This is a genomic window from Streptomyces sp. MAI_2237 (genome assembly GCF_054189285.1).
Map to the genome: position 1 here is coordinate 285,290 of NZ_JAJPGQ010000009.1, position 225,838 is coordinate 511,127.

Sequence of the window (225,838 nt, forward strand, 5' to 3'; positions counted from 1 at the left end):
GCCAACCACGGGCAGGAGGCGGAACTCGCCTCGATCCCCGAGGCGGTCGTCCCCCGCGTCCTCAGCCACAAGCTGTTCGGCGACCGCACCCGCACCTGCCTCAACCCCGGGCAGGCCGAGGGCCGTCTGCGGCACTTCCGCACCATGGCCGCGTACGAGGCGGAGGCCGCCGACCTCGGCTGGGCGGACATCGTCGCCATGCCCCGCCTGCCCGACGACGTACCCCGGGTGGCCGGCTTCATCAACACCACGCCCATCACCCCGCTGTCCCACACCAACGTGCTCGCCTCCGGCTGGGGCATCCCGAACGCCATCGTCCGCGACCTCGACGCCCTGGACGAGCCCGGCACCCTCGACGGGCGGGGCGGCCTGGACGGCACCTGGGTGCGCTACCGGGTGAGTGAGGACGCCGTCACGCTGGAGCCGCTCGCGACGCCGCCCCGGCTGACCAAACCCGCCTGGCACCAGCAGCGCATCCGCATCGACACGCCCCTGCTCGACGAGGCCCCCGTGCTGGCCCTGCACCGGCTGCGGCGCGCCGACCGAGACAGCTACGGCACCAAGGCGGCCAACCTCGGCGAACTCCACCACGTCCTCGACAGCCGTACCGCCGACCTGACGGTCTTCCACGCCCGGCCGCGCCCTCCGCGCCGCGACCTCCTCGGCCACCTGGCGGCCCGACTCGGCGAGCGGGACGCCTCGCCCGAGCGCCTCAGGGCGGCCGCCGCCCAGTACGTCGCGGACACCGTGCGCGCACCCGAGGGCGTGGCGCTGCCCTTCCGCCTGCACCACCTCTTCCTCACCTCCTCGCCCGCTCTCCAACAGGGCATCGGAAAGCTGAAGATGGCCCTGGAACTCGAGGCGTTCGACCTCGTGGACCCCCTGTGCCTCAACCTGCAGCAGCTCGTGCGGGCCACGCCCGTACCGCCGGACGTGAACCGTGCGATCACCTCCGCGGTACCGCGGCTGCTCGCGGACGGACGCCGCATGGTGGTGCGCTCCTCCTCCAACGCCGAGGACCTGCCCGGCTTCTCGGCCGCCGGCATCTACGACTCCGTGACCACCGTGCGAGGAGCGGAACAACTCATGGACGCGGTACGGCAGGTGTGGGCGTCCCTGCTGTCACCCCGCAGCGTGCGCCTGCGGCACGAGGTCGGCATCTGCCTGGACGACACCTACATGGGCGTGATCGTCCAGGAGTACCTGCCCGCGCACCTGGGCGGCGTCCTGGTCACCTGCAACCCCACCCGCCGGGAGGACTTCCGCAACGTGTACGTCAACTGCGCCCCGGGTTCGCCCGAACACGTCGTGGACGGCTCCGTGCTGCCCCAGCAGTACCTGTACAACACCGTCGAGGGCGGCGGGCGCACCCTCGACGTCGGCACCGCCGGCGAGGACCTGCCCGCCCCCACCCGCGCGGCACTCGCCCGACTGGCGCTCGCCGGGCGCTTGTTGCAGTCCCACTTCAGCTCCGGCGACCCCGACGACGCCCTCGACATCGAGTGGCTGATGACCGCCGAAGGGGACTTCCGGCTGGTCCAGATCCGCCCTTACGCCCGGTGAGCCGCCCGATGCCCGCCCGCGCCGCCCGCCGCGCCGGCCCGGCCCCCTCCCCCGCCGCGCGCCGCGTCATCCGCCTCAACAACGGCTTCCAGCTGCTGTTCAACCTGCTGTGGTGGATGCCCGTCTTCTACGCCTACCAGCGCGACGCCGGCCTGTCCGACGGCCAGATCTTCGGCATCCAGAGCATCTACTACACCGCGTTCTGCCTCTTCGAGATCCCGACCGGAGTGATCGCCGACCGCATCGGCGCCCGCAACTGCCTGCGCACCGGCGCGGTCGTCATGACGGCTGCCAACCTGGCGCCCGTCCTCGCCCCCTCCTACACCGGCTTCCTCGTGCACTTCCTCGCCATCGCCGCCGGGCGCTCCCTCGCGTCGGGCGCGGCGAGCGCCTACCTCTACGACGCGCTGCGCGCCGAAGGGGCCGACGCGCACTACCTGGACGCCGAGGGCAGCGCGCGCTCCCTCGGGCTGGCCGCCAAGGTCCTGTGCTGGCCGCTGGTCGGCCCGCTGATGACGCTGGCCCGGCCGACCCCGTACGTCCTGAGCGCGGCCTGCGCCGCCGGGTCGCTGGTGTGCGCGCTGGCCCTGCCCCGCCTCGCCCACCGCCCGGACGCCGGGCCCGACGCGGGCGGACGACGGCGCGGCACCCTCCTGCACGACACGGGGGCCGCCCTACGGGCCCTGCGCGCCTCACCGTGGCTGCCGTTGCTCATGGTGCAGGGCGTCGCGGTGTTCACGCTCGCCCGCATCTGCCAGGTCAACCTCTTCCAGCCGGTCCTCCTGGACCACGGCATCAAGGAGAGCGCGAGCGGCAGCGTGCTCGCGGCCATGACGGTGGCCGAGGCCGTGGCCTCGGCGCGTCCGCGCTGGCTGAGCCGCCGGCTGTCCGCCGCCCAGTGGGTGTCCCTGCTGAGCGTGGCACTGGCCATGACCCTCGCGGCCACCACCCTCGGCGGACCGTGGCTCGTCATCGCACTGCTGTGCGCGTTCGCCGCGATCACCGGGTTCGTCTACCCGGTGCAACGCAAGCTCGTCAACGACGCCGTCCCGGCCGACGCGCCACGCGCCACGCTGCTGTCCGTGGAAAGCATCGTGGACCGCGGGGTATGTGCGCTGGCGGCGGTCGCCGCGGGCGCCTACCTCGCGGCAGGCCGGCTCGACGACCTGCTGTGGCACAGCGCCGTGGTCACCTGCCTCCTGATCCCGGCCCTGCACCTGGCCCTGCGCCGAACCCGCCGGACGGGCGAGCCCCGCACCGGACAAGCCACCGCCCGTACCCCGAACCCCGGCTCTCCCCTCCCCCGGCCATCGGATCAGCCGGCATCCCTGCCGGCGGACGAGGTCGCCGCCCAGCCGCCCGTGGGTCCCGGCCGGGGCCGGTAAGTGCGGGCGCGGCAACGCCCCCACAGCGACGGTGGGCAGGGCGTCCGGGCGTTGGCCGTTCACTCCCTTGTGAGGTCTTGCCCCCGCCCGACCGTGTCAGGCATGGCGGCTGTCGGGACCGGCGGGCGGGGCGGCGTCACGCACGGACGCCGAGGGGCGGGTGATCGAGCACGCGAGGCTTGTACTCGACGAGCTGGATGCGGCCGTCGACGGTGCGATGCTCGATCATCTCGAGGGCAACATCCGGATAGCCGTCGTAGATGCGTTCTTCGCCCGTGGCCCCGGTGATCACCGGGAACATCACGACCCGGAAGCGGTCGACGAGTCCGGCTCGCAGCAGGGACCGGCACAGGCTGAGGCTGCCGATCGTGCTCAGGAGCCCGGAGCCACTCGACTTCATGGCGCGGACCGCCTCGACGGCGTCGTCGCGGACGAGCGTGGAGTTGGCCCACGTCAGAGGCTCCTCGAGTGAGGAGGAGAACACCACCTTGGACGCTTGCGTGAGCTCGTCGAGGGACGCCTCCTCTTCGGGCCTGAACTCGTCCTGGCCATCGGGGACCTCGCCTGCGGCGAAGCCCGACATCAGGCGGTAGGTGTTGGCTCCCATCAGGTAGGTGGCCTCGGGTTGCTCGCCGAGCCACGCGAGGTACTCCGGGCCCTCGAGGCCCCAGAACCCGGGCCACCCCTCGCCCGACGCGCAACCGTCGAGCGAGGTGATGAAGTCGACGAGAAGCTCTGACATGGCAGTGTCCTTTCCTGAGGTGTCACGAGCATGGACCGGCCGGAAGTCGAAAATTCATCGGCCACGCTGAGGGCTGATGAGAAAACCCGTGCCGCTGCAACCGATCAGGGGGTGTTCCCGGGCGGGAACAACCGGGCAGCGCGATCCGCGTGTCCCCGACCGTCGGGAACACCGAGTGTTCCCGTTCCGGGACAGCCACGATTACCCGCAGGCTGCTCCCCGTACCGCATGGCCGTCACGTGCGGCCGTGTGCCGCGTCGAGCAAGGAGGTTCACTGTGCGCAGTGCGTCGTTGTTGAGTGTCCGGTCCGCTCTGATCCTCCTGCTGGGCGTCCTGTGCGGCACGGTGGCCGGCGTGCTGACAGCCCTCACCGGGACGGGCTGGGCGGAAGCGGTTCTCTCCGGCATGGCGGGCCTCGGTGCCGCCGTGGCGTTTTTCAACGCGCTCATCGACTGATGCCGACCGAAAAGGCGCGCACTGGTCGGATCGTTCGGCACCGACCGTCGCTCTCAACAGCGCGCAGACCGGGGATGATCGGCACATGGAGATGCGATGAGCGGCGACGGATTCGGCCCAGAAGGTGCTCCCTTCGCGGAGGCGGAAGACCTCGAAGGCTTCAAGAGGCTGTCGGAAGAACTCGCGCCCGAGACCCGCGATCTGGCTCTCGCATTGCGGGGGCTGTTCAAGGCGCAGGGGCGTTCCTTGCGCGCTTTCGCCGCTCGTTCGCATTTCGGGGCTTCCACGGTCTCCCGGTACCTGGCCGGTGAGCGGCTCCCGGAGAAGCACTTCCTTGACGCCTTGATCAGATTTGCGTGCGAGGCACACGGTCAGGAGGTCACCGCGGAGGTGCAGAGTCACCTCTACCGACTGCATCGGGAGGCTCTGGCCACCAGTCAGCCCGCCCGGTACCGCGAGCAGATGGCCAGTGACCGTCTGGAAGATGCGATCTTGCAGTGCGAGCAGGCGGAGCTGCAGATCCAGGAACTGCGCCGTGAACTCAGCCTCCGAAGTCGGCAGTTGCAGGAACGCAAGCTGCAAGTCGGTCAGTTGGAAGCCGGTGCTCCGTGCCGTGGTTCGGGGGCGGAAGTGGATCTGTATCTGCGGCAGCGAGACGATCTCGCCAGGGAGTGTGAACGACTCCGTGAGGCGGTCGAGACCTTGACGGCCGCTGTGGAGGAGGCGGTCCACGAACGCGAAGCGGTACAACGCCGGTGCGTGAAACTGGAAGCGGAGCTCGCTGCGGCCCAGGACCAGGCGGAACGTGAGGAGCTGCGACGGCAGGCGGCGGAAGAGCAGCTGCGACTGGCCCGGGCCGCCGGCGTCACCGAGCAGCGGCTCGCCGACCTCGATCGTGTCCGGGGGGAGGCCGAGCAGGTGCGTCTGGCGGCGGCCCGGGATGCCGCCAAGCGCCTTGAGGACGCGGAAGCGGAAGCCAGGAAGATCATCGAGGCCGCCGGCAACCGGGTGGCCCGGATCCGACCCTCCGTGGTCAGCAGGTCTGCGGCGCTGAGGCTGCTGCGGGACACAGCGGTCGAGATCGCCGAAGAACGCATGCCCAGGCTGGTCGACGAGCTCTCGCGCACCGATCCCAGCCGCGTCGACACCCGTATCTCACCCATCCCCATCGTGACATCCGATGAGATCGGCCAGATCGCCCGCGCCTTCGAGCAGGTCCATCGTGAAGCCGTACGACTCGCCGTCGAGCAGGCGATGCTGCAGAACCAGACCACAGAGGTCTTCCTTCACCTCGAGCGCCGGAACCAGTCCTTGCTGGACAGCCAGTTGGCCCTGCTCAGCGACCTGGAGAACGGTGAGGCAGACCCGGGGCGGCAAAAGGACCTCTTCCGGCTCGACCACCTGGCGACCCGGATGCGCCGCAACAGCGAGAATCTCCTCGCCCTCGCCGGCGAGAAGCCCCTGCGTCACTTCAGCCGTCCTGTACCGCTCACCGACGTGCTGAGCGCCGCGGTCGCCGAGATCGAACAGTACGAGCGCGTCCGGCTCCATGACATCCCCACGGCGGTTGTGCACGGCCATGCCGTGATCGACGTCGTCCATCTGCTGGCCGAGCTCATAGAGAATGCCGCCCTCTTCTCCCCACCCGAGACCACGGTGGGCATCACCGCGTCCCTCACCCCGGACAACCCGCTGCTGATCGAGATTCACGACGCGGGCCTCGGGTTCACGGCCGAGGGCTATCACGACATCAACACTCAGCTCGCCCAACCGGCCGCCTCGGACACCCTGGTGAACTCTCACCGCATGGGCATCTACACGGCCGGCCGCCTCGCCGCCCGGCACGGGATCCGCATCCAGGTGCGTCCCTCAGCCACATCAAGCGCCACCACGACGGCGCAGGTCGTGCTCCCCATCGGTCTCACTGCTCGTCACAGCGCCGAGGACGCGTTCCGCCGGCAGCGGTCAGGTGCCGCGGGGTGGCCCGGGACTGCGACGCCGGCCCAGCCCCCGTGGCGCCCGCTGTACGCACCGACGCAGGGTGGAGCTGCTCGCTAGCTCATGACTGGGCGGTGCTCGGTTCTCCTACGTGCTATTCCGAGCGGGGTGCGAGGCCCTTGAGGATGATGTCGACGGTATCGGCGATGCTGGGCAGGGCCGGGAGAGGATGCTCTCCCGCTGTCATGGGCGGGTTCATGGCCATGCCGAACAGCAGGGCGAGCAGGACGATGGCACTGTGGTCGGGATCGACTTCGGCACGCAGGCGGCCCAGTGCCTGTTCGGCTCGCAGGTACTCGGCGAGCCGTCCTGGGGGGCCCGGCAGGGCACCCGGGGGTGGTGCGACGCGGGCAAGTTCGGGGTCGGTGAGGATGGCCATTTCGAGGGGCAGGATGTCGGCGCGCAGGGCGGCGAGCCGAGTGAGGCAGTCGGTGAGATTGGCCTTGACGGTGTCGGTACCTGCGCGTGCGGGCAGGGTGTCGATCCAGTCGACGATGTGCTGGTTCTGCTGCAGGACTGCTTCGGCGAAGAGAGTGACCTTGTCGGGGAAGTGCCGATAGAGGGTGCCTTCGGCGACGCCGGCCGCCTGTGCGATGGCGCGAGTGGTGGTTTTGGCGTAGCCGAGTTCGCGGACGAGCCGGATCGTGGTGTCGACGAGTTTGGTCCGTGTGGCGGCGCCGCGTGCGGCCATGGCACGTTCCCCTTCAAGGCGTGTGGCTCGGTCAGTCGGTGATGTCGCGGCGCTTGAACACGAAGAGCGCGACGCCCAAGCCTAGAAGGGTATAGAGGGCGCCGAGGGCCAGGGCGGTGTCGTACGGGATGTTGTGCGTGCCGCCCTGGGCGAGTGCGGTGAGGGTGGCACCGGGGGTCCAGTCGGAGAGGCTGTCGAGGGCAGCGGTGATGACCGCTTCGACCACCAGGACGTAGCCGACGCCGACAGAGATGGAGATGGCCGCGGAGCGAGTGAGCAGAGCCAGCACCAGTCCGATGACGCCCCAGACGAGCAGGGTGCAGAACAGGTTGAACCACGCGCCGGCCAGGGTGGGCAGGATGTTCTGCCCCCAGGCTGAAACGTCCAGGTTCGCGCTCTTGGCTGCCATGGGCGCGATGACGAGATTCGCGATGAGCGCGACGGTCGTGACGGCGGCCGTCCACAGGGCCAGTGCGCCCACCTTGCCGAGGAGCAGTCGCACGCGGTCGGGCTGGGCGGAGGCGGTCAGCCGGATCAGGCCGCTGCTGTAGTCGCCGGCCATCACGATCGCCCAGAACGACAAGGCGACGACTCCGTACATACTGGCGGCCGAGGACAGGCCGGCCGTGATGCCGTCCGCGGCCTGCCACTGCTCGAGTGTCGGGAAGGACACCCCCGGCCCGCCGTCCGGCTGTGCCTGGGATGAGCCGACGACCTGCGACATCACCATATTGATCATGGCGGTGAACAAGATGGTCAGACCGAACCAGCCGAGTACGACACTCTTGCGGCGTGTCCGCAGGAGTTCGCTGCGCACGGTATTGATCATGATGCCTTCCGTTCCGCAGCCGCGGCGCGGGCTGCCGTGAGGTCGTGGTCACTGCCCCCGGTCATCTCCAGGAAGATTTCCTCCAGGCTGCCGCGCACCGGTGTCATCGATGCCAGGGTGATGCCGCCTCGAGCGGCGAGACGGTTGAGGTCGGCACCCTGGCGTTCGTCCGCGACGACGCTGAGCCGGCCTTCGGAGGTGTGCTGCACCTGCCATCCGTCAGCGGTCAGCAGCGCGCGAAGTGACGAGGTGTCCCGCGCGTGTTCCGCCGCGATCTCGATGCGCCGACTGGCGCGGGCGAGCAGGTCGGTGACGGGGCCGGAGTAGATCAGATGGCCGAAACGGATGACGACCAGGAAGTCGCAGACCGTCTCGATCTCGGCGAGTAGGTGCGAGGAGACGATGACGGTTCGGCCCGCCCGGGCCAGATCGGCGAGCAGTCCTCGGATCTCGACGATGCCCGACGGATCGAGCCCGTTGGTGGGCTCGTCGAGGATCAGCAGCTCCGGGTCGGGCAGGAGGGCGGCGGCGATGCCGAGGCGCTGCTTCATACCCAGCGAGAAACGTTTGACCGGTTCGGCATCTCGTCCGTTCAGGCCGACGATCTGGAGGACTTCGTCCACGCGTGACGCCGGCAGACCCCGCAGGCCGGCCAGGGACATGAGGTTCACCCTCGCCGACAGGCCGGGCACGAACGCCGGGTTCTCCACCAGCGCTCCGACCCGGTTCAAGTAGCGGCCCGGTGCGCTGATCGGCTCGCCCAGGACTTCGGCGGTTCCCGATGTAGGGGAGATCAGGCCGAGCAGCATGCGGATGAGCGTCGACTTACCCGATCCGTTGGGGCCCACCAGGCCGATCACCCCCGCTCGCGGCAACTCCAGCGTGAGCCCCTCCAGGGCCGTGACCTCGCCGAAACGGCGGGTGAGTCCAGCCGTCTTGATCACACTCATGACTCCTCCAAAGCATGTGAGCGCTCACTCACATATTGAGTGCGGTGAGGACCGGTGTCAAACGAGGGGAAGACGCCGCTGTCAGCTGCGTGGCACAAGAGGAGTGGCCACAGGAGTACCTCGGCACTCCACCGAGTCGCTTCGCGGACTTCGACCGGAGGACGCAGACGTCGGCTTTGTGTCGCACGCGCCCGTCGAAGGCGCGGCTCGCGGCCGTCGCGCCCGGCACATCACGGGCGCGACGGGACGAGGATCGATGCCTCAAGGCGCGCTCGGCGGGCGCGCGGCCGGCTCAGCACCGGGCTGCTTGCCGCGCCGAGCCTTGGTGGGCGTCCTCTCCCCCGACGCCCTCCTGGGGGTCCCGGTCCCTCGTCCGGGTCGCCGCGGTCCTTGACCACACTGCAGCGGCGATCACGCGGAGTCTGACCCACACACTCACCAGCGTCAGCGGGTGCACTCAGGGTGTGGAGCCTGAGATCCATCGACAGCCGGTGCCGCTCGCCTTGCCGCGGGGCATCTGTGCGGTCCTCGTCCTCACGGGCGCCGGCACCACGGCCTACGCTCTGGCGCGGCCGAGACGGTAGCCGGTCCGAACGGTCGAAGGCCAAGCGCCGTTCGGACGAGACCTGCGACAACCGGCCGCTGTGCGACGCGCGGGTCGGGCTCGACCTGGGCGGGCACGGCGTCGGAGGACGGGGCGGCGCAAAAGCCCGGGAGCCGGCCCCGTGCGTCAGGCTCGATCTCCGCCTCCGCGCGGCCGGGCTCCCGGAAGTAGGAGACGAGGATCCAGAGGTCCGCGGATACGGCCATGGCCTGGGTGACCTCCTGGAGCCCCGCCTCGTCCCGGTCAGGGTTCTCGGCACTCAGGACCGGACGAGGCGGGGTACTGCCCCACCATGTCCGAGAGCCGGGTGTGCTCGTCATATGGCTCCCCTCGCGCGCGCGTTCCTTTGGTGTCGCGTCTCCCGTATCTGAGCGGCTGCCGCGCCGGGCTGAGTCGGCGGCGAGCCACGCGGTGGGGAGTGAGCGGAGCGGTCAGAGCCAGCCGTTGCGGCGGAAGGCCCGGTACAGCAGTCCCGCGCCAAGGGCCATCACGACCAGTGCGCAGGGATACCCGTAGCGCCAGTCGAGTTCAGGCATGTGAGCGAAGTTCATGCCGTAGAGGCCGGCGACCATGGTGGGGATCGCGAGAATCGCGGCCCAGGCGCTGATGCGGCGCATGTCGTCGTTCTGCCACGTACCGACCTTGGCGAGGTGGGCGTCGAGGACGGAGCCGAGCAGGTCGTCGAGGGCGCGGACTTCGGTGTCGGTGCGGCTGAGATGGTCGGCGACGTCACGGAAGTACGGCGTCATCTGCTGTGGCCAGTCGTCGTGCGCAGCGGTGAAGTGCTGGACGACGGGCACCAGGGGCTGGACGGCGTCGCGGAACTCCACCACCTCCCGCTTGAGCGAGTAGATCTGCTCCGTGAGGTCGTCGCGGGCGGACGAGAACACGCACCGCTCCAGGTCGGTGAGGTCCGCGCGCACCTGGGCCGCGGCCTCGGCGTAATCGTCCACGATCACGTCGGTGACGGCGTGCAGGACGCTGACCGGGCCGAGCCGTGCCATGTGCGGGGCGTTTCGCAGCCGACGGGCCGCTTCCACGGTCGGGTCGGCGGCACCATGCCGAACGGTCAGCGCGAACGACGGGCCCAGGAAGACCATGACCTCGCCGGTTTCCACATCTGCTGTCTGTTCCACGAACCACAACGTCTTCACAGCGACCGCCAGCACGTCACCGTAGCGTTCCTGCTTCGGCCGCTGGTGCGCCTGCACGGCGTCCTCGGTCGCCAGCGGATGCAGCTTCAGATGCTCGCCCAGCCGCTGCAACTCCTCTTCGCGGGGGTCTTCCATCCGGATCCAGGCGAACTCGTCCGGCTTCAGTACCGCCAAGCGGTCAAGGGCGCCCTCACGCTCTCCGTCACCCTGCCCGACGTCGATGGTGTCGCCTTCGCCTGTTCGCTCACGGTAGATCACACATTCCATGCCTTCTCGGATGCTTCCGCAGCGGCGTTCCATGCACCGGCGGTGGACATACCCATCGAGTGGCGTTGGAGAGGCCGAGCGTCGGGGCTTGGCGGCCAGCGCCGCGGGAACCGCTGACAGGCGCCGGCACAAGGCGGGTGCCGTGCCGGTGTCCCGAAGATCACCGCCCACGCCCGCCCCAGCCGGCCGACGCGTCACATCTCCTTCAGGCGGCGCCGGTCCTGCTCGTCCCACTTCCGCGTGTCGCGGGGCTGGGTGTAGGGCTCGTCCTGCGGAGAGTGGCCGCCGGCGATGGCTCGCTGGCGGGCGGCCTCCGCGTCGAACTCCAGGCCCAACAGGATGGCGAGGTTGGAGATCCACAGCCAGATCAGGAAGACGATGACGCCCGCCATCGTGCCGTAGGTCTTGTTGTAGGAGGCGAAGTTGGAGACGTAGAACGCGAAAGCGGCGGAGGCGATCAGCCAGATCACCAGGGCCAGGAAACTGCCCGGGGTGATCCACTTGAAGCCCTTCACCTTGGCGTTGGGGGTCGCCCAGTAAAGGATCGCGATCATGATGGTGACCAGGATGACGAGCACCGGCCACTTGGCGATCGACCACACGGTCAGGGCCGTGTCGCCCAGCCCGAGCGCGTTGCCCGCCCGGCGCGCCAGGCCACCGGTGAACACCACGATGACCGAGCTGAGCACCGCGAGGATCAGGAGGGTGATGGTCACTCCCAGCCGGACGGGGAGGATCTTCCACACCGGACGGCCTTCGGGCATGTCGTAGACGACGTTCGCCGTGCGGATGAACGCCGCCACGTAGCCGGACGCCGACCAGATCGCCAGCGCCAGGCCGACCAGGGCCATGAGCGAGCCGATGCCGGCATTGCCCTGCAGCTGCTGCACCGCGCTGGTCAGGATGTCGCGCACGGAACCGGGAGCGAACTGTTTGATGTTGTTCAGCACTTTGTCCGTGGTGGACTTCCCGGTCAGACCCAGGAGCGAGACCAGGGCCAGCAGCGCCGGGAACAGAGCGAGGATCCCGTAGTAGGTCAGCGCGGCGGCCCGGTCGGTCAGCTCATCGGCCTTGAACTCCCGCAGGCTGCCCCTGAGCACCGCACGCCAGGCGCCCTTCGGCAGCTTCTTGGGACCGTCGGGCGCGCGCCGCTCCACCTCCGGTCCCAGGCCAGCCCCCTCTCGCTCCGGTGCTTCACTATCGACGGAATGGTTTTTATGTCCAGAAAGGTGCAATTTTGCCATGGCCGCCGAGTACCCCCGGCCTGCACCCCAACCATCACGAAGACGAGCAGACGTCCTCGTCCGCACTGCGTCAACCTGATCCATCCTTGTCGGTCTTGGACCAAGGAGCTATGGGGAAGGGTCGGCCCGGTGTCTGGAGATACTGCCAGCAGCTGTGCACGTGCGCCTCGGCCTCGCGCACAGCGCTGTTGGTCTCCATGCAGGCGGTCGCTGGGTGGGGTGCTGTGTGCGGGGTGGGCGAGGCCGCGTGCTGACGTGGCTCAGCCGTACCGGTCCGGTGGCGTCGGTGGTCTTGGTGCAGGACGGCTGCCCGGGCAATCAGGATCGCGGCGATGACAGCGGCGGCGGTGAGCGCGGTGGCGGCATGCTGATCGGACATGGCTGGGCCTTCAGTGGATGGGTGACGGACGTGGGTGAGGGGGCGGGGGCCGGTTGCTGTCGTGCCGGCCGTCCCGCCCCTGGTGGGTACGTCAGCCCGGCTGGGGCGGGGGCCGGTCGCTGTCGCGCCGGCCGTCCCGCCCCTGGTGGGTACGTCAGCCCGGCCGCGTTCCGGACAGGCGGTCGATGACCATGGCATCGCCGGAGTCGGCGCTCGCTTCGACCTTGTCAAAGACGGCGCCCGGCAGGATGGTCACGGCCCCACCTCACCCCAGGACCGTTTGAACAGCGCGCCCGTGACCATGCCGAATGCCTTCCTGGTTCACTCCTGGCCGCGGAACGCCACCCACGCCAGCACGGCCACGCCAGCGGCCACCAGCAGAACCTTGCGGTGGTCCCGCGCCATCTGAACGCCCTGGGCCGTCTTCAGCCGTACCGGCTCGGGCGCCTTGTCCTGCCACAGCTGTCCCGCCTGACCGGCCTTGGCGCTTGCCTGCTCCGCGGCCTGGGTCACCTTGTCCTTGACCGGAGCGGGCAGCTTGTCCTGGGCCTGGTGGGCCAGTCCGGAGGCCTTGGCCTTCATCTCGTCCACTTTGTGGGCGCCCTGCTCCTTCAGCTCGGCAGCCTTCGCCGCGGCCTGTTGCTTGACCTCGGCGGCCTTTTCCTGCGTACGCGCCTTGACGTCGGTCTTGGCGGCCAGCGCCTCGACCGTCTGCCCGAGTTCGGCACGGGTCTGTTCGACCTGTTCCCGCAGTTCCTCGGGGGTGGCGGCGGTGGGCTCGTCGTGCGGCGGCTGGGTCATCGGTGAGCACTCCCCTTGATCTCGGCCACGTCGGCCTTCACGTTCTCGATCGTCTGCTCGGGCTGAGGCGGCGCCGCCTGCTGCACCTGCTTCCTTCCGCTCAAGACCATCACCGCGGCGATCACACCGAGCACCCCCGTGACGATCAGCGCCGCCGCCCACACCGACAGCGGCACCGCCAGCGCCGCGATCGCGGTGGCGACGAGCGCCTCCAGCATCAAGAAGCCCACGACTCCGGCGCCGCCGAAGAGGCCGCCGCCCTTGCCGTAGCGCTTGCCCTTCTCCTTCATCTCCGCCTGGGCCAGCCTCATCTCGCCGCGCACCAGCTCGGTCAGCTGCTGCGAGGCACGCTGCACCAGCTCTCCCACCGGCTCCTGGCCGGAGCGTTCGGTATTGCGGCCGGCCTCGGTGTAGTGCGACTGCGTGTCCGCCACAGCGATCACCTCCTCTTCGTTCCCGCGCAAATCGCTGCGATCCGCGCTGCCCTCTGCTGAGCGCGCGGGTACCCCGATCCGCGGACTTAAGGAACCCGCCGGCCGAACACCCCTGTTTCGTGTTTCCTCATCGTCGGCATTGACGTGCCGGGAAGGCGGACCTCTCAGCGACGCAGCTCTCCACGCGGCACGTCGCCAGAGCAGAGAGCGCGTGGCGCCACCGTGATCTTCACCCCGGCGAGCCTCAGATGCGCTAGGGGACGGCCAGGGCGAGGCGGGCGATGATGCGTTTGCCGACCGGCTCGCGCTGGGCTTCGAATGCCTGGGCCACGGCCATAACGATCTCCAGGCCGTGCTGGCCGACCCTGTCGGCATCCGCCGCCCGGGCCATCGGCAGGGTGGGATCGGAGTCCCACACCGCGACCTCCACCACATCGCCGAGGATGCGCAGATCCAGCAGGACCGGGCCGGGGGCGTATTTGCGGGCGTTGGTGACCAGCTCACTGACTACCAGCTGAGTGAGATCCATGGCGCGCTGGGAGACGTCCAGGCCATGGTCGGCCTGAACACGGACGAGGAATGCGACTGCCAGGTCGCGGGCCTGGGCGATGTCCGCACCGCCGCCGACCAAGGCAACGTTGGTTTCTATCACTGGTCTGTCCGGCGCCACGCCCTCTTCGGGCGTCGAGCCTGTTTCCATGGCTGCTGCCAATTCATTCCCCGTTCAACAACGGTTGTGCCCGTACCCGTGTGACCGCCGGTCACGCCTTCGCGGTGATGTCGGATCGGCCACACAACGGCACCCCTCGTAGCATGCTCGGCGCCATGCGCACACGGGCTCGAGTGTGTCAGGATCACCGGCATGTCAGAGGGAGAAATGACGGGCACCGAGCATCCGCAGCAGACCGGCGGGCTGTCGGTCGCGGCCACCACCACCGAGGGCGTTCGTGTGCTGACCTTGGCCGGAGAGATCGACCACCACACCGGCGACACGCTCCGCGAGGCCCTGGACACCCCGGGCACTCCTTGTCCTCGCATCGTGGTCGACATGGGCGACGTCACGTTCATGGACTCCAGCGGCATCAACATTCTCATCACCGCCCACCAGGACCTTGGCTCAACCGACGGCTGGCTGCGCCTCGTCGCCGTCGGCCCATCCGTCATGCGCACCCTCAGCATCGTCGGCCTCGACGCCGTCATCGACTGCCACACAACGCTGCGGCAGGCTCTCGACGCGTGACCCATGCCCGCTCGCCCGGCCGGCCCGCCGGACGCGGCAGCCGGACTGTGCGCGGGATGCCGCGGCCGACTCGGGGATGGCCGCGGCACCCGCACCTCACTCACCCTTGGACGCACCGGAAGGAACGCGTCCCAGAGGTGATCACCGACTTCCCCGCCCGCGCCGGGCAAGTCTGCGCCGAACGAGCGAATCACCGGCTCACCTCTCGGCAGGGCCTGGGCGGAGGATCGTCTGCTCTGGGAACGACGTGGCGGCCCGCCTGCCGGACGGGCCCTGCAGGATGCCGACACACCGTACGCGGCGACCGGGCCACAGCACTTCCCCTCGCCGGGCCCGGCCGCTGAGGCTGTGTTCCCAACCTTCACACCAGCCGGGTAACCGCGGAGGGAAGGGCGTAACCCATGCGTGACCATCGGCTGGGCATACTTGCTCCATGGCAACCGCCGACAGCGGCCACACACCGCTTCCAGAGCGCAACGGACACACCCCCGGACAGATCGGGGTGGTTCAGTACGAACGCGGCGGGGCCTGGGTCGTCATCGCTCACGGCGACTACGACCTCGACTCCATCGGCCGGCTCACCCAGGCCCTGGACACCGCGGCCGCACAGCACAAGCGGGTAGTCCTGGACGCCTCCGGCGTCACCTTCGCCGACTCCACCTTCCTCAACCTGCTCCTGAACACCCACCGCCACACCGACCTGCGGATCGCCGCGCCCGCCCCACAGCTGCGGCGCATCCTGGAGATCACCGGCGCCGACACGCTCCTCGACATAAGGCCCACCGTCGACGACGCCGTCACCTGACCCGGATCGGCAACGTGTTCCTTACCGCCGGTTGATCCCGGGCAGGCGGACGTCGTAAGTGTCCAGCATCATCAGAGCGCGCGCCCGTGTCCTCGCCTTCATAGAGGGCCGGGCCGCCTCCATCAGGCCGTCGACGTTCAGCAGTTGTTCGAGTACCTCGAAGTAGACGGCGCCGCTGACATGGTCCGTGGAATGGTCCACGATGCGCTCGACGAAGTCCCAGCATCGCTCAAGCAGTTCCGCATTCGGGTGCTCGCTCTCCAGTTGCGGCATCAACACCGGCGTGGTGAAGCACTCGCCCAGCAGTTCATAGAGCTCCACCACCGCGTCCTGAGTCAGGACGGCCTCTCGTGGCGAGCCGGCCGAACGTCTCTGCGATGGGCCCGGCGGATGCCGGGATCAGGTCCAGCAGCAGAAAGGGGATCTGCTCCGCGGGGACGTCACTCATGCTTCCTGCCTTGTGTGCGTTGCTGATGGTCGCTGGTGCGGGGAGGGACGCGGTGCCCGTCGTGACGCACGACGGGCACCGGCCTCATTGTCAGGCGCAGTTCTCGGGTGGGCAGACGCTGCCGCTGGGTGCAGAGGGCTCCAGGGCCTTGTGGAGCCCGAAGGGATCCAGGGTGTCCGCGAACATCTCGAACGCACCCCTCTTCCAGCCGTACTCGCGCATAGACGACGGAGCCTGGGCAACGGTGGTGAGCCCTGTGTCGGTTAGCGGCCACTCGTCCGACTGCCCGTCAGCTCTGCTGCGTGACGGTGCACTTCGTCGGCGAGGCCGTCTCGTCTCACCGGTCGAAAGCACGGCCGACGTCACGCCACGGCGGAGCAATGACCCTCTATGGAACAGGAGTTGTACTTCATCGTTGTCAGTGGGCCCTGGCATGATCGCGGTCATGACTACTTCGACCGTGGAACAGCTCGTCCTGCGAACCGCCGAGGCGCACGGCCTCCCCGGGCCGGTCGCACAGGAGCTGCTCGCCGGTAGCCGGCCGTGCCTTCACCTGGTCCCCTTCGGGAACCTGACTCCCGCCCAGCAGGAAGGGGCCCGTCCCGCCGCGCGCACCGGAGGGCTCCCCAGCCTGCCGGACGGCGTCGACTGGCCCGAAGGACGCGAACCGCTGCTGCTGACCGTCGACTGCGCGGCGCTCCCTCATGATGTCCTGGACATTGAACTGCCGCCCGACGGAGAGCTGTTGTTCTTCGTCGAGATCGAGTACGAGCCGGAGTCATCGGCGGTGCTCCACGTCCCCGCCGGCATGCCGACCACGGAACGCTCGGCGAGCTACGAACTCGACGGCGAACCGGAACAGGTCACCGTCTACCAACCGAACGTGCTGTATCCGGTCCCGGGACTCACTACCGGACCCGACTGGCACGACGCTCCCGCGGCCAGCGCGTTCCTCGAAGGCCGGGCGGACCAGTACGACATCCTGGACAAGTTCGAGGACGCCGTCCGGGACGTGACGGCGGGCGGCGCTTCGCACGGAGTCTCTGTCCAACTGGGCGGTTTCTCGAGCCCCTGGCAGTCGGCACCGGACGAGGGCGACCTCGTTCTCCTGGCCCAGATACACGGCCAGTCGATCGACTACAACGTCTACACCCAGACCCTGATCGTCGGCACCCGCGAGGACATCGCAGAGCGCCGCTACGAAGGCCTGGAGTTCGAGCAGCAGGTATGAGCAAGCAGCAGGCATAAGCAACCCCTCGCTTGCTCCCCGCCGCCCTTGCGGCGGCGAGCGTTGGTGGACAGGTCGATCTCGGTCCTAACTCGTCCACCAGGAGCTTCACTTCGCTCCCCAGGAAGCCCCCAGGCAGCAGGCGACGGAAGCGCTACCCGCCGTCCCAGACCGAACGCCTCAGCCTTGTCGTCACCGACAACGGCAGACGTCTCCGTCCTCCTCGCCCTCGTCGAAGACTTCCAGCTCACTCTGCCTCGAGATCGGCCAGGAAATCCTCGACCTTTTCGATCCAGGGGCACGGACAGGTGCATTCGGCAGGCCGGGAGCGAGCCGCGCCGACAAGCTCCTCTCCGAAGATCCCGTCGTCCGGCAGGCGCCTACTCACCGTCCACGCGACGTTCTGGTGGGACTGACGCACCCCAGCGGTGATCGCCGGCGGGACCTTCCGGCTGCCCGACAACGCGAGGTCGAAAAAAGATGTGCCACCGGGTGAAACCATCCTCCGCCCGTCGACGGAATGCCTTGCCACGAAGGTTCAAGCAGGTCTCGATCGAAAGGGAAGACCGTCATGAACACACGTGTTGCGGGCGCCACCGTGGCCGTCGCAATCGCCGTCACCCTGTCCGTCACTGCCGGGGCCTCCGCGTCGGCTCAACCGCAAGCCTCTGGTGATCAGGCCATGGTGTCGGTACTTCACGCCGTGCCCGGCCTCACCGTCGACGTCTACGCCGGGAACAAGGAGCTGATCCCGGACTTCAAACCGGGCACGCTCACCGACCCGATGAAGCTGGACGCGGGCTCCTACGACATAAAGATCTTCAAGGAAGGTGAGGGTCCGAGCGGCACCCCGGCCATCGAGAAGAAGGTGGACGTGCCCGCGGGCGCGAACGCGACGCTGGTCGCCCACCTCACGGCCGACGGCAAGCCCACGCTTGACGCGTACGTCAACGACATGTCCAAGATCCCCGCCGGGAAGGCCCGGCTGACCGTACGGCACGTGGCCGCCGCGCCCGCGGTCGACGTGCGGGCCAACGGGACGCCCGTCTTCAAGGACCTGGTGAACCCGAAGGAGGCCAAGGGCGAGGTCGCCGCCGGCACCGTCTCCGCCGACGTGGTACTCGCCGGCACCGACACCGTGGCCATCGGACCCGCCAAACTGAACCTGGCCGAGGGCACCAACACGGTGGTCTACGCCTGGGGCAGCGCCGCTGACAAGAACCTGCAGCTCAAGACGCAGTCACTCACCGGAATGCACTCGGCGCCGAGCGGCGTCCCGGCCGGTGAGACCGGCGCGGCCGCCGCTCACAACGAGGGTCTTCCGCTCGGCGCTCTGTCCTTGGGCGCGGTGTCGGCGCTGACCGCCGCGGGACTCCTCGTGCGACTGCGCCGTACCGCGCGTTGAGACCCACGCCCATCGGGGTGCCGCCACTGCCGGTCCGGCGGCACCCTGCCCTTCTCCCGGAGAAGAGGTAACGCTGCATGCGCAAGCCCTCGTCACGGCTTCTGCTGCTCACGGGACTGTCCGCAGCCCTGGTGGGGCTCATCGTCTCCGCGCTGCTGCTCGTCGATGCCCGGTTCGGGGGCCCGTCGGCCGGTGCCCGGGACTTCGGTCCGACGTCGGGCGCCGGCCCCGTTTCCTCCCCTCAGACACCGCGGGTCCCGACTAAGGAGCCGTCCGCCGCGATGGCGCGCGGTGACGAAGCACCGAGGCAGGCGAGGACGAGCGAACCGGCGTCACTGGTCCTGCCCCGCCTCGACGTGAGGGCGGCCGTCAAGGCAGTGGGTGTCGCGGCCGACGGTCAGATCGAGATACCCGACAACCCCAAGCAGGTCGGCTGGTACCGCTACTCGCCGGAACCCGGCTCCTCGAAAGGTTCGACGGTCATCGTGGGCCACGTGGACTCCAAAGGGCGCGGACTGGGGGTGCTGGTGGCCCTCAACGACGTCCGCGCGGGTGACCGGGTGCTCGTACGGCAGAAGGACGGCGGCGAGGTGCAGTACCGCGTCAGCTCGCGCCGCACCATCGGCAAACGGGACCTGGCAGCATCCGGAGCGTTCCGCCGAGACGGGCCGGCGGTCCTGACCCTGATCACCTGTGCCGGCCCCTACCTCGCGGACAAGGGCGGCTATCAGAACAACCTTGTCGTCACTGCTGTGGAGGCGCCGACGTGACGACGGGATGGGGCGGCTCCCAGGTACTTGCGGCTACTGTTGCCGTCATGAGCACCCGCTCGGACGAGGAGCTCGGCCAGGGATTCGCCGACGGCGACGAGTCCTGCCTCAATGAGGCATACCGCCGCTGGGGTGCGCTGATCTTCACCGTGGCGACGAAGCGACTGGGAGATACCGAGGAAGCGAAGGACGTCACTCAGCAGGTCTTCGTCGGTGCGTGGCGCGGTCGCAAGAGTTACGATCCGCAGCGTGGTTCCCTCAAGACCTGGCTGATGGGCATCACCCACAAAAAAGTGGCCGATGCGCTGATCCGTCGCTCTCGGCATCAAAGAGACATCGAAGCGGTCACCGTGGCAGGCGCCGCGGAAGTGTCCCGGCAGGATGCCCCTGCGGATTCCGTGGTCGACTTCGTGGTGCTGGCGGACGAACTGGACCGCCTTCCCCAACACCAGCGGACCGTCCTGGAGATGGCGTTCTACGAGGATCTCACCCAGGCGCAGATCGCCCAGCGCACCGGACTTCCGCTGGGGACCGTCAAAAGCAACACACGGCGCGGGCTGATGCGCATGAAGAAGCGATTGGAGGTGGACGGTGGAGCACGCTGACGAAGAAGCACTGGCGCTCATGGCGATCGGAGAGAATCCGTCCCCTCCGGACGAAGAGCACGTGCGTACGTGTGCGCACTGCGCGCGTGAGCTCGACGCCCTGCGCCACGTCGTCCTGACCATGAAGGGACAGCCTCCCCAGGAGGGTGAGCTGCTCCCCCCTCCAGCCGACGTTTGGGATTCCATCGCAAGCGAGCTGGGCCTCCCTCATCAGCATGAGGGCGCAGGAGTGAACGCCGGCGAGCAGGACCGGACCGGCAGCCAGGCCCCCTCGCCGAGGCCGGCCCGGACAAGGTCCCGGCGCCTGAGCCGCCTGAGCGTGACACTTGCCGCTTGCGCCGCCCTCCTGGGCGCCGCCGCGGGCAGCACCATCACCTGGTGGGTCACCCGGGACGGCACGACGGTGTCCGTCGCCGACGGCAGGCGCTTGGATTCTCTGCAGGCGAACTCGGCCGGGTACGCACGGCTCAACGGCGCCAGCGGGCACCGCACTCTCACCGTGACGGTCAAGGGCCTGCCGCGGACGTCCGGCTACTTCGAGGTGTGGCTGATGGACCGTACGCACACCAAGCTCGTGTCGATGGGCGTCCTGGACTCCAAAGGCCGGGCCACCCTGCCCGTGCCCAACAACATCGACCTGCGCGAGTACTCCGTGGTCGACGTCTCCGTCCAGCCCTACAACGGCAAGCCCGATCACTCCGGAGACAGCGTCGTCCGCGGCCAGTACGCCGGCTGACACCCGGCATCGGACACCGTTCCCGCTGCCCCACACCCTTCGGCCGTCAGGCGGCGATCCGGCGGAGCACCGGCCGGCTCTCCGGCGTCAGGACCCCCGCGGCGCACAGCGTTCTGGCCGCTCCGAGCGAATGCCAGCTGACCTGCACGACCTCGCTGGCATTGGGAACGATGGAAGTCGCCGAAATCTGGCACTCGTAGAGCCCCATCCAGTGGGGGGTGGGGCTGTCCAGGTTGAGGAACCTGTCCACACGCCGTGCTGGAACTCGTACCCCGAGTTCCTCGAGCACCTCGCGAGCAGCCGCCCGCTCGTAGGACTCCCCCGCCTTCACCGCGCCGGCGACGAAGGCCTCCAGCCGCCCCGGAAAGCGCGGATGGCGCGGGGAGCGTCTCACCAGGAGGATTCTTCCGCTCCCGTCACGGCACACCACTGCCACGATGCGGTGCAGCCACCCATGGCGGACGGCGTCGGCGCGGGAGGTCACGGCCATGACCTGGTCGAGAAGATCGACCCGGTCCACCAGCTCCCCGCGCCGCTTCGCCGCGGCCTCGCCGAGACGTTCGTCGGCCTCGGTCACGCGTAGGGGCTGTCGGCGCCGGCGGCGGCCGGCTTGGGGGCGCGGGCGGGGCAGCAGCCGACCGGGCACAGGTCGTGGCTCGCGCCCAGGCGGCCGAGCGCGCAGAGGGTGGGCTGCTCGCCGCGCTCCGTGGCCGCGCGCTCCAGGATCAGGTCGCGGACGGCCGCCGCGAAGCGCGGGTCCGCGCCCACCGTCGCCGAGCGGCGCATGGGCAGGCCGAGTTCCTCGGCCTTGGCCCTGGCCTCGGTGTCGAGGTCGTAGAGGACCTCCATGTGGTCCGAGACGAAACCGATGGGGGCGATGACGACGGCCGGTGCGCCCGATGCGTGCAGGGCCTCAAGGTGGTCGCAGATGTCCGGCTCCAGCCACGGGATGTGCGGGGCCCCGGAACGCGACTGGTAGACCAACTTCCACGGGTGCTCGACGCCGGTGCGCTCGCGGACGGCATCGGCGATCAGGGACGCCACCTCCAAATGCTGCGCCACGTACGCGCCGCCCTCGCCGTGGCCCTCGACGGGTCCGGAGGTGTCCGCGGAGGCCGTGGGGATCGAGTGGGTCGAGAACGCGATGTGGGAGCCCTCGCGGACGGCCTGCGGCAGCTCGTCCAGCGCGCGGAGGACGCCCTCGATCATGGGCTGCACGAAGCCCTCGTGGTTGAAGTAGTGGCGCAGCTTGTCGACCCGGGGCAGCTCGTCGAGCCCCTCGGCCTCAAGGGTGGCCAGGGCGTCGGCCAGGTTCTCGCGGTACTGGCGGCAGCCCGAGTACGACGCGTAGGCGCTGGTGGCCAGGACCAGGATGCGGCGGTGGCCGTCGGCGGTCATCTCGCGCAGGGTGTCGGTCAGGTACGGGGCCCAGTTGCGGTTGCCCCAGTAGATCGGCAGGTCCAGGCCGTGGTCCGCGAAGTCCTTGCGCAGCGCGTCCAGCAGCGCACGGTTCTGGTCGTTGATGGGACTGACCCCGCCGAACAGGAAGTAGTGTTCGCCGACCTCCTTCAGCCGTTCCCTGGGGATGCCCCGGCCGCGGGTGACGTTCTCCAGGAACGGGATCACGTCGTCCGGGCCTTCGGGACCACCGAAGGACAGCAGGAGCAGGGCGTCGTACGGACGGGTCGACAGCGTGGCATTCACGGATGTTCCTCGTGGCTGGTCTGTGCAGGCAGGAGTTCACCCGGAGTACCGGCGTGGCCTTCCGTACAGATGCAGTCCACACGCCAGACGCCCGGCACACCGACGTGTTGCGGGGGGGGGGGGGCCGGGCCCGGCGCCGACCCAGGCCCTCCGAAAAGCGACCGCTCACGTCGCGTGCAGTCGCGCTTCGAGACCGTCGAGGACGGCTTGGAGGCCGAACTGGAAGGCGTCGTCGGGCGCGGCGCCGTAGTGCGCGCCCTGTGTGTCCAGGCGAGCGCGCAGCCGGGGGAACTGCGCGGCGATCTGGCGGGCTTCGGTCATGGTGTCGCGGGTGACCTGCTCACCGTCACTTCCCTCGCGGCCGAGTTTGCGGGTGAGGGAGGCGGTCGCGGCGGGACCCAGGGCATTGCCGAGCACAAAGGTGAAGACGGTCGTGGCAGCCTGGTCGGCCGCGGACCCGGTGAATCCGGCGGCCTCGTAGATGGCGAGGAGATGGTCGTCGTGGCGGGCTTTGCCCGAGCCGGTCATCAGGAAGGACCCGAATGCCTGGAGCAGCCACGGGTGGCGGGTGAGCATCGTGTACAGGTCGGTGGCCATGGCGGTGGCGGCGGTGCGCCAGTCGAGCAGGTCCAGGTCGGGCAGGGTGATCTCGTGCCACACCTGGTCGCCGGCGAGGACGACGAGGTTGTCCTTGCTGCCCACGTGCCAGTAGACCGCAGTGGCCGCTGACCCCAGCCGCTTGCCGAGCGCCCGCATGTTCAGTCCCTCCAGGCCGTCGGTGTCCAGCAGCGAGACGGCGGCGGTGACGATCTGTTCGCGGGTCAGCGTGTCGCGGGGCATGGACGCACGATAGCCGTCGACTTGCACATCGTTCAAATAACCTCTTGCACTGTGTTCAAGTTGTTGTTAGCGTCCACTTGAACACAGTGCAAGTCGCGGCGACGACGGGCGGACCACCTTGCCGTCACGCGACTTCGAACGGGAGGGAACCGAGATGGCGCGGGACGCACTGGCGAAGTACGTCGAGGCGAAGGCCATGGAACTCGACATTCCAGGTGCCGCGGTGGCGGTATGGGCGGACGGCCAGGAGCTGTTCGCCTGCCATGGCGTGACGAGTATCGACAACCCTCTGCCCGTCGACCGCAACACGTTGTTCGTCCTGGGCTCGGTCACCAAGACCTATACGGCGACCGCGATCATGCGCCTGGTCGAGACAGGCCGGGTCGATCTGAACGCGCCGGTACGTCGCTATGTTTCCGAACTTCGGCTCCCCGACGAGGAGTCGGCGGCGCGAATCACCGTCCTGAACCTGCTCAACCACACCGCCGGCCTGGACACCCGGATGGTCTTCGACAGCGGAGACGGAGACGACGCACTGGCCCGTGAGGTCGCCAAGATGGCTGAGGTGGCTCTGATCGGCCCCGTCGGCGGGCGTGCCTCCTACAGCCAGCTCGGCTACAACCTGCTCGGCCGGGTGATCGAGAACGTCACCGGCCAGACCTACGAGGCCGCCGTCGCCTCACTGGTCCTGGAGCCGGTCCGCCTGGCCGACAGCGTCTTCACCGCCGCCCAGGCCATCACCCGCCGATTCGCCGTCGGCCACAATCTCAGCGAGGGGACGCTCAAGGTCGCCGGCACCTGGAAGGACACCCGCGGCAACAACCCGGGCGGCGGCCTGGTGTCCTCGGTGGCCGACCAGCTTCGCTGGGCCCGATTCCACCTCGGTGACGATGACCTGACGCGGCGGATGCAGGAGCCGACGGCAGAACTGCACGGCTCCACGCTCGGGGACGCCCTCGGCCTCGCCTGGTTCCTGCGCGATGTGGACGGCGTGCGCACCGTCGGGCACGGCGGATCGGCCAATGGCCAGTTCGCCGATCTGCTGCTGGTTCCGGAGCGGGATTTCGCCGTCGTCGCCGTGTCCAACGCCGGGCCTGACAGCGGCCTGGAGTTCAACCAGGCCTTGGTCCGCTGGACCCTTGAGCATTACCTCGGCGTGGTCGAGCGCCCACACCGACTGCTCCCCTACGATCCCGAGCGCGCCCGGGAGATCACCGGGCAGTACGAGAACGCATTCATGACACTGACCATCGACACCGACGGTGCCGCGATGACGGTCGAATGCCGCATCAAACCGGAGATCCGCGCAGCGTCCGAGACAGAACTGCCGGCGGACATGCCGCCGGCCGAGCTCGGCCTGCTGCCCGGCAACGGGGACGAGTACCTGGTCACCGGCGGCGGCCTGGCCGGCCAGCGCGGCTTCCTCACCCGCGATGCCCGTGGCACCGTCATCGGGGCGGACCTGGCCGGGCGCTTCTTCCACCGGGCTCCGGCAACCGCCGACTGAGACCTGACGACCGCCGGAGAGCATCGCGGGCGAGGCCGATGACAGCTACGGCGCAGCAGTCAGGTTCGAGCACTGGGCCGGAACTGCCTCCCACCGGTCGCCGATGATTACCTCTGCTCCCGTAACGGGCGGTACATTGAGTTGCGTCATCCGTCCCGTTGTATCGCCTCATGTGCGGCGGGCCGCTGCGAGGGGCATCAGGATGCCGTGACCTGAAGATTCTGGGGAGGACCGTGTCATGAGCGGCACGCTGGCCGACGAAATCCGCAGCCGTCTGGGTGACCTCAGCCCCGCCGAGCGCAAGGTCGCCCGGGTGCTGCTGGCCGGGTACCCCGCCGCGGTCTTCGAGACGGTGGCGACCATCGCGGAGCGTGCGGCCGTGTCGACCCCCACCGTTCTGCGCTGCGCCTCCCGCCTCGGCTACCGGGGATTTCCCGACCTACAGGCCGCGCTGCGCGCCGAGTTGGATGCCCGCAACGCCTCGCCGATCACCCTGTACGAGTCAGCGGACACCGGCCCGGGCGGGGAGGCGGAGGAGGCCGCTGGGGACGAGGGGCGGTTGCAGGGGCGTGTGGCGTTGATCCAGCAGGCCCTGTCGCAGACCTTCCATGAGGTGTCCCCTCATGAGTTCGAGACGGCGGCCGAGCTGCTGAGCGACGCCCGGCGTCGGGTTCATCTTGTCGGCGGCCGCTTCACGCATCTACTCGCGCAGTATCTCGGTCTGCACCTGATGCAAATGCGCGACCAGGTCTCCTTCGTCCCGGACCGGGACGTGGAGCGGACCTCCGTGCTCACCCAGTTGACCCGCCGGGACGTCGTCGTCATCTTCGACTACCGTCGATACGAGGCGGAGATGACCCTCATCGCCGAACTCGTCCATGAGCGGGGCGGGAAAGTCGTGGTCTTCACCGATCCCTGGCTCTCGCCCGCGTCCGCGCACGCCGACGTCGTGCTCATCAACCAGGTGGCGTCCAGTTCGCCGTACGACAGCCTGACTCCGACGGTGGCGCTCATCGAGACGCTGATCTCCGCGGTGCTCGACCTGCTCGGCCCGGACGCGCACCAGCGCATGAAGGACGCCGAGGACATCGCTCACCGAACTGGCCTGCTCTGACCGGACGTTGCACCGGCCGGAGTGTGCGGCTCAGCAGCGCGAGGGGCGTCGCGTTCTTGACGAACACGACGCCCCTTGTGATGTGCTCTGGAGTGTCAGCGCGGTGCGATCGAGATGCGCAGGCCGACGAGCGTCTCGGCGGTGCTGCCGTTACCGCTCCAGGCGGCGAAGGTGTGGGCCTTGGTGAAGGTGACGTCGAAGCGCGGGCCGGATTCGAAGGTGGAGGCGGTCGCGGTGTTCTGTGCGCTGGACTGCGCGAGGGCCCGGGCTGTCGTGCGGAAGGAGTAGGCGCTGCCGTCAGGGTTGGCGGCGGAGTGGAAGACGTCCGTGTTCGCGGGCACGGGAGCCGCGTCCAAGGGGGGCAGACGCAGTTTGCCGGTCGCGGGGCGAACGCGCCACGAGCCGGCGTCGTAGCGGTCGTGGTCGGTGAGGTAGGAGTAGCGGGCGCCGCACAAGGTCCATCCGGCGGGCGAGGTGGTGGCGTGGGCCTGACGCAGGTCGAGGACGCCGACGCCGTTGGGACCGAGGACGGTGAGCCGTTCATGGGTGCTGCCGGGGTGGTCGACGACCAGGGCGGTGTTCTCGTCGAGGGCGAAGACACGGTCGTGTCCGGTGTCGGCGGCCAGGCGGTAGGCGCGGCCCTCTCGTCCGTAGACCCCGGTGTGGGTGTCGATGAGGGCCGAGCGCAGGAAACCGAAGCCCCCCTTCGGGATGTACCCCAGGCGGGTGGGGTCGTCGAAGTAGCCCGGGGCGCTGCCGTCGCGCAGCCCTTCGTAGGACTCGCCCCCGCTGACCATGTCGGGGCCGGAGGCGATCTGGGCGCCCGCGGAGGAGCCGGCGACGACGGCACCGTGGGCCAGCTTGGCCCGGATGGCGGCCAGGACCTTGGAGTCCTTCTGGCTGGGACCGCGCAGCAGCGTCTGGATGTAGCGGTACTGGTCGCCGCCGCCGAAGAAGAAGCCGGTCATGGAGTTGACCTGGGCGACGACGGCGTCGGAGTCGGCGTTGGCCACGTGGTCGAGGTCGACGGGGATCCACTGGGCGTCGGCCGCGCCGTGCTTCTTGAACAGTGCGGAGTAATAGGCGCCGTTGCAGGCGGAGTTGCTGCACCGGTCGGGGTCGGCGGCGTCGGGGTCCTGGCTCTCGGGAACGGACGCGGCGGTGATGACGCCGATGCGGGCGCCGGCGCCACCGGCACGGTCGATGATCTCGCCGTACACCTCGGTGTTGTCGTCCTTGAGGGCACCGCCGACAAGGACGAGCGAGCCGTCGCGGCCGGTGGGCCTGGCACCGCCCGCGTGTGCGGCGGGGGCGGCGGCCAGGAGGGTGAGGACGATGCTGCCGACGAAGGCGGCGCGGTGGGTGAGGCCGCGAGGTGCGCGCATGGTCTCTCCAGTCGTGAGAGGTGGGCAGGGGGCAGCGTGCCGTGCCGACGGGACGGGCCGGCCGGGCACGGCAGGTGGTGACGTGAGCGGATCGGGCTTGTGTGCTCGGGAAAGCGGGTCAGCGGGAGGCGTCGGCGGTGTGGCCGAGCGTGGCGACCAGGGCGGCCAGCAGAGCGATGCGCTGGGGGACGCTGGTGGTGTCGAGCCATTCCTGGGGGGTGTGGTCGGCTCCGCCGACGGGGCCCAGCCCGTCCAGGGTCGGCACGCCGGTTCCTGCGATCAGGTTGGCGTCGCCCACTCCCCCGGTGGTGGCGGCCGCCAGGCTCACTCCGACCGCAGCGGCCGCCAGTTGGGCCATGTCGAGCATGCGGCGGGAGGCGGCGGTGACCTCCATCGGCGGGCACAGGTCGAGTTGGTCGACGGTGATGCTGGTACCGGGGACCGCGGGTTGGCCGGCGGCCTTTTGGATGGCACGTTCGACGCGCTGGACGTCGGCGACGGTGGCGGCGCGGACCTCCACGCGCAGTTCGGCATCGGCGCACACGATGTTGGCGCGGCTGCCTCCCTTGATGGTCCCGACGTTCACGGTGACGTCGTCCCAACGGCCGTTGAGGGCTTGCAGCTCGACGATGAGATGGGCGGCCGCGAGCGCCGCGTTCGCGCCGCGTTCGGGTTCGATGCCCGCGTGAGCGGCCTTGCCGGTGACGGTGATGCGGAAGTCGGCGACGCCCTTGCGGCCGATGACGAGATCGCCGTTCTCCCGTGCGCATTCCAGACCGAGGGCGTAGTGCATGCCGCGGGCGGTGCGTTCGATGAGCGGGCGGCTTGCGGGAGAGCCGATCTCCTCGTCGGGAGTGGCGATCAGGACCAGTTCGTCGTAGGCGGTCCACCGGTGTTCGTCGAGGATCTCGAGCGCTGTCAGCCCGGCGAGCAGGCCGCCCTTGTCGTCGCTGACGCCGGGGCCGTGGGCGAGGGAGCCGTGCAGCGTGAAGGGCCGTTCACGGGCGGTTCCGCGGTCGAAGACGGTGTCCATGTGGCCGGCCAGGAGAATCCTGCGGCCGCCCTGTCCGGCCGGCAGGGTGCCCTTCTTCCGAGCGACCAGGGCGTCGCCGGCCTGGTACGAGCCGTCGGCGGGGAAGTGCTCGCGTTCGACGGTGAACCCGATCCGCCGCAGGCGGCGTTGCACCCAGTCGGCGACCTGGTTGACGCCGTCGGGGTCGTAGGAGCCCGAGTCGATGGCGACGAGTTCGCTGAGGTCCTGCAGGTAGCGGGTGCTGCGGGACAGAGCCAGGTCGAGCAGGTCCGCGGCGAGTTCCTGCCGGCGCGTCGGCGTGCTCACAGGACCTTGGACAGGAAGGCGCGGGTGCGTTCCTGTGTCGGTTCGACGAGGACGTGGCTCGGGTGGCCGGCTTCGACGACGACACCCTCGTCCATGAAGACGGCCGTGTCGCCGACTTCCCGGGCGAAGCCGATCTCGTGGGTGACGACGACCATCGTCATGCCGTCGGCGGCCAGTCGGCGCATGACGTCCAGGACGTCGCCCACCAGTTCGGGGTCGAGCGCGGAGGTCGGCTCGTCGAAGAGCATGAGCTTGGGCTTCATGGCCAGAGCGCGGGCGATGGCCACGCGCTGCTGCTGCCCGCCGGAGAGCTGGGCGGGGTAGTGGTGGCCGCGGTCCGCCAGGCCGACCTGCGCGAGGAGCTGCTGGGCGAGGTCGCGGGCCTCGCTCTTGGCGACGGCCCCGACCTTGACGGGCGCCTCCGTGATGTTCTCCAGCGCCGTCATGTGGGGGAAGAGGTTGAAGCGCTGGAAGACCATCCCGATGTCGCGGCGGCGCTGGGCGACCTCCCGCTCCCGCAGCTCGTGCAGCTTGTTGCCGTGCTGGCGGTAGCCGACCAGGTCGCCGTCGACGGTGAGCCGGCCACCGTCGACCTTCTCCAGGTGGTTGATGCAGCGCAGGAACGTGGACTTCCCGGAACCGGAGGGCCCGAGCAGACAGCACACCTGCCCACGCTCGACGGTGAGGTCGATGCCCTTGAGCACTTCGAGCCTGCCGAAGTGCTTGCGCACTCCCTCGGCCCGGACCATGGCCGCGGTCATCGGCCGTCCTCCTTGTTCTTCTTTCCGATCAGGCCGTTTCCGAGCAAGCCGTTTCCGAGCAGGCCCACGGCGCCGCCGAGCATCCGCCGCAGCGGCGATGCGTGCCCGTCGCGGCTGGTGCCGCGGCCGTAGCGGCGTTCCAGCCAGGCCTGGGGGACGCTGAGCACGCTGACCAGCGCCAGGTACCACAGGCTTGCCACGACGAGCATGGGGATGACCTGGTAGTTCTGGGCGTACACGTCCTGGATGTTGGACATCAGGTCGTGGGCGGAGATGACCGAGACGAGCGCGGTCATCTTCAGCATGTTGATGGTCTCGTTGCCCATCGGGGGGATGATGACCCGCATCGCCTGGGGCAGGACGATCCTGCGCATGGTCAGGGCGGGGCGCATGCCGAGCGAGTGCGCGGCCTCGGTCTGGCCGGGGTCGACGGACTGGATGCCGGCGCGGACGATCTCGGAGGCGTAGGCGGCCTCGTTCAGTCCCAGGGCGAGCAGGGCGGCTATGGCCGGGGTGAGCAGGGCGTTGGTCTCGGTCTGGAAGAACGTGATGTCGGTGAAGGGGATGCCGATCTTCACGTACTTGTAGAGGGCCGCGGCGTATCCCCAGAAGATGATCTGCACGAGGAGAGGGGTGCCGCGGAAAACCCAGACGAAGGCCGTGGCGATGCCGTAGAGGACAGGGCTGGTGGACAGCCGCATGACGGCGATCAGGGTGCCCAGTCCCAGGCCGAGCGTCATGGCGGCGGCGGTCAGCCACAGGGTGGTGCCCAGGCCGTCGAAGACGAGGTTGGCGAAGAGGTAGTCGCCGACGATGTCCCAGTGCAGGTTGTGGTTCTTGGCGAGCGAGCCGATGAGCCCGGCCAGTGCCGTCACGCTGATCACCGCGGCGATCCAGCGCCCGTAGTTGCGGACCGGGACGATTTCGGGCTCCTGATCGCCGCTGTGCCCGGCGGGCGGTGCCTTGAGCGCGTCCTTGGTGTCGATCATCGTCAGTCCACCGCCGCGTTCTTGGTGGCCGCCTTCGTGGCGATCGAGGCGACGCCGTACTTGTCGTAGATCTTCTTGACGGTGCCGTCGTCGATCAGTGCCTGCAGCGCCTTCTGGATGGCGTCGGTCAGTTCGGGCAGCTGCTTGCTGACGGCGATGCCGTTGGGCGAGGCGTTGTAGCCACCGGGCGCGGTGGGGTCCTCGACGAGGTCGAAGCCCTTGCCGCCGTCGGCGGTCTTGGCGACCCAGCCGGCCGCGGGCTTGGTCAGGACCTGTGCGACGACCTTGCCCGAACGCAGGGCGAGCTGGGCGTCGGAGTCCTTGGGGTAGGTCTGGATGTCGATCTTCCCCTTGCCCGCGGCGGAGCAGTCGGCCTGGTGCTTCTTGAGCAGGTCGAGCTGGTTGGTGGCGGCCTGCACGGCGACCTTCTGCCCGCACAGGGCGTCGAGGTTGCCGATCTTGCCGGGGTTGCCGTCAGCGACGAGGATGCCCGAGCCGGACTGGGAGTAGTCGACGAAGTCGACGACCTGCTGGCGCTGCTTGTTGTCGGTGATCGCCGACATCGCGGCGTCGAACTTGCCGGCCTGGATGGCCGGGACGATCCCGTCGAACTTCTGCGGTGTGAAGGCGAAGGTCACGCCGAGCTTGCCGCCCAGTGCCTGGCCCAGGTCGTAGTCCAGGCCGGTCAGTTGGCTCTCACCTTCCTTCACGAACATCTCGAAGGGCGGATAGGGAACGTCGGTGGCCACCCGCACCTTGCCGGCCTTCTTGATCTGGTCCGGGAGCTTGTCGTGCAGGGCCTGGTCCTTGGTGATCTCCACACCGGCGACCGCGACCCTCCCGTTCGCTGCGGGCGTGGTGTCGTCGCCACCGTCTTGGCAGGCGGAGAGCGCGGTGAGAGCCAGGGCTGTGGTGGCGGCGGCCGCCATGCGCCGAGCGAGACGAGCGTTCATCGTGGTGGAACCTCTCGGGATCTCTGCCGACGAACCCCTGCCGCCGGCACAGCAGGGAAGTTACAGAAAGAACGAATCAATGGCTAGATGTATCGCGCGTTACTTTCACGTAACGCCACCTCCGGCCTGATACACGACCCGGCCAGCGACCGCTTTCTACAGGTAACGATCACTCCAGAGGCAGCGCACGAACGAGGATCGTCATACATCTTCCGGCCGAATCGATTGACTTGTATCTTCCGCTACGACGTCCGAACCGCCTCGCGTCCTGGCCCGGCGGCCGTCCCTCGCCCGCCCGGACAGGCACCCCGTCTCCCGACCCCTGGAGCGTTTGTGACGTACCGTCATGCCCGCAAGGCCGCCTACGCCGCCGTCGCCCTGTGCGCCCTGACCCTTCCCCTGGCCCACCAGCAGCCCGCCCAAGCCGCCGCCAACCGGATCAGACTCGGCAGCGCCTCCGACGTCAGCCGAGCCTCCTGGAACGGGCCCGCCTTCACGATGAACGGAGCCGGAGCCGTGATACCGGCCTCGATGAGCCGCGCCATCGACGACATACGCGGCGGCACCGGCAGCCTGGACGTGGTGGTCCTCGCCGGCTCGGCGCCCACCTCCGGCAGCAAGACGCCCGAATGCGACACCGTCATGACCCTCGCGGGCGTCAACTCCTGCACGACCTGGACCCTCACCGCCGCCACCGACGCAACGAACAGCCAAGTCAACACCGACGTCCGCAACGCCGAATTCGTGTACTTCGCCGGCGGCGACCAGTGCCGGTACGCCGCCTGGAAGGGCACCCCACTGGAGGCATCCGTGGAATCCGTCGTGGCCAAGGGAGGAGGCTCCGGAGGCGGCAGCGCCGGCCACCACATCAACAGCCCCATCGTCTACGACGCCTGCAACGGCAGCGTCACCAGCACCGAAGCACTCGCCAACCCCTACGACCGGACCATCAGCTTCACCACCGGCATGTTCCAGTGGCCCAACTACGCGAACGTCATCAACGACTCCCACTTCGTCACCCGCGACCGGATGGGCCGCACCATGACGTTCGTCGCACGGGCGATCAAGGACGGTCTGACCACCGGTGGCGCCGCCTGGGGCGTGGGCGTCGAGGAAGGCGGCGGCTCCCTGTTCATCGACCGCAACGGCCTGGGCACCGAGTACGGCAAGGACGCGTACGTCGTCCTGGGCGACCACCAACCCGAACAGGCCGCCGACCGCAAGCCGTTGACCTACTCCAACTACAAGATCTGGCACCTCACGCCGGGCACGACCTTCGACTTCAAGAACCGCCCCACATGCGGCTACTACCTGCGCAGCGTCACCGCAGGCGTACCCGACGCCAACCTCTACGACGGCACCCCCGTCACGAACTGCGGCCAGAGCGGCGGCGGATCCCTCGCCGAGAGCGAACCCAACGACACCCGCGACACCGCCGACGACGCCACCGCCCTGCCCTCACCCGGAACCATCACCGGCGACATGAAATCCACCAGCGACCGCGACTACTTCAAGGTCACCCTGGCCTCCGGGCAGACCGCGTCGCTGACGTGCGCCGTCCCCAGCGCCTACGACGTGGACCTGTACTGGCTCGACTCGACCGGCAGCACCCTGGAGCGCTCGGTCAACGACGGCCCAGGCACAGACGAATCCCTCGCCTTCACCCGCACCGCCTCCGGTACGGACACCTACTACATCGACGCGGAAGCGTTCAGCGGATCCGGCTCCTCCCCTTACACCTGCACCCTGACGAAAAGCTGACCCACCGGGAGTAGGCATGATGCTCAGGGCTGGCGAACTCCCGAAGGGCACCAGTTGGCAGTCAAGCGGATCTTGACTTGGCGCAGGCTCTATGGCCGGGCGGGAGTCACCGATCCCACTGCGGGGGTGGTTGGCGAGGCCGACTGGCGTCGACCACACCCGCGGCCGTCGTGCCGGGCTGGTTGCGCACCGTGACGGCGCACCACAGAAAACTGCTCGGCGGCCCGGACCGCACAAGGTGAGAATGACGCCGTGCTGATCGTGAATACCGTCCTGGAGACCCCAGATGCCGCCGACTTCTCTCTCTGGCCGGTGGCTGACCTGCCTCCGTACCATTTCATGGCTCTGTCAGGCACTATGTCCCCGCTCGAAGTCGGCAGCGCACTGGCCCAGCTGGTCGACTACAACACGCTCACAGGTGACGACGACCGCCCGTTGGTCGACGCCGGCGAGGCAATTGGCCGCCTGCTGGAGACTGACAAGGTCATCGCGCCTGGGGGTCTGCGCCTCTACGACAGTCGAACCAACGTCACTGTCCGGCCGGGATGTTGTTGTGGCCTGGAGGACTGGCGCGAGTGGCTCGACATCGCGGACGGAGAGGCCCCATGGCTCGGCCATGACCCTTCACCGCGGCTTGAGCATGTCGACGAGGCCGTGCACCTGTGGCCGGACACCGTAGGCACTCAAGAAACAACGTCCGGACAACCCATCGTCATTGGGGTGGGTGACCTGCCAGGGATCTTGCAGACCGTGCAAGAAGACCTGCAAGGTTTCCTCTCCCTCACCGAGCAGTGGGCCACACGACATGCTCCGACTCTCGCCGAGGACCTGGCAGCGAGACTCGACGAAGACATGGCCATCAGTGCACCACTGCGGGCGTGCCAGTGGCGGCCCCTGAGACATCATCGGAGTTCGACGGAGTAGCTGCCGCCGTCGAAGGTCCAGCCGTCGGTGCCTTCGCCGATGTCGGCCACGATGATGTCGTCGGTGAAGTGGTCCTCGAACTGTTCGTCGGTGAGTTCGCCGGCCAGCCAGAGGTTCTCGATGTCGGTCCAGTCGCCTCGGGTTGCGTCGATCCGCAGGGGTGCCGCGTGGCGGGTTCCGCGTTGGCGGCGGTCGGTGCCGGTGGTGACGTAGCCGCTGATCTCGTACTGGCCGTCTTTGATGTGGTCGGGGATCGGGTCGGCGGGGACGACGGCGACATTCTCGTAAGCGGTGTGGATGACGTCGCGGTAGCTGCGGCGGACGCTGTACTCGGGGTCCGACAGCCAGTTGAGGAGGGTCTTGGCGGTCACGTCGAGGCCGGCGTCTTCCAGGGCCTGGTGCCCGCGGTGGGTTGCGGTGAGCTGGGAGAGCTGGGCGTGCCAGTGCTTGGCGTTGTAGGAGGACAGGCGGTGGCGGGGGGTGACCTGGGCGCGCAGGAGGTCACCGAGGGCGGCGCCGAGGGAGGGGCCGTGTCCGGTGGGTCCGGCCATCAGTCGTCACCTTCGGGGATCATGTCGCCGGGCTGGATGAACTTGGCCTTGACCTCGCCGAAGCCGGTGCCGATGCGGTAGGTGTCGGGGGGTGTGCCGGGCGGGGTCCAGAAGACGGCGGCGTCGACGTTGCGCAGGGCAATGAGGGTGTGGCCTTCCTGGACGGCCTTGAAGGCCACGGTCCAGTGGCGGACGGAGGCTTCGGCGACCATGCTCATGCGCCAGTCGGGCCGCCAGAACGGGGACTTCTGCTCGGGCCGCTTGGGCCACAGCAGGCGCAGCGCGATCGACAGGCGGGTCTTGTACGTCTTGTAGGGGTCGCCGCCGGCCTGGACAAGCTCCATACGGGCCTTGCGGGCGGCTTCGTAGAACGGTTTGAACAGCGACTCGTTCGCCTTGCCCGTCCACGAGTCGTGGATGGCCGGCATCGCGGCGAGGTGGCCTTCGCGCACGAGACGGGCGAGCTGCCTGATGTGCGGGGTGGTAACCCAGACGCGGCCCTGTGTGTCGGGCCGGTCGACGATCCGCCCCAGCGGGTGCGGCATGTCGGTGCGGGACCACTCCGGAACGTCGATGAGGTAGATCCCGGCACCGGCCTTGTCGAAGGCGTCGAGAGGGCCGGTGTGCAGCAGCTTGTTCGGGGCGAGGGGAACGGCTGAACACGCGGACGGGTAGCTGCCGTTGCGGTCGATGAGGCACAGCACGCCGTCGCCGAAGGAGGCGGGCACTTCCAGCTGGTCGCGCCGGACGCGTTTGCCGTTGTCCCGGAGGTAGGGCACGCGGGTGCTGGTCACGTCGGGGTGGACCCAGCGGGGTTCGCCGTCCATGTGCTCGCTGATCAGCGGCCACGGCCCGGTCTCCCGCTCTTCGAGGCGGATGACCTTGATCGGGTGCATCTTGGAACGGCCGACCGCGTCCTTGAGGAGCTTCAGCGCGGGGAAGGGCGCGCCTTCCGGCTCGTCCTCCTCGTCCCCCGGCCGCAGTTCCACCTCCGCCTCGGCGTCGTCTTCGTCGTCCGGTGCGGGCTCGCTGTCCGCGGTGGGAACGGAACCCGCGGCCTCGGTAGTGGCGGGCTGCTGGGGGGCGTCGGCGGATGCGGTGCGGTAGGCGTTCAGCGCGGCGGCGAGGCGGCGGCCTTCAGCGTCGTCGGGCAGCTGCCGCGGCGCCGCGGCGATCCGGGCCAGCGACGGGGCGAGTTCAGCGAGGGCGGTCGCGTCCTGGTCGGCGAGCGCGGTGCGCAGGGCGGCCAGGACGTGGGTGACAGCAGCCGGCAGCCCATGGCGGGCGCCGGAGGTGTAGAGCAGGGCCGCCTCGGCCAGGTCGCGCTCCGCGGGGGTGCCCACCGTACGCCGGACGGGCGCGTCGTCGGCCGGCCGAGCGGCGGGGGCGCCTTCGGCGTCCAGGAAGCGGGCGTGCAGCAGGTCGGGACGCAGTTGGGCGGAGCCGATGGTGCCGAAGTCCCGTTCGGCGACCGTCACCTGCACCCGGGACGGATCCTGGGCGGGGGCGAGGGTCAGCGTGACGTCGGCGTCCATCAGGCTCAGGAGGGCGGGGTCGGCGCTGTCCACGATGGCGAGGACCGGCACGTGCAGGGTGCGGGCGAGGGAGGCCAGGATCTGGCAGGCGGCCGGGAGCCGGTCACCGGACAGCGGAAGGCGGGGATTGTGGGCGGCCTGCAGGCGGTCGACGACCACCAGGGCCAGGTCCTGGACGTAAGGGGCGGTCTCCGCGATCGCCTCGGCGGTCAGGTCACTGCCGTCGTCGATCAACAGCGGCGCCTGCACGAGCTGCTGGGCGAGCTCTTGCTCGTGGTCGGTTAGGCGGCCCTGTTTCAGGCGCGGGTAGTCGCCGCCGGTCTCCGCGGAGATGATGCGGCGCATGATGTCGGCCTGGTTCGGCCCCGACGCCGCATAGAGCACCTTGCGGTGGTCGGCGAGCGCGGTCTGCCGTGCGGCGGCCAACCCGAGCAGACTTCCCCCGACGTTCGGCGCGGCCGCCACCAGTGTCAGCCGGCCCGACTGCAGGCCACCGGTCGCCGCGTCCAGGCCGGGCAACCCGAACGTGGTGCTGCCGACCGGACCTGAGGTGAGCGCGGCGCCGATGGCGTCGCCCAGCGTGGCCAGCCTGCGCGGCGCCCTCGCGGGCTCCGAGGAGTCTTGACCGTTCACCGCACCTCCTGCGGGCACCGTGCCCGTCGCCACGGCCGGATCGGATGAAGGATTGGCGGAGACGATGTCGGCGGGCAGCAGGACCGCGACCGGCGTCGTGTTGCGCAGGAGCACCTGCGGCTGCCCCTGAGCCGCCCGCGTGATGAGGTCGCCGAAGTCCCTCTGCGCCGCGCTGAGGACGTGGGACGGCAGGCCCTCTGTCTTCCGTGCCGCGGGCAGCCGGTCGAGCGGGGCCAGTACCACCCGGTCCTGACGCCTCTGCCCCTTGTAGATCAGGGTCGTGCGCCCGTCGTCCTCGGCTCGCTTCACCAGCGCGTAGAGGGCGTTCCGCGCCTCGGTCACATTCATCGCGCCATGCTCATGCGCCAACCGACTCACCCTTTCAAGGCAGCACAATCAGCCCTCAATATAGCGGCTTTCACACAGCTACATACAGCAACTGATACTGATTTGAATCCCTTACACACTCATTTGGTTGGTCTTCGCGGCGACCAGACGAGCCGGATGCTGCGGAGCCACCCCGCGCCAGGTGCTCGACCCCGTGCGGTTGAGGTAGCCGGCGAGGAAGAGTGTGAGGCAGCTAGTGCTCTGACCGGGAAGGTTCACCGGGGTCGGCACCCTGAGCCTGGCTGCGGTGGACAAGGATGGCGGGCATGACGCGGAGACTGTCGATGGACGAGGCCGTGGGAATGCTTGAGGGCGAACTGGCCTCAGGGCTGCGGTCGCTAGACGATCTGGTAACGGAAGACCTCTGGCTTGCCTTCCTGCGGTTCGGCCGACAGCCATTCGACGTCTCGGACACACCCGATGCCGACGGTCTTCTGTTCCAGTACGGGACCTACGCGTTCGACGGTGCTCCGGCGTTCATGCTGGACCTCACCCGGCAGTTCGAAAAGTCCGACAGCGACGGTGATCACGCCCATTACGTGCAGGTCCACTGCGAGCTCAGATATGGAGTCGCGCCCGCTCTGGAGGCTCTCGGAAGCTTCGACTCGTGGTTCTTCCACGGTGCCGGAGATGATCTTCAAGGGTGGGTTCAAGGACTGACCGAGCGGGCAGCCTGGACCACGATCCACAGACTCAAGCCGACCGAGATCAGGGTGTATCAGGAACAGGTGTAGTAGTTCAAGCCGCCATCGTGGCGGGATGCCCTCCCCAGCGGCCCCCTTTCTCACTGCGAATGCGGGCTCGTTCACGTCGTTGGACCGCGAGGACATCGGAATGGCGGGCGTTCTTGTTGCGCCGGCGCAGGTAGGCGTGCAGGGCCCGGGGCTGAACCGTGTGGTTGGCAGATTGTCCAGAGTGATGTAGATCGGGGCACCGTAAGGCCGGGCGGCACGGATCGTCTTCAGGGCGGTCAGCGTGTTGGCTGTGCCCTCGCGGCGGCGGTTGACGCCCACAACCGGTCGTCGCCGACGGAGTAGCAGCCGTGGAAGAAGGTCACGCCGTGCGTGTGGTGGCAGGTCGCCAGCAGGCGCTCGGGCTTGCCCTGCTTCGCCCAGGAGGAGCCTCCGGCGTGCCGGATCCCCAGGGACCCGAACTCATCGAAGGCGAAGACGCGATCCGGGAAGTGCGTAGGCCCTGGACCAGCTGGGCAATCACCGGAACACGGTTCCCGCCGGCGGACGCCAGCAGCATCACCGCCCGCCGATAGCGCACCGAGCTTGTGCTTCACCGCCTATCCAACTGTTCCAATCACCAACCCGGCGAACCTTCCCGGTCAGAGCACTAGCGGGCCGGCGACCACGATGCTGACGGCGTGGAGGGAAACGATGCGGCCGTCTGCCATCCTGCTCAAGTGGCCCACGACATCGTGTTCTTCCTCGCGCCCGACGACGAGACTGCCGCCGCGACGAGGTCCCGGGGCCCCGGTCGGGGCTTTCAGTGCGTGCCGTGCCGATTCATCGAGCCGGACAGTGCCATCGTGGAATGGGACATGTACTTCGAGGAGCCCTCTGCCGAAGCCCCGCCGTCCGAGCGGCTCCTCGCGTGGTCATGGCCGCAGTGGGTCACCGCTCCCTTGAACGACGGGGTCGAGGTGTTCGCTTTTCCGCGGCGGTTGACGCGGGCGCTGGCCAACGCCTCGCCCCTCGAGCTGGAGGAGCTCGCAGACCGCTGGACTCAGCGACTCAGGTCCGCTGACGGAGACGACATGACCGATGACGATCTACTGGCGGTCCTGCGAGGAGTCGCCCGGCTCGCAGTGTCCGCGGTGAACACGGGCGGTGGCCTCTACAGCTGGAGTTTCTGACGGCGTACCGAAGATCGGTGCTGCCGATGTCCTCGAGGCTGTGGAGAGAGACCCGAAGGCGCCCTGAGCCGCACGGACTTCGGTTGCCCCCGGTGCCGATCCGGGTACCGCCGCGGATCTGCTGGCGCTGCTCGCCTACGGCGTCAACCTGCGCTCCCGCGCCGGTGCGGATGCCGCGACCCTGAGCAAGACGGTGGCCGCCGCTCTGGACTCCCTCGGAGCCGGGGCGGCGGCATAGACCGGCTCCGATCCGGCTCTCAGTTGAGCTTGGCCGCAGGTGACGTGCTCGGACGCGGGATGAGGGCCGCGGCAGCCTCCTCCTGTGGGACATTCGCCGTGCAGGCGCCGGGCAGCGTGGCGTCGAAGTCCTCGCAAAACCTGGGCCGGGTGCGGTGCCGCGACGGCTGGTGCTGAGTCGCGGACGTCATGACGGCCGTCCTTCGGGAGGGTGCGGGCCGGTGCCCGGTGCCGTGGCATGCGGGATGGTGTCCGGACGGGGCGTGGTGCCTGTGACGGGATCCGTCGTATGCGCGGCGGCGCCTTCGCCGCTGGTCTCACTGCGGGTGGCAATGAGGGACCAGACGATGGAGACAGTGATGGTGACGGCGATGACGAAGAGAGTGAGGGGGATCGGCAGCTTGCCGACCGGCGTCTCCGAGAGGATGAGCTTGACGCCGGCGAAGGCGAGCAGCACCGCAAGCCCGTAGTGCAGGTATTGGAAGCGGCGCAGGAGTCCGGCCAGGCAGAAGTACAGGCTGCGCAGACCGAGGACGGCGAAGGCGTTGGCGGTCCACACGATGAAGGTGTTGGTGGTGATCGCCAGGACGGCGGCGACGGAGTCGACGGCGAAGATGAGGTCGGTTGCCTCGACGGCGACCAGGACCACGAACAGCAGGGTGGCGATGCGTTTGCCGCCGACCTTGACGAAGAACCTGTCCCCGTGGAGGCGAGGGTCGGTGGGGATGATCTTCTTGACGAGTCGGACGATGGGGTTGCGGTCGGGATGCACCTCTTCATCCTTGGAGACGGCCATCTTGTAGCCGGTCCAGATGAGGAACGCACCGAACAGGTAGGCGGTCCAGAAGAAGACCTGGAGCAGTTCGGCTCCGACGAAGATGAACACCAGACGGGCCGCGAGCGCCCCGATGACGCCCCAGAAGAGGACCTTGTGCTGGTAGGCGTCGGGCACGGCGAAGAACGAGAAGACCAGCGCGAAGACGAAGACGTTGTCGATCGACAAGGCCTTCTCGATCAGGTAGCCGGCAAAGTACGTCGAGGACGCCTCGCCGCCCTGCCAGACCAGAAGGATGAGGCCGAAGCCGAGGCCCACGGCAATCCACAGGCCACTCCACAACGCGGCCTCGCGGAAGCCGATCACGTGGTTGTCGCGGTGGGCGATGAGGTCGACGGCGAGCATGACGCCGATGCCGACGGTGACCGCGGCCCACATCCATAGCGGGACGGCGAATGACAGTTCACTCATGGTGGATCGCCTTCCTCAGGGCGGAGTCGCAATGACGAGTGCGGTGAGGAGATGGGTGCTGCCCCAAGCCCTGGCGGGTTACGGAGGGCTGCCGGGCCCGAGTACTGATTCACCTACGCGTCCGTATCGGCATCCACCTCCCTCCATTCAGGCAAGCCGCCGCACGGCGGTACGAGCCGCGCGGCGGCGGGGGCGCAGGGCAACGGCGAGGCACAGACCGCCGACGACCAGATCCACCGTCGCCAGCAGCCACCACGGCGCGAGCATGGTCAGGCCGTTCATCACGCCTCCTCGGGGGCGGCAAGGGGCAGGCGGCGCTGGGCGAGAGTCCAGACGTTGCGCACCCCGGCGGGCGACAGGTCGGCCGGGCCGAGTCCGGCGCCGGTGGCGGGGAGTGCGAAGCCGGTTGGATTGACGGCGTAGACGAAGGGCCCGCCACGTACGGCGGAGGCTTCGATCAGGCTGTGCGCGTCCAGACCGGCCGGACCCCGACTCGACGCCACCACCAGCGGTGAATGGTGGCGGGCGGCCAGATTCAGCAGCCCGCCCGCGGCCTGCGACCCGGGCTGCCCGCCACTGTCGGCCGGGACCCGGTGAACGACGGGGATATAGCCGACTCCGGCCGTACGCAGCCGGGGCAGCACCCGGGACAGGAACACCCGGGCCGCCTGCGCGTCCGGCCGGGCACGGTCCGGAATCCGCGACGGCGCGGACAGGACGGCGACCAGCAGCACCGGCGCCTTGCGGGGAGCGGCCAGCCGCACGGCTGCGTCCACCACGACCACATCGTCGGAACGGCCGGTCACCAGCGCGGTCACCGGGTGCGGCAGGGAGAGGGGCAGCCGCGAAGAGTGGGTGTCTGCGGGGCGGACCAGGGTCGAGACGGAGGAGTGGGGGGACATCGTGACCCCCTTTCGCAGGGGCGAGGGAGTGGTCGGGGTATGTCCAGCGTCACCCGTCCCCCGATTCACGTCAAGAGTTACGCGAAAACTGTTTCGTGCATTGGTTTTCGCGAAATGATATTGCGTGTACGAAGTCGGCTTCGTATTCTCGAGGCCATGAGTCAGCCCTCCAGCTCGCGTGGCGACCAGTGGACCTTCCTCACGAATCACGCCCGGGTCCTGATCGCTCTCGCCCGCGACTCCGAAGCGCGGGGGCGCGACGTCGCCGATGCCATCGGCATCACGGAACGCGCGGTCCAGCTGATCGTGGCCGACCTCGAAACGGCTGGATACCTCACCCGTGAGCGCATCGGCCGTCGCAACCACTACACGATCGATCCCACCGTCGCCCTGCGCCATCCCAACGAGGCGGACCACCCCGTCGGAGACCTCCTGGCCACCTTCCTCCACCGCGAGGACACCCCCACCTCCGATCCCGAACCGGCCGCCTCGTAAAGCGACCCAGACCGCAGACCTCGGCATGGGCCGCCATGGATGGGGGCCACGTGCGCCGGCGCGCACCCCGACCCCGCACTGTCGCCGACGGGCAACTGCCGCTGGACGGCAAGCCGGTGACCGCCATGTCGAGCCGACCGCCAGAGATGACCGGCCGCAACCAGGGTTGGGTTTTCCGTTCGTGACGGCCCCGACGGCGCCATGGACATTTTTCGACTCCCTCATCCGGCAGGAACCAACGGGCGTCACCGCGGGGCCGCATGGAACGGTAGCCGAATGATTCGGTGACCGATGTATCTTGGAGGGCATGGCCACTCGCATGCGTACGCACCCCTCCGATCGGCGCTGGTCCTCTGTGTTCACCGTCGAGCGGGCGCGCCCGGAGGGGATACGTTCGCGGCCGAACGCCTGGTGGCTGGCCGTTGGCACGGTGTGCTTCGGGGCGTTCATGGGGCAGCTGGACGCCAGTATCGTCACCCTGACCTACGGCAGCCTGCGTACCGAGTTCGACACTTCGCTGGCGGCGGTGGAGTGGGTGTCGCTGGCGTATCTGCTGACGCTGGTGGCACTGCTGGTGCCGGCGGGGAGGCTCTCCGACGCGCATGGGCGCAAGTTGCTGTATCTGTATGGCTTCGCCGTGTTCACGCTGGCCTCCGCGGCGTGCGGCCTTGCCCCCACCTTGGGGACGCTGGTCCTGTTCCGTGTGGTGCAGGCGGCCGGGGCGGCGATGATGCAGGCCAACAGTGTGGCGCTGGTGACCACCAGCGCTCCGCGCGAGCGAATGCGCAGCGCGCTCGGTGTGCAGGCCGCCGCGCAGGCGCTCGGGCTGGCGCTGGGGCCGACGGTGGGCGGGGCGCTGGTGTCGACGCTGGGCTGGCGGTGGGTGTTCTGGGTGAACGTTCCGGTCGGTGTGGTCGCTGTGGTGGGCGGCCACTATCTGCTGCCGCGCACACGGGCCCGTACGTCGGTGGCCCGGTTCGACTGGAGCGGGCTGGGGCTGCTTGTCGTGGCGACGACCGGCGCACTGATGGGTGTGTCGGCCGCTTCGGGGCTGGCTGTGCCCGGCTGGGGTGTGGCCGTGCTGTTCACGGTGTCCGCCGGGGCGGGGTGGGGGTTCGTACGGCGGCAGCGGCGGGCGGCCGCCCCACTGCTGGACTTGAACCTGCTGGGTACGCCTGCGGTGGCGTTCGGGTTGGTCGGGGCTTTGAGCGGATACCTCGTCCTGTTCGGGCCACTGATGCTGGTCCCGGTTGTTCTGACCGCGCAGGGGTCCTCTGCGCTGACGGCCGGGCTGGCGCTCACGGCGCTGCCCGCCGGATTCGCGCTGGCCGCCACCGCAGGCGACCGCCTGCTGCCGCGGGGGCTCACCGACCGAGGGCGGTGCCTCATCGGGGCCGGCGCCTTCACCTTGGCCGTGGCCGCGCTGCTGGTCGTACCCCTGACCATCGGCGCCCTGGTTCCGGTTCTGGCACTGGCCGGGCTCGGGTTGGGCATTTTCACGCCGGCCAACAACGCCATGATCATGGGGGCGATCCCGGCCCGTTCCTCCGGCACGGGGGGCGGGCTGGTCAACATGACCCGTGGTCTGGGCACGGCCCTGGGCGTCGCCCTGGTCACACTTGCCCTGCACCTGGTGGGCGGTGGCGTACAGGCAGGAGCCCGGTGGGCGGCGGCCGTCCTCGTGGCGGCCTCGGCGGTTGCGGTCGTGGCGGCCCTGGCTGAGCCCGAGCCGGGATCCCAGGACCCCACAGCCCATGCCGTGATGATCAATGCGGAAGGGGCACGGCGATGGCCCGGAATTCGGCCGACTGGGTGCGGGACGCTTGGCTCGCTGCTGCGGACGCGACCATCGCGGCACTGGCGGTGGCAGGGGCGGTCGCGCTTCAGGCGCGCTGGCTGGCCGCCGTTGCCGGCCTGTGGTCAGTGCTGGCGCTTCGTCAGGGCTGGCTGGTGATCAGGGCCTTCCGCTGCCGGATGCGGTAAGCCGCGCGCCCGGTGAGCAGCCGTTGGACGAAGAAGCCGATCGCGAGGGTGGCGGCTCCCGCGGCGGCGTCGGCGACGAAGTGGTTGGCAGTGGCCAGGATGACCGTGAAGGTCGCCGCCGGATAGCAGGCGCCGAGCACGCGTACCCACGTGCGGCGAGCCAGGAAGGCCAGCGTCAGGCCGGACCAGGTGGACCAGATGATGTGGACCGAGGGCATGGCGGCGTACTGGTTGGACAGCGATGCCACGTCACCGGAGGCCCAGGAACCCCAGGTGTGGTGGACGACGACCGTGTCGATGAAGCCCTGCCCGGCCAGAAAACGGGGCGGCGCCGTGGCACAGAAGGCGAAGCCGATCAGCGCCAGGAGCGTGGCGGTGTAGAGCGCCGTGCGCGCAGCGCGGTAGCGGTCGGGATGGCCGACGTAGAGCCACACCAATACGCCGACGGTGACGATGAAGTGCAAGGTGGCGTAGTAGTAGTTCATCCCCACGATCAACCAGCCGACCCGGTCGGCGGCGTGGTTGACGGCGAGCTCGATGTTCAGGTGCAGTTCCCGCTCGGTGCGCCAGATGACGTGCGCGCGGTGCAGAGCGGCGCTGCGGTGGGCTGGGACGGCGTTGCGGGTGAGGGTGTACGCCCAGTACAGCAGCCCCGTGCAGGCCAGTTCCGTCCATAGGCCGGGCCGGCCCAGGGGGCGCAACCGTGCGGGCAGCAACGGACCGGGACGGTGCCCGGCACGGACCTCACCACTGTCGACCGATACGGCCTCAGGAGCCGCGCTCACACCTGCTCCCGGCCGGATGCGGCGTCCGTGATCGACGTCAGGGCCTGCTTGCTGTCATCGCCCGGCGGATACAGGGCCGTGTCGCTGCTGCGGGGGCGGCGGCTGGCGATGAGGTAGGCGAGAGCGCCGGTGAACAGCACGAGGGAGACGTAGTCGTTCAGGCGCAGGCCCAGGAAGTGGTTGGCGTGGTCGATGCGCAGGGCCTCGATCCAGGCGCGGCCGGTGGTGTAGGCCAGCACGTAGCAGGCGAACAGGCGCCCGCGGCGCAACTTCGTGTGATGGCGGCGGTCGAGCCAGAGCAGGAGTGCCATCACGCCGAGGTCCCACAGGCTTTCGTACAGGAAGGTCGGATGGTACAGGGCGACGGTGGGGCTGTCGGCGGGCCGGTTGGCCGGGTCGATGTACAGCGCCCACGGCAGGTGGGTGGGGCGGCCGTACAACTCCTGATTGAAGTAGTTGCCCCAGCGGCCGATCGCCTGGGCGAGCACCAGCCCCGGTGCTGCGGCGTCAGCGAAGTCGGCCAGTTGGATGCCGCGGCGGCGGCAACCGAGCCAGGCGCCGACGGCGCCGAGGGCGACCGCGCCGGGGATGCCCAGGCCGCCGTCCCAGATGAACAGGGCGTGCAGCGGCTGCTTGCCGGCGGCGAAGTACAGCTCGGGATCAGTGACCACGTGGTACAGGCGCCCGCCCAGGACGCCGAAGGGCACCGCCCAGATCGCGATGTCGGCGATGTCCTCACGCCGCCCGCCCCGTGCCTCCCAACGGCGGCCGGTCAACCAGACCGCCGTGAAGATGCCGGCCAGAATACACAGCGCGTAGGCACGGATGGGCAGCGGCCCGAGGTGCCACACACCCTGGGAGGGACTGGGAAGATACGCCAGGTTCAAGGACACGACCGTCTCTCGCACGCACGGAGCCCGCCCCCGGGCCGGGGCGGATCCCCCGACGATACATCGGACACCGAACCTTCTGCGTGGGGCGGCCGCCCTGCTGTCCGGGCCGCGGACAACTGGCCCAGGTCCATGTACGGCCCGGCTACCCTGACCGCATGTCTGTGCAGCCCCGCTCCGAGGCCCCCTTGCCGCATCCCCCCGGCGAGGCGCCTGATGCCCGTCTGCTCACCGAGGCCGTCACGCGGTTGCGCCGGGCCCTGCGGTCCTCGATCCGGACGGACTATCCGTGGGAGACCCTTCCCATGGCCCAGGTCGAACTGCTTCAGGTACTCGGTGAGCATTCGCCGGCCCGCATCAGCGACCTCGCTGCTCGTCGGCGGCTGGCACAGAGCACGGTCAGCGGGCTGGTCGGCCAGATGATCACAGCGGGTCTGGTCGCCCGTGGTGTCGACTCCGTCGACCGTCGCGCCTCCGTCGTCACCCTCACGGACGCGGGCCGAGAAAAACTGGACGCGTGGACCATTGCCCACGAACGCCGTATCGACGCGGCGCTCGCCACGCTCGACGGCGACACACGAGCCGCCATCTCGAATGCCCTGCCGGCCCTGTTCCAGTTGGCCGAGAAGCTCGCCGAGTCGTCGGAAGGCGACGCCGCTACGTGATCCAGGGGGACCGGGTCCGCCGGTGACCGCTGCCAGTCGCTCGCCGTGGCGGAGACGGACCCCGGAACGCACCCTGCCGGTCGCTCGCCGTGGCGGAGACGGACTCAGCGACGTCACCCTGCCGGAGGCCATGACGACATGGGCCGGTGGTGAGCACCGCCGACGGTCCGTGAGTCAGGTCCACCGACAGAATCGCCGCTTGCACCGTACCGTCCGGCCGCCGGACGAGAGACGCCCGCGCCCCGGCGCCGTAATGGCCCCACACGCCACCGCTCACTCGGACGCGGAAGAAGCCTGCCCGCCATGGCCGGTACCGACGACAGACCGTCGAGGGCAGGACTTGCCCGCCTTCACACGGACCTCAACCGAGGCTGAACCGATTTTGAACCGCCGATGAATCACACCCCAACCGTCTACATTAATGTAGACGCTCGATCGCGGGTCGACAGGCGGCCTGTCCCATGAAGAGAAGGCCGCTGGTGATGACACCTTCCCCTGCAATGCTCGCGTTCGACGGCGCGGGAATCGATGGCACGTGGCTCACCGCCGTGACCCGGCTGGCCCAGGACACGCCGTGGCTCAACGGCCCGGTGGAGGCGTGGACGAATTACGGGCTCGCGGTGTTCGCCCTCCTCATGCTGGCGGCATGGTGGCGGGCCCGGCGAGCGGAGGACGTCGTGATGGCCACCGCACTGATGGCGCCGGTCGCGGTCGTAGCGGCCTTCGCGGTGACCGAGGTGGTCAAGTCGTATGTGGGAGAGCTTCGGCCGTGCAGGTCACTCCCCCACGCGTACATCGTCGAAGCGTGCCCTGCACCGAGCGACTACGCCTTCCCCAGTGGGCACACCACGGTCGCGGCGGCCACCGCCGCCGCACTCTTTCTGGTGGACCGCCGGCTGTCCGTGATCGCCGGGATCTTCGCTCTGCTGGAGGGCTTCAGTCGCGTGTACCTGGGCGCGCACTACCCTCACGACGTCATCGCATCGTTCCTGGTCGGATGTGTGGTCGCCGGCGGGGTCGCGATCGCTGGACGCAGCGCGGGAACCAGGGTGGTCACCTCTTGGCGGAACGGGAGACTGCGCCCCCTGCTGACCACCGCGTGACGCGCCGGAGCCGCAGCCTCGCAGCCGGGATGAGCCGGGGCATCGCCCCTCTCGGCGACTACGAGACGGAAGAAGGGCGATTCGAACCGCCCTTCTTCCGTGAACATGCATGGCGGGAAGCCTGTTGGCGTCACATGACGCTCACAAGCACCCGCCCGCTTGATCCTTGGCCCACCACAAGAAGGCGGCGGCGTGCTGTTGATTGGCGAACCCGTCGCCGACCAAGGTGTGGAGCAGATCGTTGCTCCACAGGATGAGCCTGCCGAGGGTCCAGTTCACCGACTCGGGTGCCGGCAGCTCCAGCCCGTAGACCAGCCGAGCGATCTCACGCTTGCCGCCCGCCTCCGTCGTGTACTTGAGGATCGACAGGAAACGATCGGGCTGGACCACGCACAGAACCCTCGTGACGAGGGCTTCCTTGAAGCCGGTCATGGCGAACGACTTCGAGCCCGTCAGCAGGGCCTGAAGTCGGTCCGCGAGCGGTACCTCGTCGGGTCCGTACAGGAGGTATTCGATGGTCTGTCGGGTCATCTCGCCGGCCGCCGCGTCACCTATGGCGTTCCAGGCGGAGTTGAAGGTGGCCTGGTTGCCGGGGTGTGCTCCGACCTCGGAGTTGGCGAAGTCCTTGAGAGCCCTGGGATCACACGTCCGCAGTCCGTCCAGAGAGAAGATCTGCTGGTACTTCGCCCAGTAGGCCGCGACTCCCGGCTCGAAGTCCGGCCTACTGGCAAGGTACTGGGCCTTGAGCCGGGCAGCACGCTCCAGCCGCTCGGGTTCGACGTCCTCCGGTTTCGGGAAGCGGGCCTTGAGGTCATCCAAGGAACGGGACGGCTGCCTCTGCGGCGAAGCGGGCTCTCCGTGCTCCCATTCGTAGCCACACCGCTGCTTCACCAGCCTGCGCCCGCCGTCGAACGAGCGCACCACCTCGATGTCCTCGTCCTCACTGCACAGCGGGCACATGGGCAGACTCATGGATCCCCCGTTCCGATGGCGTTCGCGCTCCGCCGTGAGCCGACACGCTCCTCACCTCAGGAGCGCATTCTCGCACTCGGCCACGACTGTGGGCCTGCGGTCCCGGCTCACCTCGAGCGGTGCCCAACTCGAAGAGGCATCCGGACACTTCCGGGGCGCCCGCGTGCCGCCTGGGCGCCCCGGATGTCACTTTGCTTCCGCCGAGCCCGCGCCAGCCTTCCGGCGCACGTCGTCCATGTCGACGGCGCGGATCTTCCCGATGAGTTCCTCCAGTGCCTGCGGCGGCAGTGCCCCGGGCTGCGAGTACAGGACGGTCCGGTCGCGGATGGCCATCAGGGTGGGGATGGAGGAGATCTGGAAGGCGCCGGCGAGTTCGGGCTGCGCCTCGGTGTCGACCTTGCCGAAGACGATGTCCGAGTGACGCTCGGCCGCCTTCTCGTAGACGGGGCCGAACATCCGGCACGGCCCGCACCAGGCTGCCCAGAAGTCGATCAGCACGATGTCGGAGCCGGTCACGGTCTCCTCGAAGTTGTCCTTGGTCAGTTCGACGGTCGCCATGGGAATTCCCTCCGCTCTTCTATACCCCTCGGGGTATCTGCATCTGTTCCGTTCAACCGGTCCTCGGCCGGGTTTGTTCCAGGCAGACGGGCGGCAGCGGGAACCAGCGCATGCGCTCGAAGTCGGCGGGTAGTCCGGTCGGGCCGGCGTCGAGACGGCCGGGGCGGGCGGTCAGCGCCTCGCGAGCCCGCTCCAGCTGGTCGGCCAGCGCCTCCTCGCCCAGGTGCGGGCGGCGGACGGCGGGGGCGGTGATCGGCCCGTCGGCGCCGAAGCTCACGTCCGTCAGCCGCAGCGGGGGTTCCGCCGGCCCGTGGTGGTGGCGCCACTGTCCGGTGTGCGGATCGAAGCGGTAGTCGGGCAGGAGCTGGCGGCCGTGGGCGGCGATCCGCCGCGGTCCGTGGACTCTTCCACGTCAGGTGACGGAACGACTGAACGCCGAGTTCGGTACGTCCTTCGTCGGGTCGGACCCGGCCGGGTGGTGCCGCATCGTGGAGCCGGTGCCGCGCGAGGGGCAGGACCGCGCCATCGCTTGTCACGCCAGCCAGTCGTCCGACAACCCGATCCTCCGGCGCCGCCTGCAACTTCTGAGCGACCGGGAGTACGTACGCGTTCTGGGGTGCCCCGAACCGCAGGCCTGAGTCAGGCGGAGGGAGAGTCCTCGCACGTCGGCCGGACAGGCGGGGCGCAGCCGTCGGCCAGGTCGGCGTACCGGAGAAGCAGACGGGCAAGGTCGCGCGCCTCACCGGCGGAGAGCGCCGCCCACACACCCGGTTCGCCTCCCTGCTCCCGGCCCACGTCGAGTGCGAGCCGACTGATGGGCGGCTCCGTGGGCGCGAGCCGCAGACATCGCACGGCGATTCTGCGCCCACAGGTTGTCACGACACTGCTGTCCTCGCCCGCCGCGGGCCGGTCACATGCTGTCGTTGCCATCGGACTCACGCTCCTCCGCCCGTCAGAAGACGGTCCCCGTCGGGGCCGTCCGCGGCAGTGGTACCCGCAGGCGGTTCACATACCCCAAGGGGTATACGTCACAGCGCCCTGCAAGGCCATGTTGTTCCCACTGGCAGGAAACAATCATCTGCGGCGACAGGGGCTCGGTGGGGCGTCGCACGCAAGGGGCGAAGAGGGAGCGGGCAGGGCCGTTCGGCCCTGAGCGGGAATCGGCCGCACCAATACGGTGGGGGGTATTCAATCAGTGATCGTTCGGGAGGATTCCTCCGATGACCGTCTCCGACCAGCCCCTGCCAACCCCACCTGTCCGTGCCGGTCTGCCCCTCATCGGTGACCCGGCACCGAACTTCGAAGCCGAATCCACGCACGGGCCCGTCCGGCTGTCCGACTACGCCGGCCGGTGGCTGGTGCTCTTCAGTCACCCGGCCGACTTCACTCCGGTCTGCACAACCGAGTTCGTCGCCTTCAGCGAACTCGCCGAGGAGTTCGCGGCCCGTGACGCCGCGCTGCTGGGCAACTCCGTGGACTCCGTCCACAGCCACCTCGCCTGGACTCGCGCGATCGAGGAGAAACTCGGCGTCCGGGTGCCGTTCCCGATCATCGCCGACCTGGACACACGCGTCTCGCGCGCGTACGGCATGCTGCACCCCAACACCTCCGGCACCGCCGCCGTGCGCGCGGTCTTCGTCATCGACCCTGAGCAGACCGTGCGGGCCGTGCTGTACTACCCGATGAACGCCGGACGGATGATCCCCGAGATCCTGCGGCTTCTCGACGCTCTGCGGACCTCCGACCGCGACGGTGTCGCCTGCCCCGCCAATTGGCACCCCGGGGAGGACGTAGTGCTCGGCGCTCCCCGCACCCAGGCGGAACTGGAGGCACGGCTGGCCGACGACAGCGTCAAGGTCACCGACTGGTACCTGGCGACCAGGCCCGGCACGCCGGCTTGAGAAAGCGCCGACCGGGTGCCCCTGTGCGGCGCCCCGCTCGACGGTGTGGAGCACCCGCGGATCCTGCGGGCCCGCCGTGCTCGGGCTCGGCCGCGTCATGGCCGACCCGGGACGCTCACCCTGACCCGAGCCGTGCTGTGGAGTGGGCTCGCCCTGTTGCTGCTTCTCGTCTTGATGCCTCCCCGCGTCAGCGTGGGCAAGGGCCGGCTCACGGTGCGCACCCTCAGGGGTACCCGCCGGGTGTGCACCGACCACCTCGTCGGCGTCTACACCACCGGGCATGCCGGTCAGTGCCTGGTGCTGGTGGACGACTTCGGTGGAAGGGTCGAGTTCGACCACCAGATTCTGGCCGCCAATCCCGCACTGTGACACCGTCTGTACACGGACGCTCGCGTCTCCGCCCGCGAAGAGCGGTTCGCCCCTCAAGCGGCGTCTTTGCGCACGCTGTCGAAACGTATCGACCGCGAGACTTCATGGGAGGTGTTCAAGGTCTCCGGGATGGCCGCCGACACCGACGAGCCGGCTGCCCCGTAACGCTATGAGCTGCTAGTCGGCCACGGTCGCCCACGTCGTGTTTGCGGCGGAGGTGGTCGGCGTCAGTGACCGTCACCACCTCAAGGCGCCAATGGGGCGCGGCCAGTTAGGGGACGGTCAGGCCAACGAGCAGCATCAGAGGAGTCGTTTCGACGTCGTCGACGTCGGTCATGGTGCCGCGTCGCCTATCAGGGCGGCCCGTGATAGCCGCGCCGGCGCCTCTGCAGCAACCCGCCCGCCACTCCGCGGCGGAAGCGTCTCAGAACCTCTCGGGGAACTTCACGGCCAGCACGAGGTACCCGACCAGGCAGATCGCGACAATCAGTCCCACGACATGTCCCCACATCACCGATAGTCAGCTCCTCGGGCTCCCGGGCGGGATCCTGACACTTGCCGCTCGAACCTGTTTCCTCCATCGAACCACTCACTGTGACCTCCGGCACCTGTATTGACGCATTCCTGGCGACCGACGCCACGGGCTTTACGCTGCCTTTGCGGAGCCGGGTCATCTGGGACCGGGTAAAGGGCAGGGACACCAACTCTTACCCGGGGCCTACCGATCTCGCGCCCTTCGCTGCGTAGGGTTGCCATGGCGGGCGGCGGCTGCCTGTCAGCCATTTCGACCAGGTGAGGCAGTGAATGACAGCCAGTCGCCGGGCGGTACTGGCCGCCGCGGGGAGCCTGCTCGCGGGCTGCGCGGCCCCGCAGAGCGGAGCCAGCAGCAGGAGTGACACCATCGCCTCGCCCGCAGCGTCAGGGACGACCTCTCCGGGCAGCCCCGCCGCCCGCCCCTCTCCCACACCACCACGCGTCGTCACCACAGTCACGCGTACTGAGATCGTGGCCCGTTACGGCCACGCCGTCCCACGAAGCTGGGGCTTCGACGCACCCGGAGTCGTTCGCACCCTGCCCTCGCCAGGCAGGCGGCAGATCGCGTTGACCTTCGACGCCTGCGGCGGCCCCGGCGGCAGCGGTTACGACCGCGCCCTCATCGACTTCCTGCGCAGACGGGAAATACCGGCGACGCTTTTTCTCAACTCCCGTTGGATCGACGCCAATCCGGCCGTCTTCCGGAGGCTGGCCGGCGAGCCGCTGTTCGAGATCGCCAACCACGGCACCCGCCACCTCCCCCTGTCGGTCACCGGCCGCTCCGCCTACGGCATCCCCGGTACCCACAGCGCCGCCGAGGTGTACGACGAGGTCAACGGCAACCGAGTCAAACTCAGCCACCTGCTGGGCACGCCACCGCGTTTCTTCCGCCCTGGCACCGCCTACTGCGACGACGTGGCCTCCAGGGTCGTCGCGTCGCTGGGCGAACGGTGCGTCAGCTTTTCCGTCAACGGCGACGGCGGTGCCACGTTCACTCCCGAGCAAGTCCGTACGACGGTGTCCTCCGCGCCCGCCGGCTCCATCGTCATCTGCCACATGAACCATCCCGAGGGCGGCACCGCCCACGGGATCATGGCCGCCGTCCCCCGACTACTGTCCACCGGCCACACCTTCGTCCGCCTCTCGGACGCGCGCTGAACGGAGCGCCGAGCCGTCCGACGATCAGCCGCCGAGCTGCATTGGGCCGATGACAGCATCCCGAACTGGTTGAAGGCTCTCGTCACCGGGGCCCTGCTGGGCTTTTCGGCCTGGCTCGTCACCGCGTCCGCGCGGGCGTCGACGGTGGCTGACCACAGAGGGCTTGGGTACGCGGCTTCGTCGGGGCGCGGCGCCTCGCCTCGCCTACGGGCCCGGCGGCAGACGGGTGCAGTGGATGTACGTGGACGACGCGCGGGTGCATCTGGACAGCGAGGTCGCGTTTCTGCGTGACACACGGCACGCGCTGCGAGGAAGCGGCTGGGAGCCTGCGGCGGGGCTGGCCGACCGGATCCGACGTGGCGAGGCTCGCCGCCTGGCGTTGCTGGCCGGTCTGGCGTCGGCTGCCATCTGCATCTTCCTGCTGGCCGTGGGACTGATCGTGCAAACCTGCCCGGCGGTTTAAGAACAGTACTCTCCCCGTTGTTCCTCTTCGGCATGATCATGCCGTCCCTCTTCGTCGTCGCAGCGTTCGCCCGTCGAGAGCGGCTCGGCACGGAAATCGCGTTCAAAGTACATTCAGCGGGCGAAAGATCAGACTTGGCTTGGTGGGAACCGGCCGAACCTGCACTCAAGGGGGCACTGTGACCTGTCAGGAACCGAGCAGCGGTGAGGCACCAGGACACCGGGAGGAGGCATCGACCGTGCCGGACGCCGTGTGGCAGCGGTTCCTTGAGGACACCGAGGCCGACATCCGTGACACCGCGCCGCGGGAACCGTCCGCCCGGGAGCGGACGCACCTGGCGAGCGGTGAGGCCTGTGCCGCGGAGTCCGTGACACGGCAGCCGACGGCTGACAGGCCTCCCCTCGAGGCCCACCAGGAGGGGTGGCAAGCAGTCGGCGAGGTCTGGCTGCCGCAGGAGCCACGGAGCTCACAGGCGTGGCGCGACATGGACGGCGGAGCCAGGCACCGCCGGGTCGGTCTGATACTCGCCACGGTCGCCGCGGGCGCCGCACTGCTGGGAGCACTGTCGTACCTGCCCCCGAGTGACGACAACGGGGCATACAGACACAGTGACACGACGTCGCAGCAATCGGAGGAGGGTTCCGGCGCCGTGCCCACGGCCGCCGCCGATTCGTCCGTCATGGGCTCTCCCTCTTCACCCAGGTGACAGGCCGTCATGACGTCGCTGTGGTGCTGACGGCTTCGCGGTCGGCACGTCAGACGGTGTCTGAAGAGCGCTGGAGAGCGGGCCCTCGGCGACGGGCCGCGCCACGTCAGCCGTTCCAGGGCCCAGGGCCCCAGGGGTGAATGAGCAGGTTGCCGGAACCCGGCAATCTGTCGACCCGCTTGACCACGGGTAGTGATCTGTCAAAGACGCATCAAAGGCAGGTAAGGTTCCACCTGGTGTGCCGGGAAGTCTGGTCGGCGAGTAGGGGATCACTCTCTCTTCCGATCGGGGCGTACGGCATGGTGCTTGTGGTGGTCTTCGGAGTCGCGCTCCTGGTGGCGGTACTGCTGTCCGGTCTGGCTGCCCGGACGGTGCTGTCCACCTCTTTTCTCTTCCTCGTCGGTGGCGCCCTGGTCAGTGACGGCTTCCTCGGTCTGATCCACATCACGCCGGACAGTGAGATCGTGGCCGCCACAGCCGACCTGGCGCTGTTCGCCGTGCTGTTCACCGACGGGATGCACGTGTCCCTGCCCAAACTGCGGGCGAACTGGAAGAATCCGGCCCGCGCCCTGGGGCTGGGCATGCCGCTCGCGTTCGTCTTCATGGGGCTGGTCGCGCACTTCCTGGTCGGGCTCGACTGGACGACCGCGTTCCTGGTCGGTGCGGTGCTCGCACCTACCGACCCGGTGTTCGCCTCGGCGATCGTCGGGCGGACCGAGGTCCCGGCCAAACTGCGCCAGCTGCTGAACGTGGAAAGCGGCATCAACGACGGCCTCGCTCTGCCCGTCGTACTCGTACTGATCGCGGCCGCCGGTCCGACGGCCGCGAGCGCGGAAGCCTCACCAGGCAGGATCGTCATCGAGCTGCTGCTCGGTCTTGTCTTCGGCGTCGCACTGCCACTGTTCGTCAGTGTCCTGGTCCGCTTCCGGCTGCTCGGCGCCGAGCCCAAGCTGCAACCGTTGCTGCCGCTGGCCACCGGGATCATGCTTTACGCCGCCTGCCACCTGACCCACGCCAACCCTTATCTGGCGGCTTTCTCCGCTGGAGCGGCTCTCGCCCACGTCTCACCCGAGGCAAAGGTGTCTTTCGAACCTCTCGGCGAGGCGCTGGCGGAACTCGCGAAGTTCGCGGCACTGCTGGTGTTCGGCGCACTGCTGACCCCGAGGTTGTTCGCCGACCTGTCGTTCGGCGGCTACGCGGCCGTGATCCTGGCCATCGTTCTCATCCGCCCGGCCTCACTGCTGCTGTCGCTCTTGGGCACTCGCCTCTCCCGCAAAGAGAAGCTGGTGGCAGCGTGGTTCGGACCGAAGGGGTTCGCCTCGGTGGTCTACGGGCTGCTGGTCCTGCAGGCCGACATCCCGCAGGCACAGGAGGCGTTCACGCTGATCGCGGTCTGCATCGCGTTCTCGATCATCGCCCACAGCTCGACCGACGTCCCGATCGCCCGTGCCTTCGACGTGGAGGATCTGGCCGGCATCCCAGAGCCGGACGAGGACCCCACCGGCCGCCCCATGGAGGTTCGCACCGATGTGCGCACATGAGTCGGACCCCGGGCGGCTGTGTGTCGACCACGGGCAGCATCCTTACGCGATCGCCCCCCTCAGGCGGCCGACGGCACAAGAGGTACTCAGCTGTCACCGCTCCCCTGTTCCGGAGGGAGCTGCTGTCTCGCCCTACCACTTCGGCGCGGTCACCGCCGATGCCCTATCCGAGTACTTCGCCGGAGGATCGTGAACGACTTCCACAGCTGGGCAGCCGTCGTCGTCTTCGTCGGCGCTTACGCCCTGATCATCAGCGAGAAGATCCACCGCGTCGCCGTCGCGCTTGGCGGCGCGGGCCTGATGATGGCGATCAGGGCCACCGACGACAAGTCGGCCTTCTACTCCGAGCACAGCGGCATCGACTGGAACGTCATCTTCCTGCTCATGGGCATGATGATGATCGTCGGCGTTCTCAAGAAGACCGGCATGTTCGAGTACCTGGCCATCTGGTCGGTCAAGCGGGCTCGTGCCAAGCCGTTTCGGGTGATGGTCATGCTCGTCGTGATCACCGCGGTGGCCTCGGCTCTGCTCGACAACGTCACCACAGTCCTGCTGATCGCCCCGGTCACGCTGCTCGTGTGCGAGCGGCTCGCGCTGCCCGCCGCCCCCTTCCTCATCGCTGAGGTCTTCGCCTCGAATGTCGGCGGCACCTCCACACTCGTCGGTGACCCACCCAACATCATCATCGCCAGCCGCGCGGGATTGACGTTCAACGACTTCCTGGTCCATCTGGCCCCGATCGTGGTTGTTCTGGTGCTCGTGCTCCTCGCGCTGTGCCGGGTGCTGTTCCGCAAGGACTTCGTCTATGACGACGACCGCGCCACGGAGATCATGGCGCTGGAGGAGCGGGAGGCCATCAGGGATCCCCGTCTGCTGGTTCAGGGGCTGATCGTGCTGGGACTGGTGGTCGCCGGATTCGTGCTGCATCCCGTGCTCCACTACGAACCGAGTGTCGTCGCTCTCCTCGGTGCCGGACTGCTCATCGCCGTCTCGACGGCGGAGACCGGTGAGGTGCTGCAAGAGGTGGAGTGGCCCACCCTGGCCTTCTTCGCCGGCCTTTTCATCATGATCGGCGGCCTGATCGACACCGGTGTGATCAGTGAGATCTCGCGGCAGTTGGCCGACCTGATCGGCGGAAACGAACTCGGTGGCTCCCTCACCCTGCTCAGCGCCTCCGCCGTGCTTTCCGGCATCGTCGACAACATCCCCTACGTCGCCACCATGGCACCGGTCACCAGCGAACTCGTCCGCGACATGGGTGGCGCGAGTGACCACGTCATGTGGTGGGCCCTTGCCCTCGGCGCGGACCTCGGCGGTAACGCCACCGCCATCGGCGCCAGCGCCAATGTCGTGGTGCTCGGCATCGCCGAACGCAATCGACAGCCCATCTCCTTCTGGCAGTTCACCAAGTACGGTCTGATCGTCACGGCGGTCACCGTTGCGGTGACGATCGCCTACGTATGGCTGCGCTACTTCGCGTTCGCATGACCCGTCGAGACCGGACCAGCAGCCCGATCAGCGCCCCGAAGCGGATATGTCTACCGCCGGCACGGCCCCTGCGATGTCGCACCCTTGTCGAGCACCGCCAGAGAAAGGGTGAACACCCAGGCCGCAGAAGTCGGCCTCCTGAGCACGCACCCGGGGAACTGGGGAACGGGGCGTCCACTGCGCGGACAGCCACTGGGATCGCGCCCTCATGAGGTGGCCTTGGCACAGCGGTGCCCACAGCCGCCGGGCACTCCAGCCGGAAGGAGCCACGGCCGCCGAGCAACACAAGACCAACGAACTCTTCCTCGCTGACCGCAACGGCACCGTGATCGGGCGGTTGCGATTCCGCGTCTGCCGCGACTGCGGTACCGGCCGCATCATCGACGTCTGGGTCCCCGACGAGTGGCAACGCCAAGGACTCGGGCGGGAGGTCGTCCACGCCCTGTTTCTCCGCTTCCCAGGGCTTCAATGGAACACCACGGCACAAACCCTTCCGGGACGGCTGTTCTTCAAGACGATGTCCGAGGAGACGTCGGCGCCGTTACAGCCGGGCCGCCCGCTTTGCCCACATGTGGCGGGACGGTTCACGCGGGCATGGCGGCGAGCCGTCAAGCCGGTCGCCTGGATGTTCCACTGAGGACGCGACCCGATTGCCGGGCTTCGGCGGCAGGGCACATGTGAGGCATGGTCAGACGTCGTCGTCGGGCCACCCCAGGAGCCTCGCGCCGATCACCGCGGTCTGCAGGGCGTAGCGATGGACGGGGTCGGCGGGGTCTGCGCCCGTCAGCTTGTGGACGCGCTCCAGACGATAGGTGAAGGCGCGCACACTCAGGTTGAGACGACGGGCCGCCTCCGCCGCGACGCATCCGGAGTCGAAGAACACGGTCAATGTGTCCACCAGGGGACCCGCCCCTCCGCGCCCGGCCTGCAGCGGACCGAGGGTGCTGCGGACGAGGTCGGCCATGGCTTGCCGGTCCCGGGTCAGAACGGGGTAGACGAGGAGATCTGCGTAACGCAGCACCGGTTCACGGATCTTCAAGCGCCCTGCCAGGTCCAGGGCGTTAAGGGCTTCCCGTAGGAATGGACGACGCCCCCGGCGCCCGGGTGGGGCCGCCCGATGGCGACTTGGCCGCCGTCGGTGACCGCATAAGCCTCCTTGGCGAAGAACGCCAGGACGTCGCCTTGGTCCCCCGGCGCGATACAGATCAGCCGCCCGTCTTTCGTGGTGAGCAGGATGCGTCACTCGCCGAAGCGCCCGATCACAGCGCTCTCCACCTGCCGTGTGGCAGGGTCGGTGTCCTCGACCGGTTTACCGCCCCGCGCGACGGCGACGGCATGGGCACGAGACAGGAGCAATCCGAAACGTTCCGCACGCTCCGCCAGATAGCCCAGGTCGCTGCGGCTGTAGAGCAGGTCGTCGATGAACTCCCGTCGAGCGGCGGCCTCCTGCCGAACGGCGAGGCCCTGCCCCCGTTCATGCCCCTCCGCGAAAGCGTCCGTCGCCTGCGCGACGACGGCGAGTACTCGATCACCTTCCGTGGAAGACAGGCTCGGCCAGATCTCCCGGGCCACGGCGAGCTGCCGCCTGACCAATGCTCGCAGCCCGAAACCCGCCTCGGCAGCCCGCTCGCCCCCAGCCCTCAGGGACTCCAACTCGTCCCGTGTGAGGCGCCGCCCCGTGGCACACGACTCGGCGAGTATCACGCCGTAGCCCGCCAGGTATTCGTCGGGAACCCTCTGCCCTGCCTCACACAGTGTCGACATGTTCCTCGCTCGCGCGGGACAGGCGTGGCACATCTCGGGCCGCGGAAGACGCGGGCACAGACGATGCCGAGGTGTGCCCGGCACCACTGTGACCGTTGATGATCGCAAGGGGCTCCGCGCCGCCGTGCGACGGAGCCTGCGGCACTGCTCCTGCCGCCCCTCACGTGCCTCCGGCCAACCCTGACGGATCCTTAACGCCGCACTTCCGCCCTCTTGACGTAGTGTCGAAACCGGAGTGCCGGGAAGCCTGGTCGGCGAAGTGTCCTGTCCCCAACAAGTCCGTCCTCAAGGACGTCAAGGAAGGTCTTCGCGTGACCCTCTCGAAGTCGGCTGCCACCGCGGCCGCTCCGGCTGTCGTGTCGCACGGCCGCACACCGCGCCGTTCCGTCCTTTTCTTCGCCTTTGCCTTCGCGGTGATCGCCGATCCGGTATCCTCCGTCGCGTACGCGATCGAGGCGGCCCTGCGCGCCCTGCACGGCGACCTGGCCTTGCTGCTGCCCACCATGAGCCTGGTGATCGGACTGGTGGTAGTGGTCACCGCCAACTACTGGCAGCTCGTGCGTCGCTTCCCCAAGGGCGGTGGCGCGGCAGCCGCGGCGGCAAAGGCGTTCGGGGCACGTTGGACGTTCCCGCCCATCGGTGCCCTGGTGGTCGACTTCGTGCTGACCATCGGCATCTCCATCGCGGCCGCAGCCAGCGCGGTCATCGCCCTCTTTCCGGGCCTGGCCGCCTGGCGCATCCCACTGGCCCTGGCGCTGCTGGTGGTAGTGGCCGGACTCACCTGGTTCGGGCACGCCGGGCGGCTGCTGTTCGCCGTCATGACCGTCGCCTTCGTCGTCGTTTCCGTTGCCGTGCTCGTCCTCGGTTTCGCCGCGCCGAACGCCACCGGCCACGCGGCCGCGTCCAGCGCCCCGGCCCACTCCGCGGTCATGGCAGTCGTGCTGGCCTTCCCGGTCGCCATGGCCCTGGCCACCGGCGTCGAGGCCCCCTCCACCGCGATCGCCCAGCTCGGCCAACTCGACGACACCCACCGCCGCCGCTTCGGCCGCGGCACCCTTGCCTTGTTGGTGGTCATCGTCGGCGGCCTCACCCTCGCCCTCACCGCTCTGGCCGTGCAACTGCACATCGGCATCCCCGGCGCAGACTCCACCCAGATCGCCGACATCGCGCACGCCGCCGCCGGACCCGGCTGGTTGTACGGCGCCTTCCAGCTGACCAGCTCGCTGCTGCTGCTCGCCGCCGCCAGCTCCTCCTTCCAAGCCGGCCCCGGCCTGCTCAAGGCCCTGTCCGGCACGCCCGAGAAGCCCGGGGTGCTGCCGCCGGTCCTCGGCCGGACCAACCACCACCACACCCCCTACTGGTCCGTCCTCGTCTATCTCGCCGCCGCCGCGCTCATCATCGTCGCGGCAGCCGGCCAGGAACAGGAACTCGTCCTGTTCTACGCGGTCGCGGTCTTCGTCAGCTTCCTGGTCGGCCTGCTCGCCATGACCCGCTTCGCACTCAGCGAAGGCAAGCGCGCGCTGGCCTGGGTGAACGGCGTCGCCGCGGCAGCCGTGGCCTTCACGCTCGCGGTGAACCTGCTGCGCGGCTGGCCGGTGCTGTCCATGGTGGCCACTCTTCTGATCGCGGCCGGCCTGTACGTCCGCTGGAACCGTGCGGGCCGCCCCAGCGGCATCGAGGACATCGAGGCCCAGGCAGAAGCGGACTGACCGACGGCGGCGACAAGTCGCCCTCCCTGTCGCTCACTCCGTACGAACGCTCCTCCCTGCCTTTCGGGGCGGGGAGCAGCTCCGCCCCGCTCGCTTGTCCGGAACACGGCACCAAGAAAGCGTAAAGACTGCCGGAAGCAGGCAATGTCAACGGCGGGCCGCCCGTGTGAGCATGCGATCACCGATGGAGAACTTCGAGGAAGGCGGTGAGCGCGGATGGCTTGGTTGCTCGGCATCGGCATCGCGGGGGTCGTACTGCTCGTGCTGTCTCTCGTTCTCGACGGTCTGCTCGAGGGGCTCTTCGAAGGCGTCGGAGTGCTGGACGGACTGTTCGACGGGCTGCTGTCCCTTCCGGTGATCGCGGGTTTCGTCTCCATGCTCGGCTTCGCCGGTGTGATCGCCATGGGCACCACGGGAACAGGGGTGGTGGGGGCCACTGCGGTCGGTGTGCCCGCCGGTGTCGCCACCGGGTGGCTCACCTACCGCTTCGGTCGAGCGCTGATGAGTGACCGATCCGGTGCCGCTCCGCGCGACGATGATCTGATCGGGGCACCGGGTTCCGTCGTCACGGCCATCCCGACCGGCGGCTACGGCGAGGTGCTGGTGCGCCTGGCCGGTCAACCCGTGAAGTTCGCAGCCAGGAGTCACGTTCGGCTGGCCAGGGGCACCGAGGTGTGGGTGGAACAGGTCCTGTCACACAGTGCGGTGTCGGTACGTCCCGTCGAACGCTGAGCGGCCGAGCCGTTCTCCGACCGGCCTTTTCAGCCGCGTCCCTCCGATCTCCGCATCACTTTCATCGATCCGCCGTCCCGAGGGAGGGCTGAGGGGAAAGATCATGAGTTCAGTCGTCATCGCCACAGTGGGAATCCTCGTGCTTCTCGTACTGCTGGCGCTCGTCGTCATCACCCGCTACAAGGTCGCCGGTCCGAGCGAGGCCTTCATCGTCACCGGGCGGCGGGGCAAGAAGGCCACCGACCCGGAGACAGGCCGGATCTTCACCGACAACAGCGGGCAGAAGGTCGTGGTCGGCGGTGGCGTGTTCGTCGTGCCGTTCGTGCAGCAGAAGTTCACCCTCGACCTGTCCTCCCGGCACATCCCCGTCGCTGTGCGCGGGGCGGTCACCCTGCGCGGGGTCAAGGCACACCTCGAAGGCGTCGCGATCGTCAAGGTCGGCGGCACCGAGGACTCGATCCGCGCCGCCGCGCAGCGGTTCTTGATGCAGCAGGACGGCATCGTCGGCTTCACTCAGGAGGTGCTCTCCGGCGCACTGCGAGCGATCGTGGGCCGGATGTCGGTGGAGGACATCATCCGCGACCGAGCGGCGTTCGCCGGGCAGGTCGCCGAGGAGGCGGAGGCCAGCCTTTCCGGGCAGGGCCTGGTCCTGGACGCCTTTCAGATCCAGGACATCACCACTGAAGGGTCCTACCTCGAAGACCTCGGCCGCCCCGAGGCGGCCCGCGCCAAGCAGGAGGCCGACATCGCCGAGGCCGTCGCCCGACGGGCCGCCGAACAGGCCAGGCTCAAGGCCGAAGAGGAGATCGCCGTCGCGCAGCGGACGTTCGCACTGAAGCAGGCGGAGATCAAGGCCGAGACCGACGAAGCCGCGGCCCGCGCGGCGGCGGCTGGTCCGCTCGCCGAGGCTGCTCGGCAGCAAGAGGTGCTCAGCGAGCAGGAGAAGGTCGCCGAACGGCAGGCCGCGCTGACCGACCGGCAGCTCGACACCCAGGTCCGCAAGCCCGCCGACGCCGCCCGCTACCAGGCCGAGCAGGAAGCGGAAGCCCGCAGGATCGCCCTGGTCAAGCAGGCCGAGGCAGACGCACAGCGTGCCCGGCTGACCGGTGAGGGCGAAAAGGCCCAGCGCGCCGCACTCGCCGCGGCCGTACGCATCGAGGGCGAGGCCGAGGCCGCTGCGATCGGGGCCAAGGGCGCCGCCGAGGCCGAGGCGATGCAGAAGAAGGCCGACGCCTTCGCCCAGTACGGAGACGCGGCTGTGTTGCAGATGCTCGTCGAGGTGCTGCCCCAGGTCGTCGCCAAGGCTTCCGAGCCGCTCAGCGCGGTGGACAAGATGACCATCATCTCCACGGACGGCGCCTCACAGCTCTCCCGAACGGTGGCCGACAACGTCGCCCAGGGTGTCGAGTTGCTCTCCTCGACCACAGGAGTCGATCTCGCCGAACTCCTGAAAGGCATGACCAGGCGGGCCGGTGCCTCGCAGCCCACGACCGCGGCGCCCGCCGAGGCCAACGGGAAGGTCGAGATCACCGGTTGACCGGCCAGGCTGTCCGAGCGGGCCCGGGTGGTTGAAGAACCTCCCGGGCTCGGTGACGGAACCGGCTGTTCTCCGTGACCTGGCCGGTGGTAAGGGAGTCCTTGCCGCTCACACGGCGGCTATTCGAGAAGGGGAGCGTGAGACGTGTTCCCGTGGGTCTGGCTGATCACTTGGTCCGTCTTCGTAGTGCCTTTGGCAGTCGCCTCCTTGCGAGGCTGGGCGCCCCGGCGCGTCCGCAGCCATACGAGCCCATGGGGAATACGTGTCCGGGGCGTCGCGATGCTCGTCATATGGGTCGGCGGTCTGCTGCCGCTGCTGAGGTGGAGCGGCTTGCTCGGCCGGGAAGCAGCGTTCTTCCTCACCATCGTGCAGGCCGGCTCGTTCATGCTGGCGGCCGGACTCATCAGCGGCTCACAGCTGAATGAGTTCTTCAGACGACGCGCCATGCATCCGCTGTCGGCGGACGAGGGGCGCGGTAGCGGTCGACCGTCCCGGTGAGGGCGATTGGGCGCAGTCGCGTAAGTTTCGCGTCGATGACCTGGCTTGCGTTCGGGATGCGTACGACGCTGGGTACAGAGACTTTCCTGCGGAGGAGGAGCCTGCCGTGCGCGCTCGTGACCTGGCGGTCGAATACCAGACGGTGAGCGTCGACAGCGACGCCCTGGACGCGGCGCGACTGATGGCCGAGCACAAGTTGCCGGGTCTTCTGGTCCTGGACGGGCGAGGCGAGCCGACAGCGATCCTGCCGGCCTCCCAAATGGTCAAGGCGCTGGTGCCCGCGTACGTCATCGAGGATCCGACCCTTGCGGCTGTCGTCGACGAAAAACACGCCGATCGGCTCTGCCAGGCGCTGGCGGGCCGCAAGGTGGGTGATTGTCTCTCCGGCAAGGCGGCCCCACCTCCGATCGCCAACCCGGACGACACCGCGCTGGAAGTCGCCGCGCTGATGGCACAGGTGCGCAGCCCGCTGGTGGCTGTGGCCGAGCGCGCCAAGGACGGAACGCACCTGGTCGGGGTGATCACCGCCTCACATCTTCTGCATCAACTCCTCGAGGCCTCAGGTTCGTTGGGCACCAACTGACCGAACTCGGAGCGTGTCGGCGGCACCTTCGACCACGCTGCCCGTGGAACGCAGATCGGGGCGGCATGTATCGCTCGCCGTGCTCCGGTGCCCGGCCTCCACGTCATACGCCGGCCCGCGTCCTCAGCTTCCGGTGAGCAGGTGACGGACGACGTATCCGGCAGAGTCCACGCCGGAACTGCCGCCTTCGACGAGGGCGGCGACAGCGACACGGGAGTTGTACGCCGTCAGCCAGCCGTTGGTGTGGTCGCCCTCCTCCGCCGTGCCGGTCTTGGCGCCGACGCCCGCCAGACCGCCGAGCCGCGGGGCGGCGGTGCCGCTGGTGGCCACAGAGCGCATCATCGACTGCAGGTAGCCGGCCGTGCGGGTGGAGATGGGCGTGGGCGCGGTGTGCTGATGCTGCCCGGGCAGGATGATTGGTTGCTCGAAACCGACGTTGCGGACGGTGGCCGCCACGGAGGCCATGAACAGGGGTGTGGCCGTGACCCTGCCCTGCCCGATGAACTGCGCCGCCTGGTCGCCGCCTTGCGCGTCCACCGGGATGCTCGGGTCGGTGGTGGCGACGCCGCCTCCGATGGACCAGTTGCCCATGCCGAACACGTTGACAGCCTCGTCGTGCAGTGCGGAGGCGTTTCCGTCGTGCACCAGGTAGTGGAAGCCGTCCTTGATGAAAGCGGTGTTGCAGGACACCGTGAAGGCCTGGGCGACCGTGGAGGCCGCGTTGGGCCGGACGCCCGAATCGTTGTGGAACAGCTGGCTGTTGGCCATCAGCGAGTCCGTGCAGGGAGCGGGGCTGTTCGGAGTGAGACCGACCCGGTCGAAGAGCGCCGCCGATGTGATGATCTTCATGGTGGAGCCCGGGGACTTGATGCCGTTGACAGCGATGTCACCGTCCGCGCCACTGTGAGCGAGCGCGAGGATATGCCCGGTCCTCCAGTCGAGCGCCACCGTCCCTGCGGGCTTGCTCTGCAAGTGGGTGTCGATCACCGCATTCTCGGCCACGGCCTGAAGATGCGCGTCGATGGTCGTTTTGATCACGGGCGGCTTGCCCTTGGTGAAGACCTTCAACACCTTGACGCCGGCGCCGTCCGCATCCACGGCAGCCACCCCGGTGCCGGTACTGCCGCCGACGGGGGTGCCGTTCTTGCGGATTGTCGCCGCGATGTCGTGAAGAGAGGAGAAGGTGGCCAGGTCCGTCTTGCCGTCGCTCGCCACGACCTTGGCGGTGCTCGCACCATCGGGAAGCTTGCCGGCGGTGAGCGACTGGTCGTCGGTCAGACCCGGGTAGAGCACCGACTTGTTCCAGTGCACTGCGAGCCGGCCGTTCGTGCTCTGCCGTACTGCCACTGCGCTCGGATACGTCCAAGTGCCACCGGCGACACGGGCAGTAACGTTGAAAGCGATCTTGGTCGCGCCTGCCGTGACCGTCGAGGGACCTGCGGACGTGAGCCCTGTGAACGCGATCGACTTGAGATGCAGATCGTCTCGGTATCCCCGCAGCGCCGTCGCGGCCGTGCCTGATGAGTCGGTGTCGTTCGCCGCCTTGTCGAAATGCTGCGTGGACCAGCTCTCAAGGAAGGCGCGGGCAAGCTTGACAGCCTTCGTGTCCGACGGCGGCTGGCTGGACACCGCCGCAGGATCGAAACTCTGCGCCGCCTCGGGATCACCGTTCCCCGTCGTCCCTGAGGACATCGCCTGCACCACGTTGTAAGCGCCGATCCCCCGAGGACGAGCAGCGCTGTACTCGTACCGGCTATGCCGATCTTCACAGCTCTCTTCATGCTGTGAAGCGTATGTTTCTTTGCACTGTGCAGGTATCCAAGACGGGAGATCGTTACCAGACCGTCGGTTCCGATCACCACACGTGTTCGCCATGCGACCACGACTGGACAGGAACGCTTCGCCGACCCGTGCACCGGTGAGGCGCCGAAGCCGGCGAAGCGTTCGACCAGCGAACGGGTCAGGCGCGAGCGCGCGCCATGGCCGTAGTCGCCAGTCCCAGGATCACAGCGACGGCTCCCGTGATGGTGTTGCTGACGATGGTGCCCGTCGTCGCCGAGGCGTTCTGCACCACCCAGGGTGCGACGATCGCCCAGGCACCGATGCCGGCCGCCGCCCAGCCCATGCCGAAGGTCCGCTCGAAGACCGAGCCGAAGCCGAGGGCCAGGACTGCCAGAGCGATACCGGTGACGAGGTTGCTCACGGCCAGCGGGTTGCCGCCGAACCCGATCACCCACGGGGAGATGGCCAGGTACAGACCGGTGAGCAGGGTGAGGCCCTCCGTCGCCTGCGCGGACGGCTTCGCCGAGTCTCGGCGGCCCGAATCCGCATCGCCTGGATGTCGGGATGTTCCTCGATGCGGGAGTGCACGGCCATGTCGGCCGCCTCCTTTCTGCACTCTCACTTTCTCCTTGCCCCCTACGTATCCTCACGAGGGCAAGGCTTGCACTCCAGGCCGATCAGGCACGCAATCCCCTGTCGATGGACGAAGAGCGCACTCCCGGGCAGGGCGGCTCGCTCGGGACCAGGCTCGGCACAGAGGATCCCCGACTGGAACAGATCACCGAACTGCTGGCCCTGAGCGCCTGCTTGCCGAAGCGGCCGGATGGGGAGCGCAACATCAACAAGCTGTACTTCTTTGACTGCCTGACACAACGGCAGGTGGCGGACGCCATCGGTGTCTCACGGATGCACGTCTCGCGGCTGCTCAACCGTTCATGCACTTTCCTGCGCCACCGTCTCCTGTCCGACTGAGCCGGCCGTCACTTGGCCCCGTCGGTCCACCTCTGGGGCGGTCCGCCGCCGTTGCCGATAGACCGCCTCGCTCACAGGCCGGTCGCCCCGGGCTGGCGCCGCCTGGTATATGGTCTTCCGGGCGTTTCCCGACCGCCGTCGCCCCTCAACGCCTATCTGCATAGCGCTGTCGAACCGGACGTCGCCTGATCGCTCGCGGATCCCGCGACCATCACTGGGCAGTCGGCCATCACGTCGGCGTGGCGGCAGGCAGGCGAGACTCGCAGGCACGTGCCTCCAGACGTATTTCGTCGCCCTGACCGCGAACCCGACGCCGATGACGGCTGGGTACTCGGCCGACCGGTAGGAGAGGGCGGCGGATCAGCAGGGACGACCTTGACGCCGAGGCCTGTGCAGAGTGCAAAGGTTCTGAGCACACCGCGGTCCGGGTTCGTACATACTCCTGATCCACCCAGCCCCCGGACCAGAGGACGATACGTGGCACGACGACAGGCGGGCGGAAGCAGGCACGTGGTCGGCGCTGCGTTGGCGGTGGTCGTCGCGCTTGGCTGGCTGCTGCTCGCGGGCGCCCCCTCGGCCTCCGCACACGCGGTCCTGACCGACAGTGCCCCCGGCGACGGCAGTGTGGTGCGCAAGCCACCGAAGCAGGTCACCGCGACGTTCGACGAATCCATCGCGCTGGTCGAGGATTCGATGCGGGTACTGGACCCAGACGGCCGTCCGGTGGCTGCGGGCGACCCCCACCACGCAGGTGGTGAGAGCAACACCGCTCAGGTAGCTCTGGACCGAGGTTTGGGCCAGGGCACCTACACCGTCTCCTGGCGTGTGGTGTCGGCGGACAGCCACGCCGTGTCCGGCGCGTTCACCTTCTCGATCGGCGCGCCGTCGGCGACCCGCGCGTCGGCCTCCCCCGCGCCGGCTGTGGATGCGGGCGTCAACACGTTGTACGGCATCGCACGGTTCGTCGCCTACGCCGCAGTGGCCCTGCTGATCGGCATCGCCTTGTTCGTCCTCAGTTGCTGGCCCACGGTGACGGCCGTGAAGGTCGCCCGTCGGCCGTTCGCCGTCGCATGGTGGAGCCTGACGGTGGACACCCTCACGCTGCTTCTCCTGCGCGGGCCCTACGACAGCGGCGGCGGCCTGACCGACGCCCTGGACCCGGAGTTGTGGCGACGCACGATGGACAGCCGCCCAGGAATCGCCCTGCTGGCCCGGCTGTTGCTGCTGCTGGCGGCGGCCGTCCTGCTGCGCCTGCACCCATCCGAGGCGAAGCCCGCGCGACGATCCCTCGTCGTGGGCTGCCTTCTCTGTCTCATGCTCGCCACCACCTGGACCGCGGCAGAGCACGCCGCAGCCGGCATCCAGGTGCCCTTGGCTCTGGCCTCCTCGATACTGCACCTACTGGCCGTGGCGGCATGGTGGGGCGGTCTGTCCACCTTGCTGTTCGCGCTCTACCGCGCACCGGCCGAAAATCCGCTGCCGGCCGTCGCCGTCGCACGCTTCTCCCGCCTGGCTCTGCTCTCGGTGGCCGTCCTCGCTGTCACGGGCATCTACCAGTCCTGGCGCGGGCTGGGCACGTGGGAAGCGTTCTCCACCCCCTACGGCAGGATCCTCGCGTTCAAGATCTGGGCCGTACTGCTGATGCTGCTAGCGGCGTCCTACTCGAGACGCTGGACCGCCCAGGTGCGACAGGTGCCGGCCGAGGAAAGGAACTTGGTCGCCGCGGGAGTGGGAGACGGGGCCGCCCCCGACCACTTCCCCGTCCCGAGGCTGCCCGACGGCGACGGCCCGACGGTGTTGGAGGCGTCCCGACTCAGACTGCGCCGATCCGTGCTGGCAGAAGCGGCGGTCGGTGTGGTGGTCCTCGTTCTCACAACCGTGCTGACCGGCACCCAGACCGGCCGGGCAGCCGCCGAGAGCGCCGCCCCGGTGAGCCGGGTGCCCGGGCAGCCCGACATCTCGCTGACTCTGATTCCGTACGACACCGGCAAGAACACCCTCTCCGGGCGCGGCAAGGTTCAAGTCTCCCTCTCGCCGGGCCGAACCGGCCGGAACGTGGTGGAGGCTTTGGTCTACGGCGCCGACGACAGCCCCGTGACCATTCCCGAACTGCGGCTGTCCTTCACCGACGAGAGCCGGGAAATCGGTCCGTTGGATGCCGGACTCGTCGACGAGCGCGGCTACTGGGGCAGCGACACCCTCAACCTCCCCGTCTCCGGCACTTGGACGATGAAGGCCACCGTCCGCGTCTCCGAGATCGACCAGGTCACCGTGGAGAAGACCGTGACGATCGCACGGTGAAGCGTGGGAATGACGCCGGTGGCGCCCGGCGCCGCGTCTGCCTTCGGCGAGATGGGGCTTCCACGGTCCGGGAGTGGCAGACACGCTTCCCGACGTCTCGCACCGATTGCGGGACCGCGGCCAGGACACGGGCCGGAAGCATGCCCCGAAAGCGACCTTGGCATACTGCAAAGATGGAAGGCACCCGCACGCGAACGTTTCTTGCAATCACCTCGTCCTTCACACTGGCCGCACTGGCGGCAGGCTGCGGGAGCGGCGCGCCCTCACAGGAGAGGGCCTCCGCATCCGCTACCGGCAGGGCCGTGGTCGGCTCAGTCCATCTGGAGGTGGCCGACGTCGACTTGACGATCAGGGACGCCGTCGCACACCTCGATCGCTCCGGTGACGGCTGCCTGAGCATGACCATCCGCAACGACGACGGCGTCCCCGAGCACCTGGCCATGGTCGCCACTCCCGGCGGCGGGCGGGCCGACCTGGCCGGCGCCGAGTCGGCCGAGGGCAGCGGCTCACTCTCCACCGCCGGGATCCTGCTCGAGGATGGCACCACCGTCGCCTTCCGCTCCCCGAAGGGCGGCAGCGGACCCCGGGTCCTGCTCCGCCACGTGCGCGGCGTCACCGCCGGGCGCACGCTGCCGCTGACCCTGCAGTTCGGCGTGGCCGGACTGGTCCGCCTCCAGGCGCGCGTCACCTCATAGGGAACACGATGGCCGAGGGTGAAGCGCACGACTGGTCGTCGAATGGAGCACCGGGCATGCCGCATGCCGGTGGCGCCACGACCGCCACGGCGGTCGGATGAAGGCCCCTTGGGGCGCCGGTACGCGGCCGGTGGAGCCGGTGAGACATTGTGATACGGCATCGGTCACACGGAGGCGCGACGCATGGCAGACCGCAGCAGCGGCTGGGGCGGGCTGTCGGCGGATTCAGGAATCGGCGCAGACGAACGGTGACCGCCCGGATCGAGCGGGTGGCGATCTTGCCCTCTCGCCTCGGTACCCCTACCCGACAAGCCGGGTGACGCGCGCTCATCACGCCGCGGAGGGGTGTCCGGCACAGGCGCCTTCGTGATTCAGGCGGGTACTGCGGCGAGCCGACGCAGCGACGGCCGCTGTCTGCCGACGAGCGTGGTGCCCGCGATACGGCTTGCCCCAGGCAGACCGGCGAACCGCAGGGCCGTCCGACGCAGTTGCAGTCGCCGCGGCGACGCAGGCACGAACCAGCGGGCCATCCGACGGGCGGCATGCTGCCTGGCGACGATGACGGGCCGCCACAGGCGTTCATATCCCGACAGCGCGTCCTCGATACGCCGGGCACCGGCGAGTTGGTCCGCCAGGACATAGGCTCCGGCAACGGCCAGGGAGGCGCCCTGCCCGGCCACCGGGGACACGGCGTGACAGGCGTCCCCCACCAGGACCACGCGCCCGCGACTCCAGGAACGCACTTCGGTCTGGGCCACCTGGTCGTAGTAGATCTGCGAGGAGGACGGACAACCTGACAGGGCGCGGGGCACGTGCCAGCCGAGTGCACCGTACTCGTGACGCAGGGCGGCTCGTGCGTCCTCAGGGCGGCGGGGATCGTCACTGCGGTGGACGGCGAGGGCGGCGACCTTGCCGTCTCGCAGGGCATACAGACCCATCTGGCGGTCGACGGAGTCGGTGAGACAGAAGCGATGACCGAGCTCCCTGTGCACCTCGGGGTCGTCGAAGGTGAACGCGGCCGTGTGGTAGCCGAGATAGCGCACGTACCGTCGCTCCTCGCCGAAGACCATGGCCCGCACGGTGGAGTGCAGACCATCGGCACCGACGAGCAGATCGGCGTCAAGGGTGGTGCCGTCGGTGAGCGTAACGCGGACACCGTACGGACTCGGGTCGATGCGAACCGGGCCGACCCCGAAGCGCAGGCCGACAGCGAGGGAGAGACGTTCTCGCAGAGCGAGCTCGAGGTCGGGCCGCATGATGCTCAGCAACCGTCCGTTCAGGGACCGCGCGAGACGGCCGTACTCCAGACGGGCGTGGCAGTGGCCGCGGTCGTCGAGAAACTCCGCCTCGGAGACCGGGTAGGCGAGCTCCTCCAACCAGGGCAGCACTCCCATGGCCTCAGCCGCGTCATAGCCGGGTCCGAAGAAGTCGGTCATGTAGCCCTCGGTGCGGGGGCCCGGCGCTTTCTCCAGGACCACGACGTCCCAGCCGAGGACGTTGTGCAGACGGCCGGCCAATACCAGCCCTGCGACGCCGGCCCCGCAGATCACTGCTCTCATCGGTGTGCCACATCCCTTTCGCTGCCTGGCGTTCCTCCCAGACCACACTTTTGCATTATGCAAAACATATGTGCAAGGGGGCGCGCCTCTCAGCCGCGGTGCTGCGGCGATCGCGATGAACGTGACGACGCCCCGATTACTTCCAGGTGGTCCTGGCGCCGATGAGCCGGAAGGTCGAGCCGGCGAGGTGGGTCTGGTTGAAGCATCCGCGGCATTCGCGTACGAACGTGTGAGACGGTCCGCACGGGGCCCTTCGATGTCAGCCGCTCGCCGCGCCCGGACGGCACCTCGTTCCGTTTCCTTCGCCCCACACGCCCTCGACGCGGTCACCGAACCGTCTTCCGTCGCGGACAGCGGCGAGGCCGAGCCTCGCGCCCTGCAAGGCGACCTCAGGGCTGCCGGGCGCTTCGGCCCGGAGGCACCCCCAGGTACCGCAGCCGGAGCCGGGCCGGACCGCTCCCGCTGCCGGTCGGCCGTGGCCCATCCCCGCGACGGCCCTGATCGCCATGGCCACTTCGCCGGGACGGACGGGCACGCCGGTCCACGCTGTCGCCGGCGTCGTCGTGGGCTTCCTGATCGAACCGCTCGCCGCGACCGGATCCGCCCGACCGCAGCTGAGGAAACACCTGTCCCGCCTGAACGTCCTGGTCACGGCAATCGCCGCTTCACCCCCCGGTGCCCCATCGGCCGATGCCCTCCTTGCCGGCGACTCATGGTCGTGTCCCGAGGGAGGAAAGGCGCGCCCTGTACGGGCCGGGCAGCCCGCGGGCAACGGGGACACCGAGGCGGGCGAGCCCCGCTCACTGCATCAGTCTTCGTCGTCCGCGCGGACGACGAGCACGGGACAGACGGCATGGTGCACGCAGTGGTGACTGACGGAACCGAGGAGCATGCCCGTAAAGGCACCGTGACCGTGGCTGCCGACCACCAGGAGGTCGGCAGCCCTGGCCGCCTCGGTCAGCACCGCGGCCGGATGGCCCTCAACGACCTCGAGGTCAGCGGGGATCTCAGGGTGTTCGCCCAGCGTCTCCTCGACCGTGCGCGCCAGGCTTTCACGAGCCTGTTTCTCGAAGTCGCCGCCCGAATAGTCCGCCGGCATACCGTAGGTGGCCGGAAGCCGCCACGCCTGGACGATGCGCAGTGCAGCGCCGGTCAGCCCGGCCTGGCGAGCGGCCCAGCGCAACGCCGCTCGGCTCGCATCGGATCCGTCGACCCCCACCACGATCACAGGCCGAGACGTCAGATTGCTCACGTTCCACCTCCATGTCCTCTCCGCCCGTCAACGCTGCCGCAGGCGTTCCACCTGCAGCATGGGCCCTTCGGCCCCGGGAGAGGATGCAAGGTCCCGATTAGCCACACCCTTGACTCGTTTTGCATAATGCAAATATGGATGTCGAAGCACGGAGTGCTCGCGGGACCGCGACGGATGGAAAGCATGTGACCAGCACAGCCATGAGTCGCCTCGCCCCCGCCCCGGCGCCGGGGGGTCTGCGCGCCGCACCCTGGGCTCTGATGGCGCTGGCCGTCACCGTCGGCGCGGGGGCGGGGGTCGGCTCGATCGTCTTCCGCTGGTGCATCAAGACCTTCACCCACCTGCTCTCCGGCCATGCCGACTACGCCGCTTCCCCCGGCGCCGGCAATCCGCACCTGCCCTGGCTGGGCCGGTACTTCGTGGTGCTCGCCCCCGTCGTCGGCGGCCTGTTGTACGGCCCCCTGGTGAACCGGTTCGCCAGGGAGGCCCGCGGGCACGGGGTGCCGGAGGTGATGCTCGCCGTCGCCCAGCGCGGCGGGCGGATCAGCCCCAAGGTCGCCGTGGTCAAGACGCTGGCCTCCGCCCTGTGCATCGGCTCGGGCGGCTCGGTGGGCCGCGAGGGCCCGATCGTGCAGATCGGCTCGGCGCTGGGCTCCACGCTCGGCCGGGTCACGAAGGTGACCGAGGGCAGGATGAAGCTGCTGGTCGCCTGCGGCGCGGCGGGCGGCATCGCGGCCACGTTCAACGCCCCCCTGGCCGGCGTCTTCTTCGCCATGGAACTCATCCTGAGCACCTTCAGCGCCGAGGCCTTCGGCGCCACCGTGCTCGCCAGCGTCACCGCGAGTGTCATCGGACGCGCCGCCTTCGGCGACAGCGCCTTCCTGAACCTGCCCGACTTCCATGTCGACCATCTCTCCCAGTACGCCCTGTTCGCGGCGCTCGGCGTCGGAGCCGCGGTCGTCGGGGTCGGCTTCTCCCGCTTCCTGTACCTGATCGAGGACGCCTGCGACGTCGCCTGGCGCGGCCCGGAGTGGCTGCGCCCGGCGGTCGGCGGCCTGCTCCTGGGACTGGTGCTGCTGGCCCTGCCGCAGATGTACGGCGTGGGCTACCCCGTCCTGCAGAAGGCGACCGAGGGCCACTACGCGGTCGGCTTCCTGATCCTGCTGCTGCTCGGCAAGATGCTGGCGACCAGCCTCACCATCGGCATCGGCGGCTCGGGCGGGGTGTTCGCGCCCAGCCTGTTCATCGGCGCGATGCTGGGCTCGGCCTACGGCATCGGCGTCCACCACCTGCTTCCCCACTCCGCCGGCGCGGTGGGCGCCTACGCCCTGGTCGGCATGGGCGCCGTCTTCGCCGGCGCGGCACGCGCGCCGATCACGGCCGTGGTCATCCTCTTCGAGCTCACCGGCGAGTACTCGATCATCCTTCCGCTGATGCTCGCCATCGTCCTGGCCACCGCCACCAGCCGTCTGCTGACCCGCGACACCATCTACACCCTCAAACTGCGCCGCCGCGGCATCGACCTCGAAGGCCCCGCTCCCGGCGCCCCGATCGGCTCCCAGCACGTCGGCGCCGTCATGGAACCGCTGCCCTCGCCCCTGCCCTCGTCCACGCCCCTGGCGGACTCCGCCGATCTGCTGAGCCTGTCGGGCCACGGAGCACTGCCGGTGGTCGACGACAGGGGCGCGTATGTCGGTGTCGTCACCGCGCAGACAGTCGCCGAGGCCCTGGCGGAACAGCCCGAGGCGGCACCGACCCGGGTCGGGCAGCTGGCCGAATCCCCGTCTCCGATCACCGTCGGCCAGCCCCTGGCCCAAGCCCTGCACACCCTGCTGTCCGCCGCCGGCACCGGCCTGCCCGTCCTCGACGACGCACACGGCACGCCCGTCGGATGGCTCAGCCACCAAAGCGCCCTCCGCGCGGTCCACAGGACCGTTTGAGGATGCTGGCAGCCTCATGCGGAGCGGTCGGCATCCACCACTGCGAACACTTTTGCACTATGCAATAAGGGGTAGGGGGAGGGCGTCATCCGAACAACACCAGGGAGGCGGACCATGCACTCGCAGCACATCCAGCGCTCGTACTCGTTCGCATGCCTCGAATGCGGGCACGGCTGGGAGGACACCTACGACATCGACCTCACATCGGACGAACACCACCGCATCATGGCCGTCTATCACCTCGGCGGCGTGTCGGTGCCCTCACCCCTGCAGTCCCCGCGCTGCCCGGCCTGCGAGAGCCGCAAGATCCGCATCATGCGGCCTGGCCGGGTCTCGACTGCGCAGCGGTACGAGTGACGGCCCGCTCGGCACAACGGTCGACGTTTGCGAGGCAAAGTCCCCACCACCCTCGAAAGCCGGGTTCCCCACGTGACCGGTCCTGCCATACGGCCGGCGCCGGATGGACCTGACCCTCGACGTCCCGCGCCCCGCGGCCACCGCCCGCCCCTGTGGCGTCGACCGACCGGGCCGGGGGCAGGCAGGGCTTGCACGACGTGGCTCGCCTGCTCCCGGCGGGGCCTGCCGATCCGGGAACGGCGACGCACCGTACGTTCTGACGCACGTGGACAGCCCCGCCTTGATACCGCAACCGACCATCCCCAGGCCATCCGCTGTCGCTTCGAGGCATCTCATCCGGGCCGGCAAGCGGCTCGCCCGTGAGTGGAAGTGGAGTCGCTCGTCGGACCGGGCCAGGCAGGGCAGCCGGGCGCACGGAGGTGCGGGCCACTCGTCCGGCCGCTCTCGCCACCGATCGGGAGGAGCCCGGTCCGGGGAGCGATGGCCGCTCTGCCCCGCATCTTGCAGCTATATGGCATAGTGCAACCTTTACCTGCGACAAAGGATTTCTTTTCCCGCGGATCCGTATTCCACGGCGTCCACACCGTCGGCACCTGGAGCACCATGCCCATCTCACGCAGCAGCATCGGAACCATCTTCGTCGGCGGCGCACTGAGCGTGACCCTCGCCGCCCTGGCCTATCCGAGCATGCTCGGCATCCAGACCACCTCCAGCAACTCGGTCCGTGTGATCGCCAGTACCCAATGGGGTCCGCTCACCGAGGCCGACCGTAACTTCGTCGTGTTCGTACGCTCCGCCGGACTGTGGGAGGGGCCCTCAGGGCAGTTGGCCATGGAGAAGGGAACGAGCGCAGCCGTACGCGAAGCCGGCCGGCACCTGGTCATCGGACACGCAGCACTCGACGCCAACTGCCGGAAGATTGCCCCCGAGCTCAACATCACGATTCCCAACCAGCCCACACCGCAGCAGCAGGGCTTCCTGGACAAGTTCAAATCCGATACGGGCAAGCAGTTCGACAGCGACTTCGCGAACATCCTGCGCGTCACTCACGGGTCGATCTTCAACACCATCGCCAAGATCCGCTCCACCACCGAGAACACCCTCGTGCGCCAACTGGCCGACCAGGCCAACGATGTGGTGCTGGATCACATCACCCAGATGGAGAAGACCGGGCTGGTCAACTTCGATCAGGTGAACTTCCAGGAGACGACTCCTCCCAAGCTGCCGTCCAACCAGGTCACACCCCGGTGCCGCAACCTGGAGCGCCCTTGATCACCCTGACCGTTCCCCCGGGGCTGCCGACCGCGGGTGTCCCGACAGGACCGGCTGCCGAACCCACCCCAGCCGCCTCTCCCACAACGGGATGACCTGGATCTCGGACCGACGTCCGCCGACGGCATGCAAATTTTACCCAGGGCAATGATCAGACTAGGCGGTGCGTCCGTACCCCTCGGCGTACAGGACCGCTCACGTCTGGAGGCGCCATGCCCAACCCTGTCGGCAAGGCCGGAACCGTCGTCATGATCGGCGCGCTGGGCCTGACCCTCAGCGCGCTCGCCTACCCCGCGCTGCTCGGCATGCAGACCGTGTCCGCTGATCCGAGCCGCATCATCGCCAACACCCCGCACGGGCCGCTCACCGAGGCCGACCGCGACTTCGTCGTCAAGGTCCGCTCCGCGGGCCTGTGGGAGTACCCGCTGGGCCAACTGGCGCTGCAGAAGGGCTCGACTCCTGAGATGAGGGAAGCCGGCAAGCACCTGATCGTCGGACACGCCGGTCTGGACGATCTGTGCCGCAAGATCGCCCCTGAACTCAACATCACGCTCCCGAACCAGGCCACCCCACAACAGCAGCAGTTCGTGCAGACATCGGCGGCCCAGTCCGGCAGGCAGTTCGACAGCACCGCCGCGAACATCATGCGCGTGACCCATGGTCAGATCTTCCCCGCCATCGCCAAGATCCGCGCCAGTACCGAGAACAGGCTCGTTCGTCAGTTGGCCGATCTGGCCAACGACACCGTTCTGGACCACATCACCGTGCTGGAGAAAACCGGCGTGGTGAACTTCGACCAGGCCAACTTCCAGCAGACCACCCCGCCGAAGCTTCCCAAGGAACAGCTCACGCCGCCCGCGGTACAACCGGGCGTCCCCATAGTCGTGCTCAGTCCCCGCCCCGACCTGAACATCAACACCGCCTCGCCGACACCCACGCCGTCCGCCGGGTGATCAGCGGTGGACATCACCGCCCAGCCCCGGGCGCGCCGGAGAACCGGCGGCAGAGGAGAGACGGTAGGAGCGGACGACGGCGACGACGCAGCTGGCGACGAAAGCCGCGCCCCAAGGAACCAGGTCGTCGAGCGACCCGGCCGCACCGGATCCCGCCTGCGCACCACGCGGAGGGACCCGCCCCTCGGGATCGTAGACGACGGCGAGCGCGTCTCCCGGACGAGTGGTCCGTCGGCAACCGCGCCAGATACGGACTTTGAGCGGTATGCCCTCGCCATCCACCACCGAACACAGGTACCGCCCGGTCGCACCGTCCACCGCCTGACCGTCATCGACCGAGGTCACGACCACCGCCTGCACCTGCCCCCGTGCCGCCAGCACCAACCCGTCCGCCGCCTGCGGAGCCTGCAGCGCAAGACACACACCGAGAAGACAGGCGACCCCGACCAGGGCCCGTCCGGCTCGCACGAGGAAGAGGTAAAGGGTGAGCGCGACGGCACAGACCAGCCCCGCGGCCCCGTCGGCCATATAGGGCCTGCCCGTCCACGCGCCGAAGACGGCTGTACCGACGATCGACCCGGCACCGAGGAATCCGGCGAGGATTCCCTCCCCGACCAGCCACCCGGGCGGCGACCCTACGAACTCCGCCGGCCCCCACACAAAGGCACGCAGGTGCGCCATGAGTGACGGCTCCGAGGAGGACGAAGGGCATTGCCTTCGGCGCACGACTCCCACACTCCTTCGCCCCGCTCCTGCCGGCAGCGGTCACGCGGGCCACCAGCGAGGCACGGCCCGGCCTGGGCCTCGACTCCTCCGACGCGCTCGGCCCGGAACGGGGCGGTGTGCCTCAGCCCTCACAACTTCTTTGCATTATGCAAGATGAAGGTGAAGATGAGAAGAACGTCCTCGTTGAACAGTTCCCGGCTGAGGCCTCAGCCCTCGTGCGACATCACGCCGTCCACCACCCAGCCGAGCGGGTGCGGTTCCGGGTCGTCGGCACCGGGGGCCGGCGGTTCTCCGCCCGCTCGGTTGAAGGCACCCAGAGCCTCGATGAGCGCCAGGCGCTGGGTCGGGCCCAGCCGGGCCACGATGGCGGCGATCTCTGCACGTCGGCGCGCAGTGACGTCCTCGACGGTACGACGCCCCTCGTCGGTGAGCTGCAGCAGGGTCTCCCGGCGGTTGCCGGGATTGGTCTGGCGATCGGCGAGTCCGGCCGCGATCAGCCGGTCGACCATCCGCATCGCCGTCGAGGGCGCCACCTGGAGCAACTCGGCGAGTGCCACCAACTTGGTGGCACCACGGGTGGACAGCACCACCAGCATGCGGAACTGCGGCAGCGTCACCCGTTCCTCGACCTCGGCGAGGGAACGGGCCGAAACAGCCACCAACAGTCGGGAAGCGGTCAATACCGCCCTGGTAACCGCGTCGACATCGTCCATCGTTCCCGCGGTGTTCTCGTGCTCCGGCATATCTCCTTTCTACCGTGTCGAAGTCGCTGCTCACTCACGTGATGGGAACAGATTTTCCTTCCCCGTGACCGTGATACCGGAGCAGGAGCATCGCGGCGTCGTCGTGCAGCGGTCCGTCGGCATGCCGCACAAGGTCCTCGCGCAGGATTGCCAGAGCTCGCTCGGCATCGGGCTCTTGCAGTAATTCCGCCCGCTCACCGAGGGGGTAGAAGGCCCCCTCGGCATCCCGGGCCTCGGTGACACCGTCGGTGTACAACAGCAGTTGTTCGCCGGGCGCGAAATCCACTCGATAGGGCTTCGGTCCACCGTCGTGGCCGCCCAGCCCCAGCGGGAGGGCGTACACCTGCGGTTCCGGGAAGTCGACGCGCCCGTTGCGCACGACCATCGGGGCGGGATGGCCGTAGTTGAGGAAGACGACTCCATGATCCGTGCCGATCTCCGCGAGGATGGCGGTGACGAACTTCTCCCCTTGCAGTTCCCGCGCCACGCTGCGCTCGAGTCGCTCGCCCACCCCCACCAGGTCGGGTTCGTCGTGCGCCGCCTCGCGAAAGGCGCCGAGCACCACGGCGGCCGTCTCGACCGCAGCCAGCCCCTTGCCCTGTACGTCGCCCACGATCACTCTTATCCCGTGCGGTGAGGCCACCATCTCGTACAGATCACCCCCGATGCGCGCCTCGGCGACAGCCGAGGTGTAGGACACCGCAGCCTGAAGAGCGCCCGCGGTGCGCGGCACCGGCCGCAGCAGCACTCGTTGAGCGACCTCCGCGATCGACCGCACGCTGGCCAGCTCCGCTTCCCGACGCGAGCGCGTGACCGCGGCGGCTATCCCGATGCCGGTCACTCCCGCCACCGACGCCATCGCTGTGAACCCACGGCGCCCCTCGAACAGTCCGTCGTACGTTCCCAACCCGATGCAGAGCAACAGAGCCACCACGCCGATCGACGCGGTGCGACGCCACCCGCCGACCAGTCCGGCGAACGCCGGGCCCAACGAGACCAGCGGCAGAAAGCCCACTCCAGGTCCCGCGATCACGTCCACTGCGGCGACCACCGCCATGACAGCCACCGGCATCCACGACAGCAGCGCGCCTCCCGAGGCCGATCTTCGCTCGGCGGCCACGGCAGCCGTCTGCGGGCCGGCAACGCCCGTCTGGATGTCCCCCACTGCTTCTGACAGCACATGTCCCAAAACCTTTGCCCGATCGACGCGGTGAGCCGCCGCGTCCGGCCTCCGGAAGACGAAGATGCCTCTTCGATCCAGCGCGCCGGTCCCGCCGCGACCGCCCACAGGCTGGCGGCGCTTCGCGGCGCGCCTCCGCATCCACCTCTTCCGCTGGGGGCTCGCATGGATTTTCGGCAAGCTTCTGCCGTTGCTGCACCACACCGGACGGGTCACCGGAACCGAGCGCCGGGCGGTGCTCGAAGTAGTGGAGTATGCCGCGGCGGACATTGCCTGGACGGTCGCTTCCGGTTTCGGCCCGCAGGCTGCCTGTACCGCAACGTGCGCGCGCAGCCGAAAATCGTGATCGAGGTGGGCACCCGGCACTCTGCCGTCACCGCCCGCTTCCTCACTCCGGAGGAGGGCACGGAGGCCATGTCCCGTCGCGCACGGCGTCACCCCGTATCGCCCGCCGTCTGTGCCGTTTCATGGGCTTCCCCCCGGACGGCAGCGACACGGAGTTCCGCGAGACCGGCAGGGCGATCCCCTTTGTCAGGCCGGAGGCCGGGCCCGATTCGCGGCTGTCCTGAATCCTGTGCAAGGCCGATCCTCTCGGCCCGGCAAAATCCGTTCGCCTCCACTGGCGTTCCTACTTTGCATCATGCAAGCATAGCTGCGGAGCGAACCGGCGGCCGGGTCGCCCAGCGCCCAGGAGTGATCGGCACACCATCGCGGGTCAGGCGATCGCCGGCCGCCGGCGAGCCACCCGCCGTCCGCCCTCGGCCACTGCGCGCACACCGCGTCTCGGCTGAACCCGGCGATACGTCGGGTTCCGGTTGCGCCGCGCGCCGTCTCTTCCCGGACGGCGAAGCTTAGGTCGACAAGGAGAGGGACCGTGGCGCCTGAAGCGGACGACGCCGGGCCTACGGACGGGCATGGGGACGTGCCGGCGTTCTCCGACAGCGTGTGGCAGAAGTTCCTCACCGACACAGAAGACGCCATTCGCGCCTCCGCCCGAAGGGAACCGTCCGCGCGGGAGCGAGCGGGCCGCATGCGTCAACACCCCGCCGCTGGGGACGAGGAGACCATTCCCCCGACGAGACGCGAGGCACCCAAGCCTGAGCCGCTGGACGCCGTCGGTGAGCTGTGGGAGCCGGAGGCCTCCTGCGTCTATCCACCGTGGCGGTGTCTGGACAACCGCGCCAGGCGCCGACGCGTGGGCCGCGTCCTCACCGCCGTCGCCGCGGTCCTCCTGGCCGTGGAAGCCCTGTCCTGGTTGCTCACCACCCCGGGCGCCCCCGCCGAAACAGTCCGCGACGGCACTTCCCAGCAGTCGGAAAGCGCGCCTCCGGACGGTGCGCCCGAGGCCACCGCACCTGCGGACAACGGCGGCTCCCCCGCTCCGGCCGCCGAGTAGGGCATGCATGACCGCTGTCCGCGGTCCGCTCCCCTCGACAAGCATTGAACGTGCGTTTAATATCCTGTTCATGCGTTCAATCCGCAGCGACCGGACCACTCGCGCAATCATCCGCGATGAAGCCCTGCGCCTGTTCGCCGCGCACGGGGCCGATGCAGTGACCGTGCGGCAGATCGCCTCCGCCGCCCATGTGTCGCCGGGTCTGGTCGTGCATCACTTCGGGTCGAAGGAGGGCCTGCGTCAGGAAGTCGACCAGCACGTGCTGGACGTCTTCGAGGCCATGCTGGGCGAGTTGACCGGCGAAGGCGGAGCGGAGCTGCTCGACCCCGCCGCCGGAGCCGGTTCCCTGAGTGAGGCCTTCGCCCAGCACCTGCCCGCCGACTCACCCCTGCCCTCCTACCTTCGACGACTCCTGCTGTCCGACACCGACGCCGGGCGAGTGCTGTTTCGACAGTTGTACGAACTCAGCAGGGCCGCCCTGGACAGCCTGGCGGAAGCGGGACTGGCCGTTCCCGGCCGGGATCCAGCGGTGCGCGCCGCCCTACTCCTGGCCAACGACATGGCCCTGTTCCTGCTGAGGGACCGCCTCACCGAAGTCCTCGGCACGGACCCGCTGTCACCCGACGGGATGAGCCGCTGGGCACCGGAGATGCTGAGCATCTACGCGGGCGGGCTGAACGCCGCGCCACCACTACCACCAGAGGACACTCTCTAGGGAGACCGCGCATGGAATCCGGCTCATCGCGTCCGCACACGGCCCTGCTCGAAGCCCGCGGCATCCACAAATCCTTCGGCAGGCACACGGTCCTGCGCGGCGCCGACCTCAGGGTCGATCCCGGCCAACTCGTGGCGGTCGTCGGTGAGAACGGGGCGGGCAAGTCGACCCTGCTGAAGATCCTCGCCGGCACCTTGGCCCCGGACGACGGCGAGACCGTCCTGTCCGGAAGGCTCGGCTACTGCCCCCAGGACCCCGTCCTCAACGCCAGCCTCACCGTCGAGCAGCACCTGCGCTACTTCGCCGCCGCCCACCGCCTGCCCGACCTGAACCGTGGCCGCGAACTCCTCCATCTTCTGAACTACGAGCAGTACGCGGCCGCCCCCGCCGGTGAACTGTCCGGCGGCACACGGCAGAAGCTCAATCTCACCCTGGCCCTGTTGCACGACCCGGACGTCCTCCTCCTCGACGAGCCCTACCAGGGTTTCGACTGGGAGACCTACCTCCGGTTCTGGGACCTGGTCGAGGACCTTCGCGGACACGGAAAGGCCGTCGTGATCATCACGCACCTCGTCTTCGAGCAAGAACGCTTCGATCTGCTCGCCGACCTCGCCGACGGCCTTCTCACCCCGCGAGCGGCCTCCAGGGAGGACAACCATGTCAGCGCCTGACACCCTGCAACGGCCACCGTCGTACGGGCAGTTCCCCACAGCGCTGCGGTTCTGCATACGCGACCAGACCCGTAACCGACTGGCCGCGCTACTGCTCGTCCTGTTCGTTCCCGCCTGGTACCTGATGATGGACGCCATGGCCGCGGGCACGCCGCTGGACTTCAAGCTGTACTCAACCGGCAAGGTCCTTCACGTCGACGGCGGCCACCTGACACTGATCTCGGCCGGACTCAACTCGGTCACGATGATCGCCGGGTTCGTCGTCTTCGACGCCGTTCGCAAAGCTCTCGCCTTCGATCGGCGCCTGGTCTTCGCCGGTTACCGGCAGACCACGCTCATCGGAGCCAAGTCTTTGGCCATTGCTTGCGTCGCCGCGGCGATCGCCCTTTACACCGCGCTCGCCATGCTCTTCTTCTGGCGACCCACCGTGGGTGGCTGGTTCGCCGTGCTCACCGGTTTCGCCGCCATCGCGCTGGCCTACGGCGCCCTCGGTCTGCTGCTCGGCGTGCTGGTCAAACACGATCTGGAGGGCTTCTTCCTCATCATCATGGGTGGGTTGATGGACACCTTCCTGCAGAATCCGCTGGGCAACCCGCTCGCCAACAAGCCCCTCCTGGAATGGTTCCCCTCCTTCGGCCCCATGCAGTTCGCCGTCGGCGGCTCCTTCGGGAGGACCGTGCTGTGGGGCCACCTGGCACTCGGCCTGGGCTGGGCCGCAGCATTCGGCGCCGTCGGCCTGGTCATCTTCCGGATCAGGACCCGCGATCGCGGGCGCACCGGAACCTGACCCGCCCCTGCAAGCCGACGGGTGCTTCGAAGCGTCGCGGCACCCGCAACTCGGCCGGTGGCTCGTCAATGCCGTCATAGGCCTTGAGCGCTCCCCGCGCGAAGGCCGTCACAAACACCCCGGCGCGCCGCACACACCGGCACTCAGTTCCGAGCCAACACCTTGGCGGGTGCCCCCCACTGCGGCACCGGCCATCCAAGCAGACGGCGAGACGCGCTTCCGCGCAGGCACCGTGGTCCATCGCCCAGCAAGTGGCCGCGCGCGCAATGTGCAACATGAGCGCCACGTCCGTTGCCGTGCCGATGCGCGCCGACGGCTCGTCAGGCGACGACGGCACAACACGCTGCTCGGCATCCACGTCCGCGGCCATACGATTCGATCTGCAGGGCCGGCCGCCATCCCCCCCCCCTGTAGCCACGTCGATTCCAGGCGGAACGCTCACTGAAGCCACCCGTGGCACCGCGTTCCCGACCCCGCCCACCATGAATCATGGCACGATGCAAAGGTGTTGCGAGTTCGGTTCACAGCCATGCGCCCAGGGAGACCACAGTGTCGTTGATGAACATCGCCCTTCGTCAGGCGATGCGGATCCAAGGCGTGCTGGGCGTGGCGGTCGTCGATTACGTCAGCCGCATGACACTGGGAGCACTGGGAAGTCCGGACGGGCTCGACCTGGTTCGCGCCGCGAACGGCGAGACCGACGTCGTACGAGCCAAGCTCTCCGCCATGACCCTGGGCGGTTACCGACCTGAACAGCTCGAAGACATCCTGGTCACGCTCGACACGGAGTACCACCTCATTCGGCCGTTGAACCGCCGGACGCACGAGGGCCTCTTCCTGTACGTCGTGATGGAGCGGCCCCTCACCGATGTGGAAATGGTGCGCAAGCAACTGCAGCAGGTCGAGCGCCTGCTTTAGCGGTGCGGTCCAGGCCCCACCGGCCTGGACACGACGAACCGGCCACGCGCACACGAGCAACTGAAGCGGCCGGTCCCGACCGCGGCGTAAACGAACGCGGTGGCCAACCTGTCAGTCGCGGGGCCCCGTTGGCCGCGACGCATGCCGGTCGGGCGCCCCCGTTCTGATCAAGGGGCGAGGCCTGTACCGGCAGAAAGTTTTCGCGGACGCTGCCCAGACGCGCGCAAGTCACCAGGCATCGACTTGGGACTCCCATCGGCATATGAGGTCATCGGCAGGTAGTACTTCCGAGTGATCGCGTAATCGCCGTCGGGATGTCACCGGGCCGTGCTGCCACGACCAACTGAGGAACCGCCCCCGCGCAAGTGCGACCCGAGGCCCCGGCCGCTGCGCACAGCCCCAAAGGAGATGTCAGCATATTGTCCGTTCGCATGGCCAGAGCCCGTCACCGTTTGTTCGCCGCGAGCCACCGAACGGCCCGTGCCCCACGGCGTAGCCGGACTGCCTATCAACCACCGCGCCGTCCACAGCGAGCCAGACCGCCCGGTCGACGACAGGGCCTTCTCCTCCAGAATCAGGGAACCGGCCACCTGCTCGTCGAGAGGGCAATCTGCAGCGTACGACCACTTCTCGAAGCTGCCTTGTGTCAGGCACTGTCCTGGCAGTCACGTGGTTCTTCGACGGCTCCTACAGTGTCCCGAGGCAGAGGGCGGTCGGGGACGGCGGATCGGAAAGGCTGACTCAAGAACGTGGTACGGATCGAGCGATCGGCGGACGTGAAGCCTGTTCACCAGCGTCAGGCGGCCGTCCTGGCCCTGTGGCGTTGGCGCGCGCCGCTGCTCGCGTTCGAATTGGATGCAGAGTGGGCGTCGACCAGTCCGTGCTGGAGTCGCTGTTCCGACTGGCGGCATCGCCCCCTGGCGAACCGGCGGATCGCGCATACCGGCCAGCAATCGCCGAGCTGTGCACGGCCCCGCTCTTCACCTCCGAAGTCGCCCCGGACGCAGTGCAGCTCTTCCAGTTGGAGACCATCAGCAACCTGCTGACCTTCGGCGAACTGATGGACAAGCCCGGCGTGGACCAGGTCGAGCGAGTGATCGAAACCTCGACCGGCCTGGCGAACTACCTCGACGGTCTCGTCGAGGACTCCCTCTACCCCCACCCCTCGGAGGAAGCCCACCACCAGTACCTCGCCAACCTGGAGGACCGGAGGAGCGAGGGCTATTTCGCGTCGCGCCACTTTGCCGTCGAGACCGCCTGCCACGTTGCTCTCGGGGATCTCCCCGATTCCGCAGGGCTGCCCGACTCGTCCACGGGTCGTGAGTTGCTCGCGCTCTGCGAGGACTTCGGCGAAGAGCTCGTCATAACGATGCAGTGGCTCCGTAGGACGGGTCACTAGTGATCGTGTCGTGAGCCGGATGGCGAGTGCGGCAGCCATGACGGACGGGTGGTATGCGGAGAGCTGCTACGGGCATCGCTGAACGGACAGGACCGGTTCAGTCTCGGCGAGGACGCACAGGCTGACCAGGCCCTTGAGCTGAGGTCGAATGCCTGGCACAGGTCGCGCACGCATCGGTCCAGCAATGTCGGCCGAGGCATCGACGACCTACTGACAGGCCGGATGGGGCGGCGGGGCAGGCGGCGCCTCGGCTGACTCCGCGGTCGCCGGCGGAGGGCAAAGAGCGTCTTGCGGTCACCGCCAGGCTCTCGATCTCCCGATCGAAGTCTTGTACCGGCCCTGGCGTCTCGTCAGGGACGGATGGTCGGTCTTCCATGCCGAGACCACCGGCTCCAACAGCACCCGTCGCTCGTCGGACAAGTCGTTTGGCCGACCGTGCGGGTCTCCCGGTTGCGAGTTCAGCTGTCTTCTCCCAAGCCGAGCCGGCTGAGCAGGCCCGCCCGGGTCGCGCCGGCCCGGAGTTCGGCGCCGGCCCCCGGTGAGCAGGACGTCTACGCCAGCCAGAGGAAGAGCCTGGCGAAGGCCCAGCAATGTGTAGAGCCCCGCGGTGTCGCAGAAAGTGATGCCCGACAAGTCCAGCACCAGTAGGCCCCCGGAGGAACGGGCGGCGAACGCGGCCAGAGTCTCCCGGAGGGCAGGCGCGGTGTCGGCGTCGAGTTCTCCCACGAGATGCACCGTCACGCGCGGTGGCAGCTTCTCTTGCACTTCGCACCGAATGGACAGCCGTGACGACCCGACCGTTTCCGAAGGTACGTGCGTTCGGGGCGACGCATCGCCCACGGGCGAGGGATCGACCTTCTTGTCCCCGTAAGGGGTGCTCTGATGTGGTGGCATCGACTTTCCGGGACAGCTCGGGAACAGGTGCCGACCAGACTTCCCGGCGCTCCAGGAAGCATGGGCTTCGCCTCCACCTCGCCATCTTTGCACAAGGCAAAGAGCTCCATCAACCATCCGGAGAGTTCGGTGGCCTCTCATGGGACTCGTGCCCATGCACGCTGCGCGGTCAACCTGCCACTGCTCTGTCACCCGCACGACCGTCACGGGTAAGAGACCTGCCGCCGAGCCGAGGATCTGCTGGCGCTGCTCGCCTACGGCGTCAACCTGCGCTCCCGCACCGGTGCCGACGACGGCGAAGATGAGGTCGGTTGCCTCGACGGCGACCAGGGCCACGAACACGAGGGTGGCATGTGTTTGCCGCGCACTTTGACGAAGAACTTGTCGCCGTGGAAACGAGGGTCGGTGGGGATGGGGTCGGAGAACCGCTCGCTGCGTTTGCCTCGCGCGGTCCCACCGGCTGCGTGCGCGCTGCCTCCGGTCGTCCCGAGGTCAAAGTGTCGGTGCGCGGTGATACCTGTAGGGCGTGAAAGACACGATCTCGGAGGCGACAACCATCCTGCATGCGGCTCTGCCAGTAGGTAGCCGACGCGCCCCTTTGGGCTGGGAGGCGCTTCGGGCATGGGAGCGCAGTCACGCCGTGGTCTTGCCTGAGCCGTATCGCATGTTCGTGGCTGAGATCGCGAACGGCACTGACGCCGGCCCGCCAGACGAAGGCGGTTTGCTGCCCTTGGGAGAGAAGCCGCAAAGCTGGGCCGTCTGGGAAGCGGACTGCTGGATGAGCCCCGAGCCGTTCGACGGCACCACAGCCCGCACGCTGGACCAGCCCTTCCCGCTCGAGGAGGAATGGCAGTGGGAGTACGACTACTACGACCACGGTCTCCACTCATCCCTGTTGCACAAGACGTACCAACATGGCTCGGTGCTGCTGGGCAGCGACAGACCCGGTGAGTACTGGACGCTGGTGGTGACCGGGCCGCAGCGCGGCCGGGTGTGGTGGCTCGGAGACGGATGCGCCGCCCCCTATGCGGACTCTCCGTCCGATCCTCTGGAGGGCGATTTTCTGCACTGGGTGAGGGACTGGCATGTCGGACGGGGCTGGTGGCGGGCCGAGTGAGGCGGCCTTCGCTTGATGCCGAACTCCGACGCAGAGACGCAGCCGTTACCGATGGAGCGGGCCTCGACAGTCGGACACCGGGTGGGCCCAGCCGTGAACCCAGAGAAGCCGCCCCTGCGGTCTGTTCAGCCGCCGCTGCTCTCCCGCACCACAAGCCGGTGGCCGACCACCTCGTCCCGGCACGGGCCGGCCGGGTCCGGGCTGTCGATCCGCTCCAGCAGCAGGGACACCGCGGCCCGGGCGATCTCGCGTTTGTCGGGGGCGACGGAGGTCAGGCTGGGCACGCTGTAGCGCGAGGCCTCGATGTCGTCGAAGCCGACGACGTCCACCTCGCCGGGTACCCGCACGCCCGTCTCGTACAGCGCCCGCAGGGCGCCCAACGCCATGTTGTCGTTCAGGCACAGCAGGGCGTCCGGCGGGGTGGCGCTCCGCATCAGTCGCGTCGCCGCTTCCGCGCCGTCGCGCCAGTGGAAGGCGTCCACCGGCACCACCAGGCCGGCGTCGAAGGGGATACCGGCGGCGGTCAGGGCCGCGCGGTAGCCGTCGGTGCGCAGTCGGTCGGTGCCCTGGCGCCCGCGGAGGGCGCCGCCGATCACGGCGATGCGGCGGCGCCCTCGGGCCAGCAGGTGCTCGGTGGCGTCCTGGGCGGCGCGCACGTTGTCGATGCCGACGTGGTCGGTGTGGCCCTCCGGTGAGCGCTCGCCGAGCAGGACCATGGGCAGCCGCCGGTCGCGGGTGGCGAGGTCGCGGGGCAGCAGGGAGAGCGGGCTGAGGATCACTCCGTCGCAGAACTGGGTGTCGAAGCCGTGCAGCGCGGCCAGTTCGCGCTCGCGATCGGCGCCGGTCTGGTGCAGCAGCACCGTGCGGCCGTGCCGGCCGGCGACGTCCATGACATGCCGGCTCAGTTCGGCGAAGTAGGCGACGTCGAGTTCGGGCACGGCGAGGGTGATCATGCCGGTGCGCCCCTGGCGCAGTTGCCTGCCCGCGATGTTGACGCGGTAACCGAGGGCTTCGATGGCTTCGCGGACGGCCGTGCGCTTCTGCTCCGAGACGTGTTCGTAGTCGTTGATCACGTTGGAGACGGTCTTGGGCGAGACGCCGGCGTACTCCGCCACGTCCTTGATCCTGGGTCTGGCCGCCACGCTGCCCTTCCTTCCTGACGTCGTTGATCGTACCGATCGTCACGGAGCTGGTTCCGGCCAACGGACTTCCACTCGGGCATTTACATCGATGTAATCGGCATGGTGCCATAAGCCCGCACGGCCCCGCACCATCGCACCGACCTGCGCTATCGCTACGAGGAGCACCATGCCCGACCCGTACCACCCGGATGAGCCACCCCGCCCGGAGTACCCCAGGCCGCAGTTCAGGCGGGACGCCTGGCTGAATCTCAACGGCGAGTGGCAGTTCGAGATCGACCGCTCCGACACCGGTCTGGAACGCGGTCTGACCGACCGGGACCTGGCCGATCGCATCCTCGTGCCGTTCTGCCCGGAGTCGGAGCTGTCCGGCATAGGCGAGACGGACTTCCTGGAGGCCGTCTGGTACCGGCGCACCGTGACCGTGCCGGCCGAGTGGGCCGGCGCCCGCGTGCTGCTGCACTTCGGGGCGGTCGACCACGACACCACGGTGTGGGCCGACGGCCAGGAGGTCGCCCGGCACCGCGGAGGCTTCACCCCGTTCACCGCCGACCTCGGGGACGTGGCCCGCGCCGGCGAGGAGGTGACCGTCGTGGTGCGCGCCCGCGACAGCCGGCACGGTGTGCAGGCCCGCGGCAAGCAGGCGACCTGGTACGCCAACTCGCACTGCCACTACACCCGCACCACCGGCATCTGGCAGACCGTGTGGCTGGAGCCGGTCCCCCGCACCGTCGCCCTGCGCCGCCCCCGCATCACCCCCGATCTGGCCACCGGTTCCTTCCTGGTCGAGCTGCCGCTGACGGCGAACGTCGCCGGCCACCGCGTCCGCGCCACTCTCGGCGACGCCGACGGCACCGTCGTCACCGCCCAGGGGCGGGCCGATCTGGACCTGTGCCCGCGGCTGGCGCTCACCGTTCCCGACGACCGCCGACGCACCTGGTCGCCGGACGATCCGCACCTGTACGACCTGGTGCTCGAGGTCCTCGGCCCGGACGGCAGCGTGGTCGACACGGCACGTTCCTACACCGGACTGCGCTCGGTGTCCGTACGCGGCAAGGAGCTGCTGCTCAACGGCGAGCGGGTCTTCCAGCGGCTGGTGCTGGACCAGGGCTACTACCCCGACGGGCTCATGACCGCCCCCAGCGACGCCGCGCTGCGACGCGACATCGCGCTGGGGATCGCGGCCGGCTTCAACGGCGCCCGGCTGCACCAGAAGGTCTTCGAGGAGCGCTACCTCTACCACGCCGACCGGCTCGGCTACCTGGTGTGGGGTGAGTTCGGCGACTGGGGCTGCGAGGTCGGCGTCCGCGACGACAACCAGCGTCCCGACGCCTCGTTCATCACGCAGTGGCTGGAGGCCCTGCAGCGGGACCACTCCCACCCCTCGATCGTCGGCTGGTGCCCCCTCAACGAGACGTACCAGAACCTGCACGACCGCATCACGGTGCTGGACGACGTCACCCGCGGCATGTTCCTCGCCACCAAGCAGGCCGACCCGACCCGTCCGGTCATCGACGCCTCCGGCTACGCGCACCGGGTGCCGGAGACGGACGTGTACGACTCGCACTGCTACGAGCAGGACCCGGCACGGTTCGCCAAGATCATGGACGGTCTGGCCGAGAACCGGCCCTACGTCAACACCGGCCCCGAGGGCCGCACTTGGAACCTGCCCTACCGCGGACAGCCGTACTTCTGCAGCGAGTTCGGCGGAATCTGGTGGGACCCGCAGGCCGCAGCCGCGGCCGGAGACGACGCCGGCACCTCCTGGGGGTACGGCGAACGGCCGTGCACCGAGCAGGAGTTCGTGGAGCGGTTCCGCGGCCTGACCGGAGTGCTCCTCGGCGACCCCGGGATGTTCGGCTACTGCTACACGCAGCTCACCGACGTCTTCCAGGAACGCAACGGCGTCTACCGCTTCGACCGTTCCGAGAAGGCCGACACCGCGCTGCTGCGCGCGGCCCAACTCCGCCCGGCCGCCTACGAGGACACGCTGTGACTTCCGCTCCCCCGCGCTGCCGCAGGCGGTCGCGCCCGTGATGGTGTGTTCATCGCGTCGGCCGTCCTGGCGGCATTGCCGCTGGTGGTCGTCTTCCTCTTCTTCCAGCGGCACATCGTGAAGTCGGTGGCGACGACGGGCCTCGGCGGTCAGTGCGCCGCTCGGGCCTACCGGCCACCCCCACGGCGGCGAAGGTTGAGTGAGTGTCAGGTCCATCATGCCTGGTCGCAGGAGCTTTCGGTAGGACGAAGCGCACGCCTGTGCGACCTTGTTGCGGAGGGTGCCGTGCCCGCAGACTCGTCGTCATCCACTCTCCGGCCGACATGCCGCCAGTCGTCATCGACTGCCGGCACGTTCGCCGTGCTGTCTCACCGGGGGACATGCGCCGGCCGGGGAGGGACGGGACGAAGGGGATCGATGGATCGGGACATGGTCGTGCTGGCGAAGGTCAGGCTGCTCAGTGCCAACCGGTGTGTGGTGCGAGGCGTCGATGGGCTGTGGATCTACCGTCTGCTGACGCAGGTCGAACCGGAGGTGTACGGATCGAAGCTGGCGTACGTCCTGGTGGAGGAGAGCGGCTCACCCCTGGTGAGGGAGTTGCCTGAACGCAGGCTGGCCCTGCTCGACGAGGCCGTGGAGGTGGCGAAGGCCCTCAGCCCGGCGAACCCGTACCGGGAGAAGGTCCTGCGGAGGGCACTGGCGGCGAGAGCTCGCCTGACGCCGTAGCCGAACGTGGGGTCCCGGCCCAAGTCGGGTCCCCACACGCACCGTTCGTGGCGCCCGACTGACGAAACGGGTCATATCCGGGCGGCCACCTTGAGCACGGCTTTGCGAGATGCCGCCCCCAGGCATTCTTCCGGGGACGTCAAGGTCGGAAGGCATGCGACAGCGGCCGCGCTACGCCGCGACGACGGCGACGCCTGTCCGGCCTCCGTCGACGTCCACCACCGTTCCGTGCACGAAGGCTGCCTCGTCGCTGGCCAGCCAGACCACGGCGTGCGCGACATGCTCGCCCTTCAGGCCAAGGGCCTTGTCTCGTCGGACCTCGATGCCGACCGCACGGCCGCCGCCCTGCTGGCCGGCATCCAGGGAGGCGTGACCATGATGATGTCCACGGGCGACTCCACCCATCTGAAGGCAGCGCTCGACACGGGCCTCGATTACCTACGGGCCCGGGCGACGGACGCCGGCGACGCGTGAAGCGGGGGCCGCGCGGCGTCGCCATCCATCAGCCGCAAGCACCCCCCTCCCCACCCGCTCCAAGAGGCGCACACGCGAGGAGCAGGCCCCGGGGGTCACCGTCGGTCGGCGACCAACCGCAGGGCCGGCGCACTGCGGAGGCTGGTGAAGGTGACGACCAGAGCGACAGCCTGGAGCACGGCGCAGACCAGCACCGCCCGGCCCAGATGCGGGGGCGGCGTCAGGGCGACGATGACGCCGGCCGCGGGGAAGGGCAGCAGCAGGATCAGCATGGTCAGCGAGAGCGTGGCGCCGAGGGCCGTCGACGGGATGACCAGCGACCGTACGGTACGCAGGACGACCGTGAGGCCGCCGTCGCCTGCCATGAAGATGGCGACCAGGATCGTGTAGGAGACGTACGACGGCGCCAACGGCAGCCCCAGACAGGCCCGCGGAGGCGAGCGTCGCGGACACGACGCCCACCGCCCACAGGTCGAGCCGGCTCAGCACCAGACGGCAGCAGGTGATCGCCAGCAGGGTCGCCACCGCGGCGGCCGACCACATGGTGCCGACGCTGGCCGAGGAGCGGCCGAAGGTCTCCACGACGATGACCGGGCTGGCGGACTGCAGCAGCCCGAGGGCGAGGTTCGAGCAGGCCAGGCCACCCACGAGCCAGCCCAGCGCCGGCAGCCGCACCAACGTGCGCAGGCCCGCCCGCAGCCCGCCGACCTTCCCCGCCCCGTCCGGGGACGCGGCACGCAGCGGCGTCGGCGGGGTCTGCAGTCCGAGTACGGCAGCGAACAACGACACCGCGCTCAGACATGCGAGCATCCACCCGGGGCCGGCCAGCAGCAGAAAACCGGCGAGCAGCGGGCCGACGACCGTGGCCGTCTGGTCGATGCCGACGAGTACCGCCTGTATCCCGTCCGGCCGGGTTTCCCCGCGCCGGGTGACAACGGCGCCGACAGCCTCGTTGGCGACGAACCCGAACTGCGAGAGGGTCCCGGTCACGGCCGCCAGCACCAGGATGACGACCGTCTCGGTCGTTCCCCGCGGAAGCATCGTCAGGGTGACCGCCGCCGCCGCGACCACCGTCGCCCGGCCGAGCGATGCCAGGAAGCACACGATGGCCGCGCCACGGCGATCCACCACGTTCCCGGCGAGTACGAATGCCGCGATCCGCGGCGTCCATTCCAGGGCGAAGGCCAGACCCGTCAAAGAGGCGGAACTGGTGATCGTCAGGACCAGAAGCGGCATCGCGTACGTCGACATGGAAAACGCCAAGGCATCACTGGCACGCGGAGCATAGATTCGCCGAAAGTGACTGCCGGGTGGAACGGCTGCATGCCGACCGGCGGGCCGGTCCTCGTGCACGGTGATGGCCACGAACAGGAGGCTTTCGGTGAGAGGTGCTAGGAGGCGGAGAATAAAGGCAGTTGCCCCGCGAGAAAGTGAGGTGCGTCAATCGACTGTAGGGCGGCGGAACTCACCATAACGGCAGGGAAAAGCAACTGGCCCGCCCACGCTGACAGTTGACGACTGAACTATACCGTCTCCACACCACTCTCACAGGTCAGCCCGTCAGGCTCGGCAGTATGAGGCCATATCAGCCGGATGCCGATTCTCACCCTTTTAGGGTCCGCTTCGTTACGTACCGGCCAGCTCGGAATGGCACCCTCCGTGGTGTAGTCGAGCAGTGGCCCGATTCGCTGGAATTCGGAAGAAGATCGCCAAACGACGGACATACGACGAGAGCCCAACCACCGCCAGGTCCGGCCGCCCCTCCCGCCTGACGGACATCGTGATCGCGCTCCTGCTCGCGGCGGCCGATGCCCTGGCTATAACGGGCATCGCCGTGATCATGACCTTCGCCGGCATGATGGCCGCGGGCGACGGCCTGCCCGCCGGTCAACGACCTCATGCGGGAATCTCGTTCTCGGGACTCGCCCTCGTCTGGATCATTCCCGCCGCGCTCGCCATCTCGACGTTCGTCCACGCGAGTCTGCGCATGCCGGTCACGGCTGTGGTCCAAGGACTGTTCTTCATCGTCGGGCTCGCCCTCGCACTCGCCGAGACGAACATGCTGCTGGCGGTCGCCTGACGTGCGGCCCGGAGGGGGCAGCAGCTCGGTCAGCGCTGGAGGCGCACACACGGTACATGCACGAAGCCGGCCGCCGCCCGGGCAACTCCGCCGGCCCACCGAAGAGCATGCCGTTGCGCCGGAGTCCGGGCGGGGACTGCCCCTGGCACCGGACCTCGCAGACTCCGCAGACTCCGAGGCGGACTACCCGCCGTGAAAGCAACACACGCACGCGCGCGGGGCTCACACGGTGAAGTCCGTGGCCCTGCTCTTGAACGTCGTTTCGCCGTCCTTGGCGGTGACCAGGACGGCGACATGCCACGGCCCGCGGGGCGATCCATCGGCATCGGCGCGGGAGACGGTGACCTTGTAGGTGCACCGTGCGGTGTCCTCGCCCGAGGCCTCGCAGACGGCCGACTCCGCGTCGGCCATCTCCTTGGCGGTCAGCGCCTTCTTCGCAAGCAACGACTTGGCCGGCCAGGCAAGCACCTTCACGCTCTTGATGCCGGAGGATGACGTGACGTCAGTGGTGAAGGTCAGTGCGCCGGCACGCTCCCCGGCGGGCGCGGTGTAGCGGGCGGTGCTGTGCGCCAGCGCCGGCGGCTGGTCCCCGGCGTAGGCCAGGCCAAGGGCACCAACTCCTGCGAGAGCGACGGCACCGACAGCCACGGACACAACGACACGACTCGACGTGACTCCTCCCCCACCTAAAGGTGGGGGCTTCTCGCTATGCCGGGTTGGCGTCGCGACGGACCAGCCCGGCCCGTAGAACGTTCAGGGCGCCCACGGTGTCGGCGTGCGCCAGGTGGCCGCAGCCAACGCAGTGGAACGTCTCCTGCGTGGGCCGGTTCTCCGCGCTGACGTGCCCGCATTCGGGGCAGGTCCGGGAGGTGTTGCGGGGGTCCACGGCGATCACGTTTCGTCCGGCGCTTTCAGCCTTGGCGTGCAGGATCGTCAGGAACACCCCCCATCCGGCATCTGAGATCGAGTGGTTGAGTCCGGCCTTCGCGGCGGACCCGTTGGGCAGGAAGCTGCCCGGCGTCTCGGGGTCCGGCTTCGGCACGGGGGCCCTGACCATGTTTCGGATCTTGAGATCCTCGTGCGCTATCAGGTCGTGGTCCCGGACCAGACCGAGCGCGGTCTTGTGGGCGTGGTCCAGGCGCTGGCGGCGTACCTTGCGGTGAAGGTCGGCGACCCGCTGGACGGCCCGCTGATGATTCGCCGTCCGCTTGTCCCGGCGCACGCGCCCGAACCGGCTGAGCCTGTGCTGTGCAGGTTCGAGCTTGGCGGCTGCCTTCGAAGCATGGCGTGGGTTCTCGACGTGCTCACCGTCGGAGGTGGTGAGGAACGAGGCGATACCCATGTCGATGCCCACCACGGACCCTGTCGCGGGGAGCGGTTCGGGCTGGGCCTGCTCAGCGGTCAGGACGACGTACCAGCGCTTGCCTTCGCGCTTGACGGACACGGTCTTGACCGTGCCGACCACGGGCCGGTGCTGGTTGACCTTGACGTGCCCGACGCCCTGGAAGCGGACGCGGGTGACGTGATCGTGCGGGGTGGAGTCCCAGCGGCAGCCGTCCCCGTCTTTCGGGAAGTCCACCGTGTCGAACCAGTTCACCCCCCTAAATCGGGGATACCCCGGCTTGTCCCCGCACTTCACGCGGCGGAAGAACGCGGCGAACGCCTTGTCCAGGCGGCGCAAGGTCGCCTGCTGCGACGAGAACGACCACCGGCCCTGGCGCTCCGGGTCGAAGGCCCGGATGTCCTTGAGCTGCGCGGACTGCTGCCCGTACTTGATCGAGGTCTTCGAGGCGTGCCGGTAGGCGTCACGGCGTTCCTGCAAGGCGCCGTTGTAGAGCGAGCAGTGCTCGCGCAGCATCTCGCCGAGCGCGGCTTGCTGGCCCACGGTGGGCCGCATGAGGAACTTGTACGCACGGATCAACCGACCCACCCCCTTCCCGATCAGCCTCCAAGACCCTACTGGCGTATGTCAGCGCGCTGGGTACCAAACCCCAACATCCGTACCGACGTGGCGCCTTCGACGACACGATGCCGGATCGCTGCGCAGAGATCATGCGCGAGGTGTGCGGCAGCTTCAAGGCGGAGCTGAAGGAGTTCAACGGCGAGGCCGATCACATACCTCTGCTGATCCATTACCCGCCGGAGATCGCCCTGTCCAAGCTGATCAACACTCTCAAGGGCGTCAGCTCCCGATACCTGCGGGCCGAGTACACCGGCCGCATCAACCGCATCGGCACGGGGTCAGTGTTCTGGCCCCGTGCCTACGTCGCAGCCTCGTGCGGCGGTGCACCGCGCACCGTGATCCGTCAGTACATCGAGCAGCAAAAACGTCCGCTCCAGAATGCACGTCAGAGCAGTCTCAGGATGCGTTTCCCTCCCCGGCTGAAGCCGGGGATACCCACGCAAGATCAGAGATGGAGTCTCCACCGGTGTCCAGGCGAGCTCCCGCAGGTGAACCAGCCCCTCGATTCCGTCGGCGACCCGGACGAAGACGCCGAACGGGATCAGCTTGGTGACCTCGCCAGGCAGTTCCTGCCCCACCGTGACGGTGTCGGCGAATACCTGAAAAGGGTCCGGCCGCATGGCTTTCAAGGACAGTCTGGCCTCCAGATTCCGTGTGTCGAACTGGAGAAACTCGCATGAGACGCGCTGTCCAACCTGCACGACGTCGGAGGCTGCCTCGGAACTTTGCCAGGACAGTTCAGCGAAGGAGATGAACCCGACGCCGGGGAAAACCGGGTGGGCGGGTCCGTCGTCCAGCGCCACGAACACACCGAACCGTTCGATCGCCGCGACCGTGCCGGAAAGGAACTCTCCGCGGTGCAGTGATTCCTAATGCGGTCTGTCAAGCCGCGAGAGCACTGGGCGGGGTGAGTTCGTAGCACCGCCCGTCGCGCAGGAGTGCCCAGAGGACGTTGACGCGGCGTCGGGCCAGGGCGAGGACAGCCTGGACGTGGCGCTTACCCTCGGTGCGTTTGCGGTCGTAGAACCTGCGCGACTCATCGCAGTGTCGGATGCTCAACAACGCCGAGATGTAGAAGACGCGTTGGAGACGACGGTTGTAGCGCCGCGGACGCCGCAGGTTGCCGCTGATCTTCCCGGAATCGCGGGGCACTGGTGCGACGCCACCGAAGCCGGCGAGGCGGTCAGCGGTGCCGAAGACCACCATGTCGCCGCCGGTGGCGGCAAGGAACTCGGCGCCGAGGATGATGCCCAGACCGGGCATGCTCGTGATCACGTCGAAGGCGTGGTGGTCACGAAACCGGGCCTCGATTTTCTTGTCGAGATCGGCGACCTGCTGGTTGAGGACCGTCACCTCCTTTGCCAGCGTGTGCACCAGCTCGGCGGCCAGCTTCTCGCCGGGCAGGCTCGTGTGCTGCCGTTCCGCGGCCTGGACGGCGATCTCGGCGAGCCGGTCCGGGCGGACGACGTGGCGGTTTCGCAGCCAGGTCTCCAGCCGCTTGGCGCCGATTCGGCGGATGGCCGCCGGGGTCTGGTAGCCAGTCAGCAAGGTGAGTGGACCGGTGTTGGTCAGATCCAACTCCCGTTCCAGACCGGGGAAGACGCTGGTGAGCTGGGCTCGCAGGCGGTTGACGGTGCGGGTGCGGTCGGCAACCAGGTCCATACGCCGACCGGTGAGGAGCTTGAGGTCGGTGACGGTGTCGTCGTCGGCGCGTAGAGGGTGCAGGTCGCGTCGGACGCGGACCTGGTCGGCGATGACGGCGGCGTCCTTGGCGTCGGTTTTGCCCTCTCCTCGGTAGCTCTCGGAGGCGCGGTGGATGGCCCGGCCGGAGATGTAGTGCAGCAGCTGGTCGTGGTTGAGCAGGATCGCGATAGCGAGGGCGGCTCCGCCGTCGGCAAGGTCGATGCCCCAGGTCACCTCGCCGCCCAAAGCCAGGACGTCGGCGAGGAGTTCGAGTAGTTCTGGCTCGTCGTTGGTAACGCGTCGGGACAGCAGCCGACGGCCGCTCTCGTCTATGGCGACGCAGTGATGGTGGACTTTGCCCGCGTCGATGCCGGCCCAGATGGCGGCCATGTGATGCCTCCGTGCGGTGTTGTGCTGGTGCCTCCCGACGGACGACCTCGCTGTCGATTCCCTACCCAGCGATCATTCGCAGTTCCTAATTGGCAGCCGAGTCGTCGTGGGGTACCGGGCGGCCAATCACTGAGAGCCACAAGCGGCAGAGCGTTTTCAACCACACCCGGCACCCCTGGGTGGATGAACCATACGAAGGGCTCAACACGTCCCGCAGAACAACGTAGGGAGCGTTTTCAGCGTGGCCACTGATCGGGTGACGCTGCTCAGGTCGAGGTAAGGGCCGCAACGCACAAGGCTCCCGTGCCGTTGGTGGAGGTGTTCGAAGTCTCAACACACCGGCACAGGAGCCCTGTTGGTTCCCTATCCTGCCGCACTCGACCTTCCGCATGCCCTCGTCGAGTGGGTCACGATGCTCATCGTCACCCGCGAGGGTGACCGCAGGTGCAAACTCCCGCCGCACCAGCGCGCGCTCATCGCTCTGGTGTACCTGCGCCGCCACGACACCCCGGCCCGGATCGCGGCCGGCTTCGGGATATCCATCGGCACCGCCCACGCCTACGTGGCCGCCGTGACCGGTCTACTCGCCGACCGAGCGCCCGGCCTGCTCAAGACGCTGCGCGAGCATGATCCGGAGTTCGTCCTCCTGGACGGCACTCTCGCCGAGTGCGACCGCGTCGGCGACAGCCGGGCCGACTACTCGGCCAAGCACCGCCGACACGGCATGAACGTCCAGGTCATCACCGATCCTGCCGGTGAAGTGCTGTAGATCTCGCCCGCGCTGCCGGGCCGCACCCACGACCTGACCGCGGCCCGCACTCACCACATCACCCGGATCTGCGAACGCCAGGGCGTCCCCATCCTCGCCGACCGCGCCTACCAGGGTGCCGGCCCCTGGGTCACCACCGGACTCAAACGCCCGCCAGGCGGCGAGCTCACCCTCACCCAGCGCACCGTCAATCGGGCCTTGACCACAGCCCGGGCACCGGTCGAACGCGGCATGGCACGGCTGAAGTCCTGGCAGATCTTCCGCAGATCCCGCATCAGTCCCAACCGCATGACCGTCATCACCAAAACCGTCCTCACCCTGGAGCGGCAACGCTGAAAATACTCAGTGACTCCAGGAACGCCCAGAATTCTGGGTTCTCAGACGGTCCGCCCATCATGCTTCCAGCTTGTCACGAGGAGCTGTGCCTTGGGTAGAAAGTGTGCTCGCGGTGCGGTCTTGAGAGGGCGTCACGGGCAAACCGGTTCACCCCTCCTGGTCGGTCAGTCTGCGCACGCGGACAGGCTCGGCCACCGCACCTCCAGCAGTCGGAAACCGATATCACCCTCATCCAACCGCCGCGACCACCAAACCGGCCAAACCACGCAGTCAGAGCACTAGACGGGTGATGTGTCGGGACGGGTGTCGTACCTTGTGCGGGCCGCGTCGATGTCTGCCAGGTGCGTGATGCTCCACTCCAGCAAGGGTGCTGTGGCTTGGCGGAGGGTTTTGCCCATCGGGGTGAGTTCGTAGCTGACGTGCGGCGGCATGACGTTGTGGACAGTGCGCGTGAGGATTCCGTCGCGCTCCAGGCTGCGTAGGGTCACGGTGAGCATGCGCTGGCTGATTCCGTCGATCGCTCGTTTGAGTTCGGTGAAGCGGCGCGGTCCCTGGCTGAGGTTACGTACGACGAGCAACGACCACTTGTCCCCCACGATGTCGAGTACTTCGCGGGTGCGGCATGGGTCCTCCCGCCGTACCGGCTTTGCCTCACTGCCGGTTGTGCTCATGGTTACCTCCAGGGAACCGAGGCACCGAAATGTGCCTTATTGCTCGGTGCATGAGGGTACGCAACGATGATTTCGGTTCTCAAAGAGTACCGAGGCACAAAGAGGAACCGCTGCGTTTCCGCCTCCGCGCACCTAAGAGGAAGACCGCTTTTACCATGTCGACATATCTGCTCGTCCATGGCGCTTGGCACAACGGCCGTTGCTGGGAACGTGTGGTCCCGCTGCTGGAGTCGGCCGGACACCGCGTGCTCACACCGTCGCTGACCGGTTACGGCGACAAGGCCCACCTGCTCAGTCCCGAGGTGGGACTCGACACGCACGTCGAGGACGTCGTCAGGCTGATGGACGAGGAAGACCTGACCGACGTGGTCATCGTGGGTCACAGTTACGCGGGACTCGTCATCTCGTCCGTGGCCAACGAGGTCCCGGCACGGGTCGCCCACCTGGTGTACCTCGATGCCATGGTGCCTGAGCACGGAGAAACCGCGGTCGATGTCCAGCCTTTGACACAGCGTCTGATTGACCTGGCCTCGAAGTCGGAAAGCCCTTGGCGCATTCCGCCGCTGCCCGAAATGCCCCCGCCGTTCGGTCTCTTCGGGGTCGTCGACCCGGCGGACGCCGAGTGGCTGCGTGCGATGCTCTCCGACCAGCCGGTCGGCTGCCTGCAACAGCCGGTGCGGCTGGACAACCCGGCCACGGACCTGATTCCGCGTACGCACATCCACTGCGTCGGCGTGGAGCCCGAAGACATCACGCGGCGGCCCGTCCCCGCGATACAGTCCAACGGATCTCCGGCACAGGTGTGGGAGCTGCCGACCGGGCACGACTGCATGATCACGATGCCGGCGGAGCTGAGCGAACTGCTGCTCAAGCTCGCCGCCATGTGATGTCGTGCTGCCATGTCGGGCAACCGCGCGACGGAGGCGGCACCAGGGTGGAAAGGGCGCCCCCACGCGGCGCCCTTGGCGGTGTGGGCGGACAGAGCTACGAGGTGAGCGTGTCCAGGAGTTGGGGGCCGTTGTTGCGGACGTTGTTGACGGCGGTGGAGACCGGGCGGGCGTCCAGGTGGCCGCCGGCCGGCTGGCCGAGCAGGGCCCGTAGTTCGTCGGCGTCCTGGTGGGTGGGGTCGAGCCAGGCGTCGTAGTGCTCGGGGGTGAGGGCGAGCGGCATGCGGGGGTGCACGCGGCCGGCCGCGTCGGTGGCCTCGGTCGTGATGATGGTGCAGGTCAGCAGCCAGGCGGCCGGGTCGTCGTCCTGCTGGACGGCCGGGTCGCGCCAGTACTCGTACAGCCCGGCCAGGGCCATCACCTGATCGTTTTTCGGATGGATGAAGTACGGCTGCTTGCGCGCCTTGCCGGTGGCGGGGTCCTTGATCTGCTCCCACTCGTAGAAGCCGTCGGCGGGCAGGAGGCAGCGGTGCCGGGTGAACGCCCGGCGATACGCGGGCTTTTCGTGCACGGTCTCCACCCGCGCGTTGATCATCCGGGCGCCGATCTTGATGTCCTTCGCCCACGACGGAACCAGGCCCCAGCGCAGGGGCCGCAGTTCCCGCTCCGTCGGCGCACTGTCGTCCTGGTCGCGTGGTGCCCGTTCGAGGACGGCCCAGACGTCGTCGGTCGGGGCGACGTTCCAGTTCGGCGCGAGCGTCTCCTTGGCAGGTACGTCGGGCACGTGGAAGAGCGGGGCCAACTCCTGGGGGCTGCGAGTGGATACGTATCGACCGCACATACCCCCACTCTCGCACCGACCTGGTGCCGCGCCACCCCATGGGCGCGGTGTCGTGTCAGGTTGCGGTTGCCCGAGGCGCGTCCTCGACCTGTCCCCGCCGACGACGGCGCACACCACTGGATCACTCGCCCCGCACGCCGAGGTCGTGCCGGTCGAGCGCAACCGGTCGAGGGCACTTGGCGGCTGCTGAAGCGGCAGGGCTGGAGCCGGCAGCAGCCCGCCCGGCGGGCGATCGAGCGAGATGACGACGCGGTCGAGGTCCGGAAGAAGGAGACCTGGCCGCGGGTGAGAGCACCGCGGCGGAGCGCGGGGCCTGGATCGTCTTCAAGGACGAGGCCGGGCAGTCGATGACTTTGCCGCGCGCGTACCCGGGGCCGGACCGGCGAGACCCGGGTCGTGCGGGTGAGGGACCGTGGTTCCGGACGGGTGTCGCTGGCGGGCATGGCCTGCTACAAGCCGGGCGAGTGGTCTCGACTGATCTACGCGATCCGCGAGTACCGGGGCCGCGAGGACGAGCCGAAGGGCTTCGGCCGGCGTGGCTTCCGCAACCTGATCGTCAATCTCCCGGTCGGACGGCAGTGCCGTCATCACCCGCGGACATCAGCGACGTCCCTCGCTTCCTCGCCACATTCATCAGCCATGGAGGGTGAGGACTTCTCCGGCGAGGATCGTGCTGTCGAGGCGCAGGAGGGCGCTGATGTCGGACAGCGGGTCTCCGTCGACGACGATGAGGTCGGCGTCGTACCCCATACGGACGTGGCCCTTGCGGTCGCTCAGGCCGCATGCGTCCGCCGCGGTCGACGTGGCGCTCGCGAGCGCGTCGGCCGGCGCCATGCCGCCGGCCACCAGATCGGAGATGGCGCGGGGCAGGATGCCGTGCGGCTTGCCAGGGTTGATGCCTCCGTCGGTGCCCGAGATGATCGTGACTCCGGCGCGGTGTGCATGGGCCACTTGCCGGGCGCGGCTTTCCAGATCCATGCCGGCCTTGAGCAGACGTTCAAGGAGATGCGGGGGCGGTACGGCATCCGGCGCCCGCCCGATCGTCGGGCAGACCACGATGCCCTGCGCGGCCAGTGCCGCGATCGCGTCGTCGGGCACGTACACGCTGTCGGCGGTCAGGAAGGTGCAGTGCTCGATCCCGTCGACGCCGGCCGCGATCGCGTCGCGGATGGAAACCAGCGCGTGTGCGTGGGCGGTGACCGGAAGTCCGACGGTATGCGCCTCGGCGACCACGGCCGCGAGCTCCTCGGCGGTGAACTGTCCCTGGTCCACCGCGGTTCCGGGAGTCGTCATGCCCCCGCTTGCCATGATCTTCACGATGTCGACCCCGCGCTCCGCCCGCTCACGGACCGAGGCTCGTAGTTCGTCCACCCCGGAGACCTCGCCGCCCATGGTGGAGCAGTGTCCTCCCCTGCTGGTGATCGGCGGCCCGGAGGCGAGGACTGTGGGCAGTCCCGCGTGGGGACGGGCGCGCCAGTCGACGACGGACCACGCCTTGTCGCCGAGGTCGCGGACGGTGGTGACGCCGGTTGCCAGGTGGACCCGCAGCGACTGCTCGATCGTGCGCGACAGGTCGTCCGGGGAGAACCCGGCCAGCCTTTCGAGCGCCCCCGGCCCCGAGTCACCGACCAGATGAACGTGCGCGTCGATGAGGCCGGGCAGCAGTGTCCCGCCGGGGCGGTCGAGGACTTCACAGCCCGACGGGATGTCGTGCGCCAAGGACTCGACCCCGACGATCCGGTCGCCGTCCACGAAGACGACTCCCCCGTCCCGCCTGAGGGCACGGCCGTCAAAGATCCGTCCGACCCGGAGAGCCAGCATGGTGATCCTCCCACCGCCCACCAACCTCGGCACTCCGCCGCCGCACGGAGTACTTCGATGCTTCCATCATCAGGACGCAAGGAGCGCTCACAGCACGCGATAACAGCAAAGAGCGTTTCGTCAGGCGAGGAGAGTGGGTGGCGCATTCGGCGTCGACCTCCTCGGCCCGTCGCCGGCACCCTCCCCACGGACGGCAACGCACACGCGTAGGCGCTTCCGCAGCCGTGCCCGCCGGCCGGGACCGATGGCGGCGCCGGCACCCGGCCCGGCAAGCGCCTTCGTGGACCGCGCCAAGGACGCCGCCGTAAGGTCGAGGGAGACAACCGACCATCCCCGGGCATCGGGATTCGGCAGTCACACGGAGCCCCGATGTCCGCATGGTCGGGTGTCCCCGGCCATGCCGGCCGTCTCGTCCATGGATTTGCCGACGTTTGCCACGAAAAGGCTGCGGCACTCGGTCACCGAGCCTGTCCTCTTCGAGGCAACCGCCATGAGACGCACCGGCCAGGCGCCTCGATGTCCAGCCCGCCGACCGGCAGAACCGAGGGCGATCGATGACGACGATCGGTGTCGAAGAGGAGTACCTGCTGGTCGACCCGGTCACGGGTCTACCGGTACCGATGGCGGACAAGGTGCGCGCCGCGGCCGGCCTGGGGCATCTCGTGGCCGACCAAGAGGTGCACTGCGAGCTGCTACAGGCGCAGGTGGAGGTGGCCACGCCGGTGTGCGCGACCCTCGAGGAGGTCGGTGGACACCTGTACCGGCTGCGGCACGCCATCGGATCGGCCGCGGAGGCGCACGGCTGCCGGATCGCGGCCTGCGCCACGCCACCGTTGCGCCATGGTCATCCCGTGGCCGTCACCGACCAGGCCCGTTACCGTGCCATGCTCGCCCAGGCGCCCCAGCTCGTCGCGGAGCAGCTGGTCAACGGCATGCACGTGCACGTCGGGGTCCCCAGCAGGGAGACCGGCCTGCGGATCATGAACCGGATCCGGGTGTGGTTGCCGACCCTCACCGCCCTGTCCGCGAACTCTCCGCTGTGGGACGGCCACGACACCGGCTTCGCCAGCTGGCGCACGGTGATCTTCAGCCGTTGGCCCGTCAGCGGAATGCCTCCGCATTTCGCCGACATCACCGACCATGACCGGCGCGTGCAGCGACTGCTCGACAGCGGTCTGATCTCGGACACCGGCCAGCTCTACTGGCAGGCCCGTCTTTCGGAGCGGTACCCCACCATCGAGGTGCGGTGCCTGGACGTGCAGCTGCGCGCAGACGACGCGGTGATGCTCACGGGCCTTGTCCGGGCCCTGGTGGAGACCGCGCTGGCGGAGACGACCGCCGGAGCTCCCACGCTCGACTGCGACCAGGAACTGCTGCAGGCGAGCATGTGGCATGCCGCCCGCCACGGACTGAGCAGCACCCTGGTCGACCCGAGTGGGCGACAACGCCGGGCCGGGGAGATGTTGTACGAGCTGCTGCGCCACATCGCTCCCGCGCTCGACGCCTCGGGTGACAGCCGGCAGGTGACGGGCTTGGTCCACCGGCTCCTCCAGGACGGCACCGGCGCGGACAGGCAACGCGCCGCCCTCCTCGACGGCGGACTGCCCGCGGTCACCGCCCTCGTGCTCGCCCAGAGCACCATGCCTTGAGCCATGCCCCTCCGCCCCGCGATGGGAAAGGCGAGCGGATGCCTAGCCTTCAGGAGGTCAGCTGCTTGGGTACGACGCCGGAGATGGCGATCTTGCGGGGCTTGGCGTGTGCGGCCAGCGGGATGCGCAGGGTGAGGACGCCGTTGTCGTAGGGCCGCCTCGGTGGCAGCCGTGTCCAGGACGTCGGACAGGGCCAGACGGCGAGTGAACCGGCCGGTGGGCCGCTCGGTGAGTACGGGCCGAGCATCGGCTGGGATCGGGGAGGGCCGCTCGGCGCTCAGCATCAGCGTGTGCTGCTGCGTGGTCAGCTCGATGGTGGAACGGTCCATGCCGGGCAGGTCGAACTGCAGGTAGAGGGCCTCGTCATCACGCCAGGCATCCGCCGGGATGACGCTGCCGGTCGAGTCGTCGGCATGCGCGAGCTGATGTAGGAGCCGGTCGAGATCACCCAGGGCGCCCGTACGCGCAAGCATGTCCACTTCTTCCCTCCCTCAAGGGCGGACCGAAGGCCAACGCGGTCCGTTGATCGAGTACCGCCTATCCATATACCTTGCCGGGCAAGTATCTGCCAAGCAGTGCCTTCATGAAGCTGACAGCGAGTGACTCAACTTCACGCCACGGCAGAACACGATAACTCCAGCGACGACGGCGCACCCGGGCTTCACGAACGGTACGGCATCTCGCGACCCAGCGGGAGCACAGCCTGCTTCGACGCCAGAAAACTTGAGTCCCACCTTGTCAAGTTTCGGGCGTGGTGGTACATCAGAAGGAGAGCGAAAGACGCGAGATGGACGTCAAGGAGGGTTGAACGATGCTGATGCGTACGGATCCCTTCCGTGAGCTTGACCGGCTCGTCGACAGGGTCTGGGGCACAGCCGCACACCCGGCGGGCATGCCGTTGGACGCCTGGCGTGAGGATGAGACGTTCTTCGTCGAGCTGGACCTGCCGGGCGTGGACCCGCAGTCCATCGACCTCGACGTCGAGCGCAACGTCCTGACGGTGCGGGCCGAACGCAAGCCGACGTACGGCGAGAACACGCACCCGGTGATCACGGAACGGCCCGCGGGGACCTTCAGCCGCCAGCTGTTCCTCGGTGAGACTCTCGACACCGAAAAGATCGAGGCTTCCTACGAGGGCCGGCGTGCTGAAGCTGCGGATCCCGGTCGCCGAGCAGGCCAAGCCCCGCAAGATCACCATCAGCGGCGGCAGCGACCACAAGCAACTGGGCGGCTGACGCCGTAGCGACACCACTAGCTCGGGGCCCCGGATACGTCAGCTCGGGGCCCCGAGGTACGAGTTCATGGGTGAGACGGGCGCTCTGGCTCCCCACCGTCCGGATCGTAGACCTTGGTGAAGGTGGCCCCGCACCGGCAGCGGGAGTGCTCGATCAGCTCTCCTTCAGCCGACACGCTCACCCCCTGACTGAGCCGCACATGCACATGAACACCCATGAGGAGCTGCCTTCCGGGACGTCGCCGATCCGGTCATGGTGGGGCGGGCCATTGGCTCCGGCAATGCCGCAGCTCACATCCACGGAGGTTGCTCGCGCATTCCGCCCTCGCCCCAGACTTGACAAGGAGAGGCTCAAGTTTTATCTCGGAAGGTGGCCCGACGCGGAGGAGGACTCGCAGCTCACGCGCCGCAAGGTGGTGGCGGGATACACCGCGAGTATCAGCCCACGCCGGTGTCCGGCCGGGCCTCCGCACCTCCATCGGAGCGCTAGAGGACGAAAGGTGGCGCCGACGTGGTTCTGCGACGGGAAGCGTTCCTCGACCAGGTGAAGGAACGCGGGGAGTACGAAACGGAGCAGGAGGCCCAGCGGGCGGCGCGCGTGGTCCTCGCCCTGCTGGGCGCACACCTGGTCGGCGAAGTGCGCGCCCAACTGGCGGCACGCCTGCCCGAAGACTTCGCCCTGATCCTGCTCAACCCCCTGCAGAGCGCCGAACCGCTGACACCGGAAAGGTTCGTGCGGGCGACGGCGGCATGGATCGAGGGCGCCACCGAGCAGACCGCGACGTGGGACGTAGGCGCCGTCCTCAGCACCGTCGCCGACGCCGCGGGCCCGGACCTGCTGGACCAGGTCCTGTTTCAGCTCCCCACGGGCTATGACCTGCTCTTCGGGCACCCCCAGCCCACCTGATCAAGCCCCGCAGCCGGTGCGCTCCCGCCCTGACACCACGTCGAGGGTCACGCGGCCGCCGCGGGCTGCCACGTCGCCTCGACCAGTGCTCGCTCGGTGCCGGACAGGTACACGGCCGCGCTCAGCCACGCGCGCGCGTAGGCGTCCGGATCGGCCTGCTGGGTTCGGCCGAACACGTCGCGGCTCCGCCGGTCCGCCTCCGCGGCGAGCGCGTCCGCCAGATCCGCGGCCGTGCGGAACCCGCTGCGCCGCAGTGCCGCCGCGCCCGAGGCCCGGTCACCGTTCCGTGCGGGCTCGGCGGCGGCCCGGCGGCCTCCGGACACCGCGACCTCGACGAGCCGGCGCAGCCGCCACAGGGGCGCCTCGGCCACCGGGTCCGGCGGCAACACGGCCGGACCCTCCACCGGCCCCAGCTCACCGGCCGGCGGGAAGTGCGCGCCTTCGAGCCGGTCGTAGCCCAGATCGGCGTGCCCCGCCCACTCGGGCGGCAGCAGCAGGGTCGCCGAGCCGTCCGGTACGGGGCCGACCGCGAGGGGCCGCAGTGTCGCGGCACGGTCGGGGTCGAGGCGCCCCACGACACGCAGTCGCAAGCCCGGGCGGGAGGCCAGCTTGCGGAAGTTGGCCGCATGGGCCAGCTCCGGGTGGCCGTTGGCGGTCACCAGCCGGATCAACAGGCCCTCGCCATCGGCTCCGTCGGGTGTCAGCTCCCGCGCGAGCAGGTGGTCCTCGGCCGCCCCCACGAGGACCACGTCACAGCCGATCAGTCCACCGGCCTCCGGTCCGGCTCGCTCGGGGTCGTCGCCCGCGGCGAGCCGGGCCGCGGCGGCCTGGGCGAGCGGGCGGGAGAAGAGACGGGCGAGGGCCCCCGACGTCCAGGACAGCCCCGCGACCGGGGTGGCCCGCACGCCCTTGCCCGCGCCGAGGCGGCCGTCCGGGGAGAGCGTCGCGCCGGAGATCAGCAGTCCGCCCCTGGAGAGTTGCGCGTGATCGAGGCTGCCGGAGCCGAGGGCGACGGTGGCCGTGGCGGCGCCGCGCGCCCGCGCCGGTCCGCCGGGCTTGACGTCGGACACGGAGAACCAGCGGCCGTCGTCGGCCAGGACATGGGTGACGACCCCGCCGTAGCCGGTGGCCGAGATCACCGGCTCCCGGCACACTCCGTGCACCTTCAGGCTTCCGCCGGGGCGATAGCTGCGCCGCGCGGTGCCGACCAGGGACGGGTCGGGATCGGACGCGGCGAGCAGTCCGCTGGTGAGCAGCAGCTCCCGCAGCGCGGCGACCAGGTCGGCCAGCCGGTGGCCGTCGTGGCGGGCGCGGGCTGCGCGCAGTGCGCGGACCACCCTCAGGGCGGCCGCCTCGGCCCGGTGCAGGCCGGCGAGCCGTGCCGTGTGCGCGGCCCGCAGCAACTCCGCCTGGGGGACGGCGCCCGCACCGGGTACGCCGGCGGCCAGCACCGCCGCCGCGGCGGCCCACAGCCCGGATGCGGCGGTGACCTGCGCCGTGGTCGGGGCGGCCGGCGAGGGGGCGGTCGTGTCGGTGCTCGTCGGTCCCGTCGGCGATGCGGCGGTCGCGTCGGTGCGGGGTGTGTCGGACTGCCCCGCGCCGGCGTCCGGTTCGGCCACCTCGGCGCCGCCCTGGGGCGGCTGGTCGGCAGGGTCGGCGACCGCGTCGCTGTCGGCCACCGGCGCGGCTCCGAGGACCGCCGTGCGGTGCAGGCACCGGGGTGCCAGCAGACAGCTGCACTCGGCCTGGGCGGCGTCCGTGATCGCCCCCGACGGTCCGGGGGTGAGGGTGACCTCGGCGTCCTCACCGCAGCGCACGCGCCGTACCGTGCCGTCGGTGGTGACGGGCAGCGTCAGGTACGTCTCGATCGTGGCGTCGAGCTTTTTGCGCAGCCGGGACGTCAGCTGTTCCACGGCGGCGGCCATCACGTCGGGTGCCACGGGGGGCAGTTCGGTGTTCATCGGTGTTCTCCGCGGAGGCGGTCGCCCACCCAGCGGGCCAGGGCGAGGGGACTGAGGGCGGCGACCGGCATGCCGGCGGCGACGAGTTGTTGGGCCACCGGCACCGAGTAGCGCGGGGTGCCGGTGTCGTCCAGGGCGGCGCAGCCCATCAGGTGCACCCCGGAGCTTGCGAGGGCGCGTACCTCGCCGAGGAGTCCGCCGAGCGGATAGCCCTCTTCGAAGTCGCTGACCACGACGACGAGGGTCCGGCTCGGGACGGTCACCAGCGAACGGGCCTGGGCCAGGCCGGCGGCGATGTGGGTACCGCCGCCGACCCTCACCTCCAGCAGCAGCGAGAGCGGGTCGTCGACGCGGTCGGTCAGGTCGATCACTTCGGTGGAGAACGCGAGGAAGTGGGTGCTGAGGGTGGGAACTCCGCCCAGGACGGCCGCGGTCAGCGCCGACCAGACGACGGACGCCTCCATCGATCCGGACACGTCGACGACCAGGATCAGCCGCCAGTCCGCCTCCTTGCGGGAACGGGTGCTGAACACCGGCCGCTCCGGTACGACGAGGGTGCGGCCGTCGTCGGTGCGGCGCGTGTGGGCGAGGTTGGCGCGCAGGGTGCGCGGCAGGTCGATCCTCCCTCCCGGACGGCGGGTGGGACGCGGGGTGGCCAGTCCGGTCAGTGCCGGGCGCAGCCGGGTGGCCAGTTCCTTGGCCAGTTCGTCGACCAGGCGGCGCACCAGCGGGCGCAGCTTGGCGAGTTGCTGCTCGGGCATCCCGCCGGCCAGGGAGAGCACGGAGGTCAGCAGGTCGACCGAGGGGCGTACGGCCTTGGGGTCGAGCTCGGCCAGGACATCGGTGCGGCCCAGGTCGGCGGCCCGGGCCAGGACCTCCTCGCGGACATCGGCGCCGAACAGCGCGTCGAGTTCTTCGGCCCACTCACGGGCGGTCGGGAAGGAGGCGTCCTGGCCGCCGCCCTGGTCGTTCTCCCGAGCGAGGTCCGACGCGCCCTCGCCGCGGCCGGTGCCGTACAGCTCGTCGAGCGCGTGGGCGAGACGACGGGCGTTGGGCGGCAGTTTCTCGCTCTCCCGGCCGAGCAGGAGGCGCCAGCGGTCGGCCGGTGTGAGGTGCGGGGCGGGGGCGGCCGCTGCCTGGGTGGGCTCGCCGCCTTCTGAGGGGAGGGTCGACGGGGTCGGTGCCTCGGCCGGTGCGGGTTCGGTGGTCGGAGGGGACGGCGGATGGCCCGGTGGGGTGCCAACGGCGCCGTTCGGAAGGGACGGCGGCGGGGCTGGCCGGGTGCTCGCGGTGCCGTCCAGGTCTGTTCCCAGCGGTGGGCGCAGCGCCGTCACCGCCGACCGGCCCGCCGCGTCGGCGGCCGTCCACAGGGCGAGCAGCCGCGGTGAGGCGGCGAGCGACAGGTCGAGGCGGTCGCCGAGGCGCTCGGTCACGGTGGACAGCAGCCGGTCGCGGCCGGCCGGGCTGAGGGTGTCGAAGCCTCCGCGCAGCGCGGGCAGCCGGTCGAGGAACGCCTGGTCGGTGAGCGTGTCGATGCGGTCGAGGAGGGGGTCCAGGGCGGTCGGCGCCGACTGGAGCAGGGGTGCGGCGCCGCTGAGCAGCCCCGTGAGCCGGCGGTTCATCGCGTGCCGGGCGTCCGGGCCGGTGGCGTTGTCGATCCAGCCTGCGGCTCGGTCGCCGAGGGTGGCGGCGTCGTCCAGGTCCAGCATGACCCGGGCGGCGAGCGCGGCTCCCTGCATGAGCGGGGAGGCGTGGCGTGCGAGGTCGTTCAGGGCGTCGTCCATGCGCAGGCCGAGGCGGTGTTCGCCGGCCCGTGAGGCCAGCGCCACGAGGGCGTCGGCGTCCTGCGGATCGTCGCTGCCCGCCAGGCCCGGCAGGGATCGTACGGCCGACTCCAGCAGCTCCGTGGCGAGTTCGGCGGCGCTCTGCCGGCTCTCGGGGGTGGTGCCGGGCAGATGGCCGCGCCGCAGGGCCTCCAACAGGTCCAGAGCGGCGAGGAGTTCGGGCAAGGTGGCGCAGGCGGGCAGGACGTCGGCGGCGTCGGCGAGCCGCTCGGACACCAGCGCGGGCAGGTCGCACCGGGCGGCGTCGCGCAGTCCCGCGAGGACCAGGGCGCTGGTGGGTCCGCCGTCCGCCGCTTCCCTGCGGAAGGTCTCGCGCAGGGTGCCTTCGGCGGCAAGCGCCGCGGTGACGCCACGCATACCGGCCAGGTCCAGCCGGACCGGCACCGCCGGTGTCCAGGCGAGCCGCCACCGGGTGGTCAGGGCGGCCGCGTCGCCGGTGCCCGCCACCTGGATCGGCTCGCCGTATCCGGTGCCGCACACCGCCAGGCGCTGCAGGAGGATCTCGCGTCGCCCGTCGAGCGCCGAGCGCAGCGGGTCCAGCCGCAGCTCGCGCGGTGCGGGGTCGTCCGGTCCGGGCAGCCGCAGCGCGGTCAGCTCGGCCTCGACGGACGGGCCGAGACCGGAGCGGGGCGTGCCGGGGGCGACCCGCCCGCGGTCGGTGCCGACCAGGACGGTCTCCAACGCGCGCGCCAGTGCCCGGCCGCGGCCGAGCGGCTCGCCCTGGCCCATCACCGTGGTGAGCGCTTCCAGCACCTCGCCGCGGCCCGGTGCCGCCAGTCCGCGCAGCCGGGCCAGGTCGCACGCCACGCGCAGGGTCTCGCGGGCCTCGCCGGTGCCGGCGACGTGTCCGGCCGCCCGCAGTTCGCGGCACACGCCGGTGATCGCCCGCGCGGCCGCGTCGTGCAGCCGCTCGGGGTCACCGCCCGCGGTGAACACCGCCTGCTGCCAGCGCGGATCGCGGATGCCCGCGGGATAGCCGGAGCGCGAGTCCAGCAGGTCGAAGGCGTACGGCACGAGGGAGGTGATCACGGCCGGGTGATCCCCGGAGGCAGACCCAGCGGGCTCCGCGGCCTGGCACGTGGTCAGCGCCGGGGCGTGGAAGGCGCCGACGACGGCCGCGACCCGGCGGCCGTCGGCCGAGGCGCGGGCGATCGCCGCGCGCATGTGGGCCTCACGCGCCAGATCGACCGCGGGCACGCCGCCCGCCGACTCGGCGTCGCGGCGCAGTGCCCAGCCGACGCCCAGCGCGGCCCGGCGGACCGCTTCGGGGGCGCAGCCCGGGGCGAGGACCTCCACACTGCGGTCCCACATGTCGTCGCCGTCACGCCCCGTCCCGGACGCGGTCAGCGCGGCTGCGAACGCGGTGGGCGCCTCGCCGGACGGGACGCGGCTCTCCTCCCCCGCGCCGGGGCCTTCGGCGCCCCACCGCGGATCGGACATCGGCAGGTCGCAGCAGACGACCTCGGCCCCGCGCTCGCGGGCCCAGCGGATCGCGGCGAGTTCGGGCGAGAAGTCGGCGAAGGGGTAGAAGCCGAGCCGGCCGCCCTCACCGGCCCCGGCCAGCGCGACCGGGGCGACGGTGCCCGGCGCGCCGAGATGGGGCAGCCACGACTGGAAGTCGGCGGGCAGCTCCACGCAGACGACCTCGGCGCCGGCGGCGTCCAGCAGGGCGGGCATCACGGCGGCGACCGCGGGGCTGTGGTGCCGTACGCCCAGCAGGTACGGGGCGGTGCAGTCGGCGAGGGCGGTCAGGGCCGCCCTCGGTTCCAGGGCGAGCGTCACCGCAGGTTCTCCCGCAGGTCCCACAGGCGGCGCCAGGTCGCCGAGCCGTCCTCGGCGCGCCGGCGCACGGGGCCGTCCCAGTAGCCGAGCAGGCGTGCGTGGTCGGCCGGGTCGTCCTTGCGGACCACACCCAGCAGATGGCCGGGCACCAGGTCGAGCGAGTCGCCGCCGGGGAGATAGGCGGCGGCCACCCCGAGGGAGACGGCGACCTGCACCGCCTCCGCGGTGGACATCACCGTGCCGGGGCGCTCCACGTCCCAGCCTTCGGCGGAGCGTCCGGCCCGCAGGTCGCGGAAGACGGTCACGAGGACGTCGAGGACGGCGTCGTCGACACCGAAGGCCGCGCCGGCCCGCGCGACGGCGGCCGTGGCCTGGCGCTTGACGAGTTCGGTCTCGGCCTCGACGTCCGCGATCGGGTGCACGGTCTCGAAGTTGAAGCGGCGCTTGAGGGCGGCCGACATCTCCGAGACCCCGCGGTCGCGGAGGTTGGCGGTGGCGATGACGGTGAAGCCGGGAGCGGCGGCGACCTGGGCGTCGTCGGTGCCGGACAGCTCCGGCACACTCATCCGCCGGTCCGACAGGATCGACACCAGGGCGTCCTGCACCTCGGGCAGGCAGCGGGTGATCTCCTCGACCCGGGCCACCTTCCCGGCGCGCATCGCTGCGAGCACCGGCGAGTCCACCAGGGCCTGCGGGGTGGGGCCCTGGGCGAGGAGCAGGGCGTAGTTCCAGCCGTAGCGCAGGGCGTCCTCGGTGGTGCCCGCGGTGCCCTGCACGGTGAGCGCGCTGGTGCCGCAGACGGCCGCAGACAGCAGTTCCGACAGCATCGACTTGGCGGTGCCCGGCTCGCCGACGAGCAGCAGTCCGCGCTCTCCGGCGAGGGTGACCACGCACCGCTCCACCAGGGCGCGTTCCCCGACGAACTTGGGGGCGATGACGAGTTCGTCCGGCAGCCCCTCGGGCGCGTCGGGCAGCTTGAGGGCGTCGCCGCCGCTGCCGCACACGAAGGTGATCACGGCGCGGGGTGTCAGCAGCCAGCCGGGCGGGCGGGGGCCGTCGTCGTGGGCGGCGAGGAAGGCGAGTTCGGTGGCGAAGCGCTCTTCGGCGGGCAGGGTCTGCCGGGCCGGAAGGGCCGTCACCGTGTCGGTCAGGGGCATGGAGGTCCTTGCTCGGTAGTTCGGTCGTCAGCGATTGGGTGGCACGGGTGGGGGGCCGCCCGTGAGCGGCACCCCCGGCCGGTGGTGGGTCAGCGGCGGCGGCCCCGGCGGACCTTCAGCTCCTCGAAGCGGGGAGCGTCGCCGTCCTGGACGCGCTGCCACGCCCTGCGGTAGAGGTCCGCCGCCGGCTCGAACGGCACGATCACGCCGAACGGAACGTGTTCGTCGCTCACTTCGCCGAACAGCGGCAGCTTCCAGCGCTCCAGCGGCACCCGTGGGGCCGACTGCTCGACCCAGCCGCCGGGCAGGAACAGCGACCGGCCGGCCCGGGTCCGGGTGGCCTCCACCACGAGGTCGGTGGCGGCCAGTTCGGCGCGCGCCGCCTTCAGCCGCGCCGGCTTCCAGCCCGTCCACCGGGCCGTCATGCGGTCGGTCGGGTCGGGCATGGCCAGCAGCATCAGATAGAGCGTGGCGACGTCCTCCCCCAGCCCGTACTCCTTGGCCACCTCGGTGACCAGCTCGGGCACCGAACGGCTGGGGTCCTGCGGCCACCAGGTGCCGTCCTTGCCGCGCTCCCCCGCGATCGGCTCGCCGGGGTCGGCGAGCAGGGCCGCGAACCTCTGGTCGCGGACCACGCGCAGCGCCGCCTCGGCGGCGTAGGGCCGCTGGTTGTCGACGCGGACCGCGGGCAGGTAGGGGTCCTGGCCCGCCTCGTCGAGGAGGTCGACGCGGATGGCCGGGGCGGGCTGGTCGTCGTGCGTGGCCAGGACGACGGCGCCGTACCGCTCGAAGCCGGGGCCGGTCTCGGTGGGGGTGCCGGCGGTCTTGCGGAAGTCGGGCAGGCTGATGTAGCGCCCCAGGTCGAGCATGAGTCCGGGGTGGGCGAGTCGTTCGCGTACGGCGGTGAGGGCCGGAGGCAGCGCGGCGCGGACCGGGTCGCCGGCCGGCAGCCGGTGGGCGAGCCAGGCACTCAGGCCGACCGCGCCGACCAGCGTCTCCGCGGTGAAGCCGTCCGTGTCGTCGCCGACGGGTCGCGCCCGGTCGCCGCTGATCGCCCAGGTGAGGTCCCGGCTGAGCCGGGGTGAGGAGGCCGGGTCCACCAGGGCGGGCAGCGCCTGGCGGATCGGCCAGGAGGCGTGGCGGAAGGCGCGGATCGCGTCGCCGAGCAGTTCCTCCGGGACGGCCACCCGCTTGCCGACCTTGGCGTTCCACACGGCGGCGGCCGCCGCCACGTCCGGTCCCTCGGTCCACAGGCGGGCGGGTTCGGCGGGCAGCAGGGCGCCCACGACCGCGGCGCGCACCGCGCCGTCGACGCCGTGCAGTTCGTCCTTGGCGACGGCCGCCGGGGCCACCTTCACGCCGATGAGGGTGCGCGCCTCGGGCGTGAGGAAGCTGCGCTCGTAGACGTCGATGCCCGGCAGACCGGCCACGACGAGCCGGGCGATGGTCTCGGTCACGCCGGTCAGGCGGGCGAACTCCTCGGCGGCCTCCGGGAACCAGGGGGCCGGGCCGCGCTCGGCCAGTTCGGTGAGGAAGGTCCGCATCCGGCCCGGGAGCGGGCTCTCGCTCAGCGGTCGCGTCTGAAGCGCCGTGTAGGGCGGCGGTGTCTCGAAGCGTCCGGCGGGGTCGTGGAAGTAGCCGGTGAAGCAGGCGCGGTCGTCGTCGAGGGAGTTGCGGCTCGTGACGGCGATGAAGGCGCCGTCGGTCAGCGGGAGCACACCGTGCCAGGAGCCGTCGCGCCACGCTCCCGCGGTGGTGCGCAGGGGCGCCGCCTCCAAGTGCAGGTGTACCTTGCGCCAGGCGGTGGAGTCGTCCGGTGTCAGACCGAGGCGGTCGAACTCGGCGAGGAGGGTGCGCAGGGCCTCGCGGTGCTCCTCGGCGGTGGTGGCGGAGGCCGCCCGGTAGGCCAGTGCGGTCGTCCTCTCCAGCAGTCTGTCCAGGTCCGGTTGTCCGGAGGGCAGCGGGTGACCGTCGAGGTGGAGGCGGACGTCCGCAAGGGCGGGCAGGGCGGTGTCGGCGAATCCGCCGGCGCGGGCCAGGACGCGCAGGGCACGGAAGACGGTGTCGGCCTCGTCGTCGCGGTTCCACCAGTAACTGCGCGCCGAGCCGAGCCCGTTCACCGCCGCCATGAGCACGCCGTCCGCCGGTCCCGCCGGCCCCTCGTCCTCCAGCTCGCCTTCCAGGGCGCGGGTCAGCCGGGTGGCCGCCGCGTCCAGCACGGCCTGCTGGGCCGCGGCGTAGCGGGCGACTCCGGCGATCCCCTTCACCAGGGCGTCATGGCTGACCAGCAGGAGGGTGCGGATGGCTCCGGTCAGCGCTTCCCCGTCCTCGCCCTGCTCGCCCGCGGCAGCGGTCAGCAGTGCCGCGGCCGTGTCCCGGTCGATGGTCCGCAGTGCCGTCGACCCTTGCGGGTCACGTGCGGTCAGGCACTCCCAGAACTGGATGGGAGGCAGCAGCAGGGTGCCCTCGCCGAAGTCGCCGGGGGCGCGGTCGGTCTTGGCCCAGGCGGTGCGCACGCCGTCGGCGTCGACCAGGTCGAGCTGCCAGTTGTTGCGCACGACGGCCGTAGGGCGCTCCGCGCCGGGGAAGACGACCAGCACGTTCGGCACACCGGCCGTGGCGGGCAGGGTGACGGTGTGTCCGGCGAGGTCCTCGGCGCGCCGCGTACCGTCGGGCAGGTCCACCACGCGCAGGCCGGTCAGCCCGTCGACGGGGGCGCAGGCGGGGGTGGCCTCGGTGGTGGGAGCGGGGCGCAGCCTGCCGCCCACGTAGCTGCTGCCGGCGGGGGCCTCGCGCAGGGCGTCGGCGAGGAAGGCGGGCTTGCTCATCCGTCCGCGCTCGTTCGTGGCCGGGTCGTACTCGTACCAGCCGTGCGCCTCGCGGTCCTCGCCGTCCGCGTGCCAGACCCAGTAGGACGATCCGTCGAAGAGCAGCGGCCGCTCGTCGGGCAGGGTGGTGTCCCCGACGTGCACGACACCGCGGCCGGTGGTCCGGCCGCCGTCCGGCAGGGGCAGGGTGATGGGGAAGTCGCCGCGGTACCAGTCCATCTCGGTGCCCCGGGTGGAGTGCCCGCCCTTGAGGGACTCCACACGGTCGGCGCGCGAGTGCCAGTAGCCGCGCAGGCCGTCCCTGCGGGAGTTCCAGTACACGAGGAGTTCGCCGTCGACGTGGTGGAAGCCCGGGTCGCCCGAGACGTCGTTGGCGGGCAGGCGCAGGTCGTGGGTGAGTACGGTGCCGTCGGCGCCGATCACGCGGGCCTGGGACTTGCCGGCGACGACGAGGTGGGGCCAGGCGTCGGCGACCACGATGTCCTGCACCAGGTCCTTTGCGACGAGCTCGGCCGTCGCCTCCTCCCAGGCCCGCCAGCCCAGTTCGTCGAAGAGCCCGGCGCGCAGGGTGCGGGCCAGCACCGGTGCGAGGTCGGTGCGGACGGCGGCGCGGACGTCGTCCTCGGCCAGCACGAGCGCCTCGGCGGGCAGCCATCCGAGCCGTTCCAGTGCGTTCGGCAGTCCGGGCAGGCCCACGGCGGTGAAGCCCCGCACCACGGTGCTCACCCACTCGGCCAGCCAGGGGCGGCCGCCGGGCGAGGCCGCCAGCAGGCGGATGGCGCGCAGTGCCTGGTCGCCGCTGTGGAAACGGTTGGCGCCTCGCAGGAAGGCGTCGAGGAACCGCGCGTCGGCGCCGAGGAAGGTCAGCTCCCGCTGTCCTTCGCCGATCGCCCACGCCGTCAGCGGCAGCTCCTGGCTCTTTTCGGGAGCGGCCACCGGCACGTCCAGGGACAGCAGCAGGTCGATCAGGTCGATGTCGTGCGTGACCCTCAAACCCCGCCCGGACGCGGCGAGTTCGGTGCGCAGCCGGGCCGCGGCCCGCTCCACCAGCGGGTACAGCTCCGGCATCCGCGTGGAGCTGCGCCAGGACCGGGCCCGCTCCCTGAACGTCAGGAACCGCTCCAGCCAGCCCACGGTGCCGTCGCTCGGCCGCTGTTCGGCGGGCAGGGTGCCGTCCCACAGGCCCGTCGTCGCGCCGGATGCCTCCAGGACCTGCAGCCACATCTCGGGCACGTCCGCGTCGGCGCCGGCCGGGAGCATGTCCAGCAGCATGCCGCGCACGCGCGGTTCCCGCTCGGCGAGCGCCACCAGTGCGGCCCGGTGGCCCTTCCACCAGCCGGCCGAGGCACGCAGCGTGGCGGGCAGGCCGAGGAGCTCAGCCAGGTAGTCCTGTTCGGCCCGGTCGGCGTCCTGTCCGGCGCCGCGGGCGAGCTTGCGCAGGTCGTTGGCCATCTGGGCGGACGGCGGCAGCCCGCCCGCGGTGCGGCGCAGGCACAGGCGCGTGAAGCGCTCCAGCGCCTCCTCGGCCGACACCCGCGCGGCCAGTTCCCTGCCGTAGGCGGAGAGCACCTTCACCGGCAGGGCTCCGGCCAGCGCGAACTCCAGGAACACCGCGTCCAGGCGCTCCTCCTGCACCGTCAGTCCGTGCTCCGCCTCCGCCTTGCGGGCGCGGGTGAACAACTGGGCGGCGTAGGTGGCGTTCTCCTCGGCGAGGAAGACCCGGCCGGCCTGCTCGTAGAAGGTCGGCAGGAAGTGCGGGACCGACGCGGCCAGCCGCTGCCCGAGTTCCAGGTAGGCGTCCAGCGCGGCCTTCGGGCGGGACTTCGCCTGCCGGGCCGCCCGCTCCAGGTCCGGTACGACGCCCAGCGCGTGGTGGCCGTCCTCGGGGTGGTGCACCAGCACCCACTCGGGAAAGCCCAGCGACTGGCGCAGCCCGAGGCCCACGACGGCCGGCTCCGCGGCCGGCTCCAGGCCCAGGAAGCCGGCGGCCAGGTCCTCGGCGGCGCCCAGCTCGCCGGCGACCAGCCGGACCACCACCCGGTCCTCCAGGCCCGGGTGACGGTAGGCGCGTGCCGTCAGCGGCACCGCCCGCTCGTCGGCCGCCCCGGCGTCCGGTGGCAGCACCGCGCCCGCCGTCAGCAGTTCCTCGTACGACACCTGCGTCCCCCCGCTCATGCGTTCTTGCCTTCCTCGATCGTGCGCCCGGCGTACAGCGCCGCGGCCATCCGCATCCCCTCCGACCAGGCCACCGGGCCCACCTCCCGGAGTGGCAGGGCGCGGCCGTCCTGGTCGTGCCAGGTGAGGCTGCCGGTCTCCACCGTGTCCTCCCAGTACGGCTCGCCGATCCACACACTGGCCTCGACGGTGCGGCCGCCGTCGCGGACCCGGGCCGTGGAGTAGCCCCCCGATACGCGGTAGCCGAGCGAACTCGCCCGTGCGGCCAGGGCGAAGCGGGAACGGAACGAGCCGCCGGTGAACTCCCGTACCTCGGTGGCCTTTAGGTCGAGGTCCTCGGGCCGCTGCCAGGTCGCACGGTGGATCTGCTCCACCCGCTGGACGATGCCCAGCTCCGCCGCGAACTCCCGGATGTCGTCGAGGTCCGGCAGCAGCACCGGGTGCGGCAGGGTGACCGTCCGCGGGGACAGCCGTACGGTCTCGCCGTCCAGGTTCACCACGCGCAGTTCGCCGTCCTCCGTGGCCCCACGCAGGAATCCGACCTCGTCGGGGTCGTCGCCCACCACCGCGAGGTCGCGCAGCGCCGACTGCCAGGCCTCGTCCGGCCACACCCGGGCCAGCAGACCGGTGGGGACGGGCAGCGACGACACCATCCAGGAGTCGACCTGCGCGACACATGCCGTGGCGTGCCGATCCAGCCATTCGGCGAATCGGCGCAGCCGGTCGACCTCGGGATGGTCGCGCAGTGCGCGCGGCAGCGATTTCAGCTGCCGCCCCGCGGCCCGGCCCGAGGTGGCGCGCGCCGCCACCCGCCCGTCCACCAGGGCGACTTCGTACCCGTCACCCGCCGAGAGCCAACCCACGAGTCCCCGCCTTCCACATCAAGACAGCAAGAAGAAAGCACAGTTCAGCCGGGTATATCCCGGTGCCAGTGCGACGATGTGAGGAACGTTAGCGGCGATCACTGACAATCGGCGGTGGGAGAGGGTCACAGGACTTCTACAGTCCGGAGTGACGGCACCCCGTGCGGCCGTGTCCGCGGTTTCGGGTGGCGCAGGAACGCTCCGTGGCGGCGCCTGTCCGGCCGAGCGGTTTCAGCCGGGCGGCGGACGGTTGTCCGGTGCGTCGGCCGGCTTGTGGGGCGGGACTGACCGAGTGCAGGGCAGGGCAGGGTGCCGCCTCGCGGACGGCGTGGACACAACCGGCCTGCGACGCGCCTCGGGCAGACAAGGACATCAAGGAAAAACGTATGTGGCGTGGAGATCATCGTCCGGGTGCATCGAAAGAAGCTGCCATGGGCATGCATTCGGTCGTTTGATCCCTCCCCCACGAGGAGTGAGCGCGAGATGAGCGCCCCCACCACGGCACCCATCCCCACCCCCACAGCCCCCGGACGACTGCCGCTGATCGGCCACGGACTGCGGCTCGTCCGCGATCCGCTGCCGTTCATCACCTCGCTGCGCGAACACGGCAGTGTGGTGCGCATTCGCATCGGCCCGACCCCCGCCTACGTGGTCACGGACCCCGCACTGGCCCGGCGCGTCCTGGTGACGGACGCCGCCCACTTCCCCAAGGGCGGCAAGTACTACGACGCACTGCGGGTCTTCCTCGGCGACGGCGTGGCGACCGTCGCCGACGGCGACACGCATCTGCGCAACCGCCGTCTGATGCAGCCCATGTTCAGCAAGGCGCACATCGCCGAGCGCGGCGACGCCATGATCGACCAGGTGCGCGCGACGGTCGGCGCGTGGCCCGCGGCCGAACCGCGGGACGTGTTCGCCGGCATGAACGAGATCACCCTCGCGACGTTCCTCGTCGCCGTGTTCGGCGCCGACCTGCCCGCCCACCTGGAGGGCGAGTTCACCGCCCTCATGCCCGAAATCATGAGAGGAACGATTCGGCAGGTCCTTCTCCCGCCCTGGATCACGCGGCTTCCGTTGCCCGCCAACCGTGCGCACGCCGACCGTGTCGCCCGCCTGCGCGCCCTCATCGACCAGGCCATCGACCACCACACCGCCACCGTCGCGCCGGAGTCCGCTGTGGCGGACGGCGCGTCCGGCGCCGAGGCGTGCCCCCACGCGTCGCAGGCGCGGCGCCGACAGCCAAGTGGCTTGTTCGAGACCCTGCTGGGCGCGGAAGGCCAACTCGGCCGCCGGCAACTGCAGGACGAGGCCATCACCCTCCTGGCCGGAGCGATCGAGACCACCGGCACCACGCTCGCCTGGGCGCTGTACGAGATCGCCGGCCATCCCGCCGTAGAACGCCGTCTTCGCGAGGAACTGGCCTCGGTGTGCCAGGACCGGCCGCTGCGCTACGACGACCTAGACCAACTCCCGTACGCCCGAAGGGTTCTGCAGGAGGCCCTCAGGAAATACGGGGTGTCCTGGATGGTGACGCGGACCGCAGCCCGCGACATCGTCCTCGGCGGTCACCTCATCCCGGAGGGCGCCGACGTCGTGTGGAGCCCCTACCTGCACCAGCACGACCCGTCGTCTTATCCCGACCCGGACACCTTCGACCCGGACCGCTGGGAGGCGGACCGCGTTCCGGCCACCCGAGGGTCCTTCCTCGCCTTCGGTGACGGCCGCCGCAAGTGCATCGGGGAGAACTTCGCGTGGGTCGAGCTCCAGATCATCCTCGCGACCCTCCTCCAGATCTGGCCCCGGTTCACGATGACCTCTCCACCGCCGCGCCCCCAGGCCGTCATCACCGTCAAACCCGACACCCTGACCATGCGGTTCCACGCCGACTCGGCCGACTGACGGGGGTGTCGAGCGGCTCGGGACCCTCGCGCCGGGCCCCCTCCCTGACAGTCGGACCGGCGGCGACCGACCGTCAGGGAGCCGCGTCGCACCGCGAAGACCGCCACGGAGACCGCACTCCACCGAAGACGATCACGGGGGCGATGGACGGCCGTCACCGATGCCGTGCCAGGCTGTCACCGATGACATCAGGGTTCCGTGCCGCCCGGCCCGAGCGTTCCCGGGCAGTTCGGGCGATGGTGGTGCCGTCCGGTCCCGCGGGCCGGCGGCTCCCCACCTCCTGCGACGGGTGACCGGTCGGGAGAGTGGAGCTGCTCTCCTGCTCCGCGGCGCCGTCCGGCGACACGCGGTCGGCGCCGAAGGGCTGGCGGCTGACGTGGTCCGACGAGTTCTCCGGAGCGGCGGGGCAGGCACCCGACCCCGACAAGTGGGTCCACGACACCGGCGGAGAACCGCAGTGGGGCAACAAGGAATGGCAGTACTACACCGACAGAACCCAGAACGCGGCCAGCGACGGTGACGGTCACCTCGTCATCACCGCGCGCCGGGAGGAGCTGCCGGGCATGGGCCACTGCCCGTACGGCACCTGCGACCTCACGTCGGCCCGGCTGACGACGAAGGGCACCTTCTCGCAGACCTACGGAAAGATCGAGGCGCGCATCAGGGTTCCGGAGGACGGCCCCTTTCTGCCCGCCTTCTGGATGATGGGCGACAACGACTCCACGACGTCGTGGCCCGGGAACGGCGAGATCGACGTCATGGAGGTCGCGGGCGGTGAACCGGACACCGTCTACGGCACCGTCCACGGACCCGGCTACGGCGACGAGGGGATCGGCGGACATCGCACGCTCCCGGACGGCGAACCCTTCTCCGACGCCTTCCACACCTACGGCGTGGAATGGGACAGGAACCGCATCACCTGGTCCGTCGACGGTCACGCGTATCACGCCGACAGGCGAGCGTCCCACGGCGCCGGACGGAAGTGGGTCTTCGACCACGACTTCTATCTGCTGCTCAACCTCGCCGTCGGCGGCGTGTGGCCCGGGCCCGTACCCGAGTCGACCCCGTTCCCCGTCCGCATGCTGACGGACTGGGTTCGCGTGTACGAACGCGCCTGAGCGGCTGAGGGGCGCCGGCGTTGCGTGGGCGAGTCACGTCGCGTCGTCCAAGCCTCCCGTCTGTACGAAACATCCGGTGTCTGACAGATAATCAACCAGGACACAATCCCTCGAAAACCTCTAAACACCGTGCAGGGCAATCGCTTTCATCCCTGCAAAGGACTTGACGTCACTCTCCGCTGAATGACATTCATGGGTGACGTCCGACGTTCGTCGTCCCCCGTCCCTCAGGTACCACCAGTCCCCCACGCAGTGGCCCCACAGATCGGGAGTGAAAAGGTGTCAGGAAGACTGTCCCGCAGAAGGTTCCTCGGCACCGCGGGCGCCGCAGTGGCCGCTACGGCGGTGCCCGCCGCCGCGGGCATCGCCTTGCCCGGCCGGGCGCTCGCCGCCACACCTCAGGACAACCTGAGCAGGCTGGCCGACATGCGCTTCGGGATGTTCAACCACTTCAACCTCGGCACCTTCACCGACGAGGAGTGGGCAGCCCCGCACCAGGACCCCGCTCTGTTCGCCCCCACCGCGGTCGACTGCGCCCAGTGGGCGGCGGCGGCCGCCGCGGCGAAGATGAGCTACGGCGTGCTGACGACCAAGCACCACGACGGGTTCTGCCTGTGGCCGACCGCCTACAACAAGCAGAACGTCGCCTACAGTTCCTACCGGCATGACATCGTCGCCCAATACGTGAGCGCCTTCCGGGCCAAGGGGCTGAAGGTCGGCCTCTACTTCTCGATCTGGGACCGCACCCACACCGTCGAGGCGTACGACACCCGGCACGGCGTCGGCAGCGACGAGGCGGTCCAGCCCGGCGACCTCACCTACATCCTGGGCCAGATCACCGAACTGCTGACGAACTACGGCGCCATCGACCTGTTCGTCACCGACGGATACGCCTGGCAGATGGGCCAGCAGGCCGTGTCGTACCAGCGCGTCCGCGAACACGTGAAGTCGCTGCAGCCGGACATCGTCATGGTCGACCACGGCGCCCTCTCGGTGCCCTTCCTCGGCGACGCCATCTACTTCGAGGAACCGCTGGGCGTCACGGCGCCTGCCGGCAACACCTACGCCTCCCTGCAGGGGCAGACGGTCAGCAACGGCTGGTTCTGGCACCCCAGTACGCCGACCACCGACCCGATGAGCAAGGCCTCCATCCTGTCGCATCTGGCCGACCTGGAACCGAAGTACGTCTCCTTCATCCTCAACTGCCCGCCCAACCGTGACGGCGTGCTGGACGCCAACATCGTCAGCCGGCTGGCCGAGGTCGGCGCCGCCTGGAGCCCGGACACCTCCCGCGCCGCGCTGCCCACCCAACCACCGCGCGTCGAGCACCCCGTCACTCCCGTGAGCGCCTACGCCACCGGATTCCACACGGGCGAGGGGCCGTTGAACGCCATCGACGGGCTCAGCGACAAGAACTTCGAGACCTGCTGGTCGACTTGGGGCCTGTCGCTCCCTCAGTCGATCACCATCGACCTGGGCGGGGTGTGGAGCGACGTCTCCAGCCTGGAGTACCTGCCCAAGCAATGGAACCGCACCGACGCCACGGACGGCGACATCACCTCGTACACGATCTCCATCAGCATCGACGGCGTCACCTTCACGCAGGTCGCGGCCGGCACCTGGGCCGGTGACCGCACCCTCAAACTGGCGCAGTGGTCCGCCCGGAACGCGGGGTTCGTGAGGGTCCAGGTCAACGCCGCCACCGGCGGCTACGCCAACGTCGGCGGAGTCAGGATCGGCGGCCGCGCGGCCAAGCCGGCCCTGGTGTCCACCACGTTTCCCGGTGACGGCACGGTCTACCGGCTGGTCGCCCGGCACAGCGGCAAGGTCGCCGACGTGGCCGCGTCGGGCAGCGCCGACGGCACCGACGTTCTTCAGTGGACCTGGCACGGCGGGTCGAACCAGAAGTGGACCCTCGTCCCGACAGGCGACGGTTACTTCACGATCCGCGGCGTGGGCAGCGGCAAGCTCCTCGAGGTGGCCGGACTGTCCCGCGCCGACGGAGGAAACGTCGGCATCTGGTCGGACGCGAACGCCCCGCAGCAGCACTGGGCGGTGACGCCCATCGGCGACGGCTACCACCTGCTCGTCAACCGTTTCAGCGGCCTGTCGCTGAACGTCAGCGGCGGCTCCACCGACGACGGCGCCGACATCGGCCAGTGGACGTACAACGCGGCTGCGCAGGAGCAGTGGCAGATCATCGCCTCCTGACGCGGGCGACGCGCCGGGCGGGCGACCGCCCGGCGACCGTCTCGCCTCTCCTCACCGATTGACGCACGGTCATGACCATGCGACGCCGCCTGCCGATGCGTTGGATCAGCCGGGGTCAGGGGCGGTCGGCTGTGTGAGCGAGATCGTAGGGGCGCGTGTAATGACCGGACTGGTAGGCGATGTAGCGGGCCGGGGTCGTGGGGTCGGCGGCCGCGGCGCGGTTGTTGAGGACGGTGGCGTCGGTGTCGGGCCAGCGGCCGGTGCTGATGCGGTCCCCGGCAGCTCAGGCGCTGCACAGCCTGCTGCGCCATGGGGACAACCGCAGCGCAGGGGCGGTGGGGTCGCATGGGCCAGGGCGACACCACGACAACCAGATCACCGCCGCGCACAACCGTCCGGGCTCCTCGGCCTGGTGAACGGCGTTCGACGGCTGGGGCGCTTCGGAGGCCAGGCGGCTGCCGGCGCACACCGACGAGCCGGGGGCGACCATCGCGCGCAGCATCGGCTTCGCCGAGCTCACCTACTTCGGCACGCTCTTCACCCGTAGCACCGGCATGACCTCCGGCGCGTTCCGGTTCGCCCACCAGGGCCGGTAGCCGAGTCGGACCCACCGCTCGGCCGGTGAGGCATGATCGGTGGGCGGATGGAAGCAGCTACGGGGAAGGGACGTCAGGACCGTGGACGAGCGTGCGGAGATCTCGACGGCGAGCGACGCGGCGAACAACGCGCTGATCCTGGCCTTCGGGCGCTTGCAGGGAGCCGCGAACCGGCTGGAGTACATCCTGGGGCGGGCTCTGGAGGTGGAGTGCGGTATCAGCCATCTGATGTTCGAGGTGCTGCTCATCCTGGGCAGGGCGGGGGAGCCGGGGCTGTCGATGCGGGCCGTCGCCCAGGAGCAGGTCCTCACGACAGGTGGCGCCACGCGTCTGGTGGATCGTATGGAGGCGGCCGGCCTGGTCGAACGCGTCGAGGATCCCGGTGACCGGCGCGGGCGGCTGGTGCGCCTGACGCCGCTCGGCGAGGAGACCGCGGTCTCCGCGTCCCGGGTCCATGTCGAGAACATCAGGCGCTACTTCCTGGCGCCCCTCCCGGTGGAGGACCGGGACCGGTTCGCCGAAGACCTTCGCATCCTCAGCCACACGGCACGGGACACGCTGCCCCGGCTTCCCTGAGGGTCGTGGGCCGTCCCGTAGGAGCCCTCCCCGCATGCGTCGCCGCACCGACCGGCGCGACCTTGAAGCCGCGCGGCACATCATTGATTCGCGGCTTGACTCCAGGTTTCTGCTGGATTCGTGGGCTGTGCCGACCCGTGAACCAGGATGAATCGCCCGGCAGCCCTCTTCAGGAATATCTGACTAGTCAGATACTGTTGTGCTCGGTGAACCGCTCGCACCAGGCGAGTGCCCCACCCGATGCCGAGGTTCTCGATGCAGCTCGTCTACGCCTTCGACGCCTACTGCGGCTGGTCGCACGGGTTCTCCCCCACCCTGCGCAAGGCCGTCTCCCGCCACCCGGACATACCGGTGGAAGTCATCTCCGGCGGCTTGTTCACCGGCTCGCGCCGGGTCCCGATCCGCGAGTTCGGCTACGTCCAGGGAGCCAACGCCCAGATCGCCGAGCTCACCGGCGCCGAATTCGGCGAGGGATACGACCGACTGATCGCCGACGGCTCGTTCGTGATGGACTCCGAGGCCGCCGCGCGCGGCGTCGTCGCCCTGCGCCGGGTGGCCCCCGACCGGGCGGCCGAGCTGGCCGGCGCCCTCCAGCGGGCCTTCTACGTCGACGGCCTCAGCCTGTCCGAGTCCGCCACATACCGGAAGATCGCCGAAGAGGCGGTCCTTGACGCCGACGCTGTCGTTTCCGCCTTCGAGTCCCCCGAGGCGTACGACGCGGCGGCGGACGACTTCCGCCGCTGCGCCGAGCTGGGCGTCACCGGCTTCCCCACCCTGCTCGCCGTCGACGGTGGCCGCGTGGCCGTCCTGGCCCGCGGCCACGCCACCGCCGACGAAGTCGACCGGCGACTCGCCGCCCTCTCCTGACCGTGCAATCCCCGTCCCCGCAAGGAGCACCAACCATGAGCAGCAGCACTCTCTCCTTCAAGGTCTGCGATCTCGACTTCCCGGCCGGGTCCAGGAACAAGACGGCCACTCTCGTCACCGGCGAGCGTGAGGCCCTGCTGGTGGACGCGGCCTTCACCCGCGCCGACGGCCACCGCCTGGCCGCCGAGATCCTCGACTCCGGCAAGACACTGACCACCGTCTTCGTCTCCCACGGCGACCCCGACTTCTACTTCGGCGCCGAGGTCATCGCCGACGCCTTCCCCGACGCGAGGTTCCTCGCCACCCCCCTCGTCATCGAGCACATCAAGCACTCCTACGAAGGCAAGCTCAAGGCCTGGCAGGCCCTTGGCCCGAACCTGCCCACCCGCCTGGTCGACCTGGAGCCGCTGACCGGCGACCTCACCCTGGAAGGCCACACCTTCCAGCTCAAGGGCGGCCCGGCCGGCCTGCCCGACCGCCACTACCTCTGGCAGGCCGAACACCGCGCCCTGCTCGGCGGTGTCCTGCTCTTCCAGCAGGAGCACGTCTGGGTCGCCGACACCCCCACCCCCGGCGACCGCGCCGCCTGGATCGACCTCCTCGACGAGATGACCGCACTCAACCCGCACCTGGTCGTCCCCGGCCACCGCCTGCCCGGCACCGCCGCCGACGCCTCCGCCATCACCGCCACCCGCGACTACCTGACCGCCTTCGAAGAAGAGCTCGCCAAGGCCCCCGACGGCGCCACGCTGAACGACGCCCTGATCAAGCGCTTCCCCGACAACGGCATGCTGATCGCCGCCCAGATCGGCGCCAAGGTCGCCAAGGGCGAGATGAAGTGGGGCTGACCATGAACGAGTTCGCCACCTCCACCGCGCCCGCCGACGTCGTCCGCCGCCAATACCTGGCCTCGGCCGCCGGCGACCTGGACGCCCTGCGCGCCACCCTCGCCCCCGACGTGGAATGGACGGAGATGGCCGGCTTCCCCCTCGCCGGCACCTACCGCACCCCCGACGCCGTCACCGCAAACGTCATGGAACAACTCGGCCAGGACTGGGACGACTGGACCGCCCACGACGACACCTACATCGTCCACGGCGAGAACGTCGTCGTCCTCGCCCGCTACACCGCCACCCACAAGACCACCAACAAACCCATCGACGCCCGCGTCGCCCACCACTTCGTCGTACGAGGCGGACTCATCGTCCGCTTCGAACAATTCGCCGACACCGCACTCATCCGCGACGCCATGAACAACTGACCCTCCCGCTACTTGAGGACAGCTCAGATGAACCCCACTGTCGTTCTCGTGCACGGAGCGATGCACACCCCGTGGATCTTCGAACCCCTGCGTGAGAGGCTCAGAGCCCGCGGCATCGCCTCCCAAGCCGTCCAACTGCCCAGCAGCAGCCCCGACAGCGCGGCCACCCAGGGGCTGACCGAGGACGTCGAGGTGGTGCGCGCCGCTGTCGCGGCCGTCGACGGACCTGTGGTGCTCGCCGCGCACTCCTACGGCGGAGTGCCGGCGACCTGGGCTGCCGCCGAATCGGGCCAGGTCGCGGAGCTCGTCCACATGGCCGCCTTCGCCCTGGAAGCGGGCACCTCGATGATGGAGTGGATGGGCGGCGACTTCCCGCCCACCTGGAACCACTCGCCCGACGGCCTGGCCGTCAAGGCGGGAGACGCCGAGGAGTCCATCTTCAGCGGTGTCGACGCGGCCCTGGCCGCCGAGGCCGTCGCACGCCTCAACTGGCAGGGCATGCGCGCCTTCACCGAGAAGCTGGGCGCCGCGCCCGCCGACGTTCCCCTGACGTACGTCGTGGCCACCGAGGATCCGGCACTGCCGCCCGCGGTACAGGAACAGTGGGCCGCGCGTGCCGCACACAGTGTTCGTGTTCCCTCCGGGCACTCCCCGCACCTGTCCCATGCCGACGAGGTGGCCGACGTTCTCGCCAAGGCCGTCGCGCGGGCCTCGTCCAACAGGCCCTGAGCGCAATGCCGTTGCGTCAGCTCGGTGGGAGGCATCCGACGGACTGCCCCTGATGGCCGTCCCGATCACCTCCGGCACGGGCGCCGAGACCAACGGCTTCGGCGTCATCGAGGACACCGCCGCCTGCCGCAAGGTCTACAACGGGCATCCCTCGGTCAAGCCCCGGATCGCTTTGCTGGACCCGGAACTGACGCTTGGCCTGCCCGCCCCCGCCACCGCGACCACCGGCATCGACGCCCTCGTGCACGGCATCGAGTCGCTCGCCTCACGCGGCGCCAACCCGGTCTCCGTCGCCTACGCCACGCAGGCCGTGACGATGGTGAGCGCCGCACTGCCCACGGCGTACCGCGACGGTTCGGACCTCGACGCCCGTGCCGCACTGATGATGGGCGCCCATCTCGCCGGCCAGGCACTCACCCTCTCCGGGCTCGGCCTGGTGCACGGAATCGGCCACGCGCTGACCGCGCACACCGGCACCCCGCACGGTGTGGCGCTCGCCGCCGTGCTGGAGGAGGTGATGGAGTTCAGCGCCCCCGCGGCACAGTCGGCCTACGAGCAGGCGGCACGCGCCATGCGCCTCGCCCCGCCGGCCGACGGAGACTGGGCACGGGCCGCGGTGGAGGGGGTGCGGGAGATCTCCGGCGCCCTGGAGGTCAGGCGGCCGCTGCGTGATCTGGGAGTCGACCGGGCGATGCCGGCCTCCATCGCGGCCGGCGCGGTCGCGGACGCGGTGACGAAGAACGCCCCGCGCCTGCCGAGCGAGAGCGACGTCCTGGAACTGCTCAGGCTGACGTATTAGCCCTGCGGCTCAGCACATCGCCGCTGCTGGCCAGGCCTGATGAGCCGGTGACGGCGCCTGCACCACCCGCCGCCGCGCCGGACCGACCCCGCACTGCACGGCATGGGGACGGAATGCGGCGCCCTCTCAAGGGGCTTGGAGTTCGAACTCCGCACGGGCCGACGCCACACCGTTGATCTGCAGCGCGATGGCATGTGCTCCGGGGTGGTAGCGGCGGGTGGTGATCGGCCGGAAGGAGTGTTCGCGGGTCACCTCCATCGCCTCGCCCGGGCCGAGGGTACGGGTGGTGAGCTTGAACGTCTTGGCGCTCTGCGAGCCGTTGGCCTTGTTGTGGTGGACCACGTAGTCGATCGCCAGCCGGGCCTCCTCCGCACTGGCGTTGCGGATGACCGCGGTGAACCGGATGCTCCCGCCGAACGCCACCCGGACGCGGTCGAGCACCGGTCCGTCCACCTCGACCGTCGCCGGGGCGAAGCCCAGCAGTTCGAGGGCGCCGGGATGACCACGTTTGACCAGCGTCCGCAGGCCGTGACGCACGAGTGCTCCGGTCGTCGGGGCCGGGGCGTCCGACCAGCGTCGCGCGGTCGCCACGACAAGGTCGGCGTGGTCACGGCTGAGGTCGTTGAGGTGGTTGGCGACGGAACGCCGGACGTACTCGCTCTCGTCACCGTAGAGGGCGTCGAGGACGGGCACGGTGACGCCGGGACGAGCGATGAGTTCCGGCACCCGTGTCGACCAGGGAAGGTAGGGCCGAGTGCCCTCCGAGGCGAGGCGGCGCACGTCGGCGTCGGGCGACAGCGTCCACCCGGCGACGATCCCAAGGCCCCGGTCCACGTCATGGCGCAGCAGGACCCGGATGGCGAACTCGGACGTCAGCCGCCCGGTGAGCTCGGCCAGGAGAGCCATGGCATCGTCGAAGGCATCGGCGGTGTCCTCCGCGACGGCCTTCGTGGCCACGGCACTCGTGACCGGCCAGATGAGCCATCCGGCGAACACCGGCGCGCCGTCCTTGGCGGCGCGCACGACACGCGCCAGTTCGGCGTAGTCACCGGGTACGTCCGCGAGCAGGGCGTCTCTGAGCAGGTCGGCCCTCTGGCGCAGCGCGAGGGGGGCCAGTTGCTGCTCGGCAGCGTGCAGCGAGGTGAGTTCCGCACTGGGCAGTACGGTGCGGACGGCCAGGATCAGGGACTGCGCGGTGCGGTTGTTGATCAGTTCGTCGGCGAAGGGCATGGTGGTCTCTTCCTCGTGGTCGTCGGCGCGTCACTCGACGTGCTGGAGCACCCTGGTGAACTGCCGGTCATCAGGCCGGATGGGCCGTGGAGGCGAGGTAGGTGAGGGCTTCTTCGCTGCGGCTCCCGGGCTCGGGGCTGCCGACGAGCAGCAGTTGTCCGGGAGCATCGGTCACGTCGAAGGTCTGGTAGGTCAGTTCGACGCGCCCCACGTCGGGGTGCTCGAACACCTTGAAGGCCCGCGTGAGGCTTCCGACATTCTGGTCGGCCCACAGAGTGCGGAACTCCTCCGAGACACCGCTGAGTTCGGAGACTGTACGGGTGATGGCCGCGTCGTTCGGGAACCGCCCCGCGTTCAGCCGCAGGGCGTGGACGGTACTGCGCCGCAGCGACTCCCACTCCGTGAACACCGTCTTCGCCCGGGGGTGGGTGAACAGGATGCGGGGCATGTTCCGCTCGTTCCCGAACGGCGACAGCAGTGCGTCGGCGACGGAGTTGGTCGCGAGAACGTCGAAGGCCGGGCCGAGTACGTAGGCCGCCGCCTGAGGAAAAGCCTCCAGCAGGTTCAGAAGTGAGGGGTGTACGAGGTCCCTCGCGCTGTCCGGGCCGAGCCGGGGGTTCAGTCCCGCCAGCCGGTACAGGTGTTCCCGCGCATCGGGGGCGAGACGAAGCGCGTGCCCGATGGCCCCGATCACCTGCGCGGAGGGATTGCGCTCGCGCCCCTGCTCGAGGCGGGCGTAGTAGTCGGCGCTCACCCCAGCGAGCACGGCGACCTCTTCGCGTCGAAGGCCACGGACGCGCCGCTTCGAAAGCCCGCGTGCGAGCCCCGCGTCGGCCGGCTCCACGCGTGCGCGGCCGGCGCGGAGGAACGCGCCGAGTTCGTTGTCGTGTGCCGCGACGGCATCAGCCACAGCCGGGCTCACTGGCCTCGTGACGGGGTGATTCGGCACGGTCAAACGCCTGATCATCAAGGCCTTCCTGTCCGGGTCGATGACTTTCTTCCTGTCGTGAACGGCGTCCCAGCATGTACCGGCCCACACCATCGGGGAACGGTGCCGCAACCTAGGTGCCCCACACCCAGGCTCATACTGCCTTCCCGCTTCCGCCGCCGGGCCGTCGAATCGGTGGTGGAAGCGGCGGACGCCGCCAGTACAGCCGACAGGGGCACACATGACTACGTCAGCAGAAACGAAGACCGTCCTCATCACCGGCGCCAGCAGCGGCATCGGCGAGGCCACCGCCCGCGGACTGGCCGCACTCGGCCACCGTGTGCTCCTCGGCGCCCGCCGAACCGAGCGCCTGGCCGCACTCGCCGAGGAACTGCGCCACGGCGGGGCGTCCGTCGCCCACCGCGAGCTGGACGTGACCAGCCTCGACTCGGTGCAGGCGTTCGCCGCCGCCGGCATCGAGGAGTTCGGCCGTATCGACGTGCTGGTGAACAACGCGGGAGTGATGCCGCTGTCGCCGATCGCCGATCTGCGGATCGCCGAGTGGGAGCAGATGATCGACGTCAATCTGCGCGGCGTCCTCTTCGGCATTGCCGCGGTGCTGCCGCGGATGCGGCGGCAGGGCGGCGGTCACATCGTCAACGTGTCCTCGGTGTCCGGGCACCGGGTGGACCCGACCGCCGCCGTCTACAGCGCCACCAAGTTCGCCGTGGCGGCTCTGTCCGAAGGGCTGCGGCAGGAGAGCCGCGATGTCCGTGTCACGGTCGTCAGCCCCGGGTTCACACGGAGTGAGCTGACCGACCGCGGCGGCTCGGCGGAAGCCCGGGCCGCCGCACGGGCGGCGGCCGAGCAGTTGGCGATCCCGGCTTCGGCCATCGCCGATGCCATCGCCTTCGCCATAGACCAGCCGGCGAACGTGGACGTGAACGAGCTGGTCGTGCGGCCCACCGCGCAGGGTTGACCCCGGCCACCGGGTGAGGACCCGGCCGCTCCTGGACCCGGCCGCTCGCGGAGCCGGTCGATGCGGCACCGGACGGTCGAGTGCGGCGGCGGTGGAGTCCGGTGGTCGGCGGGCCAGGGCGACGACCGCAGCCGATGCCCTGCCGCCGCCGTGGAGAGCGGTGGCCGGGCTGACCGCGGTCGTGGGTCAAACGGCCGGTCCGCGGGCGATCTTCGCGAGGACGGCGGCCAGTTCATCGGGCATGGAAAGGAACGGGGAGTGGCCGCTCGCCAGCCGGTGCACCTCGCCCGAGCGAATCGCCAGCGCCTCCTGGTCGTGCGGCGGCAGGGCCTGATCGTGCTCGCAGACGATGTACGTCGACGGGACGGTGTGCCAGGCCGCCTGCGTCAGCGGCTCACCGAAGGACCGTGTGCTCTGCGGAACGAGCCGCCGCACCGCCTCCTGGGCTTCGGCATCGGGCAGGTCGCCGTAGAACATCGCCAGGGAATCGTCCGGTACCGGTTGCAGGCCGTGAGGCTCCTCCGGAAGCGGCGCACCGTGGAAGCCGAGCAGACTCTCGTCGGCGTCGAGCTGGTAGGCCGCCAGGTAGATGATCCGCACCACGTCGGCGGCCTGGGCGGCGGCCTGGGTGACCGGGATGCCGCCGTAGGAATGCGCGACGATGACGACGGGCCCGTCGATGCGGCCGAGCTCTTCGAGTACGGCCTGGGCGTCTTCGTGCACGCCGCAGTCACGCCCGGCGCTCGGCAGGTCGACGGTTCGTGTCGACCAGCCGGCGGCACCGAGCGCCTCCCTCGGCTTGTCCCAGCACCAGGAGCCGTGCCAGGCGCCGTGGACCAGGAGCATGGTCGGGGAGGGAATGTCACTGTCGATCACATTGACTCTTTCGTTTGCGAAGACGGTGGGGGCTGCCCTGACGCGCAGGGATGGTGAGGCCGGGCCGCCGGCAGGCGGTCGCCGTGCGAGGTGTCCCACCGGGCCCGGCGGGAGCTGTCTTGTCGTGCGGAACCAGCGTCGCCGGGCCGGCACGGCACAACATCAGTCGAATGACCGCTTCGTGAACCACCTGTTGGTCTCCCGGTCCCGCGGACAAGAGACCCATGGCTTGTGCAAGATCGAACGGCGTGGGAGGCGCTGCCAGGCGTTCCGATACGCTGACAGCGGTGAGAGGTTTCCGTCCTCTCGACCCGCATGTTCGGACCGCGCACCGGGACGGTGCTCGGACCGCGCGGAAGGAGCGTCGTGGCTGCACAGGAAACCGGCTACGACGCAGGACGGCGCACTGTCGTAGGGCCGCTCACCGTCGTAGGGCGGGAACGCGAGTCGGCGGCCCTCGCCTCGTTCCTGCGGACCGCTGTCCGGGACGGCGGCGCGCAGCTGGTCACCGGCCGGCCGGGCATCGGGAAGACGGAACTGCTCAAAGCGGCCGTGCGGCAGGGTGCTGCCCTGGGCGCCCGCGTGCTCCACGCCTCCGGTTCCGAGTACGAGACAGAGCTGAGCTTCGCCGGTCTGCACCAGCTCCTGCTGCCCGCCGCGGACAGTCTGCGGGAACTGCCCGAGGTGCACCGCGCCGCGCTGGCGACCGCGCTCGGTTTCGAACGGGGGGATCCTCCCGGCCGCCTGGTGCTGACCAGTGCGCTGCTCGCCTGGCTGGGGCACCTCGCTTCGACGACGCCGCTGGTGCTGGTGGTCGACGACCTGCAGTGGGTCGACCGCGCGAGCGTCGTGATCCTCAGTCTGGTCGCCCGTCGCCTCGGCGGGCTCCGGGTCGGCCTGCTGCTGTCGCAGCGCACCGGGCAGGAAAGCTTCTTCGATCGCCAGTCGGTGCCGGAACTGGCCCTGACCCCGCTGGAGGACGACGCCGCCCAGAGCCTGCTTCGCCGGCACCATCCGAATCTGCACGCGTCCGTCCGCCACCGCATCCTCGCGGAGGCGGACGGCAATCCCCTGGCCCTCATCGAGCTGCCCCGGGCTCTGACCGCGGCGCAGGAGACCGGAGCCGATTTCCTCCCTCCTACCCTGCCGCTGAGCGCACGGCTGAGGTGGCTGTTCGAGAGCCGGGTGTCCCACCTGCCGGAGCCGACCCGCCGGCTGCTGCTTCTCGCCGCGCTGGGCAGCGAGGACAGTACGCCGCTGAGGAAGGTCGTCGCCGGCTCTGCGAGCGACCTCGCTCCGGCCGAGGCGAGCGACCTCGCTCCGGCCGAGGCGAGCGCCCTGGTCTTCGTGGACCGGCGGGCCGACCGGCTCCGCTTCGCTCACCCGCTCATCCGCTCCGCGGTCGTGGACCTGGCCACCGCGCCCGAGCGCCGGGCCGCCCACCACCGGCTCGCGCAGCTGGCGGCGGACCCGGACGTCCGGACCCTCCACCTCGCCGAGTCGGCCCTGGGGCCGGACGATTCCATCGCCGCTCGGCTCGTCGAAGTCGCGCTCACCACACTCGAACGCGGCGACACCGTGCAGGCCGTGTCCCTGCTGCTGCGCGCCGCCGACATGAGCGTCGACCCGGGCGAGCGGGCCCGCCGGCTCGTCCGGGCCGCGTACATCGGGGCCAACATCGCCGGCACACTCGACGGCGCCCGCGCCCTCCTCGAACGGGCCCGGGAGGCGGACCCGGCGGTGACCAACACCCTGAGGGCGTCCACCGCCGCCGCGGCGCACCTGCTCAACAGCGAGGGCGACATCGACACCGCTCACCAGCTGCTCGTCGGGGCCGTCACCCATGTCGATCCCGATCCGCAGAGCGCCGAAGCCCTGGAGGAGGCACTCGGCACGCTGATGATGATCTGCGCCTTCGGCGGGCGGCGGGAGCTGTGGAAGCCGTTCGACGACGCCGTCACCCGGCTGGCTCCCCTGCTCACGGCGCCGTTCCGGCTCGCGGCGACGACGTTCGCCGACCCCGCGCGCTCCACGCCGGAGCACGTGCGGGAATTGGACACCCTGCTCGCGGACCTGGACGGCGAGACCAATCCGATCCGTGTCGTGATGGTCGCCCTCGCGGGACATTACGTCGACCGGGTCCCCCGCACCGCGCTGGAGCGCACGGCTGCCGAGGGCCGGGCCGGAGGTGCCGTCGCGCTCGCCGTCCAAGCCGTGATCATGCTGGCTGCGGGCGCCTTCCACGAAGGCCGCTGGCAGGATGCGGCCGCCCTCGCCGACGAGGGCATCGCGCTGTGCCGGGAGAACGGCTACGACCTGCTGCTGTGGGGAGCGCAGAACCCCCAGATGCTGCTCGCCGCCGCACGGGCGGACCTCGACCACATCGCTCGTGCCCGCGCACGGATGCACCAGTGGGCGATCCCGCGCAACGCCCTGGCCGTGCGGACCTTCACAGCCAACATCGAGGGCCTGGCGGCGCTCTCCCAAGCGCGCTACCAGGACGCGTACGAGCACTACACATCGATCTGCCCGCTGGGCACCTTCCCGTCGCACGAGCAGGTCTCGGTGTGGACGATCATGGACGCCGTCGAGGCGGCCGTGGGCAGCGGGCATGTGGACGAGGCACGCGCCCACGTGCGGGCCGCGTCCGAGGCGGACCTGGCCCGCATCTCGCCACGGCTGCGTTTTCTGTGCGCCGCTGCCGCCGCCCTGGTGGCGGACGACGACGTCTACCCCGACCTCTTCGATCCGCTGGTCGCGCATCCGGATTCGCTGCGATGGCCGTTTCCGCTGGCCCGCCTCGAACTGGCCTACGGTGAGCGGCTGCGCAGGGACCGCGCGATGCGGGCCGCCCGGCCTCATCTGGAACGCGCCGAAAAGCTGTTCACCAGCCTCGGCGCCACGCCATGGGCCGACCGGGCCGAGGCCGCGTTGCGCGCCACCGGCAGAAGCCGGCGCTCAGCCGGTCCTGCGGCCCTGCTCACACCACAGGAACGGCAGATCGCCGAACTGGCGGCCACCGGCCTGACCAACCGGCAGATCGGCGAGCAGTTGCGGCTCTCGCCGCGAACCGTCGGCGCGCATCTGTACCGCGTCTTCCCGAAGCTCGGCATCAGCTCGCGCGCGGCACTGCGCGACGCGCTCACCGATCTGGGCGCCGAGGAGAGCGGTCCCTAGCCGCGGACCGGAGCCCGACCTCTGCGGTTGGTGTTGGGCGGACGTCAGTCGACGTCGATCACGATCTTGCCCTGGGCGGAGCCGCTCTCCACGGCCGCATGGGCGGCGGCCACGTCGGCGAGGGTGAAGCGCCTGGGATCGAGCAGCGGCTTGAGCGCCCCCGCGTCGGCGAGGGCGGCCGCCTCGCGCATGATCTCTCCGTGGTGCTCCCGCCCGCGACCGGTCAGCAAAGGCAGCAGGGTGAAGACACCGGAGTACGTCGCTCCGCGGAAGGACAGGGGCGCGATGCTGTGCGTTCCCCAGCCCAGCGCGCTCACGACATGCCCCGTGTAGGTGCGTACAGCCGCGAAGGAGTCGTCGAGCACGCGACCGCCGACCGTGTCGAAGACGACGTCGAAGCCCTCGCCGCCGGTGTGCTTGGCGACGTACTCCTCCACCGTGCTGGTGGTGTAGTCGATCGGGGTGGCCCCCAGCCGCTCGACGACTGCCATGCGCGAGGGCGACGCGGTGGCGAAGACTTCCGCGCCGCGGGCACGGGCGATCTGCACGGCCACGTGGCCGATCCCGCCCGCTCCGCCGTGGATGAGGACCTTCTGCCCCGCGTGGACCTGCGCCCGGTCGACGAGACCTTCCCAGGCCGTGATGACGACCAGGGGCAGAGCCGCGGCCTCGCGCATGGTGAGGGCGGCCGGTTTGCGCGCGAGCAGACGGGCATCGACGGCCGCGTACTCGGCGAGCGAACCCTGCACATCACCCACGCCACCGGTCATGCCGAACACCTCGTCGCCGGGTGCGAAATCCTCGACACCCGGGCCGACCTCCTCGACCACGCCGGCCAGGTCCAGGCCCAGGACGGCCGGCAGCGTGCGCCGGGCGTGGGCGGCTTTCCCCGCCCGGATCTTGGTGTCCAACGGATTGACGCCGCTGGCTTCGACCTTGACCAGCACCTGGCCCGGGCCCGCGCTGCCCTTCTCGATCTCGCCGAGGACCAGCGGGGTGTCGAACTCTCGGAGAACCACTGCGCGCATGACTGCGTCTCATTCCTGTCTTGTCGGATCTTGTCGGAAGGAGGGAAGGGGCCGGCCAGTAACCCCAGTCTGCGCCGTGGCTCGCCACGGTTACATCAGTCAGATGACTCTCAGGTCATCAGGACCTCCCCGGTTGCCAGTGGTTGCCATTCAGGGCTGGATGTTCTCCAGGTCCTCCAGAAGGCTGGGGTGCTTGGGCTCCCAACCGAGCGCCTGCCGGGTGTACGCACTGGACGAGGGCTGGTCGCCGGCGAAGATCGGGCCGAGGGGACCGTAGGTCTCCGCGGACACCGACTCGACCGGTACGCCCAGCCGTCGGCCGATGACCGTGGCGATGTCACGCACCTGGTCGCCCTCGTCGGCCACGGCGTGCCAGGCGGTACCCGCTTCCGCCTTTTCCAGGGCGAGCCGGAAGAGGACGGCCGCGTCGAGCGCGTGCACGGCCGGCCAGCGCTGTACGCCGTCACCCGGATAACCGGACACTCCGGTCCGGCGGGCGATGTCGGTCAAGAACCCGGCGAATCCGCCGGAGCCCTGGTTGTGCACCGTGCGCGGCAGGCGGACGGCGGTGCTGCGGACGCCGCGCGAGGCCAGGCCCAGGATGGACGTGACCGTACGACCGCGACCGCCGACCGGCCCCTCGGTCATCAGCGGGTCGGCCTCGGTGGAGGCGCGGCCGGGTACGGCGGGCGTACCCGAGACCGTGACGAGGGGGCGGTCGCTGCCGACGAGCTCCTCGCCGAGGGCTGCGAGGGCGGCACCCTCCTCCGCCACCGACTGCGCGACGGTATCGGGGCTGCTGAAGTCGTGGTCGAACGCGAGGTGGATCACCCCGTCGGACTGGGCGGCGCCGGCGCGCAGGGTGTCCAGGTCGGCGAGGGCTCCTCGCAGCGATTGGGCGCCGGCCGCCTCCATGGCCTGCGCGGATGCGTCGGAGCGGGCGAGGGCGAGGACGGTGTGGCCGTTGCCGAGCAGTTCGGCGACGACAGCGGACCCGATCAGGCCGGTGCCGCCGGTGACGAAAACGCGCATGGAAAACTCCTCGAGAGTGATGGGACTCTTGTCCCATCACTCTACCGCAGTGACGGGACAAGAGTCCCATCACATAGGATGGCGACCATGGCCAGATGGGAACCGGGTGCGCGCGAACGCCTGGTCGTGGTTGCCGTCGACCTGTTCACCGAGCAGGGGTACGACGCCACGACGGTCGCGCAGATCGCCGAGCGCGCAGGAGTCACCAAGAGCACCTTCTTCCGGCACTTCCCGGACAAGCGGGAGCTGCTGGTGGCCGGGCAGGAGACGCTGAGCCGACTGCTGGCCGAGGGGATCGCCGAAGCGCCCGCTGAGGCCAGCCCGCTGGAGGCGGTCGCCGACGGTCTGGAGCGCGCGTCGAGCGCGATGGGCCCCATGAGCCGCGAGCTCGCCCCTCGCCTGAAGGCGGCCGTCGCCGCCAGTGCCGAACTGCAGGAGCGTGACGCCCTCAAGAGCGTCAGCCTCGCGGCCGCGATGACGAACGCCCTGGTCGCCCGCGGCGTCCCCGATCCGACCGCGGCCCTGGCGGGCGAACTGGGCGTCCTCGCCTTCAAACGGGGATACGCCCAATGGTCCGAGAGCGAGCGTGACGGCAAGGACGAACTCGCCGAATACACCCTGGCGGCCCTGGACGAACTGCGCACAGCGAGCGCCTCGCTGGGCTGACCGGCCACCTGACCTCTCCTCCGAGTCGATCGCTCCGTCGCCCGCTCGGGATGGGTCGATCCCATGCAGCCTCGGCCGCGGAGCGGCTCGGCCGGCTCGGCTGTCCGGGTTCGCGTTCAGCGGCTTGCGGGTGCAGGTCGGCAGCGGCGGGCGCTTCACCGTAGACGCGTTCGCCAAGGCCGGCGAAATGGACGCTATGTGCGGTTTGCTCTGGCAGAGTCGGCGCATGTCTGCCCAGAGCATCTACGCCGTCGTCGGCACCACGCCCGTCACCATCGCGCCCCTCACCGTCGCCGCCGTCTCGGCCGCATGACGTCCGCCGAGCAGCGCGCCGAGGGCGCGGGACCGTTCACCACGCGCCTCACCTGGCGGCCGCCCGGCGGCGGCACGGCCGTCTGGGAGTCGCGACCCGCCCGGCGCCGAGGAGTCATCGCCTTCCGCCCGTCCGGCGCACCGGCCGGCCAGGACGTCAGAGTCGACGACCTCACCCTCGGCCGCCTCCGCAGGCTCAACGCCATCGCCGCGATCGCCTTCGTCATCGGCGGCGCACTCTTCGCGGCCGGTGCCGGTGTCGCCCAGCTAGGCGCCGGCGATGCCACCACCTGCGCCTCGATCTACTTCGCCGGCGGACTGTTCTTCAACACCGGCGGCTACGTCTCCCTGCTCCAGGTCGTCAACGCCCCCCGCCACGAACCCGGCGGAGAAGGCCGCCTGATCACCCGCTCCTGGCGCTGGTGGAGCTACGAGCCGACGCGGGTGGACTGGCTGAGCACACTCATGCTCTTCGCCGGCACGCTGGTGTTCGCCGTGAACCTGTTCGACTCCTTCCTGAAAGGGCTGAGCGTCCAGCAGATCAACCGGCTCATCTGGACCCCGGATGTGGTCGGCTGTGTGTTGTTCCTGCTTTCCGGCCACCTCGCCTCCGTGGAGATCTGCCACCGCGCATGGCCCTGCCTGCACCGCCGGAGCCTCGGCTGGTGGATCGTCGCCGTGAACCAGCTCGGCTCGGTCCTCTTCATGATCTCGGCACTCGCCGCCTACACCCGCCCCGCCACCGGCAGCCAGATCAACGCCGACATCGCCAACTGGACCACGCTCACCGGCGCGTGCTGTTTCTCTGTCGGCGGCTTCCTCCAACTCTTCGAACGGCCCTGACTGCTCCTGGGATGCCCGAGCGACGGGAACCCCGACAGGCGGCAACTCCCTCTACGTACGCTGCCCGTATGGGGTTGAGAGCCGTCTACAGCGTGCACCGCCAACTCGTCGCCGCAGGGCCGCTGTTGCTGGCGGCGGCGTGGTTCCACGGCAGTGCCCTGCTGGTCCTGCCGGCCAGTCGCACAGCTCCTCGAACGGGATGGCTGCACATCGGTTGAGGTCACCGGTGCCCCAGGGGACCTCTCCCCCACCCGGCCGGGCCGCCTCGGCGCGACGAACACCCCGCAGACGTCGACAGGCTTCGGCGCACGCTGCCGGCTCGCCGGCATCAGGGCATGCAACGCCGCCCCGCAGGGATGTCAGCCCTGCGGATCCTGCGGTCTGACGTCGAGTTCGCGCCGGCTGTGCTCCTTGAACTCGGTGCGTGCCTCGGTGCGGTGGCCACGGGCGACGTAGTCCCGGACGATCGCCTCGACCGCGTCCTGCGGCGAACCGATCCCCGCCAGCACCATGACTTCCACGACGAGTTCGGCGTCGAGACTGATGTTGACCTTGGCCACCGTGCTCCCCCTCACCTCGCAGCCGCACTCTAGCCGCTCACGACAGCCTGGCATGGGACAAGCGCCGGTCCTCCCGCAACCCGCGCATCAGTTGGCCTTGCTCCCCGGCAGAATGAGCCACATGGCCTCAGACAAGAACGTAGCGTTCACGCTGCCGCGAGGCGCCACGGGCTTCTTCCATCCGAAGGAAGGGCCGCCGCTGCCGGAAACCGACCAGCGCAGGTTTCATGCGGCGCTTTGTGCAGCCGCCCGGGCGGCCAGAGGCCGTGTGGGCGAGATAGAGGAACACACCTATCCTCGTACGTTCCACACCGCGACGGTCATCGACGTCACAGCTCCTACGGCATCAGCACATCGGGCGGAGTGCTCTTCAACGCATGGGACTGACGTCCGGAGACGCGTGCTGCGGTTCCACCGTCCAGGTGCTTCCGCCATCACCCGCGGCTACCAGGCCGCGCAATACAGCGCTCCGCCACCCCGACCTGGAGGTCATGTCAGTGTTCCGCGCACGGGTACTCCTCGGTGCTCCCCCGGCAGTGGTGATACTCGCCCTGTCCGGCTGCTCTTCCCACTGGGGCTGCACCGACACGACTGCCGAACGCGGCAAGGCAGGTGTCAACGTGCAGGTCGAAGACACATCCGGGCGACGCCTTGGCGTCACTGCCGAGGTCGTCGGCTGGCGCCTCGAGCGGCATCCGCAAGTGCCCTCCGAGGGTGACAAGGTCCACTTCCACTACCGTTTCGACGGTGCCGACCCGGCATCCGGCCCCGCGGTGGATGCCTGTGCGGTCGACAGCGAGCGCGTGGCGTTGGGGTGTCAGACGGTCTCTTCGTCCGGGGCGTGGCCCGAGCCGGACGGTTCCCTCACGGGTGATGACTGGCTTGCCGTCCAGCACCCTGAGCAGGTTGCCGAAGTGCTGTTGATCCCCAATGACCAGTCCTATGACCGGCGAACCTGCGAGCAGGACATCAAGGACGGTGGGGGGACGCACCCTCCGAAACCGGCCGGCAGAGGGGACCAACTGTAGGAGGAGGCAAGGTGGTTGAACACCGTCCTGGGAACGCCGCGAAGCACCGCACCAATGACACCTCGGGGAGCAGCAGCCATGGCTGAGTTGATCCGGCAGCAGGAGCTGGACGTGGAGATCGACTTCTACGGCTTCGCCCTGCAGGACGTCGACGACAACCAGGTACCGATCGAATACCCGGAGGGCCGGGAGGCCGGCAGTGCGTTCCTGGCCGCGCGCGAGGGACGGCTCGACGTCGAGAGTGCCGGCCACACGCACACGGCCACGTTGTCCGCTGAGGTCTGGGACGGTGAGCCTGCGGCCGCGGATGACCTCGGGGAATGGGAGGAGCGGGGCGAGGCCCGGATCCACAGCCCCTCCGGCGAGCTCGCGGTGTGGGGCGTCACGGGTGGGCCGATGGACACCTGCCTCAAGCTGTCGGATACCGGCGGCAGTTGGCGGGTACGCGTGTACTGCGAGGGTCGTGCCGAAGTGCGGGGGTTGGCCCAGCAGGGGGTGCCGGAGGGCATCGAGCACTATCTGGTGCAGTTCTGGCCGGCGAGGTGACGAGCGCGGCCAGGTGACCCGAGGAAGATCCTGGCCGGCTTCAGTGCGCGCCGAATCAGCACCGGGTCACCCATGGCGGGACTGTCGCCGGCCCGGCCGGCTGGTTGCCCGCTCAGGACGGGGTCGTGGCCCGCGGCCAGCGGTCAGGGCGCGTCGCCGGAGTGATAGAAGCGGCAGCTCACGCCTGGCCCCGATATACGTGGCTCCCCCGGGCGCGGGTCATAGAGCGCACGTCCTCCCGGGAACCGCCCCAGCTCGGTGGGCAGGGCGGCGCCGTTCTCGATCTCCTCCGGCTTCCAGCCCGTGATGTCGAGGAGCAGCCCGTCCAGCGGCCCGCCTATGAGCAGGGCGTAGGCCTGCCGCGGGCGCGGCCCCGGGTCGGGATCGTCATGGTCATGGCCGTAGACCCGGCCGCGCAGCAGCTGCTCGTCTCCGTTCATGCGTGAAGTTTCGCAGCGACCACTGACAAAGCCCCTCTCACGAACGACCGCCGGGCGTCCGTGACGACGCCTCCCACTGTTCATTCAATGGTCAACTTTCCACTTTGACCCTGTCGGGTGAAAATTCGGATATATGGTCGTTATATGGCTTAGCGTGAGGGCGAGTGAGGGTGACTGTGGTCGATGCGGCGGATGCAGAGGGAGCGGGGCAGGCGCCGCCCGGCTTGGGACCGCTGGAGCAATCCCTGGCGATGGCGGCCGACCTGTTGGGTATGGCCGAGGCGCTGGTGCGGGCGTCCTCCTGGATGGGGCTCGTCGGCTGGGCCGTGATGCTGTTCCAGGCGGACGGCGCCCACCTGTTTCCCTGCGGGATGGCCGGTCTGGGCCGGCGCTGGCAGCCGCCGCTGCGGCCCCTGTCCACGGGGGACGCCTGGCCCGTGAGCGAAGCGGCCCTCGGACAGGAGCGGGCGGGCTGCGGCACGACAGGGCCCTACCCGTTGCCGGCGAAGGTCGGGACCGCGGCCTGGATGGTGCTGCCGCTGGCCAAGCGACAGGGCGTCGCCGTGGCGCTGCGTCCCGGCGCCACCGCGTTCCGCCCGGTGGAGCAGGACTTCCTGCGCGAGGCCGTGAGCCTGCTGGACCGCTATCTGCCCACTGTGGAGCGAACCGGCCGCACGGTGGAACCCGCCCCGCGCCTGAGGCAGCGGTCGGCCGGCGTTTTCCGTCTCGACCTGGCCGACGAGCAGGTGGAATGCGACGAGATCTTCGCCCGTCAGCACGCTCTGCCCCGTCCCGGGCGCTACCCGCTCGCCGACATCCTGTGCCGCATCCCCCCGCACGACCTGCCGCGGATCGAGGAGATCCTGGGCGAGCTGCGTGCACGGCCCGGCACCTTCGAGGTTTCCTACCGGATCACCTCCGACGGCGGCGGTATCCGCCACCTGCGGGCGCACTGCACCAGCAGCCGGACCGTGAACGGTGCGGTCCTGGACATCGCGGGCGAGGTCACCGACGTCACCACCGAGGCGCAGCAGATAGGCGAGCGCGAAGCCCTTCTGCGGGAGCAGCTGCGACGCGCCGACCGCATGATCTCCCTCGCGGCCAGCGCCGCCAGCGCGAGCGGAACCGATGAGCTGGCGGCCGCGGCCTGCGAGGCTCTCGCCGTCTTCGGTGCCGACGCCCTCGTCATCGTCGAGGCCCACGGCGGCCGTACCCGCGTCGTGACGACGGCCGGCTACGACCGCGAACACCGCGCCGCCCTGGACGGACTCCCGCTGTCCGCTCGCACACCGCTCACCGACGCCCTGCGCAACCAGCAGGCCGTCTTCACCCCCTCCCACCGCGACCTGGTGTCCGCCTACCCGCACTACGCCGCCACCCTGCCCCGGCTCCAACGGCACGCCTGGGCGGCCGTCCCCCTTCCGCTGGCCGATCCCACCACCCCCGCGGTCTGCATGTTCTCCTTCAACCGCACGCACGCCTTCCAGCCCTCCGACCAGCCGCTGCTCATCGCCGGCGCGGCCCTGCTCGGTCGGGCACTGGAGCGCTGCCGCACCTACGACGCCGAACACGAGCGCGCGGTCCACCTCCAGCGCAGCCTGCTGCCCGCCCACCTGCCCCAGCGCTCCGGCCTGCGATTGACCGCCTCGTACCAGCCCGCCGCACCCAAAGCACACGCCGGCGGCGACTGGTACGACGCCTTCCCCCTGCCCGACGGACGCATCGCGCTGACCATCGGCGACGTCGAAGGCCATCACACCGAAGCCGCCGCTCTCATGGGCCGGCTGCGCACCACCCTGCGCGCCTACGCCGCCCTCACCCCCGACCCCGCCACCGTACTGGCCCACACCAACAACATGCTCACGGCGGAAAACGACGCCGACCCCGAACACGCGCTGCTGGCGACCTGCTGTTTCATCGCTCTCGACCCGGAGACCGGCCGTCTCGACTGCGCCAGCGCAGCCCACCCGGGCCCCCTCGTCCACACCCCTGACGACGCCCCCGCGCCCCACGTCTCGACCGGGCTGCCTCTCGGCGTCTTCAGCGGCACCTCCTACCCCACGACCAGCCTCGTCCTCCCGACGGGCAGCAAGCTCCTGCTGTACACCGACGGATTCACCGACACTCCCGACACCGACCCCGAGCACGCCCGTGAGCGGCTGCGCCACATGCTGGCCGCCACGGCATCCGACGCCGCCGCTCCCGCCCTCCACAAGGTCGCCACCGCCTGCCTCACGCCGCTGCGGCCCCATGACGACTCCGCGCTCCTGCTCGCCCACCTCACCGGGTCCGAGCCTGGAAACCGTTCGGGGGATCCGCAGTAGGGCTGCGGTCCCCGTGCGCGGGGCGGCTCCCGCAGAACACTCGGCACCCCGCCGGGTCGTCACCGCGTCTTCCGTGATAGCGGTCATGACACTAGATTTGGTGTCATGACCGCCATCACCCTTAGGATTCCGGACGCCATGGACAAGCCGCTGCGCGACGCAGCCGCCGACGCCCCCTCGCTGAACGACTACATCGTGCGTGCCGTACGTCGGCAGATGACGCTCGACGCGGCCCGCAAGCTCGCCTCGATCGCACCCCTCGACCTCGCCGGCGAGGGCGACGCCCTGTGACCGTCCGCAAGGGCGACGTGTGGGACGTCGACACCGGCAAGGGCACCCGCACTGTCCTCGTCGTCAGCCTCGACGGGCTCGCCGAGGCCTACCACGCCGTCGTCGTCCTGGTCCTGCACGCCCCCGCGCAGCATCCCGACACGGCGATGAGCGTTCATCTGACCACCCCGGTCGATGCCTCCCTCGTCGCCGTGAACCTCCTTCAGCTCTCCGCCATCCGCTTCGAAACCGGCACGCTGCACGGAAACATCGGTCCCGAACAGCAGGAACTCGTCGACAACGCGATCCGCGCGGTCCTCGACCTGTAGGTCACACGTCATCGCTGGTAGGCAGTGCGGGTGACTGGGCAATCTCTTCTTCGGCCGCCTCGATGATCGCGAGCACCGCCGATGCCGCGGCCGCGGCATCGCGGGCCTCGACGGCTTCCACGACGGCGCGGTGACCGGGCAGAGACGCTGCCGCGGCGCCGGGGGTCTGGGTGCTGACGAGGAAGCTGTGTTCCAGCGCGATGTCGACGGCGCGGCCCAGTGAGCCGAGGAGACGGTTGCCGCTGGCGTCGAGCAGCGCCCGGTGGAAGGCGATGTCGGCCTCGACGTAGCCGCCGCGTCCGGGTTCCGCCGCCGCGGCCTCCATGGCGGCCAGGGCGTCGTACAGGGCGCGTACGTCGTCGGGGCCGGCTCGGTGGGCGGCGAGTCTGGCGGCCTCGGGCTCGACGATCCGGCGCAGTTCACCTGTGTCGCGCAGCAGAGCCGTGGCATCACCCGCCTGTTTCCAGCGCAGCACGTCACGGTCCAGGTGGTTCCAGTGCTCCGCGGGCAGCACGCGCGTGCCGGTGCGCGGTCGTACGTGCAGCATCCCCTTGGACACCAGCGCTTTGACCGCTTCGCGCAGCGCTCCGCGGCTGACGCCGATCTCCGCCGCCAGCACGTCCTCGACCGGCAGGGGATCCCCCGGCTCCCACGCGCCGCCCACGATGCGCCGCCCGATCTCGTCGACCACGCGCTGGTGCATGGTCCGGAAGTGCACCACGATCTGCGCTCACCCCCTGGACGCCATTCATCGAATCATTTAATGATTGTGCCCCAGGGTACGGCCTGCGGGGCCTCACCCGACATCACCCCATCGCACAAGCGGACGACGCGAGAGCCACGGGAGTGCCACATGACCGACGGTCGGAACAAGACCCGCCGCAGCCAGGCCTGGTTCGGAGCACAGGGCCGCAGCGGGATGGTGTACCGCTCCTGGATGCGCAACCAGGGGTTCGGGCATGAGGTGTTCGACGGGCGTCCCGTCATCGGCATCGCGACGAGCGCCTCCGAACTCGCCCCGTGCAACGCCCACTTGACGCGCGTCGCCGAAGCCGTCAAGCGCGGTGTCTGGCAGGCGGGCGGGCTGCCGCTGCAGTTCCCCACCATGGCCACCGGCGAGACCCTGATGCGCCCGACCGCCATGCTGTACCGCAACCTCATGGCCATGGAAGTCGAAGAGCTGATCCGGGCCAACCCGCTCGACGGCGTCGTGCTGCTGTCCGGCTGCGACAAGACGACCCCCGCCATGCTCATGGGCGCCGCCAGCGTCGACCTGCCGGCCGTCATGGTCACCGGCGGCCCGATGCTCAACGGCAAGTACCGCGGCCAGGACGTCGGATCGGGCACCCATGTCTGGAAGTTCGAGGAAGACCTGAAAACCGGCCGGATGACCGAGGAGGAGTGCTTCTTCGCGGAAGGGTGCATGGCCCGGTCCAACGGCCACTGCATGACGATGGGCACCGCCTCGACGATGGCATGCATGGCCGAGGCGCTCGGCATGCAACTGCCGGGCTCGGCCGCCTGGCCCGCAGTGGACTCCCGGCGGATGGAGATCGCGCAGGCGGCGGGGCAGCGCAGCGTGGAGATGGTGGAGGAGGAGCTGCGCCCCTCGCAGATCCTGACCCGCGAGGCGTTCGAGAACGCCATCCGCGTCAACGCGGCCATCGGCGGCTCCACGAACGCCATCATCCATCTCACCGCCATCGCCGGACGCGTCGGCGTCGACCTGCGCCTGCAGGACTTCGACGACCTGGCCCGCGTGGTGCCGACCCTGGTCAACCTGATGCCCAGCGGCAAGTACCTCATGGAGGACTTCTGCTACGCGGGCGGACTGCCCGCCGTCCTGGCCGAGCTGCTGCGCGGCAAGCTGCTGCACGGCGACCCGATCACGGTCACCGGACGCAGCATCGCCGAGAACACCGAGAACACCGAGTGCTTCGACTCCGACGTCATCACCGGCCTCGACGCCCCCTTCCAGCAGGCCGGCACCGGTACCGCCGTCCTGCACGGCAACCTGTGCCCCGACGGCGCGGTGATCAAGCAGTCCGCCGCATCCCCGCACCTGATGACCCACCGCGGTCCCGCGCGCGTCTTCGACTCCCCCGAGGCCTATCACGAGGTGGCCGACGATCCGGACGTCGACATCGACGAGAACACCGTCATCGTCATCCGCAACGCCGGCCCCAAGGGCTATCCCGGCATGCCCGAGGTCTCCAACGTCCCGCTGCCCGCCAAACTGCTGAAGGCCGGTGTCAAGGACATGGTGCGCATCTGCGACGGCCGGATGAGCGGCACCGGATACGGGACCGTGGTCCTGCACGTGGCCCCCGAAGCCGCCGTCGGCGGGCCTCTCGCCCTGGTGCGCGACGGGGACCCCGTCGTCCTCGACGTCCCCCACCGCACGCTGCGCCTGGACGTGGACGACGCCGAACTCGCCCGGCGCCGGGAGGAATGGCGAGCACCCGCCGAACGGCACTCCAGCGGCTACGCCTGGCTCTACACCCAGAACGTCCAACAGGCCGACCAGGGAGCCGACTTCGGCTTCCTGCGCGGAAGCCGTGGACACGAGGTCCCTCGCGACTCCCACTGACTCCGCCCCAGGCGACCTCCCCCTCGAATCCAGGAGAGCATCGATCGTGGAATCGGCAGCAGCGCACCCTCGCCCGGTCCTCACAGCCGACTCCGTCCTGCCGGAGGACGCCGGCCGAGCCGCCCTCGTCGCACGCGTCCACCACCCGCAGGCGGACGGACCGTGTGTGGCCGCGGTCCGAGGCGATCAGGTCGTCGACCTGACGAACATCGCACCCACCGTCTCGGATCTGATGGAACGCGACGACGCGGTGAGAGTCGTCCGCGAGGCCGAGGGCGGACACGCCTGGCGCCTGGAGGAACTGCTGGAGGCACCGACCGGCCGCCGTGACGTGCCGCATCTGCTCGCCCCCGTCGACCTGCAGGTGATCAAGGCGGCGGGCGTCACGTTCGCGCGGAGTCTGCTGGAACGCGTCATCGAGGAGCGCACGGGCGGCGATCCGGCGCAGGCCGCCCGGGTGCGGGCCCGCGTGCAGCAGCTCGTGGGCGGCGCGCTCGACGGCATCCGTCCCGGCTCGCCGGAAGCGGCCAAGGCAAAGGAACTCCTGCTGTCCGAAGGGCTGTGGTCGCAGTACCTGGAGGTCGGAATCGGGCCGGACCCGGAGGTGTTCACCAAGGCCCCCGTCCTGTCCGCGGTCGGCACCGGCGCCGACATCGGAGTCCTGGGCGCCTCGGTGTGGAACAACCCCGAGCCCGAGGTCGTCCTCGTCGTGGACTCGCGCGGCCGGGTCCGCGGCGCGGCGCTCGGCAACGACGTCAACCTCCGCGACATCGAAGGACGCAGCGCCCTGCTGCTGTCCCGGGCGAAGGACAACAACGCCTCCTGCGCGATCGGCCCGTTCATCCGCCTGCTCGACGACGACTTCGACCTCGACACCGTCCGCGCACTCGACATCGACCTGCGAGTCGACGGCACCGACGGATACGTACTCAACGGCAGCAGCTCCATGCGCGAGATCAGCCGCGACGTACTGGACCTGGTGGCCGCCACCCACGGCCCGCACCACCAATACCCCGACGGCTTCGCGCTGTTCACCGGAACGCTGTTCGCTCCCACCGAGGACCGCCAGGCGCCCGGCGCCGGCTTCACCCACGAGTACGGCGACATCGTACGGATCTCCAGCCCGCGTCTCGGCGCCCTGGTCAACACCGTCATCCCCAGCGAGCAGGCCACGCCATGGACGTTCGGGGTCGGAGCGCTGATGCGCAACCTCGCGCGGCGCGGCGTGCTGTGAGACGCCTAAGTACCCGCGCACACCGTCTGGCCGTGCTGACGAGGGCGGCACAATGTCCCCGTGGATCCGAGAAACCAGATCATCGTCGCCTTGGACTGTGCCAACCGTGCGACCGCCGAGGCCGTCGTCGAGCAGCTGGGCGCCGAGTGCCGTTTCTACAAGGTCGGTCTGCAACTGCTCACCGCAGCGGGGCCGGACGTCATCAAGGACCTTGTCGCACAAGGCAAGGAGGTCTTCTTGGACCTCAAGCTCTTCGAGATCCCGAACTCGGTCGCCGGGGCCGTTCGTGCCGCGGGGGCCTTGGGGGTGTCCATGGTCACCGTGCACGGCATGGGCGGCAGCGCCATCATGTCCGCCGCGGTCGACGCCGCCCGTGACTTCCCCCAACTGCGCATCCTTGCTCTGACCGTGGTCACCAGCATGACCGACGCGGATCTCAGCGACATCGGGGTCCGCGACACGGTGGACGCGCAGGTGCTCCGGCTGGCCCGCCTGGCGCAGCAGGCCGGATGCCATGGCGTCATCGCCTCCCCGCAAGACGTTGCGGCCTTGCGCGGCAGCCTGGGCCCCGATGCCCTGATCGTCACTCCGGGCGTCGCGCTGCCTGGTGACTCCCCGGCCGAGCACGCCCGCCCCGGGACACCACATGCGGCGATCACCGCTGGGGCATCACACGTCGTCGTCGGCCGACCGATCACTCGCGCCGCCACCCCGGCGACCGCCTTCCGCCTCGTCCGGGAGAGCCTCGCTCCGTAGCAACATCGCCGTCTGACGCGCTGAGGTCAGAGGTCAGTCCGTCGACGGGATCAGGGGGTCCGGTCGGGACAACGTCACGAACAGCGGCAGCCCCTCCCTTGCTGCAACGATCCGACGCGCTCGCACCTCGGTTGGTGACCGCGGGCGGTACTTGGGCTCCCTGTCGCACCCGCAGGCCGATCGCCCTTCGTAGCGAAGCCCTTCACTCAACACGGCAGCCACCGCGGACCATGTGCGCACATCACGCCTGGGCGGCGGAGCGAAGTCATGACCAGCGCACATGAGGGCCTGAGAACAGTTCGGGCACAGGTGCTCGCGCTGCGGATGGGCATGCTGCTTGAAGCTGACACGGCACGAGACACAGGCGTAGTGCAACTTGTAGTAGGTCATGGCGCAGAAGCACACCGGCGCACCGTACCGAGCAGCCGTGCAGGCAGACCACCCGTTTCGATCGAGCAACGGTCCGCCATCGGATACGGACCACCCGTCGTCCGTATCCGAGTGAGTCGTGTGCAGACTTTCGCCGCCGGCCGTCCGTAGGCGCTCCCCCGCTCAGCCCGCGGTCCCCTGTGCGCAGCGCCGCCGCGCTCCGCGGCGGGCGCTGCGCAGATACGGTTCATGCCTGCTCGGTCGGCTCCTGGTCGAACGTGGCGTGCAGGTGCCGCTTGTGATCCACGGGGCGTTCGGCTCCGGTCAGCGTGACCCTGGCCGTCAGGCGCGGGTCCGTGCTGGATGCGGCCAACCGCAGTTCCAGCTCGCCCGGTTCGACGACGCGCCGGCCGTCGCGGCCGGTGAAGGACGCGAGGTCGGCCGGGACCGTGACATGGACGCGGCGGGAGGTGCCCGGGTCCAGATCGACCCGGGTGTAGCCGACGAGGCGCTGCACGGGCTGGACGACGGAGGCGACCGGGTCGTGCAGATAGAGCTGTACGACCTCGGTCCCCGACCGCTCGCCGGTGTTGCGGACGGTGAGGGCGAGGGTGAACTCGCCGTCCGTCGGCGCCTCTTGGGTGTCCACGGTCAGGTCTGTCCAGTCGAACCGTGTGTAGGACAGGCCGTGGCCGAAGGCGAACGCCGGGGTCGGGTCGATGTTGGACACCTCGCTGGCGTGCGCGAGCCGCGCCCCGAGGTACGTGGCCGGCTGGGAGCCCGGCCCGCGCGGCACGCTGACCGGGAGACGGCCGGAGGGATTGGTACGGCCGCTCAGTACCCCGGCGATCGCGTGCGTGCCCTCCTCCCCCGGGAAGAAGGACTGCACGATCGCGGCGGACTCCTCCACGGCGCGGCCGAGGGCGTACGGCCGTCCCGCCAGCAGCACGGTGACCACCGGTGTCTCGGTATCGAGCAGGGCGTCGAGCAGTTGCTGCTGTGCGCCGGGCAGCGCGAGTGTCTCGACGTCGCAGCCCTCGCCGCTGGTGCCCCGCCCGAAGAGGCCGGCGCGGTCGCCGAGCACCACCACGGCGACATCGGCCTCGCGTGCCGCCTGGACGGCCTCGGGGATGCCGGAGAGGTCTGCGTCGTCGATTCCGGTGCCGCGGGCGACCGTGATCTCGGCGTCGGGGAACTCGGCGGCGAGTGTGTCGCGCAGCGTGGGCAGCTCGATGCCGAGCGGGGTCTGGGGGTGGCGGACGCCGATGTGCTGGGGGAAGGAGTAGCAGCCCAGTACGGCGGTGGGCTCGTCGGCGTTGGGGCCGAGCAGGGCGATGCGGCGCGGTCGGGCCATTGGCAGGGTGCCGTCGTTGCTGAGCAGGACGACCGCCTTCTCGGCGATGTCGCGGGCCAGTCGACGGTTTTCGGGCCGGTCGAGGTCGACCTTGCCGCGCAGGGCGGCCGCATCGTCCAGGTCGGCCCCGTCCAGCGCGGCCGGTACGGGGTCCCAGTCCTTGTCGAGCAGACCGAGCATCGCCTTCTGGGTGAGTACCCGGCGCAGGGCGCGATCGACCGACGCCTCCGGTATGCGGCCGTCGGCGACGGCTTCGGTCAGCGGCGCGCCGTAGGTCTTGACGTTGGGCAGTTCGACGTCGATGCCGGCGTGCAGCGCCGTACCGGCGGCGTCGGCCCAGTCGGCTGCGACGCCGTGCAGGGTCTTCAGGAAGGCGATGGCGAAGTAGTCGGCGACGACGGTGCCGTCGAAGCCCCAGGTGTCGCGCAGCAGCCCGGTGAGCAGGTCTTCGTCGGCCGCGGAGGGCATGCCGTCGGTGTCGGTGTAGGCGTTCATCACCGACCGGGCCCCGCCTTCGCGGATCGCCATCTCGAACGGCGGCAGCAGAACGTCGGCACGTTCACGGGGGCCCACGGAGGAGGGGGCGAGGTTGCGGCCGGCGCGGGAGGCGGAGTAGCCGACGAAGTGCTTGAGGGTGGCGACGATCCCGGCGGACTCCAGGCCCAGCACGTATGCCGTCCCGATGGTGCCGACGAGGTAGGGGTCCTCGCCGATGGTCTCCTCGACCCGGCCCCACCGGGCGTCGCGCACGACGTCCAGGACGGGCGCGAGCCCCTGGTGGACGCCGACGGCCCGCATGTCGCGGCCGATGGCGGCGGCCATGCGCCGCACGGTGTCGGGGTCGAAGGTGGCACCCCAGGACAGCGGTACGGGGTAGGCGGTCGCCCCCCAGGCGGCGAATCCGGCCAGACACTCGTCATGGGCGAGTGCGGGGATGCCGAACCGGTTCGTGGCCGCGATACGGGCCTGGGTGCGGGCCAGGGAGAGCGCACCCAGGGCGGGGTCGACGGGGACCGTGCCGAAGGGGCGGGTCAGCTGTCCCAGGCCGGTGGGCAGGAGGGCGTCGAGATCGACGGGCTCCTCCATGTCGTGCTGATGGGGGGCCACTTCACCGCCCTGGTCGGAGGCGCCCACCCACACTCCGTACAGCTGGGCGGTCTTCTCCTGCAGGGTCATCGCATCGATCAGGGCGTCGACTCTCGCGGTGACGGGAAGGGTGGGGTCGTTCCAGAGGGGGACGGCGTGGCTGTTCTCTACGTCCACGTTGGGATTCACTTTCTTCGGCGATCGTCAGCGGCTGAATCCCGCGGTCAGACCGCTCAGCAGCTGGCGGCGGCCGAACGCGTACAGGACCAGGACGGGCAGCGTGGTGAGGACGACGGCGGCGAGAACGGCGGGGACGTTGACCCCGTACTGGCCCTGAAAGGTCCACAGGGCGAGCGGCAGGGTCCGGCGTTCAGGGCTCTGCGTGAGGACCAGCGGCAGCAGGAAGCCGTTCCAGATGGTCAGTGCGTTGAAGATGGTCACGGTGAGGATGGCCGGTCGGGTGAGCGGCGCCGCCAGCCGCCACAGCGTCGTCCATTCGGTGGCGCCGTCGACTTTCATCGAGTCGAACAGTTCCTTGGGCACGTCGCGGATGAAGTTGGTGAGTACCAGCACCGACAGCGGGATGGCGAAGGCGATCGACGGGAGGATCAGCGCGGGCAGACTGTCGTACAGGTGCAGTTTGATGATGATCAGGTACACCGGGATCACCGTCGCCTGCAGCGGGATGGCCAGGCCCATGAGGAACAGCCCGTTCATCGCGCGCAGGACGCGCATGCGCCAACCGCGCACGATCGCGTAGGCGGCCATGAAGGAGAACAGGACCGCCGGAACGACGGCGCCGGCGGTGACCACGACGCTGTTCACGAAGTAGCGCACGAAGTCGGACTCGATGACCAGCCGGTAGTTGTCCAGTGTGGGGTCGCTGGAAGGCACCAGCGGGTTGCTCGCGTAGTAGCGGCTCTGGACCTTGAGGCTGGTGATGAGGGTCCAGTACAGGGGTACGGCGACGATGGCGAGCCACAGCCAGCCGGCCAGGCCGCCTATCCAGTTGCGTCGGCGGGCCGTCCGACGTGAGTGGCGTTGCCGCTCGCGGTCGGCGGCCTTCTGCGGTCGCCGTGTCTCGGTCAGGGTCGTGGTCACGTCAGGCCCCCTCGAGTTGGCTGGCACCGGCGTCGCGGCCGCCGAGCCGACGCAGCAGCAGGGCGAGGGCCAGGCCCACCAGGACCAGGATGACCGCGATGGCGCTGGCCGGTCCCATCAGGCTGGCCTGGAATCCCCGCTTGTACATGTCCAGTGCGAGGACGCGGGTGGCGTCTGCGGGGCCGCCCTCGGTCAGGACGAAGATGAGGTCGAAGAAGGTCAGCGAGCCGACCACCATCAGTGTGGACGAGGTGATGATGGTGTATTTCAGCTGGGGCAGGGTGATGCTGAAGAACTGCCGGATCCGTCCGGCTCCGTCCAACTGGGCCGCCTCGTAGAGCGACTTGGGGATCTGCTGGACGCCGCCCTGGTAGATCAGCGAGTGGAACGGGATGAACTGCCAGGAGACGACGAAGACGACGACGCCGAACGCGAGCCCGGGCCGCCCTAGCCAGTCCTGGCTGAGCGCGGAGATCTTCAGCCCGGCGCCGAGCCCGAAGTTGGGGTCCAGCAGGGCCTTGTAGGCGATCGCGATGGCCGCGGAGCTGAGCATCAGCGGGATGAAGTACACCACGCCCAGCACCGCGCGGTAGCGCTGGCGGCCGGCCAGGAACGTGCCGAGCAGAATGCTCAGCGGCGTCTGGACGGCCCAGGACACGACCATCACCAGGAAGGTCACCCAAAGGGCGTGCGGCAGACCGGGGTTGGTGAGCACCGTGCGCCAACTGGTGAACCCCGACGGACGGATGGAGCCGATCCCGTCCCATGTGGTGAAGCTCAGCGCGAAGACACCCACGAGCGGGATCACGGCGAAGCCGACGAAGACCACGAGGGCCGGCGTCGCCAGCCACGGCAGGATGCTGCGCGGTTCGCGACGCGGCGGGTGGCCGGTCAGTGCGCTCATTTCGCGGTGACCGCGTTGAGGTTCTGGGCGAACTGCTTCGGTGAGATCGACAGTTGGAACAACTTGACGATGTTGTCCAGCAGTGTCTCCGCGGCCGTCGGGCTGAGCGCCTGGTCCCAGGACTGGCCGAACACCTTGGCCTTGCTGGCGATGTCGTAGGTGAACTGCAGGAAGTCGGCGCTCTTGGAGGCGGCCAGCAGCTTCTCCGTGCCGAGCCGGATGGGAACCGACCCGTTGTCGATCCACTTCTTCACCTCCTCGTCCTGGAGGACGCCCTTGGCGAAGAAGTCCTTGGCGATCTTCTTCTGCTCGGCGCTGGCCTTCGCGGAGATGGACAGGTACTGGGCGGGGTTGCCGACGGTGTCGCTCGGATCGCCCTTGCCGCCCTCGACGGGCGGGAAGGTCATGTAGCCCAGCGCGCCGCTTTTGACGAAGTCCCCGCCGTCGGCCTTCTGGATGCCGTACGACCAGGCGCCGTGCAGCATCATCGCGGCCCTGCCGGTGTACAGCAGCGCCTGGTCGGCGTTGGAGTCCGCGGTGATCGAGGAGAAGCCCTTGACGAACCCGTGGGCTTTGACCAGGTCCTGCACCTTGGTCAGCGCGGTGATGGCGTCGGGGTGGGACCAGGCGTTCTTCTCGCCCTCGATGATGGCCTGGAACACCTCGGGGCCGCCGATGCGGTCGAACAGGAACTCCAGCCACATCATGTTCGTCCACCGGGACTGCCCGCCGAGGGAGAACGGCGCTATGCCCTTCGCGTTGAACTTGGGCACCAGCGCCATGATGTCGTCCCAGGACGTCGGCGGTTTCACGCCGACCTGCTCGAAGACCTTCTTGTTGTAGTAGAGGATGATCGGCTGCACGGCCTCGGCCGGCATCGCGTAGATCTTGCCGTCGACGGTGGCCGCGCCGAACGAGGACGGGAACAGCCGCTGCTTGACCTCGGAGTGCTCGGCGAACCACGAGGTGAGGTCCTCGACCTGGCCCGCTTCCACGTAGGTGCGCAGCGTCCCACCGCCCCAGCCCCAGATGATCGTGGGCGCCTGGCCGGCGCCGATGGCGGTCTTGATCTTCGTCTTGTACGCGTCGTTCTGGAAGGTGGTGTCCTTGATCTGCTCCTTGGGGTGGGCCTTGTTGAACGCGTCCACCGCGCCGGCCCTGACGCCTTCCTGCGGCTGACCGTTCAGGTACCAGTACGTGGCCCCGCCCCCGCTCTTGCCGGGACCGGACGAGCCGCAGGCCGCCAGCGCCGCGGAGACCGGTACGCCAGCGGCCAGGCCGAGGAGGGTACGTCGGGAGAGCGCCATGTTTTTCTCCGCACTCGAGAGCCATCGGCATCTCGTGAGTCATGGTGAAAAGTTTTCGAAACAGTCTTCTTCGAGCTCCGTTGGTGAAAATTAGGTTTCGGAATGACGCGCTGTCAAGGTATGTGCAAGCACGTTGCCGGGTAGGCCGCAGCGTTCTATTGCTGGGCCAGTGCGACTCTCGCGATACGGTGACCGGCTTCGAAACGTTTTCGAAGCGTGCAGGGAGAAGACAGAGAAGAGTGCGATGATGTGGGCAGGACGCACCGGAGGAACGGGTCGGTGCGCACGCCGATCAGGCTGCGCGCACCGGCCCTGTCTCCCACGGATCGCCGGAAGCGTCGAGGGCGAAGTGCTCATCGGCTGCTCCCCGGACAAGCTCCGTGCCGGGGTGCCGTACGGTTGACCGGTTCCACCCGTGGTGCCGGTCCCGCCGGCGGCTCACCGCACCGGTGGACGTACGACTGGGAGGAACTGATGCCACGGAACACCAGGCGCACCACTTTGGCGGACATCGCCCAAGCGGCTGGGGTCTCCGTCGCGACCGTGTCCAAGGTGGTCAACGGCCGCGGCGACGTGGCGGCGCAGACCCGCGCCCGGGTGCAGGAACTGCTGCAGCAGCACGACTACCTCGCGCCCGTTTTCCGGCACACCGAGACCACCGAAAGCCCCACCATCGAGGTGCAGTTCCAGGCCGGCCTCAAGTCGTACGTGGCCGAGACCCTGGAAGGCATCATCGACTCCGCCGCCGAATTGGGGGCATCGGTGGTGATCAGCAAGGCATCCCGCGCCCCGCACTGGGCCAGGGATCTGGTCTCGGCCGGGCGCCGCGCCGTCATCGCGGTCACCAGCGTGTACACCGCCACGCATCTGAACGAACTGGCCCGCGCCGGGCTGCCGCTGGTCGTGCTGGACCCCCTGCACCTCCCGGACAGCCGGGTCAACAGCGTCGGGGCGACGAACTTCGCCGGCGGCCTGTCCGCGACCCGGCACCTGCTGTCCCTGGGCCACCGCCGCATCGCCTATCTCGGTGGACCGAGCATGGCCGTCTGCAACCAGGCACGTATGCACGGCTACCGCGCGGCCATGGAGGCGGCAGGAGCGCCGGTGTGCGACGCCTACGTCCGGCCGGGAGAATTCACCTACGAGACCGGTCTGGTCGGTGCCGTGGCCCTGCTGGACCTGGACGAGCCACCGACGGCGATCTTCGCCGGCAACGACGAGATCGCCCTCGGTGTCATCGAGGCCGCCCGCACCCGAGGCCTGCGCATCCCCGAGGACCTGAGCGTGGTCGGCTTCGACGACACCAGCCTCGCGCAGATGGCCTCACCACCCCTGACCACCGTGCGCCAGCCCCTGCGGGAGATGGGCGGTGCCGCCCTGCGCACCGCCCTCCGACTCGCCAACGGCGAGAAGGTCGAGTCCCACCACATCGAACTCGCCACCGAACTCGTGGTACGCGCCTCGACGGCACCTCCCAGGGGAGCGACTTCGGCGAACGGGTAGTCGCGGGCGAGGCGCACTCGGGTCGCGGGGCGGGGCGAGCCGTCTCGATGCAGCCGGTGAAGCCCCGCACCGCAGTGCCCGGCGGCGGCCGTCCGGTCACGCAGGCGGGACACCCGCAGGACGGCTCTGCCCGACCGGTACGGGTGTGTCCGTGCTCCGGTGGGGGGCGGCGCGATGGTGTGTGGTGCCGTGGTTGCGGACCAGTTCGTCCATGGCCGCACGCAGGGCGAGCTCCAGGGCCGCGGGGGTGTTCAGGGTGCCGCTTCCGTCGGGTGGGCAGATCCAGCGCAGGTCGCCCCATCGGCAGTGCGGGGCAGGCGTGGCGATCCAGCTGCCGGTCGTGAGGTAACGGATGTCGTGCCCGGCCCAGATGCTCGCCGGGTCGGGTGGCAGGAAAAAGCCGACGTGCTGCGTCCGGCTGTCCATGAGGATCGGGCCGGGTTCGAGGCGAGGCAGACAGGTGAGGATGTCGGCTGTGCGCAGTCCCAGGCAGGCCGGGACGATCAGGACGTCCCAGAACCGCCCGGCGGCGAGGAGATGGACGCCGGTGGTGCCGTGCTGCCAGTCGCTCTTGCACAAGCGCGGCTCCCGAGCGGCAGCTGCCAGCCACTCGACCGCGGTCGTCCAGTGCTTCAGAGCCATCCCAAACCTCCTGCGTCATGGCGGGCCACGGACGTGGACTTGCTCTGCCCCGTGTCCTCACTCCCCAGCGGACGGGCGCGGCGACTCATCGAGGAGTGCCGCACAGCCGATGGGGGGCCGCGTCCCCGCTTCCGCCTCTGGGGCGACAAGTGATCACTTATGACCCCTGTTCGCTGGTGAGTGACATGCGGTGAAGGCAAGTAAGCGCCCAGTGAAACGGGGCGCGGACAGGACGACCAGGGGAGGCGCGCGCAGTTCACCGCATGGAGCGAGCGCCAGCGCACAGCGAGGGGAGAAACAGGCGCACTAGCGCTCTTGGACGCCCCCTTGCGCATGTTCAGCGGATCACGAACGTGGTCGCGCTGCGGGCGGGCAGCGTGACCGTGAAAGAGCCGTTCGAAGCGCCGATCGTGCCCTGGGACGCGACGTTCCTGGTGGCGTCGGTCACCCACGACGCGACGCTGGACCCGGCGCCGTTGGTCAGCGTGAACTGCTGACTCACCGCGGCGGAAGCCTTGTTGACGGCGACGACGCACGTGGAACCACCGCCGCGGTACGCCGAGACGTAGACGTTCGTGGCGGGATTCGCCGTCGCCTCGATCCGCACGTACCCGGGCCGGACGAACCTGGCGAAGTGCGCCATGACGGCACCGCGCTTACTGATCTTGCCGTCCTCGCGCAGGGGGCCGTAGCTGCGCCTGATGTACCACCAGATGTAGGCCTGGAACTCGGCGTCCACCATGGCCCGGTGGATGTGCTCCCCCACATCGAGAGCCTGCGGCCAGAGATCCGCCGAGTCCGTACTGTTGGGGTAGTACACCTCCGTCATCCAGAGCTCCTTGCCCGCACCCTTCTGCTTGAAGAGCGGGTACGGGAAGTTCGCGAACGGCGTGCCGTAGAGGTGGGCCCCGACGATGTCCACGTTGGCGAGCGCCACCGGGTCGTTGAGGATCGGGTCCGACATGCTCTTCACGTACTGGAAGGACTCCGGTGCGATGACCCGGGTGCCGATCGAGCCGGCGTTCTCCCGTAGGAACCGCACCATTTCGGCGGCGGTCCACCATGTCCAGTCCTGCGCGTAATCGGGTTCGTTCTGCACCGATATGCCGTACAGGTTCGCTCCGTTGTTCCGCATGTACGTCGTGAAGTCGTTGAGGTGCTGGGCGTAGGCGCCGTACATGTCGTACCTGAGACGTCGTGCGTTCGTCTGGCTGCCTCGGACGAAGGTCTCGACCATGGAGGCGGGCGGATTCCACGGTGATGCGATGACGGCCGCCCCGAGTTCGACCGCGCGTTTGGCCGTCGCCAGGTCGCGGTTCCAGTTCGCCCGGTCCTCGGGCACGGGGATCCTCAGCAGAGAGAACCCCAGCTGTCCGTCCGCGGCTCCGAACGACGTGTCCCGCTGCGCCGCGGTGAGGTCGCCGATCCAAGCCGTGTGATTCATACCGCCGAAGCCGCGGATCGTCTGCCGGGAAGCCGACGGGTCGATGACCGCCGTGGCGGCGGCCGTCACGGCTCCTGCGTCGGCGGCTCGGGCCGCCGGCACCGCTGAAGCGAGGAGGGGCAGGGCCCCCATGGTCGCCAGGACCGTCCTCCGGCGCGGTAATCCGCGCTCCCCGCTCTCGGGCTCATTGCGACGTTGTGTCATGTCTGCTCCTCCTGGCTGCCGGTCTTCTTCCGTCCCGACCGCGGGAGCGCTCCCACAGTCGGGGGTGACTACACGCTTGCTGTGCGAGGGAGGTGCCACTGCAACTGTCGTGCCGGTCACCGCTCAACGGTTCGGCAGGACATAGAGATGTTCGAGATGGTGAACGGTGTCCATGTGGCGGACCTGACGAAAGGTAATGACGCCACTCACCGCGGTCAAGCCTTTCCACGGCCATAGCGGTTTCGCGGGTACGTACCGCAGAGGGGCGGCAAGAAGGCCCGCAGCCGCCAGGGACGGCTACGACCCGCCGCCCACGGCGAGCGCGGTTCGCGCCAGCCCGCGCAGCCAGGCGTGGGCGTGATCGGTGTCGTAGCGCTGATGCCAGGACAGATACACCGGCGCCGACGGCAGTTCGAACGGGAGGGGGAGCACCACCAGACCGAGGTCGGCGACCGCGGACCGCGTGGTGACTTCGGGGACGCTGACCAGAAGGTCGGAGCCGCGCGCGAACTGGAATGCGGCCGCTTCCGAGGGCGCGGTCGCCACCACCTGGCGGGTGAGACCGAGCCGCGCGAGAGCGTCGTCGAGGGCGTTGCCGAGGTTTCCCCGCCGCGAGACGGTGACATGCTCCGCGGCCGCGTACCGCTTCGCCGTGACGGCCTTGACGCGGGTGAGGGGGTGCCCCTTCCTGGCGACGACGACGATGCGGCTCTCGCCGACGTTCTCGGCACGCACGTCCGGGGCGCTCGGGCGGTTGGCGTTCGCCTCCAGGTCGACCTCGCCGCGCCGCAACTCGGGCGTGTCGACGCTCGATTCGGCGACGAAGCGAAGTCGCACGCCCGGCGCCTGTGCGCGCACGGCCGCGAGCAGTGCGGGTCCGCTCAAGGCGACCAGGGAATCGTGCCAGCGCAGGGTGAAGGTGCGCTCCAGCGTCGCCAGGTCGAGTTCGCGACTCGGCGCCAGCACCCCCTGCACCTGCTGCAGCAGCTCGTGCACCTGCTCCCGGACGGCGATCGCATACGGCGTCGGAGTCATCGTGCGGCCGGTGCGCACCAGGATCTGGTCCCCGGTCGTGCGCCGGATCCGGCCCAGACTCCGGCTCATCGCTGGCGCGGTGACATGCAGGCGTGCGGCCGCCCCCGCCACGCTTCCCTCCTCCAGCAGGGCGTCGAGCGCGGTGAGCAGGTTCAAATCCAATTGCATGGGAGTAACTCTAGGCATGCCTGACATGCATTTGTAGTCAATGAATGGCCTCTATACGGTCGAGACGAGAGCGCAGGACGCACCGCGCAGCGTGACCTCACCGACCTTCATCACCCCTGCTCACGGAGGAGCACCGCCATGTCCGAAACCCTTCAGCCCACAGGCGCCACCACCTCCGAAGCCGACCTGCTCGACCAGACGACCGTCGCCGTTCAGGCGGCCGGTGCGGCTCTGCGCGAACGGTTCGGCGAGGTGGTCCGCTACCGGACCCGCGAGGAGTTGATGCGCGCGCTCGCCGTCAACGACGACGCCGCCCTCGACATCCTGCGCCCCCGCCTCACCCGCCTGCGCCCGGAGGCGGGCTGGGTGGAGGACGAGCTGGACGGCGGAGCGCTGCCGTCCGGCGAGTGGTGGGTCGTGGATCCGGCGGAGGGCAACGTCAACCACCTGCACGCCCTGCCGGACTGGGCGGTGACCGCCACCCTCGTGCGCGAGAACCAGCCGGTGCTCACCGTGGTCCACCTGCCCATGACCGGCGAGACCTACACGGCACTCACGGGCGGGGGCGCCCACCTCGACGGCCGCCCCCTGCAGGTCTCCCCGGCCGAGGACCTCGGCCTGAGCATCGTGGCCACCAGCCAGGCCCGGCCGGACGAGGACGAGAAGGTCGTGCGGCGCGTGGGCTCCTCGATCACGGCGATGCTCGCCGACGCACTCGTGGTCCGCACCGCCGTACCCGCGACCCTGCACCTGCTGAACGTGGCCGCCGGACGGATCGACGCCTTCTGGCAGTTCGCCTGCGCCCGAGCCGACCTGCTGCCCGGGGCGCTGCTCGTCACCGAGGCCGGCGGACGGATCTCCGACGCCGAGGGCCGCCCGTGGACCCCACGGAGCGAGAGCTTCGTGGCCGCCGCGCCCGGCGTCCACGCCGAGGCGGTCACCACCCTCTCGCGCTGACCGCACGCCACCGTCCGCACACGCACACAAGGAAGGACCGGATCATCATGACCACGATCGCCATTCTCGGGGACGGCAGGGTCGGCGGCAGTCTGGCCATCGCGCTCAGGGGAGCCGGGCATGAGGTGACCGTGGCGGGTCGCGCCCCGGGCGCCGCCGCCGACGCCGCCCGCACAGCCCAGGTCGTCATCAACGCCACGCCGGGCGCCGGTTCGCTGGACCGGCTGACCGCCCTGCGCGAGGAGCTGCGCGGCAAGCTCCTCGTCGATGTCTCCAACGCCACCGTCGACGGCCCGGACGGACTGCCCGCCGACCTGCTCTACCCCGGCTCGAGCCTGGCCGAGCAGCTTCAGGAAGCCCTCCCTGGAACGCACGTGGTCAAGACGCTCAACACCATGCTCTTCACGGTGATGACCGCGCCGGCCGCGCTCGCCCAGGCACCCGAGGTGTTTCTCTCCGGCGAGGAGCCACGGGCCAAGGAGGTCGTTCGGCAACTGCTCATGGACCTCGGCTGGCGCAAGGAGTGGATCACCGACCTGGGCGGCATCCGGACCGCCCGCGCCACCGAGGCCGCGATCCTCTTCGTACCGCACGTGATCCGGTCCAGCGGTTTCGCGCCGTTCGCCATCTCGATCGCGCGCTGAAACGCGCTCCACGGCCGGGCCGCGGCCGGGCACCAGCCGCCGCTCGGGGACGTGCGGTTTCCGTGGATCCCATGTTCGTTGCACACTCCCCGCAGTCGTGCTTGGCTCGCCCGATGAACCTTCTGCTGACGGCCGCCGGCCTGCGCAATGACACACTGCGGGACGCCCTGCGCGACATGCTGGGAAAGCCGTTCGGATCGGCGAACGTCGTCTTCGTTCCCACGGCATCGGTGGCCGAGCCCGGGGACCACGGGTGGATGCTCGCCGACATGAACCGGGTGCACGGCCTCGGCTGGCGGGAGTTCGACGTCCTGGAACTCAACGGCCTGCCCCCACAGTTGGTCCTCGACCGGCTGCTGCACGCCGACGTCGTCTACGTCGAGGGCGGCAACCACTACCACCTCGCGCGCAGCATCACCGGCAACGGCTTGACCGACGGCTTCCTGGAGGCGCTGCAGAGCCGGGTCTACGTCGGGCTCAGCGCCGGATCGATGATCTTCAGCCGCCATCTCACCGAACACTCCGCCGACGTCATCGGGGACACCACGGACCTGCATGTCCTCGGCGCGACGACCGTGGAGCCGCCGTTCGGCCTCTTCGACTGGTATCTCAAGCCTCACCTGTACTCGCCGGACTTCCCCGAGCGGGACGACGCCTGGGCCGACCGCATCGTGGCCCGGGCGGACTTCCCGATCTACTTCATCGACGACGACACGGCCGTTCGGGTCAGGGACGGCGAGGTGGACGTCGTCTCCGAAGGCAGGTGGCGGTTCCATTCCTGAACTGGCCGGCGCGTCACCGCACCCGGAAGACGCCGTGCGCGCCGCGTTCCGCGTCGCTCATGATGTGCGTGACGAACGGATAGTCGCCGGCCTGCGGGAAGGACAGCTCGACGAACCCGCCCGAGGCGGGGGCGAGATCGAGGACCTGCGCGCCGCCGCTTGGCGACCGTCCCCGTGTGAGGTCGTAGGCACCCTCCCGGAAGACGGTGTCGAACTGGCCGCCCACGACATGGAACGCGCTGGACTCGTTCGGTCCGGCCGCCAGCACCCAGATCCGCACACGCCGGCCCGTCTTCGCGGTCAGCGGGTCGTGATCGTACTGGTCGGCATAGCCGTTGAAGGCGACCATGTCATAGTCCTTGGCCGCGACCTTGGCGGGGTCGGCCGTACCGCCCTGCCTGCCGAGGTAGAACTCCGACTGGACCAGCACGTATTCACGATCCACCGTGGACAGCCTCGGCGGGTCGACGATCACCGCGCCGAACATGCCGTTCGCGATGTGCAGGGACATCGGCATGGTGGAGCAGTGGTACATCCAGATGCCGCTGCGGGTGGCCGTGAACCGGTACGTCAGCCGTGCGCCGGGCTTGATCGTGCGCATCGGGCCGTTCGGCGCGAGCGATCCGGCGTGGAAGTCGACGGAGTGGCCGATCGATCCGTCGTTGACGAGGGTGATCGCGAAGGTGTCGCCGACATGTCCGCGCAGTACGGGTCCGGGGGCCGTGCCGTCGAAGGTCCACAGCTTCTGCCGTACGCCCGGGGCGACTTCCCTCGTCACCTCCTTCACCGTGATCGTCCTCTTGTGCACCTGGTGGCCTGATCCGCCTGCGACGGGCGGGAGTTGGGCATCGCGGGCGGAGAATCCCGCGGCCGGTTCGGCCATCGGGTCGAACGCCTCCGCGGCGGTGTCTTTCGTGGCGGTGTCCTTCGTGGCCGGGGACGTGCCGTGGCCGCTGTGGTCGTGGGTGGTCCCGCCACTGTCCGTCCCGGAGTCCGGAGCGGCCCCGGTGACGTGGACGGCGAAGACCATTCCCATCTGCCGGTGGCCGACCATGGAGCACCAGCCGTCGAGGTCGCGCCCGACGACTCCCGCGTCCAGCGTGCCCGTCCGTCCCGGACCGAGCCGGTCGGTGCGGGCGCCGGTCTCCAGCACCAGGTCGTGGGTGTCGGTTCCGGTGTTGTGCAGGGTGATCACCAGTCGGTTTCCGGTGGGCACGTCGACGGAGGACGGCGAGAAGCGCATGTCGCGGATCGTCACCGCGACCGTGGTGGTGCGGCCGGTCGGCGTCACCGCGCCACCGTGCGCGTTCGTGGCGGCGGACCGCTCCAGGATCGGCAGCAACCGCACGTCCGCCGCCCCGCCGCCCGCGACGGCCAGCAGCACGACGGCGAGCCCGAGGGCAACGCCACCGAGCACCCGGTACGGCTGCGCCGGAGCCTCGGCCGGAGCCGGAGCCGTGGCTTCCTGCGCGGTCCCGCGGCGGTTGCGCATACCTCGTACGACCGTCTGCACGAGCAGCACCAGGAACTGCAGCAGCATCACCAGCAGCAGGGCCGAGCACGCCACCCGCACCGTCGACGGCACCGGCAGCACGCACAGCAGCAGCGCGGCGTTGGTGACGGTCAGCCGGGCCGGCCAAGCCCGTTCCAGGTTCGCGGTGGCGGCGCGCACGGCGGTGGGGCCGCCGCCCAGGACCACGGGGACGAGGAAACTCAGCGCGCCGAGGAGCACTTGGGCGATCCAGCCGGCGGCCAGCGGTGCGGTCAGCAGCGAGATGCGCTCCCCCACCGTGATCCAGGAGGTCGTGGACAGGAGGATGCCGGTCAGGGCGGTCAGGGATCCGGCGAGCCATCCGCATCCGGCCGCCACCGACCAGGCGGCGAAGGAACGCGGCGCCTTCGCGCGGGCCTCGCGCAGCCAGGGCCGGCCCGCGACGACCAGCCCGGCGGCGTAGCCCGCCATGCCCGGGGCGGCCAGCGGCGGCGGGCCGAGCAGGGTTCCGGCGACGGCGGCGCCGAGTCCGGTGAGCAGGACGGGGAGGGCTGCGCGGCCGGCCCGTTCCGCGCCGTCCGCCACCCGTGTGCGCAGCATCGTCGGCCACAGGGTGATGAGGGTTCCGGCGACGGTGAGACCGACCCAGCCCAGCAGGTTGATCGTTTCATGGGCGACCCGCAGCCGGTCGGACAGATCTCCGGCGAGATCACCGCGCGCCATGACGACTCCGAGCGCGGCTCCCACGGGCAGCAGGGCCGAAGCGGCCACGTAATAGCGCACGGTCATCGAGAACCGGCCGGGCAGCGCGCGCCGCAACAGCCGTACCAGCCAAGCGGCGTGTGCCGTGACCGCCGCCGCGACCAGACACGCGCCGGCGAGGACGACGTACCAGCGGTCGAAGAGCATGCCGCCGATCACGCCGACCGCGCCGGCGTTCAGGCAGACCAGGCGCAGGGCGGCGGGAGCGCCCCGGTTGGCCTCGGGCAGCCGCAGGACCGAGGCGGCGAAGTGGCCTGACCAGATGACGATCGCGTTGGTGACCGCGCCCAGCAGCAGCACATGGACGAGCAGCCAGAAGGCGTGCGGCAGGAAGTGGTGGGCGGAGGCGACCACGGCGAAGAGAGTGAGCCAGAGGACGACGACCGCGTTCACGCCGAGGTGCCAGCGCGAGCGCGGGGAGCGGCCCGGGGGCCTCGGGGCGGATCCGCTCGCCGGGGAGAGGGACAGGTTCGTGGTCACCGGGAGGTCCTCGCATCAGTGGGTGCCGACGCGACGGCGGAGGCCGTTGCCGTCGCCGACGCGCGCCGTGTGGCGGTGACCGAGGCGGCGGCCGCCGATCCGAGGAACAGCAGCACGGCGACGATGTCGAGCACCCCGCCCAGCTGCCATGCGCCTCGCACGTCCCGCAGATCACCGACCAGCACGCGCAGCGCCAGCGACAGATGCAGCAGCCAGGCCGCCACCGCGAGGGCCGGGTGGTAGGGCAGGGGGCGGCGCAGGACGGCGGGCAGGATCACCGGGGCGTGCGCCATGATCATCGACATCACGAAGCCGAGGAACACGGCGTGCACCACCGCGTCGTACCGCGTTCCCTCACCGACCGGCCCGCTGAGCAGCCACAGGGCGCCCGCCAGGCCCAGCCAGGCATACCCGGCGAGCAGACACGCCGCGGTGAAACGGGGCAGGCCGGTGGAGCGCAGCAGCCGGCGGGCGACGTCGTGCGCGACCAGCCAGGCGACCAGGGCGAGCAGTGCGGCACCGAGCAGGACGGTGCCGGGGGCGGGCCACAGCAGGGTGGCGACCACCCCTGCGATGACCGCGCCGACGCAGCCCAGGAACGCCGGTTCAGCCGACGGGGCCAGCACGGCGACGCGGGCCAGTTCCAGCCGCTCCCCCGCGATGGTCAGCACGAGGAACGCCACCAGCCAGGGCAGCACGCGCGGTACGTCGAGCCCGCCCAGCCACAACAACGCCGCGCCCAGCCCCGACACCGCCCCCGCGGCCTGGGCGATAAGGGCGGCGCTGGGCTGCCGGCGCCAGAAGCGCACATACAGTGCGACCAGGGCCGCGCATCCGGCGACGAGCAGCAACCGGGGTATGAGCAGATCGACCGGGGTGAGCAGCAACAGGCCCCCGGCGCCGAGGCAGCCAGGGGCCAGCTGGGCCCAGGGGCGGCCCAGTGCGACGGAGCGTTCCAGAGCGACGAGCGTGCCGGCGAAGCCGAGCACCATCAGCATGCCGTGCACCTGCGGGAGCCGGTCGGTGGTGACCGGGGCCGGGAGCCCGAGGAGACCGAGGGCCGCGTCGAGACCGGCGAGGAGGCAGATTCCGGCGGCGGCCGGCAGCGGTGCGCGGCGGGCACCCGCGCGGCGGGCGGCGGTGCCGCCGGGGCCGGAAGCCGGGGTCACCGCTGCGCCCGAGGTGTGCCGGGCGACGCCGGGGGCCGGGCGTAGTGCTCGTCGTCGGCCCGCCCGCTCAGGCCCAAGTGCAGGCGGCAGGCGTCCGGTTCGGCGAAGGGCAGCAGCTCGACCTCCTGCGGTGCCCCGCCCAGCGCGGCGAGCCCCGCCCGGGCCAGTCCTTCGTGAACACCGCAGATGACGCCGGGGTGTTCACGGGCCGTCTCCACGAACGGGCAGCGCCGCAAACGGACTTGATGTGCGTCCGCGTCCGCTTCCGGCGCGAAGCCGATCTCGTCGAGGAGGCTCAGCAACCGTGTCCGCGCCTCCATGGGGTCCTTCGACGGCGTCTGTCCTGCGGTCAGGACACGCCCCCAGTCCTCGCCGGCGGCGAGCGCGTCCCGGCGCGGGTCGGCACTGGAGCGGGCGATCTGCGCGGCGAGGACGGCGGCGAGCCCGGCGTACTCGCGTGCGGGCGACTCCTGCGGCGGGCGGGCCCGGTAGCGGAAGGCGGGCCGGCCCCGACCGGAAGGGCTGGAGCGTTCCCGGACGGCGAGGCCGTCGTCGACGAGGGCGTCCAGGTGCTCGCGGACGGTGTTGACGTGCAGGGCGCACACCTGGGCGAGCGCGCTCGCGGTCACGGGGCCGGCCTGGCCGCGCAGGTACTGCAGGACACCGCGGCGCTGCCGGGACAGCGGAACGCGGTTGGTTCCGCTGCCGGGAAGCGGCCCGTTATTTTCCACGGTCATGTCCGTAGTATATTCCAGTCATGGGCCCGGACCGCACAGGGACGGGCTGCCGGCCGTCGGAAGGACGACGCTCATGAGCACCCTGACCATCGCCTCGGACCCTCAGGACGCGGCGGCCGCCGAAGCCGTCGAGGCGCATCACACGCAGCTGGCGGGCGACCTGGCCGGACGCGTCGCACTGCTGGTCGCGACCGCGGACCACGAGACCGCGGCGGCCGACCGGGCCCGTGCGGAACTGGTCGCCTTCTGCGACCGCGACCTGCTGCCGCACGCGGCCGCCGAGGAGGAGACCCTCTACCCCGTCGCCCACGACCTGCCCGCAGCCCGCCTTTTGATCGACGGCATGCTCGCCGAGCACAAGAGGCTCGCCGCGCTCGTCGACGCGCTGCGCACCACCCGTTCCGCCGTACAGGCGGCCGCCGACGGCCGGGCCCTCCAGGTGCTCTTCGAGGAGCACCTGGAGAAGGAGAACGCCCTCGTCCTGCCCCTGCTGGCCGGCGCGTCCGACATCTCCCTCTCCGGACTCCTCGCGGGCATGCACGAGATCCTCGGCCACGGTGAGGAACACGGCACCGCCGCCGAGGCGGCCACGACCGCTGGTGGCTGCGGTGGCGCGTGCGGCTGCGGCGGCTCCGACGACACCGACGTGCCCGAGCTGGACGTACGCGACGTCCCCCACTCGATCCGGCACGCCACGGTGTTCGGTGCGCTCGCCGCAGTGCCCTCCGGGCAGTCGATGGTCCTGGTGGCGCCGCACGACCCGCTGCCTCTGCTGGGCCAGATCGAGGACCGCCACCCGGGCGCGTTCGCGGTGGAGTACCTCCAGCGCGGCCCGGAGGCATGGCGTCTGCTGCTCACGCACCGCTGACCGACTCCCGGGTCGCCCCGCGCGATCACCTGCGGGCGCCACGCACCTCACCGCGCGCGCCGCCCGCACGGTCCTCGCAGCCCACCCCCGGTCCTCCAGCAAGCCGTCCCTCACCCCTCCTCGGTAAAATGGGGCGAGTCCGGGACAGCCGCATCGCAGCAGCGGCTCGGAGGACTCCAGCCACTCCCCGACCGAAGCCGCCGGCCGATCTGGAGACAGCGTCATGGCCGAACAGATCACTTACCGCCGGGTCTACGAGGAGACCGCACCGCAGGACGGCAAGCGCGTGCTGGTCGACCGGGTCTGGCCCCGGGGCATGCGCAAGGAGGACGCGCATCTGGACGAGTGGCTGCGCGACGTCGCCCCGTCGAGCGCACTGCGCAAGTGGTACGGCCACGAGCCCGGCCGTTTCGCCGAGTTCCGTCACCGCTACCTGGCGGAACTGCGCGACGCGGTACATGGCGAGGCGACCGCACACCTGCGTGACCTGGCAGCGCACGACAGACTCGTACTGCTGACCGCCACCAAGGACGTGGACCACAGTCAGGCCGCCGTTCTGGCCGACTGGCTGGAAGAGGGCCGGTGACCAGGGGGCCTTCGCCATCCGAAGAAAGTGACGAGGGATGACCGTGCGAACGAACATCATCCGGCACGAGCGCATGATGGTGAGCTACGACGTGGTCAACGGCTGGGTCGTCGCCGAGATCGACGGCGAGGTCGATGCCCACACCTCCCCCATGATCCGCGAAGCGGTGATCAAGCTCCTCGACGAGGGACACCGCCACTTCGTCCTGGACCTGGGCTTCGTCACCTTCATGGACTCGATGGGCCTGGGCGCGATGGTGGCGATCACGAAACGCATCCGTGAGTACGACGGCTCACTGCGTATCGCGTCCGTCTCCGGCCGGGTGCTCCGGCTCTTCGAGCTCAGCGGCATGCGCAAGAGTTACGAGATCTACCCCTCGACGGCGGATGCGGCGCAGTCCGCTCCCTCACCGGGCAGCCTCGCCGCCTGGCCGCATCCGTCCTCCGGCTGACCACGCCACCCCGCCCCACGGGCGCGCCTCGAGCGAGACCTCAGGCCCGGCGGGGCAACCGACGCGCCGGACGGGCCTGCCGCCGTTCAGGGCCGTGGCGCGAGCCGATGCCTTCGTCCTCGCAGTCGGCCCACATCGAAGGGTCGTACGGCGTGCGGGGAATGAAGACGATCTGTGGCTGCGCGAGATCCGCGGACGACTCCTCGGCGGTCATGCTCTGCCACAACAGGTCGAGGTCCTCCCGCAGGTGGTCGGTGTCCACGCGAACCCGGCGCACGTCCGGGTCGTTCCCGCGGGGGATCCGCAGCCGATCCACCGCTCGCACCAAGTCGTCGAGAGCGTGTCGAGCGTGCGCCAACTCGTCGTGAACCGACATCGGCCCCTCACCTCCGGAGCACCGCGACGCAACGTGTCCGCTCCGTCCCGGTGCGCTTGAACATCGTCCTCCCATGCTGTCCGCATCGGCGATGTCCGTGTAGGGGCCGTCAGGCCCCTCGGCGAAGGCCGAACAGCCGGGCCTAGGTGTGTTCGACGTGGCGGACGTGCGCGTCGGGGCCGGGGAACACGAGGGTCACCTCATGGGTGTCGGACCAGCGCACGTCGTAGGGAGGCGTTCCGTCCTCGTGGTGGACGCCCACTATCTCGCCGTCGCGCTTGGTGACTCCGGTGGTCGGGCTTTCGACGACAAGTACGTCACCGAGTTCAGCTCGCATGATCGTCACCCGCTTTCTCGATCCGCTCCTGTGTCCAACGTGGCATGCGGGGGCTACCGCCGCTTGGGCTCAGGAACCCTGATCCGAGGGACCGGATGGACCTGCTTCCGGGCCGTCCGGCCCTGATTGGGTCCTGGGTGGCTCTCCTGCCGGCGAGCCGGCGCTGACACGCTGGACATGTGACCGCGCGGTTGTCATACCGCGAAGGGAGGACGACATGCAGCACCGTACTGTTGCCGACCTGATGACCCATGGTGTCGTCCGGGCCCGGTACGACACGCCGTTCAAGGAGATCGTCGAGCTGCTGGCGGAGAACGGCATCACCGCGGTGCCCGTCGTGGACGAGATGGACCACCCCTTGGGCGTGGTGTCCGAGGCCGACCTGTTGCGCAAGTGCTCCGCCCAGAGCGACCCGTCCAGCGGGACACCGCTGCCGCGTCTGGAGACGTGGGAGCGGGCCAAGGCCGAGGCCTCCACGGCCGGGGAGCTGATGTCCTCTCCCGCCGTGTGCGCGCGTCCGGAGTGGACCGCGGTCGAGGCGGCCCGGCTGATGGCGCTGCGGAACTTCAAGCGTCTGCCCGTGGTGGACGAGGCGGACCGGCTGCGAGGCATCGTCAGCCGCGCTGACCTCCTGCGGATCTTCCTGCGCCGGGACGACGCCATCCGCGACGAGATCACCCAGGACGTCCTGCGGCGGACGCTGCACCTCGCGCCGTCGGATGTGACGGTCGAAGTGCACGACGGGAAGGTGACGCTCAAAGGAACGGTCGACGCGTCCAGCCTGATCCCCATCATCGAGCGGCTCTGCCGCGACGTCGACGGCGTCGTCTCCCTCTCCGCCCACATCGGCTGCCGAGACGCCTCCCGGACGGCTCCTGTCGAAGGGTGAGTGCCGCGGGACCCATTCGCTCGCGGGGACCGTCCTCTTGGCCAGGGCCGATGCCCGGCCCGGGTGGCAACCCGGTCGGGCGTCGGCCCTCGCCGTGCGGAGGGGTGGCATCACATCTGCGCGGTTCCGGGGCGCAGCCGGTCGATCTCGGCGAGCAGGCAGTCGACGAGCGGGGATACGCGCTCCCGCAAGGCACCACTCCAGTTCTCCTCCGTGTAGCGGCAGTTGAGGTAGAGGTACCTGGCGTGCTCGAGGACGGCGCGGTGCTCGGGCGGGAGACGCGCGAGGGCCCAGTCCGCCGCGGCGTCCTTCGACTTGATTTCACCGGTCGCGAGTGTGGTCCAGATCCGAGCGAGGGTCAGCAGAACGTTCCGGGTGTCGTCGTGCAGGTCGTCGAGCAGGCCGGGGATTCCCGCCAGGCTCGCCCGGACCAGATCGGCCCGCGGGACCGGGTCCAGGACCCGCGCCGGGCGGGGGCCGGTGAGGGGATGGTCACCGGCCGACGTCGCGGCGATCAGCAGGGCCAGGTCGGGCAGGGGCTCGGGCAGGGGGATCTTCCCGGCCTCGTACTCCTCGCGCAGCCACTCGCCGAAGAGGAAGTCACAGGTGGGCGGGTACCGCCACGGCCGGACCTCGGACTGGACGACCACCGTGAGCTCGACCGGTCGGAGGGTGTTCCCGGAGCCGGAGAGGCGGAGCGCACCGTCGAGGAGTCTCCGCCGTGCCCGCCCGTCCATGCGCCGCCGGGAGACCACCAGCACGTCCAGGTCGCTGGCCGGCCTGAGGCCGCCGAGCACGGACGAGCCGTGCAGGTAGCTGCCGATGACGTCCAGTCCCGGTACACCGTCGACGAGGTCCACGATCTCCTGCACCTGATGCATGACATGAGCCTCTCCCCAGACCCGCGGACCGAACCGCAGGCGGTGTGAAGCCGCCCGCCCCGGGCGCGCCGCCGGTCCCGGTCGAGCAGCCCGCGCGGACGCAGCCGCACCCGGGGCCGCGCGCTGCCGGCTTCGCACCGCAGGAGCAGGTCTCGGCCGCCCTCGCCCACACCGGCACGGACGGCAGGTTGGCCCCTGGTCGCCGCGAGTACGGGGCTGTTGCTGAGTGGAGCAGCCATGGACCGCGGCAGCCGTGCCCGCAAGGCGCAGGGACGATTTCGCGTCCTGCGCTCGGGGCGGAAGGGCGGTCCGGCGCTCGTCCCGACTGCCCCTCCGCACCGGGCACCCGAACGGTCCACGGGCGACTTGGCCCCGCTCAGCCGCCGTCGACGTGCGTGCTCGCCGTCGTACCGCTCGCGGGTGGTGCCGTCGTGGGCCCGGTCACGTGCGGTGATGCATTTCGATGGCCAGCGGGGTGGCGGTGAACATCGAGGAATAAGTCCCCACCACCAGGCCGATGAGGAGCGCGAGGGCGAAGTCGGTCAGCGTGTCGCCGCCGAGGACGGTCAGAGCGGTGAGGATGAACGCCGCGCCCATGCCGGTGTTGACGGTGCGCGGCAGGGTCTGCACGAGCGCCTGGTTGGCGACGCGGGCGAAGGGCTCCTTACGGCCGTGCCGGCCGAGTTCTCTGATCCGGTCGAAGACGACGACGGAGTCGTTGACGGAGTAGCCGATGACGGTCAGCAGCGCGGCCAGGAAGACGCCGTCGACGGGCTTGCCGAGCCAGGCGAAGATGCCGACGAGGATCACCACGTCATGGGCGAGGGCGACGATCGCGGCGGTTCCCAGCAGCCAGCGGAAGCGTGCGGCGAGGTAGACGAGCTGGGCGCCCAGGGCGACGACCAGGGCGATGAGGGCGCCACGGCGCAGTTCCTCGCCGAGGCTGGGTCCGATCGCCTCGTCGCGGACCTTGTCGGCTCGGCCTGCCAGCTCGGTGACGGTGTCGGTGATGGCCTCGGCCTGGGCGTTGGTCAGGGGCTGGGTGCGGACGGTGAGCCCATGCTCGCCAGAGGTCTGGACGACGGCCCTGGGGAATCCGGCGTCGGTGAGGGCCGTACGAGCACGGTCGGGGTCGACGGGAGCGGTCGTGGTGTATTCGATGAGGCGGCCGCCGGTGAATTCGACGCCGAAATCCACTCCGCGTACGACGATCCCAGAAGCGGCCAGGACGAGGGCGGCGGCGGAGGCGGCCAGCCACCGGCGTGGGTGGCGCATCAGGTTCGGCCGCGTGCGGGTGAGGCGGGCGCGGACGCCGCCGGTGTGGGCGATGCCGGTGAGCCGGGGGTGGCGGCGCAGGTGAGGGCGGGCGACGGCGTAGTCGCCGAGCGCGCGGGTGATGACCAGTGCGCTGACCATGGACGCGACGACGCCGATGCCGAGCGTGACACCGAATCCGCGCACGGGCCCGGAGGCCAGGAAGAACAGCAGGCCGGCGGCGATGAGGGTGGTGATGTTGGAGTCGGCGATCGCGCTGAACGCTCTGCGGAATCCCGCGGTCAGGGAGGACCGCGGGGTGGGACGGTGACGGGAGGCGTACTCCTCCCGAGCCCGTTCGAAGACGAGCACGTTGGCGTCGACGGCCATTCCGATGGCCAGTACGAATCCGGCAAGGCCCGGCAGGGTGAGCGTCGCCCCGAGACCGGCGAGGGCGGCGTAGGAGATGAGGCCGTAGCAGGCCAGGGCCACGGTCGCCAGGACGCCCATGAGCCGGTAGAGCGCGATGATGAACAGCGACGTCAACGCGGTGCCGATGACGGCGGCCCAGGCGCTGGCCGTGATGGCCTGCGCGCCGAGGGTGGGTCCGACGGTGCGCTGCTCGACGATCTCGACCGGCACCGGCAGCGCTCCCCCGTTGATGAGCAGGGCCAGTTCCTTGGCCTCGGTGTCGTCGAAGCTTCCGGTGATCTGGGTGGAGCCGCCGGTGATGCCGGTGCGGCAGGCGACGGACGGGTCGACCTGCGGCGAGGAGATGATCTTGTCGTCCAGGACGATGGCGACGCGGCGGGCCGGATCCCCGGCCGCGTGGCAGGCGGCCGCGCCGGTCAGGCGCGCCCACCCCTTCTGGCCTGGTCCCTTGAAGTCGACGGTGACGTGCCATCCGCCGACGCCGTTCTGGTCGAAGCGGGCTGCCGCCTTCTCGACGTCCTTGCCGGTCACCGACGGCGCCTGAAGACGCAGCAGTCGGCCGGACTCGTCGGCCATGACCTGCTCGCGGTGCCGTTCGGGCAGCCCGTCGGGAGCGTCGGTCGCCGTACCGAGGACCTGGCGGAAGGTGAGCTGGGCGGTGCGGCGGAGCACGTCAGCCGCCTTGCGGGGATCCTGCAGGCCGGGCAGCTCGACGACGATCCGGTCGTCGCCGGAGCGGGCGATGGTGGGTTCGGCCACGCCGAGCGCGTCGATACGGCCGCGCAGCACTTCCACGGTGCGGTCCGTGGCCTCGCTGTCGGCGTCGGCCGCGGCGGTCGGGCGGGTTTCCAGCATGATCTGGGTGCCGCCCCGCAGATCGAGTCCGAGGTGGACGGGCCTGGTCAGAGCGACGTACAGGGACAGGGCAACGACGGCGAGGGCGATCAGCCCTCTGATGTGCGGGGATCGGTTCACAGCGCGCCTCCGGCGGGCACACCGCGGCCAGGGCAGTGGCAGCGGTCGGCAAGGAAGGAAGGTGAGGGAGGGGTCAGGTGCCGGAGAGCGGAGGGGGTGCCCTCACCCCGTGACGGTGGGCAGGCTGCTCCTGCGCAGGGAGGGCCGCCGGCCGGGCCGGGGGTTGCGCCGGCCCGCACGAGCCGGCCGTCCCTGACGCGGCGGGGGTGGGGGCGGGCGGCGCAGGACGCTCGCCGGTGGCGTCCCGATGGCTTCGGACCGCGACGGTGTGGACGTCCGGGTCCGCGTCGTCCGCGAGCACCTCGCCCCGATGGACGGGAGCGTGCGCCGAGACGGTCCCGGCAGCGGGCACCGGGCCGTCCGGGACGCGGGGGTGCCCACCGCCCAGAGCCGACGGGCCGAGCAGGGTGACGACCAGGCCGAGCAGGACGACGCACACCACGGCCCAGCGCGATCGGCGCGTGCGCGGCACGGTGTGCGCGGAGCGGGCCATCGCCATCCCCCGGGGTTCCTTCCCTGTCGGTCGTGGTCTGCCGTGAGCGGTGCGGGTTTTCCGGAGTCCGGCTGTGGCACGGACACCCCGGACGCCCGCGGTGGTCGGCAGGGTCAGGCTTCGATGAGTCCTGCGCGGATCGCGTAGCGGGTCAGCTCCAGTCGGTCCCGCAGGCCGAGCTTGTGCAGCAGGTTCTCGCGGTGCCGGTGGACGGTCTTGATGCTGATGAAGAGCATCTCGGCGATCTCCTTGGAGGAGTGGCCCTCGGCGACGAGTTTGAGGACTTCCTCCTCGCGCGGGGTCAGGATCTGCTCGGGCGGCTCCTCGCCGTTGCGGATCCGGTCGAGGTAGTTGCGGATCAGTGCGGTGACCGCGCCCGGGTACAGGAAGGGCTCGTCGCGCATGGCGGCGCGGCATGCCGCGACCAGGTCGCGGTCGGCCACGGACTTGAGGACGTATCCACTGGCGCCGGCCTTCAGCGCCTGGAAGAAGTACTGCTCGTTGTCGTGCATCGTCAGCATCAGGACGCGCAGGGCGGGCTTCAGCCGGAGCAGTTCGCGGGTGGCCTGCAGACCGGTCATGCGGGGCATCGCGATGTCCATCACGGCCAGGTCGACGTCATGGGTGCGGATCAGGTCGACGGCTTCCGCGCCGTCCCCGGCCTCGGCGACGACCTCGAGGTCCGGCTCCCGGTCGAGGATGAGCCGCACTCCACGACGTACCAGCGCGTGGTCGTCGGCGAGGAGGATGCGGATCGCGGAGCTGTGGGGCGTGGTCATGGCTGCTTCCTGAGGAGGGGCACGGTCAGGCGGACCGTCGTACCGGCCTGCGGCTGGGAGGTGACGTCCAGCGTGGCCCCGATGAGCAGGGCCCGCTCGCGCATTCCGCGGATTCCCGCCCCTTCCCGGGCGACCCCGCTTCCGCGACCGTCGTCGGCGACGGCCAGCACCACCGCCTCGCCGGTGCGGTGCAGGCTCACCTCGACCTGGCCGGCCTCGGCGTGGCGGGCCGCGTTGGTCAGGGCTTCCTGGGCGACGCGGTACAGCACCAGTTCCGTCTGCTGGTCCAGTGTGGGCAGGCCGGTGTCGAAGCGGCGGACGACGCGCAGTCCGACGTGGGTGGCGAATTCCGTGGTGAGCGAGGTCAGGGCGCTGATCAGACCGAGGTCCTCCAGCACGCCCGGCCGCAGCCGGCGTACCAGACGCCGTACCTCGTCCAGGCTCCCGCGGGTGATCTCCTGCGCCTGCCTCAGCTCACCACGAAGGGGCTCGTCCGCCTCGTCGGCGGCCCGTTCCAGGGCGAGCAGGATCGCGGTCATGCTCTGGCCGACCTCGTCGTGCAGTTCCTGGGCGATGCGACGCCGCTCGGCTTCCTGGGCGAGCAGGACACGGGCACTGCTGGAGGCCCGTTCGTGTTCCAGGCGCTCCAGCATGGCGTTGAACGTGCGGATCAGTTCGGCGGTCTCGCCGCGGCCCCCTTCCGGGAGCCGTTGACCGGGGCGCAGCAGATCGACGGTGGCCATCAGCCGGGTGAGCCGGTCGAGCGGGGCCAGCCCGATCCGCAGCAGCGCCGCGTTGGCGACCAGCATGACGACCAGACCGGACACGAGGATGACCGCCTCGGTCAGCACCACCGGAACGGAGACCGTCACCGGAGCCCACAGCAGCAGCGCGGTGGCGCTTCCCAGCACGACCGCGTTGAGCGCGAAGATCCGCCAGAACAGGGACAACGGGAAGACGCCTTTCGCTGGGTGACACGGCTGTGCCTCTACTGTCGGCCACCGCGCACCCAAAGCGTGAGCCACGGCCACAGGTCCTGACCGGCCTGCCATCCAGCCTGCCCGCTGCCGCTCACACCGTCGATGGGCTCCAATGCCCATTTCTCCGGCCTGCCCCACCGCGCCGCGGCAGGCCCCGAGCCGTGCCGCAGATGGGTATCGCGCCCGATGGGTTTTGTACGGCATCCCCGTCACGGTGGAGACATGTGCCCTCGCCGCTGACTCCCCCACCCCCGTCGACGCCCTATGGGCGCCCGACACGCCCGCCTCCTCATCGAAAGGCAAGCTCCATGTCCCTCGACACCCACCGGTCCCCCACCTCCCGCGAGCGGCTGACGCCGCACGAGGCGGTGCAGCGCCTCGAACACGAACGTGCCTCCCGCCTCACCCAGCTGAGCGCCATCGACGAAGCCGGCGCCGGGGAGGAACAGATGGTGTCCGCGCAGAAAGACACCATCCGTCGCGTCCTCGCCGAGGTGGAGGCCGCCCTCTCCCGCGTTCGGGACGGCAGCTACGGCATCTGCCGCACCTGCGGCAAGCCGATCCCGGTCGAGCGCCTGGAGATCCTGCCCTACACGCCCTTCTGCGTGCCCTGCCAGCGCAACGCCGCCTGACAGCCCCTCCGCCCTCCGCTTCCGCCCTTCCCAGGGGGTGACTTGGTGAACCACCGGACCATCGAAGACCGCAACGCCACCTTGTCGGTCGAGGACTTCGCCGCACTGCGCGAGAGCCTGCACGAGCAACGCCTCTTCCGCCAGGAGCAGTTGCTGCATCTCTCGGCCGCCGCCACGACTCGCGCCGACGCACTGCTCGACCAGCGGGCCGCCGCCCAGACCGAGGTCCGCGTCAAGCTCGCCGCCTCCGCCCGTATGGTTCTGGCCGACGTCGAAGCCGCCCTCGCACGGATGGACCAGGGCCGCTACGGCGCCTGCCACCTGTGCCGCGGGCCCATCGCGCGCGAGCGGCTCATGATCGTGCCGCAGGCCCGCTACTGCGCCCGGTGCCAGCAGGTCAGGGAGGCCGGCCGATGACCGCCGCACCCGGGTCCCGTCGCGTGACCAGCCGGCACCGCTCCTGGCCGTGGTGCAGGCAGTGCACCGGCATCGCCCTCGACCTGGGCAGCGCCCGCACCCGTGCCTGCGTGTCCGGACGGCGCACGATCCTCGACGTGCCCACGGCGGCCTTCCCCGGCGACGGCGCCACGTACCCCGTCCAGCGCGGCACCATCGTCGACACGGCCGCGACGGCCCGGATGCTCGACCGGCTGTTCGGCCACCGCCTGCGCCCTCCCGACCGCCCGCTGGTCATCCTGACGACGCCCGCACTGGGCGGTGTCGCCTACCGGGCCGCTGCCCGCACAGCGGTCGACGTGCTGCGTCCACGCACCGTGCTGACCGTCCCCGCCGCCCGCGCCGTGGCCGCGGTCGCGGACTGCGACCTGGGCCGTCCTCTGCTCGTGGTGGATCTCGGCGCCCACCTCACCGAGGTCACACTGCTCACCGACGGCGCGGTGACCGACGCCCGCTGCACCGCCCTGGGCACCAGCGACCTGGACGGCCTCACCCCGCCCGGGCGGATCGCCGAAGCGGTCGTCGCCATGGTGACCGCCATGCTGGCGCAGGACCGCACCTCCCAGATGACCGACGCCCTGCAGCGGGGTGTGCTCCTCGCCGGAGGGGGCGTGCTGCGAGTCGACCTCACCGGTCCCCTCACCGAACAGCTCCACGCTCCCCTCCGGCCCGTTCCGGCACCGCACACCGCCGCGGTGCGCGGCGCCGCGAAACTCCTGCAGGCCGCCCACGCCCACCCTTCCGCCGCCGTCACCCGCACCGGCCACAGCTCCTAGCCCCCACCCCGCCCGGGCCGTCACCGAATGCGCGGCGAGACACACACGCTCAGGCGAAAGGAGAGACACCGTGGCCCGCGCCACACCACCGTCGCACCCGCCCGAAGAACTCCCGCGCGTCCTCCTGTGGCGATGGCGGCGCAACCCCCTGCGCCGCCGTACGGATCTCGCACAGGCGTGGATCGCCCTCGCTCTCACCCTGGCCGTGCTGGCCGCCACCCCCGCCGCGATGGTCCTCGCCGGCACCACCGCCTACCGCCACCACAAGGAGACGGCACGGCACCAGGCCGCCACCCGCCATCACACGTCGGCCGTGCTGGTCCGCGATGCTCCTCGCCATCCGGAACCGGGATCGGACGAGGCGAGGAAGGCCCTGTACGCCGTCCCCGTCCGCTTCACCGCCCCTGACGGACAGACGGTCACGGCGAAGACCGAGGTCGAACCCGCACTGGCCGTCGGCAGCACCGTCCGCATCTGGGTCGACGCCGACGGAAGGATCACGGACCCGCCCATGTCCACGGAAGAGGCCCGCCATCGCGCCATGGGCTGCGCCGTCCTCGCCGCCATGGCCGTCCCCCTCCTCGGTACGGCCGCATACGGCTACGCGGGCCGCAGGCTGCAGCGCCACAACCTCGCCCGGTGGGACGCGGCCTGGGCGGAGACCGCACCGCGGTGGACCACGTCTCGCTGACGCGGCGAGCCGAGCCGGCAGCAGGAGTTCGAAGAACTCCGACGGCCTCTCCCCCTTGTCGAGAAGGGCTTTTGTGCCCGGCCGGCCCCCTCACCGCCGGCCGGGCACCGGAGTCCCCGCCCGCCATGCGGGAGGATGGCGGGCGGGGAGGGCTTCAGCCGGCCCGGGCCGCGCGCTCGCGTCGCGGTACGGCAGGATGCGGAAGCGGGGTTCGTGTCATCTGCGGCTCCCGGCACATGTCTGGCTCGGCGGAGGGCGGGCACGAAGTCCACGGGGTGGAAGTCATCGAGTTCCGCGGTGAGTTCGACATCGCCACCGCTCTTCCGATCATGCCGGAGCTGGATGCCGCGACCGCGGCGGTGGGCCGCACCGTGATCGTCGATCTCACCCCCACGCGGTTCTTCGACTGCGACGATCCGGTGGTGCGTCACCGGGACCCCTCCTACGACGTACGACCCGCTCGGCGTCGTGGGCCCGGTCGACTCGTGCGGGCCGGGGAGCGGACCCAGCCGACGGTCAGCCGGTCCCCCTCGTCCGTGACCTCGGTGCCCATCTCGGCGCAGGCACGGATCAACCGGTCGGCAGTCCATGCGTACTCGGCCCGGTCGGCGATGCGGGTGTGGCAGCAGTCCAGCGCGATCGGAACCGCCTCGGTGCGCACCGGGCCGTGCTCGTCCAGGGTGACCAGCCACAGCAGACCCAGGTCGTTGCGCAGAGCAGGGTGGACCGCGTAGTCGTCGATGAGATCACCCAGGTCGTACAGGACACCGCGGGTGAAGCCGTGGAAGACGTGCGCGGAGTGCCCCACCACCAGTTCGGCCCCCGCGTCGACGAAGACGGAGGCGGCACGGCGGACGTGCGGGACGGGCCGCGCGGTCATGTTGGGGCCCCAGTGGACGCTGACCAGGGCGATGTCGGTACTGCGGGCCAGCGCGCCGATCGCGTCGACGAGCCAGGTGGGCACCTCTCCGCGCCACAGGTCGGCATAGGCCACGCCCGGCCTGCCGTCCGCGGCGGCGAACTCGGCGGGGTGATCCGCGACGGCGATGATCCCGATGCTGAGCCCGCCGATCTCCCGGACCAGCGGCGCGCGGGCCTCCTCGGCGTTCGCCCCTGCCCCGACCGCGCTGATGCCGGCGCGGGCCAGGTGCACGCGGGTGTCCATGAGGGCTTCGGGGCCGTAGTCCAAGGCGTGGTTGTTGGCCAGGAACACGGTGTCCGCGCCGAGGTCGGCCAGCATGCCGGCGGCGCGGGGCGGAGCGCGAAAGAAGAACGCCTTGCCCGGCAGGTCGATGGGCGTGTCGTGGTCGGAGATGCAGCATTCGAGGTTCAGCAGGAAGAGGTCCGCGCTCTGCACAAGCTGCTGGACAGCATGGGTGAACAGCGGGCGCGGCTTGCGGTGTGCCAGCGCCTCGGCGACCCCGCGGCCCAGCATGGTGTCGCCCGCCAGAGCGATCGTGACGGTCATGATCTTCCACCTCCGCCCCTGTGGACGGCGTCGGCCTCCAGGACGCGGATCGGCGGCCGGGGACTTCATGGTGTCGGCCGCGCCGACATTTTGAGTCTCACGCTCGGCTGTGGCGTGCGGGGTGGGTCGAACAGCCCGCCTCGAAGGACAGTCGGCCCTCGGTGACGCCGTCGTGCCGAGGTCCGCCGCCGCGGCGTGTTCGCTACGAGTGCGCGGCGAGCGACACGGTCGACGGCCGGTTCCGGAAGTGGACGATCGCGTCGGTGATCGCCAGCGCTCCGATGGAGGCCCGGTAGTGGTGGCCGCACAGGTACAGGTCGACCGGGCGGCCGTTGCCGGCCGGCATGAGGATCTTCACCTGGGGTGGGGCGGAGCAGCAGCACGCCCGTGTGGGCCACCTGATCGCTCCGTCGTCAACGGTGTCGACGTGGGTGTCGTGGGGCTTGTGGTCGGCATGGAGTGGTTGTCGCACGTCGTCGAATGCCTTCTCCCGCGGAGGCCGAGGGCGGTGAGCGTCGGCACCCCAGCGGACGCGGTCGCCCACTGGCACCGTCAGGACGGGGCAGGCGGCATGCTTGGCGCAGTAGCGGCAGGTGGAGCGGTGGAACCAGCGCCATGGCCAGAGTCGTCGCAGGCGGCGGACGGGTGGCTTGCCCACGACCAGCAGGTCGTCGTCCCGGTGCGCCGCGGCGACCAGCACGTGACCGGGGCGGCCGATCGCCGCCACCGTGGTGACCCGTACGTCATCGGGCAGTCCCCCCAGCGCGTGCTCGAAGGTCCGCGTCACCGTTCTCAGTTCCCGCTCCTCACAAGCGGCCTGCAAACGGTCCCAGGGCTCGGACGTCGGTGCTTGCGGCATGCGGGGCAGTCGCCAGTCGAGCGGGTTCGGCGGGGCCGCACCAGCGCCGCTCGGTGCCGGGTAGGCCCGCACGGCCATGAGTTCCCGGCCCAGCGCCCTGGCCTCGGCGACGGCGGCGTGCAGGGCACGCAGACCCGCCGGGGAGTCGTCCACTCCGACGATGACACGGCCACCGGACGATCCTTTCATCACCCGTCACCGTCCCTCGCTCGCGGCCTCTCAGCACCAGCATCCGTGGGAACACGCCGGCCCGGCATGGGCCACAGGTACTACGTACGGGGACGCCCGGCCCCAGGCCTCGTCGCCTCCCACGCCCGCGGCACCCGCGGCGGGCGTCCGGGAGGCCGGCTTCCGCCGGGCCGAGGGGCGGTCCGGCACATCCGGTGCTCGCCTTCCCCCCTCAGCGAGGCGGGTGCCGCCGGCCCTGCCGCTGCCGCCGCTGCCGCTGCCCCGAACGACCCAAGCCCCGATCCGCTCACTCGGCCCCGTTCTGCGAGAGCCTCTCGGTCCGGTCCGTGCCGGAAGCAGGGCCGGCGGATGTCCGGCCGGCGCGCTCTCCCGCGGGTGCCTTGGCGACGGAGACCCGGCGGGGCGCGATGGTCTCACCTGCGGGGCGCGCACTCGGGGGCTGCATGCCGAGCAAGCCGTACACCACGGAGCCGTCCACGGTCTCCCGCCTGAGCAGCAGGTCCGCCAGCTCCCGGAGCTGCACGCGGTGCCGGCTGAGCAGGTCGGTGGCATGCCGTTCGGCCTCACGCAGCAGGCGGGCGACCTCGTCGTCGATGGCCGCCTGGGTGGCCTCGGCGAAGGGGCGGCTGCTCATGGCGGGTGTGCCGCGGCCGAGGAAGACCGAGCCGCCCTGCGGATAGCCCACGGGTCCCAGCGCGGGCGACAGTCCGAACTCGCGGACCATCTTGATCGCCAGCTCGGTCGCTCCGGCGAGATCGTTGGCCGCTCCGGTGGAGCCCTGGCCGAGGACGACGAGTTCGGCCGCACGACCGCCCAGCCGCACGGCGAGCGTCTGGTTCAGATAGTCCTCGCCGTACAAGTGCCTTTCGACGAGCGGCAGTTGCTCGGTGACACCGAGGGCCTGGCCGGCGGGCAGGATGGTGACCTTGGCGACCGGGTCGGCGCTCGGGGACAGAGCGGCGACCAGTGCGTGGCCCGCCTCGTGCACCGCCACCGCTTCCTTCTCCGCGGGCAGCAGCACGTTGGAGCCCTCCCGGCGGCCGAGCAGGATCCGATCGCGGGCGGCGTCGAAGTCGGCGGCAGCCAGCACCTCGCGGCCGTCCCGGACCGCGACGATGGCCGCTTCGTTGGCCAGGTTGGCGAGGTCTGCGCCGGAGAAGCCGGGCGTGCCGCGCGCCACCACGTCCAGGTCGACGTCCTGGCCGAGTCGCTTGTCCTGGCAGTGCACGGCCAGGATCGCGGCGCGTTCGGCGAGGGTGGGCAGCGGAATGGTGACCTGGCGGTCGAAGCGACCGGGGCGCAGCAGTGCCGGGTCCAGGACCTCGGGCCGGTTGGTGGCCGCCAGCACCACGATTCCCTCGGCCGCCTCGAACCCGTCCATCTCCGAGAGCAGTTGGTTCAGCGTCTGCTCGCGCTCGTCGTTGGACACGACGGCCCCGGCGGCGGCGCGCCTGCCCCCGAGCGCGTCGATCTCGTCGACGAACACGATGACCGGGGCCCGCTTGCGCGCCTCCGCGAAGAGGTCGCGCACGCGGGCGGCGCCCACACCCACGAACATCTCCACGAAGCTGGAGCCGACCACCGACAGGAACGGCACCTCCGCCTCGCCCGCGACCGCGCGGGCCAGCAGCGTCTTGCCGGTGCCCGGCGGGCCGACCATCAGCACGCCGCGCGGAGCCATCGCCCCGGCGCGGCGGTAGCGTTCGGGCCGCCGCAGGAAGTCGACGACCTCCGCGATCTCGCCCTTGGCACCCTCGTACCCGGCGACGTCGGCGAACGTGGTCTCGGGGCGTTCGGCGTCGAACACCTTCACGCGGGACTTGCCGACCCCGCCGAGCGCTCCGGTCATCTGCGCGGCCCCGCCCTTCGACAGCCGGCGCCAGAACCAGAAGATGATGACGAACGGTCCCAGCAGGAGGATCATGGACAGCACCTGGGAGCCGAAGGACGTCGTGGTGGACGGCTGGGACGCGGTGACCTCCACCTTGTGCTTCTCCAGGCGGCTGAGGAGCTGATCGCCGGCGAGCTGGACCGGGACGACGGTGCTGAAGGTGTGCCCGTTGGCGAGCCTGCCGCTCGTCTGTCCGTCGGATTTGATCGTGACGGACTCGACCTTGCCGGCGTCGACGTCGGTGAGGAACGTCGAGTACGTCAGGTTCACCTTCTGCGGCTCGGTGGACCGCGTCGCGGGCAGCACCGTCCACAGGCCGAGCGCCAGGACGATCGCCAGGGGCCACAGCCAGTGCCGCCAGGCGGGCGGGCGTGGCGGCGCGGTCGGCGCCGGCCGGTCGCCCGGTGGCGGTGGCTGGGCCTGCTTGGTCATGGCGTCTCCATGCGTTCTCGGGCGGGCCCACCGAGTGCGGGGTCGGGGACGAAGGCGGACGCGCGGCGAGCGGAGCAGAGGTGGTGGACGGCGCGGTCGGATGCCAGCTCGCACCTCCACTGTCGCGCGCGCACCCATGCCCCTACAGGGGCCCACCGTCCCCGCCCACGGGGCTGCCCGGCCCAGCCGGACGTGCGGGGCCGTGGACGCCGCGCACCGTGGCTGCCAGGCGCGCGGACGTCGCAGCGCTCCTCACACGGGCGTGACCTCATCGAGGTAGACGGGCCGCGGGTGGGAGCCGGCCCCCGCGTGCCGCAGCCGCTTCTCGACCTGCTCCGGGGAGGGCGATTCACGAGTGAAGACGTCCTGCCCGACGGCTGTGGCCTCCCAGGTGTTGGCCGCGGCGGCGGATGCCGTGAGCAGCCAGGTGGCGCAGATCCGCTCGTCGCCGTCGTCGTAGTACTGGCCGCTCCAGCTGGTCACCGACCCGGCGTCCGTGCGTCCGTTGCGCCAGGCCACCGTCCAGCCGAGCGGGGTTCCGTGCTCCGGATCACCAGCCGCCTCGCACCGGCCGACCAGCGGGTACGTCCCGATGGCGTGCCCGGCGGCGGAGACGTAGGTGCCCTTGACATTGCCGGTCGGGTCCGTCGTGATCCGCATGTGGGAGCCGATCTCGTTGTACCAGTCACCGCTGATGCTCATCGCTTGTCCCTCCTTGGCATACGGTCCCGATCTCCTCGACGTCCTCACGCCGTCCGGCGATGGCGTCCGCGTCACCACGTGGTCGGTGCCGCTTGCCCTTCTTCTTCCACTACAGGCGTCCCATGACCGCCGCACCAGGGCCGAGCAGACCCTTCCAGGACCCGAAGTCCCTTCGTCGAGGTCGAGCCGCCTGCTCGCACATCTGCTCCTCGTCGCCCGTCGGCAGGTCCACTCAAAGGTCCACCTCGTACGGATGCATGGCTCGATATGCGGGATCACCATGGAAGTCGGGGGATTTCTCGCAACCGGAGGTTCTCATGTCTGACAATGAAACTTTCGTCCGGGACCTTTTCCGGGCATGGAACGACCGGGATTACGGCGCCATCACCGAATCGGTCGCTCCGGACTGCACCCTCACCGAGGAGGGCAGCGGAAGGACACTCCAGGGGCCGGAGGGCTTCACCCAGCTCGCGAAAGCCATGTTCGACGCGATGCCCGACGGCAAGTACACCCTCGACCGCCTCACCAGCCAGGGCGACACCGTCGTCGTCGAGTACACGACCAGCGGGACCCAGACCGGAGACCTGACCCTGCCTGCCGGCACTCTGCCCGCCACGGGACGTCACGTCACGGTGCACGCCTGCGACATCTATGAGATCCACGAGGGCAAGATCCACGAAGGCCGTGCCTATCTGGACACCGGCGCCATCATGAACCAACTGGGGCTGAGCGCACTCCTGTAGAACCGACCGGGGAATTACCTGCGCCCGGGCAGCGAGCGGGGCGGCCCAAATGCCCGGCCACGAGCCGAGTGACCACACCACAGCGGTGACGCACGAGAGCATTCTCCGCCCCGCCCTGCCTTGAAGCCAGTAGCCACAGGACCTCGGCACACGGGCCGGACCTCCCGATTCGAGGCGGTCTAACGGCCCCGCCACAAGGTACCGAGGTGCCCTAGCGCTCTGATCAGGTCCGTAATGAGCATGGAGGACATAGCTCATAACGTCCGATGGCGGTGAGAAACCTGATACCTCACCAGACGCTGGCAGCCCCCCTCCAGCGCGACAGACGCCGGTGAACTTGTTGTCAGGAATCGCCCCTTCTCCGACCCGGAACGAAAGTGGCCAGGTAAGAAGGAAGCCGGAATCCCGTAATCGCGGGCCGCGTTGATCTTTTACCGATATGCGGGTGCACGTGCCGAGCGCTCACCGTTGAGCCCTTGGAAAGGTGCCGACCCGATTGATTCCGCATGCATGTGCGAGCCGACGGCGTCCACGTGGGCGGCCGCTTCGTGTGCAACCCCCTGTTGACCCTTTCTATTTGCGCGAGGGACAAACGGCTGTTTTGGTGCGCCCGCGCGGCGAACCGGCACGCCTCTCGGTACCCCGTTCCACGACATCGTCGACGCAGCGAAAGGCCGGCCGTCCCGATCCTGTGAAGGGAGAGGTGATCGGTCATGATCGTGCCGCCTCACTTCGACACCTTCCGCACCCGGCGGCGCGGCGAGCAGCAGGCAGACATGACCGTCGGACTCAGCCGGACGCCGGTAGATCTGGAACTGATCGTTCCCGTCTTCAATGAGGAGCGCCGTCTCCCCCAGACCCTGGCCACCACCCTCGACTACCTGAACAAGCAGCGGTGGAAATCAGCCGTCGTCGTGGTGGACAACGACAGCGTCGACGGCACCGACGAAGTCGTCAGCCGCTTCACCGATGATCCCGTGGCCATCCATCTCATCGGCTGCAGTGAACACGGCAAGGGCGCGGCCGTACGGCGCGGCTTCTCCACCTCGTCCGCGCACTACGTCGGGTTCATCGACGCCGACGGAGCCACTCCCATCGGCACCCTGGGCCGGATGATGGCCCTGCTGGAGAGAGATCACTCCGCCGTCATCGCCTCCCGCCGCGCCCCTGGGGCGCACTACCGGGTGGAACAGCCCCCCGCACGCCGGCTCGGCGGCTGGGTCTTCAGGTCGCTGGCGGGTCTGACGTTGCCGGACATAGCCGACAGCCAGTGCGGCTTCAAGTTCTTCAACGGCGACGCCGTGCGGCAGGTCATCGACCAGTGCCGCATCAACGGGTTCGCCTTCGACGTCGAGTTGCTCGGCGCTCTCGTCCGTCACGGGCACGACGTGATCGAGGTTCCGGTCGCCTGGTCGGACGTTCCCGGCTCGACCTTCTCGATCCGACGGGACGGACTTCGCTCCGTCACCGATCTCGCCCGGATCGCCCTCGACCGGAGGTGACGTGATGGCCACCGCACTCGACCACCTGGCAAAGACCGACCTGCTGTTCCTCAACTGGCGCGATCCCAGCCATCCGCAGGCCGGAGGCGCCGAGGCGTACTGCTTCGAGATCGCCCGCAGGTTCGCCGACGCCGGCGCGCGGGTCACCGTCTTCACGGCCCGCCATCCGGGGGCCGCCCGGTCCACCTCATGGGCAGAAGGCGTCCGCATCCTGCGCGGCGGCGGAACCTTCGGCGTCTACGCCGCCGCGGCGAGCCACATGCTGCGTCATCGGCACGCCTACGACGCGGTCGTCGACTTCCAGAACGGCATCCCCTTCTTCTCACCCCTGTTCACGCGCCGCTGGACGGCGGACGTCTGCGTCATCCACCACGTGCACCAGGACCAGTTCGACCTGTGGTTCCCGTGGCCGCTCAGCGCCGTCGGCCGCTTCATGGAAAAACGCCTGAGCAAGTGGGTGTATCGAGGGTGCCCCGTCGTCGTGGTGTCGCCCTCCACCCGGGAGGGCATTCGCCGTGTCCTCGGCTTCCACAACACGGTGCACATCGTTCCGAACGGTGCTCCGCCACCCGCGGAGACCACCCCCTCGCCGCCCACGGCCGCCACCCCCACCATCACCGTGGTGAGCCGCTTGGTCCCGCAAAAACGCCTGGACCTGCTCATCGGCGCACTGCCGCAACTGCTGGAAGAGATGCCGGATCTGCACATCGACATCTGCGGCAAGGGCGATGCCCAGCGCTATCTCGAGGAATGCGCCGACCAGCTCGGGGTGACGCCCAGTGTGACCTTCCACGGTCACGTGAGCGAGGAGCGCAAACAGGAACTGATGACCCGCGCCTGGCTGACCGTCGTGCCGTCCGAGGCGGAGGGCTGGGGACTCGCGGTGCTCGAAGCGAACGCGCTGGGCAAGCCCGCGGTGGCGTTCGACGTGCCCGGCCTCCGCGACTCCATCCACGACGGTTCCACCGGATGGCTGCTGGCGCCCGACGCGGACCTCGCCGACGGCGTCCTCGGCGCTCTGCGCCAACTCGCGGACCCGGCCGAACGCCAGGCGTGGGCACAGCGGTGCCGCCAGTGGAGCGCCGCGTTCTCCTGGGACCGCAGCGCGGAACGCCTCGCCGCCGTCCTGACCGAGGAAGTGCACCGCATCCACCGGCACCGCCACTCCCAGCGGCGGACCGTGGACCTGACCGTGCACACCCGGTTCCGTGCCCTCGACGGGGACGCCATGGAGCACACCCTCATGCATGCCCTCCGCGACACCGACGTGTGGTCCCGGCACGGCAACTCCTTTGAGGCATTCCTGTACGGCTGCGACGAGGTGCAGGCACGCCGCGCACTGCAACGGCTGAACGTACTGGACGAGGAAATCTCGTTCACCACGCTCGCCAGCAGGAAGGACGTCCTGCTCGGAGGGAGGTGACCCCGTGACCTACTCGGACACCGGCCTCGCGGGCCGGCCGGATCCGTCACAGGCTCCGCACCGAGGTGGAGAGGCGTCGACCGCAGAACAGGGCGCCCGGTGGATCACCGTCGGCGCGCTCTTCGTGGGCGCCCTCAACTACGGTTACGCGCTGGTCCTCACGCGGCTCCTGGACGTCCGGGCCTTCTCGGTGTTCGCGGCCGGACAGCGGCTCTCCCTCTGCGTCACGAGCGTGGCGGTCGTCGCCATCCCGTGGATGCTGGCCCAGGCGCTGGCCCGAGCGGGCTCCGACGCCGACCAGATCAGAGCAGTACGCTTCGCCGCCCTCCTGGGAGCGCTGACCGGCGTCGCGGCCGCCGGTGTCGTCGCCGGTGTCGCCCGCGAGTTCGCCGGCACCCCCACCACGTCGGTCCTCGCCGCGGGCACCTTGCTGATGTTCGTGACGACCACCACGCTGGGCTGGTTGCAGGGCAGGGAACGACTGCGCACCCTGGCCTGCCTCAATGTGACCCAGGCGGCGGTGAAGCTGGCCGCCGGAGTGCTGCTGGTCGCCGTGCTCGGACTGAGCGACACCGGAGCTCTCGCGGCACTCGGCATCTGCGTGGTGCCGTTCCTGTTCTGGTGGCCATACCGGGCGAGCACCCGGCACGTCGGACGCGGGGCCGTGCACGCGCACCGGAACCTGGGACGGACGGCCACGGGCATAGCGGCCGTGCAAGCGCTGGTCGCCCTCGTGGCCACGATCGACGTCGTGCTGGCGACCGTGCTGCCCATGCCCCCGTCGGACGCCGCGAGCTACCAGGCGAGCGTCATGGTGGGACGCGTGCCCCTGTTCCTGGCGGGCGCCATCTCCACAGCCTTCTTCCCGGCCCTGTCCCGGCGCGGTGCCTCGGCCACGCTGACCGCGAGCGCCGTGCGCATGTACCTGACGCTCGCGGTGTCCGCCTCGGCGGTCTGCGCGACGATCCCGCCCGCCGTCCTCGGCATCCTGTTCCCCTCCGCGTACGGCCGCATGAGTGTGCTCTTGGCCTTCGCCGCCGTCTCCGGGTGCGCGGTGGGCGCCCTCAATCTGGCGGCCACCCTCTTCCAGGCCATCGACGACTTCCGATGCCTGCGCGCACAACTGCTGGGGTTCGGCGTCTACCTGGCAGCCCTGCTCGTCGGCTGGCGGGTCGGCGGGGTCGTGGGGTACGCGGCGGGAACGGCCCTGGGAACAGTGCTCGCGGCGGCCCTTCTCGTCGGGCGTCTGGTGCGCCGCCAGGGCACCGAGATCCTGACGCGGCCGATGCTGACGGAATCGCTGCTGGTCATCGGCGCCCTCGTGGTGCTGAGGCCCCTACCCGTGGCGTGGCTCGCGGCGGCGCTGATCATCGCGGCACGTACGGCCGTCCGCTTCCTCCGCGACCGCGGCGGGCATGGACACCAGACGCCGGCCCCGTCTGGCGAATCCCCCGATCCGCCGAGTCCGTCCGCAAGGGCTCCATCCGCCGGGCATCCCCCCGGCGACCGCACCCCCGCCGGTCCACCGCAGGGCGACGGGCCGCCCAAGTGCCGCGATCCCTACCGGATCCTGCGCGAGGCCGTCTGGGCGGGCACCCCGCCCCCCACCGACGACGACACACTGCGGCACGCGCTCGCCCTGGCCCGCCGCAACCAGGTCGAAGGGCGCCTCGCGCGCGCCTACCCCCACGCCCTGGCCGACACGGTGACCCAGGCGGAACAGGCCACCCACCTCTTCCGGCGCAACCTCGCCGAGGCCACGGACCGCCTGCGCGCCGCCGACATCCCGGCGGTGCTGATCAAAGCCGACCTGACGGACGACTACACCTACAACAACTTCGACCTCGTCGTACCGCCCGACCAGTGGCAAGCGGGCCGGCACGCCCTGGCCCCGTGGACGGCCCGCCGTACGTCGTACTGGCTGGAGCGCTCCACGAAGGTCCTGCTGTGGCCGGCCCGCGGCCCGGCCGTGCATCTGCACACGGCCGTCTGCTGGTTCGGCATTCCCGTCGTCCCCACCGGCCACCTGCTCGACCGGGCGACGCCGGCTGACGACCTTGGCTGTCTGCTGCCCGACGAGGCGGACGCGCTGCGCATCTGGCTGGCGCACGCGCTGTTCCAGAACCTCACCCTCAACCTGGCCGAGCTGCTGGCCCTGCGCCCCCTGCTGAAGCCGGACGTCATCGACCAGGCCCTGCGGGAGACCGCCGCGGAGGGCTGGGGTTCCGGTTGCCGCTCCGCGCTCGCCGTGGCCACGGCGGCCATCGCCCGGCTGGACCACGGAGACCCGGTTCGCCTGCCGGTCCCGCTGCCCGTGCCGCTCTCGTTCCGCGTCGCCGCCGAGCACGCGTATCACCTGGCACGTAGGGGCCAAGGGCTCACCGCCGCTCGTGAAGTGGCTCTGCGTGTACCGCTCGTTCTCACCAAGAAACTGCGAGGAGGATCGACATGATCTCGATGCGCACCTCAGGTAGGCCACTCGTCGTGGCAGTGTCCGGACCCGACGCCCTCGGCAAGACGACGCTGGTGAAGGAGCTCGCGCAGACGCTCCGACGGCGAGGCTGCGCCGTGGCCACACCCCACCTCTACGGCTGTGTCGTCTGCAGGCGACTGCCCCCTCCCCGCCACTGGCGCGACGGCCCGCAGCCACACCATGACACCGCCGGGTTCCTGCGCCGTCCACTGGAGGCGGTCCACTGCCTGATCGACACCACCGAACTCAGCACCCGCCTGATGGTGGCGACAGTGTCACTACGGCGCCACCATGGCCGGCCCACCGCGATCGTCACGGACCGGGGCCCGCTCGACGCGCTGGCCAAGTTCGACCCCGTACCGCGTTCGGCCGCGGCACGGCGGCTGACCCGGCTGACCCGCCGGTACGACACCACTGTGCTGCTCGAAGGCCGACCGCCGGTCCCTGAGGTACTGAGCCGGCAACGGGTCCCCGAGGTCACGGACGGCTGGCCCGGCCGTTACCACCGATGGGCGCGGCAGGTGCCGTCCGTGGTGGAACTCGAGGCGGGGCGGGACGTCTCCGAGCTGGTGGCCACGGCGATCGGGGCGATCCCCGAGACGGCGCCCACCCCCGCAAGGCGGCCCCGTGTCGTGATCTCCAACTTCGACAACACAAGCCAGAAGGAATACGCGGGAGGGAGCGCGGTGTCTCTGGAGCGGGTGGCCCGGGACCTCAGCGATGAGTTCGACGTCACGATCGTCACCGCCGGCGCGCACCGCCGCACCCACGCGGAAGGCGGCGTGCTGTACCGCACCCTCCCCGTGTCGTGGGCCGGCCCCCGGGGCGGGCAGCTTCTCTTCCAGGCGATGCTGCCGTTCGTCGCCCGCACAGTGCCGCACGACCTCTGGCTGGAGAACCTCACTCCACCGTTCTCGGCGGGGCTGCTGCCCCTGACGACCCGAGCCCCCGTGATCGGCATCGACAAGGTGCGCTACAGCGAGTTCATGCGACGGAAGTACCACCTGCCGTACCGGTTCGCCGAGCGCTTCGGCTACCGCCGCTACCGGCATCTGATCGTCATGAACGAGGCTGATGCCACGGCGATCCGGCGGCTGAGCCCCGGCACCACGGTAGAGGTGATTCCCAACGGCATCGACCCGCCGTCCGCCGAACCCGAACCCCCATCCGGACCGGTCCCCCGCGATCAGGGCTACATCCTGTTCCTGGGACGCATCGACATGTGGCAGAAGGGCCTCGACCTCCTGATGAAGGCCTACGCCCGATCCGGGGTGACGCTTCCCCTGATACTGGCCGGCCGCGGAACCGCGGCACAGGAGAAGCAACTGACGAAACTCGTCGACGGCCTCCCCGCTCCGGGGGAAGCCGGGCGAGGAACCGGTCCGACGGCCCGGCTGGTCGGCCACGTCGAGGGGCGGCGCAAGCACCGACTGCTCCAGGGCAGCACCTTCGTGGTCATGCCGTCGCGCCAGGAGACCTTCGGCATCGTGGCACTCGAGGCGATGTCCTACGGCAAACCGGTGCTGCACTTCGACCTGCCCGCCCTGCGGTGGACGGGCGGCGCCGGCGATGTCGCGGTCCCCGCCTTCGACGTGGACGCCCTGGCCGCGCGCATGAGAGAACTCGCCGACGACACGGCATGGCGCGACCTACTCGGCAAGCAGGCCGCACACCTGGCGGAGCAGTACACGGCGCAGGCCATGTCACAGCGCTACCGCTCCCTCGCCCGGCGCGTCCTCGACGCGTCCGACAACCTCGCGGCACGCACGCACCAGGGGTGAGACCCCATGCCCGGTCGCTCGCCCACACCGCCTCTGGCCACCGGCGCCGCGCACACGAACCCGCCGGGGCGGCACCGCGCTGCGCGGCACAGGCTCCGGCCGGGTACGTCTCGTGCCCTGGCAGGAAGCCTGCTGGCCGCAGTGGGTCTGCTGACCGTGGCCCTGAGGCTGCTGGGGCTGCAACGCGCGAGCGACCTCTTCGTCGACGAGGTCATCTACTACGACGTGAGTGCCAGCGTCAGCGACGGCGGATTCCCGCGCACCGGCAAGGGGTTGTTCTTCCTGCATCCGCCAGGCTTCTTCTACCTGCGGGCCGGATGGGGCAAGCTCCTCGGCGGCCACCCGGACGTCGTCGCCGGCGTGTACGACGGCAGAGCCCTCAACGCGGTGCTGGCCGGCGTCACCGCCCTCCTGCTGATGCTGCTCGTGACAGATGTCGCCAGGTGGAAGGCCGGTGTGACGGCGGGGTTGCTGTTCGCGACGGACCCGTACTGCATCCGGCAGAACGACCGCGCCATCCTGGAGACGGCGACGCTGCTGTGGGTTCTCGCCGGCTATCTGTTGCTGATCGCCCTCACCCGGGACCCTCCACCCAAACGAGCGGGCCTGAGAGCCGTGGCAGCCGGCCTGTGCTTCGGCGTGGCCGTGCTGACCAGAGACCAGGCATCCCTGATCACCGTCGTGCCGATGGGTGCGGCTCTGATCCTGAACTGGGGGCCACCGCGGCGCCTCGCGGCCGTCTGCGGAGGCGTCGCGGTGTCGTGCTACGCGATCTACCTGATCGTCGTCGCCGCGGCCGGTCACTTCGGTGCCTTCTGGGACTCCAAGACCTACGGCGTGCGCCGCCTGCTCGGGATCACTCAGGCAACCGGTTTCAACGCGCCTCGCGGCAACGCCCTCTCCGAGCGCCTCTTCGCCGAACTGCCGACCTTCTGGCCGACCTACACGCTGCTCCTCCTGGGCACGATCGCCTTCGCCGTCCTCGTACGCCAAAAGGACCGCACCCATCGCCTGCTGGCTCTCTTCGAGCTGTCGGCGGGTCTCGCCCTCGGATACGCCCTGGCACTGGGAACGCTCGAGGAGAAGTTCCTCTACCTGCTCGTGGTGCCCAACATAGCGACGGTCACGGTGGCCGTATCGCTCGTGCTCAGCGGACGGCACATCCCCCTCTGGCGAGCGGGCACGCGGCGCTACTCCGTCCTGAGGACCCTGGTCGTGGTCTTCGTCGCGGCGACGCTGGCCGCCTCCGGAGTGTCCTACGCGCAGTCCCGGACGCGCACGGAGGACGGATTCGCGCAGCTGCGCGTTTACATGAACGACCATGTGCCACGGGGCAGCATCGTCGTCGCCACCGACGGCGAGTCCACGGCGGGCATCATCAAGTGGACCTTCGACGGCGACTACGACGTCAGACGCGCCGAAGGGAACCATCCCGCGGCCCGCTACGCGGTCATCCCCTGGAAACTCGTGGACGACGGTTACACGCGCCTGACACCGGACGGCGCGCGCCACCTCGTCAAGGGCGGCACGCTGCTTTTCAGCACCCACAGCGACCTGTACGGAAGACTCGCCCTCTACCGACTGTCGCCACCACCGCAATCACCGGCCAAGGAACGACCCCATGTACCCCGCTAGGACATGTCCGCGCGTGCTGCTGCTCACCAGCGGCCCCCTGGAGGGGCAGGAGGGCGGCGCCGAGCGAGGGCGCAGCGTGGTGGAGTTCCGTTTCGGCCTCGACCGCTTCAGAGCCCACGACGCCGATCTGTACAAGGAGATGCTGCGATGAGCACCACGCGACGTCGCACTCTGCTGGCCTGTGCGGTGGCCGCCGTCCTGGTGATCCTCGCGGCACTCGCCGTCCTGCCACGCAGTGACGGAGACGCACAGGCACGGTACTTCTTCGGCACACTCCGCACGGATCCCGGCAAGGCGCGCCTGGAGCACCGCAACGGCATCGGCGTCGCCCATCTCACCATCCGCTGGGAGCAGTTCGAACCCGGCCCGGGCCGGTACGACAACCGCTACATCGACCACATCAGGCATGACCTGCGAACCCTGCACAAGGCCGGCGCCCGCATCGAGGCCGGAGTCGGCATCAACCATCCCCCGCAGTGGCTGGACAGGCGGTTTCCCGACGCCGCCTTCACCGACGAGCACGGTGACCGCTACACGGACACCGCCAACGTGGTCTTCAGCCAGAAGATCCGCGACGCCGTACGCCGGTACATCCAGGCACTCGACAGCAAGGTGGGGCTGGACAACTTCTGGTCCATCCGCGTCGGAGTCAACGACAACGGAGAGTTCACCTACCCTCCCCCGGTACCCGCCGACGGTCGACCCGGCAGCGACTACTGGGCCTACGACCGCTACGCGCAGAGCGCCTCGCCTTCGCCCGACAGAGCCGGGTCCGTGCCCCTCAACCCGTTCCCGGGCTGGAGGCCCGGTGAGCGTCAGTACCGCGGGACCTCCTTCACCCGGGCCCAGGCCGCCCGATGGTACGCGTGGTACCTCGGCGCACTGGCCGAGGCCGTCAACTGGCAGCAGGCCACCTACCGTTCGCTGGGCTACCGCGGTCTGCTCAAGGTGCTCGTCCCCGGTGCCGGCTACTACCCGGGCGACTACGCCACAGCCGTGCGCGAGTACTTCGACGGGCGATATGTTGGCGGTCTGATCGGCCGTGGCGCCGGCTACTTCAAGACCATCGAACAGATCCGTCCCGGCAAGAACGTTCAGATCGTGACCACGTCGCTGGTCAACGGCACCGGAGTACCGCGCGCCAACGGCTGCCGGCCCACGGACGCGGCCGTGCGCCTCGACTCGACCTCCGACGCCCGCGTCCGGCGCTGGTCCTCGGCGCGCTGGGTCACCGCCATCGCCCGGCGCGAGGGCTTCGCGGTGGCCGGCGAGAGCGCCGGCCCCCAGGTGCGTCCGTACTACCCCGGCGTCATGCCGGACGCGGCACGGCAGGTGCGCACGTGCGGCCTCAAAGGGCTGATGTGGGCTTTCGACGGCAATCTCTACGACGGGACACCGGGTTCGTCACTGCGCGATTACACGGCAATGATTCACCACCTGACGTGAACACCGGTCCGCCTCATCTAACGACAGGTCCGCCTCTCACAGGCTCCGTGATCCACGCTCGTCGACGACGGGCGATGCGACACTGCCGATTCTTCAAAAGCGTCCCGTACTTCGGGATACGGCATTGGCGCTGCTCGGCCCGGGCGGTCTTACGGAGACTCCTGACACTCTTCCTGTCTTGCTCGACCTTTTTGACGACCGTGAGGTTCACCGCCCCCCCCTGGGAGGACCCGGAATACCGCAACACCCCGAGCGCCGGTGAACTGGCCGACCTGCCGGAGAATCCGGCGGGCGTCATCGGCCACCCATTCTCTGTTCATCGAGTTCAAGGAACCCCGGCCGGGTGCCCCGCGTACGGATGTCACACTGGGCCCGTCCGCTTCCTGAAGCGGGCCGGACGTACGCTGCGCCGTACGACGAGTCCCGCGGGGCCCGGCAGTGGCCGGGACCCAGCCCACCGGAGGCGATGGCCCTGATCACCCTGGATCTGCACCCCGTCTTCCGCAGCGATCGCGCCATCGACACGGCCCTTCGGCAGGCTCTCTTCAAGGCCGCCGCCACCGGTGAGGACATCGTCCAGATCATCCCGGGCAAGGGGACCGGCCAGCTGAAGAAGCGCGTGCTGGCCGTGCTGGCGCAGAAGCACCTGAGGAAGCTGTACGCCCGCGTGGAGACGGATCCGACCAACGCGGGCCGGATCCTGGTCCATCTCCGTTGAAACCCGGTCGTCCCGGGACCGCGGTCAGACGGCCGCTTCCGTCAGACCCGTCGACAGCCATCGCACCACCGACTCGGCACTGTAGGTCTGGCCTTCGGGGGCCAACTGCCGCAGGAAGCCGAGGTCCTGGCCGATGGTGACGATGGGAGGTTCGACCACGCCGTGCGGGCGGCGCTGACCGAGCCCGACGGCGGCCAGCAGTCCGTTGCACAGGCACTGCCGGCCCTGCGTCTGCTCGGGCGCACCGCCCTTGCGGACGTACATCGCGGTCGGTTCCGCAGGACAGCGGTAGGCGACGGCGCCGCGCTCGGTGCGGTAGGGGGTGCGCAGATAGCCGAGGTCGCAGAGCCGGCGGCGTGCCGCGCTCACGGTCGGGTCGGCCAGTGTGCCGGGCAGGTCGGCGACCTTGAACGGGAAGCTGGTCGGAGAGGCCGAGGGATCGTTGCGGACGGTCAGTGCCGTGCGCAGCTCACGCTGGACCAGGCGGCGCCGCAGCGGCGCTTCGAGGCCCGACTCCTCGCAGAGCGCGAAGACGCTGCCGAGTTGGACGCCGGCCGCTCCCGCGGCCCGTGCCCGGCGCAGTTGTTCGGGTCCGCACTGACCGCCGGCGATCCAGAAGGGCAGGCCGAGGGCCGCCATCTTGGCGAAGTCGGGGATGTCACGCGGCCCGTAGACGGGGTCGCCCTGCTCGTCCAGGCGCATCGGCCCGCGCGGTGGCGCGCTGTGCCCGCCCGCGCCATGGCCTTCGACGACGAAGCCGTCGGGCGTGGTCTGAGGCGACCGGCTCAGATACGACGCCAGGGCCGGCAGCGAGACGATGGCCAGGACGTCGGGCCGGCGCAGGGGGCCCGCCTGCGCACCGCTCAGTACGGAGGCCGGATCGAAGGCCAGCTCTACGGCGGTGTCGTCACCCTCGACATCCAACCGGGCGGTGACGGGTTCGAGTTGGGCGAGGCGGGTCGCCATGCCCGGGATCTCCGCCGGAATGCCGGCGCCGACCAGGACGTAGTCCACGCCGGCCAGGATCGCGCCGAACATGGCGGGGGCCGTGGCGAGTTGGACCTTGGCCAAGTAGTTGATGCCGATCCGTCCGTCGTGGCCCTCCTTGGCGAGCCACACCTCACAGAAGTTGGCGACGACCGTCAACTCCCTTGCGGCACATGCCTCGTCGGCCGTCAGCCGAGGCGTGGCGGCGTACCGCTCGTCGGCGCCGATCCCACCCGCGACGAAGTAGCGCTGCCGTAGTGAGTCGGCGAGTTCCGGCACGGGGAAGGCGGCGAGGGCCCGCCTGAGGTGGCCGCCGGGGTCACCGCTCTGCAGTGTCCGGATCAGCAGGGTGTCCAGGGCGGTGCCCGAGACGACGCCCAACTGCCCGGTCCGCGCGACGGAACGGGCCAGGCGCCAGCCGGAGACTCCCACCCCCATTCCCCCTTGGATCAGCCAGGGCAGGTCCGTTTTCGTCCCGGGTGTGCTCATGGTTCCTCGCAAGGATGATCGCCGGTTCGGAACACGTACTTACGGTGCCGTAACCTACGCTACCGTAACCAAGGGCGCCGTCGGCCGCCGGGGTTGGGAGGCGAGGCAGAACTTCAGCGCGTGGATTCGGTGATCTGCTGGGTGCCGAGGACGGCGAGGAGGTCGAGGGCGTCGGCGCTGTCGGTGCCGACCGCGGGGGTGAACCAGAGCAGCCGCTGCCGGCCGTCCTCGCTGAACAGATTGAGGCAGTTGACCTCGATCACGCCGAGTGCGGGATGGTTGAGGCGCTTGCGGTCGTTGCGCCGGAACGCCACGTCGTGGTCGGCCCACAGGGCGGCGAATTCCTGGGACGTCGCGAGCAACGAGCTGATCATCGAGCCGGCTTCGGTGTCCTTGCTGTCGCGTCGGGCGGCCGCCGCCCGCAAGTCGGCGACGAAGGCGCGGGACTGCGCCGCGTGGTCGGCTTCGGGATACAGACGCCGGGCCGCGGGCTCGGTGAACCACCGGTGCACGAAGCTGGCCCGCGGGCCCCGAAAACCGGAGTGGTCCCCGAGCAGCGCCACCGCGAGCGGGTTCTGTACGAGAGTGACGTGCAAATCGGTGATGACCTGTGCCGGGGTCGACGTCAGACGGGTGAGCAGATCGAGCATGCCGGGATGGACGTGCGAGGCGGCTGAGCCGTGCGCCGGCACCGGGCGGTCCGCCAGGTGGTAGAGGTAGTCGCGCTCGTCCGCGGTCAGGCGCAGCGCCCGTGCCAGCGCGGCGATCATCTGCTCGGAGGGCTGGGACCCGGCTCCGCGCTCCAACTCGTTGTAGTAGTCGACCGAGGCTCCGGCGAGCTGCGCGACCTCGTCCCGGCGCAGTCCTGGCACCCGGCGCCGAGGGCCGGTCGGCAACCCCACGTCGGCCGGGCGGATGCGCTCACGCCGGGAACGCAGGAAGAGCCCCAGCTCGGTGTATTTCCCAGAACCCATGCCTGCCATTGTGCGTCCGGCCGGAGAGGCGGAACCAGGGGATGACATCCCCTGGTTCCGCCTGCCGCAGCCCCGCATCGTGGAGGACATGACTTCGCAACACAGCACGTCGGCGGCTGTACGGGTCGCCATCGTCACCGGCGGTTCGCGCGGCATCGGCCGGGGGGTCTCCCGCCGGCTCGCCGAGGACGGCCTGGCCGTCGTGGTGAACTACGCCCGGGACAAGGACTCCGCCGAGGAGACGGTGGCGGCGATCACCGCCAACGGCGGCCGGGCGCTCGCGGTACGGGCGGACGTGGCGGACGAGGAGGAGGTCGCCGCACTGTTCGACCGGGCGCAGGAGGAGTTCGGCGGCGTGGACGTCGTGGTGAACTCGGCCGGCCGGATGGCCCTCTCCCCCATCGCCGACCTCGACCTGGCGGAACTCGACGCCATGCACCGCACCAACATCCGCGGCACCTTCGTCGTCGCCCGGCAGGCCGCCCGGCGGCTGCGGGCGGGCGGTTCGTTCGTGGGGTTCTCGACGTCCGTGGTGGGCACGCAGTTCCCGACCTACGGCGCGTACGCGGCCAGCAAGGGCGCCGTCGAGTCGATGACCCTGATCCTCGCCCGCGAGCTGCGCGGACGGGACATCACCGTGAACACCGTCGCCCCCGGCCCCACGGCCACGGACATGTTCCTCGAAGGCAAGACGCCCGAGCAGATCGACCGGCTCGCCAAGGCCCCGCCGCTGGAGCGGCTGGGCACCGCGCAGGACATCGCCCAGGTGGTCGCCTTCCTCACCAGCCCGGCAGGGCACTGGGTGAACGGCCAGATCCTGCGCGCCAACGGAGGCATGGTGTGACGCATCAACCGAACGTCGTCGTGGTCACCGGAGCGTCCAGTGGCTTCGGGAACCTCACCGCACGCGCCCTGGCCGAGGCCGGCCACCATGTGTACGCCGGCATGCGCGCCACCGCGGACCGCAACGCCGCCGCCGTCGCCGCACTGGCCCGGTTCGGGACGGAGCGCGGCCTGCAGGCAGCCGCCGTGGAGATGGACGTCCAGGACCAGGACTCGGTCGACGCCGCCATCGACCACGTCATGACCGAGCAGGGACGCATCGACGTCGTGGTCCACAACGCCGGCCACATGGTCCTCGGACCGGCCGAAGCCTTCACCCCCGACCAGCTCGCCGAGGTCTACGACGTCAACGTACTGTCCACTCAGCGGGTCAACCGCGCCGTGCTGCCGATCATGCGCCGCCGACGACAGGGACTGCTCGTGTGGGTCGGTTCCTCCTCGACCCGGGGCGGACATCCGCCGTTCCTCGCGCCCTACTTCGCCGCCAAGGCCGCCATGGACGCCCTCGCCGAGAGCTACGCCGCCGAAGTGGTCAAGTTCGGCATCGAGACCACCCTCGTCATCCCCGGCGCCTACCCGAGCGGCACCAACCATTTCGCCCATGCAGGCGCACCCGCCGACACCCTGCGCGCCGCGGAGTACGACGAGCTGTACGGCCGGCTCAGGAGCACCATGACCGAGACGCTGAGCGACATCTTCCCCGCCGGCCGCGAGGCCGGGGAGGTGGCCGACGAGATCGTCCGTGTCGTCGGTCTGCCGCCTGGCGCACGCCCCTTCCGTACCCACGTCGATCCCAGCCGGGACGGAAGCGAGGTGGTGTCGATCATGTACGACCGGATCCGCGCCGAGTTCTACCGCCGCATCGGGATAGACGAACTCCTCGCCCCGCACGCAAGCCTCTGATCACACTCGACAACCCGTTCAAGGAGACACACTCATGCCTTTCGCCCATTTCAAGGTTCCCGCGGGCACCATCAGCGCCGAGGACAAGAAGAAGATCGTCGAGCGCACCACCGACCTGTACGCCGAGATCTACGGCGAGCGGGCCCGCCCCAACACCCTCGTACTGATCGACGAGGTCGTCGACGGCGGCTGGGGCTTCGGCGGCACCGTGCTGACCGCCGCCCTGCTCAACGGCGAGGACTGACTCGCTGCGGGGTCTCGCTCGCCCTTCTCAGCGCAGTTGCTCGGCCAGCCCGACGATGATCCCTTCCGGACCGCGGACGTAGCACAGCAGGTAACTGTCCTCGAACCGGGCGATCCGGCCCAGGAGTTCGGCGCCGTGAGGGCGCAGGCGGGCAACGGTGTCCTCGATGTCGTCGACCGCGAACATGACGCGGTGCGTGCCCAGAACGTTGTGCGGCCGGTCGCGCGGCTCGACGCCGATCGCCGCCGGGCTGCGGTACCTCGCCAGCTCGAGCCGGCTGTGCCCGTCCGGGGTCCGGACCATCGCGATGTCGCAGCGGACGCCTTCGAGTCCGGTGCACTGGTCGGCGACGGGGCCCTCGACCTGCGCCCTTCCCTCCAGCTCCATGCCGAGTTCCACGAAGAACGCGACGGCGGCGTCCAAGTCCGCGACGACGATGCCGACGTTGTCCATCCGCTGAATCGCCATGCTGCAAGCTCCTTCTTCCTCGCGCGGCCGGTGCCGGCCGCTCACGCCACTGGGACGGAGCCGACAGCACCTTCTCGACATCCGCAGACCACCGAACCGCAAAAAAAGGGGAACCTGCGCCGAGCCGCGTACTCCCGGAAGACGCTCTTGTCCCGGCGGTCCTTCTAGTGTGTGCGCAGCGAGCAGCACCCGGTCTCAAGGAACGCCATGCCCCACAGCTCCGCCCCGACGCAGCCGGGAACCAGCCGAAGCACCTCGGCGACCATCGCGCCGAACATCCTGCGCTGCCTCAGCCCGGTCACCGACGGGTGCGGGGTCGATCTCCGGCCCGAACTGAGCCGGGTCGGGCTGGACGAGGCGATGATGCGTTCGGCGGCGCTGCGGGTCTCCTACCGCCAGGGCAGTGCCGTCATCCGGCGTGCGCTGGAGCTCACCGGTGACCCTCACCTGGGCTTGCGAGTGGGCGCCGCTCAGCACCTGACCTCCTGGGGGCTCCTCGGCTTCGCCCTGATGGCCGCCGGCACCCTGCGGGAGGCCATCGAGACCGGTGTGCGCTTCCAGAACCTGTCCGGGGCGATGGTGGTCTGGTCGGCCGGGCCGGAGGACGCCGGATACGTGCTGCGGACCGAACTGCCCGATCCCGCCCTCGATCCGACGGTCGCGGTCTTCCTGGCGGAAGAGGCGTTCGCCAGCGTCGTCGCCCTCACACGGCTCAGTTCCGGGCAGGAGTTCGCGCCGTCGGTCGTCGAGTTCGCCTTTCCCGCCCCCCGCGACACCGGGCCGTTCACGGAGTTGTTCCGCTGCCCGGTCCGCTTCGGCGCGGTGGTGAACCGCCTGGTGTTCCCCACGGCCTGGGCGGGACGGCCGATGCCGGGCCGCGACCCGGTCACGTACGCCTCCGTCGTGGAGATCCTGGAGGAGCAGGCGGCGTCGACGCGCGATCGGCAGGACCTGCTGGAGGTGCTGGAGATCTCGATCGCGCAGAGCCTGCCCGAGGTGCCGTCCTTCGTCGAGCAGGCCCGGCGGCACGCCTTGAGCGAGCGCACACTGCGCCGGCGCCTGGCCGAGTGCGGCACGACGTACGAGGCGGTCGTCGACGGAGTGCGCCGCGAGCGGGTCGAGCAGTTGCTGCGCCGGCCCGAGCCGACCCTGCGGGACATCGCCCGGCAGGCGGGCTTCTCCGACGTTCGCGCCCTGCGCAGGGCGGTGCACCGCTGGCACGGGGTGACCCCGGCCCGGCTGCGCGGGGGCGCCGGGGAACCATGAGGCGGATGCCCATGTCCCCCGGCCAGGCGTCAGCACGGAACCGCCGTGCCGGGCGTCAGCGCGTACGGATCCAGACGGTCTTCTCCCTGGTCCACTGGGCGAAAGCGTCCGTGGACTTCTCCGCACCCCCGAATCCCGACTGCTTCCACCCTCCGAACGGCGTCGTGATGTCGCCTTCGCTGTAGGAGTTGACGGAGACCACTCCGGCTTCGACGCCTCGCGCGAGCCGGAACGCGGTGTCGAGGTCTCGGGTCCACACCGAGGCGGCGAGCCCGTACTCGGTGGCGTTCGCCAGCCGCACCGCCTCGTCCTCCGAGGTGAACGTCTGGACGGTGACCACAGGGCCGAACAGCTCCCTGGCAAGAACGTCGCTGTCCGCCGGGGCCCGGCTGATCACGGTGGGCGGGTAGTAGACACCGTACGGTGGCAGACCGTGGGGCAGGCCGCCGGTGTGGATGTGGGCACCGGCGGCGCGGGCCGCGTCCACGGCGCCGGCGACCCGGTCGAACGCCGCACGGTCGATGAGCGGCCCCACCCGGGTGTGCGGGTCGGCGGGATCACCGACGGTGAGCTTCCTCGCGGCGGCGGTGAACCTCTCCAGTACGTCCTCGGCGATGCTGTGGTGGACCAGGACGCGGGAGCCGGCGGTGCAGTTCTGCCCCATGGTCAGGAACGCGGCCTCGGTCATGTGGTCGATCAGTTCGTCGCCGTACTCGAGCGCGTCCGGCATGAGGATCTGGGGGCTCTTGCCGCCCATCTCCAGGCAGACCCGCTTGAAGTTGGACGCGGCCGCGTCGGCCAGGACGCGGCGCCCGGTGGCGGTGGAGCCGGTGAACGACAGGGCGCGCACCAGCGGGTCGCGGGCAAGCGCCGTACCGGTGACGGTGCCGTGCCCGGTGAGGACCGTGAGCACGCCGTCCGGCAGCCCCGCCTCGGCCGCCAGGGCGGCCAGGTGCAGGGTGGAGCGCGGGGTGGCCTCGGCGGGCTTGAGCAGCAGCGAGTTGCCGGCGGCGAGCGCGGGACCGACTTTCCAGGCGGCCATGGCGAGCGGATAGTTCCAGGGCAGGATCGCGGCGGCCACCCCGACCGGTTCCCGGCTCACCAGCCCCAGGCTGTGCCGGCCGGTGGGTGCGACGCGGCCGAAGACCTTGTCGGCCGCCTCCGCGAACCACCGGATCGACTCGATCGCCGCGGGTACGTCTCCCGTACCGCACTCCGTGATCGGCTTGCCCGCGTCCTCGCAGTCCAGCCGGGCCAACGTCTCGGCGTCGCGCTCCATGAGGTCGGCCAGGCACAGCAGGACGGCCGCTCTCTCCCGCGGGGACCGGCCGGCCCAGACGCCGCCGGCGAAGACCTCGTAGGCCCGCTCGGCCGCCCGCGCGACGTCCTGCCCGCTCGTCGCCGGCACGGTGGTGATCAGTTCCCCGGTCGCGGGGTTGACGACGTCGAGTGTCTCCTCGACCCGGGTGGTGGCCGTCCGGCTCATGCCTCCTCCACCAGTTCCCACCGGCCGCCGACCTGGCGGGCCAGTCCTCTGCGGCGCAGGTCCTCCAGATAGCGGGCCATGCCTCGCTCGCCCCGTTTGCGGAACAGCGGGAAGAGCCTGGGGAGCAGGTTCGGCGCGAGCATCGCGCACCGCACCAGCCGAGACTCGCCGGAGCGGACGTACGCCTCCAGGCGCGGCTTGTCCAGCAGGCGCACCACCGCGCGGACGACGTCGGACGGCTGCTGCGGCGCGTCCTGGAACTGCATGGAGTTCCCGCCGTCCACGGCCTCCTGCCGCAGCATCCGCGTGTCGGTCGCCGACGGCAGCACCGAACCGGCCTGGATGCCCTTGTCCCTGAGGTCCAGGCCGATGGCGAGCATCGCGCCGCGCAGCCCGAACTTCGAGGCGGTGTAGATCGGGGTCTCGCCCAGCGGGAAGATCCCGCCCAGCGACACCGTGGTGACCACGCGCGGGTCGCCGGAGGCCCGCAGCAGCGGGACGGCGATCCGGGTCGTGACCAGCGGGGCGACCAGGTTGACGTCGATCTCCCGCTCGATGCTGTCGACGCTGCGCACGTCGAAACGCTCCGCGCTGGTCATGCCCACGTTGTTGACGAGGACGTCGATACGGCCGTGGGTGACGGCGACGCCGTCGAGCATCCGTTGCACCGCGGCGCCGTCCAGCAGGTCGCAGCCCAGCCCGGCGTGCCCGGTGCCGGGCAGCTCGGCGGCGGTCCGCTCGGCCCGGGGTGTGTCGATGTCGACCACGAGGAGCCGCGCACCGCCTGCCGCGAAGCGGTGGCACAGGGCACTGCCGATGCCTCCGGCGCCGCCGGTCACCAGGATGACCTTGTCACGGAAGTCGTACGTCATGACGCCACCGCTTCCTGCCGCACGGACGCCGCCCGAGGCGGCAGACCCGCGGTCCGCCAGCCCATCTTCTGGGCGACCTTGCCGAGGTACTTCACGAAGGCGTCGCTGTGCACGTAACCGGTGTGGCGCGGCGAGTCGACGAACTTCAGTCCGCCGGACAGGTCCGGCCGGTCGCTGCGGATCAGGCCGGCGAACCGCTCGGCGGTCGCCAGGCCGGCCCCGCTGTCGCGGATGAAGGAGGCGATCAACTGGGCCTGGCTGTCGAAGAGCTGGTAGGCGCCGGAGTTGGTCTCCACGAAGCCGACGCCGAACAGGCCCTCGTGCCGGCGGGAGAAGGAGCACAGGTAGAGGTCGGGGTGCTGCTCGTCGCCGAAGTACCGCTGCGCGACGGGGACTTTGTGAAGATATCCCGTTGCCAGCAGGATCAGGTCGAAGTCGTCGCTGGTGCCGTCGGTGAAGTGGACCGTCCGGCCCTCGGTGCGGGCGATGCCGGGCCGGGCGGTGATGTCGCCGTGCTGAAGGTGGTGCATCAGCAGCGAGTTGATGGCCGGGTGGGTCTCGAACAGCTTGTGGTCCGGCTTTTGCAGACCGAGCCTGCGGGGGTCACCGTTGATGACTCGCAGCAGGCCGCCGAACAGCTTCTGCTGCAGCCACATCGGGAGGTGCGGGCCGCCCGCGGCGATGGTGTCCACAGGTCGCCCGAACAGGTGCTTGGGGATGAACCAGTAGCCGCGGCGCATGCTGATCGCCGCGTGGTCGGCGGACCGCGCCGCGTCGCAGGCGATGTCCAGCCCGGAATTGCCCGCGCCCACCACCAGCACCCGCTTGCCCCGCAGTTCCGCGCTGCTGCGGTAGGTGACCGTGTGCCGGATCTCTCCGGTGAAGTCGCCGGGCAGGTCGGGGACGTTGGGGTGCCACTGCGACCCCGTGCACACGACGACCTGCCGGTGGACACCGGCCCGGCCGTCGGCCCGGGTGACCGTCCAGGTGCCGTCCGGGTTCTTCTCCACGCTGCGGACCTCGGTGCCGAACTCGATCCGGTCCATGAGCCCGTAGGCCTCGGCGAACGACGTCAGGTAGGACAGGATCTGCCGGTGCGGCGGGTAGTCGGCGAAGTGGTCCGGCATCGGATGACCCCCGAACCCGGACAGCGACTTGCTGGAGATGAAGTGGGCCGACTCGTACATCGGACTGCCCGGGTTGTCGATGTCCCACAGCCCGCCCGGCCCCGTGTGACGCTCGATGTGCGTGTACGGCAGATCCCGCTCGGCCAGCGCCCTGGCGACCGCCAGTCCCGCTGGTCCGGCACCGATCACACAGGTGTCGTGCTCGTTCTCACTCACTGTTTCGATCCTTCTTCGACGTTTCGGGGATTGCGGGGAACCTATGCACCCCGCGAGCGCCGCGAACTGACCCCTGCGGCCACAGAGGGGACCGCAGCGGCCAGCGCCAGGCCGCTGCTGTCCGCGCCTCCTCACAGCCGCGCCGCACCATTCCGGTCGACCACCGCGCCCCCCGCACCCTGTTCGGGGTGTAACCGGGATCACAGGCGTCAGGTGCATCGTGGCGTGGGGTCCAATGTCTTTTCAGGGATGTAGGGGCCTGGTCGAAAAACGGGGACGGTGCGTGTGGAACAGGGTCGAGCCGAAGGGTTCGACGGGTTCGTGGCAAGTCGCTGGTCGGCGTTGTTCCACCTCTCCCGTCTGCTCGTGGGAGGCGATCGGCACCGGGCCGAGGACCTCCTGCAGGAAGCCCTGGTCAAGCTCTGGTTCGTCTGGCCGAGGATCGCCGAGGAGGCCCCGGAGGCATACGTGCGCAAGGTGCTGGCACGCGCGGCGGCACGCTCGGCACGTCGACGCTGGTGGGGCGAGCGCCCGGTCGAGCAGTTGCCGGACCTGCCCGCGGCGGGCGACGTGTCCGCGGCCGTGGTGGAGCGCTCACGGCTGGAGTGGGCCCTGGCCCAACTGCCGCCGCGGCAGCGGGCCGCGGTGGTGCTGCGCTACTACCAGGACCTCTCCGAGAAGCAGGTCGCCGAAGTACTGGGCTGCCCGGTGGGCACCGCCCGGTCCCATGCCTCGCGTGGCGTGGCCCAACTGCGTCGCATCCTGTTCGACGTCATCGAGCCGGTGGGGTGAAGAGGAGCCGATGGACCACTTCGAACGGGAGTTGGCGCGGATGATGCGCGACACCCAGGAATTCACCCCCTTCGGGGCCGAACAGCGGGCGCGTCTGCGCGACGGGGTCAAGACCCGCAAGCGGGTCCGCACGGTGCGGACGGCGGCCGGTTCCGTCCTCGCCGTGGCGGGACTCGGGCTCGGCTTCTTCATGCTGCCGCACGCGCCGACGGAGAACAGGCCGCAGGCTCCGCACCCGGAGCCCACGACGAGCCAGGTGTCCCCGGCGCCGGAACCGCCCCCGACACCCACGACGGCAGCACCCCCCAGCACTACCACCCCGTCGAGCACCGCCGACGCCACCGGGCAACCGTCCTCGTCGACCACGGCACCGCCCCCGACCCGGAGTTCCTCCACAACCGTCTCCGCCCCGCCGCCGACCGCGCCGACGACGACGCCGCCGCCCGAGGGCACGTCGACGCCCACCTCACCGACAGCGCCGTCGACGGCACCGGCCTCGGCGTCGGGCTCCGCCAGCCCCGGGTGACAGGAGCGGCGTCGTCCTTCTGACTCACGTCTCCTGACCGCCCCACCGCACCGCACCGCACACCGCACCGCGAAACCGCCGTGCCTGCCTTCGGCACGCCCTGCGCCGACACTCGAATCTGGACGGACCGTGACAGAACTGACGAATCAACTGCCGCTGCCCACACCGGTGTCGGCGCACCACCGCGAGCCCGTCCTGGACGTGGTCGTGCCCGTGCACAACGAGCAGGCGGACCTGGAGCGCAGCGTACGGCGGCTGCACGCGCACCTGCGCGAGACGTTCCCCTACCCCTTCCGCATCACCGTCGCGGACAACGCCAGCACCGACGACACCCCCCAGATCGCGGCCCGCCTGGCCGCCACACTCCCGGAGACGCACTGGCTCCGCCTGCCGCAAAAGGGCCGGGGCCACGCCTTGCAGGCCGCGTGGTCGACCTCGCGGGCGCCGGTGCTCGCCTACGTCGACGTAGACCTCTCGACCGATCTGGCAGCGCTGCTGCCGTTGGTCGCCCCGCTCATCTCCGGGCACTCCGACATCGCCATCGGCACGCGCCTGGCCCGCGGCGCCCGGGTGGTCCGCGGTCCCCGCCGGGAGGTCATCTCCCGTTGCTACAACGTCCTGTTGCGCTCCACGCTCGCGGTGGGCTTCTCCGACGCGCAGTGCGGCTTCAAGGCCGTGCGGCGCGATGTCGCCGAACGCTTGCTGCCCCTGGTGCAGGACACCGGGTGGTTCTTCGACACGGAACTCCTGGTGATCGCGGAGCGGGCAGGGCTGCGCATCCACGAGGTGCCCGTCGACTGGGTCGACGACCCCGACAGCAGAGTCGACATCCTGTCCACGGCCCTGGCCGACCTGCGGGGCATCGCCCGAATCGGCCGGGCACTGGCCCGCGGGGCACTGCCGACGGCCGCGCTGCGCCGCGACGACGACGGACCGTCGAGCGGCCTGGCCGGCCAACTGCTGCGGTTCTGCGCGGTCGGAGCCGTCAGCACCGTCGGATACATACTCCTGTACGCGGCACTGCGCCCCGCGACGGGAGCGCAGGCCGCCAACGCCGGTGCACTGCTGCTGTGCGCTCTCGCCAACACGGCGGCGAACCGGCGGCTCACGTTCGGGCTGAGAGGCCCCGGCGGTGCGCTGCGCCACCACGCCAAGGGCCTGCTGGTGTTCGTCGTCGGCCTGGCCCTGACCAGCGGCTCCCTCGCCGCGCTGCATCACCTGGTCCCCACGGCGGTACGGTCCGTGGAGATCTCGGTGCTCGTCGCCGCCAACCTGACGGCCACCCTCGTCCGCTTCGCGCTGCTGCGCGCCTGGGTGTTCCGCGCCCACCGCCACGGGATGGGCTCGGCGACCGCATGAACCACACCCTGATACCGGACACTCGCCCCCCCACGGACTCCCCCACGCTCAGCGCCGGAAACCGCGTGGCCGCCCTTCTGCACGCGGCGCGACACCCACTCCGCCAGCACGCACCCGTTCTGGCGATGTACGGCGTCCTGAAGCTCATCGGATTCGCCGTCTTCATGCATCTGTTGGACGCAACCGGAGACTTCCGCAAGAGGGACCCGCGCTTCGGCGGCGGCGCCCACGCCTGGAACGTCCTGGCCAGCTGGGACGGCTGGTGGTACCAGCAGATCGCCGCCCACGGCTACGACCCCGCGCTCGTCCGGATCCCCGAGGCCTCGGGCCTGATCACCCTCGAAGGCAACTCGGCGGCGTTCTTCCCGCTCTACCCGGCGGCCATAAGACTGGTCGCCTCCTGCACGGGTCTTGGCCTGTACGGCGCCGGATTGCTGGTCTCGATACTCGCCTCGTTCGTCGCCGCACTCGGCATCTACGCCGTCACCGCCCGCTTCGGCGGCCGGCGCGCAGGGTTCGCCGCGGCCGGACTGTGGGCGGTGTGGCCCGGTTCCGGCACCGAGTGGTCCGGGTACTCGGAGTCGCTCTACGTCGCCCTGGCCGTGTGGGCCTGCCATGCGGTCATGAGCGACCGCTGGCTGACCGCGGGCGTGCTCACCTTCACCGCGGGGCTGGCCCGCCCCACCGCGCTCGCGCTCATCGCCGCCCTCACCGTCGCGGCGCTGCGGACGCTGCACCACCGTCACGAGGACGTCGCCCGCCCGATGACCGCGATCCTCATCGCCCCACTCGGCCTGATGGGCTATCTCCTCTGGGTCGGAGACCGGATGGGCGACCTCACCGGCTACTTCCAACTGCAGAAGGGCGCCTGGGCGCACACCTTCGACTACGGCAAACAGACCCTCGACGTCTTCACGTCCCTCGCAGTGGGCCGCACCGACTACCTCTTCCCGAGCCCCTTCGAAGACGTGATCGGCGTGCTGGTGGTCCTGACGGGTCTGCTGCTGATCCCGTTCCTGATCCGGCTCCGCCCGCCCGCCGTGCTGATCGTCTACACCGTCCTCACCTTCGTCCTCGTCCTGGGCAGCCAGCAGATCTTCGGCAACGTCTCGCGCTATCTGCTCCCCGCCTTCCCCCTGTTCATCCCGCTGGCCGTACGACTGCGCACGGTCGGCCTGCCCCTGCTGTGCACCCTCCTGGCCATCGTGGCAGCGGCCTCGGGCTCATACGCCGGCTACGCACTGTTCGAACTCGGAGTCCCCTGACAGACCCGCCCCGGACAGGCCGGCAGTGCGACAAGAACCCGGCGTATGCGCAGTCTCCTGTCGAAGGGGGTTTCCTCAGCGGCACTGCGGGACGTGCGGCTTCCATTGGGACGGGGATCCGGTCGTCACGTACCAGTCGTTGATGTAGCCGCTGTCGCCGTCGAAGTCGAGCGCGAACCAGTAGTGGTCACCGTGGCCGTCCGCGTCACCGTCCCCCGTGGTCCAGCACGCCAGCATCATCGTGTCGCCGTTGTGGTAGCGATGCCCGGTCGTGCCCGAGGCGTAGGTCGGTCCGTTGTGGGAGGCGAGGTAGGAACCGGCCGAGATCCCGGTCACGGATGCACACCACACGGTGTGCCCGTCGTGGTCGCAGGCCCAGCCTGCGGCCGACGCCGGCGTGGCGACCGCGCAGACCGCGGCCGCAGCCAGCGCCAGTGCGCCGACCGACGCGGCGGCGCGCCGGGACGCCGGCTTCTTGCTCAACTGCTTCAGCATCTGACTCCTGCCCTTCCAAGCAGCCGTTGTCACGACGCCCGAACCTAGGTACGCACCTGGGGCGGCCACCACCCTTTCCATGACGGTCGAAACGTGCGCGCTGGCGGCGACTCCGCCTTCGGCGAAGTACGCCTGCGCGAGGCATGGCCGGATCGATATCCGATCGCGTGGGCTCGTCTCCCGCTGGCACCCTGTCGCCATGGACCACGCAGAAGTGCTGCTCATCGGAGGACGTGCCGGTGTCGGCAAGACGACGGTCGGGTGGGAGGTCTCGGCGCTGCTGCGTTCCGAGGCGGTCGCTCACGCGGTCATCGACGGTGACTTCATGGGTCAGGTGCATCCCGCACCAGAGGGGGACCCTCACCGCGCGGAGATCACCGAGATCAACCTGGCCGCCGTGTGGGCGAACTTCGCCCGGCGCGGCTACCGGCGTCTGGTCTATACGAACACCATGAGTGTGCTGCCGGAGGCGACGGACATGTTCGAGCGTGCCATGGGCGCCGGAGTGAGGATCGTACGAGTCCTGCTGACCGCCTCCGACGCGACCGCCCGCGAGCGGCTGGTGGGTCGGGAACTGGGCTCGGAGCTGGAACAGGAACTGGAGGGAAGCGTCCGCAAGGCACGGCTTCTGGATCAGCGGGCTCCGACAGGGACCGTGCGCGTGGCCACGGACGGGCGGGGCGTCGTCGACATCGCGCGAGAGGTCGTCACCGTCACCGGTTGGGCCGGGCCGCACATCGTCCGCGGAGCGTGATGGCGCCGGCGGCCTCTGCCGATCCGGCTCACGTGTGACCGCCGGTGCCAGTGCCGATCACCAGTGACGCGAAGCGCGTGCGAGCTTCGCAGGCGATCGGTTCGATCAGCTGGTCTCCGTCTCGTCGCGTGCCGTCGCGTGACGCACTTCGACGCAGCATTCGCCGGGACGGGGAGCCAGCACGGCCTCGACCGCCGGAGCGCGGAGTCCTTGCAGGTAGCCGGTGAGGAAGGCGTGGTTCATGCCGCACACCAGGTCGGGGGCCTGGGCGGCGAGCGGGTGGAAGGGGCAGTTGCGCAGTCGTAGCCGGTCGGGCGCCTCGCGTGCGGGCTCGAAGCCGTGCCGGTCGAGCATGCGCTCGCACAGGGTCAGGCCGCGTTCGGCACCGAGCCGGCCGGGACGCAACTGGGTGCGTTCCTCCTCGCCCAGCTCTTCGCCCCGTCGCCCGGCTGTGCGCATCGCCGCCTGGACCGCCGTCTCGTGCTCGCCTTCGGTCACGACCGCCTGCACGAGCAGGTCGGCCAGAAGCTCGTGGCGGCGGTCGGGGATGCTGACGCGGATCGGCGTGTCGGTGGGTTCGTACATCTTGGGCTGGCGACCCACTTTGCGGACGCCCTCGGGAGAGGCGTAGCGGGCGCGCAACAGGCCCGCGTCGACGAGCTTGTCGAGGTGGAACGCGGCGAGTTTGCGAGAGATCCCGGCGCTGGCGGCCGCCTCGTCGCGTGTGACGGGGCGACGGGCGCGGCGGATGAAGGCGAACATCTGCCGCCGGGTGCCCTCGCCGAGCGCGCTGACGGAGTCGATCGCGGCGTCACCGGAGGAGACCGGCGGGGTCATGTCTGAGGTCACGCCCTCACCGTACCCCCAAACCGTCGCCGTCCAGGATCCGGTAACGCCAATAGTCGTCGCCAGGAGCCCATCGCATGCTCTTGAGCTGGTGCACTTGACCACGCCAACGAATAAGACCAAGCTTCATTGGTGAAATAAGGAGGTGGCCCCGATGACCCAGCCGCATCAGGCCAAACAGCCGGTCAGTGCCGCGCTCGCCGGCCCCTACGGGCACCCGTTCCACCCGATCCTGGTCACCGTGCCCATCGGAGCCTGGGCCGCCGGCCTGGTCTTCGACATCGCCTCCCACCTCGTGAAGGGACCGGAGTTCCTGTCCCGCGGAGCGATGTGGCTCATCGCCCTGGGCGTGATCGGGGCTCTGGCCGCGGCCACGGTCGGCTTCCTGGACCTGTTCGCCATCCCCACCGGCACGCGCGCTTTCCGGGTGGGCCTGATCCACATGACGCTGAACCTGCTGGTGACCGCCGCCTACCTCGGCAATTTCCTGTGGCGGCACGCCGGTGGAGGGCCCTCCGGCAGCGTGGCGGCGGGGCCGCTGGCGCTCAACGCCGCCGCTTTCGCCGTACTGGGCGTCTCGGGATGGCTGGGCGGCAAGCTGTCCTACCGCTACGGCGTCCGCGTCGCCGACGAGGTGACCCAGTCCGAGGGGTTCACCCCCGCGCACACCGGGTCGCAGGGCGATGCCGGCTGACCGACCGCTCCCACTCCTGTCCGGCATCGGCCGTGGCAGCCTCTTTCCCCCACTGGAGTTCTCATGGACATCGCCGCACTGATCACCTGGGTGATCACCGCTCTCGGCGGTTTCTACCTGCTCGGCACCTGGCTCTCGCGGGGCGGTGCGCGCGGCGGCACCAGCCACCTCCCGGTCCCGGTGATCTTCGGCCACTTCGCGCTCGCCGCGCTCGGCCTGGTCGTATGGATCGTCTACGTCGTCGCGGGCAAGGAGGCCCTGGCCTGGACCGCCTTCATCCTGCTGGTGCCCGTCGCACTGCTCGGCTTCGTCATGCTCGCCCGCTGGATCCCGGTCCAGCGTGCGCAGGACACCGCCCCGGCCGGCGCCGGACAGGACGTTCCCGCCGAGCGGCACTTCCCCCTCGCCGTGGTCCTGGCTCACGGACTGTTCGCCGTGGTGACCGTGGTGCTCGTCCTGCTGTCCGCCCTGGGCATCGGAGGCAGCTGACATGTCCCGGCAGTACGCCGCCCTGCCGCATTCGTCCGAGCCGATCCCGCAGGCTCCTGCCTTGCGTGTGGTCTCCTCCGTCGGGCAGGAGACGGATCTGGCAGCCGCCGAGCAGGCCGCCGCACAGTTCCTGCGGGCCCTCGGCATCAGCACCGACTCCGAGAGCCTGCGCGGTACCCCCGGCCGCATGGCGCGCGCCTACGCCGAACTGTTCTCCCCCCGCCCGTTCGACCTGACGACCTTCCCCAACGACGAGGGGTACGACGAACTGGTCCTGGCCCGCAACATCCCCTTGCGCTCGGTGTGCGAGCACCACCTGCTGCCCTTCGTCGGCACCGCGCACATCGGCTACCTCCCGGGCCGGCGGATCCTGGGACTGTCGAAGCTCGCCCGCATCCTGGAACACTTCGCCTGCCGTCCCCAGGTGCAGGAGCGCCTGACCAAACAGGTCGCGGACTGGCTGCAGAGCCAACTGCAGCCGAAAGGCGTCGGGGTCGTCATCCAGGCCGAACACACCTGCATGACCCTGCGGGGCGTCCAGGCGACCGGCACCACCACCATGACCTCCACCCTCCTGGGCCTGCTGCGCACCGACGCCCGTTCGCGCAGCGAATTCCTGACCCTGACCGGCCTGCCCGGCTGACCTCCGCCGCGAACGGCTCCTCGCCGCCGTCGGTAGACTGCACACCCGTGGCGGACACCCAGTACGAAGACCTGTTGCGGCTGGTGCTCACCTCCGGGACGGCCAAGGCCGACCGGACGGGCACCGGCACCCGAAGTGTCTTCGGGCACCAACTGCGCTACGACCTCTCGCAGGGCTTCCCCCTGGTCACCACCAAGAAGGTGCACCTCAAATCCATCGTCTACGAGCTGCTGTGGTTCCTCCGCGGCGACTCGAACGTCGGCTGGCTGCGCGAGCACGGTGTCACCATCTGGGACGAATGGGCCGACGCGGACGGTGAGCTCGGCCCGGTCTACGGCGCGCAGTGGCGCTCCTGGCCCACCCCGGACGGTCGCCACATCGACCAGATCGGCAACGTCCTCGACACCCTGCGCCGTGACCCCGACTCCCGCCGGATGCTCGTCTCCGCCTGGAACGTCGCGGAGCTGGACAAGATGGCCCTGGCGCCGTGCCACGCCTTCTTCCAGTTCTACGTCGCCGACGGCAAGCTCTCCTGCCAGCTGTACCAGCGCAGCGCGGACCTGTTCCTCGGCGTCCCGTTCAACATCGCCAGCTACGCCCTGCTCACGCACATGGTGGCGCAGCAGACCGGCCTCGAGGCGGGCGACTTCATCTGGACGGGCGGCGACTGCCATGTCTACGACAACCACGTCCAGCAGGTGACCGAGCAGCTCTCGCGCGCTCCGTTCGCGTTTCCCCACCTGCGTCTGCGCCGAGCGGAGTCGCTGTTCGACTACGCCTACTCCGATGTGGAGCTGCTCGACTACCGGCACCACCCGGCCATCAAGGCCCCCGTCGCGGTGTAACGGCCCATCGGCCGACGGGACGGGAATCAAGACCGACCGGCGCGCGGTTGCCCGGGCCGGTCGGGGCCCGGGCAACCGCGTACCGCTGGTGTGGGTCAGGGTGTCAGCTGCCAACGAGCGATGTAACCGACGTCGATGGACGCCCGGTCCTGCACGCGCAGCTTCCACGTGCCGTTGAGCGGCTGTGCGGAGGCGTCGACGGTGAAGGTCTGGTCGACGTTGTCGGCGGAGCCGCCGCTGCGGTTGAGCAGGGAGTACACGGTGCCGTTCGGGCCGACCAGGTCGACGGTCAGGTCACCGCGGTAGGTGTGGACGATGTTGACGTAGACGGAGGTCGTCGCGGAGGCGTTGCCGTCGCGGCCGGTGATGGTGACCGGTGATTCCACGGCGGGTCCGTTGTCGGGGATGTCCACGCGGGCGGCGTTGGCGTAGACGTAGGCGATGCGCCAGGTGAAGGTCTTCGAGGCGGACGCCCCCGTACTGTCCGTCACCTTGATCGTGACGTCACTCGTGCCGAGGGTGGTCGGCGTGCCGGTGATCAGGCCGCTCGGGCTGATGCTCAGGCCGTCGGGCAGCCCGGTGGCCTCGTAGGTCAGGGACGCCGCGGTGTTGGTGGTGTAGGCGTCCACCTGGAGGCTGACCGCCTGGCCGATGCCGCTGGTCTGGTCGCCGACCGGGGCGAGGTTGACGCCGAGGGCGACGCGGTTGCCGACGTTGATCGCCGCCCAGGCGTCGGCGACCGCGAGGTAGGTCGGGCTGTAGGCGCCGTAGAGGTCGGCGGCGGCGGACAGGGTGGCGGTGCGGGCGCCGGCGTAGTCGGTCGTGGACGTCATGTACGTCGTCAGCGCGCGGTACCAGATGGCGGCGGCGCTCTGGATGCCGATGCCGGTGACGGGCCGGCCGTCGTACGTCGGGCTGTCGTAGGAGACGCCGTTGACGGTCTTCGCGCCGCTTCCCTCGGACAGCAGGTAGAAGAAGTGGTTCGCGGGGCCCGAGGAGTAGTGGACGTCGATACTGCCCAGGGTGGAGCTCCAACTGTCGCGGGAGGCACCGTCCTTGGAGGGCTTGTCCATGTAACGCAGCGGTGTGCCGTCGCCGTTGATGTCGATCTTCTCGCCGACGAGGTAGTCACCGGGGTCGGCAGGCAGGTTCTCGTAGAACTCCACGGCGGCGGCGAAGATGTCGGACGTCGCCTCGTTCAGGCCGCCGGACTCGCCCGAGTAGTTCAGACCCGCGGTGGCGGCGGTGACACCGTGGCTCATCTCGTGGGCCGCCACGTCCAGGGCGGTCAGCGGGTGGGTGTTGCCGGAGCCGTCGCCGTAGGTCATGCAGAAGCAGGAGTCCTGCCAGAAGGCGTTGACGTAGTTGCTGCCGTAGTGGGCGCGGCTGTAGGCGGCGACGCCGTCGTTGCGGATGCCGTTACGGCCGTATGTGTCCTTGTAGTAGTCCCAGGTGGCCGCGGCACCGAAGGCCACGTCGACGCCGGCGGTCTGACGGTTCGACGGCAGGCCGTCACCCCAGGCATCGTTGTCATCGGTGAAGAGCGCGCCGGTGCCCGAGGTGCCCTGGTTGAGGTCGTACGTCTTGTGCCCCGCGCGGTCGGGGTCGACGAGCTGGTACGTCGATCCCGACGAAGTGGTGCCCAGCGGAACCGTGCCGACGTACTGGCCGGTGCCCGTGCCGGTCTCCACCTTCTGCGCGGCCAGCAGCTGCTTGCCGGTGCGGGCGTCGGTGACGACCTGCAACTCACTGGGTGTACCGTCCGGTTGGACGCCCTCGACCACGCTTTCCCAGGCCAGGACGGGCTTGCCGGTAGCCGCCCACACCACCGGGCGGGGCTTCTTCCCGGTCTCGGAGCCGGTGACCTTGGCGCGTTTCGAGGCGGCCTCGGCCCGGTCGGCGGCGCCCGCCGCGGTGATCTTCGAACGGAGCGAGGGCACCGAGAGCGCCTCCCGGTGGGCCTTGGTGACGGTGAGGCGGCCGCTCGTGTCGTGGACGACGAGGTCGCCGCCGAGCACGGGCAGGCCGGCATAGGTGCGCTCGTAGCGCGTATGCGTGGTGCCGTCGGCGTCCCTGATGACGTCCTTGACGAGCAGCTTCTCCTTGGCGCCGAGGCCGAGATGCCGCGCCGTGTCCGCGGCCGCGGACTGCGCGTTCTTGACCAGTGCCGCACGGCGGGCGGGTGTCAGGGAGGCCGGGAGGGCACCGGCGCGCGGCTTGGCGGTGATCTTCACGGGACTCGGGGCCGCGGGGGCGGCGCCGGCGTGCCCGGCGACGGCGAGGCTGAGCAGGGACCCTATGGAGGCGAGGGCGAGGGCGGTGGCGCGTCTGCGCCGCAGGAGGGCGCGGGGTCGCAGGGACAACGGAACTCCTTCAGGACGACGGCCCGTTGTGGGGGCCGTGGACGGCACGGAACGGCAGGGTGCGCCGGTCCGGAGGCTGCACGGCATGCGGGTGGAAGAAGGAAGGAGGTGGGGGTGGTGCCGCGGCTGCGCCGCGTGAGGAACCTGTCAAGGAATGGTGAACTTCCGCAGAAGGGTGACACTCACCGGCGCCCACTGTCATGCCTTGGTCAAGTCAACGGCTTGAATTGGTCAGGAAGATCAGGCAAATCGGACCGCTTGCGACAGCTTTTCAGCCGCGGCCGGACACTGCACGCAGCCTGCGGCGGACCGTCGAGCAGTGATCGACCGCTGCCAACTCGCCCTGCAAAAAGCACACTTGCTCTTCCATGACCTGAAGAAGGCGGGAACCGTATACAGCCTCACCCTGCTCCCTGAAGCCTCCGTCGAACGGACATCCCTCGTCTTCGCAGCGTTCGCGGCGCTGTTCCGACTTCATGTGGATCAGGATCTGCCGCAAGGGATGCCCGAGTGCGTCCACGAGGGTGGCCAGCTCCTCGTCGGCCAACCACGACCGGTTGGGATACAGGACCTCGATCCTGAACCGCGCGAACCCCATCGGCCAGTCGTACACCAGGTCGTTGAGCGACGTCTCGACGTCACAACAGGGAACTGTCACCACGAGCGCGGCGAAGCCCTCGTCGTACCGTTGCGAGACGGCCTCGGCCCACCAGCCGGAGTCACACTCCGCAGCGCAGCGCGGGCAGAGGATCCTTTTCAAGTCGGCACCGCACCAGACCACTTCGACGCTGTCCTGCCACTTGGCTTCCAGACCACGGCGGGCTTCGTCGTCGGGAAGCATCCGCGGCAAAGCGGCTGCGGCACGCTCCGCCGCGTCCCTTCCCGGCTGCCAGTACGGATCCGTCGGGATCACCGTCAGGTAGTTGTCACTCATCGGTCCCCGTCCCCGTGCCCCACGCTCGCGCCTCGCCCACCGACCCGGCCAACCCAGCCGGTGACAGCACCACGGCCGTGGCACAGCACCCGCGGCCGGCGTGGTGCAGGTCGACCGGAAGCCTTCACGCTCGGCTTCGCGGGCATGCCCTCCAGCGGTCGGTGGTCAGCGTCGGCCACCGTGGGCCCCTGGCCAGGTGTGGGCCGCCCCATCGCCTCAGCGAGGCGCCAGTGCGCCCGCGATCTGCTCCGCCCAGCCGTCGATCTCGTCCCAGTCACGGTGGTCGCCGTACCGGCAGCCCATCAGCCGGAACATCAACCGGCCGCGACGCGACAGATGCTCGGGCCTGATGACACCGGAGAACAGCCGATGCCCGCGCGCGGAGAACGGGGCCGCGAGATCCGCCTCGATGACCGGCACCTCCTTGAACATCAGGCGCTTCCAAGGGCCGCGCAGCGCACCCGGCATGCCCACACTGAACAGCCACACCGGCCGGGAGCCGGGGGCGGCGATGTCTCGGCGTACGAAGGTCCGTGCCGCGTCCAGCCACTTCTGATCGTGCACGGCACTGCCGACGACGAACGCGTCATACCCGCTGACCTCGTCGACCGCCTCCAGCGCGCGCACATCGACCTCCACCCCCGCCGTCCGCATCCTTGAGGCGATGCGGTGGGCGATCTCGCGCGTGGACCCGTGAGCGGTCGCGTATGCCACCAGAACAGTCATGGCGATCCTCCACGACGGGCGGCACCGCCTCTCGGCCGCGCCGCGGCGAACGTCCGCCAAGTCCACCGAACGCCACCTCGCCTGAGCCGGCCAGGGGCCGTTGGGCCCGTCCCGGCACCATCCGGCCCCGACCGGACCGACCGCGGGAACCGCCCGGACACCGGGCCCCTCGAACGACGGCACAGGTAGGGGGTGGCTGACCCGGCCGCGTCCCGCCCATCGGCAGCCCTGCCGTCGGCCACCCCGCCGCCGCACCCGCCACCTGCATGGCCCAACCGTCACCCCAGTCCCCGGCGCCCCGCCAGTGCCCCTCCATGACGCCCGCCGGACGAGGCACGGCCCGCGCCGACCGGTCGTGAACCGCCGTCGCTTAAGTCATTGGACTGATTCCCCGCGCGCCGATCGGAGGCAAGCTGAGGAAATCGCTCGGCGCCGCACCGACCGCACGGACCCAGGTCGGCCCGCCGCCGACCGTGCCCGGAGACAACGCGTCACACCCTGAGAGGGGAACACCATGCCGTTCATCACCGTCGGCCAGGAGAACACCACCGACATCGAGCTGTACTACGAGGACCACGGCAGCGGACAGCCGGTCGTGCTGATCCACGGCTTCCCGCTCGACGGACACTCCTGGGAGAAGCAGAGCGCGGCCCTGCTCGCCGCCGGCCACCGCGTCATCACCTACGACCGCCGCGGCTTCGGCCGGTCCAGCCAGGTCACCACCGGCTACGACTACGACACCTTCGCCGCCGACCTCCACAAGGTCCTGGAGACCCTGGACCTCAACGACGCCGTCCTCGTCGGCTTCTCCATGGGCACCGGCGAGGTCGGCCGCTACGTCGGCACGTACGGCACCGCCCGCATCGCCAAGGTCGCCTTCCTCGCCTCCCTGGAGCCCTACCTGCTCAAGACCGACGACAACCCGGCGGGCGCCGCGCCGCAGGAGTTCTTCCAGGGCATCTCCGACACCGTCAAGGCGGACCGGTACGCCTACTACACCGCCTTCTACAAGGACTTCTACAACCTCGACGACAACCTCGGCGTCCGCATCAGCGAGGAAGCCGTGCGCAACAGCTGGAACGTCGCCGCGAGCGGAGGATCGTACGCCGCGGCGGCCGCCCCACTGACCTGGTACACCGACTTCCGCCAGGACATCCCCAAGATCGACGTCCCGGCGCTCATCCTCCACGGCACCGCCGACAACATCCTCCCCATCGACTCCACCGCCCGGCCCTTCCACAAGGCGCTCCCGCACGCCGACTACGTCGAGGTCGAGGGCGCTCCCCACGGCCTGCTGTGGACGCACGCCGAAGAGGTCAACAGCGCGCTGCTCGCCTTCCTCGGCAAGTAGCCGCTCTGCTCGGGCCCCACCTCTCCCGCGGCAGAGGTGGGGCCCGAGCCCGGTCCCGACCGCTGGGCCGAGCTGACGGGCAAGGTCATCCACTACGCGGCGGCGACCTCGACGCACGGATGTACTCCTGCCTGGTGCCGCCTGGAGGCCGTCACACTGGCCGAGCGCGACGAGCATGCACGAGTCATTCGACGGATGCGCGGCCGCAGTCGCGGCGGGATGCTGGGGCACGGCGGCCGACGCACCTGCGACATGGTGCGGCCCGATCGTCGTATGCGCAGCGGTACACCTTCGAGGAGGACGCACAGTCATGATCGATCCCGGTGATGTCGTGGAGGACGTCGACCTGCTGGTCGTGGGCGGCGGGAAGGCGGGGAAGACCCTGGCCATGGACATGGCGCGGGCCGGCCGCAGGGTCGTCATGGTCGAGCGCGGCATGATCGGCGGCACATGCATCAACGTGGCGTGCATACCCACCAAGTCCCTGGTCACCAGCGCCCGGCTGGCTCGCCGGGCCGCTGCCGCGCAGTCACTCGGGCTCAGTCTGGGCAAGCTCGAGGTCGACCTGCCGATGCTGCGCTCCCACAAGGAGGGCGTGGTGGCGGACATGGTCGAACTCAACCACCGCCAGTTCCTGGACAGCGGAATGGACCTCGTCCTCGGCACCGCCCGCTTCGTGGCCGAGCGGACGGTCGAGATCGATGTGAACGACGGCGGGCGCCGCATCGTCCGCGGCGCTGACGCCGTGATCAACACCGGTACGGTGCCGCGTCTGCCCTCGTTGCCAGGACTGGCCGACGTCCGGCCGCTGACGAGCGACACACTCCTGAGGCTGGAGCGGATCCCCGAGCGGCTGGCGGTGATCGGCGGCGGCTATGTCGGCCTGGAGTTCGCGCAGATGTTCGCGGCCTTCGGAAGCCGGGTCACCGTACTCGACCACAACCCCCGCCTGCTGCCGCACGAGGACGCCGACATCGCCGGGGTGCTCACCGACTGCCTGCGCCAGGACGGTGTCGACGTGCTCGCGGGCGCCGCCGTCAAGGAGGTCTCCCGGGACGAGGAGCAGTCCGTGCGCCTGGTCCTCGAGGACGGCCGGACCCTCGTCGCGGACGACGTACTCGTGGCCGTCGGCCGTGAACCGGTCACCCGCGACCTCGGTCTGGACGCGGCGGGTGTACGGACCGACGAGCGCGGTTTCGTCCGTGTCGACGACACCCTCGCCACCGACGCCCCGCACACCTGGGCCGTGGGGGATGTGGCGGGCAGTCCGCAGTTCACCCATGTCTCTCTGGACGACTACCGGATCGTGAAGGCCAACATCGAGGGCGGTTCGCGCAGCACCGCCGGACGCCTGGTCCCGTGGAACCTGTTCACCGACCCGGAACTCGCCCGGGTGGGGCTCACCGAGGAACAGGCCCGTGCCACCGGCCGTGACATCCGGGTCGCCAAGCTGCCGGTCGACGCCATCCCCCGCGCCCGCACGCTGCGCGAGACCCGGGGTCTGTGGAAGGCGGTCGTCGACCGGCGGACCGAGGAGATCCTCGGTGTGGCGCTCCTCGGCCCCGAATCCTCGGAGGTGCTCAGCGTGGTGCAGACGGCCATGTGGGCCGGCATGCCCTTCACCCGGCTCCGCGACGGACTGATCGCCCATCCGACCATGGCGGAAGGACTGAACGCGCTGTTCACCAAGTGGGTGGACTGACGCGATGCCCGGGGCACCGGACGTGGTTCGGTGTCCTCGCGTCTCGCGCCCAGGAGCCGATGAAAAAGGTCGACACGTCCTCGTCATTGCCCCTTCGACTCACCCCAGGGGCGCCACTCGTGGCTCCTGCGTCGCGCCGCGCCTGATCAAGGAGGTGAGCCTGAGCACGGCAGGTTCCCTGACCTCCGCGCCCTCCACTGCGACTCTGCGGCGCAGCACAGCAGCCCCGCCACCGGTGATGGGGCTCTGTCAGGCGGTGGTCGCGGATCGCAGCGGTTGCGGAAAGGTGAATCGACACAGACAGCACGACAACGAATCTGAGCACTGATCAGATGCCGCCCTCTTACAAGTGTCTTACGTGTTGCGGACGGAGGGGGCAGACCGCTCGGCGCCCCTCTAGCGTGACCGGATGCGATCCTTCCGCACCTTGCGCATGATGGCGTTGGTGACTGCCGGTCCCTTGGTCCTGGCTGTCGCCGGACTGGTCCATCCCCGCCACCTGACAGCAACGACGGCAGGCCACTGGGCGGGGCTGCACATCGCTTTGCTGCCTGTCTTTCCGCTTCTCGTCCTTGGACTGCTGGTGCCATTGTGGGGCAGGCCACGTCCTGATGCAGAGGGCGCTTTGACGTTGCTCGCCTGGGCCGGATGTCTCTGTTTCGCCGCCTACTACTCCGGTCTGGACGCGGTGGCCGGCATCTCGGCCGGCACCGTGGTGGACCATGGTGTGCACGGGGCGGCCGGACCGCTGTTCGCCACCGGTGACGAGTTGGGCCGAACCGGGGTCTACGGTCTGGCGGTGGCCTCGCTCGCCACAAGTGCGGTGCTGTGGCGGCGGCATGGAGCCCGCGTTCTGCCGGGCGGCGCCGTTCTGCTCGTCGCCTGCTGGTCGTTCGTCGACAGCCACATCTTCTGGCCCAAGGGCGTGTTCACCATGCTCGGCTTCGCAGTGGCCTTCGCTCTTCTCACGGACACGGCGTCCCGGCCGGCCAAAGCCGTGCGGCAGCTGGAAACACGGACGAACCCCTGAGGTCCTCTTAGGGCGCTCGGTTCGCAGATCGTCGGCGGAAACAGCCCTGCACGATTCGACCACCTCGAGCCTCAACGGCGCGTGGAGCAAGTGATGATGACTGCCTTGGGTGTCGTGACGCCGTCGGTGAGAGGGCACCGTCCGCGGCCCGGTGCAGAGCCGTCGTGGACACGGTCGCTTCTCGGAACGAACCATGCGCCCAGCAAGGTCGGCGCGGCGGCCGGCATCGGCCTGAGGCCTCGCGACCACCGCTGGGACACCTCGACGGCCGCCCTCATGACCACCCTCCCCCTGCGCACTGTCCCGGCCCATCCGCGCCACCTACCGGTAGCCGGGCCAGGGTCGGCAACGGCCTGCGGACCGTCGCGAGGCACCCGGCCGCCCTCTCGCCGACGCGGCGTCACCTCCGGGCGTGTCACGACCCGGTGTTCGGCCCGGGCTCGCCCGCCCCCGGCACGATCAGTCCGGTCTCGTAGGCCACGACCACGGCCTGGGCTCGGTCGCGCAGGCGCAGCTTCGCCAGGATGCGGGCCACATGGGTCTTCACGGTGGCCTCGCTCAGGCTGAACCGACCGGCGAGTTCGGCGTTGCTCAATCCGGTGCCGAGGGCCCGCAGGACCTCGAGCTCCCGGGGTGTGAGTACCGACAGGTCGCGGTGCAGGGCGGGGGACGGCGTGTCGCGGGCGACGAAGCGTTCGACCAGACGCCGGGTGATGGCCGGGGCGAGCAGCGCGTCCCCGGTGCGGGCTAGGTGGACGGCGGCGACGAGGTGTTCGGGGGTGACGTCCTTCAGCAGGAAGCCGCTGGCTCCGGCGGTGAGGGCTGCGTACACGTAACGGTCCAGGTCGAACGTGGTGAGCATGATCACGCGGGGTGGGTCCGGAATCGCGCCGGAGAGGATGTGCCGGGTGGCCTCCAGGCCGTCGGTTCCCGGCATCCGGATGTCCATCAGCACGAGGTCGGGACGGGTGCGGGCGACCGCGTCGATCGCCTGGTCGCCGTCGCCGGCCTCGGCGACCACGTCGATCCCGTCGGCCGTGAGGATCATGCCGAAGCCGGTGCGGACGAGAGCCTGGTCGTCG

209 protein-coding genes and 14 pseudogenes (2 of these 223 cut by a window edge) are annotated in these 225,838 nt (G+C 70.0%); 124 read left to right on the forward strand and 99 right to left on the reverse strand.

All coding sequences use genetic code 11. From position 1 onward, the window contains the following. Together LN251_RS36600 and LN251_RS36605 are read left to right on the forward strand one after the other, a co-directional pair. A protein-coding gene (locus LN251_RS36600) for a PEP/pyruvate-binding domain-containing protein (RefSeq protein ID WP_458248471.1) crosses the window boundary here: on the forward strand, positions 1-1,563 show its 3' portion. Its footprint begins 468 nt before the window's first position; the window shows 1,563 of its 2,031 coding nt (coding positions 469-2,031); its start codon lies beyond the left edge, outside the window; the stop codon is at positions 1,561-1,563. An 8-nt stretch (positions 1,564-1,571) separates the two neighbouring features. Next, the gene (locus LN251_RS36605) at positions 1,572-2,948 is read left to right on the forward strand and encodes an MFS transporter (RefSeq protein ID WP_458248472.1); all 1,377 of its coding nucleotides are present in this window, start codon (positions 1,572-1,574) and stop codon (positions 2,946-2,948) included. Between the two features lie 136 nt (positions 2,949-3,084). Here the strand turns inward: LN251_RS36605 and LN251_RS36610 are convergent, their stop codons facing one another. Next, on the reverse strand, positions 3,085-3,690 hold the full coding sequence (locus LN251_RS36610) for a dihydrofolate reductase family protein (protein ID WP_458248473.1): 606 nt from the start codon (positions 3,688-3,690) through the stop codon (positions 3,085-3,087). Positions 3,691-3,966: 276 nt separating this feature from the next. Between LN251_RS36610 and LN251_RS36615 the strand changes: the two genes are divergently transcribed. Continuing rightward, complete coding sequence (locus LN251_RS36615) at positions 3,967-4,146, forward strand: hypothetical protein (protein WP_458248474.1); 180 nt, start codon at positions 3,967-3,969, stop codon at positions 4,144-4,146. Positions 4,147-4,242: 96 nt separating this feature from the next. Then, on the forward strand, positions 4,243-6,204 hold the full coding sequence (locus LN251_RS36620) for an ATP-binding protein (protein WP_458248475.1): 1,962 nt from the start codon (positions 4,243-4,245) through the stop codon (positions 6,202-6,204). 34 nt (positions 6,205-6,238) lie between these two features. Here LN251_RS36620 and LN251_RS36625 read toward each other — a convergent pair whose 3' ends face one another. From LN251_RS36625 to LN251_RS36665, 9 genes and pseudogenes are all read right to left on the reverse strand, one after another. Continuing rightward, a complete protein-coding gene (locus LN251_RS36625) occupies positions 6,239-6,835 on the reverse strand; it encodes a TetR/AcrR family transcriptional regulator (protein ID WP_458248476.1) in 597 nt (198 codons plus the stop codon). A gap of 31 nt (positions 6,836-6,866) precedes the next feature. Then, a complete protein-coding gene (locus LN251_RS36630) occupies positions 6,867-7,664 on the reverse strand; it encodes a hypothetical protein (protein ID WP_458248477.1) in 798 nt (265 codons plus the stop codon). Continuing rightward, positions 7,661-8,614 carry an ABC transporter ATP-binding protein gene (locus LN251_RS36635; RefSeq protein ID WP_458248478.1) on the reverse strand — a complete coding sequence of 318 codons (954 nt, stop codon included), beginning with the start codon at positions 8,612-8,614 and terminating at the stop codon, positions 7,661-7,663. The genes LN251_RS36630 and LN251_RS36635 overlap by 4 nt, the downstream gene beginning before the upstream one ends. A gap of 639 nt (positions 8,615-9,253) precedes the next feature. Then, positions 9,254-9,394: pseudogene (locus tag LN251_RS36640) on the reverse strand (alpha/beta hydrolase); the annotation flags it as partial. 255 nt (positions 9,395-9,649) lie between these two features. Continuing rightward, positions 9,650-10,546, reverse strand: coding sequence for a magnesium and cobalt transport protein CorA (locus LN251_RS36645; protein ID WP_458248479.1), 897 nt, complete (start codon positions 10,544-10,546; stop codon positions 9,650-9,652). Between the two features lie 287 nt (positions 10,547-10,833). Next, positions 10,834-11,883 carry a YihY/virulence factor BrkB family protein gene (locus LN251_RS36650; RefSeq protein WP_458248480.1) on the reverse strand — a complete coding sequence of 350 codons (1,050 nt, stop codon included), beginning with the start codon at positions 11,881-11,883 and terminating at the stop codon, positions 10,834-10,836. A gap of 700 nt (positions 11,884-12,583) precedes the next feature. After that, the gene (locus LN251_RS36655) at positions 12,584-13,063 is read right to left on the reverse strand and encodes a DUF3618 domain-containing protein (RefSeq protein WP_458248481.1); all 480 of its coding nucleotides are present in this window, start codon (positions 13,061-13,063) and stop codon (positions 12,584-12,586) included. Further along, positions 13,060-13,431 carry a phage holin family protein gene (locus LN251_RS36660; protein ID WP_458249498.1) on the reverse strand — a complete coding sequence of 124 codons (372 nt, stop codon included), beginning with the start codon at positions 13,429-13,431 and terminating at the stop codon, positions 13,060-13,062. The genes LN251_RS36655 and LN251_RS36660 overlap by 4 nt, the downstream gene beginning before the upstream one ends. A gap of 319 nt (positions 13,432-13,750) precedes the next feature. Beyond that, positions 13,751-14,197 (reverse strand): ATP-binding protein, encoded by a 447-nt coding sequence (locus tag LN251_RS36665; protein ID WP_458248482.1) that lies wholly within the window; start codon positions 14,195-14,197, stop codon positions 13,751-13,753. 177 nt (positions 14,198-14,374) lie between these two features. Between LN251_RS36665 and LN251_RS36670 the strand changes: the two genes are divergently transcribed. Together LN251_RS36670 and LN251_RS36675 are read left to right on the forward strand one after the other, a co-directional pair. Further along, the gene (locus tag LN251_RS36670; protein ID WP_458248483.1) at positions 14,375-14,737 is read left to right on the forward strand and encodes an STAS domain-containing protein; all 363 of its coding nucleotides are present in this window, start codon (positions 14,375-14,377) and stop codon (positions 14,735-14,737) included. A 433-nt stretch (positions 14,738-15,170) separates the two neighbouring features. Next, on the forward strand, positions 15,171-15,542 hold the full coding sequence (locus tag LN251_RS36675) for an STAS domain-containing protein (protein ID WP_458248484.1): 372 nt from the start codon (positions 15,171-15,173) through the stop codon (positions 15,540-15,542). A 21-nt stretch (positions 15,543-15,563) separates the two neighbouring features. Here LN251_RS36675 and LN251_RS36680 read toward each other — a convergent pair whose 3' ends face one another. Further along, the gene (locus tag LN251_RS36680; protein WP_458248485.1) at positions 15,564-15,863 is read right to left on the reverse strand and encodes a hypothetical protein; all 300 of its coding nucleotides are present in this window, start codon (positions 15,861-15,863) and stop codon (positions 15,564-15,566) included. Positions 15,864-16,435: 572 nt separating this feature from the next. On the opposite strand from LN251_RS36680, the gene LN251_RS36685 reads away from it, so the two are divergent. The 5 genes from LN251_RS36685 to LN251_RS36705 all read left to right on the forward strand — a co-directional run bounded on the left by LN251_RS36685 (position 16,436) and on the right by LN251_RS36705 (position 20,734). Next, positions 16,436-17,221, forward strand: a complete 786-nt coding sequence (locus LN251_RS36685; RefSeq protein ID WP_458248486.1) for a DUF1963 domain-containing protein — start codon at positions 16,436-16,438, stop codon at positions 17,219-17,221. Between the two features lie 568 nt (positions 17,222-17,789). After that, positions 17,790-18,623, forward strand: a complete 834-nt coding sequence (locus LN251_RS36690) for a DUF4397 domain-containing protein (RefSeq protein ID WP_458248487.1) — start codon at positions 17,790-17,792, stop codon at positions 18,621-18,623. Between the two features lie 77 nt (positions 18,624-18,700). Then, positions 18,701-19,393, forward strand: a complete 693-nt coding sequence (locus LN251_RS36695; RefSeq protein WP_458248488.1) for a class F sortase — start codon at positions 18,701-18,703, stop codon at positions 19,391-19,393. 47 nt (positions 19,394-19,440) lie between these two features. Next, on the forward strand, positions 19,441-19,998 hold the full coding sequence (locus LN251_RS36700) for a sigma-70 family RNA polymerase sigma factor (RefSeq protein ID WP_458248489.1): 558 nt from the start codon (positions 19,441-19,443) through the stop codon (positions 19,996-19,998). A gap of 319 nt (positions 19,999-20,317) precedes the next feature. After that, on the forward strand, positions 20,318-20,734 hold the full coding sequence (locus tag LN251_RS36705) for an anti-sigma factor (RefSeq protein ID WP_458248490.1): 417 nt from the start codon (positions 20,318-20,320) through the stop codon (positions 20,732-20,734). 46 nt (positions 20,735-20,780) lie between these two features. On the opposite strand, the gene LN251_RS36710 is transcribed toward LN251_RS36705, so the two are convergent. The 3 genes from LN251_RS36710 to LN251_RS36720 form a co-directional block, all read right to left on the reverse strand. Next, positions 20,781-21,311: an NUDIX domain-containing protein gene (locus LN251_RS36710; protein ID WP_458248491.1), complete on the reverse strand. Its 531-nt coding sequence runs from the start codon at positions 21,309-21,311 to the stop codon at positions 20,781-20,783. Further along, positions 21,308-22,438, reverse strand: coding sequence for a ferrochelatase (locus tag LN251_RS36715; RefSeq protein WP_458248492.1), 1,131 nt, complete (start codon positions 22,436-22,438; stop codon positions 21,308-21,310). The genes LN251_RS36710 and LN251_RS36715 overlap by 4 nt, the downstream gene beginning before the upstream one ends. Before the next feature lie 165 nt (positions 22,439-22,603). Beyond that, positions 22,604-23,278 carry a TetR/AcrR family transcriptional regulator gene (locus LN251_RS36720; protein WP_458248493.1) on the reverse strand — a complete coding sequence of 225 codons (675 nt, stop codon included), beginning with the start codon at positions 23,276-23,278 and terminating at the stop codon, positions 22,604-22,606. Between the two features lie 154 nt (positions 23,279-23,432). Between LN251_RS36720 and LN251_RS36725 the strand changes: the two genes are divergently transcribed. Beyond that, entirely contained in the window at positions 23,433-24,785 is a 1,353-nt protein-coding gene (locus LN251_RS36725) for a serine hydrolase domain-containing protein (RefSeq protein ID WP_458248494.1), read from the forward strand. Between the two features lie 238 nt (positions 24,786-25,023). Next, positions 25,024-25,899 (forward strand): MurR/RpiR family transcriptional regulator, encoded by an 876-nt coding sequence (locus tag LN251_RS36730; RefSeq protein ID WP_458248495.1) that lies wholly within the window; start codon positions 25,024-25,026, stop codon positions 25,897-25,899. 95 nt (positions 25,900-25,994) lie between these two features. Here LN251_RS36730 and LN251_RS36735 read toward each other — a convergent pair whose 3' ends face one another. The 5 genes from LN251_RS36735 to LN251_RS36755 all read right to left on the reverse strand — a co-directional run bounded on the left by LN251_RS36735 (position 25,995) and on the right by LN251_RS36755 (position 31,326). Next, positions 25,995-27,284: a cyanophycinase gene (locus LN251_RS36735; protein ID WP_458248496.1), complete on the reverse strand. Its 1,290-nt coding sequence runs from the start codon at positions 27,282-27,284 to the stop codon at positions 25,995-25,997. Positions 27,285-27,402: 118 nt separating this feature from the next. Beyond that, on the reverse strand, positions 27,403-28,623 hold the full coding sequence (locus LN251_RS36740) for a M20 family metallopeptidase (RefSeq protein WP_458248497.1): 1,221 nt from the start codon (positions 28,621-28,623) through the stop codon (positions 27,403-27,405). Further along, positions 28,620-29,372 carry an amino acid ABC transporter ATP-binding protein gene (locus LN251_RS36745; RefSeq protein ID WP_458249499.1) on the reverse strand — a complete coding sequence of 251 codons (753 nt, stop codon included), beginning with the start codon at positions 29,370-29,372 and terminating at the stop codon, positions 28,620-28,622. Before LN251_RS36745 ends, LN251_RS36740 begins: the two co-directional genes overlap by 4 nt. Positions 29,373-29,380: 8 nt before the next feature. Next, positions 29,381-30,373 carry an amino acid ABC transporter permease gene (locus LN251_RS36750; protein ID WP_458248498.1) on the reverse strand — a complete coding sequence of 331 codons (993 nt, stop codon included), beginning with the start codon at positions 30,371-30,373 and terminating at the stop codon, positions 29,381-29,383. Between the two features lie 2 nt (positions 30,374-30,375). Continuing rightward, on the reverse strand, positions 30,376-31,326 hold the full coding sequence (locus LN251_RS36755; RefSeq protein ID WP_458248499.1) for an ABC transporter substrate-binding protein: 951 nt from the start codon (positions 31,324-31,326) through the stop codon (positions 30,376-30,378). A 333-nt stretch (positions 31,327-31,659) separates the two neighbouring features. Between LN251_RS36755 and LN251_RS36760 the strand changes: the two genes are divergently transcribed. Both LN251_RS36760 and LN251_RS36765 read left to right on the forward strand, forming a co-directional pair. Next, positions 31,660-33,087 (forward strand): hypothetical protein, encoded by a 1,428-nt coding sequence (locus tag LN251_RS36760; protein ID WP_458248500.1) that lies wholly within the window; start codon positions 31,660-31,662, stop codon positions 33,085-33,087. Positions 33,088-33,339: 252 nt separating this feature from the next. Continuing rightward, complete coding sequence (locus tag LN251_RS36765) at positions 33,340-34,011, forward strand: hypothetical protein (protein ID WP_458248501.1); 672 nt, start codon at positions 33,340-33,342, stop codon at positions 34,009-34,011. Here LN251_RS36765 and LN251_RS36770 read toward each other — a convergent pair. Beyond that, positions 33,990-34,562, reverse strand: a complete 573-nt coding sequence (locus LN251_RS36770; protein ID WP_458248502.1) for a hypothetical protein — start codon at positions 34,560-34,562, stop codon at positions 33,990-33,992. The two genes, LN251_RS36765 and LN251_RS36770, sit on opposite strands and share 22 nt — an antisense overlap. Further along, entirely contained in the window at positions 34,562-37,078 is a 2,517-nt protein-coding gene (locus LN251_RS36775; protein ID WP_458248503.1) for a type II toxin-antitoxin system prevent-host-death family antitoxin, read from the reverse strand. Before LN251_RS36775 ends, LN251_RS36770 begins: the two co-directional genes overlap by 1 nt. Before the next feature lie 305 nt (positions 37,079-37,383). On the opposite strand from LN251_RS36775, the gene LN251_RS36780 reads away from it, so the two are divergent. Continuing rightward, complete coding sequence (locus LN251_RS36780) at positions 37,384-37,851, forward strand: hypothetical protein (RefSeq protein ID WP_458248504.1); 468 nt, start codon at positions 37,384-37,386, stop codon at positions 37,849-37,851. Positions 37,852-37,855: 4 nt separating this feature from the next. Here LN251_RS36780 and LN251_RS36785 read toward each other — a convergent pair. After that, positions 37,856-38,300, reverse strand: a pseudogene (locus LN251_RS36785) (IS630 family transposase); the annotation flags it as partial. A 228-nt stretch (positions 38,301-38,528) separates the two neighbouring features. On the opposite strand from LN251_RS36785, the gene LN251_RS36790 reads away from it, so the two are divergent. Both LN251_RS36790 and LN251_RS36795 read left to right on the forward strand, forming a co-directional pair. Further along, positions 38,529-38,981, forward strand: a complete 453-nt coding sequence (locus LN251_RS36790) for a hypothetical protein (RefSeq protein WP_458248505.1) — start codon at positions 38,529-38,531, stop codon at positions 38,979-38,981. Positions 38,982-39,063: 82 nt separating this feature from the next. Next, positions 39,064-39,219: pseudogene (locus LN251_RS36795) on the forward strand (TetR/AcrR family transcriptional regulator); the annotation flags it as partial. A 19-nt stretch (positions 39,220-39,238) separates the two neighbouring features. Here LN251_RS36795 and LN251_RS36800 read toward each other — a convergent pair. The 4 genes from LN251_RS36800 to LN251_RS36815 form a co-directional block, all read right to left on the reverse strand. After that, positions 39,239-39,409, reverse strand: coding sequence for a hypothetical protein (locus LN251_RS36800; protein WP_458248506.1), 171 nt, complete (start codon positions 39,407-39,409; stop codon positions 39,239-39,241). Then, positions 39,406-40,464, reverse strand: a complete 1,059-nt coding sequence (locus LN251_RS36805) for a TerC family protein (protein ID WP_458248507.1) — start codon at positions 40,462-40,464, stop codon at positions 39,406-39,408. Before LN251_RS36805 ends, LN251_RS36800 begins: the two co-directional genes overlap by 4 nt. A 147-nt stretch (positions 40,465-40,611) precedes the next feature. Then, the gene (locus tag LN251_RS36810) at positions 40,612-40,746 is read right to left on the reverse strand and encodes a hypothetical protein (RefSeq protein ID WP_458248508.1); all 135 of its coding nucleotides are present in this window, start codon (positions 40,744-40,746) and stop codon (positions 40,612-40,614) included. Continuing rightward, a complete protein-coding gene (locus LN251_RS36815) occupies positions 40,746-41,366 on the reverse strand; it encodes a universal stress protein (RefSeq protein ID WP_458248509.1) in 621 nt (206 codons plus the stop codon). Before LN251_RS36815 ends, LN251_RS36810 begins: the two co-directional genes overlap by 1 nt. Before the next feature lie 156 nt (positions 41,367-41,522). Here LN251_RS36815 and LN251_RS36820 point away from each other — a divergent pair, with 156 nt between their 5' ends. Beyond that, the gene (locus LN251_RS36820; RefSeq protein WP_458248510.1) at positions 41,523-41,861 is read left to right on the forward strand and encodes a helix-turn-helix transcriptional regulator; all 339 of its coding nucleotides are present in this window, start codon (positions 41,523-41,525) and stop codon (positions 41,859-41,861) included. Positions 41,862-42,168: 307 nt separating this feature from the next. Continuing rightward, entirely contained in the window at positions 42,169-43,815 is a 1,647-nt protein-coding gene (locus tag LN251_RS36825; RefSeq protein ID WP_458248511.1) for an MFS transporter, read from the forward strand. Here LN251_RS36825 and LN251_RS36830 read toward each other — a convergent pair. Beyond that, positions 43,799-44,629, reverse strand: coding sequence for a phosphatase PAP2 family protein (locus LN251_RS36830; protein ID WP_458248512.1), 831 nt, complete (start codon positions 44,627-44,629; stop codon positions 43,799-43,801). The genes LN251_RS36825 and LN251_RS36830 overlap by 17 nt on opposite strands. After that, positions 44,626-45,516, reverse strand: a complete 891-nt coding sequence (gene lgt / locus LN251_RS36835) for a prolipoprotein diacylglyceryl transferase (RefSeq protein WP_458248513.1) — start codon at positions 45,514-45,516, stop codon at positions 44,626-44,628. The genes LN251_RS36830 and lgt overlap by 4 nt, the downstream gene beginning before the upstream one ends. 161 nt (positions 45,517-45,677) lie before the next feature. Between lgt and LN251_RS36840 the strand changes: the two genes are divergently transcribed. Next, positions 45,678-46,184, forward strand: a complete 507-nt coding sequence (locus LN251_RS36840; protein ID WP_458248514.1) for a MarR family winged helix-turn-helix transcriptional regulator — start codon at positions 45,678-45,680, stop codon at positions 46,182-46,184. A gap of 500 nt (positions 46,185-46,684) precedes the next feature. Then, positions 46,685-47,287, forward strand: a complete 603-nt coding sequence (locus LN251_RS36845; RefSeq protein ID WP_458248515.1) for a phosphatase PAP2 family protein — start codon at positions 46,685-46,687, stop codon at positions 47,285-47,287. A 141-nt stretch (positions 47,288-47,428) separates the two neighbouring features. Here LN251_RS36845 and LN251_RS36850 read toward each other — a convergent pair whose 3' ends face one another. The 3 genes from LN251_RS36850 to LN251_RS36860 form a co-directional block, all read right to left on the reverse strand. Then, positions 47,429-48,259, reverse strand: coding sequence for a hypothetical protein (locus tag LN251_RS36850; protein ID WP_458248516.1), 831 nt, complete (start codon positions 48,257-48,259; stop codon positions 47,429-47,431). Positions 48,260-48,445: 186 nt separating this feature from the next. Continuing rightward, positions 48,446-48,817: a thioredoxin gene (gene trxA, locus LN251_RS36855; protein WP_458248517.1), complete on the reverse strand. Its 372-nt coding sequence runs from the start codon at positions 48,815-48,817 to the stop codon at positions 48,446-48,448. Between the two features lie 52 nt (positions 48,818-48,869). Further along, positions 48,870-49,094: a hypothetical protein gene (locus LN251_RS36860; protein ID WP_458248518.1), complete on the reverse strand. Its 225-nt coding sequence runs from the start codon at positions 49,092-49,094 to the stop codon at positions 48,870-48,872. A gap of 139 nt (positions 49,095-49,233) precedes the next feature. On the opposite strand from LN251_RS36860, the gene LN251_RS36865 reads away from it, so the two are divergent. The 3 genes from LN251_RS36865 (at position 49,234) to LN251_RS36875 (ending at position 51,087) form a co-directional block, all read left to right on the forward strand. Beyond that, the gene (locus tag LN251_RS36865; RefSeq protein WP_458248519.1) at positions 49,234-49,455 is read left to right on the forward strand and encodes a hypothetical protein; all 222 of its coding nucleotides are present in this window, start codon (positions 49,234-49,236) and stop codon (positions 49,453-49,455) included. A 582-nt stretch (positions 49,456-50,037) separates the two neighbouring features. Beyond that, complete coding sequence (locus LN251_RS36870; protein WP_458248520.1) at positions 50,038-50,718, forward strand: peroxiredoxin; 681 nt, start codon at positions 50,038-50,040, stop codon at positions 50,716-50,718. 132 nt (positions 50,719-50,850) lie between these two features. Beyond that, positions 50,851-51,087 (forward strand): hypothetical protein, encoded by a 237-nt coding sequence (locus tag LN251_RS36875; RefSeq protein WP_458248521.1) that lies wholly within the window; start codon positions 50,851-50,853, stop codon positions 51,085-51,087. Between the two features lie 424 nt (positions 51,088-51,511). Here LN251_RS36875 and LN251_RS36880 read toward each other — a convergent pair whose 3' ends face one another. Then, a complete protein-coding gene (locus LN251_RS36880) occupies positions 51,512-51,598 on the reverse strand; it encodes a potassium-transporting ATPase subunit F (protein ID WP_458249500.1) in 87 nt (28 codons plus the stop codon). Between the two features lie 293 nt (positions 51,599-51,891). Here LN251_RS36880 and LN251_RS36885 point away from each other — a divergent pair, with 293 nt between their 5' ends. The 5 genes from LN251_RS36885 to LN251_RS36905 all read left to right on the forward strand — a co-directional run bounded on the left by LN251_RS36885 (position 51,892) and on the right by LN251_RS36905 (position 57,614). Next, positions 51,892-52,779 (forward strand): polysaccharide deacetylase family protein, encoded by an 888-nt coding sequence (locus LN251_RS36885; RefSeq protein WP_458248522.1) that lies wholly within the window; start codon positions 51,892-51,894, stop codon positions 52,777-52,779. Between the two features lie 235 nt (positions 52,780-53,014). Further along, the gene (locus LN251_RS36890) at positions 53,015-53,242 is read left to right on the forward strand and encodes a hypothetical protein (protein WP_458248523.1); all 228 of its coding nucleotides are present in this window, start codon (positions 53,015-53,017) and stop codon (positions 53,240-53,242) included. Between the two features lie 1,005 nt (positions 53,243-54,247). Continuing rightward, positions 54,248-55,489, forward strand: coding sequence for a cation:proton antiporter (locus LN251_RS36895; protein ID WP_458249501.1), 1,242 nt, complete (start codon positions 54,248-54,250; stop codon positions 55,487-55,489). A gap of 189 nt (positions 55,490-55,678) precedes the next feature. Next, positions 55,679-56,977 carry an SLC13 family permease gene (locus LN251_RS36900; RefSeq protein WP_458248524.1) on the forward strand — a complete coding sequence of 433 codons (1,299 nt, stop codon included), beginning with the start codon at positions 55,679-55,681 and terminating at the stop codon, positions 56,975-56,977. Between the two features lie 208 nt (positions 56,978-57,185). Further along, positions 57,186-57,614 carry a GNAT family N-acetyltransferase gene (locus LN251_RS36905; RefSeq protein ID WP_458248525.1) on the forward strand — a complete coding sequence of 143 codons (429 nt, stop codon included), beginning with the start codon at positions 57,186-57,188 and terminating at the stop codon, positions 57,612-57,614. A 51-nt stretch (positions 57,615-57,665) separates the two neighbouring features. Here LN251_RS36905 and LN251_RS36910 read toward each other — a convergent pair. Continuing rightward, positions 57,666-58,741 (reverse strand): annotated as a pseudogene (locus LN251_RS36910) (PucR family transcriptional regulator). Between the two features lie 311 nt (positions 58,742-59,052). Here LN251_RS36910 and LN251_RS36915 point away from each other — a divergent pair. The 5 genes from LN251_RS36915 to LN251_RS36935 all read left to right on the forward strand — a co-directional run bounded on the left by LN251_RS36915 (position 59,053) and on the right by LN251_RS36935 (position 63,800). Further along, positions 59,053-60,450 carry an amino acid permease gene (locus LN251_RS36915; RefSeq protein WP_458248526.1) on the forward strand — a complete coding sequence of 466 codons (1,398 nt, stop codon included), beginning with the start codon at positions 59,053-59,055 and terminating at the stop codon, positions 60,448-60,450. A 216-nt stretch (positions 60,451-60,666) separates the two neighbouring features. Continuing rightward, positions 60,667-61,182 carry a hypothetical protein gene (locus tag LN251_RS36920; RefSeq protein ID WP_458248527.1) on the forward strand — a complete coding sequence of 172 codons (516 nt, stop codon included), beginning with the start codon at positions 60,667-60,669 and terminating at the stop codon, positions 61,180-61,182. Between the two features lie 103 nt (positions 61,183-61,285). Further along, the gene (locus LN251_RS36925; RefSeq protein ID WP_458248528.1) at positions 61,286-62,719 is read left to right on the forward strand and encodes a flotillin family protein; all 1,434 of its coding nucleotides are present in this window, start codon (positions 61,286-61,288) and stop codon (positions 62,717-62,719) included. Between the two features lie 279 nt (positions 62,720-62,998). After that, the gene (locus LN251_RS36930) at positions 62,999-63,217 is read left to right on the forward strand and encodes a hypothetical protein (RefSeq protein ID WP_362996050.1); all 219 of its coding nucleotides are present in this window, start codon (positions 62,999-63,001) and stop codon (positions 63,215-63,217) included. 106 nt (positions 63,218-63,323) lie between these two features. Next, positions 63,324-63,800, forward strand: coding sequence for a CBS domain-containing protein (locus LN251_RS36935; protein WP_458248529.1), 477 nt, complete (start codon positions 63,324-63,326; stop codon positions 63,798-63,800). Between the two features lie 123 nt (positions 63,801-63,923). Here the strand turns inward: LN251_RS36935 and LN251_RS36940 are convergent, their stop codons facing one another. Together LN251_RS36940 and LN251_RS36945 are read right to left on the reverse strand one after the other, a co-directional pair. Then, positions 63,924-65,504, reverse strand: a complete 1,581-nt coding sequence (locus LN251_RS36940) for a penicillin-binding transpeptidase domain-containing protein (RefSeq protein WP_458248530.1) — start codon at positions 65,502-65,504, stop codon at positions 63,924-63,926. A gap of 256 nt (positions 65,505-65,760) precedes the next feature. After that, the gene (locus tag LN251_RS36945) at positions 65,761-66,033 is read right to left on the reverse strand and encodes an SPW repeat domain-containing protein (RefSeq protein ID WP_458248531.1); all 273 of its coding nucleotides are present in this window, start codon (positions 66,031-66,033) and stop codon (positions 65,761-65,763) included. Between the two features lie 248 nt (positions 66,034-66,281). Here LN251_RS36945 and LN251_RS36950 point away from each other — a divergent pair, with 248 nt between their 5' ends. The 3 genes from LN251_RS36950 to LN251_RS36960 all read left to right on the forward strand — a co-directional run bounded on the left by LN251_RS36950 (position 66,282) and on the right by LN251_RS36960 (position 69,550). Beyond that, the gene (locus LN251_RS36950) at positions 66,282-66,554 is read left to right on the forward strand and encodes a sigma factor-like helix-turn-helix DNA-binding protein (RefSeq protein ID WP_458248532.1); all 273 of its coding nucleotides are present in this window, start codon (positions 66,282-66,284) and stop codon (positions 66,552-66,554) included. A 477-nt stretch (positions 66,555-67,031) separates the two neighbouring features. Beyond that, positions 67,032-68,855 carry a copper resistance CopC/CopD family protein gene (locus LN251_RS36955; protein ID WP_458248533.1) on the forward strand — a complete coding sequence of 608 codons (1,824 nt, stop codon included), beginning with the start codon at positions 67,032-67,034 and terminating at the stop codon, positions 68,853-68,855. A 302-nt stretch (positions 68,856-69,157) separates the two neighbouring features. After that, positions 69,158-69,550 carry a hypothetical protein gene (locus LN251_RS36960; RefSeq protein ID WP_458248534.1) on the forward strand — a complete coding sequence of 131 codons (393 nt, stop codon included), beginning with the start codon at positions 69,158-69,160 and terminating at the stop codon, positions 69,548-69,550. Between the two features lie 371 nt (positions 69,551-69,921). On the opposite strand, the gene LN251_RS36965 is transcribed toward LN251_RS36960, so the two are convergent. Together LN251_RS36965 and LN251_RS36970 are read right to left on the reverse strand one after the other, a co-directional pair. Continuing rightward, entirely contained in the window at positions 69,922-71,109 is a 1,188-nt protein-coding gene (locus LN251_RS36965; RefSeq protein WP_458248535.1) for an FAD-dependent monooxygenase, read from the reverse strand. Between the two features lie 808 nt (positions 71,110-71,917). After that, complete coding sequence (locus LN251_RS36970; protein ID WP_458248536.1) at positions 71,918-72,361, reverse strand: universal stress protein; 444 nt, start codon at positions 72,359-72,361, stop codon at positions 71,918-71,920. A 260-nt stretch (positions 72,362-72,621) separates the two neighbouring features. On the opposite strand from LN251_RS36970, the gene LN251_RS36975 reads away from it, so the two are divergent. The 4 genes and pseudogenes from LN251_RS36975 to LN251_RS36990 all read left to right on the forward strand — a co-directional run bounded on the left by LN251_RS36975 (position 72,622) and on the right by LN251_RS36990 (position 76,883). Next, positions 72,622-74,301, forward strand: coding sequence for a chloride channel protein (locus LN251_RS36975; RefSeq protein WP_458249502.1), 1,680 nt, complete (start codon positions 72,622-72,624; stop codon positions 74,299-74,301). A 114-nt stretch (positions 74,302-74,415) separates the two neighbouring features. Further along, positions 74,416-74,658, forward strand: a complete 243-nt coding sequence (locus LN251_RS36980) for a hypothetical protein (protein ID WP_458248537.1) — start codon at positions 74,416-74,418, stop codon at positions 74,656-74,658. Between the two features lie 603 nt (positions 74,659-75,261). Continuing rightward, positions 75,262-76,025 (forward strand): annotated as a pseudogene (locus LN251_RS36985) (DUF4142 domain-containing protein). Between the two features lie 117 nt (positions 76,026-76,142). Further along, a complete protein-coding gene (locus tag LN251_RS36990) occupies positions 76,143-76,883 on the forward strand; it encodes a DUF4142 domain-containing protein (RefSeq protein ID WP_458248538.1) in 741 nt (246 codons plus the stop codon). Here the strand turns inward: LN251_RS36990 and LN251_RS36995 are convergent, their stop codons facing one another. The 3 genes from LN251_RS36995 to LN251_RS37005 all read right to left on the reverse strand — a co-directional run bounded on the left by LN251_RS36995 (position 76,884) and on the right by LN251_RS37005 (position 79,424). Next, the gene (locus LN251_RS36995) at positions 76,884-77,564 is read right to left on the reverse strand and encodes a hypothetical protein (protein WP_458248539.1); all 681 of its coding nucleotides are present in this window, start codon (positions 77,562-77,564) and stop codon (positions 76,884-76,886) included. 251 nt (positions 77,565-77,815) lie between these two features. Then, complete coding sequence (locus tag LN251_RS37000) at positions 77,816-78,352, reverse strand: MarR family winged helix-turn-helix transcriptional regulator (protein ID WP_362994391.1); 537 nt, start codon at positions 78,350-78,352, stop codon at positions 77,816-77,818. Positions 78,353-78,386: 34 nt separating this feature from the next. After that, a complete protein-coding gene (locus LN251_RS37005; RefSeq protein WP_458249503.1) occupies positions 78,387-79,424 on the reverse strand; it encodes a PP2C family protein-serine/threonine phosphatase in 1,038 nt (345 codons plus the stop codon). 172 nt (positions 79,425-79,596) lie between these two features. On the opposite strand from LN251_RS37005, the gene LN251_RS37010 reads away from it, so the two are divergent. The 7 genes from LN251_RS37010 (at position 79,597) to LN251_RS37040 (ending at position 85,418) form a co-directional block, all read left to right on the forward strand. After that, positions 79,597-79,878 carry a hypothetical protein gene (locus tag LN251_RS37010; RefSeq protein WP_458248540.1) on the forward strand — a complete coding sequence of 94 codons (282 nt, stop codon included), beginning with the start codon at positions 79,597-79,599 and terminating at the stop codon, positions 79,876-79,878. Between the two features lie 528 nt (positions 79,879-80,406). Beyond that, a complete protein-coding gene (locus LN251_RS37015) occupies positions 80,407-80,928 on the forward strand; it encodes a hypothetical protein (protein WP_458248541.1) in 522 nt (173 codons plus the stop codon). A 7-nt stretch (positions 80,929-80,935) separates the two neighbouring features. Beyond that, positions 80,936-81,643 (forward strand): TetR/AcrR family transcriptional regulator, encoded by a 708-nt coding sequence (locus LN251_RS37020; protein WP_458248542.1) that lies wholly within the window; start codon positions 80,936-80,938, stop codon positions 81,641-81,643. A gap of 11 nt (positions 81,644-81,654) precedes the next feature. Beyond that, positions 81,655-82,314, forward strand: a complete 660-nt coding sequence (locus LN251_RS37025; protein ID WP_458248543.1) for an ABC transporter ATP-binding protein — start codon at positions 81,655-81,657, stop codon at positions 82,312-82,314. Then, positions 82,301-83,101 carry a hypothetical protein gene (locus LN251_RS37030; RefSeq protein WP_362994398.1) on the forward strand — a complete coding sequence of 267 codons (801 nt, stop codon included), beginning with the start codon at positions 82,301-82,303 and terminating at the stop codon, positions 83,099-83,101. The genes LN251_RS37025 and LN251_RS37030 overlap by 14 nt, the downstream gene beginning before the upstream one ends. A gap of 558 nt (positions 83,102-83,659) precedes the next feature. Next, on the forward strand, positions 83,660-84,019 hold the full coding sequence (locus LN251_RS37035) for a hypothetical protein (RefSeq protein WP_458248544.1): 360 nt from the start codon (positions 83,660-83,662) through the stop codon (positions 84,017-84,019). Positions 84,020-84,881: 862 nt separating this feature from the next. After that, positions 84,882-85,418, forward strand: coding sequence for a hypothetical protein (locus LN251_RS37040; RefSeq protein WP_458248545.1), 537 nt, complete (start codon positions 84,882-84,884; stop codon positions 85,416-85,418). 294 nt (positions 85,419-85,712) lie between these two features. Here the strand turns inward: LN251_RS37040 and LN251_RS37045 are convergent, their stop codons facing one another. Continuing rightward, positions 85,713-86,468 carry an STAS domain-containing protein gene (locus LN251_RS37045; protein ID WP_458249504.1) on the reverse strand — a complete coding sequence of 252 codons (756 nt, stop codon included), beginning with the start codon at positions 86,466-86,468 and terminating at the stop codon, positions 85,713-85,715. Between the two features lie 370 nt (positions 86,469-86,838). Between LN251_RS37045 and LN251_RS37050 the strand changes: the two genes are divergently transcribed. Then, a complete protein-coding gene (locus LN251_RS37050) occupies positions 86,839-87,429 on the forward strand; it encodes an SMI1/KNR4 family protein (RefSeq protein ID WP_458248546.1) in 591 nt (196 codons plus the stop codon). A 125-nt stretch (positions 87,430-87,554) separates the two neighbouring features. On the opposite strand, the gene LN251_RS37055 is transcribed toward LN251_RS37050, so the two are convergent. Next, positions 87,555-88,571, reverse strand: a complete 1,017-nt coding sequence (locus tag LN251_RS37055) for a LacI family DNA-binding transcriptional regulator (RefSeq protein WP_458248547.1) — start codon at positions 88,569-88,571, stop codon at positions 87,555-87,557. 166 nt (positions 88,572-88,737) lie between these two features. Here LN251_RS37055 and LN251_RS37060 point away from each other — a divergent pair, with 166 nt between their 5' ends. From LN251_RS37060 to LN251_RS37070, 3 genes and pseudogenes are all read left to right on the forward strand, one after another. After that, a complete protein-coding gene (locus LN251_RS37060; protein WP_458248548.1) occupies positions 88,738-90,564 on the forward strand; it encodes a glycoside hydrolase family 2 protein in 1,827 nt (608 codons plus the stop codon). A gap of 51 nt (positions 90,565-90,615) precedes the next feature. Continuing rightward, positions 90,616-90,717: pseudogene (locus LN251_RS37065) on the forward strand (carbohydrate ABC transporter permease); the annotation flags it as partial. Positions 90,718-90,981: 264 nt separating this feature from the next. Beyond that, entirely contained in the window at positions 90,982-91,290 is a 309-nt protein-coding gene (locus LN251_RS37070; protein WP_458249505.1) for a hypothetical protein, read from the forward strand. Positions 91,291-91,461: 171 nt separating this feature from the next. Here the strand turns inward: LN251_RS37070 and LN251_RS37075 are convergent. Continuing rightward, positions 91,462-91,575 (reverse strand): annotated as a pseudogene (locus LN251_RS37075) (SDR family oxidoreductase); the annotation flags it as partial. Between LN251_RS37075 and LN251_RS37080 the strand changes: the two are divergent. Beyond that, positions 91,519-91,764, forward strand: a complete 246-nt coding sequence (locus tag LN251_RS37080) for a hypothetical protein (protein WP_458249553.1) — start codon at positions 91,519-91,521, stop codon at positions 91,762-91,764. The pseudogene LN251_RS37075 and the gene LN251_RS37080 overlap by 57 nt on opposite strands. A gap of 95 nt (positions 91,765-91,859) precedes the next feature. Here LN251_RS37080 and LN251_RS37085 read toward each other — a convergent pair. After that, a pseudogene (locus tag LN251_RS37085) lies at positions 91,860-93,129 on the reverse strand (MFS transporter). 310 nt (positions 93,130-93,439) lie between these two features. On the opposite strand from LN251_RS37085, the gene LN251_RS37090 reads away from it, so the two are divergent. After that, the gene (locus tag LN251_RS37090; protein WP_458248549.1) at positions 93,440-93,844 is read left to right on the forward strand and encodes a hypothetical protein; all 405 of its coding nucleotides are present in this window, start codon (positions 93,440-93,442) and stop codon (positions 93,842-93,844) included. A gap of 222 nt (positions 93,845-94,066) precedes the next feature. On the opposite strand, the gene LN251_RS37095 is transcribed toward LN251_RS37090, so the two are convergent. Then, a complete protein-coding gene (locus LN251_RS37095) occupies positions 94,067-94,492 on the reverse strand; it encodes a DUF5707 domain-containing protein (RefSeq protein WP_458248550.1) in 426 nt (141 codons plus the stop codon). A gap of 58 nt (positions 94,493-94,550) precedes the next feature. Beyond that, positions 94,551-95,765, reverse strand: coding sequence for an RNA-guided endonuclease InsQ/TnpB family protein (locus LN251_RS37100; protein WP_458248551.1), 1,215 nt, complete (start codon positions 95,763-95,765; stop codon positions 94,551-94,553). A 38-nt stretch (positions 95,766-95,803) separates the two neighbouring features. Here LN251_RS37100 and tnpA point away from each other — a divergent pair. Then, a pseudogene (gene tnpA, locus LN251_RS37105) lies at positions 95,804-96,181 on the forward strand (IS200/IS605 family transposase); the annotation flags it as partial. Here the strand turns inward: tnpA and LN251_RS37110 are convergent. Continuing rightward, positions 96,086-96,616 (reverse strand): S1 RNA-binding domain-containing protein, encoded by a 531-nt coding sequence (locus tag LN251_RS37110; RefSeq protein ID WP_458248552.1) that lies wholly within the window; start codon positions 96,614-96,616, stop codon positions 96,086-96,088. The pseudogene tnpA and the gene LN251_RS37110 overlap by 96 nt on opposite strands. 73 nt (positions 96,617-96,689) lie before the next feature. Next, positions 96,690-97,880 carry an IS110 family RNA-guided transposase gene (locus LN251_RS37115; RefSeq protein WP_458244312.1) on the reverse strand — a complete coding sequence of 397 codons (1,191 nt, stop codon included), beginning with the start codon at positions 97,878-97,880 and terminating at the stop codon, positions 96,690-96,692. Positions 97,881-98,235: 355 nt separating this feature from the next. On the opposite strand from LN251_RS37115, the pseudogene LN251_RS37120 reads away from it, so the two are divergent. Next, positions 98,236-98,985 (forward strand): annotated as a pseudogene (locus LN251_RS37120) (transposase family protein). A gap of 278 nt (positions 98,986-99,263) precedes the next feature. On the opposite strand, the gene LN251_RS37125 reads toward LN251_RS37120, so the two are convergent. Further along, positions 99,264-99,656: a winged helix-turn-helix transcriptional regulator gene (locus LN251_RS37125; RefSeq protein WP_458248553.1), complete on the reverse strand. Its 393-nt coding sequence runs from the start codon at positions 99,654-99,656 to the stop codon at positions 99,264-99,266. 155 nt (positions 99,657-99,811) lie between these two features. Here LN251_RS37125 and LN251_RS37130 point away from each other — a divergent pair, with 155 nt between their 5' ends. Beyond that, the gene (locus LN251_RS37130) at positions 99,812-100,543 is read left to right on the forward strand and encodes an alpha/beta hydrolase (RefSeq protein ID WP_458249506.1); all 732 of its coding nucleotides are present in this window, start codon (positions 99,812-99,814) and stop codon (positions 100,541-100,543) included. Positions 100,544-100,640: 97 nt separating this feature from the next. Here the strand turns inward: LN251_RS37130 and LN251_RS37135 are convergent, their stop codons facing one another. Then, positions 100,641-101,384: an SOS response-associated peptidase gene (locus tag LN251_RS37135; protein WP_458248554.1), complete on the reverse strand. Its 744-nt coding sequence runs from the start codon at positions 101,382-101,384 to the stop codon at positions 100,641-100,643. A 165-nt stretch (positions 101,385-101,549) separates the two neighbouring features. Here LN251_RS37135 and LN251_RS37140 point away from each other — a divergent pair. Beyond that, positions 101,550-101,954: pseudogene (locus tag LN251_RS37140) on the forward strand (winged helix-turn-helix domain-containing protein); the annotation flags it as partial. Between the two features lie 63 nt (positions 101,955-102,017). On the opposite strand, the gene LN251_RS37145 reads toward LN251_RS37140, so the two are convergent. Continuing rightward, positions 102,018-103,205, reverse strand: a complete 1,188-nt coding sequence (locus tag LN251_RS37145; RefSeq protein WP_458248555.1) for an amidohydrolase family protein — start codon at positions 103,203-103,205, stop codon at positions 102,018-102,020. Positions 103,206-103,759: 554 nt separating this feature from the next. Here LN251_RS37145 and LN251_RS37150 point away from each other — a divergent pair. Continuing rightward, the gene (locus tag LN251_RS37150; protein WP_458248556.1) at positions 103,760-104,854 is read left to right on the forward strand and encodes a carboxylate-amine ligase; all 1,095 of its coding nucleotides are present in this window, start codon (positions 103,760-103,762) and stop codon (positions 104,852-104,854) included. Between the two features lie 49 nt (positions 104,855-104,903). On the opposite strand, the gene LN251_RS37155 is transcribed toward LN251_RS37150, so the two are convergent. Both LN251_RS37155 and LN251_RS37160 read right to left on the reverse strand, forming a co-directional pair. Then, positions 104,904-105,101 (reverse strand): hypothetical protein, encoded by a 198-nt coding sequence (locus tag LN251_RS37155; protein WP_458248557.1) that lies wholly within the window; start codon positions 105,099-105,101, stop codon positions 104,904-104,906. Next, positions 105,064-105,183: pseudogene (locus LN251_RS37160) on the reverse strand (Hsp20/alpha crystallin family protein); the annotation flags it as partial. The pseudogene LN251_RS37160 and the gene LN251_RS37155, both read right to left, overlap by 38 nt. Between LN251_RS37160 and LN251_RS37165 the strand changes: the two are divergent. The 3 genes and pseudogenes from LN251_RS37165 (at position 105,145) to LN251_RS37175 (ending at position 106,995) form a co-directional block, all read left to right on the forward strand. Continuing rightward, on the forward strand, positions 105,145-105,285 hold the full coding sequence (locus LN251_RS37165) for a hypothetical protein (RefSeq protein WP_458248558.1): 141 nt from the start codon (positions 105,145-105,147) through the stop codon (positions 105,283-105,285). The pseudogene LN251_RS37160 and the gene LN251_RS37165 sit on opposite strands and share 39 nt — an antisense overlap. 380 nt (positions 105,286-105,665) lie before the next feature. Next, a pseudogene (locus tag LN251_RS37170) lies at positions 105,666-106,089 on the forward strand (Hsp20/alpha crystallin family protein). Between the two features lie 510 nt (positions 106,090-106,599). Further along, on the forward strand, positions 106,600-106,995 hold the full coding sequence (locus LN251_RS37175; RefSeq protein ID WP_458248559.1) for a DUF2267 domain-containing protein: 396 nt from the start codon (positions 106,600-106,602) through the stop codon (positions 106,993-106,995). A gap of 47 nt (positions 106,996-107,042) precedes the next feature. On the opposite strand, the gene LN251_RS37180 is transcribed toward LN251_RS37175, so the two are convergent. The 5 genes from LN251_RS37180 to LN251_RS37200 form a co-directional block, all read right to left on the reverse strand. Next, positions 107,043-108,956: a hypothetical protein gene (locus LN251_RS37180; RefSeq protein WP_458248560.1), complete on the reverse strand. Its 1,914-nt coding sequence runs from the start codon at positions 108,954-108,956 to the stop codon at positions 107,043-107,045. Next, a complete protein-coding gene (locus LN251_RS37185; RefSeq protein WP_458248561.1) occupies positions 108,953-112,582 on the reverse strand; it encodes a vWA domain-containing protein in 3,630 nt (1,209 codons plus the stop codon). Before LN251_RS37185 ends, LN251_RS37180 begins: the two co-directional genes overlap by 4 nt. Then, the gene (locus LN251_RS37190) at positions 112,579-113,739 is read right to left on the reverse strand and encodes an ATP-binding protein (protein WP_458248562.1); all 1,161 of its coding nucleotides are present in this window, start codon (positions 113,737-113,739) and stop codon (positions 112,579-112,581) included. The genes LN251_RS37185 and LN251_RS37190 overlap by 4 nt, the downstream gene beginning before the upstream one ends. Before the next feature lie 89 nt (positions 113,740-113,828). Next, on the reverse strand, positions 113,829-118,742 hold the full coding sequence (locus tag LN251_RS37195) for a DNA-binding protein (protein WP_458248563.1): 4,914 nt from the start codon (positions 118,740-118,742) through the stop codon (positions 113,829-113,831). Next, entirely contained in the window at positions 118,739-119,605 is an 867-nt protein-coding gene (locus tag LN251_RS37200) for a DUF4132 domain-containing protein (protein WP_458248564.1), read from the reverse strand. Before LN251_RS37200 ends, LN251_RS37195 begins: the two co-directional genes overlap by 4 nt. A 483-nt stretch (positions 119,606-120,088) precedes the next feature. Between LN251_RS37200 and LN251_RS37205 the strand changes: the two genes are divergently transcribed. The 9 genes from LN251_RS37205 (at position 120,089) to LN251_RS37245 (ending at position 129,661) form a co-directional block, all read left to right on the forward strand. Continuing rightward, a complete protein-coding gene (locus tag LN251_RS37205) occupies positions 120,089-121,504 on the forward strand; it encodes a cytochrome P450 (RefSeq protein WP_458248565.1) in 1,416 nt (471 codons plus the stop codon). Positions 121,505-121,809: 305 nt separating this feature from the next. After that, complete coding sequence (locus LN251_RS37210) at positions 121,810-122,622, forward strand: glycoside hydrolase family 16 protein (protein WP_458248566.1); 813 nt, start codon at positions 121,810-121,812, stop codon at positions 122,620-122,622. 426 nt (positions 122,623-123,048) lie between these two features. After that, positions 123,049-124,833: an alpha-L-fucosidase gene (locus LN251_RS37215; protein WP_458249507.1), complete on the forward strand. Its 1,785-nt coding sequence runs from the start codon at positions 123,049-123,051 to the stop codon at positions 124,831-124,833. Positions 124,834-125,510: 677 nt separating this feature from the next. Continuing rightward, on the forward strand, positions 125,511-126,005 hold the full coding sequence (locus LN251_RS37220) for a MarR family winged helix-turn-helix transcriptional regulator (RefSeq protein WP_058920874.1): 495 nt from the start codon (positions 125,511-125,513) through the stop codon (positions 126,003-126,005). A 255-nt stretch (positions 126,006-126,260) separates the two neighbouring features. Further along, positions 126,261-126,872: a DsbA family protein gene (locus LN251_RS37225; RefSeq protein WP_458248567.1), complete on the forward strand. Its 612-nt coding sequence runs from the start codon at positions 126,261-126,263 to the stop codon at positions 126,870-126,872. 35 nt (positions 126,873-126,907) lie between these two features. Further along, positions 126,908-127,720 carry an MBL fold metallo-hydrolase gene (locus LN251_RS37230; RefSeq protein ID WP_458248568.1) on the forward strand — a complete coding sequence of 271 codons (813 nt, stop codon included), beginning with the start codon at positions 126,908-126,910 and terminating at the stop codon, positions 127,718-127,720. 2 nt (positions 127,721-127,722) lie between these two features. Beyond that, positions 127,723-128,133: a nuclear transport factor 2 family protein gene (locus LN251_RS37235; RefSeq protein WP_458248569.1), complete on the forward strand. Its 411-nt coding sequence runs from the start codon at positions 127,723-127,725 to the stop codon at positions 128,131-128,133. Between the two features lie 27 nt (positions 128,134-128,160). Beyond that, positions 128,161-128,862, forward strand: coding sequence for an alpha/beta fold hydrolase (locus LN251_RS37240; protein WP_458248570.1), 702 nt, complete (start codon positions 128,161-128,163; stop codon positions 128,860-128,862). Then, on the forward strand, positions 128,798-129,661 hold the full coding sequence (locus LN251_RS37245) for an iron-containing alcohol dehydrogenase family protein (protein ID WP_458248571.1): 864 nt from the start codon (positions 128,798-128,800) through the stop codon (positions 129,659-129,661). The genes LN251_RS37240 and LN251_RS37245 overlap by 65 nt, the downstream gene beginning before the upstream one ends. Before the next feature lie 126 nt (positions 129,662-129,787). Here LN251_RS37245 and LN251_RS37250 read toward each other — a convergent pair whose 3' ends face one another. After that, on the reverse strand, positions 129,788-130,891 hold the full coding sequence (locus tag LN251_RS37250) for a DNA alkylation repair protein (protein WP_458248572.1): 1,104 nt from the start codon (positions 130,889-130,891) through the stop codon (positions 129,788-129,790). A 70-nt stretch (positions 130,892-130,961) separates the two neighbouring features. Further along, on the reverse strand, positions 130,962-131,801 hold the full coding sequence (locus LN251_RS37255) for a helix-turn-helix transcriptional regulator (protein WP_458248573.1): 840 nt from the start codon (positions 131,799-131,801) through the stop codon (positions 130,962-130,964). Positions 131,802-132,060: 259 nt separating this feature from the next. On the opposite strand from LN251_RS37255, the gene LN251_RS37260 reads away from it, so the two are divergent. Next, entirely contained in the window at positions 132,061-132,798 is a 738-nt protein-coding gene (locus LN251_RS37260; RefSeq protein WP_458248574.1) for an SDR family oxidoreductase, read from the forward strand. A 186-nt stretch (positions 132,799-132,984) separates the two neighbouring features. On the opposite strand, the gene LN251_RS37265 is transcribed toward LN251_RS37260, so the two are convergent. Then, a complete protein-coding gene (locus tag LN251_RS37265) occupies positions 132,985-133,674 on the reverse strand; it encodes an alpha/beta fold hydrolase (RefSeq protein ID WP_458248575.1) in 690 nt (229 codons plus the stop codon). Positions 133,675-134,040: 366 nt separating this feature from the next. Here LN251_RS37265 and LN251_RS37270 point away from each other — a divergent pair, with 366 nt between their 5' ends. Continuing rightward, positions 134,041-136,851 (forward strand): AAA family ATPase, encoded by a 2,811-nt coding sequence (locus LN251_RS37270; RefSeq protein WP_458248576.1) that lies wholly within the window; start codon positions 134,041-134,043, stop codon positions 136,849-136,851. A gap of 44 nt (positions 136,852-136,895) precedes the next feature. On the opposite strand, the gene LN251_RS37275 is transcribed toward LN251_RS37270, so the two are convergent. Together LN251_RS37275 and LN251_RS37280 are read right to left on the reverse strand one after the other, a co-directional pair. Then, a complete protein-coding gene (locus tag LN251_RS37275) occupies positions 136,896-137,879 on the reverse strand; it encodes a zinc-dependent alcohol dehydrogenase family protein (protein ID WP_458248577.1) in 984 nt (327 codons plus the stop codon). A 150-nt stretch (positions 137,880-138,029) separates the two neighbouring features. Next, a complete protein-coding gene (locus LN251_RS37280) occupies positions 138,030-138,911 on the reverse strand; it encodes an SDR family oxidoreductase (protein WP_458248578.1) in 882 nt (293 codons plus the stop codon). Between the two features lie 87 nt (positions 138,912-138,998). Here LN251_RS37280 and LN251_RS37285 point away from each other — a divergent pair, with 87 nt between their 5' ends. From LN251_RS37285 to LN251_RS37300, 4 genes are all read left to right on the forward strand, one after another. Beyond that, positions 138,999-139,577, forward strand: coding sequence for a TetR/AcrR family transcriptional regulator (locus LN251_RS37285; protein ID WP_458248579.1), 579 nt, complete (start codon positions 138,999-139,001; stop codon positions 139,575-139,577). 124 nt (positions 139,578-139,701) lie between these two features. Beyond that, positions 139,702-139,890 (forward strand): hypothetical protein, encoded by a 189-nt coding sequence (locus LN251_RS37290; RefSeq protein ID WP_458248580.1) that lies wholly within the window; start codon positions 139,702-139,704, stop codon positions 139,888-139,890. Then, complete coding sequence (locus tag LN251_RS37295; RefSeq protein WP_458248581.1) at positions 139,887-140,732, forward strand: hypothetical protein; 846 nt, start codon at positions 139,887-139,889, stop codon at positions 140,730-140,732. The genes LN251_RS37290 and LN251_RS37295 overlap by 4 nt, the downstream gene beginning before the upstream one ends. 68 nt (positions 140,733-140,800) lie before the next feature. After that, the gene (locus LN251_RS37300) at positions 140,801-140,950 is read left to right on the forward strand and encodes a hypothetical protein (protein WP_458248582.1); all 150 of its coding nucleotides are present in this window, start codon (positions 140,801-140,803) and stop codon (positions 140,948-140,950) included. A 141-nt stretch (positions 140,951-141,091) separates the two neighbouring features. Here LN251_RS37300 and LN251_RS37305 read toward each other — a convergent pair whose 3' ends face one another. Beyond that, the gene (locus LN251_RS37305) at positions 141,092-141,292 is read right to left on the reverse strand and encodes a type II toxin-antitoxin system VapB family antitoxin (protein ID WP_458248583.1); all 201 of its coding nucleotides are present in this window, start codon (positions 141,290-141,292) and stop codon (positions 141,092-141,094) included. 497 nt (positions 141,293-141,789) lie between these two features. Between LN251_RS37305 and LN251_RS37310 the strand changes: the two genes are divergently transcribed. Both LN251_RS37310 and LN251_RS37315 read left to right on the forward strand, forming a co-directional pair. Continuing rightward, entirely contained in the window at positions 141,790-142,320 is a 531-nt protein-coding gene (locus tag LN251_RS37310; RefSeq protein ID WP_458249508.1) for a hypothetical protein, read from the forward strand. 78 nt (positions 142,321-142,398) lie between these two features. Then, complete coding sequence (locus LN251_RS37315) at positions 142,399-142,866, forward strand: hypothetical protein (protein ID WP_458248584.1); 468 nt, start codon at positions 142,399-142,401, stop codon at positions 142,864-142,866. Between the two features lie 143 nt (positions 142,867-143,009). On the opposite strand, the gene LN251_RS37320 is transcribed toward LN251_RS37315, so the two are convergent. Beyond that, complete coding sequence (locus tag LN251_RS37320) at positions 143,010-143,306, reverse strand: hypothetical protein (protein WP_458248585.1); 297 nt, start codon at positions 143,304-143,306, stop codon at positions 143,010-143,012. A 224-nt stretch (positions 143,307-143,530) separates the two neighbouring features. Here LN251_RS37320 and LN251_RS37325 point away from each other — a divergent pair, with 224 nt between their 5' ends. The 3 genes from LN251_RS37325 (at position 143,531) to LN251_RS37335 (ending at position 146,229) form a co-directional block, all read left to right on the forward strand. Then, positions 143,531-145,630: a SpoIIE family protein phosphatase gene (locus LN251_RS37325; RefSeq protein ID WP_458248586.1), complete on the forward strand. Its 2,100-nt coding sequence runs from the start codon at positions 143,531-143,533 to the stop codon at positions 145,628-145,630. A 105-nt stretch (positions 145,631-145,735) separates the two neighbouring features. After that, positions 145,736-145,921: a hypothetical protein gene (locus LN251_RS37330; RefSeq protein WP_125195937.1), complete on the forward strand. Its 186-nt coding sequence runs from the start codon at positions 145,736-145,738 to the stop codon at positions 145,919-145,921. After that, complete coding sequence (locus LN251_RS37335; RefSeq protein WP_458248587.1) at positions 145,918-146,229, forward strand: hypothetical protein; 312 nt, start codon at positions 145,918-145,920, stop codon at positions 146,227-146,229. The genes LN251_RS37330 and LN251_RS37335 overlap by 4 nt, the downstream gene beginning before the upstream one ends. A 1-nt stretch (position 146,230) precedes the next feature. Here LN251_RS37335 and LN251_RS37340 read toward each other — a convergent pair whose 3' ends face one another. Continuing rightward, positions 146,231-146,932 (reverse strand): FadR/GntR family transcriptional regulator, encoded by a 702-nt coding sequence (locus LN251_RS37340; protein ID WP_458248588.1) that lies wholly within the window; start codon positions 146,930-146,932, stop codon positions 146,231-146,233. A 150-nt stretch (positions 146,933-147,082) separates the two neighbouring features. Between LN251_RS37340 and LN251_RS37345 the strand changes: the two genes are divergently transcribed. Genes LN251_RS37345 through pyrF form a run of 3 tightly spaced genes read left to right on the forward strand, consistent with a single transcriptional unit; the run spans position 147,083 to position 150,809 of the window. Continuing rightward, positions 147,083-148,819: an IlvD/Edd family dehydratase gene (locus LN251_RS37345; protein WP_458248589.1), complete on the forward strand. Its 1,737-nt coding sequence runs from the start codon at positions 147,083-147,085 to the stop codon at positions 148,817-148,819. 46 nt (positions 148,820-148,865) lie between these two features. Continuing rightward, a complete protein-coding gene (locus tag LN251_RS37350; RefSeq protein ID WP_458248590.1) occupies positions 148,866-150,053 on the forward strand; it encodes a fumarylacetoacetate hydrolase family protein in 1,188 nt (395 codons plus the stop codon). A gap of 60 nt (positions 150,054-150,113) precedes the next feature. Continuing rightward, on the forward strand, positions 150,114-150,809 hold the full coding sequence (pyrF, locus tag LN251_RS37355; protein WP_458248591.1) for an orotidine-5'-phosphate decarboxylase: 696 nt from the start codon (positions 150,114-150,116) through the stop codon (positions 150,807-150,809). Positions 150,810-151,425: 616 nt separating this feature from the next. Here pyrF and LN251_RS37360 read toward each other — a convergent pair. Genes LN251_RS37360 through LN251_RS37375 form a run of 4 tightly spaced genes read right to left on the reverse strand, consistent with a single transcriptional unit; the run spans position 151,426 to position 156,930 of the window. Continuing rightward, positions 151,426-153,807 (reverse strand): beta-xylosidase/alpha-l-arabinosidase, encoded by a 2,382-nt coding sequence (locus LN251_RS37360; protein WP_458248592.1) that lies wholly within the window; start codon positions 153,805-153,807, stop codon positions 151,426-151,428. Positions 153,808-153,822: 15 nt separating this feature from the next. Beyond that, a complete protein-coding gene (locus tag LN251_RS37365) occupies positions 153,823-154,719 on the reverse strand; it encodes a carbohydrate ABC transporter permease (RefSeq protein WP_458248593.1) in 897 nt (298 codons plus the stop codon). Between the two features lies 1 nt (position 154,720). Next, a complete protein-coding gene (locus LN251_RS37370) occupies positions 154,721-155,623 on the reverse strand; it encodes a carbohydrate ABC transporter permease (RefSeq protein WP_458248594.1) in 903 nt (300 codons plus the stop codon). Continuing rightward, the gene (locus LN251_RS37375) at positions 155,620-156,930 is read right to left on the reverse strand and encodes an extracellular solute-binding protein (protein ID WP_458248595.1); all 1,311 of its coding nucleotides are present in this window, start codon (positions 156,928-156,930) and stop codon (positions 155,620-155,622) included. Before LN251_RS37375 ends, LN251_RS37370 begins: the two co-directional genes overlap by 4 nt. Before the next feature lie 474 nt (positions 156,931-157,404). On the opposite strand from LN251_RS37375, the gene LN251_RS37380 reads away from it, so the two are divergent. After that, positions 157,405-158,433 (forward strand): LacI family DNA-binding transcriptional regulator, encoded by a 1,029-nt coding sequence (locus tag LN251_RS37380; protein ID WP_458248596.1) that lies wholly within the window; start codon positions 157,405-157,407, stop codon positions 158,431-158,433. A gap of 96 nt (positions 158,434-158,529) precedes the next feature. Here LN251_RS37380 and LN251_RS37385 read toward each other — a convergent pair whose 3' ends face one another. The 3 genes from LN251_RS37385 to LN251_RS37395 form a co-directional block, all read right to left on the reverse strand. Further along, positions 158,530-159,075: a hypothetical protein gene (locus LN251_RS37385; protein ID WP_458248597.1), complete on the reverse strand. Its 546-nt coding sequence runs from the start codon at positions 159,073-159,075 to the stop codon at positions 158,530-158,532. 337 nt (positions 159,076-159,412) lie between these two features. Further along, on the reverse strand, positions 159,413-160,723 hold the full coding sequence (locus LN251_RS37390; protein WP_458248598.1) for a glucuronoxylanase: 1,311 nt from the start codon (positions 160,721-160,723) through the stop codon (positions 159,413-159,415). 297 nt (positions 160,724-161,020) lie between these two features. After that, positions 161,021-161,926, reverse strand: coding sequence for a LysR family transcriptional regulator (locus tag LN251_RS37395; protein ID WP_458248599.1), 906 nt, complete (start codon positions 161,924-161,926; stop codon positions 161,021-161,023). Between the two features lie 138 nt (positions 161,927-162,064). Here LN251_RS37395 and LN251_RS37400 point away from each other — a divergent pair, with 138 nt between their 5' ends. The 3 genes from LN251_RS37400 (at position 162,065) to LN251_RS37410 (ending at position 164,309) form a co-directional block, all read left to right on the forward strand. Beyond that, positions 162,065-162,883, forward strand: a complete 819-nt coding sequence (locus LN251_RS37400; RefSeq protein ID WP_458248600.1) for an inositol monophosphatase family protein — start codon at positions 162,065-162,067, stop codon at positions 162,881-162,883. A gap of 47 nt (positions 162,884-162,930) precedes the next feature. Next, a complete protein-coding gene (locus LN251_RS37405) occupies positions 162,931-163,527 on the forward strand; it encodes an NADPH-dependent F420 reductase (RefSeq protein WP_458248601.1) in 597 nt (198 codons plus the stop codon). 113 nt (positions 163,528-163,640) lie between these two features. Beyond that, complete coding sequence (locus LN251_RS37410) at positions 163,641-164,309, forward strand: Type 1 glutamine amidotransferase-like domain-containing protein (protein ID WP_458248602.1); 669 nt, start codon at positions 163,641-163,643, stop codon at positions 164,307-164,309. Positions 164,310-164,322: 13 nt separating this feature from the next. Here the strand turns inward: LN251_RS37410 and LN251_RS37415 are convergent, their stop codons facing one another. The 3 genes from LN251_RS37415 to LN251_RS37425 are packed head-to-tail and all read right to left on the reverse strand — an operon-like array spanning position 164,323 to position 168,949. Continuing rightward, the gene (locus LN251_RS37415; RefSeq protein WP_458248603.1) at positions 164,323-167,043 is read right to left on the reverse strand and encodes a multicopper oxidase domain-containing protein; all 2,721 of its coding nucleotides are present in this window, start codon (positions 167,041-167,043) and stop codon (positions 164,323-164,325) included. Then, a complete protein-coding gene (locus LN251_RS37420; RefSeq protein ID WP_458248604.1) occupies positions 167,040-168,212 on the reverse strand; it encodes a hypothetical protein in 1,173 nt (390 codons plus the stop codon). Before LN251_RS37420 ends, LN251_RS37415 begins: the two co-directional genes overlap by 4 nt. Then, the gene (locus LN251_RS37425; protein WP_458248605.1) at positions 168,209-168,949 is read right to left on the reverse strand and encodes a helix-turn-helix transcriptional regulator; all 741 of its coding nucleotides are present in this window, start codon (positions 168,947-168,949) and stop codon (positions 168,209-168,211) included. Before LN251_RS37425 ends, LN251_RS37420 begins: the two co-directional genes overlap by 4 nt. Before the next feature lie 73 nt (positions 168,950-169,022). Here LN251_RS37425 and LN251_RS37430 point away from each other — a divergent pair, with 73 nt between their 5' ends. The 3 genes from LN251_RS37430 (at position 169,023) to LN251_RS37440 (ending at position 170,854) form a co-directional block, all read left to right on the forward strand. Next, positions 169,023-169,817, forward strand: a complete 795-nt coding sequence (locus tag LN251_RS37430; protein WP_458248606.1) for a DUF2249 domain-containing protein — start codon at positions 169,023-169,025, stop codon at positions 169,815-169,817. Between the two features lie 223 nt (positions 169,818-170,040). Continuing rightward, complete coding sequence (locus LN251_RS37435; RefSeq protein ID WP_458248607.1) at positions 170,041-170,403, forward strand: DUF488 domain-containing protein; 363 nt, start codon at positions 170,041-170,043, stop codon at positions 170,401-170,403. A 37-nt stretch (positions 170,404-170,440) separates the two neighbouring features. After that, a complete protein-coding gene (locus LN251_RS37440; protein WP_458248608.1) occupies positions 170,441-170,854 on the forward strand; it encodes an STAS domain-containing protein in 414 nt (137 codons plus the stop codon). A 40-nt stretch (positions 170,855-170,894) separates the two neighbouring features. Here LN251_RS37440 and LN251_RS37445 read toward each other — a convergent pair whose 3' ends face one another. Beyond that, a complete protein-coding gene (locus LN251_RS37445) occupies positions 170,895-171,230 on the reverse strand; it encodes a hypothetical protein (protein WP_458248609.1) in 336 nt (111 codons plus the stop codon). 151 nt (positions 171,231-171,381) lie between these two features. Further along, positions 171,382-171,567: pseudogene (locus tag LN251_RS37450) on the reverse strand (DUF1918 domain-containing protein); the annotation flags it as partial. Positions 171,568-171,784: 217 nt separating this feature from the next. On the opposite strand from LN251_RS37450, the gene LN251_RS37455 reads away from it, so the two are divergent. Further along, complete coding sequence (locus tag LN251_RS37455; RefSeq protein ID WP_458248610.1) at positions 171,785-172,456, forward strand: CBS domain-containing protein; 672 nt, start codon at positions 171,785-171,787, stop codon at positions 172,454-172,456. A 110-nt stretch (positions 172,457-172,566) separates the two neighbouring features. Here the strand turns inward: LN251_RS37455 and LN251_RS37460 are convergent, their stop codons facing one another. The 5 genes from LN251_RS37460 to LN251_RS37480 all read right to left on the reverse strand — a co-directional run bounded on the left by LN251_RS37460 (position 172,567) and on the right by LN251_RS37480 (position 178,220). After that, on the reverse strand, positions 172,567-173,337 hold the full coding sequence (locus LN251_RS37460) for an aminoglycoside adenylyltransferase family protein (protein WP_458248611.1): 771 nt from the start codon (positions 173,335-173,337) through the stop codon (positions 172,567-172,569). 441 nt (positions 173,338-173,778) lie between these two features. Then, entirely contained in the window at positions 173,779-175,998 is a 2,220-nt protein-coding gene (gene secD / locus LN251_RS37465) for a protein translocase subunit SecD (RefSeq protein WP_458248612.1), read from the reverse strand. A 73-nt stretch (positions 175,999-176,071) separates the two neighbouring features. Further along, positions 176,072-176,497: a hypothetical protein gene (locus LN251_RS37470; protein ID WP_458248613.1), complete on the reverse strand. Its 426-nt coding sequence runs from the start codon at positions 176,495-176,497 to the stop codon at positions 176,072-176,074. A 107-nt stretch (positions 176,498-176,604) separates the two neighbouring features. After that, positions 176,605-177,270: a response regulator gene (locus LN251_RS37475; RefSeq protein ID WP_458248614.1), complete on the reverse strand. Its 666-nt coding sequence runs from the start codon at positions 177,268-177,270 to the stop codon at positions 176,605-176,607. After that, positions 177,267-178,220 (reverse strand): HAMP domain-containing sensor histidine kinase, encoded by a 954-nt coding sequence (locus LN251_RS37480; RefSeq protein WP_458248615.1) that lies wholly within the window; start codon positions 178,218-178,220, stop codon positions 177,267-177,269. The genes LN251_RS37475 and LN251_RS37480 overlap by 4 nt, the downstream gene beginning before the upstream one ends. 338 nt (positions 178,221-178,558) lie before the next feature. On the opposite strand from LN251_RS37480, the gene LN251_RS37485 reads away from it, so the two are divergent. The 4 genes from LN251_RS37485 (at position 178,559) to LN251_RS37500 (ending at position 180,805) form a co-directional block, all read left to right on the forward strand. Further along, complete coding sequence (locus LN251_RS37485) at positions 178,559-178,882, forward strand: TraR/DksA family transcriptional regulator (protein WP_458248616.1); 324 nt, start codon at positions 178,559-178,561, stop codon at positions 178,880-178,882. 42 nt (positions 178,883-178,924) lie between these two features. Beyond that, positions 178,925-179,299 (forward strand): TraR/DksA family transcriptional regulator, encoded by a 375-nt coding sequence (locus LN251_RS37490; RefSeq protein WP_458248617.1) that lies wholly within the window; start codon positions 178,925-178,927, stop codon positions 179,297-179,299. Further along, positions 179,296-180,114, forward strand: a complete 819-nt coding sequence (locus LN251_RS37495) for a hypothetical protein (RefSeq protein ID WP_458248618.1) — start codon at positions 179,296-179,298, stop codon at positions 180,112-180,114. Before LN251_RS37490 ends, LN251_RS37495 begins: the two co-directional genes overlap by 4 nt. A gap of 70 nt (positions 180,115-180,184) precedes the next feature. Next, positions 180,185-180,805 (forward strand): Rv1733c family protein, encoded by a 621-nt coding sequence (locus LN251_RS37500; protein ID WP_458248619.1) that lies wholly within the window; start codon positions 180,185-180,187, stop codon positions 180,803-180,805. Between the two features lie 442 nt (positions 180,806-181,247). On the opposite strand, the gene LN251_RS37505 is transcribed toward LN251_RS37500, so the two are convergent. From LN251_RS37505 to LN251_RS37520, 4 genes are all read right to left on the reverse strand, one after another. Further along, on the reverse strand, positions 181,248-182,273 hold the full coding sequence (locus tag LN251_RS37505) for a CapA family protein (RefSeq protein WP_458248620.1): 1,026 nt from the start codon (positions 182,271-182,273) through the stop codon (positions 181,248-181,250). Between the two features lie 202 nt (positions 182,274-182,475). Next, positions 182,476-183,321 carry a universal stress protein gene (locus LN251_RS37510; protein ID WP_458248621.1) on the reverse strand — a complete coding sequence of 282 codons (846 nt, stop codon included), beginning with the start codon at positions 183,319-183,321 and terminating at the stop codon, positions 182,476-182,478. Between the two features lie 286 nt (positions 183,322-183,607). Next, on the reverse strand, positions 183,608-185,644 hold the full coding sequence (ftsH, locus tag LN251_RS37515) for an ATP-dependent zinc metalloprotease FtsH (protein ID WP_458248622.1): 2,037 nt from the start codon (positions 185,642-185,644) through the stop codon (positions 183,608-183,610). Between the two features lie 252 nt (positions 185,645-185,896). Continuing rightward, a complete protein-coding gene (locus tag LN251_RS37520) occupies positions 185,897-186,346 on the reverse strand; it encodes an avidin/streptavidin family protein (protein ID WP_458248623.1) in 450 nt (149 codons plus the stop codon). A 317-nt stretch (positions 186,347-186,663) separates the two neighbouring features. Here LN251_RS37520 and LN251_RS37525 point away from each other — a divergent pair, with 317 nt between their 5' ends. The 10 genes from LN251_RS37525 to LN251_RS37570 all read left to right on the forward strand — a co-directional run bounded on the left by LN251_RS37525 (position 186,664) and on the right by LN251_RS37570 (position 198,067). Continuing rightward, positions 186,664-187,089, forward strand: a complete 426-nt coding sequence (locus LN251_RS37525) for an ester cyclase (protein WP_458248624.1) — start codon at positions 186,664-186,666, stop codon at positions 187,087-187,089. Positions 187,090-187,802: 713 nt separating this feature from the next. Then, the gene (locus tag LN251_RS37530) at positions 187,803-188,591 is read left to right on the forward strand and encodes a glycosyltransferase (RefSeq protein ID WP_458248625.1); all 789 of its coding nucleotides are present in this window, start codon (positions 187,803-187,805) and stop codon (positions 188,589-188,591) included. Positions 188,592-188,595: 4 nt separating this feature from the next. Then, positions 188,596-190,014 carry a glycosyltransferase family 4 protein gene (locus LN251_RS37535; protein ID WP_458248626.1) on the forward strand — a complete coding sequence of 473 codons (1,419 nt, stop codon included), beginning with the start codon at positions 188,596-188,598 and terminating at the stop codon, positions 190,012-190,014. A 4-nt stretch (positions 190,015-190,018) separates the two neighbouring features. After that, complete coding sequence (locus LN251_RS37540) at positions 190,019-192,466, forward strand: lipopolysaccharide biosynthesis protein (protein ID WP_458248627.1); 2,448 nt, start codon at positions 190,019-190,021, stop codon at positions 192,464-192,466. A gap of 32 nt (positions 192,467-192,498) precedes the next feature. Next, entirely contained in the window at positions 192,499-194,268 is a 1,770-nt protein-coding gene (locus LN251_RS37545; RefSeq protein ID WP_458248628.1) for a glycosyltransferase, read from the forward strand. 141 nt (positions 194,269-194,409) lie between these two features. Then, on the forward strand, positions 194,410-195,903 hold the full coding sequence (locus tag LN251_RS37550; protein WP_458248629.1) for an ArnT family glycosyltransferase: 1,494 nt from the start codon (positions 194,410-194,412) through the stop codon (positions 195,901-195,903). Then, positions 195,890-196,054: a hypothetical protein gene (locus LN251_RS37555; protein ID WP_458248630.1), complete on the forward strand. Its 165-nt coding sequence runs from the start codon at positions 195,890-195,892 to the stop codon at positions 196,052-196,054. Before LN251_RS37550 ends, LN251_RS37555 begins: the two co-directional genes overlap by 14 nt. Further along, the gene (locus LN251_RS37560; protein WP_458248631.1) at positions 196,051-197,349 is read left to right on the forward strand and encodes a beta-galactosidase; all 1,299 of its coding nucleotides are present in this window, start codon (positions 196,051-196,053) and stop codon (positions 197,347-197,349) included. Before LN251_RS37555 ends, LN251_RS37560 begins: the two co-directional genes overlap by 4 nt. Before the next feature lie 74 nt (positions 197,350-197,423). Beyond that, positions 197,424-197,825 carry a mersacidin/lichenicidin family type 2 lantibiotic gene (locus LN251_RS37565; protein ID WP_458249509.1) on the forward strand — a complete coding sequence of 134 codons (402 nt, stop codon included), beginning with the start codon at positions 197,424-197,426 and terminating at the stop codon, positions 197,823-197,825. Beyond that, positions 197,816-198,067, forward strand: a complete 252-nt coding sequence (locus LN251_RS37570) for a Smr/MutS family protein (RefSeq protein ID WP_404146749.1) — start codon at positions 197,816-197,818, stop codon at positions 198,065-198,067. Before LN251_RS37565 ends, LN251_RS37570 begins: the two co-directional genes overlap by 10 nt. A gap of 24 nt (positions 198,068-198,091) precedes the next feature. On the opposite strand, the gene LN251_RS37575 is transcribed toward LN251_RS37570, so the two are convergent. Together LN251_RS37575 and LN251_RS37580 are read right to left on the reverse strand one after the other, a co-directional pair. Then, positions 198,092-199,543: a nitronate monooxygenase gene (locus LN251_RS37575; protein ID WP_458248632.1), complete on the reverse strand. Its 1,452-nt coding sequence runs from the start codon at positions 199,541-199,543 to the stop codon at positions 198,092-198,094. Between the two features lie 113 nt (positions 199,544-199,656). Next, positions 199,657-200,526, reverse strand: coding sequence for a helix-turn-helix transcriptional regulator (locus LN251_RS37580; RefSeq protein ID WP_458248633.1), 870 nt, complete (start codon positions 200,524-200,526; stop codon positions 199,657-199,659). Positions 200,527-200,605: 79 nt separating this feature from the next. On the opposite strand from LN251_RS37580, the gene LN251_RS37585 reads away from it, so the two are divergent. From LN251_RS37585 to LN251_RS37595, 3 genes are read left to right on the forward strand one after another with little or no spacing between them, the layout of a single operon-like run. Further along, entirely contained in the window at positions 200,606-201,361 is a 756-nt protein-coding gene (locus LN251_RS37585; protein WP_458248634.1) for an SDR family oxidoreductase, read from the forward strand. Then, on the forward strand, positions 201,358-202,263 hold the full coding sequence (locus tag LN251_RS37590; protein ID WP_458248635.1) for an SDR family NAD(P)-dependent oxidoreductase: 906 nt from the start codon (positions 201,358-201,360) through the stop codon (positions 202,261-202,263). The genes LN251_RS37585 and LN251_RS37590 overlap by 4 nt, the downstream gene beginning before the upstream one ends. Positions 202,264-202,297: 34 nt before the next feature. Then, positions 202,298-202,507, forward strand: coding sequence for a tautomerase family protein (locus LN251_RS37595; protein ID WP_458248636.1), 210 nt, complete (start codon positions 202,298-202,300; stop codon positions 202,505-202,507). 27 nt (positions 202,508-202,534) lie between these two features. Here LN251_RS37595 and LN251_RS37600 read toward each other — a convergent pair whose 3' ends face one another. Further along, positions 202,535-202,975 carry a VOC family protein gene (locus tag LN251_RS37600; protein ID WP_458248637.1) on the reverse strand — a complete coding sequence of 147 codons (441 nt, stop codon included), beginning with the start codon at positions 202,973-202,975 and terminating at the stop codon, positions 202,535-202,537. Positions 202,976-203,182: 207 nt separating this feature from the next. On the opposite strand from LN251_RS37600, the gene LN251_RS37605 reads away from it, so the two are divergent. Then, the gene (locus LN251_RS37605) at positions 203,183-204,241 is read left to right on the forward strand and encodes an AraC family transcriptional regulator (protein WP_458248638.1); all 1,059 of its coding nucleotides are present in this window, start codon (positions 203,183-203,185) and stop codon (positions 204,239-204,241) included. A gap of 55 nt (positions 204,242-204,296) precedes the next feature. On the opposite strand, the gene LN251_RS37610 is transcribed toward LN251_RS37605, so the two are convergent. Genes LN251_RS37610 through LN251_RS37620 form a run of 3 tightly spaced genes read right to left on the reverse strand, consistent with a single transcriptional unit; the run spans position 204,297 to position 207,942 of the window. Next, a complete protein-coding gene (locus tag LN251_RS37610; RefSeq protein WP_458248639.1) occupies positions 204,297-205,727 on the reverse strand; it encodes an aldehyde dehydrogenase family protein in 1,431 nt (476 codons plus the stop codon). After that, a complete protein-coding gene (locus LN251_RS37615) occupies positions 205,724-206,599 on the reverse strand; it encodes an SDR family NAD(P)-dependent oxidoreductase (protein ID WP_458248640.1) in 876 nt (291 codons plus the stop codon). Before LN251_RS37615 ends, LN251_RS37610 begins: the two co-directional genes overlap by 4 nt. Then, positions 206,596-207,942, reverse strand: coding sequence for a flavin-containing monooxygenase (locus LN251_RS37620; protein WP_458248641.1), 1,347 nt, complete (start codon positions 207,940-207,942; stop codon positions 206,596-206,598). The genes LN251_RS37615 and LN251_RS37620 overlap by 4 nt, the downstream gene beginning before the upstream one ends. Positions 207,943-208,227: 285 nt before the next feature. On the opposite strand from LN251_RS37620, the gene LN251_RS37625 reads away from it, so the two are divergent. The 4 genes from LN251_RS37625 to LN251_RS37640 all read left to right on the forward strand — a co-directional run bounded on the left by LN251_RS37625 (position 208,228) and on the right by LN251_RS37640 (position 211,884). Beyond that, the gene (locus LN251_RS37625) at positions 208,228-208,734 is read left to right on the forward strand and encodes a SigE family RNA polymerase sigma factor (RefSeq protein ID WP_458248642.1); all 507 of its coding nucleotides are present in this window, start codon (positions 208,228-208,230) and stop codon (positions 208,732-208,734) included. Between the two features lie 10 nt (positions 208,735-208,744). After that, a complete protein-coding gene (locus LN251_RS37630; protein WP_458248643.1) occupies positions 208,745-209,260 on the forward strand; it encodes a hypothetical protein in 516 nt (171 codons plus the stop codon). A gap of 129 nt (positions 209,261-209,389) precedes the next feature. Next, positions 209,390-210,619 (forward strand): glycosyltransferase, encoded by a 1,230-nt coding sequence (locus tag LN251_RS37635; RefSeq protein ID WP_458248644.1) that lies wholly within the window; start codon positions 209,390-209,392, stop codon positions 210,617-210,619. Between the two features lie 125 nt (positions 210,620-210,744). Further along, complete coding sequence (locus tag LN251_RS37640) at positions 210,745-211,884, forward strand: hypothetical protein (RefSeq protein ID WP_458248645.1); 1,140 nt, start codon at positions 210,745-210,747, stop codon at positions 211,882-211,884. 75 nt (positions 211,885-211,959) lie between these two features. On the opposite strand, the gene LN251_RS37645 is transcribed toward LN251_RS37640, so the two are convergent. Further along, the gene (locus LN251_RS37645) at positions 211,960-212,379 is read right to left on the reverse strand and encodes a hypothetical protein (protein ID WP_458248646.1); all 420 of its coding nucleotides are present in this window, start codon (positions 212,377-212,379) and stop codon (positions 211,960-211,962) included. Positions 212,380-212,578: 199 nt separating this feature from the next. On the opposite strand from LN251_RS37645, the gene LN251_RS37650 reads away from it, so the two are divergent. Next, entirely contained in the window at positions 212,579-213,133 is a 555-nt protein-coding gene (locus LN251_RS37650; protein ID WP_458248647.1) for an AAA family ATPase, read from the forward strand. A 105-nt stretch (positions 213,134-213,238) separates the two neighbouring features. On the opposite strand, the gene LN251_RS37655 is transcribed toward LN251_RS37650, so the two are convergent. After that, a complete protein-coding gene (locus LN251_RS37655) occupies positions 213,239-213,982 on the reverse strand; it encodes a helix-turn-helix transcriptional regulator (protein ID WP_458248648.1) in 744 nt (247 codons plus the stop codon). Positions 213,983-214,133: 151 nt separating this feature from the next. On the opposite strand from LN251_RS37655, the gene LN251_RS37660 reads away from it, so the two are divergent. The 4 genes from LN251_RS37660 (at position 214,134) to LN251_RS37675 (ending at position 216,650) form a co-directional block, all read left to right on the forward strand. Continuing rightward, on the forward strand, positions 214,134-214,673 hold the full coding sequence (locus tag LN251_RS37660; RefSeq protein ID WP_458248649.1) for a DUF2231 domain-containing protein: 540 nt from the start codon (positions 214,134-214,136) through the stop codon (positions 214,671-214,673). A 63-nt stretch (positions 214,674-214,736) separates the two neighbouring features. Then, the gene (locus tag LN251_RS37665) at positions 214,737-215,162 is read left to right on the forward strand and encodes a hypothetical protein (protein ID WP_458248650.1); all 426 of its coding nucleotides are present in this window, start codon (positions 214,737-214,739) and stop codon (positions 215,160-215,162) included. A 1-nt stretch (position 215,163) separates the two neighbouring features. After that, positions 215,164-215,805 carry a GTP cyclohydrolase I FolE gene (gene folE, locus LN251_RS37670; protein ID WP_458248651.1) on the forward strand — a complete coding sequence of 214 codons (642 nt, stop codon included), beginning with the start codon at positions 215,164-215,166 and terminating at the stop codon, positions 215,803-215,805. Between the two features lie 47 nt (positions 215,806-215,852). Beyond that, a complete protein-coding gene (locus LN251_RS37675) occupies positions 215,853-216,650 on the forward strand; it encodes a thymidylate synthase (protein WP_458248652.1) in 798 nt (265 codons plus the stop codon). Between the two features lie 95 nt (positions 216,651-216,745). On the opposite strand, the gene LN251_RS37680 is transcribed toward LN251_RS37675, so the two are convergent. The 3 genes from LN251_RS37680 to LN251_RS37690 all read right to left on the reverse strand — a co-directional run bounded on the left by LN251_RS37680 (position 216,746) and on the right by LN251_RS37690 (position 220,673). Continuing rightward, the gene (locus tag LN251_RS37680) at positions 216,746-219,013 is read right to left on the reverse strand and encodes a M4 family metallopeptidase (protein ID WP_458248653.1); all 2,268 of its coding nucleotides are present in this window, start codon (positions 219,011-219,013) and stop codon (positions 216,746-216,748) included. A gap of 271 nt (positions 219,014-219,284) precedes the next feature. Beyond that, on the reverse strand, positions 219,285-219,947 hold the full coding sequence (locus LN251_RS37685) for a hypothetical protein (protein ID WP_458248654.1): 663 nt from the start codon (positions 219,945-219,947) through the stop codon (positions 219,285-219,287). Positions 219,948-220,163: 216 nt separating this feature from the next. Next, positions 220,164-220,673 carry a flavodoxin domain-containing protein gene (locus LN251_RS37690; RefSeq protein WP_458248655.1) on the reverse strand — a complete coding sequence of 170 codons (510 nt, stop codon included), beginning with the start codon at positions 220,671-220,673 and terminating at the stop codon, positions 220,164-220,166. A gap of 514 nt (positions 220,674-221,187) precedes the next feature. On the opposite strand from LN251_RS37690, the gene LN251_RS37695 reads away from it, so the two are divergent. The 3 genes from LN251_RS37695 (at position 221,188) to LN251_RS37705 (ending at position 224,756) form a co-directional block, all read left to right on the forward strand. Beyond that, positions 221,188-222,024, forward strand: coding sequence for an alpha/beta fold hydrolase (locus LN251_RS37695; RefSeq protein ID WP_458248656.1), 837 nt, complete (start codon positions 221,188-221,190; stop codon positions 222,022-222,024). Between the two features lie 310 nt (positions 222,025-222,334). Beyond that, positions 222,335-223,726: a dihydrolipoyl dehydrogenase family protein gene (locus tag LN251_RS37700; protein WP_458248657.1), complete on the forward strand. Its 1,392-nt coding sequence runs from the start codon at positions 222,335-222,337 to the stop codon at positions 223,724-223,726. 409 nt (positions 223,727-224,135) lie between these two features. Beyond that, the gene (locus LN251_RS37705) at positions 224,136-224,756 is read left to right on the forward strand and encodes a hypothetical protein (protein ID WP_458248658.1); all 621 of its coding nucleotides are present in this window, start codon (positions 224,136-224,138) and stop codon (positions 224,754-224,756) included. Positions 224,757-225,171: 415 nt separating this feature from the next. On the opposite strand, the gene LN251_RS37710 is transcribed toward LN251_RS37705, so the two are convergent. After that, on the reverse strand, positions 225,172-225,838 hold the 3' portion of the coding sequence (locus tag LN251_RS37710; RefSeq protein ID WP_458248659.1) for a response regulator. 29 nt of this gene lie beyond the right edge of the window; the window shows 667 of its 696 coding nt (coding positions 30-696); its start codon lies beyond the right edge, outside the window; the stop codon is at positions 225,172-225,174.

What these genes read in the sequence shown, in the direction of transcription:
- LN251_RS36605 (WP_458248472.1), top strand. Translation starts at nt 1,572, where the DNA reads ATGCCCGCCCGCGCCGCCCGCCGCGCCGGCCCGGCCCCCTCCCCCGCC.
- LN251_RS36610 (WP_458248473.1), bottom strand. Translation starts at nt 3,690, where the DNA reads ATGTCAGAGCTTCTCGTCGACTTCATCACCTCGCTCGACGGTTGCGCG.
- LN251_RS36620 (WP_458248475.1), top strand. Translation starts at nt 4,243, where the DNA reads ATGAGCGGCGACGGATTCGGCCCAGAAGGTGCTCCCTTCGCGGAGGCG.
- LN251_RS36625 (WP_458248476.1), bottom strand. Translation starts at nt 6,835, where the DNA reads ATGGCCGCACGCGGCGCCGCCACACGGACCAAACTCGTCGACACCACG.
- LN251_RS36630 (WP_458248477.1), bottom strand. Translation starts at nt 7,664, where the DNA reads ATGATCAATACCGTGCGCAGCGAACTCCTGCGGACACGCCGCAAGAGT.
- LN251_RS36635 (WP_458248478.1), bottom strand. Translation starts at nt 8,614, where the DNA reads ATGAGTGTGATCAAGACGGCTGGACTCACCCGCCGTTTCGGCGAGGTC.
- LN251_RS36650 (WP_458248480.1), bottom strand. Translation starts at nt 11,883, where the DNA reads ATGGCAAAATTGCACCTTTCTGGACATAAAAACCATTCCGTCGATAGT.
- LN251_RS36655 (WP_458248481.1), bottom strand. Translation starts at nt 13,063, where the DNA reads ATGACCCAGCCGCCGCACGACGAGCCCACCGCCGCCACCCCCGAGGAA.
- LN251_RS36665 (WP_458248482.1), bottom strand. Translation starts at nt 14,197, where the DNA reads ATGGAAACAGGCTCGACGCCCGAAGAGGGCGTGGCGCCGGACAGACCA.
- LN251_RS36670 (WP_458248483.1), top strand. Translation starts at nt 14,375, where the DNA reads ATGACGGGCACCGAGCATCCGCAGCAGACCGGCGGGCTGTCGGTCGCG.
- LN251_RS36675 (WP_458248484.1), top strand. Translation starts at nt 15,171, where the DNA reads ATGGCAACCGCCGACAGCGGCCACACACCGCTTCCAGAGCGCAACGGA.
- LN251_RS36685 (WP_458248486.1), top strand. Translation starts at nt 16,436, where the DNA reads ATGACTACTTCGACCGTGGAACAGCTCGTCCTGCGAACCGCCGAGGCG.
- LN251_RS36690 (WP_458248487.1), top strand. Translation starts at nt 17,790, where the DNA reads ATGAACACACGTGTTGCGGGCGCCACCGTGGCCGTCGCAATCGCCGTC.
- LN251_RS36695 (WP_458248488.1), top strand. Translation starts at nt 18,701, where the DNA reads ATGCGCAAGCCCTCGTCACGGCTTCTGCTGCTCACGGGACTGTCCGCA.
- LN251_RS36700 (WP_458248489.1), top strand. Translation starts at nt 19,441, where the DNA reads ATGAGCACCCGCTCGGACGAGGAGCTCGGCCAGGGATTCGCCGACGGC.
- LN251_RS36720 (WP_458248493.1), bottom strand. Translation starts at nt 23,278, where the DNA reads ATGCCCCGCGACACGCTGACCCGCGAACAGATCGTCACCGCCGCCGTC.
- LN251_RS36725 (WP_458248494.1), top strand. Translation starts at nt 23,433, where the DNA reads ATGGCGCGGGACGCACTGGCGAAGTACGTCGAGGCGAAGGCCATGGAA.
- LN251_RS36730 (WP_458248495.1), top strand. Translation starts at nt 25,024, where the DNA reads ATGAGCGGCACGCTGGCCGACGAAATCCGCAGCCGTCTGGGTGACCTC.
- LN251_RS36735 (WP_458248496.1), bottom strand. Translation starts at nt 27,284, where the DNA reads ATGCGCGCACCTCGCGGCCTCACCCACCGCGCCGCCTTCGTCGGCAGC.
- LN251_RS36745 (WP_458249499.1), bottom strand. Translation starts at nt 29,372, where the DNA reads ATGGTCCGGGCCGAGGGAGTGCGCAAGCACTTCGGCAGGCTCGAAGTG.
- LN251_RS36750 (WP_458248498.1), bottom strand. Translation starts at nt 30,373, where the DNA reads ATGATCGACACCAAGGACGCGCTCAAGGCACCGCCCGCCGGGCACAGC.
- LN251_RS36755 (WP_458248499.1), bottom strand. Translation starts at nt 31,326, where the DNA reads ATGAACGCTCGTCTCGCTCGGCGCATGGCGGCCGCCGCCACCACAGCC.
- LN251_RS36770 (WP_458248502.1), bottom strand. Translation starts at nt 34,562, where the DNA reads ATGGCCGGACCCACCGGACACGGCCCCTCCCTCGGCGCCGCCCTCGGT.
- LN251_RS36775 (WP_458248503.1), bottom strand. Translation starts at nt 37,078, where the DNA reads ATGAATGTGACCGAGGCGCGGAACGCCCTCTACGCGCTGGTGAAGCGA.
- LN251_RS36780 (WP_458248504.1), top strand. Translation starts at nt 37,384, where the DNA reads ATGACGCGGAGACTGTCGATGGACGAGGCCGTGGGAATGCTTGAGGGC.
- LN251_RS36800 (WP_458248506.1), bottom strand. Translation starts at nt 39,409, where the DNA reads ATGACGTCCGCGACTCAGCACCAGCCGTCGCGGCACCGCACCCGGCCC.
- LN251_RS36805 (WP_458248507.1), bottom strand. Translation starts at nt 40,464, where the DNA reads ATGAGTGAACTGTCATTCGCCGTCCCGCTATGGATGTGGGCCGCGGTC.
- LN251_RS36810 (WP_458248508.1), bottom strand. Translation starts at nt 40,746, where the DNA reads ATGAACGGCCTGACCATGCTCGCGCCGTGGTGGCTGCTGGCGACGGTG.
- LN251_RS36815 (WP_458248509.1), bottom strand. Translation starts at nt 41,366, where the DNA reads ATGTCCCCCCACTCCTCCGTCTCGACCCTGGTCCGCCCCGCAGACACC.
- LN251_RS36820 (WP_458248510.1), top strand. Translation starts at nt 41,523, where the DNA reads ATGAGTCAGCCCTCCAGCTCGCGTGGCGACCAGTGGACCTTCCTCACG.
- LN251_RS36825 (WP_458248511.1), top strand. Translation starts at nt 42,169, where the DNA reads ATGGCCACTCGCATGCGTACGCACCCCTCCGATCGGCGCTGGTCCTCT.
- LN251_RS36840 (WP_458248514.1), top strand. Translation starts at nt 45,678, where the DNA reads ATGTCTGTGCAGCCCCGCTCCGAGGCCCCCTTGCCGCATCCCCCCGGC.
- LN251_RS36845 (WP_458248515.1), top strand. Translation starts at nt 46,685, where the DNA reads ATGCTCGCGTTCGACGGCGCGGGAATCGATGGCACGTGGCTCACCGCC.
- LN251_RS36850 (WP_458248516.1), bottom strand. Translation starts at nt 48,259, where the DNA reads ATGAGTCTGCCCATGTGCCCGCTGTGCAGTGAGGACGAGGACATCGAG.
- trxA (WP_458248517.1), bottom strand. Translation starts at nt 48,817, where the DNA reads ATGGCGACCGTCGAACTGACCAAGGACAACTTCGAGGAGACCGTGACC.
- LN251_RS36870 (WP_458248520.1), top strand. Translation starts at nt 50,038, where the DNA reads ATGACCGTCTCCGACCAGCCCCTGCCAACCCCACCTGTCCGTGCCGGT.
- LN251_RS36880 (WP_458249500.1), bottom strand. Translation starts at nt 51,598, where the DNA reads ATGTGGGGACATGTCGTGGGACTGATTGTCGCGATCTGCCTGGTCGGG.
- LN251_RS36885 (WP_458248522.1), top strand. Translation starts at nt 51,892, where the DNA reads ATGACAGCCAGTCGCCGGGCGGTACTGGCCGCCGCGGGGAGCCTGCTC.
- LN251_RS36890 (WP_458248523.1), top strand. Translation starts at nt 53,015, where the DNA reads ATGTACGTGGACGACGCGCGGGTGCATCTGGACAGCGAGGTCGCGTTT.
- LN251_RS36895 (WP_458249501.1), top strand. Translation starts at nt 54,248, where the DNA reads ATGGTGCTTGTGGTGGTCTTCGGAGTCGCGCTCCTGGTGGCGGTACTG.
- LN251_RS36905 (WP_458248525.1), top strand. Translation starts at nt 57,186, where the DNA reads ATGAGGTGGCCTTGGCACAGCGGTGCCCACAGCCGCCGGGCACTCCAG.
- LN251_RS36920 (WP_458248527.1), top strand. Translation starts at nt 60,667, where the DNA reads ATGGCTTGGTTGCTCGGCATCGGCATCGCGGGGGTCGTACTGCTCGTG.
- LN251_RS36925 (WP_458248528.1), top strand. Translation starts at nt 61,286, where the DNA reads ATGAGTTCAGTCGTCATCGCCACAGTGGGAATCCTCGTGCTTCTCGTA.
- LN251_RS36930 (WP_362996050.1), top strand. Translation starts at nt 62,999, where the DNA reads ATGCTCGTCATATGGGTCGGCGGTCTGCTGCCGCTGCTGAGGTGGAGC.
- LN251_RS36950 (WP_458248532.1), top strand. Translation starts at nt 66,282, where the DNA reads ATGGACGAAGAGCGCACTCCCGGGCAGGGCGGCTCGCTCGGGACCAGG.
- LN251_RS36965 (WP_458248535.1), bottom strand. Translation starts at nt 71,109, where the DNA reads ATGAGAGCAGTGATCTGCGGGGCCGGCGTCGCAGGGCTGGTATTGGCC.
- LN251_RS36975 (WP_458249502.1), top strand. Translation starts at nt 72,622, where the DNA reads ATGGCGCTGGCCGTCACCGTCGGCGCGGGGGCGGGGGTCGGCTCGATC.
- LN251_RS36980 (WP_458248537.1), top strand. Translation starts at nt 74,416, where the DNA reads ATGCACTCGCAGCACATCCAGCGCTCGTACTCGTTCGCATGCCTCGAA.
- LN251_RS36990 (WP_458248538.1), top strand. Translation starts at nt 76,143, where the DNA reads ATGCCCAACCCTGTCGGCAAGGCCGGAACCGTCGTCATGATCGGCGCG.
- LN251_RS36995 (WP_458248539.1), bottom strand. Translation starts at nt 77,564, where the DNA reads ATGGCGCACCTGCGTGCCTTTGTGTGGGGGCCGGCGGAGTTCGTAGGG.
- LN251_RS37000 (WP_362994391.1), bottom strand. Translation starts at nt 78,352, where the DNA reads ATGCCGGAGCACGAGAACACCGCGGGAACGATGGACGATGTCGACGCG.
- LN251_RS37005 (WP_458249503.1), bottom strand. Translation starts at nt 79,424, where the DNA reads ATGCCGGTGGCTGTCATGGCGGTGGTCGCCGCAGTGGACGTGATCGCG.
- LN251_RS37010 (WP_458248540.1), top strand. Translation starts at nt 79,597, where the DNA reads ATGCCTCTTCGATCCAGCGCGCCGGTCCCGCCGCGACCGCCCACAGGC.
- LN251_RS37020 (WP_458248542.1), top strand. Translation starts at nt 80,936, where the DNA reads ATGACCGCTGTCCGCGGTCCGCTCCCCTCGACAAGCATTGAACGTGCG.
- LN251_RS37025 (WP_458248543.1), top strand. Translation starts at nt 81,655, where the DNA reads ATGGAATCCGGCTCATCGCGTCCGCACACGGCCCTGCTCGAAGCCCGC.
- LN251_RS37030 (WP_362994398.1), top strand. Translation starts at nt 82,301, where the DNA reads ATGTCAGCGCCTGACACCCTGCAACGGCCACCGTCGTACGGGCAGTTC.
- LN251_RS37035 (WP_458248544.1), top strand. Translation starts at nt 83,660, where the DNA reads ATGAACATCGCCCTTCGTCAGGCGATGCGGATCCAAGGCGTGCTGGGC.
- LN251_RS37045 (WP_458249504.1), bottom strand. Translation starts at nt 86,468, where the DNA reads ATGGGCACGAGTCCCATGAGAGGCCACCGAACTCTCCGGATGGTTGAT.
- LN251_RS37060 (WP_458248548.1), top strand. Translation starts at nt 88,738, where the DNA reads ATGCCCGACCCGTACCACCCGGATGAGCCACCCCGCCCGGAGTACCCC.
- LN251_RS37070 (WP_458249505.1), top strand. Translation starts at nt 90,982, where the DNA reads ATGGATCGGGACATGGTCGTGCTGGCGAAGGTCAGGCTGCTCAGTGCC.
- LN251_RS37115 (WP_458244312.1), bottom strand. Translation starts at nt 97,880, where the DNA reads ATGGCCGCCATCTGGGCCGGCATCGACGCGGGCAAAGTCCACCATCAC.
- LN251_RS37125 (WP_458248553.1), bottom strand. Translation starts at nt 99,656, where the DNA reads ATGAGCACAACCGGCAGTGAGGCAAAGCCGGTACGGCGGGAGGACCCA.
- LN251_RS37130 (WP_458249506.1), top strand. Translation starts at nt 99,812, where the DNA reads ATGTCGACATATCTGCTCGTCCATGGCGCTTGGCACAACGGCCGTTGC.
- LN251_RS37135 (WP_458248554.1), bottom strand. Translation starts at nt 101,384, where the DNA reads ATGTGCGGTCGATACGTATCCACTCGCAGCCCCCAGGAGTTGGCCCCG.
- LN251_RS37145 (WP_458248555.1), bottom strand. Translation starts at nt 103,205, where the DNA reads ATGCTGGCTCTCCGGGTCGGACGGATCTTTGACGGCCGTGCCCTCAGG.
- LN251_RS37150 (WP_458248556.1), top strand. Translation starts at nt 103,760, where the DNA reads ATGACGACGATCGGTGTCGAAGAGGAGTACCTGCTGGTCGACCCGGTC.
- LN251_RS37155 (WP_458248557.1), bottom strand. Translation starts at nt 105,101, where the DNA reads ATGCTCGGCCCGTACTCACCGAGCGGCCCACCGGCCGGTTCACTCGCC.
- LN251_RS37180 (WP_458248560.1), bottom strand. Translation starts at nt 108,956, where the DNA reads ATGAACACCGAACTGCCCCCCGTGGCACCCGACGTGATGGCCGCCGCC.
- LN251_RS37190 (WP_458248562.1), bottom strand. Translation starts at nt 113,739, where the DNA reads ATGCCCCTGACCGACACGGTGACGGCCCTTCCGGCCCGGCAGACCCTG.
- LN251_RS37195 (WP_458248563.1), bottom strand. Translation starts at nt 118,742, where the DNA reads ATGAGCGGGGGGACGCAGGTGTCGTACGAGGAACTGCTGACGGCGGGC.
- LN251_RS37205 (WP_458248565.1), top strand. Translation starts at nt 120,089, where the DNA reads ATGAGCGCCCCCACCACGGCACCCATCCCCACCCCCACAGCCCCCGGA.
- LN251_RS37215 (WP_458249507.1), top strand. Translation starts at nt 123,049, where the DNA reads ATGCGCTTCGGGATGTTCAACCACTTCAACCTCGGCACCTTCACCGAC.
- LN251_RS37225 (WP_458248567.1), top strand. Translation starts at nt 126,261, where the DNA reads ATGCAGCTCGTCTACGCCTTCGACGCCTACTGCGGCTGGTCGCACGGG.
- LN251_RS37230 (WP_458248568.1), top strand. Translation starts at nt 126,908, where the DNA reads ATGAGCAGCAGCACTCTCTCCTTCAAGGTCTGCGATCTCGACTTCCCG.
- LN251_RS37235 (WP_458248569.1), top strand. Translation starts at nt 127,723, where the DNA reads ATGAACGAGTTCGCCACCTCCACCGCGCCCGCCGACGTCGTCCGCCGC.
- LN251_RS37240 (WP_458248570.1), top strand. Translation starts at nt 128,161, where the DNA reads ATGAACCCCACTGTCGTTCTCGTGCACGGAGCGATGCACACCCCGTGG.
- LN251_RS37245 (WP_458248571.1), top strand. Translation starts at nt 128,798, where the DNA reads ATGCCGACGAGGTGGCCGACGTTCTCGCCAAGGCCGTCGCGCGGGCCT.
- LN251_RS37250 (WP_458248572.1), bottom strand. Translation starts at nt 130,891, where the DNA reads ATGCCCTTCGCCGACGAACTGATCAACAACCGCACCGCGCAGTCCCTG.
- LN251_RS37260 (WP_458248574.1), top strand. Translation starts at nt 132,061, where the DNA reads ATGACTACGTCAGCAGAAACGAAGACCGTCCTCATCACCGGCGCCAGC.
- LN251_RS37275 (WP_458248577.1), bottom strand. Translation starts at nt 137,879, where the DNA reads ATGCGCGCAGTGGTTCTCCGAGAGTTCGACACCCCGCTGGTCCTCGGC.
- LN251_RS37280 (WP_458248578.1), bottom strand. Translation starts at nt 138,911, where the DNA reads ATGCGCGTTTTCGTCACCGGCGGCACCGGCCTGATCGGGTCCGCTGTC.
- LN251_RS37285 (WP_458248579.1), top strand. Translation starts at nt 138,999, where the DNA reads ATGGCCAGATGGGAACCGGGTGCGCGCGAACGCCTGGTCGTGGTTGCC.
- LN251_RS37295 (WP_458248581.1), top strand. Translation starts at nt 139,887, where the DNA reads ATGACGTCCGCCGAGCAGCGCGCCGAGGGCGCGGGACCGTTCACCACG.
- LN251_RS37300 (WP_458248582.1), top strand. Translation starts at nt 140,801, where the DNA reads ATGGGGTTGAGAGCCGTCTACAGCGTGCACCGCCAACTCGTCGCCGCA.
- LN251_RS37315 (WP_458248584.1), top strand. Translation starts at nt 142,399, where the DNA reads ATGGCTGAGTTGATCCGGCAGCAGGAGCTGGACGTGGAGATCGACTTC.
- LN251_RS37320 (WP_458248585.1), bottom strand. Translation starts at nt 143,306, where the DNA reads ATGAACGGAGACGAGCAGCTGCTGCGCGGCCGGGTCTACGGCCATGAC.
- LN251_RS37330 (WP_125195937.1), top strand. Translation starts at nt 145,736, where the DNA reads ATGACCGCCATCACCCTTAGGATTCCGGACGCCATGGACAAGCCGCTG.
- LN251_RS37340 (WP_458248588.1), bottom strand. Translation starts at nt 146,932, where the DNA reads ATGCACCAGCGCGTGGTCGACGAGATCGGGCGGCGCATCGTGGGCGGC.
- LN251_RS37345 (WP_458248589.1), top strand. Translation starts at nt 147,083, where the DNA reads ATGACCGACGGTCGGAACAAGACCCGCCGCAGCCAGGCCTGGTTCGGA.
- LN251_RS37370 (WP_458248594.1), bottom strand. Translation starts at nt 155,623, where the DNA reads ATGAGCGCACTGACCGGCCACCCGCCGCGTCGCGAACCGCGCAGCATC.
- LN251_RS37375 (WP_458248595.1), bottom strand. Translation starts at nt 156,930, where the DNA reads ATGGCGCTCTCCCGACGTACCCTCCTCGGCCTGGCCGCTGGCGTACCG.
- LN251_RS37380 (WP_458248596.1), top strand. Translation starts at nt 157,405, where the DNA reads ATGCCACGGAACACCAGGCGCACCACTTTGGCGGACATCGCCCAAGCG.
- LN251_RS37385 (WP_458248597.1), bottom strand. Translation starts at nt 159,075, where the DNA reads ATGGCTCTGAAGCACTGGACGACCGCGGTCGAGTGGCTGGCAGCTGCC.
- LN251_RS37390 (WP_458248598.1), bottom strand. Translation starts at nt 160,723, where the DNA reads ATGACACAACGTCGCAATGAGCCCGAGAGCGGGGAGCGCGGATTACCG.
- LN251_RS37395 (WP_458248599.1), bottom strand. Translation starts at nt 161,926, where the DNA reads ATGCAATTGGATTTGAACCTGCTCACCGCGCTCGACGCCCTGCTGGAG.
- LN251_RS37400 (WP_458248600.1), top strand. Translation starts at nt 162,065, where the DNA reads ATGTCCGAAACCCTTCAGCCCACAGGCGCCACCACCTCCGAAGCCGAC.
- LN251_RS37405 (WP_458248601.1), top strand. Translation starts at nt 162,931, where the DNA reads ATGACCACGATCGCCATTCTCGGGGACGGCAGGGTCGGCGGCAGTCTG.
- LN251_RS37410 (WP_458248602.1), top strand. Translation starts at nt 163,641, where the DNA reads ATGAACCTTCTGCTGACGGCCGCCGGCCTGCGCAATGACACACTGCGG.
- LN251_RS37425 (WP_458248605.1), bottom strand. Translation starts at nt 168,949, where the DNA reads ATGACCGTGGAAAATAACGGGCCGCTTCCCGGCAGCGGAACCAACCGC.
- LN251_RS37430 (WP_458248606.1), top strand. Translation starts at nt 169,023, where the DNA reads ATGAGCACCCTGACCATCGCCTCGGACCCTCAGGACGCGGCGGCCGCC.
- LN251_RS37435 (WP_458248607.1), top strand. Translation starts at nt 170,041, where the DNA reads ATGGCCGAACAGATCACTTACCGCCGGGTCTACGAGGAGACCGCACCG.
- LN251_RS37440 (WP_458248608.1), top strand. Translation starts at nt 170,441, where the DNA reads ATGACCGTGCGAACGAACATCATCCGGCACGAGCGCATGATGGTGAGC.
- LN251_RS37445 (WP_458248609.1), bottom strand. Translation starts at nt 171,230, where the DNA reads ATGTCGGTTCACGACGAGTTGGCGCACGCTCGACACGCTCTCGACGAC.
- LN251_RS37455 (WP_458248610.1), top strand. Translation starts at nt 171,785, where the DNA reads ATGCAGCACCGTACTGTTGCCGACCTGATGACCCATGGTGTCGTCCGG.
- LN251_RS37460 (WP_458248611.1), bottom strand. Translation starts at nt 173,337, where the DNA reads ATGCATCAGGTGCAGGAGATCGTGGACCTCGTCGACGGTGTACCGGGA.
- LN251_RS37470 (WP_458248613.1), bottom strand. Translation starts at nt 176,497, where the DNA reads ATGGCGATGGCCCGCTCCGCGCACACCGTGCCGCGCACGCGCCGATCG.
- LN251_RS37475 (WP_458248614.1), bottom strand. Translation starts at nt 177,270, where the DNA reads ATGACCACGCCCCACAGCTCCGCGATCCGCATCCTCCTCGCCGACGAC.
- LN251_RS37485 (WP_458248616.1), top strand. Translation starts at nt 178,559, where the DNA reads ATGTCCCTCGACACCCACCGGTCCCCCACCTCCCGCGAGCGGCTGACG.
- LN251_RS37495 (WP_458248618.1), top strand. Translation starts at nt 179,296, where the DNA reads ATGACCGCCGCACCCGGGTCCCGTCGCGTGACCAGCCGGCACCGCTCC.
- LN251_RS37505 (WP_458248620.1), bottom strand. Translation starts at nt 182,273, where the DNA reads ATGACCGTCACGATCGCTCTGGCGGGCGACACCATGCTGGGCCGCGGG.
- LN251_RS37510 (WP_458248621.1), bottom strand. Translation starts at nt 183,321, where the DNA reads ATGAAAGGATCGTCCGGTGGCCGTGTCATCGTCGGAGTGGACGACTCC.
- ftsH (WP_458248622.1), bottom strand. Translation starts at nt 185,644, where the DNA reads ATGACCAAGCAGGCCCAGCCACCGCCACCGGGCGACCGGCCGGCGCCG.
- LN251_RS37520 (WP_458248623.1), bottom strand. Translation starts at nt 186,346, where the DNA reads ATGAGCATCAGCGGTGACTGGTACAACGAGATCGGCTCCCACATGCGG.
- LN251_RS37525 (WP_458248624.1), top strand. Translation starts at nt 186,664, where the DNA reads ATGTCTGACAATGAAACTTTCGTCCGGGACCTTTTCCGGGCATGGAAC.
- LN251_RS37530 (WP_458248625.1), top strand. Translation starts at nt 187,803, where the DNA reads ATGATCGTGCCGCCTCACTTCGACACCTTCCGCACCCGGCGGCGCGGC.
- LN251_RS37535 (WP_458248626.1), top strand. Translation starts at nt 188,596, where the DNA reads ATGGCCACCGCACTCGACCACCTGGCAAAGACCGACCTGCTGTTCCTC.
- LN251_RS37555 (WP_458248630.1), top strand. Translation starts at nt 195,890, where the DNA reads ATGTACCCCGCTAGGACATGTCCGCGCGTGCTGCTGCTCACCAGCGGC.
- LN251_RS37560 (WP_458248631.1), top strand. Translation starts at nt 196,051, where the DNA reads ATGAGCACCACGCGACGTCGCACTCTGCTGGCCTGTGCGGTGGCCGCC.
- LN251_RS37565 (WP_458249509.1), top strand. Translation starts at nt 197,424, where the DNA reads ATGCGACACTGCCGATTCTTCAAAAGCGTCCCGTACTTCGGGATACGG.
- LN251_RS37570 (WP_404146749.1), top strand. Translation starts at nt 197,816, where the DNA reads ATGGCCCTGATCACCCTGGATCTGCACCCCGTCTTCCGCAGCGATCGC.
- LN251_RS37575 (WP_458248632.1), bottom strand. Translation starts at nt 199,543, where the DNA reads ATGAGCACACCCGGGACGAAAACGGACCTGCCCTGGCTGATCCAAGGG.
- LN251_RS37580 (WP_458248633.1), bottom strand. Translation starts at nt 200,526, where the DNA reads ATGGCAGGCATGGGTTCTGGGAAATACACCGAGCTGGGGCTCTTCCTG.
- LN251_RS37585 (WP_458248634.1), top strand. Translation starts at nt 200,606, where the DNA reads ATGACTTCGCAACACAGCACGTCGGCGGCTGTACGGGTCGCCATCGTC.
- LN251_RS37595 (WP_458248636.1), top strand. Translation starts at nt 202,298, where the DNA reads ATGCCTTTCGCCCATTTCAAGGTTCCCGCGGGCACCATCAGCGCCGAG.
- LN251_RS37600 (WP_458248637.1), bottom strand. Translation starts at nt 202,975, where the DNA reads ATGGCGATTCAGCGGATGGACAACGTCGGCATCGTCGTCGCGGACTTG.
- LN251_RS37605 (WP_458248638.1), top strand. Translation starts at nt 203,183, where the DNA reads ATGCCCCACAGCTCCGCCCCGACGCAGCCGGGAACCAGCCGAAGCACC.
- LN251_RS37610 (WP_458248639.1), bottom strand. Translation starts at nt 205,727, where the DNA reads ATGAGCCGGACGGCCACCACCCGGGTCGAGGAGACACTCGACGTCGTC.
- LN251_RS37615 (WP_458248640.1), bottom strand. Translation starts at nt 206,599, where the DNA reads ATGACGTACGACTTCCGTGACAAGGTCATCCTGGTGACCGGCGGCGCC.
- LN251_RS37630 (WP_458248643.1), top strand. Translation starts at nt 208,745, where the DNA reads ATGGACCACTTCGAACGGGAGTTGGCGCGGATGATGCGCGACACCCAG.
- LN251_RS37640 (WP_458248645.1), top strand. Translation starts at nt 210,745, where the DNA reads ATGTACGGCGTCCTGAAGCTCATCGGATTCGCCGTCTTCATGCATCTG.
- LN251_RS37645 (WP_458248646.1), bottom strand. Translation starts at nt 212,379, where the DNA reads ATGCTGAAGCAGTTGAGCAAGAAGCCGGCGTCCCGGCGCGCCGCCGCG.
- LN251_RS37650 (WP_458248647.1), top strand. Translation starts at nt 212,579, where the DNA reads ATGGACCACGCAGAAGTGCTGCTCATCGGAGGACGTGCCGGTGTCGGC.
- LN251_RS37660 (WP_458248649.1), top strand. Translation starts at nt 214,134, where the DNA reads ATGACCCAGCCGCATCAGGCCAAACAGCCGGTCAGTGCCGCGCTCGCC.
- LN251_RS37665 (WP_458248650.1), top strand. Translation starts at nt 214,737, where the DNA reads ATGGACATCGCCGCACTGATCACCTGGGTGATCACCGCTCTCGGCGGT.
- folE (WP_458248651.1), top strand. Translation starts at nt 215,164, where the DNA reads ATGTCCCGGCAGTACGCCGCCCTGCCGCATTCGTCCGAGCCGATCCCG.
- LN251_RS37685 (WP_458248654.1), bottom strand. Translation starts at nt 219,947, where the DNA reads ATGAGTGACAACTACCTGACGGTGATCCCGACGGATCCGTACTGGCAG.
- LN251_RS37690 (WP_458248655.1), bottom strand. Translation starts at nt 220,673, where the DNA reads ATGACTGTTCTGGTGGCATACGCGACCGCTCACGGGTCCACGCGCGAG.
- LN251_RS37695 (WP_458248656.1), top strand. Translation starts at nt 221,188, where the DNA reads ATGCCGTTCATCACCGTCGGCCAGGAGAACACCACCGACATCGAGCTG.
- LN251_RS37700 (WP_458248657.1), top strand. Translation starts at nt 222,335, where the DNA reads ATGATCGATCCCGGTGATGTCGTGGAGGACGTCGACCTGCTGGTCGTG.
- LN251_RS37705 (WP_458248658.1), top strand. Translation starts at nt 224,136, where the DNA reads ATGCGATCCTTCCGCACCTTGCGCATGATGGCGTTGGTGACTGCCGGT.